200 protein-coding genes and 1 pseudogene (2 of these 201 only partly in view) are annotated in these 230,686 nt (G+C 43.0%); 128 read left to right on the top strand and 73 right to left on the bottom strand.

The features are described from left to right. The 3 genes from BLW16_RS01570 to BLW16_RS01560 all read left to right on the top strand — a co-directional run. A protein-coding gene (locus tag BLW16_RS01570; RefSeq protein ID WP_090554488.1) for a 5'-methylthioadenosine/adenosylhomocysteine nucleosidase crosses the window boundary here: on the top strand, positions 1 to 613 show its 3' portion. It extends 149 nt beyond the left edge of the window; the window shows 613 of its 762 coding nt (coding positions 150–762); the start codon falls outside the window, past its left edge; it ends in the stop codon at positions 611 to 613. A 235-nt stretch (positions 614 to 848) separates the two neighbouring features. Continuing rightward, positions 849 to 3,179 (top strand): TonB-dependent receptor, encoded by a 2,331-nt coding sequence (locus tag BLW16_RS01565; protein ID WP_090554485.1) that lies wholly within the window; start codon positions 849 to 851, stop codon positions 3,177 to 3,179. Between the two features lie 5 nt (positions 3,180 to 3,184). Further along, entirely contained in the window at positions 3,185 to 3,997 is an 813-nt protein-coding gene (locus tag BLW16_RS01560; protein ID WP_090554484.1) for a DUF4249 domain-containing protein, read from the top strand. 56 nt (positions 3,998 to 4,053) lie between these two features. On the opposite strand, the gene BLW16_RS01555 is transcribed toward BLW16_RS01560, so the two are convergent. From BLW16_RS01555 to BLW16_RS01545, 3 genes are all read right to left on the bottom strand, one after another. Then, complete coding sequence (locus BLW16_RS01555) at positions 4,054 to 4,314, bottom strand: hypothetical protein (protein ID WP_090554482.1); 261 nt, start codon at positions 4,312 to 4,314, stop codon at positions 4,054 to 4,056. Between the two features lie 4 nt (positions 4,315 to 4,318). Beyond that, a complete protein-coding gene (locus tag BLW16_RS01550; RefSeq protein ID WP_090554481.1) occupies positions 4,319 to 5,062 on the bottom strand; it encodes a ParA family protein in 744 nt (247 codons plus the stop codon). A 110-nt stretch (positions 5,063 to 5,172) separates the two neighbouring features. Continuing rightward, complete coding sequence (locus BLW16_RS01545) at positions 5,173 to 6,414, bottom strand: glycosyltransferase (protein WP_090554479.1); 1,242 nt, start codon at positions 6,412 to 6,414, stop codon at positions 5,173 to 5,175. A 112-nt stretch (positions 6,415 to 6,526) separates the two neighbouring features. On the opposite strand from BLW16_RS01545, the gene miaE reads away from it, so the two are divergent. Continuing rightward, positions 6,527 to 7,108, top strand: a complete 582-nt coding sequence (miaE, locus tag BLW16_RS01540) for a MiaE family protein (RefSeq protein WP_090554477.1) — start codon at positions 6,527 to 6,529, stop codon at positions 7,106 to 7,108. Here the strand turns inward: miaE and BLW16_RS01535 are convergent. Together BLW16_RS01535 and BLW16_RS01530 are read right to left on the bottom strand one after the other, a co-directional pair. Beyond that, positions 7,105 to 8,043 carry a hypothetical protein gene (locus tag BLW16_RS01535; protein ID WP_139298235.1) on the bottom strand — a complete coding sequence of 313 codons (939 nt, stop codon included), beginning with the start codon at positions 8,041 to 8,043 and terminating at the stop codon, positions 7,105 to 7,107. The genes miaE and BLW16_RS01535 overlap by 4 nt on opposite strands. Continuing rightward, on the bottom strand, positions 7,940 to 8,413 hold the full coding sequence (locus tag BLW16_RS01530) for a hypothetical protein (RefSeq protein ID WP_090554474.1): 474 nt from the start codon (positions 8,411 to 8,413) through the stop codon (positions 7,940 to 7,942). Before BLW16_RS01530 ends, BLW16_RS01535 begins: the two co-directional genes overlap by 104 nt. A 113-nt stretch (positions 8,414 to 8,526) precedes the next feature. Between BLW16_RS01530 and BLW16_RS01525 the strand changes: the two genes are divergently transcribed. Continuing rightward, the gene (locus BLW16_RS01525; protein ID WP_090554472.1) at positions 8,527 to 9,624 is read left to right on the top strand and encodes a LamG domain-containing protein; all 1,098 of its coding nucleotides are present in this window, start codon (positions 8,527 to 8,529) and stop codon (positions 9,622 to 9,624) included. A gap of 68 nt (positions 9,625 to 9,692) precedes the next feature. On the opposite strand, the gene BLW16_RS23430 is transcribed toward BLW16_RS01525, so the two are convergent. Continuing rightward, the gene (locus BLW16_RS23430) at positions 9,693 to 9,914 is read right to left on the bottom strand and encodes a hypothetical protein (RefSeq protein ID WP_217631492.1); all 222 of its coding nucleotides are present in this window, start codon (positions 9,912 to 9,914) and stop codon (positions 9,693 to 9,695) included. A 6-nt stretch (positions 9,915 to 9,920) separates the two neighbouring features. Further along, a complete protein-coding gene (locus BLW16_RS23425; protein ID WP_217631491.1) occupies positions 9,921 to 10,334 on the bottom strand; it encodes a sensor histidine kinase in 414 nt (137 codons plus the stop codon). 615 nt (positions 10,335 to 10,949) lie between these two features. On the opposite strand from BLW16_RS23425, the gene BLW16_RS01510 reads away from it, so the two are divergent. The 4 genes from BLW16_RS01510 (at position 10,950) to BLW16_RS01495 (ending at position 17,193) form a co-directional block, all read left to right on the top strand. Next, positions 10,950 to 14,087 carry a SusC/RagA family TonB-linked outer membrane protein gene (locus BLW16_RS01510; protein ID WP_175470452.1) on the top strand — a complete coding sequence of 1,046 codons (3,138 nt, stop codon included), beginning with the start codon at positions 10,950 to 10,952 and terminating at the stop codon, positions 14,085 to 14,087. Positions 14,088 to 14,096: 9 nt separating this feature from the next. After that, positions 14,097 to 15,449 (top strand): RagB/SusD family nutrient uptake outer membrane protein, encoded by a 1,353-nt coding sequence (locus tag BLW16_RS01505; RefSeq protein ID WP_090554467.1) that lies wholly within the window; start codon positions 14,097 to 14,099, stop codon positions 15,447 to 15,449. 135 nt (positions 15,450 to 15,584) lie between these two features. Further along, entirely contained in the window at positions 15,585 to 16,064 is a 480-nt protein-coding gene (locus tag BLW16_RS01500) for a peroxiredoxin family protein (protein WP_090554466.1), read from the top strand. Between the two features lie 103 nt (positions 16,065 to 16,167). Continuing rightward, positions 16,168 to 17,193, top strand: coding sequence for a class I fructose-bisphosphate aldolase (locus tag BLW16_RS01495; RefSeq protein ID WP_090554464.1), 1,026 nt, complete (start codon positions 16,168 to 16,170; stop codon positions 17,191 to 17,193). Here BLW16_RS01495 and BLW16_RS01490 read toward each other — a convergent pair. Together BLW16_RS01490 and BLW16_RS01485 are read right to left on the bottom strand one after the other, a co-directional pair. Continuing rightward, positions 17,183 to 17,608 (bottom strand): response regulator, encoded by a 426-nt coding sequence (locus BLW16_RS01490; RefSeq protein ID WP_090554462.1) that lies wholly within the window; start codon positions 17,606 to 17,608, stop codon positions 17,183 to 17,185. The two genes, BLW16_RS01495 and BLW16_RS01490, sit on opposite strands and share 11 nt — an antisense overlap. Beyond that, complete coding sequence (locus BLW16_RS01485) at positions 17,598 to 18,677, bottom strand: hybrid sensor histidine kinase/response regulator (RefSeq protein WP_090554460.1); 1,080 nt, start codon at positions 18,675 to 18,677, stop codon at positions 17,598 to 17,600. The genes BLW16_RS01490 and BLW16_RS01485 overlap by 11 nt, the downstream gene beginning before the upstream one ends. 456 nt (positions 18,678 to 19,133) lie before the next feature. On the opposite strand from BLW16_RS01485, the gene BLW16_RS01480 reads away from it, so the two are divergent. Further along, entirely contained in the window at positions 19,134 to 19,598 is a 465-nt protein-coding gene (locus BLW16_RS01480) for a response regulator (protein ID WP_090554458.1), read from the top strand. Positions 19,599 to 19,638: 40 nt separating this feature from the next. Here the strand turns inward: BLW16_RS01480 and BLW16_RS01475 are convergent, their stop codons facing one another. The 3 genes from BLW16_RS01475 to BLW16_RS01465 form a co-directional block, all read right to left on the bottom strand. Continuing rightward, positions 19,639 to 21,741, bottom strand: coding sequence for a sensor histidine kinase (locus tag BLW16_RS01475; protein WP_245735099.1), 2,103 nt, complete (start codon positions 21,739 to 21,741; stop codon positions 19,639 to 19,641). Positions 21,742 to 21,837: 96 nt separating this feature from the next. Next, positions 21,838 to 24,132, bottom strand: coding sequence for an Rv1355c family protein (locus BLW16_RS01470; RefSeq protein ID WP_090554454.1), 2,295 nt, complete (start codon positions 24,130 to 24,132; stop codon positions 21,838 to 21,840). A gap of 54 nt (positions 24,133 to 24,186) precedes the next feature. Further along, complete coding sequence (locus BLW16_RS01465; RefSeq protein ID WP_090554452.1) at positions 24,187 to 24,996, bottom strand: hypothetical protein; 810 nt, start codon at positions 24,994 to 24,996, stop codon at positions 24,187 to 24,189. A 404-nt stretch (positions 24,997 to 25,400) separates the two neighbouring features. Here BLW16_RS01465 and BLW16_RS01460 point away from each other — a divergent pair, with 404 nt between their 5' ends. Further along, a complete protein-coding gene (locus BLW16_RS01460; RefSeq protein ID WP_090554450.1) occupies positions 25,401 to 25,865 on the top strand; it encodes a response regulator in 465 nt (154 codons plus the stop codon). Positions 25,866 to 25,924: 59 nt separating this feature from the next. On the opposite strand, the gene rpoN is transcribed toward BLW16_RS01460, so the two are convergent. Further along, on the bottom strand, positions 25,925 to 27,397 hold the full coding sequence (gene rpoN, locus BLW16_RS01455; RefSeq protein ID WP_090554448.1) for an RNA polymerase factor sigma-54: 1,473 nt from the start codon (positions 27,395 to 27,397) through the stop codon (positions 25,925 to 25,927). Between the two features lie 291 nt (positions 27,398 to 27,688). Here rpoN and mscL point away from each other — a divergent pair, with 291 nt between their 5' ends. Then, a complete protein-coding gene (gene mscL / locus BLW16_RS01445) occupies positions 27,689 to 28,138 on the top strand; it encodes a large conductance mechanosensitive channel protein MscL (protein ID WP_090554445.1) in 450 nt (149 codons plus the stop codon). 193 nt (positions 28,139 to 28,331) lie between these two features. Here the strand turns inward: mscL and BLW16_RS01440 are convergent, their stop codons facing one another. Further along, the gene (locus BLW16_RS01440) at positions 28,332 to 29,189 is read right to left on the bottom strand and encodes a ChaN family lipoprotein (RefSeq protein ID WP_090554443.1); all 858 of its coding nucleotides are present in this window, start codon (positions 29,187 to 29,189) and stop codon (positions 28,332 to 28,334) included. A 152-nt stretch (positions 29,190 to 29,341) separates the two neighbouring features. On the opposite strand from BLW16_RS01440, the gene BLW16_RS01435 reads away from it, so the two are divergent. The 7 genes from BLW16_RS01435 (at position 29,342) to tsaB (ending at position 33,564) form a co-directional block, all read left to right on the top strand. Further along, entirely contained in the window at positions 29,342 to 30,106 is a 765-nt protein-coding gene (locus BLW16_RS01435) for a LiaF transmembrane domain-containing protein (RefSeq protein ID WP_090554441.1), read from the top strand. Positions 30,107 to 30,116: 10 nt separating this feature from the next. Next, positions 30,117 to 31,178 (top strand): sensor histidine kinase, encoded by a 1,062-nt coding sequence (locus BLW16_RS01430; protein WP_245735098.1) that lies wholly within the window; start codon positions 30,117 to 30,119, stop codon positions 31,176 to 31,178. After that, positions 31,156 to 31,890 (top strand): LytR/AlgR family response regulator transcription factor, encoded by a 735-nt coding sequence (locus BLW16_RS01425; protein WP_090554437.1) that lies wholly within the window; start codon positions 31,156 to 31,158, stop codon positions 31,888 to 31,890. Before BLW16_RS01430 ends, BLW16_RS01425 begins: the two co-directional genes overlap by 23 nt. 130 nt (positions 31,891 to 32,020) lie before the next feature. Then, on the top strand, positions 32,021 to 32,179 hold the full coding sequence (gene rpmH / locus BLW16_RS01420; RefSeq protein ID WP_083251894.1) for a 50S ribosomal protein L34: 159 nt from the start codon (positions 32,021 to 32,023) through the stop codon (positions 32,177 to 32,179). A gap of 62 nt (positions 32,180 to 32,241) precedes the next feature. Next, a complete protein-coding gene (locus BLW16_RS01415; RefSeq protein WP_090555169.1) occupies positions 32,242 to 32,637 on the top strand; it encodes a ribonuclease P protein component in 396 nt (131 codons plus the stop codon). Continuing rightward, a complete protein-coding gene (yidD, locus tag BLW16_RS01410; protein ID WP_090554436.1) occupies positions 32,624 to 32,854 on the top strand; it encodes a membrane protein insertion efficiency factor YidD in 231 nt (76 codons plus the stop codon). The genes BLW16_RS01415 and yidD overlap by 14 nt, the downstream gene beginning before the upstream one ends. A 23-nt stretch (positions 32,855 to 32,877) precedes the next feature. Then, positions 32,878 to 33,564 carry a tRNA (adenosine(37)-N6)-threonylcarbamoyltransferase complex dimerization subunit type 1 TsaB gene (tsaB, locus tag BLW16_RS01405; RefSeq protein WP_090554434.1) on the top strand — a complete coding sequence of 229 codons (687 nt, stop codon included), beginning with the start codon at positions 32,878 to 32,880 and terminating at the stop codon, positions 33,562 to 33,564. Here the strand turns inward: tsaB and BLW16_RS01400 are convergent. Both BLW16_RS01400 and BLW16_RS01395 read right to left on the bottom strand, forming a co-directional pair. Further along, a complete protein-coding gene (locus tag BLW16_RS01400; RefSeq protein ID WP_090554432.1) occupies positions 33,561 to 34,988 on the bottom strand; it encodes a DUF5723 family protein in 1,428 nt (475 codons plus the stop codon). The genes tsaB and BLW16_RS01400 overlap by 4 nt on opposite strands. 102 nt (positions 34,989 to 35,090) lie before the next feature. Next, entirely contained in the window at positions 35,091 to 36,680 is a 1,590-nt protein-coding gene (locus BLW16_RS01395) for a hypothetical protein (protein ID WP_139298234.1), read from the bottom strand. Between the two features lie 93 nt (positions 36,681 to 36,773). Between BLW16_RS01395 and BLW16_RS01390 the strand changes: the two genes are divergently transcribed. Together BLW16_RS01390 and priA are read left to right on the top strand one after the other, a co-directional pair. Further along, positions 36,774 to 37,160, top strand: coding sequence for a DUF423 domain-containing protein (locus BLW16_RS01390; protein WP_090554429.1), 387 nt, complete (start codon positions 36,774 to 36,776; stop codon positions 37,158 to 37,160). Further along, positions 37,161 to 39,641: a replication restart helicase PriA gene (gene priA / locus BLW16_RS01385; protein WP_090554427.1), complete on the top strand. Its 2,481-nt coding sequence runs from the start codon at positions 37,161 to 37,163 to the stop codon at positions 39,639 to 39,641. On the opposite strand, the gene BLW16_RS01380 is transcribed toward priA, so the two are convergent. Further along, the gene (locus tag BLW16_RS01380; RefSeq protein WP_090554425.1) at positions 39,638 to 40,282 is read right to left on the bottom strand and encodes a hypothetical protein; all 645 of its coding nucleotides are present in this window, start codon (positions 40,280 to 40,282) and stop codon (positions 39,638 to 39,640) included. The two genes, priA and BLW16_RS01380, sit on opposite strands and share 4 nt — an antisense overlap. A 312-nt stretch (positions 40,283 to 40,594) precedes the next feature. On the opposite strand from BLW16_RS01380, the gene BLW16_RS01375 reads away from it, so the two are divergent. After that, the gene (locus BLW16_RS01375; RefSeq protein ID WP_090554424.1) at positions 40,595 to 41,251 is read left to right on the top strand and encodes a protein-L-isoaspartate(D-aspartate) O-methyltransferase; all 657 of its coding nucleotides are present in this window, start codon (positions 40,595 to 40,597) and stop codon (positions 41,249 to 41,251) included. Positions 41,252 to 41,254: 3 nt separating this feature from the next. Here the strand turns inward: BLW16_RS01375 and smpB are convergent, their stop codons facing one another. The 3 genes from smpB to BLW16_RS01360 are packed head-to-tail and all read right to left on the bottom strand — an operon-like array spanning position 41,255 to position 44,262. After that, a complete protein-coding gene (smpB, locus tag BLW16_RS01370; protein ID WP_090554422.1) occupies positions 41,255 to 41,704 on the bottom strand; it encodes an SsrA-binding protein SmpB in 450 nt (149 codons plus the stop codon). 24 nt (positions 41,705 to 41,728) lie between these two features. Beyond that, the gene (locus tag BLW16_RS01365; protein WP_090554420.1) at positions 41,729 to 43,588 is read right to left on the bottom strand and encodes an Nramp family divalent metal transporter; all 1,860 of its coding nucleotides are present in this window, start codon (positions 43,586 to 43,588) and stop codon (positions 41,729 to 41,731) included. A 17-nt stretch (positions 43,589 to 43,605) separates the two neighbouring features. Further along, positions 43,606 to 44,262 (bottom strand): metal-dependent transcriptional regulator, encoded by a 657-nt coding sequence (locus tag BLW16_RS01360; protein WP_090554419.1) that lies wholly within the window; start codon positions 44,260 to 44,262, stop codon positions 43,606 to 43,608. A gap of 138 nt (positions 44,263 to 44,400) precedes the next feature. Here BLW16_RS01360 and BLW16_RS01355 point away from each other — a divergent pair, with 138 nt between their 5' ends. Further along, positions 44,401 to 44,871: an Lrp/AsnC family transcriptional regulator gene (locus BLW16_RS01355; protein WP_090554417.1), complete on the top strand. Its 471-nt coding sequence runs from the start codon at positions 44,401 to 44,403 to the stop codon at positions 44,869 to 44,871. Positions 44,872 to 44,933: 62 nt separating this feature from the next. Here the strand turns inward: BLW16_RS01355 and ung are convergent, their stop codons facing one another. Both ung and BLW16_RS01345 read right to left on the bottom strand, forming a co-directional pair. Beyond that, complete coding sequence (ung, locus tag BLW16_RS01350) at positions 44,934 to 45,614, bottom strand: uracil-DNA glycosylase (RefSeq protein WP_090554416.1); 681 nt, start codon at positions 45,612 to 45,614, stop codon at positions 44,934 to 44,936. Positions 45,615 to 45,618: 4 nt separating this feature from the next. Further along, positions 45,619 to 46,032 carry a thioredoxin domain-containing protein gene (locus BLW16_RS01345; RefSeq protein WP_090554414.1) on the bottom strand — a complete coding sequence of 138 codons (414 nt, stop codon included), beginning with the start codon at positions 46,030 to 46,032 and terminating at the stop codon, positions 45,619 to 45,621. 424 nt (positions 46,033 to 46,456) lie between these two features. Here BLW16_RS01345 and BLW16_RS01340 point away from each other — a divergent pair, with 424 nt between their 5' ends. After that, entirely contained in the window at positions 46,457 to 46,996 is a 540-nt protein-coding gene (locus BLW16_RS01340) for a hypothetical protein (RefSeq protein ID WP_090554412.1), read from the top strand. Between the two features lie 39 nt (positions 46,997 to 47,035). Here BLW16_RS01340 and BLW16_RS01335 read toward each other — a convergent pair whose 3' ends face one another. The 5 genes from BLW16_RS01335 to BLW16_RS01315 form a co-directional block, all read right to left on the bottom strand. After that, the gene (locus BLW16_RS01335) at positions 47,036 to 47,248 is read right to left on the bottom strand and encodes a hypothetical protein (RefSeq protein WP_090554411.1); all 213 of its coding nucleotides are present in this window, start codon (positions 47,246 to 47,248) and stop codon (positions 47,036 to 47,038) included. Positions 47,249 to 47,337: 89 nt separating this feature from the next. Then, on the bottom strand, positions 47,338 to 49,062 hold the full coding sequence (gene lysS, locus BLW16_RS01330) for a lysine--tRNA ligase (RefSeq protein WP_090554409.1): 1,725 nt from the start codon (positions 49,060 to 49,062) through the stop codon (positions 47,338 to 47,340). A gap of 116 nt (positions 49,063 to 49,178) precedes the next feature. Continuing rightward, complete coding sequence (locus BLW16_RS01325; protein ID WP_090554407.1) at positions 49,179 to 51,092, bottom strand: AMP-dependent synthetase/ligase; 1,914 nt, start codon at positions 51,090 to 51,092, stop codon at positions 49,179 to 49,181. A gap of 149 nt (positions 51,093 to 51,241) precedes the next feature. Next, positions 51,242 to 51,568 carry a HesB/IscA family protein gene (locus tag BLW16_RS01320; protein WP_090554406.1) on the bottom strand — a complete coding sequence of 109 codons (327 nt, stop codon included), beginning with the start codon at positions 51,566 to 51,568 and terminating at the stop codon, positions 51,242 to 51,244. An 87-nt stretch (positions 51,569 to 51,655) separates the two neighbouring features. Continuing rightward, on the bottom strand, positions 51,656 to 52,867 hold the full coding sequence (locus BLW16_RS01315) for an IscS subfamily cysteine desulfurase (protein WP_090554404.1): 1,212 nt from the start codon (positions 52,865 to 52,867) through the stop codon (positions 51,656 to 51,658). Between the two features lie 124 nt (positions 52,868 to 52,991). On the opposite strand from BLW16_RS01315, the gene mce reads away from it, so the two are divergent. The 8 genes from mce (at position 52,992) to BLW16_RS01275 (ending at position 58,752) form a co-directional block, all read left to right on the top strand. Then, the gene (gene mce, locus BLW16_RS01310) at positions 52,992 to 53,408 is read left to right on the top strand and encodes a methylmalonyl-CoA epimerase (protein ID WP_090554403.1); all 417 of its coding nucleotides are present in this window, start codon (positions 52,992 to 52,994) and stop codon (positions 53,406 to 53,408) included. Next, positions 53,401 to 53,688: a hypothetical protein gene (locus BLW16_RS01305; protein ID WP_090554401.1), complete on the top strand. Its 288-nt coding sequence runs from the start codon at positions 53,401 to 53,403 to the stop codon at positions 53,686 to 53,688. The genes mce and BLW16_RS01305 overlap by 8 nt, the downstream gene beginning before the upstream one ends. An 83-nt stretch (positions 53,689 to 53,771) precedes the next feature. Then, positions 53,772 to 54,020 (top strand): type B 50S ribosomal protein L31, encoded by a 249-nt coding sequence (locus BLW16_RS01300; RefSeq protein ID WP_090554400.1) that lies wholly within the window; start codon positions 53,772 to 53,774, stop codon positions 54,018 to 54,020. Positions 54,021 to 54,148: 128 nt separating this feature from the next. Then, positions 54,149 to 55,318, top strand: a complete 1,170-nt coding sequence (locus BLW16_RS01295; RefSeq protein ID WP_090554398.1) for a putative sugar nucleotidyl transferase — start codon at positions 54,149 to 54,151, stop codon at positions 55,316 to 55,318. Positions 55,319 to 55,439: 121 nt separating this feature from the next. Further along, a complete protein-coding gene (gene tpiA / locus BLW16_RS01290) occupies positions 55,440 to 56,201 on the top strand; it encodes a triose-phosphate isomerase (protein WP_090554397.1) in 762 nt (253 codons plus the stop codon). Further along, complete coding sequence (prmA, locus tag BLW16_RS01285; RefSeq protein ID WP_090554396.1) at positions 56,201 to 57,043, top strand: 50S ribosomal protein L11 methyltransferase; 843 nt, start codon at positions 56,201 to 56,203, stop codon at positions 57,041 to 57,043. Before tpiA ends, prmA begins: the two co-directional genes overlap by 1 nt. Then, positions 57,040 to 58,392: a UDP-N-acetylmuramate--L-alanine ligase gene (locus tag BLW16_RS01280; RefSeq protein WP_090554395.1), complete on the top strand. Its 1,353-nt coding sequence runs from the start codon at positions 57,040 to 57,042 to the stop codon at positions 58,390 to 58,392. The genes prmA and BLW16_RS01280 overlap by 4 nt, the downstream gene beginning before the upstream one ends. Before the next feature lie 30 nt (positions 58,393 to 58,422). Further along, the gene (locus BLW16_RS01275) at positions 58,423 to 58,752 is read left to right on the top strand and encodes a helix-turn-helix domain-containing protein (protein ID WP_041884843.1); all 330 of its coding nucleotides are present in this window, start codon (positions 58,423 to 58,425) and stop codon (positions 58,750 to 58,752) included. A gap of 9 nt (positions 58,753 to 58,761) precedes the next feature. Here BLW16_RS01275 and BLW16_RS01270 read toward each other — a convergent pair whose 3' ends face one another. The 4 genes from BLW16_RS01270 to BLW16_RS01255 form a co-directional block, all read right to left on the bottom strand. Beyond that, positions 58,762 to 59,883, bottom strand: a complete 1,122-nt coding sequence (locus BLW16_RS01270) for an N-acetyltransferase (RefSeq protein WP_090554393.1) — start codon at positions 59,881 to 59,883, stop codon at positions 58,762 to 58,764. A gap of 68 nt (positions 59,884 to 59,951) precedes the next feature. Next, positions 59,952 to 60,155 (bottom strand): hypothetical protein, encoded by a 204-nt coding sequence (locus BLW16_RS01265; RefSeq protein ID WP_090554391.1) that lies wholly within the window; start codon positions 60,153 to 60,155, stop codon positions 59,952 to 59,954. A gap of 418 nt (positions 60,156 to 60,573) precedes the next feature. After that, positions 60,574 to 63,507 (bottom strand): sensor histidine kinase, encoded by a 2,934-nt coding sequence (locus tag BLW16_RS01260; RefSeq protein WP_245735097.1) that lies wholly within the window; start codon positions 63,505 to 63,507, stop codon positions 60,574 to 60,576. Next, positions 63,497 to 64,276, bottom strand: a complete 780-nt coding sequence (locus BLW16_RS01255; RefSeq protein ID WP_090554388.1) for a LytR/AlgR family response regulator transcription factor — start codon at positions 64,274 to 64,276, stop codon at positions 63,497 to 63,499. The genes BLW16_RS01260 and BLW16_RS01255 overlap by 11 nt, the downstream gene beginning before the upstream one ends. A gap of 165 nt (positions 64,277 to 64,441) precedes the next feature. Between BLW16_RS01255 and BLW16_RS01250 the strand changes: the two genes are divergently transcribed. Both BLW16_RS01250 and BLW16_RS01245 read left to right on the top strand, forming a co-directional pair. Continuing rightward, positions 64,442 to 65,155, top strand: a complete 714-nt coding sequence (locus tag BLW16_RS01250; RefSeq protein WP_090554387.1) for a ferritin-like domain-containing protein — start codon at positions 64,442 to 64,444, stop codon at positions 65,153 to 65,155. A 10-nt stretch (positions 65,156 to 65,165) separates the two neighbouring features. After that, positions 65,166 to 65,999 carry a ferritin-like domain-containing protein gene (locus BLW16_RS01245; RefSeq protein ID WP_090554385.1) on the top strand — a complete coding sequence of 278 codons (834 nt, stop codon included), beginning with the start codon at positions 65,166 to 65,168 and terminating at the stop codon, positions 65,997 to 65,999. 403 nt (positions 66,000 to 66,402) lie between these two features. Here the strand turns inward: BLW16_RS01245 and mqnC are convergent, their stop codons facing one another. Further along, positions 66,403 to 67,527 carry a cyclic dehypoxanthinyl futalosine synthase gene (gene mqnC / locus BLW16_RS01240; protein WP_090554383.1) on the bottom strand — a complete coding sequence of 375 codons (1,125 nt, stop codon included), beginning with the start codon at positions 67,525 to 67,527 and terminating at the stop codon, positions 66,403 to 66,405. A gap of 176 nt (positions 67,528 to 67,703) precedes the next feature. Here mqnC and BLW16_RS01235 point away from each other — a divergent pair, with 176 nt between their 5' ends. The 20 genes from BLW16_RS01235 to BLW16_RS01140 all read left to right on the top strand — a co-directional run bounded on the left by BLW16_RS01235 (position 67,704) and on the right by BLW16_RS01140 (position 100,118). Beyond that, positions 67,704 to 68,948 (top strand): M16 family metallopeptidase, encoded by a 1,245-nt coding sequence (locus tag BLW16_RS01235; RefSeq protein WP_090554382.1) that lies wholly within the window; start codon positions 67,704 to 67,706, stop codon positions 68,946 to 68,948. Then, positions 68,941 to 70,215 (top strand): M16 family metallopeptidase, encoded by a 1,275-nt coding sequence (locus tag BLW16_RS01230; protein ID WP_090554380.1) that lies wholly within the window; start codon positions 68,941 to 68,943, stop codon positions 70,213 to 70,215. Before BLW16_RS01235 ends, BLW16_RS01230 begins: the two co-directional genes overlap by 8 nt. 147 nt (positions 70,216 to 70,362) lie before the next feature. Beyond that, positions 70,363 to 71,832 carry an IMP dehydrogenase gene (gene guaB, locus BLW16_RS01225; protein WP_090554378.1) on the top strand — a complete coding sequence of 490 codons (1,470 nt, stop codon included), beginning with the start codon at positions 70,363 to 70,365 and terminating at the stop codon, positions 71,830 to 71,832. Positions 71,833 to 71,925: 93 nt separating this feature from the next. Continuing rightward, positions 71,926 to 72,510, top strand: coding sequence for an LOG family protein (locus BLW16_RS01220; protein WP_090554377.1), 585 nt, complete (start codon positions 71,926 to 71,928; stop codon positions 72,508 to 72,510). A 298-nt stretch (positions 72,511 to 72,808) separates the two neighbouring features. Next, positions 72,809 to 74,437: an acyl-CoA carboxylase subunit beta gene (locus BLW16_RS01215; RefSeq protein WP_090554375.1), complete on the top strand. Its 1,629-nt coding sequence runs from the start codon at positions 72,809 to 72,811 to the stop codon at positions 74,435 to 74,437. 20 nt (positions 74,438 to 74,457) lie between these two features. Continuing rightward, positions 74,458 to 75,084 (top strand): toxin-antitoxin system YwqK family antitoxin, encoded by a 627-nt coding sequence (locus BLW16_RS01210; protein ID WP_090554374.1) that lies wholly within the window; start codon positions 74,458 to 74,460, stop codon positions 75,082 to 75,084. Between the two features lie 110 nt (positions 75,085 to 75,194). Then, positions 75,195 to 76,163 (top strand): thioredoxin-disulfide reductase, encoded by a 969-nt coding sequence (trxB, locus tag BLW16_RS01205; RefSeq protein ID WP_090554372.1) that lies wholly within the window; start codon positions 75,195 to 75,197, stop codon positions 76,161 to 76,163. 236 nt (positions 76,164 to 76,399) lie between these two features. Further along, on the top strand, positions 76,400 to 76,984 hold the full coding sequence (locus BLW16_RS01200) for an RNA polymerase sigma-70 factor (RefSeq protein ID WP_175470451.1): 585 nt from the start codon (positions 76,400 to 76,402) through the stop codon (positions 76,982 to 76,984). A 428-nt stretch (positions 76,985 to 77,412) separates the two neighbouring features. After that, positions 77,413 to 78,489, top strand: a complete 1,077-nt coding sequence (locus tag BLW16_RS01195) for a FecR family protein (protein ID WP_090554369.1) — start codon at positions 77,413 to 77,415, stop codon at positions 78,487 to 78,489. 159 nt (positions 78,490 to 78,648) lie between these two features. After that, positions 78,649 to 82,038, top strand: a complete 3,390-nt coding sequence (locus BLW16_RS01190; RefSeq protein WP_217631490.1) for a SusC/RagA family TonB-linked outer membrane protein — start codon at positions 78,649 to 78,651, stop codon at positions 82,036 to 82,038. A gap of 6 nt (positions 82,039 to 82,044) precedes the next feature. After that, positions 82,045 to 83,643 (top strand): SusD/RagB family nutrient-binding outer membrane lipoprotein, encoded by a 1,599-nt coding sequence (locus BLW16_RS01185; protein WP_090554368.1) that lies wholly within the window; start codon positions 82,045 to 82,047, stop codon positions 83,641 to 83,643. 297 nt (positions 83,644 to 83,940) lie between these two features. After that, positions 83,941 to 85,377 (top strand): alpha-L-fucosidase, encoded by a 1,437-nt coding sequence (locus tag BLW16_RS01180; protein WP_090554366.1) that lies wholly within the window; start codon positions 83,941 to 83,943, stop codon positions 85,375 to 85,377. 8 nt (positions 85,378 to 85,385) lie between these two features. Continuing rightward, positions 85,386 to 87,683: a GH92 family glycosyl hydrolase gene (locus BLW16_RS01175; RefSeq protein ID WP_090554364.1), complete on the top strand. Its 2,298-nt coding sequence runs from the start codon at positions 85,386 to 85,388 to the stop codon at positions 87,681 to 87,683. Positions 87,684 to 87,715: 32 nt separating this feature from the next. Further along, positions 87,716 to 90,406, top strand: coding sequence for a glycoside hydrolase family 2 protein (locus tag BLW16_RS01170; RefSeq protein ID WP_090554363.1), 2,691 nt, complete (start codon positions 87,716 to 87,718; stop codon positions 90,404 to 90,406). Between the two features lie 24 nt (positions 90,407 to 90,430). Then, on the top strand, positions 90,431 to 92,350 hold the full coding sequence (gene nagB, locus BLW16_RS01165; RefSeq protein WP_090554361.1) for a glucosamine-6-phosphate deaminase: 1,920 nt from the start codon (positions 90,431 to 90,433) through the stop codon (positions 92,348 to 92,350). Between the two features lie 23 nt (positions 92,351 to 92,373). Then, positions 92,374 to 93,660: a sugar MFS transporter gene (locus BLW16_RS01160; protein ID WP_090554359.1), complete on the top strand. Its 1,287-nt coding sequence runs from the start codon at positions 92,374 to 92,376 to the stop codon at positions 93,658 to 93,660. Between the two features lie 20 nt (positions 93,661 to 93,680). Continuing rightward, on the top strand, positions 93,681 to 95,099 hold the full coding sequence (locus tag BLW16_RS01155; protein WP_090554357.1) for a glycoside hydrolase family 125 protein: 1,419 nt from the start codon (positions 93,681 to 93,683) through the stop codon (positions 95,097 to 95,099). A gap of 21 nt (positions 95,100 to 95,120) precedes the next feature. Continuing rightward, positions 95,121 to 97,523: a glycoside hydrolase family 3 C-terminal domain-containing protein gene (locus BLW16_RS01150; RefSeq protein WP_090554355.1), complete on the top strand. Its 2,403-nt coding sequence runs from the start codon at positions 95,121 to 95,123 to the stop codon at positions 97,521 to 97,523. Continuing rightward, complete coding sequence (locus tag BLW16_RS01145) at positions 97,520 to 99,406, top strand: beta-N-acetylhexosaminidase (protein WP_090554353.1); 1,887 nt, start codon at positions 97,520 to 97,522, stop codon at positions 99,404 to 99,406. Before BLW16_RS01150 ends, BLW16_RS01145 begins: the two co-directional genes overlap by 4 nt. Positions 99,407 to 99,497: 91 nt before the next feature. Then, entirely contained in the window at positions 99,498 to 100,118 is a 621-nt protein-coding gene (locus BLW16_RS01140) for a hypothetical protein (RefSeq protein WP_090554351.1), read from the top strand. Positions 100,119 to 100,140: 22 nt separating this feature from the next. Here the strand turns inward: BLW16_RS01140 and BLW16_RS01135 are convergent, their stop codons facing one another. Continuing rightward, positions 100,141 to 100,740, bottom strand: coding sequence for a hypothetical protein (locus BLW16_RS01135; RefSeq protein WP_090554349.1), 600 nt, complete (start codon positions 100,738 to 100,740; stop codon positions 100,141 to 100,143). Then, a complete protein-coding gene (locus tag BLW16_RS01130) occupies positions 100,727 to 101,224 on the bottom strand; it encodes an RNA polymerase sigma factor (protein ID WP_090554346.1) in 498 nt (165 codons plus the stop codon). The genes BLW16_RS01135 and BLW16_RS01130 overlap by 14 nt, the downstream gene beginning before the upstream one ends. Positions 101,225 to 101,368: 144 nt before the next feature. Between BLW16_RS01130 and BLW16_RS01125 the strand changes: the two genes are divergently transcribed. The 4 genes from BLW16_RS01125 (at position 101,369) to rpmA (ending at position 104,158) form a co-directional block, all read left to right on the top strand. Then, positions 101,369 to 102,754 carry a dicarboxylate/amino acid:cation symporter gene (locus tag BLW16_RS01125; protein WP_090554345.1) on the top strand — a complete coding sequence of 462 codons (1,386 nt, stop codon included), beginning with the start codon at positions 101,369 to 101,371 and terminating at the stop codon, positions 102,752 to 102,754. An 18-nt stretch (positions 102,755 to 102,772) separates the two neighbouring features. After that, positions 102,773 to 103,282 carry a hypothetical protein gene (locus BLW16_RS01120; protein ID WP_090554343.1) on the top strand — a complete coding sequence of 170 codons (510 nt, stop codon included), beginning with the start codon at positions 102,773 to 102,775 and terminating at the stop codon, positions 103,280 to 103,282. Positions 103,283 to 103,365: 83 nt separating this feature from the next. Beyond that, entirely contained in the window at positions 103,366 to 103,677 is a 312-nt protein-coding gene (gene rplU / locus BLW16_RS01115) for a 50S ribosomal protein L21 (protein WP_090554342.1), read from the top strand. Positions 103,678 to 103,735: 58 nt separating this feature from the next. Beyond that, complete coding sequence (rpmA, locus tag BLW16_RS23930; protein WP_090554340.1) at positions 103,736 to 104,158, top strand: 50S ribosomal protein L27; 423 nt, start codon at positions 103,736 to 103,738, stop codon at positions 104,156 to 104,158. Positions 104,159 to 104,223: 65 nt separating this feature from the next. On the opposite strand, the gene BLW16_RS01105 is transcribed toward rpmA, so the two are convergent. Continuing rightward, a complete protein-coding gene (locus BLW16_RS01105) occupies positions 104,224 to 104,592 on the bottom strand; it encodes a helix-turn-helix domain-containing protein (RefSeq protein WP_090554338.1) in 369 nt (122 codons plus the stop codon). 186 nt (positions 104,593 to 104,778) lie between these two features. Here BLW16_RS01105 and BLW16_RS01100 point away from each other — a divergent pair, with 186 nt between their 5' ends. Next, positions 104,779 to 105,744: an ATP-binding response regulator gene (locus tag BLW16_RS01100; RefSeq protein ID WP_090554336.1), complete on the top strand. Its 966-nt coding sequence runs from the start codon at positions 104,779 to 104,781 to the stop codon at positions 105,742 to 105,744. A gap of 5 nt (positions 105,745 to 105,749) precedes the next feature. On the opposite strand, the gene BLW16_RS01095 is transcribed toward BLW16_RS01100, so the two are convergent. The 4 genes from BLW16_RS01095 to BLW16_RS01080 form a co-directional block, all read right to left on the bottom strand. Beyond that, complete coding sequence (locus BLW16_RS01095) at positions 105,750 to 106,718, bottom strand: polyprenyl synthetase family protein (protein ID WP_090554334.1); 969 nt, start codon at positions 106,716 to 106,718, stop codon at positions 105,750 to 105,752. Continuing rightward, positions 106,718 to 107,890: a carboxypeptidase-like regulatory domain-containing protein gene (locus BLW16_RS01090; RefSeq protein ID WP_090554333.1), complete on the bottom strand. Its 1,173-nt coding sequence runs from the start codon at positions 107,888 to 107,890 to the stop codon at positions 106,718 to 106,720. The genes BLW16_RS01095 and BLW16_RS01090 overlap by 1 nt, the downstream gene beginning before the upstream one ends. A gap of 3 nt (positions 107,891 to 107,893) precedes the next feature. Further along, positions 107,894 to 110,026 (bottom strand): ribonuclease R, encoded by a 2,133-nt coding sequence (gene rnr, locus BLW16_RS01085; protein WP_090554332.1) that lies wholly within the window; start codon positions 110,024 to 110,026, stop codon positions 107,894 to 107,896. 226 nt (positions 110,027 to 110,252) lie between these two features. Next, positions 110,253 to 111,965: an ABC transporter ATP-binding protein gene (locus BLW16_RS01080; protein ID WP_090554330.1), complete on the bottom strand. Its 1,713-nt coding sequence runs from the start codon at positions 111,963 to 111,965 to the stop codon at positions 110,253 to 110,255. A 61-nt stretch (positions 111,966 to 112,026) separates the two neighbouring features. Here BLW16_RS01080 and BLW16_RS01075 point away from each other — a divergent pair, with 61 nt between their 5' ends. Both BLW16_RS01075 and BLW16_RS01070 read left to right on the top strand, forming a co-directional pair. Beyond that, on the top strand, positions 112,027 to 113,340 hold the full coding sequence (locus BLW16_RS01075; protein ID WP_090554328.1) for a nicotinamide mononucleotide adenylyltransferase: 1,314 nt from the start codon (positions 112,027 to 112,029) through the stop codon (positions 113,338 to 113,340). A 35-nt stretch (positions 113,341 to 113,375) separates the two neighbouring features. Next, positions 113,376 to 114,353 (top strand): glycoside hydrolase family 43 protein, encoded by a 978-nt coding sequence (locus BLW16_RS01070; protein WP_090554327.1) that lies wholly within the window; start codon positions 113,376 to 113,378, stop codon positions 114,351 to 114,353. Here BLW16_RS01070 and BLW16_RS01065 read toward each other — a convergent pair. Next, positions 114,350 to 114,796, bottom strand: coding sequence for a GNAT family N-acetyltransferase (locus BLW16_RS01065; protein ID WP_090554325.1), 447 nt, complete (start codon positions 114,794 to 114,796; stop codon positions 114,350 to 114,352). The two genes, BLW16_RS01070 and BLW16_RS01065, sit on opposite strands and share 4 nt — an antisense overlap. Further along, on the bottom strand, positions 114,796 to 115,287 hold the full coding sequence (locus BLW16_RS01060; RefSeq protein ID WP_090554324.1) for a YajQ family cyclic di-GMP-binding protein: 492 nt from the start codon (positions 115,285 to 115,287) through the stop codon (positions 114,796 to 114,798). The genes BLW16_RS01065 and BLW16_RS01060 overlap by 1 nt, the downstream gene beginning before the upstream one ends. Before the next feature lie 74 nt (positions 115,288 to 115,361). On the opposite strand from BLW16_RS01060, the gene BLW16_RS01055 reads away from it, so the two are divergent. The 3 genes from BLW16_RS01055 to BLW16_RS01045 all read left to right on the top strand — a co-directional run bounded on the left by BLW16_RS01055 (position 115,362) and on the right by BLW16_RS01045 (position 119,113). Beyond that, positions 115,362 to 116,057, top strand: coding sequence for a hypothetical protein (locus BLW16_RS01055; RefSeq protein WP_090554322.1), 696 nt, complete (start codon positions 115,362 to 115,364; stop codon positions 116,055 to 116,057). A gap of 106 nt (positions 116,058 to 116,163) precedes the next feature. Next, positions 116,164 to 118,221: a polyphosphate kinase 1 gene (gene ppk1 / locus BLW16_RS01050; RefSeq protein WP_090554321.1), complete on the top strand. Its 2,058-nt coding sequence runs from the start codon at positions 116,164 to 116,166 to the stop codon at positions 118,219 to 118,221. Positions 118,222 to 118,225: 4 nt separating this feature from the next. Next, positions 118,226 to 119,113, top strand: a complete 888-nt coding sequence (locus tag BLW16_RS01045; RefSeq protein WP_090554319.1) for a Ppx/GppA phosphatase family protein — start codon at positions 118,226 to 118,228, stop codon at positions 119,111 to 119,113. Here the strand turns inward: BLW16_RS01045 and BLW16_RS01040 are convergent. Genes BLW16_RS01040 through BLW16_RS01010 form a run of 7 tightly spaced genes read right to left on the bottom strand, consistent with a single transcriptional unit; the run spans position 119,076 to position 124,535 of the window. Beyond that, positions 119,076 to 119,663, bottom strand: a complete 588-nt coding sequence (locus BLW16_RS01040) for a 4'-phosphopantetheinyl transferase family protein (RefSeq protein WP_090554318.1) — start codon at positions 119,661 to 119,663, stop codon at positions 119,076 to 119,078. The two genes, BLW16_RS01045 and BLW16_RS01040, sit on opposite strands and share 38 nt — an antisense overlap. Further along, on the bottom strand, positions 119,629 to 119,892 hold the full coding sequence (locus BLW16_RS01035; RefSeq protein WP_090554316.1) for an acyl carrier protein: 264 nt from the start codon (positions 119,890 to 119,892) through the stop codon (positions 119,629 to 119,631). The genes BLW16_RS01040 and BLW16_RS01035 overlap by 35 nt, the downstream gene beginning before the upstream one ends. After that, positions 119,885 to 121,165 (bottom strand): beta-ketoacyl-[acyl-carrier-protein] synthase family protein, encoded by a 1,281-nt coding sequence (locus BLW16_RS01030; protein ID WP_090554315.1) that lies wholly within the window; start codon positions 121,163 to 121,165, stop codon positions 119,885 to 119,887. The genes BLW16_RS01035 and BLW16_RS01030 overlap by 8 nt, the downstream gene beginning before the upstream one ends. Further along, the gene (locus tag BLW16_RS01025; RefSeq protein ID WP_090554313.1) at positions 121,158 to 121,604 is read right to left on the bottom strand and encodes a 3-hydroxyacyl-ACP dehydratase FabZ family protein; all 447 of its coding nucleotides are present in this window, start codon (positions 121,602 to 121,604) and stop codon (positions 121,158 to 121,160) included. The genes BLW16_RS01030 and BLW16_RS01025 overlap by 8 nt, the downstream gene beginning before the upstream one ends. Positions 121,605 to 121,644: 40 nt before the next feature. After that, positions 121,645 to 122,697, bottom strand: a complete 1,053-nt coding sequence (locus BLW16_RS01020; RefSeq protein ID WP_090554312.1) for a type III polyketide synthase — start codon at positions 122,695 to 122,697, stop codon at positions 121,645 to 121,647. Beyond that, positions 122,694 to 123,404 (bottom strand): methyltransferase domain-containing protein, encoded by a 711-nt coding sequence (locus tag BLW16_RS01015; RefSeq protein WP_090554310.1) that lies wholly within the window; start codon positions 123,402 to 123,404, stop codon positions 122,694 to 122,696. Before BLW16_RS01015 ends, BLW16_RS01020 begins: the two co-directional genes overlap by 4 nt. Continuing rightward, the gene (locus BLW16_RS01010) at positions 123,405 to 124,535 is read right to left on the bottom strand and encodes an NAD(P)/FAD-dependent oxidoreductase (RefSeq protein WP_090554309.1); all 1,131 of its coding nucleotides are present in this window, start codon (positions 124,533 to 124,535) and stop codon (positions 123,405 to 123,407) included. 119 nt (positions 124,536 to 124,654) lie between these two features. On the opposite strand from BLW16_RS01010, the gene BLW16_RS01005 reads away from it, so the two are divergent. Then, a complete protein-coding gene (locus BLW16_RS01005) occupies positions 124,655 to 125,080 on the top strand; it encodes an ORF6N domain-containing protein (protein WP_245735096.1) in 426 nt (141 codons plus the stop codon). 162 nt (positions 125,081 to 125,242) lie between these two features. Here the strand turns inward: BLW16_RS01005 and pgl are convergent, their stop codons facing one another. The 5 genes from pgl to BLW16_RS00980 all read right to left on the bottom strand — a co-directional run bounded on the left by pgl (position 125,243) and on the right by BLW16_RS00980 (position 132,494). Then, positions 125,243 to 125,968, bottom strand: a complete 726-nt coding sequence (pgl, locus tag BLW16_RS01000; RefSeq protein WP_090554307.1) for a 6-phosphogluconolactonase — start codon at positions 125,966 to 125,968, stop codon at positions 125,243 to 125,245. 1 nt (position 125,969) lies between these two features. Beyond that, positions 125,970 to 127,484: a glucose-6-phosphate dehydrogenase gene (gene zwf, locus BLW16_RS00995; RefSeq protein WP_090555167.1), complete on the bottom strand. Its 1,515-nt coding sequence runs from the start codon at positions 127,482 to 127,484 to the stop codon at positions 125,970 to 125,972. Between the two features lie 10 nt (positions 127,485 to 127,494). Continuing rightward, a complete protein-coding gene (gene gndA, locus BLW16_RS00990) occupies positions 127,495 to 128,910 on the bottom strand; it encodes an NADP-dependent phosphogluconate dehydrogenase (protein WP_090554306.1) in 1,416 nt (471 codons plus the stop codon). Then, a complete protein-coding gene (locus BLW16_RS00985) occupies positions 128,900 to 129,676 on the bottom strand; it encodes an ROK family protein (protein ID WP_090554304.1) in 777 nt (258 codons plus the stop codon). The genes gndA and BLW16_RS00985 overlap by 11 nt, the downstream gene beginning before the upstream one ends. Before the next feature lie 457 nt (positions 129,677 to 130,133). Then, positions 130,134 to 132,494, bottom strand: coding sequence for a M1 family metallopeptidase (locus BLW16_RS00980; RefSeq protein ID WP_090554303.1), 2,361 nt, complete (start codon positions 132,492 to 132,494; stop codon positions 130,134 to 130,136). Positions 132,495 to 132,589: 95 nt separating this feature from the next. On the opposite strand from BLW16_RS00980, the gene BLW16_RS00975 reads away from it, so the two are divergent. From BLW16_RS00975 to BLW16_RS00960, 4 genes are all read left to right on the top strand, one after another. Continuing rightward, positions 132,590 to 133,120: a DUF6702 family protein gene (locus BLW16_RS00975; protein WP_139298233.1), complete on the top strand. Its 531-nt coding sequence runs from the start codon at positions 132,590 to 132,592 to the stop codon at positions 133,118 to 133,120. Between the two features lie 37 nt (positions 133,121 to 133,157). Then, on the top strand, positions 133,158 to 134,330 hold the full coding sequence (gene uxuA / locus BLW16_RS00970; RefSeq protein WP_245735095.1) for a mannonate dehydratase: 1,173 nt from the start codon (positions 133,158 to 133,160) through the stop codon (positions 134,328 to 134,330). A gap of 169 nt (positions 134,331 to 134,499) precedes the next feature. Continuing rightward, positions 134,500 to 136,062, top strand: a complete 1,563-nt coding sequence (locus BLW16_RS00965) for a sodium:solute symporter family protein (protein WP_090554300.1) — start codon at positions 134,500 to 134,502, stop codon at positions 136,060 to 136,062. 35 nt (positions 136,063 to 136,097) lie between these two features. Next, on the top strand, positions 136,098 to 137,018 hold the full coding sequence (locus tag BLW16_RS00960) for a dihydrodipicolinate synthase family protein (RefSeq protein ID WP_090554298.1): 921 nt from the start codon (positions 136,098 to 136,100) through the stop codon (positions 137,016 to 137,018). 35 nt (positions 137,019 to 137,053) lie between these two features. Here BLW16_RS00960 and BLW16_RS00955 read toward each other — a convergent pair whose 3' ends face one another. Continuing rightward, positions 137,054 to 137,923, bottom strand: a complete 870-nt coding sequence (locus tag BLW16_RS00955) for an AraC family transcriptional regulator (RefSeq protein WP_090554297.1) — start codon at positions 137,921 to 137,923, stop codon at positions 137,054 to 137,056. 165 nt (positions 137,924 to 138,088) lie between these two features. On the opposite strand from BLW16_RS00955, the gene BLW16_RS00950 reads away from it, so the two are divergent. From BLW16_RS00950 to BLW16_RS00900, 11 genes are all read left to right on the top strand, one after another. Beyond that, positions 138,089 to 138,463 carry a DUF3826 domain-containing protein gene (locus BLW16_RS00950; RefSeq protein ID WP_175470450.1) on the top strand — a complete coding sequence of 125 codons (375 nt, stop codon included), beginning with the start codon at positions 138,089 to 138,091 and terminating at the stop codon, positions 138,461 to 138,463. 603 nt (positions 138,464 to 139,066) lie between these two features. After that, positions 139,067 to 139,852, top strand: coding sequence for a hypothetical protein (locus BLW16_RS00945; RefSeq protein ID WP_090554294.1), 786 nt, complete (start codon positions 139,067 to 139,069; stop codon positions 139,850 to 139,852). 310 nt (positions 139,853 to 140,162) lie between these two features. Then, on the top strand, positions 140,163 to 140,819 hold the full coding sequence (locus BLW16_RS00940) for a DUF6266 family protein (protein WP_090554292.1): 657 nt from the start codon (positions 140,163 to 140,165) through the stop codon (positions 140,817 to 140,819). Positions 140,820 to 141,229: 410 nt separating this feature from the next. After that, positions 141,230 to 141,793, top strand: coding sequence for a C40 family peptidase (locus tag BLW16_RS00930; RefSeq protein ID WP_245735094.1), 564 nt, complete (start codon positions 141,230 to 141,232; stop codon positions 141,791 to 141,793). Between the two features lie 26 nt (positions 141,794 to 141,819). Then, positions 141,820 to 142,281: a hypothetical protein gene (locus BLW16_RS00925; protein WP_139298232.1), complete on the top strand. Its 462-nt coding sequence runs from the start codon at positions 141,820 to 141,822 to the stop codon at positions 142,279 to 142,281. A 249-nt stretch (positions 142,282 to 142,530) separates the two neighbouring features. Continuing rightward, positions 142,531 to 143,940, top strand: coding sequence for a PLP-dependent aminotransferase family protein (locus BLW16_RS00920; protein ID WP_090554288.1), 1,410 nt, complete (start codon positions 142,531 to 142,533; stop codon positions 143,938 to 143,940). 89 nt (positions 143,941 to 144,029) lie between these two features. Continuing rightward, on the top strand, positions 144,030 to 144,302 hold the full coding sequence (locus BLW16_RS00915; RefSeq protein ID WP_090554287.1) for a MerR family transcriptional regulator: 273 nt from the start codon (positions 144,030 to 144,032) through the stop codon (positions 144,300 to 144,302). A 2-nt stretch (positions 144,303 to 144,304) separates the two neighbouring features. Then, on the top strand, positions 144,305 to 144,970 hold the full coding sequence (locus tag BLW16_RS00910; RefSeq protein WP_090554285.1) for a hypothetical protein: 666 nt from the start codon (positions 144,305 to 144,307) through the stop codon (positions 144,968 to 144,970). Then, complete coding sequence (locus BLW16_RS00905; RefSeq protein ID WP_090554283.1) at positions 144,951 to 145,604, top strand: hypothetical protein; 654 nt, start codon at positions 144,951 to 144,953, stop codon at positions 145,602 to 145,604. The genes BLW16_RS00910 and BLW16_RS00905 overlap by 20 nt, the downstream gene beginning before the upstream one ends. A 157-nt stretch (positions 145,605 to 145,761) precedes the next feature. Then, positions 145,762 to 145,944 carry a hypothetical protein gene (locus BLW16_RS22905; protein WP_139298231.1) on the top strand — a complete coding sequence of 61 codons (183 nt, stop codon included), beginning with the start codon at positions 145,762 to 145,764 and terminating at the stop codon, positions 145,942 to 145,944. 121 nt (positions 145,945 to 146,065) lie between these two features. Next, complete coding sequence (locus BLW16_RS00900) at positions 146,066 to 146,443, top strand: hypothetical protein (RefSeq protein ID WP_139298230.1); 378 nt, start codon at positions 146,066 to 146,068, stop codon at positions 146,441 to 146,443. 57 nt (positions 146,444 to 146,500) lie between these two features. Here the strand turns inward: BLW16_RS00900 and BLW16_RS00895 are convergent. From BLW16_RS00895 to BLW16_RS00880, 4 genes and pseudogenes are all read right to left on the bottom strand, one after another. Next, positions 146,501 to 146,701: pseudogene (locus BLW16_RS00895) on the bottom strand (transposase); the annotation flags it as partial. 228 nt (positions 146,702 to 146,929) lie between these two features. Then, the gene (locus tag BLW16_RS00890) at positions 146,930 to 147,574 is read right to left on the bottom strand and encodes a Crp/Fnr family transcriptional regulator (RefSeq protein WP_090554280.1); all 645 of its coding nucleotides are present in this window, start codon (positions 147,572 to 147,574) and stop codon (positions 146,930 to 146,932) included. 528 nt (positions 147,575 to 148,102) lie between these two features. Continuing rightward, the gene (locus BLW16_RS00885) at positions 148,103 to 148,783 is read right to left on the bottom strand and encodes a GNAT family N-acetyltransferase (RefSeq protein WP_090554278.1); all 681 of its coding nucleotides are present in this window, start codon (positions 148,781 to 148,783) and stop codon (positions 148,103 to 148,105) included. Positions 148,784 to 148,854: 71 nt separating this feature from the next. Beyond that, the gene (locus BLW16_RS00880; RefSeq protein ID WP_090554277.1) at positions 148,855 to 149,742 is read right to left on the bottom strand and encodes a retropepsin-like aspartic protease; all 888 of its coding nucleotides are present in this window, start codon (positions 149,740 to 149,742) and stop codon (positions 148,855 to 148,857) included. A gap of 53 nt (positions 149,743 to 149,795) precedes the next feature. Between BLW16_RS00880 and BLW16_RS00875 the strand changes: the two genes are divergently transcribed. From BLW16_RS00875 to BLW16_RS00835, 9 genes are all read left to right on the top strand, one after another. Next, positions 149,796 to 150,551 (top strand): carbohydrate-binding protein, encoded by a 756-nt coding sequence (locus BLW16_RS00875; protein ID WP_090554275.1) that lies wholly within the window; start codon positions 149,796 to 149,798, stop codon positions 150,549 to 150,551. Between the two features lie 145 nt (positions 150,552 to 150,696). Beyond that, complete coding sequence (locus BLW16_RS00870) at positions 150,697 to 151,299, top strand: TetR/AcrR family transcriptional regulator (protein WP_090555164.1); 603 nt, start codon at positions 150,697 to 150,699, stop codon at positions 151,297 to 151,299. Positions 151,300 to 151,515: 216 nt separating this feature from the next. Further along, on the top strand, positions 151,516 to 152,655 hold the full coding sequence (locus tag BLW16_RS00865) for an efflux RND transporter periplasmic adaptor subunit (protein WP_090554273.1): 1,140 nt from the start codon (positions 151,516 to 151,518) through the stop codon (positions 152,653 to 152,655). A gap of 10 nt (positions 152,656 to 152,665) precedes the next feature. Next, entirely contained in the window at positions 152,666 to 155,863 is a 3,198-nt protein-coding gene (locus BLW16_RS00860) for an efflux RND transporter permease subunit (RefSeq protein WP_090554272.1), read from the top strand. Continuing rightward, positions 155,850 to 157,265, top strand: a complete 1,416-nt coding sequence (locus BLW16_RS00855; RefSeq protein WP_090554270.1) for a TolC family protein — start codon at positions 155,850 to 155,852, stop codon at positions 157,263 to 157,265. The genes BLW16_RS00860 and BLW16_RS00855 overlap by 14 nt, the downstream gene beginning before the upstream one ends. 163 nt (positions 157,266 to 157,428) lie before the next feature. Further along, positions 157,429 to 157,761: a hypothetical protein gene (locus BLW16_RS00850; RefSeq protein WP_090554268.1), complete on the top strand. Its 333-nt coding sequence runs from the start codon at positions 157,429 to 157,431 to the stop codon at positions 157,759 to 157,761. 81 nt (positions 157,762 to 157,842) lie between these two features. Next, positions 157,843 to 158,262 carry a hypothetical protein gene (locus BLW16_RS00845; protein ID WP_175470449.1) on the top strand — a complete coding sequence of 140 codons (420 nt, stop codon included), beginning with the start codon at positions 157,843 to 157,845 and terminating at the stop codon, positions 158,260 to 158,262. A gap of 59 nt (positions 158,263 to 158,321) precedes the next feature. Beyond that, positions 158,322 to 159,548: an exonuclease SbcCD subunit D C-terminal domain-containing protein gene (locus BLW16_RS00840; protein WP_090554267.1), complete on the top strand. Its 1,227-nt coding sequence runs from the start codon at positions 158,322 to 158,324 to the stop codon at positions 159,546 to 159,548. Beyond that, positions 159,545 to 163,210, top strand: coding sequence for an SbcC/MukB-like Walker B domain-containing protein (locus BLW16_RS00835; protein WP_090554265.1), 3,666 nt, complete (start codon positions 159,545 to 159,547; stop codon positions 163,208 to 163,210). Before BLW16_RS00840 ends, BLW16_RS00835 begins: the two co-directional genes overlap by 4 nt. A gap of 111 nt (positions 163,211 to 163,321) precedes the next feature. Here the strand turns inward: BLW16_RS00835 and BLW16_RS00830 are convergent, their stop codons facing one another. After that, a complete protein-coding gene (locus BLW16_RS00830; protein WP_090554264.1) occupies positions 163,322 to 164,365 on the bottom strand; it encodes an NAD(P)-dependent alcohol dehydrogenase in 1,044 nt (347 codons plus the stop codon). Between the two features lie 150 nt (positions 164,366 to 164,515). On the opposite strand from BLW16_RS00830, the gene BLW16_RS00825 reads away from it, so the two are divergent. After that, complete coding sequence (locus BLW16_RS00825) at positions 164,516 to 166,027, top strand: L,D-transpeptidase scaffold domain-containing protein (RefSeq protein ID WP_245735093.1); 1,512 nt, start codon at positions 164,516 to 164,518, stop codon at positions 166,025 to 166,027. A gap of 295 nt (positions 166,028 to 166,322) precedes the next feature. On the opposite strand, the gene BLW16_RS00820 is transcribed toward BLW16_RS00825, so the two are convergent. After that, positions 166,323 to 167,123, bottom strand: coding sequence for a murein L,D-transpeptidase catalytic domain family protein (locus tag BLW16_RS00820; RefSeq protein ID WP_245735092.1), 801 nt, complete (start codon positions 167,121 to 167,123; stop codon positions 166,323 to 166,325). A gap of 290 nt (positions 167,124 to 167,413) precedes the next feature. Between BLW16_RS00820 and BLW16_RS00815 the strand changes: the two genes are divergently transcribed. Next, positions 167,414 to 168,034, top strand: a complete 621-nt coding sequence (locus tag BLW16_RS00815) for an START domain-containing protein (RefSeq protein ID WP_175470448.1) — start codon at positions 167,414 to 167,416, stop codon at positions 168,032 to 168,034. Here the strand turns inward: BLW16_RS00815 and BLW16_RS00810 are convergent. Continuing rightward, on the bottom strand, positions 168,031 to 169,689 hold the full coding sequence (locus tag BLW16_RS00810) for a MutS-related protein (RefSeq protein WP_090554258.1): 1,659 nt from the start codon (positions 169,687 to 169,689) through the stop codon (positions 168,031 to 168,033). The genes BLW16_RS00815 and BLW16_RS00810 overlap by 4 nt on opposite strands. Before the next feature lie 476 nt (positions 169,690 to 170,165). On the opposite strand from BLW16_RS00810, the gene BLW16_RS00805 reads away from it, so the two are divergent. From BLW16_RS00805 to BLW16_RS00775, 7 genes are all read left to right on the top strand, one after another. Continuing rightward, a complete protein-coding gene (locus BLW16_RS00805; RefSeq protein ID WP_090554256.1) occupies positions 170,166 to 172,259 on the top strand; it encodes a HEPN domain-containing protein in 2,094 nt (697 codons plus the stop codon). Next, a complete protein-coding gene (gene cobA / locus BLW16_RS00800; RefSeq protein WP_090554254.1) occupies positions 172,256 to 173,047 on the top strand; it encodes a uroporphyrinogen-III C-methyltransferase in 792 nt (263 codons plus the stop codon). The genes BLW16_RS00805 and cobA overlap by 4 nt, the downstream gene beginning before the upstream one ends. Before the next feature lie 9 nt (positions 173,048 to 173,056). Further along, a complete protein-coding gene (locus BLW16_RS00795; protein ID WP_090554253.1) occupies positions 173,057 to 174,562 on the top strand; it encodes a TSUP family transporter in 1,506 nt (501 codons plus the stop codon). Between the two features lie 46 nt (positions 174,563 to 174,608). Next, the gene (locus BLW16_RS00790) at positions 174,609 to 175,313 is read left to right on the top strand and encodes a phosphoadenylyl-sulfate reductase (protein ID WP_090554251.1); all 705 of its coding nucleotides are present in this window, start codon (positions 174,609 to 174,611) and stop codon (positions 175,311 to 175,313) included. Between the two features lie 10 nt (positions 175,314 to 175,323). Beyond that, positions 175,324 to 176,229 carry a sulfate adenylyltransferase subunit CysD gene (gene cysD / locus BLW16_RS00785; protein WP_090554249.1) on the top strand — a complete coding sequence of 302 codons (906 nt, stop codon included), beginning with the start codon at positions 175,324 to 175,326 and terminating at the stop codon, positions 176,227 to 176,229. Continuing rightward, on the top strand, positions 176,229 to 177,482 hold the full coding sequence (locus tag BLW16_RS00780) for a sulfate adenylyltransferase subunit 1 (protein ID WP_090554248.1): 1,254 nt from the start codon (positions 176,229 to 176,231) through the stop codon (positions 177,480 to 177,482). Before cysD ends, BLW16_RS00780 begins: the two co-directional genes overlap by 1 nt. A gap of 285 nt (positions 177,483 to 177,767) precedes the next feature. Then, complete coding sequence (locus BLW16_RS00775) at positions 177,768 to 179,060, top strand: GntT/GntP/DsdX family permease (RefSeq protein WP_090554246.1); 1,293 nt, start codon at positions 177,768 to 177,770, stop codon at positions 179,058 to 179,060. A gap of 299 nt (positions 179,061 to 179,359) precedes the next feature. Here BLW16_RS00775 and BLW16_RS00770 read toward each other — a convergent pair whose 3' ends face one another. Next, positions 179,360 to 181,819 (bottom strand): TonB-dependent receptor, encoded by a 2,460-nt coding sequence (locus BLW16_RS00770; RefSeq protein WP_090554244.1) that lies wholly within the window; start codon positions 181,817 to 181,819, stop codon positions 179,360 to 179,362. 436 nt (positions 181,820 to 182,255) lie between these two features. After that, positions 182,256 to 182,612 (bottom strand): response regulator, encoded by a 357-nt coding sequence (locus tag BLW16_RS00765; protein ID WP_175470447.1) that lies wholly within the window; start codon positions 182,610 to 182,612, stop codon positions 182,256 to 182,258. 384 nt (positions 182,613 to 182,996) lie between these two features. On the opposite strand from BLW16_RS00765, the gene BLW16_RS00760 reads away from it, so the two are divergent. After that, positions 182,997 to 183,776, top strand: a complete 780-nt coding sequence (locus BLW16_RS00760; RefSeq protein ID WP_090554242.1) for a DNA-formamidopyrimidine glycosylase family protein — start codon at positions 182,997 to 182,999, stop codon at positions 183,774 to 183,776. A gap of 97 nt (positions 183,777 to 183,873) precedes the next feature. Here BLW16_RS00760 and BLW16_RS23125 read toward each other — a convergent pair whose 3' ends face one another. Beyond that, complete coding sequence (locus BLW16_RS23125; protein WP_175470446.1) at positions 183,874 to 184,035, bottom strand: hypothetical protein; 162 nt, start codon at positions 184,033 to 184,035, stop codon at positions 183,874 to 183,876. A gap of 122 nt (positions 184,036 to 184,157) precedes the next feature. On the opposite strand from BLW16_RS23125, the gene BLW16_RS00750 reads away from it, so the two are divergent. Continuing rightward, a complete protein-coding gene (locus BLW16_RS00750; RefSeq protein ID WP_090554239.1) occupies positions 184,158 to 184,445 on the top strand; it encodes a CBS domain-containing protein in 288 nt (95 codons plus the stop codon). A 17-nt stretch (positions 184,446 to 184,462) separates the two neighbouring features. Here the strand turns inward: BLW16_RS00750 and BLW16_RS00745 are convergent, their stop codons facing one another. Next, entirely contained in the window at positions 184,463 to 185,866 is a 1,404-nt protein-coding gene (locus tag BLW16_RS00745; RefSeq protein ID WP_245735091.1) for a molybdopterin-dependent oxidoreductase, read from the bottom strand. A gap of 155 nt (positions 185,867 to 186,021) precedes the next feature. On the opposite strand from BLW16_RS00745, the gene BLW16_RS00740 reads away from it, so the two are divergent. The 6 genes from BLW16_RS00740 to BLW16_RS00715 all read left to right on the top strand — a co-directional run bounded on the left by BLW16_RS00740 (position 186,022) and on the right by BLW16_RS00715 (position 194,782). Further along, positions 186,022 to 187,761 carry an ABC transporter ATP-binding protein gene (locus BLW16_RS00740; protein WP_090554237.1) on the top strand — a complete coding sequence of 580 codons (1,740 nt, stop codon included), beginning with the start codon at positions 186,022 to 186,024 and terminating at the stop codon, positions 187,759 to 187,761. Next, a complete protein-coding gene (locus BLW16_RS00735) occupies positions 187,751 to 189,514 on the top strand; it encodes an ABC transporter ATP-binding protein (RefSeq protein WP_090554236.1) in 1,764 nt (587 codons plus the stop codon). The genes BLW16_RS00740 and BLW16_RS00735 overlap by 11 nt, the downstream gene beginning before the upstream one ends. A gap of 204 nt (positions 189,515 to 189,718) precedes the next feature. Next, complete coding sequence (locus tag BLW16_RS00730) at positions 189,719 to 190,810, top strand: carbohydrate-binding family 9-like protein (RefSeq protein ID WP_090555161.1); 1,092 nt, start codon at positions 189,719 to 189,721, stop codon at positions 190,808 to 190,810. Positions 190,811 to 190,837: 27 nt separating this feature from the next. Then, positions 190,838 to 191,467 carry a hypothetical protein gene (locus BLW16_RS00725; RefSeq protein WP_090554234.1) on the top strand — a complete coding sequence of 210 codons (630 nt, stop codon included), beginning with the start codon at positions 190,838 to 190,840 and terminating at the stop codon, positions 191,465 to 191,467. A gap of 138 nt (positions 191,468 to 191,605) precedes the next feature. Then, positions 191,606 to 192,409 (top strand): PAS domain-containing protein, encoded by an 804-nt coding sequence (locus BLW16_RS00720; protein WP_090554232.1) that lies wholly within the window; start codon positions 191,606 to 191,608, stop codon positions 192,407 to 192,409. An 84-nt stretch (positions 192,410 to 192,493) separates the two neighbouring features. After that, complete coding sequence (locus BLW16_RS00715) at positions 192,494 to 194,782, top strand: GAF domain-containing protein (protein WP_090554230.1); 2,289 nt, start codon at positions 192,494 to 192,496, stop codon at positions 194,780 to 194,782. Between the two features lie 21 nt (positions 194,783 to 194,803). On the opposite strand, the gene msrB is transcribed toward BLW16_RS00715, so the two are convergent. Continuing rightward, entirely contained in the window at positions 194,804 to 195,274 is a 471-nt protein-coding gene (msrB, locus tag BLW16_RS00710; RefSeq protein ID WP_090554228.1) for a peptide-methionine (R)-S-oxide reductase MsrB, read from the bottom strand. A 12-nt stretch (positions 195,275 to 195,286) separates the two neighbouring features. Then, complete coding sequence (locus BLW16_RS00705; protein ID WP_090554226.1) at positions 195,287 to 196,459, bottom strand: acetyltransferase domain-containing protein; 1,173 nt, start codon at positions 196,457 to 196,459, stop codon at positions 195,287 to 195,289. A 198-nt stretch (positions 196,460 to 196,657) separates the two neighbouring features. On the opposite strand from BLW16_RS00705, the gene BLW16_RS00700 reads away from it, so the two are divergent. From BLW16_RS00700 to BLW16_RS00660, 9 genes are all read left to right on the top strand, one after another. After that, positions 196,658 to 198,031 carry a S41 family peptidase gene (locus BLW16_RS00700; RefSeq protein WP_090554224.1) on the top strand — a complete coding sequence of 458 codons (1,374 nt, stop codon included), beginning with the start codon at positions 196,658 to 196,660 and terminating at the stop codon, positions 198,029 to 198,031. Between the two features lie 77 nt (positions 198,032 to 198,108). Beyond that, positions 198,109 to 198,708 (top strand): RNA polymerase sigma factor, encoded by a 600-nt coding sequence (locus BLW16_RS00695; RefSeq protein WP_090554222.1) that lies wholly within the window; start codon positions 198,109 to 198,111, stop codon positions 198,706 to 198,708. Positions 198,709 to 198,750: 42 nt separating this feature from the next. Then, positions 198,751 to 199,683: a FecR family protein gene (locus BLW16_RS00690; protein WP_090554220.1), complete on the top strand. Its 933-nt coding sequence runs from the start codon at positions 198,751 to 198,753 to the stop codon at positions 199,681 to 199,683. A gap of 135 nt (positions 199,684 to 199,818) precedes the next feature. After that, the gene (locus BLW16_RS00685; protein ID WP_090554219.1) at positions 199,819 to 203,028 is read left to right on the top strand and encodes a TonB-dependent receptor; all 3,210 of its coding nucleotides are present in this window, start codon (positions 199,819 to 199,821) and stop codon (positions 203,026 to 203,028) included. Between the two features lie 12 nt (positions 203,029 to 203,040). After that, a complete protein-coding gene (locus tag BLW16_RS00680) occupies positions 203,041 to 204,480 on the top strand; it encodes a hypothetical protein (protein ID WP_090554217.1) in 1,440 nt (479 codons plus the stop codon). Between the two features lie 159 nt (positions 204,481 to 204,639). After that, positions 204,640 to 206,064, top strand: coding sequence for a hypothetical protein (locus tag BLW16_RS00675; protein WP_090554215.1), 1,425 nt, complete (start codon positions 204,640 to 204,642; stop codon positions 206,062 to 206,064). Positions 206,065 to 206,150: 86 nt separating this feature from the next. Further along, complete coding sequence (locus BLW16_RS00670) at positions 206,151 to 206,891, top strand: hypothetical protein (protein ID WP_090554214.1); 741 nt, start codon at positions 206,151 to 206,153, stop codon at positions 206,889 to 206,891. A gap of 32 nt (positions 206,892 to 206,923) precedes the next feature. Continuing rightward, positions 206,924 to 211,693, top strand: coding sequence for an MBG domain-containing protein (locus BLW16_RS00665; RefSeq protein WP_090554213.1), 4,770 nt, complete (start codon positions 206,924 to 206,926; stop codon positions 211,691 to 211,693). Between the two features lie 121 nt (positions 211,694 to 211,814). Next, the gene (locus tag BLW16_RS00660) at positions 211,815 to 212,726 is read left to right on the top strand and encodes a PorP/SprF family type IX secretion system membrane protein (RefSeq protein ID WP_090554211.1); all 912 of its coding nucleotides are present in this window, start codon (positions 211,815 to 211,817) and stop codon (positions 212,724 to 212,726) included. Between the two features lie 79 nt (positions 212,727 to 212,805). Here the strand turns inward: BLW16_RS00660 and BLW16_RS00655 are convergent, their stop codons facing one another. Then, positions 212,806 to 213,621, bottom strand: coding sequence for an NIPSNAP family protein (locus BLW16_RS00655; RefSeq protein ID WP_090555160.1), 816 nt, complete (start codon positions 213,619 to 213,621; stop codon positions 212,806 to 212,808). Positions 213,622 to 213,773: 152 nt separating this feature from the next. Here BLW16_RS00655 and BLW16_RS00650 point away from each other — a divergent pair, with 152 nt between their 5' ends. Next, the gene (locus BLW16_RS00650) at positions 213,774 to 214,226 is read left to right on the top strand and encodes a DUF1572 family protein (protein ID WP_090554210.1); all 453 of its coding nucleotides are present in this window, start codon (positions 213,774 to 213,776) and stop codon (positions 214,224 to 214,226) included. Position 214,227: 1 nt separating this feature from the next. Here BLW16_RS00650 and BLW16_RS00645 read toward each other — a convergent pair whose 3' ends face one another. After that, positions 214,228 to 214,500, bottom strand: a complete 273-nt coding sequence (locus tag BLW16_RS00645; protein WP_090554208.1) for a UBP-type zinc finger domain-containing protein — start codon at positions 214,498 to 214,500, stop codon at positions 214,228 to 214,230. Between the two features lie 66 nt (positions 214,501 to 214,566). Between BLW16_RS00645 and BLW16_RS00640 the strand changes: the two genes are divergently transcribed. The 4 genes from BLW16_RS00640 to BLW16_RS00625 all read left to right on the top strand — a co-directional run bounded on the left by BLW16_RS00640 (position 214,567) and on the right by BLW16_RS00625 (position 217,696). Then, the gene (locus tag BLW16_RS00640) at positions 214,567 to 214,887 is read left to right on the top strand and encodes an aminotransferase class I/II-fold pyridoxal phosphate-dependent enzyme (protein ID WP_139298229.1); all 321 of its coding nucleotides are present in this window, start codon (positions 214,567 to 214,569) and stop codon (positions 214,885 to 214,887) included. Between the two features lie 558 nt (positions 214,888 to 215,445). Continuing rightward, the gene (locus tag BLW16_RS00635; RefSeq protein WP_090554205.1) at positions 215,446 to 215,679 is read left to right on the top strand and encodes a hypothetical protein; all 234 of its coding nucleotides are present in this window, start codon (positions 215,446 to 215,448) and stop codon (positions 215,677 to 215,679) included. Between the two features lie 619 nt (positions 215,680 to 216,298). Further along, the gene (locus BLW16_RS00630) at positions 216,299 to 216,781 is read left to right on the top strand and encodes an aldehyde dehydrogenase family protein (protein ID WP_090554204.1); all 483 of its coding nucleotides are present in this window, start codon (positions 216,299 to 216,301) and stop codon (positions 216,779 to 216,781) included. Between the two features lie 207 nt (positions 216,782 to 216,988). Then, a complete protein-coding gene (locus tag BLW16_RS00625) occupies positions 216,989 to 217,696 on the top strand; it encodes a DUF2490 domain-containing protein (protein WP_090554202.1) in 708 nt (235 codons plus the stop codon). Here BLW16_RS00625 and BLW16_RS00620 read toward each other — a convergent pair. The 3 genes from BLW16_RS00620 to BLW16_RS00610 all read right to left on the bottom strand — a co-directional run bounded on the left by BLW16_RS00620 (position 217,693) and on the right by BLW16_RS00610 (position 221,891). After that, positions 217,693 to 217,896, bottom strand: coding sequence for a zinc-binding dehydrogenase (locus BLW16_RS00620; RefSeq protein WP_090554201.1), 204 nt, complete (start codon positions 217,894 to 217,896; stop codon positions 217,693 to 217,695). The two genes, BLW16_RS00625 and BLW16_RS00620, sit on opposite strands and share 4 nt — an antisense overlap. A gap of 47 nt (positions 217,897 to 217,943) precedes the next feature. Then, the gene (gene purL / locus BLW16_RS00615) at positions 217,944 to 221,600 is read right to left on the bottom strand and encodes a phosphoribosylformylglycinamidine synthase (RefSeq protein WP_090554199.1); all 3,657 of its coding nucleotides are present in this window, start codon (positions 221,598 to 221,600) and stop codon (positions 217,944 to 217,946) included. 108 nt (positions 221,601 to 221,708) lie between these two features. Continuing rightward, entirely contained in the window at positions 221,709 to 221,891 is a 183-nt protein-coding gene (locus BLW16_RS00610) for a hypothetical protein (RefSeq protein WP_090554198.1), read from the bottom strand. A 481-nt stretch (positions 221,892 to 222,372) separates the two neighbouring features. Here BLW16_RS00610 and dnaA point away from each other — a divergent pair, with 481 nt between their 5' ends. After that, a complete protein-coding gene (dnaA, locus tag BLW16_RS00605; protein ID WP_090554196.1) occupies positions 222,373 to 223,806 on the top strand; it encodes a chromosomal replication initiator protein DnaA in 1,434 nt (477 codons plus the stop codon). A gap of 164 nt (positions 223,807 to 223,970) precedes the next feature. Here dnaA and BLW16_RS00600 read toward each other — a convergent pair whose 3' ends face one another. Continuing rightward, positions 223,971 to 224,249 (bottom strand): hypothetical protein, encoded by a 279-nt coding sequence (locus BLW16_RS00600; protein ID WP_090554195.1) that lies wholly within the window; start codon positions 224,247 to 224,249, stop codon positions 223,971 to 223,973. Positions 224,250 to 224,325: 76 nt separating this feature from the next. Between BLW16_RS00600 and BLW16_RS00595 the strand changes: the two genes are divergently transcribed. The 7 genes from BLW16_RS00595 to BLW16_RS00565 form a co-directional block, all read left to right on the top strand. After that, entirely contained in the window at positions 224,326 to 225,810 is a 1,485-nt protein-coding gene (locus BLW16_RS00595; protein ID WP_317039921.1) for an NAD-dependent succinate-semialdehyde dehydrogenase, read from the top strand. A 64-nt stretch (positions 225,811 to 225,874) separates the two neighbouring features. Beyond that, on the top strand, positions 225,875 to 226,084 hold the full coding sequence (locus tag BLW16_RS00590; RefSeq protein WP_139298228.1) for a hypothetical protein: 210 nt from the start codon (positions 225,875 to 225,877) through the stop codon (positions 226,082 to 226,084). 80 nt (positions 226,085 to 226,164) lie between these two features. After that, complete coding sequence (locus BLW16_RS00585) at positions 226,165 to 227,436, top strand: Hsp70 family protein (RefSeq protein ID WP_090554192.1); 1,272 nt, start codon at positions 226,165 to 226,167, stop codon at positions 227,434 to 227,436. 376 nt (positions 227,437 to 227,812) lie between these two features. Continuing rightward, positions 227,813 to 228,418: a Crp/Fnr family transcriptional regulator gene (locus tag BLW16_RS00580; protein ID WP_090554190.1), complete on the top strand. Its 606-nt coding sequence runs from the start codon at positions 227,813 to 227,815 to the stop codon at positions 228,416 to 228,418. Between the two features lie 698 nt (positions 228,419 to 229,116). Next, entirely contained in the window at positions 229,117 to 229,944 is an 828-nt protein-coding gene (locus BLW16_RS00575; protein WP_139298227.1) for an SDR family NAD(P)-dependent oxidoreductase, read from the top strand. Positions 229,945 to 230,085: 141 nt separating this feature from the next. After that, the gene (locus BLW16_RS00570; protein WP_090554186.1) at positions 230,086 to 230,451 is read left to right on the top strand and encodes a BlaI/MecI/CopY family transcriptional regulator; all 366 of its coding nucleotides are present in this window, start codon (positions 230,086 to 230,088) and stop codon (positions 230,449 to 230,451) included. After that, positions 230,448 to 230,686, top strand: the start of a protein-coding gene (locus tag BLW16_RS00565) for an N-acetylmuramoyl-L-alanine amidase (protein ID WP_090554185.1). 1,219 nt of this gene lie beyond the right edge of the window; the window shows 239 of its 1,458 coding nt (coding positions 1–239); its start codon is at positions 230,448 to 230,450; its stop codon lies beyond the right edge, outside the window. Before BLW16_RS00570 ends, BLW16_RS00565 begins: the two co-directional genes overlap by 4 nt.

Raw genomic sequence — 230,686 nt, 5'->3', positions numbered from 1 at the left:
TTCGAGATGGGGCAAAGTTGCCGCCGCAACCACAGTGACAAGTTTAATTGTTAAATTTAACATCACAGAGCTGATCTTTATTGGAGTTGCCGGTGCAATCAGTCATCAGTTAAGAATCGGGGACATCGTCATTGCAGAACGTTTGGTTCAGCATGATATGGATGCCAGGCCTATCATGGAACGCTATGAGATACCACTGCTTGGCGTTACCTATTTTGAACCTGATACAAAACTGGTTGCTATTGCGGAAAAAGCCATTCATGCCACATTGGATAATCAAAACCAGGCTTTTATTGATCAGGATAAAAAGGATGAGTTTCTGTTAACCAGCCCTGAAGTATATAAAGGCACGATTGCAAGTGGTGATCAGTTTTTTGCAAAGCAGGTTGATAAAGATACTTTGCTTTCAAATCTGCCTGATAGCCTGTGTGTAGAGATGGAAGGTGCATCAGTTGCCCAGGTTTGTTACGAATACGGTGTTCCGTTTGTAGTGATCAGGATCATTTCGGATGAATCGAATGAAAATTCGGCAATTAATTTCGCAGATTTTATCATAAATGTGTCCAGTAAGTATTCACATGAAATTATCAAAAATATATTTTTATTGTTATAAATCAGTACCAGTCAATCCCTGACTGGTACTGAAATCCGAAAAAACTGCTGGTTCAGACTATTAATTAACTAATTATAAGTAGTTAATTAACCGGTTGTGACTTATGTTTGTGGCAACAAATTAATATTGCTTTGCAAAAAAAAAATTAAAGCATGAAGGCGTAAGGGTATTTCGCTTTTTGCGTGTCTTAAAACTATTTTGCAGTATATATTAATTTTGAACATAATCCACATTCATGATAAAAACGCTCTATACTTGTCTATTCGTCTTTTTTTGCCTGTTTTCATCGGCTTTTGCCCAACAAAAATTTACCATCAGCGGAACGGTCAGGGATGCTGCAACCGGGGAAACCCTGATTGGCGCCACCATTAAAATACAGGGAGCGGCGCGATCTTTTGGTACCTCAAGTAACGCCTACGGCTTTTATTCGCTTTCAGGTACCAGTGCTGAGTACAACCTCGTGGTAAGTTATACCGGTTACCAGCCATTTACGAAAAAGATTTCCCTTACTGCAGCGACAAAGCTGAATATTGAACTTGGTACAGACAAGGCAGCGTTACAGGAAGTTGTGATCACTTCCAGCAGCCGTAAAAATGAGAATATCAGCAGTCCACAGATGGGGCTGGACAAACTCGATATGAAGTCCCTGGATAACTTACCCGTATTATTCGGCGAGAAGGATGTTTTGAAAACCATCCAGCTACTGCCCGGGGTGAAATCCGGAGGGGAGGGAAATACCGGGTTTTTTGTACGGGGTGGTGCAGCTGATCAGAACCTGATCCTGCTGGACGAGGCTACGGTATATAATTCGTCACACCTGTTGGGCTTTTTCTCTACATTTAACGGGGATGCTATCAAGGATGTGAGTCTCTATAAAGGAGGTATGCCGGCTCAATATGGCGGGCGGTTGTCCTCTGTTCTCGATGTAAAAATGCAGGACGGCAATAATAAAGAATTTGGTGTTGAAGGTGGAATAGGACTGATTGCCTCCCGCATAAAAGTAGAAGGCCCGATCGTAAAAGACAGGGGCTCATTTATGATCAGCGCCAGAAGAACTTATATTGACCTGTTGTTAAAGGCATCATCGGATTCTTCGTTAAATAGCAATACACTAAATTTTTATGATATCAATGCCAAGGCAAACTATAAGTTTGATGATAAGAATACGCTGTTTGTATCTGGTTATTTTGGCCAGGACAACATCGGGATCAAAGATCTTTTTGCCAATGACTGGGGCAATACGACTGCAACTGTACGTTTAAACCATGTTTTTAATGATAAGTTATTTTCAAATACCTCTTTCATCTTCAATAAATACCATTACGCGATTGAATTACTTGATGCCGATAACAATGCACGGGTGACCTCTCTCATCAGGGATTTTAACCTGAAAGAAGACCTGCAGTATTACAGCAACAAACATGTGATCCGGTTTGGGGTTCAGGCTACACACCACCGGATTGCGCCATCAGATATCACTACCTCGGGCAATTCCAGCTTCAATCCTCTCGCAGTGGAGAACAGATACGGATTAGAGCTTGCAGGGTATTTATCAGACGAATGGAAGCTGACCGATAAGTTAAATATATTGTATGGCGTTAGGTTAAGCTCTTTCTCTCTGCTGGGCCCGGGTACGTTTAACACGTATGACAGTGAGGCTGAGGTTGCATCATCGTCAACCAGCGGAAGCGGAAAGTTTGTGAAGACCTATATCTATCCGGAGCCGCGTTTTTCGGCCAGTTACAGTCTGAACGAGGAGAACGCTGTAAAAGCGTCCTATAACCGTAACACACAGAATATTCATATCCTGACCAATGCCAATACAGGTTCACCTACAGACCAGTATGTGATGAGCAGCAACAATATTAAGCCCGAACTGGCAGATCAGGTTGCCGTTGGGTATTTCAGGAACAGTAAGGATAATTCATTCGAGATATCAGGAGAGATCTATTACAAATGGCTGCAGAACCAGATCGACTATAGGGACGGGGCAGAGCTGACCGCCAATGCGAATGTGGAATCTGAATTGTTATATGGTACAGGCCGTGCTTATGGCCTTGAGCTGTACGCGAAAAAGACAAAAGGCAAACTAACGGGATGGATAAGTTATACTTTGTCAAAAACCGAACGCAAATTTGATGGAATCAATCATGGCAGTTATTTCCCTGCAAGGCAGGACAGGACGCATGACCTGTCTTTGGTAGGTATTTATAACTTCAGCCCGCGGTGGACTTTTTCGGCCAATTATATCTACAGCACTGGAAATGCGGTGACCTATCCGGCAGGGAAATATAACGTAGGCGGACTGACTACCTATTATTATACTGACCGCAATGCCAATCGGATGCCTTATACGGCCAGACTGGATGTCAGCGCAACGCTTAAAGCGAAGGAAACCAAAAAGTACCAGTCCAGCTGGAGCTTCGGTTTATACAATGCACTTAACCGTAAAAATCCATATTCGATACAGTTCAGGGATAAAAAGAATGATCCTACCCAAACTGAAGCTGTACAAACAAGTCTGTTCGGCATCATCCCGTCTGTAACCTATAACTTTAAATTTTAAAAGCCATGCTAAAATATAAATACATACTATACAGCGTCTTTTCTATTGGCACACTGCTGAGTTTCGCATCCTGCGAGAAAGTGATTGATGTAAAGCTGAATACTTCCGCCAGTCAGGTGGTGATCGAAGGCGCGATTACCGATCAGGCCGGTCAGCAAACCATAACAATCAGCGAGTCCGTACCCTATACCAGCAGTAACGAATATCCGCCGGTAACAGGCGCGCAGGTACTGGTAACGGATGACAATAACCATTCATGGACTTTTACCGAAACCAAACCGGGAACATATACCTTCGCTTCCCTAAAGGCTGAAGCAGGGCATAAATATACGATGAAGGTAGTTGCCAGGAACACTACCTACAGCGCCACTTCTACCATGCCGTCGCTTGTGAAAATGGATTCCCTGAGTATAAAGATCATTACCTTTGGCGGGGATGATATCAAGACCGTAGAAACGCATTTTAAAGACCCCGCAGATCAGGTAAACCAGTACCGCTGGGTACTGAAGGTGAATGGCGTGCAAATTAAAACAGTATATGCAGACAATGACCGGCTGACCAATGGAAATGAGGTTACAAACACGCTTTTCTATGATGATGATGACAATGAGAAGCTTAAAACAGGCGATGTGGCGGAAGTTGAAATGCAGTGTATCGACAAAGGTGTATTCACCTACTGGTTTACCCTGAGCCAGCAGACGCAAAACGGGCCGGGTGGTGGTGTTACTCCTGGAAATCCACCTTCAAACATTGACAATGGGGCATTAGGGTACTTCAGTGTGCATACCACTGAAAAAAAATTGATAACGATCAACTGATCACATCAACCAGTCTATATATAGATATCTCTATACATAGACTGGTTCTTTTAATCCTACAGGTCATACTCTTTTTTGATCACCGACATGATCAGTTCTTTCACCGTGATCCCCCGTTGCGCTCCCAATATCTTCAATGCCTTTAATGAGCTTTTTTTAAGTCTTAACGGATAAGTAACCGTTTCTTCTTCTTCGGATTGCGGAGCTTGTTTTGTTACCTTTGTATTTACTTCTTTCAACGGAGAGTTGAACAGCGCAGATACCCCGCTTAAATTTTTATTGTTGTCCTCGATATCGCCCAAGTTTTTCTTTGCCATGCTCTTATATTTTAACTAAAATTTCATCTACCAGATTTGAATAATCTATTGCACCATTTGATGCAGGTGCATATTCAAAAACATCTATTCCTTTTAACTGTGCTTCTACAAGTGCTACGTTGATTCTTACAGAAGTATCGAATAGCTTATCATTGAAATATTTTTTGATACTGCCGGTGATCTGTTCAGTGATCACCCTTCTTGGGTTGATCTTAGTGATAAATACACCGCCTATTGTAAGACTCTCATTATAATGTGTCCTCACATCAGAAATGATCGATACCAAACGGTCTATCCCCCTGTATGCAAAATATTCAGCCTCTAGCGGAATCATCACTGTGTCTGCTGCTACCAGCGCATTTACGGTAAGCATTCCCAAAGCTGGTGCACAATCAATCAGTACATAATCATATTTTCCTGCCAGCGGTTTCAATAATCTTTTTAGAATGGTTTCTCTTCCCAGCCTTGAAACGAGTTCAATCTCTGCCCCTAATAAATCTAATGAGGAAGGGACGATGTCCAGATATTCCGAGATGGATACAACAGGAAGAGGCGTATCATTCTTGATGCTGTCATAAATTGACATCTCTACATCCCTGAGCCCTAAGCCTTCTGTTAAGTTGGACTGAGGATCGATATCAACCAACAAAGTTTTTTTCTTTAAACGCGCTAATCCGGCACCAATATTCAGGGCAGAAGTTGTTTTTCCCGTGCCGCCTTTATGGTTTATAACAGCTATAGTCTTCATATCAATATATCTTTATACAAGGGCGCAATGATACAAAGATATTTCAATATCATCATGTATTTTTTTACTGATTGCAGCCGAATATCCGCGTAAATTAGCTATAGAGGTCATTATGAAGCCTTTTGGCTCTTGTTCTTTTCCTCTATCCACATTGACATGTACCTGGTGCTGTTCAGTGTATGGTATTGCAGGATCTGGCCGATGAAGTTGCGGTTGCGGTGTAGGGTTAAGTCCGCAGCAAGGGCCTTGATTGCTTCGAGGAATGAAGGGCCGAATGTTGCTTTTCCATAACGTTTGTTGATGATCTGTATACCGTTTTGCTGCGCCTGTAACCAATAGCTTTTATCCTGGTATAATTTCAGGGCCTGATCACTGAAAGCTTCAGGATCATCTGTTATGGCTCCGTTCCAGTCAAGATCACCTCTCATTGCTTCAGCACCGGTTGTGCTGGTGACAGCAGGCGTACCTGCCTGCATGGCATCAATCAGTTTTCCTTTTACGCCGGCACCAAATTGTATGGGTGCAAGCAATACTTTATGCGCTGATACTGCTTCACGCGCGTCTTTCGCACGACCCTGAACCAGAAAGTTCTCTTTAGGGTTATGAAGCTGCATTACCTTTTGTGAAGGGTATGCACCATAGATATGAAGGATTGCGGCAGGCAGTCTTTTTCTTAATACCGGCCAAATCTCAGTTTTTAATACCTGAAGTGTGTTCCAATTTGGCTCATGCAGATAGTTTCCGATAAATACGAATCCTTCCCGTTCATCAAATCCTTTCCACCTGCGGGTATTTTTTTCCGTTAGTTCATCTTCCAAAAAAGGAAGGTAATAAATTAATGACCGCTCTACATGAAATTGTTCCTGCAAAATATTCATTTCAGTCTCTGAAATGAGCAGAGAAAGATCACACCGCAAAATAGAGGCGATCTCCCTTTTGGCCATATCAGTGAACAGGTTAAGTGGTTTTGAGGTTTTAAAGGCTTCCTGCCGGGCATAACGGAGACAATGAAGGTCTTCGGTGTCCAGCATTCGCATAGCATCCGGGCATTCCTGCTGCACCCTCCATCCGTATTGCTCTTCCATTACAAAGCGGTCGAAAAGCACAATGCCGGGCTGGATATCCTTTAAAAATATATTGAAGCTATTGTCATTTAACCTGATTTCCTGCTCCGTAACAGCTATCTCCTGCAGTGCATAACTGAACTCGCTTTTTGATGCCGCAGAGGCAAAGAATACTTTGTAAGACGCGGAGAGAAACAAATTGATGAGCTGAAGTATCCTTGTCCCCGCTGCCGATGAGAGGGGTTCCGGCCATACCAGCCCAATGATCAGTACACTTTTTTTATCCATTCTTTAAATTTATGCAAAATAGATCTTTTTCATACACAATTCTCAAAGCACCTGTCGTTATTACCGAAACCAGGCTATTATTGCTAGTTTTGTAAGACTTATTCAAAAACCGATGCTTGGATTAAAATTACTGACAGACCCCCGCTGGGCCAATATTGCAGAGTCAAATCTGGAAGAAATCCTGACCGACCATGCATGGTGCGAGCAGAAGGCGGCAACCAATGCGATTACGCTGATCACCCAAAACTCTGAACATATGGACCTGGTGGAAGAATTAACAGCAATTGCGATTGAGGAGATGCAGCATTTTCAAATGGTTGTTGATATCATTAAAAAGCGTGGATACACCTTAGGGCGTGAGCGTAAAGATGATTATGTGGGCCGTCTGGTTAAATTTAACCGCAGGGACGGCAGCAGGAATTCGGCTTTTATCGACCGTCTGCTTTTTGCCGCAATGATAGAAGCAAGAAGCTGCGAACGTTTCCGGGTTCTTTCGCAAAATATCAAAGATGCCGAACTGGCAAAGTTTTATCATGACCTGATGATATCTGAAGCAGGACATTATACCACGTTCTTAAATTTTGCGCGTAAATACACTGTTGACATTGACGTGGACAAAAGATGGAAGGAATGGCTTGACTTTGAAGGCGAGCTTATTCAGGGCTTTGGCAAGGGGGAGGCGATTCATGGTTAGTCTTTAATAAAATTTTCATTGTAGACTGCTTTTTTTCCTGAATAGAGCGTCACATGTTTGATGGTACCGATGCCTTCAATGGCATAACGAAGACCCACAATTTCACCAATGGTATAGGATACAGTGCTGTCAACAGCCAATTTGCCATTGATCAGCACATGGAGCCTTGAGCCTGAAACCTGAACTGTCACGTCCTGAAAATCCGGAAAATTACATCCTAAAGCACTGAGGTCTTCTTCCCTGCCACTGATCAGTTGATCCCCGGTCAACATTTCAAGATTGGCCTCGCATCCTTTCACCGATAGCGGAACAATGATTGCGCCTCCTTTGCCCAATACCGTAATTTTGACGTTCCTGCAGATCGATTCCTCTGCGGTAGAAGTATTGGCAAGTGTTGTTTCCAGACGGAAATTATCTCCTTTTGTATCTCCAAAAGGGCGTACGTTCGCAAATTCCGTCCAGGTACCATTCAAAACGGAAGTTCCTGTCTTTTTTAGAATGGTAACGGCGTCAATTCCGAGGCCTCTGCCTGTCCGGGTTTCTCCGCTGGAAAGATATGCCGGCATCGGTTTCCTTCTGATCATGGCTTTCCAGCCTTTGGTTTGAATAAAAACCGCTGTTTCTTTTTGAATTTTTCCATTTACGATGAGTTTCGCAACAAAATAACCCGGATAATAATAAATAGAGGCATGTTTATTCCTGTTTGCGCTTACGTCTTCCTGCCTGGTGCTGTCCCAGGATTGCTGTATCATCACATGACCGGTAGGAAGCCCTGAAATGCTGTAATTAAAGATCACTGAATTGGGCAGGTCATCCGAGGTTTTATGAGCTTCAAAGCTGGTTGCGGGAGGTGGTGAAGACTGTGTTGTCCTGTGTTTTAGGAACAGCATACCTATTCCTGTGATGATCACAACCAGGCCGGTCAGCAGTATCATTTTTTTTTGTGAACTTCCATGGCACAGTTGATCTGAGGCTTTGCTGCGGTATAGCCGGATTATTCTCAGCGGGAGTGGCCGGAATGCTTTTTTCAGGGGATATGGCATGCTGAACGGTAAAGCTGCGCCAGTTTTCATATCCGGCGTAACGGGCAAGTATATTCAGCGTGCTTTTCGCTGGGGCATGATCATAGCTGACTTTGCCCCAGATCCGTTTTAGGGTAGACACACTTAAACGTTCCCCCGTTTTTTCCAGGATCCTGGAACTTAGCTTTTCAAATGCCTGGTTATCCCATTCATCCCTGTCCCTGATCCCAAACTCTGTTTCTACCAGCAGTCGGTAGTGGTCTATAGAAGTCTCTGGCTGCATAAAATAGAAGTTTGTTGCGAATTGAACACACTTGAACCAAATTGAACTTGTGCAGATGTAAAGAAAAGAAACAAATTTGTTCAAATGATCTATTTATTTAAAAAATCGTGGCTATGAAATTTTTTCTATTCCTGATGTTTGGATTTGCTCTGAATCTCCACGCCCAGACCTTGGTTCCATTTGATGACCAGCACTGGCTGATCAACGCCAGGGAGGCTATCCGGGATACGCTGGCCGGTAAAAATTGTATCAGGTTAAATAACGGTACGATGTTGTTAAAGGATACTTCCTTCCTGAATGGAACGATTGACTTTGATATTGCCCTTAGTGCTTCGAGGTACTTCCCCGGGATCGGGTTCCGTATGAAGGATGCGGCAAACGGAGAAGTATATTATGTTCGTCCGCACCAAAGCGGCAATCCTGATGCGATGCAGTATTATCCTGAATTCAATGGCTCAGGAGGCTGGCAGCTGTATTATGGCCAGGGATTTAACCAGGCCCGCGTTTTACCGGTCCGCCGATGGATCCATATCCAGATGCTGGTTAAGGGAAATCAGGCCGAAGTTTACATTGACGGGGAGCAGGAGCCTGCATTGTTTATCAGTTCCCTTAAGAGAACTCCATCTGCCGGAGCTATAGGCCTGCTGAATGAAGATCCTGTGGCGGCCTGGTATGCGAACTTCTCTTATCAAAAGACGGATAACGTACAGTTCCGCACTGTGGCGCCACCTGTTGCCGGGTTAGCAAAAGGTATGATCACCAGCTGGCTGATCTCATCACCGTTCGATGAGAAACGGATCAGCGGTAAATACCATTTGAATACAAGTGATTTCTCAGGGCTTTCCTGGAAAAATCTTCAGGCCGATGAGCGCGGTATTGCTGATCTGTCGCAGCTGGCAGGTGCTGTGGCGGGTAAGAATACGGTGATCGCCAAATTGGAAATCCATTCAGATAAAGCGCAGCTCAAACGGCTGAGTTTAGGTTTTTCTGACCGTATGAAAGTCTTTTTTAATCAACAGCTCATCTATAGTGCTGAAGATGATTTTCTATCCCGCGACTATCGTTTTTTAGGTACGATCGGGTTGTATGACGCGGTTTACCTTCCATTAAAAAAAGGAAGCAATGAAGTATGGATTGCTGTGTCAGAAGATATTGGAGGCTGGGGCCTCATGGCGAAGCTGGATGATACATCCGGTGCTACTGAACCTTGAATGGCTCAGCCCTTCCCGGGCTAAAGGCTCATCGTCAACAATTACACAACAGAGCATGTTATCATTATTCATATGGAGGCCATTTGTATTAATGGTGAATACTGAAGTATGGAAAGGCTGAGGCTGAGTTTTACTTCAAAAAGAGCAGTGCTCCTATGGATATTTAGCTCATAAGCCGACGGATAGATCAGGTCGAGCCTTCTTTTTACATTGTTTAAGCCGATGCCACCGTAGTTGAGCACCTCATTGGCTGTATGTCCGGAAGTACTGTTAGCAATAAAAAGGGTCAATTGCTGCTATTCCTGTTCCAGTTTGATAGTGATCCAGCTGGCCTTGCCCGTATGTACCGATACGTGTTTAAATGCATTTTCGACAAACGTCATCAATATAAAAGAAGCGATGCCCAGCTGATCGGCATATTGCTCCTGCAGGCTGATGTCAGTTTTAACAAGCGTATGGTGCCTCAGCTTTTCCAGTTCAATAAAATTTACCAGGTAGGAAAGCTCCTTACGGAGAGGGATCTGCTGATCATTACATTCATAAAGCTGATGGCGCAGCAACTCAGAGAATTTGGCCAGTGAGGCGGATGCCATGTCTGGATTTTTGTGGATCAGGAAAAAAATGGAGTTGATACTGTTGAACAGAAAATGTGGGTTAAACTGGTATTTCAGGAACTTCAGTTCTGTTTCCAGTTTCTCTTTTTCCAGCACTTGCTGTCTTCTTTCGGTTTGCAGCCAGTTGCTTGTGAGCTTCAGCTCGTTAACCTATTACAGTTACATTGGAACGCTTACCCGGGATGCATTTGATACCAGGGCCAGTCTCAAATATCAAGGTGAAACGAGCAAGTTCCCCGTAATCAGGCTTTCTTATTCCAAAACCTTTGGTTCGGCTGGACCTAAAGATCCGAGAAGGTCAGATACCGGCGCAAGAGACGAGCGGCAGCGAATAGGGAAATGATGTATTAAAATAAACAGCGCTTCTGACCGTTATCTAAGAATTTATGGGATATATAAATCATGTTGAGACATATGTCACATTTATTTTGCATTCATATAATAATTTTGAGACGAATTCTATGGAATTATTAAATTGTATGGATTGAGCCTTGACTATTTCTAAGAATAAAATTTTTTATAATGCCAGTTTTGTAGATTATAAATAGTGGTGTACGCCTGTATTTACGTTTAATTATGTGTTTTTGCCATTTATTGAGTGATTTATATTATTTGTACTCTATCATCTTCTGGCTATGCCAAAAAATTGATACGAATGCCAACAGATATATATCGATCCTTAATGATTTAACTCACCTAATTCAGTCACGAATGAAGAAAATTTTACTAATTTTTCTTGCGCTGAGCCTATGTACACCCGGTGGTGTTTTTGCACAAAACAAGAAGATCGGGGGCAGGGTAACCTCCTCGGATAATGGTATGCCGCTTCCGGGCGTATCAGTCAAAGTTTCCGGTTCAAGAAATGGAGTTCAGACAGATTCTGACGGATCTTTTACCTTAAATCTTCTGGGCAGACAATATACAATTGTATTCTCGTTCATCGGGTATTTGCCGCAGACTATCACTATTGGCAGTAACAGTACGTATAACGTAAAGCTGGTCTCTGATCAGAAACAACTGAACGATGTTGTTGTAATTGGCTATGGTAGCGAGTCGAAAAGAACTATAACCGGGGCAATCTCCAGGGTAAAAGCTGCTGAAATCCAGGGCCGTCCTGTAACTGGCCTGGATCAGGCATTACAGGGGCTGGTAGCGGGTGTCCAGGTGACATCGGCCTCAGGGACTCCTGGCGGTGCTGTTACAGTGCGGGTCCGTGGAGTATCAACAATTAATGCCGATTCACAGCCCCTGTACGTGATTGATGGAACGCCTATCCAGACGGGCAGTAATTCACAAATTGGTTTTGGTAACGGCCAGACGAATGCGCTGAACGACATCAATCCTAATGACATCGAATCGATCGACGTATTAAAAGACGCTGCTGCTGCTGCGATCTATGGGTCACGTGCCTCAAACGGCGTAGTGATTGTAACTACCAGGAGAGGAAAGTCCGGCAAAACCAGTATTGACCTGGATTATTACACAGGTATTCAAAAAGCCACCGCAAGAATTGATGCGTTAACGGGTCCCCAGTACGTGCAGTTGTATCAGGATGCCGTTCAAAACCGTTATGCAGCATCGATTGGCACACCTGCTTATCCTACCGTAGCTTCTTATATTTCGGCTGCGCTGAACAGACCTTTGCTGGCTAACGATCCAGGTACTTATCCTACTACCAACTGGCAGGACCAGGTATTCCGCAACGCCCCGATCAGTAATTATAACTTATCAATTAATGGTGGAACTGAGAAAACCAGGTTCAATATCACGAGTGGTTACTTTGATCAGGATGGTATATTAAAAGGGTCTGATTATAACCGTTTCAATATGCGCCTAAACCTGGACCACACGATTAACGATAAGTTTAAGATTGGTACAAGCACCAGTTTTAACCGCAGCACCTCAAGCCGTATCAATAATGACAATAACATCTATGGAGTACTGAGCTCCGCGATACTGCTCAGTCCTGCCATCAATGCGTACAATGCAGATGGTACCTATGGACGTGATGTTTACAGTTCCGTTGAAAATCCTATTGCTGCTTACAAAGAGCCCCTGAATTTGACTACTGCAGAACGTTTATTGTCTAATATTTACGGTGAATACAAGCTGTTACCTTCGCTGACGTTTAAAACAAATTTTGCTGCTGATGATCAAATCTATCATGAGCGCAGATTTGTTCCGTCTACTTTAAATGCAGGCGCCGCACCAACCAATGGTTCAGGAATTGAAGCATATTATTCTGATCTTAATTTATTAAATGAAAATATATTGACCTTCAATAAAAGTTATGGCGATCACTCGTTTAGTATCCTTGGCGGGCAGTCCTGGCAGAAGGATAACAACGAAACGTTATTTGCGTCCGGTACAAATTTTCCGGGTAATGATATCAGGAGGTTATCTGCTGCTGCCGTAAAAACTGATGCCTCATCTGCAGGTTCGAGCTCAACACTGGTAAGCTTCTTTGGAAGAGCGAACTACAGCTACAAAAATCGTTATATTTTCTCTGCAACCTTACGTAGTGATGGTTCTTCAAGATTTGCTGACGGACACCGTTACGGATATTTTCCTGCCATTTCCGGTGCATGGTTGATCAGCGATGAAGCCTTTATGAAAAACATCAGCTGGGTATCAACTTTGAAATTGCGCAGCAGCTGGGGTAAAACAGGTAATAATTTCGTTAATGATTTTGCCTCAAGAACATTAATAAGCGCATATAATACAACTGCGGGCCAGGGAATTTCTTATGCGGGAGTCGCCGGCCTTTATCCATCTCAGCTGGGAGACCCGAACCTGACATGGGAAAAAACCACGTCAACAGACATTGCCGTTGATTTTGGTTTCCTGAAAGACAGGATCACTCTGAGTGCTGATGTATATTACAGAAAAACCAATGATCTGTTGGCGCCTCTGCCACTGGCCGGTTCAACAGGCTTTACAACCTATACTACCAATGCGGGCTCGATGTATAACAAGGGACTGGAACTGGACCTGCAAACTATCAATATTAAAAGCACCGATTTTAGCTGGACAACCAATTTTAATATCTCATTCAACAGAAATAAAATATTGTCGCTTGCCAATAACAACGCGCCCTATGCATCAGGATTTGGCAGCTGGGTGCAGGTTGGTGATCCTATCGGAGCTTTCCGCGGGTATAAGGTTTCCGGGATATTCCAGAATCAGGCTGAGATCGATCAGTTGAATACTGTGGCCAGAACGAAGACAGGGAATGCCACTGCGCTTTACCAGGTGCAGGCAACTGCCCCGGGCGATATCAGGTTCGAAGATTTGAATGGTGACGGTGTCATCACTTCTGAAGATCAGACAATACTTGGATCGGCACAACCGAAGTTTGTGGGTGGTCTCAGCAATAGTTTCAAATACAAAATGTTTGATCTCTCAATGTTATGGCAGTTCAGCTATGGCAACAAAGTACTGAACTGGGCCCGTTCATTTGCTGAAGGGATGAATGCGATCTACGGACAATTTGCTACAACTTTAGATCGCTGGACACCAACACATACGGATACTGAGATGCCAAGAGCAGTATTGGGCGATCCTAATACAAACAACCGTGTTTCAGACAGGTTTATTGAAAACGGATCGTACCTCCGCATGAAAAACCTGAGCCTTGGATTTAGCCTGCCTGATAATATGGCCACTAAGTTACATGTGAGGAAATTAAGAATATTTGCTGCTGCGCAAAACCTGGCCACGGTTACAAAATATAAAGGTTTTGATCCGGAGGTAAGTACATTTAACAGTACCCCGGCATCCGCAGGTACAGACTTTTTAACAGCTCCCCAGGCTAAGACTTTCACCTTTGGTGTAAACATTGGATTTTAATTTTAGAAAATGAAGAAATTACTATATCTACTGCTACCGGTATTACTATTCGGGACTTCCTGCAAAAAAACACTTGATCAGCAGCCTCAGGCAGCATTGGATGCGGGAACCGCATTTACTACAAGACAGGGAATAGAAGCTGGCATCATCGGTGCGTATGATGGCTTACAGCAAACCGGATACATGACGTTGAGTTATTTGATATTTCCTGATCTGTATGCTGATAATTTAACCTGGACAGGTACATTTCCTACCTGGTCCCAGGTATTCAATAAAACTATCCAGGCGGATAATACCGATATCAATACGATCTGGAACCATATCTACGGAACGATCAACAGGGCAAATAATATTATCGCGGCCGCGCCTGCTATTTCTGACCCGGCCTTCCTGAAGGACAGTGCAATAGGTGAGTGCAAAACCATCAGGGCAGTGGCCTATTTTGACCTGATCAGGATGTTTGGCGGAGGGCCGGCTGGCTACAATCAGACTGATGGTCTTGGAGTTCCTTTAAGATTGGTCCCAACAATAGGAACTGAAACGGCAAATGCGAAGATTCCAAGAGCTTCAGAAGCTGAGGTATTTACCCAGATCCTGGCAGATCTGGATGATGCTATTGCAAAGTTACCCAACACGATTTCTACCGGAAGAGTAAACAAAAATGTGGCCGCTGCTTTGAAAGCAAGGGTTCAGTTATACAGACAACAATGGATTGAAGCAGAAGCATTGGCAACAACAGTAATCGAGGGTACATCTCCAGCCTATGCACTGGTTCCCGGAGCTTCATATGGTACGATCTATACCGGTAAAAACTCAAGTGAATCCATTTGGGAACTTCAATATAACGCAACGGATGCCAACAATTTGGCTTTCTACTATTATCCAACCGGTTCGGGCGGAAGAAATGAGGTCTCATCATCCACTAATTTGCGTGATGCATTCGAAACCGGAGACCTGAGAAAAAATGTGAACTTCAGCACAACTCCGGCATCAAAACAACTCAAATATTCACAGGTGAACCCTGGTGTAGATAATGTGATGATGATGCGTTTATCCGAAGTATATTTAACCCGTGCGGAATCAAGGGCTATGCTGAACGATTTTTCAGGAGCCCTGGCCGACTTAAACGTGATCCGTTTACGGGCAGGACTGGTTGCTTCGGCAGCTGCCAGCCAGGCTGATCTGTTAACAGCCATCAGAAAGGAACGCAGACTGGAACTTGCTCATGAAGGGCAGCGTTTCTTCGACCTGCGCCGTTACAATACAACGGGTTTAACACAAACATTCCGTAATCTTTTCCCTATACCTCAATCTGAAGTGATCAACTCAGGCGGCAAAGTAGCGCAGAATCCCGGTTACTGATTTTAATATCCTGTACAATACAGGCTTCCCAACTGGTGAAGCCTTTGTATTTTTTTACACAAAACTGTAATTTGGCTGACATAACACTGATAGACGAAAGCGATATTTGAAAAAAATATCTGAATAAAAAACACTATGAAACTAATATTCATCTGCTTAACGTTGATCTCTCTTTCTTTTGGTGCAGCAGCCCAGGATCTTGGCGTTACCGTACCTAACGCAATCTTCTACAACAGGAATAATTCGCAGTTTTCTACCTACAACATCCCGACCGGAAAAAAAGCCTTCGTATTTTTCTTTGATGCCACATGTGGCCATTGCCAGAAAGTAGTTTCAGCATTCAATAAACGTTACAGGGAATTGGCAAATGTTAACATTTACCTGATTTCTCAGGATGAATACCGTTCTATAGACTATTTTACCAATACCTTTGCAAAACAACTTGCTGTACAAAAAAATGTGAAGGTACTGCAGGACCGTGATCATGTATTTATCATGTCTTTTCATCCTAAACAATACCCTGCAATGTTCCTGTATGGTGCCGACAAAAAACTGAAGTTTACCTCAAGTGATGAGAAGGATGTTGCGAAGATCTTTCAGCTGGTTAAATCTTAGTTTATTTTCAATTTTTTTGATAGTCATACCAGTGTATAGATATTGATTACGCTGAACAATTCTTTTTACAGGAATGTTAGTTCTGTATATATCATGAATTGAAATGGAAAATAGAGATCAACTGATCATGACTGCAAAAGCCATGGTAGCAGACAATAAAGGTTTAGTGGCCATAGACGAAAGTATAGCCACGCTCAACAAACGTTTTGAGGCGGCTGGTATTCCCCAGACCGAGGGTTACCGCAGAGCTTACCGTGAGGTGCTGATCACTACTCCCGGAATAGGTGAGTACATCAACGGAGCCATCCTGTTTGATGAAACTGTACATCAGCAGACCCTTTCAGGAATTCCATTTCTCGATGCGCTGAATAAAGCAGGAGTTATCCCGGGTATCAAACTGGATGAAGGAGTTGAAGACCTTCCTTTGTCTCCCGGTGAAAAGGTCACAAAAGGCCTGGATGACCTTGTTGAACGTTTGGCCGCGTATAGTAAATTGGGGCTGCGTTTTGCAAAATGGCGGGCGGTGATCCAGATTGATGGTCAGCTGCCTACAGCAGCCTGCATCGCAAGTAATGCACATGCACTGGCACGTTATGCTGCGGCTTGTCAGCAGGCAGGTATTGTGCCTGTAGTTGAACCTGAAGTGATCATGGATGGTGCACATCGTATTGAACGTTGCGCTGAAGTTACCGAATGGGCCTTGCGTGAATTATTTCAGCAGCTCCATCTGCTAAATGTAGAATTGAGAGGACTGATTTTAAAACCCAATATGGTTTTGCCGGGTAAAGATGTCAAAGAAAAAGCCAGTGCTGATGAGGTTGCCACGCTCACCGTTGAATGTTTGCTGAATGCCGTTCCGGCAGCTGTTGCAGGCATTGCTTTTCTTTCCGGCGGACAAGACCCTGAGTCTGCCTCTGCAAACCTGAATGCCATGAACCTGAAATATAAAACTGAATTGCCATGGCCTGTTACCTATTCCTTCTCCCGGGCTTTACATCAGCCTGCACTTGAAATATGGGCAGGAAAAGATGAAAATGTAAAAGCTGCACAGGCTTCATTCCTGGAGTTGGGAAAAGCAAACAAAGCGGCGGGAAAAGGGGAATTTATCAGTACCGATATTACGCTGTAATCGTAAAGTTTGCTCTGAAGACAGCAGCCAGCTCTGTTGGAATGAGCGGCTTCTTTAATAATTTTAGTACATAAGGATTAGCTTCTGCTTTACGAATATCTCCAAAATCCAGCGTAGATGAAAGCATTACAACCTGGCATCTGGTCCTCCATTCGTCAGGCAGGAGCTTATAACTATCCAGAAATTCGAAACCGTCCATCTCCGGCATTTGAATGTCCAGAAGAATAAGGTTTGGCAACTTATCCAGCTCCTTGGAATGGATCGTGAAATAACTGATCGCTTCTTCGGCTGACTGGCATTGAATAATCTCGTCAAATAATTTAGATATCTGAATGATTTTAGAGTTAATCTTCAGATCAATAATATTGTCATCAATAAGCATAACCTTAACAGGCCTTTCTATATTAATTAGCATTTGGAATTGTTATTTTGAATGTCGTACCTTGATTCAAAGACGATTTGACAGATATTTTTCCATTAATCTTGTTTAAAGCTTCCTTCACGATAAACAGACCGAGTCCGCTACCTTTATTGTTCTTGGTTTTAAAAAATTGGGTAAATATTTTTTCAAGATGTTCGTTTAGAATACCCAGTCCATTGTCCGTAATAGAGATTTCAGCAGAATAGAGATTGACATCAATATTGATGTCAACAATTTTATGAACCTCAGTGTCTTTCTGATATTTTATTGCATTGGAGATCAGGTTTCCAAGGATGACCTCCAGCCGGAATGCATCACCGATAAACGGGTGCGGCTGGTTGATATTGAGATTGAATTGTGTATCCCTGTCAGTATAGGAATACAGGTCGATAATTTCATCTACCAGTTTTTTAAAGTTGATATCCGATCTGTCTGAAAGATTTTTATTGTTTTTATAGTATTGCAGTGTTTTTTGAATATAGTAATCGAGTTTATTGGAACAGGACTCGATCAGTTCCCAGTATTCCCCGCTGGAATGGTAAAGGCCTTCCATTTTTACGAGGTTCACAATACCTATTACTGAAACGAGAGGGGCACGGAGTTCGTGGGAGATGCTATAGATAAACCTGTTTAGTTCGTCATTAGTTTTTTCCAGTTCCTTAACCTTATTCCGCAGATCGATCTTTGCGCGATAGGCATCATGTGCATTTTTAATGGAGTTATGCAGTTCAAGATCGTTCCATGGCTTGGTAATATACCGGTAAATGTCTCCGTGATTAATGGCATCGGCCAGTGCAGAGATGTCGGTATAACCTGTAAGCAGTATCCGTACCGGATCGGGATAAGTGTCTGAAATGCTCTTGAAAAATTCTACACCTGTTGTCAGCGGCATTTTTTGATCGGCAATAATGACTTCTACCTGCAGGTTCTCCAACACTTTTAGGCCTTCTGCGGCAGAATTTGCGGTGTAAATTTCATATTGTCTCCTAAAACTTGCTTTAAATGCGAGAAGATTGTTTTCTTCATCATCAATATATAAAACTTTAACAGGTGAGCGAGTCATATTATCAGTGTGTTTACAGGCAAGGTAATAATAAATTCTTTACCTTGATTTACTTTTATAACAACATAGGCTAGGCTTTTATGTTTTCAGGCGCGGGTATTGTATTCAAATAAATACGTTCAGAGGCATATCAGCTAAGTTATATTGAAATATTTTCTTTGATGGATATATTTTGAATCAATGGTTGATTTGATAGCACATTTTACTGATGTATATAAAAAATGACGGAGATATTAAAATAAAAAACTTCGATATGTACAGTGATTGCTAAAAATGCGTAATTTTGCTATTATTTTTATATTAATATTAGCTGGTTTAAAACGAACTGCTTTTTTAATTTTAGCAGCTGTTTTGGTCAATTGCAATTGTTCCTGTCAGTAATGGAGATCTCAGTGGCCATTAATAAATTAGATGGAAATTTTTTCTATAAAATGATTTATTGTAAATTATACAAATATGGCAGCAGATAAAATAACAATTCTTTATGTAGATGATGAAGAAAACAACTTATTTTCATTCAAAGCTACATTCCGAATCAAATACCAGGTACTGGTAGCCATCAGTGGCGAAGAGGCATTGAAGATTCTGGCAACAAAAAAGGTTCACGTGATTATTACCGATCAGCGCATGCCTGGAATGACCGGCGTTGACTTTCTGGAAAAGGTACTGGAAGAATATCCTGACCCGATGAGAATACTTCTGACGGGATATGCTGACATGAATGCGGTTGTTGATGCCGTAAACAAAGGAAAAATATTCCACTACCTGGCTAAGCCATGGAATGAGGAAGAACTGGACATGACCATTAACCGCGCTTACGAGAAGTATCTTGAAAGAGCACAGTTAAAAGAGATGAATGAGAAACTAGCCGGATCTAATGACCAGCTGGAATTCATGCTCAGACAAAGGCTCCTTTCCTGAGATATAGTTGATCCATTCCGTATACGTAGGCATGAATGCTCTAAATTGCCATTACTTTAAATATTATTGGCAGTTTTAAGGTAAACGTTGTCCCTTCTCCAGGGATACTGTTGAAGTGTATTTGCCCATTATGTTTCTTGATTGTATTATAGGCAATTGACATGCCTAATCCTGTCCCCTCTCCAACATCTTTGGTGGTAAAGAATGGTTCGAAGATCTTTTTTTGTGTTTTTTCATCCATTCCAATTCCGTTATCTTTTATCCTGATGTATACAAACTCTTCATCATAACTAGTGGTAATGACAATCTCTCCGCCTACCTCTTCTCCATAATGTTTATGTACAGCGTACACGCCGTTTGAGATAATATTCAGGAACACCTGGTTTAGTTTTCCCGCATAACACTCTATAGGAGGGATCTCGCCGTACTCTCTAACGATCTTTATGTTATTGTTAAGCAGATTGTTTGTAATCACTAAAGTGGAGTCCAGTCCTTCATTCAGGTCGGCGAGTTTTAAATCATCCTCATCCAGTCTGGAGAAGATTTTCAGTCCTTTTACGATCTCGGCAGTTCTGCCCGCACCTTCTTTAATTCCATTTAACAAGTCATTGATCTCGACAATCAGGTAGTCAAAATCCTGTTCTTCTTTATAGGCTGTGATCTGGTTTTGTTTCTCTGCAGGTGATGCGTCAGAAAGACCAATATTTTCGATGAAGGCGAAGGCGTCAAACATCATTTCAATATCCCTCTTTAAAGGCTTAACGTTTGCAGTAACAAAATTTATCGGATTGTTGATCTCATGTGCTATGCCGGCTGTCAGCTGACCCAGGGAAGCCATTTTTTCGGATTCTACCAATTGGGACTGTGCCTGCTTCAGGTCTTCAAGTGTTTTGCCCAGTTCCCTGTTAGACTCGCTCAATTCGAGGGTACGTTCTTTTACCTTCAATTCGAGCACTACATTTTGTTCACGGATGATCCTTTCATTTTCCTGCAACGCCCTTAAGGTCTCTTCCTGTGATCTTTCTTTCTCTGCTTTAAAAATGTTTATTTTATCAGCGAGTGCGAATGAGAGAAGAATTACTTCCAATGCCGAACCAAAAGTGATACTGTAATTGGTGAAAACATTGTATGACAATACATTATAGTCCTTAAGGATCCAGATGATAATTCCGGCGATCAGGGGCATCCACGCAATAAGAAAAAATTTAGCCGGCCTGTATCCTGTACCTGCAATAGTAATGGCAATGGTTAACATATAAAGTGACACAATACCCGCAAAAGCTTGGAGGATCTGATAGGAAATATAGAAATTTCCATTAAAAGTGAGCACCATGACAACCGCATATACGGCATATAAAATATAGGCGATTTTATCCAGTTTTGGAATAAACTTGGATGTTTGCAGGAACTTTCTTGTGAATTCCAATCCGCTGATATTCACCAGTGCAGTAAGGAAGAAGAAGGACCTGGTAGCTAAAAAGGTATTGTCTGGCCAAACGTAATGAAAGCAATATCCTTCTATGGTAGATTGTGCTATACCGACGATGAAGATGTAGATTACATAATATAAATAGATAGGATCTTTGACAGAGAAATATATAAACAGGTTGTAAAAGAACATTACCAGGATGATCCCGAAAAAGATTCCGAAGAAAATATTTTTAGTCAGATTACTGTCTTCCATATGTGTCCTGTCCCCGAGAAAAATAGGCATCTGCATTTCATGCGTGGATCTTATACGGACGTAATAAGTAACAGTAGAGTCTATAGGTATCTTCAGATTATAAATGAATTTATGGTAGTTGTTTGATCTCGAATTAAAGGGATACAGCTCCCCGCTTTGATTCAGCTTCCATTTTCCATTCTTATTGCGGTAGAACTTTATATCCAGCAAAAGAGACTGATCAAACTCAAGCATCAGATTGTCTGTCTTACTTAGATTATTGATCGTAATTTTTAGCCAGACAGGGATTTTCATTAATCCGAAATCAGGAACACTTGCTGTTGATCTGATGAAATCCTGTTGCCGCTGCAGATGCTGTAAAGTCTTTGTTCCTGATGAATCAATGTAGTATTCAATTTTATTTCCTATGCTGACAATACCCTTGCTGCCGTTATAAATAACTTGTGCCCGCGCATTCATAGTAATGAGCAGAATTAAAAATGATAGCAAAAATGTCTTACAACTGGTATGTATGTTCATGCTGGTGATCGGATCTTTTTGAAAGGTTAATAATTGTTAAACATGGTAAATAAAAGAAGATTCTACAGATCTTCTCAATGATCTGAGTGCAGGTTCCCCGGCTTTAGACAACCTGAATATAAATACAGGTTGTGCATGGAGCAGTTTTGGTATCAATGCATGTAATTCTTCACCAAGTTTCCTGACTTCTTCGTTATACAATTCATCAGTTTCTTCTTCTCCATGGTTTAATCTGGCCAGCATGAATACCAACTGTGAAATTGGCTGGAAAGATACACCTGCCAGGTTTGCCTCTATCCAAATTCGCTCTACAACACTGCCACCCTGCAGAAAGTCTAGCTCTGAATATTCCGGCATCATTACAATTCCAAGGGCCGATGAAGATGCGACGGATTTATTTACTGATCTGGTAAAAGCATTGCCACCCTTAATCTGTCTTAAAAATGTTATTGCTTTGGTATCTCCCGCAATTTTTAATGCGGCTAGTTCAGAATTGCTTGCGCCTAAAGTATAGACGTCAAGTCCGTCTCTTTTTCCGTTTATTTCTTCGGGTGTCCATCTTAACTCATTTGTAAAGGTATCATAATGTCCCCGGGGATGTATAATCCTAAGCATTTCTGCTTTGGCAAGCAGCTCACCTAATTTCTTCATCGTCGAATCCTCTTCAATAATCAGCAGTTCAGCGCCTTTATATGACCGGACTGCGGACTGGATCTTGTTGTAAAAATCTCTCGGTAATGTTTCCCTTACTGACAAACTCCTGTTGGTTACACGGATTTCAAGTCCCCGTTCGAGATGTTTTTTAAGATCAGGGCTTTCCGTATGGCTAAATCTGAGATGGGCGACTATTTTGCTGTTGTTTGTTACAGGAAGGAAGTTATTAGATACGTTTAATCCCATAGCAGCGGCTTTAATCATGATGTTTTCAACTGCAGCACCTATCGCAACATAAGAGCCGAGGTGATTAAAATCTAGCAGTGACCAAGAGAAATGAACATCATGAAATATGAATAACCCTTTATCGGTATAAACAAATTTCCATGGTTGGGCATTACCGCCTGAGGGGGCCATCATAGCGGCTTTTACGATCTCTGTTATTTTGTCATTGGCCAAAATTACCGGTTCTGAGGCCGTATCAAAGTCTTTCAGTGCCTGCAGCATTTCTTCAGCCGATAATTCGGGAGGGCTAATGTATGATTCAGGAAATTGTGAAGTTTCCCCGCCGTCTTTGTCCTTCACCAGCTCATCCATATCTACATAATATCTTCCTGATTCATGGAACTGATCAAGTAAAATACGTCTGCATACATCGGTAGTAAGCGCTCCTCCCAGTACTACTGATGAAGCCAGTTGCGGCCATGTATTGATAGATTGTTCTACTTCCATCATAGAGGCCTTAAGCCTTGTTGAGATGGTCTCAGCACCTACCATCTTAAGAATATATGGTATTTTGTCTTCGTTTGACAGGTCTTTAATATTACTTGGATCAAGCCCGTCTGCCAGGCCGTGCAATATGGGACGGTCAGGTTCCAGATCAAACCTTTCTACATCCAGCATGCCGCGGTCATTGGTATCCATGACTACCGGGATATTCAGCTCGCGCGCTTTAAAACGGCTCTCTATTTTGATATCTATGCCATCGCAAACTTCAATAAACAGATCCAGTTTACCATCGTGGCTGAAAAATTCATCCATGTTTTGTTTATGCAGACCTTCATGAAATAGTTTTATTTTAATAAAAGGGTCAATTTCCATGATTTCCCTGGCAGCAATGATGGTTTTATTTGTTCCCATGTTATGCAGACCCGTCCGCAGGCGGTTAAGATTACTTAATTCTGCTACATCAAAATCAGCCAGTCTCAATTCCCCGCAGATGCGTTCCATCGCTATTGTTAAAGCAATAGACTGGCCTACAGAAAGCCCAACTATACCAATTTTCTTCCCCTTTAACAGCTCTTGTTCCTGTTTGGTGATCTTAAACTGATTCCTGTTCGTCCGAACAGGAACGAACTCCTCCTCATCTAATAAATGGACGAGTCTCCGGCTCCATGGATAATAGACCCATACGCCATATTCTTCTATTTCCTGCCTGTTTAAATGATTGGCGATCCTTTCCCTATATTCGTCATTTTTTATTCTTACTGAAGGATTCTGACTCTTAATCAGCTCCTGCAACTGGCTATAGATCTCATCATGGACAAATGATACCTTTCCCTCGGACAGAAGATTTTCAAGAGCCGCTTTCTCTGCAGAGTTATATATTCTAAAAAAGGAAGGGTTATAAGTGAGTTTGTTCTCTTCAGAGAATGAAAGAAGCTTTTCTTTTAACATTGTGGTTGATAAAATTATTAATTGAAGGATATGTGATAGGAAATTGGGAACCTGTCAAAGGATATCTATTTCATTTTCGTTGATTTTAGTCTTTAAAAAGGTTTTATGCGCCTGTGAAATGGTAGCATTCAAATCCCACTGATCGAGGTTGGGTATCTTGATTTCGTAACGAATAGTAATTTCCTTCCTTCGTAGTATTTCCAGGCGTGTAATGTTTAAGTTTTCACGGATCTTTAAGATTGCATTCTTATCTTCTTCATAAGCCTTGCTCAGCACAGGGACGTCTTTTAATATCATTGTTGTGGCTACAAGATCCAGTTTTGGATAGTAGAATGTACCGTCGTTACCGATGCTTTTTTCTATCTCCATTCCTACCGCAATTCCCGGGGGGATAGTATAAGGTGCACAGAGAGCAAAAAGAGACTCTATGCCGATCTGGAAGGAAATAGCCGCAGCGGCACGGATCAGGAATATAGATCCAATTCCATAACCGGCAATTTCACGTGAATTCCATAAACCGCATAATTCTCCTGTACCAAATTGTGCATGTTTCCAAACCAGGTCAAATATGCCAGAGTCCATATTACCTGTGGCCGCTTCAATAGGGAGTGGTTCGGATCCTCCGGCAACATGCACACGCGCGCCTCCATAAACTTTTTTCCCGTCGAGGGACTCAACAACGATTACAAAAGCTGCGGGGTTGGTTGTCCATCCATTTTTTGAAGACGTGACTTTGGTAACACCAATACTTGTTAAAACATGTGTATGTCCTTCAACAAAAAGAGCGCAGGTTTCTGGGTCGTCAATTGCTCTAAAGGCTCTCAGTCTTACCTCAGGATTTGTTTTGTTTAAACCATCGTCCATTTTATAAGCGTTGAATAGATGATAACATTATGAATTTTTGAATATTACTGCTGGATCTCAACCGGTTCATTTCGTGATTTATAAATTAAAGTTAGCTGTATTATAGGTGCAAAACCAAATTTTTTATTTTGGTAATCAGTTAATTATAATGTTTACAAAAGGTGATCTTCTAAATTTTTAAATATACTATAAAAAATAGTATCAAATTAAGAGTGATATTATATAATGATGAATTAATTTTTGGAATAGGGCTGCTGATTACCTGTGGTACACATTGGAAGTATTAATTTACATTAAATATGTAATCCTGAATTTTTACAGGCTACTCCGTCAGGTTTTATCTGAAATTAATTTTTTAGAACTTATAAAAGCAATATATTTAAAAAAAATCCAAGTATAAACTAATGAATTCCGACATTTCAATTAATGTTCTTTATATAGATGATGAAGTTTATAATCTGAACGCCTTTAAAGCAAGCTTTAGAATGAAATTCAATATTTTCACGGGCGAGTCTGCAGAGCAGGGAATGAAGATCCTGGAGAAGGAGAATATCCACGTGATCATTGCCGACCAGCGTATGCCGGGTATGACAGGTATAGAATTTTTAGAATCTGTTATTCCTGATTATCCTGATCCTATAAGGATTTTATTAACCGGGTATGAGGACATCACAGCGGTAATAGATGCAATTAACAGGGGTGAAGTTTATAAGTATATCCGGAAGCCCTGGAATGACGATAACCTGAGGATAAATATTGAGAAGGCCTTTGAGATCTATTCATTAAGAAAGGAGAACAAGGAGCTGATCGAATCATTGCTGATCGTGAATAAGCAGCTTCAATTCCTGCTGAGGCAGAACCTGCTATAAAAAAATGCAAATGGTTTTCAGCTCCATTTGCATTCCTGTTATCGTTTATGATCGGTTACCTAGAGTTCTTTCCTTAGCCTGGCTACCGGAATATTCATCTGCTCCCTGTATTTGGCAACAGTTCGCCTGGCAATATTGTAACCCTGGTCTTTCAGGATCTCTGTCAGTTTCTCATCGGCAAGAGGCTTACGTTTGTCTTCATTACCAATACAGTCTTCGAGGATTTTCTTCACTTCTTTGTTGGATACTTCTTCGCCGCTCTCCGTTTGAATGGCTTCGGAGAAAAATGATTTTAACAGGAAAGTGCCAAATTCGGTCTGCACATATTTTGAATTCGCTACCCTTGATACTGTTGAAATATCCATGTCAATCTTATCAGCAATATCTTTCAGGATCATCGGGCGCATTTTCCGTTCATCTCCTGTCAGCAGGTACTCGTACTGATATTGCATGATCGCATTCATTGTTTTTAGCAAGGTCTGCTGGCGCTGTTTGATCGCATCAATAAACCATTTCGCTGAATCAAGCTTTTGTTTAACAAATTGTACCGCTTCTTTTAATTTTTTATCTTTTTGTGCGGCTTTATCATAATGCTCAAACATATCAATGTAAGAACGGCTTACTCTCAGCTCCGGCGCATTTTTTGAATTCAGCGTAAGAATCAGGACAGAATCATTGTTAGAGATATGAAAGTCGGGTATAACCTGTAACTGTTTAGTAGTCACCTGGTTTGAATCACCTGGTTTTGGATTCAGTCGAAGAATCTCGGCAATGATCTCTTTCAGGTCTTCACTGTTTAGCCCCAGTGATTTTTCCAGTTTATCATAATGTTTTCTGGTAAATTCATCAAGATAGTTCTCCACTATCATAATGGCCTTTTGTATGATCGGGTTTAGCGGGTCTTTCCGGCGAAGCTGCAGGGTTAAACATTCCTGGAGATCACGGGCGGCGATTCCGGGAGGGTCAAAGCTCTGTATCACTTTCAGCATCTCCAGTACATCTTCTTCCTCAACCATTGCATTTTGTGAAAAGGCAAGATCATCAATCATGGAGGTAACCGGTCTTCTGAGGTATCCGTCATCATCCAGGCTTCCGATAATCTGTTTACCGATAATGAAATCCTGGTCTGACAGTGGTACAAGGTCTAATTGTTCCTGAAGGCTTTCAAAAAAGGTACTCTCAATCGCTATTGGTGTTTCCTTTTTTTCGTCGTCATCGTCATTGTTATTATAGGAGGTGCTGTAATCATTCCCTCCGTCATCCTGTAAATAGTCGTCTACATTAAATTCATCTATATTTTCTTCTTTTGAACCTCCGTCAAAATCTTCGGGAGTATCATTAAGGTCGTCATATTCTCCTTTGGGCTCTTCAGCAATCATTAAGCTTGGGTCTTCAAGCGCTGGATTTTCTTCTAATTCTTCTTTTATACGGGTATCTAGGGAAACAGTAGGGACCTGCAGCAATTTGATAAATTGAATTTGCTGAGGGGATAATTTTTGAAGTAACTTTTGTTGTAAATGTTGTTTAAGCATGTTGTGTAGAAAAGGTATTTTGACCCGTTTCAAAAATAAGCATTTGGTTTAGATATAAACTATACACTTATAGCTATTATTGTAATTGACTCTATTTTTCCGGTAAAAACAACTGTTTTTATAATAAAGTTTATATTTTTATTGATAATAGAGGTAAAGAGATAGTATAATATTTGGGAGGATGTACAAAATGCGGCGTATAGCTTTTGGGAATGAATAGCTTTAAACTTAATATCTTTCTTTAAGTTTATACTATTAAGTGATATTGAACACAAATAAAATTTTTTCATTATGAGTTTCATTAAAGAATTTAAAGAGTTTGCTGTAAAGGGCAATGTAGTAGACCTCGCTGTCGGGGTAATTATCGGAGGGGCATTTGGGAAAATTGTTACTTCTATGGTCAATGATCTGATCATGCCGCCTATCAGTCTGTTAATTGGTGACAAGGGGTTTACCAACCTTTATATTCCACTGAATCAAAAAGTACAGGATTTTGTAGCCGCGAATCCGAATGCTTCCCTTGAGGATGCTAAGAAAGCCGGTCCCGTATTTGCCTGGGGTAATTTCGCAACAGAAGTGATCAACTTTATCATCCTGGCGTTTATTATATTCCTGATGGTAAAAGCTATAAACTCAATGAAACGTAAAGAGGAAGAGGCGCCTAAGGCTGCTCCGGCACCATCAAAAGAAGAAGTATTGCTGGGAGAGATCAGAGATCTGCTGAAGACCAAAACAGTATAATATAAACCGCTGGCTGGATTTCTGATCCAGGGAGCTTAAAGATCATTTGGCTTCGCTGAAAAAAAGGATCTGGTGTTTCAATGCTGTCAGCATTGAAACACCAGATCCTTTTTTTCCAATTAAGAATTCCCCCTTACTGCCAGAATAAGGAAATCCGCCTGACCTCAAACCTCAGCTGCGAATCTAACAGCGATCAGTTCACCTGCCCTGTAACAATCACATAATCGCCAAGATCGGCATATTTATCCCGCTCCTTTGCATCTGCACTGCCCGACGAAAAGCAGGATATATTTGATACGGAGAGTTTAGGTGCATACTTTTTCAGCTGTGCGATCAGCCCGGTTTTCTCATCACTGTGGAACCTGCCATTCACCTGCAGGATCTTTTTACCGGGATACGATTTTGCATACTTTGCGATAGACCAGGCCATAGAAGCATCCCAAAGATTTTGGGTCTGGTAAATCTTCATGCCTCCCATGTCATGCCCTCCAAGGGTCTCTATGAATTTTTCATGATATCTTCCGGTGGCAGTGTCAACAGGAAGGGGAGGAAGGAATGATTTCGAAGCCTCCGGGAAATTTTTAAGTTTGTCCAGTCCTGACATAGAAACCGCATTGCTGTACCGCGTTGCCACATTAGCACCGATGACGTCTGTATGGTTAGTTTTTGCCAGTTCGATCAACGGCCTGTAATCCTTATAATTGTTCCAGGCCTTTGCCTCTTTGATAAAATTCTTTTCAGAGATCATATCCAGAAGATATTCATTGATCACCGGCTGTACATCTGTACTGAACATCTCCATTGACAAGGCTGTGGAAGGGTACAGCTGAATCATCTTTTCCAGGATCTGTGCTTCCAGCAAATGGCTGGTAGAATCATTGTGCTCTTCACCAAACACCAGCACATCTGTTTTTTTTAAATTTTTAACAAGTTCTTCCAGGGTGATATTTTTGCCAGTTTTAGTTTCGAATATCTGATAGGGCTGGCTGGTCTGCTGCGCTGGCAGGGCAAAGGGAAGGAGCAGAAGAATAAGAAGGATGTATCTTTTCATAATATGATTTAAATTAATAACGGCATTGCCAAATTAACGCATATTTTTTCACCGACAAAAAAACGATGTTTACCGCCTTTTTACCGCTGTATGGGCCTGTAGCTATATAGAATTCTGATGATATGCGCTAGTTTAGATGAAAAATTAAGGTAATGGAAACTTATAAAAACTCAAACAACCGTTCAAACAGACTAGGCGGCGGACTGATCCTTTTAGTGATTGGTCTGATATTTTTTTTAAGGAATTTTGGAATAGGAATTCCTCACTGGATATTTAGCTGGCACACAATTTTAATTGCAATCGGATTGCTGATCGGGTACAGACGTAATTTTACCGGTGCGGGATGGATGGTCATGGTAATTATCGGCGGTATTTTTACACTGGAAGATATGGTGGATCTGGACATGTCTAAATATTATTTTGCAGGCGCATTCATTATACTGGGATTATATCTTATCTTAAAACCCACAGGGTTGAACCGGGGGGGTAAATGGAAAAAAAAACCGCTGGATTTCAATCTGGGGGAGAATCCTGACGGGGCAGAAACCTCCGGTGATCAAAACTATTCCAGCCCGGAAAATGACTATATTGATTCTGTAAATGTATTTGGTGGAAGTAAACAACAAATCTTCTCCAAAAATTTTAAAGGCGGGGATGTGGTGTCAGTATTTGGGGGCTGTGACCTGATCTTTACGCAGGCCGACTTTGAAGGAACCATTACTCTGGATGTGATTGCCATATTCGGGGGGGTAAAGATCGTTATCCCGCCAAACTGGATAGTGAAAACTGAACTGACTCCCATATTTGGTGGGGTAGATGACAAAAGGTCCATTGTTCCGCTGGGAGAAGAACCGCATAAAATCATAAAAATAACAGGCATAGCGATATTTGGCGGGGTGGATATCAGAAACTATTAAATAAAAGATCGTGGCCAATAATCCTTTGTTAAGCAAAAGCGTACAAAAAGCAGGAGTAATGCTCTTCGTTGCCTGGATCGTGGCATTCGTCCTGCTTTTTTATTATACGCTCAATTTTAACTGGTATGCCTCGGTGGCAGACAGTTTAATCACCAATACGCTTCTGGCACTTTCCTGTCTTGTAGTTGGCACTATTCTCAGGTTTTACCAGCCCAAACAGGAGATCGTTCTCTTCGTGGTGATACTCGCTATTGTGTTATCCATATCCGTGTCTTTTCTAAGTACATATGCACTCAGTATGATCTTCAGCCGCTATCAGACCTATGTGAGTTTTCTCGATGTGTCAATGCCCTTCAGGTCTATCGTCCTGTTTGTATTCCTGGTCTGGTGTGCATTTGCCAATGTATTATGGTACAAGCTGGAAGAGCAGTCTGAAACCCAGGAGCGCCTGCATACTGCGCAGAGTCTGGCCAAAGAAGCTGAGCTCAATAAACTAAGACACCAGCTGCAGCCCCATTTCCTATTCAACAGTTTAAATTCGGTGTACGCACTGACCATTGTTAATCCTAAAGAGGCGGGTACGATGATCACTAAACTGGCTTCCTTTTTAAGGGGCACGCTGAAGAGGGACGATGAGGTCTGGGTAAGTGTGGCAGAAGAAATGGAATACATTCAGCTGTACCTTGATATTGAAAAAGTAAGGTTTAGCCATCGCCTGAACCTGGACATTCAGATTGATGATGATACACTCGCACTTTGTTTACCGGGTACATTGCTGCAGCCTATTGTAGAAAATGCGATTAAATTCGGACTTTACAATACCTCAAAAGCCATACTGATTTCCGTGAATGTAAAATTGGAGAACAGCATGCTGAAGATCAGTGTACAAAATCCTTATGATCCTGAAATGAAAGCCGCAGGTGGTACAGGATTTGGGTTGACTGCTATCAGAAGAAGATTATATTTGCTCTTTGCTGACAGCGGCCTGCTGCAAACGGCGGCACTGGAAGATAACATCTATTTAACGACCCTTAAAATACCACAGACATATGATCAGAACAATACTTATTGATGATGAACCTTTAGCACGGGATGTGGTTAAACATTATCTGAAAAGTTTTCCTGACATTGAGATTGTTGCGGAATGCAGTGACGGTTTTGAGGGATTAAAGGCCATTACGCAGTTCCGGCCCGATTTTATTTTCCTTGATATCCAGATGCCCAGGATCAACGGGTTCGAGATGCTGGAACTGGTGGAAGATCCGCCTGCAGTAATATTTACAACGGCATTTGATGAGTTTGCGATCAAAGCATTTGAAGTAAACGCGGCAGACTATCTGCTGAAACCCATAGAGCAGGACAGGTTTGACCAGGCAATGCACAAACTTCCCGCACGGTTAAAGCAAACGGCACCTACAGAAGAATTGCTGGAGACGGCCGCAATGAGTCCTGCACAACAGCATAGGGTAGTGGTAAAAACCGGCGGCGTGATCAAGATCATCCCCGTTAATGATATCCACTACTTCGAAGCCGATGATGATCATGTAAAACTCAGCACTACCGAGGGGCACTTCTATAAAAATAAAACGATGAGTTTTTTTGAGAACACACTCAATAGTGAACAGTTTATACGCATCCACCGTTCCTATCTGATCAACCTGGCTCAGGTGAGCAGGATTGAACTGAAGGAGAAAGACAGCTATGTAGTGCTGTTAAAGTCTGATATCTGGCTTCCCGTCAGCAAAACAGGTTACATCAAACTCAAAGCAGCACTTGGAATATAATGATCCGGTGGCTGCACATAAAGAATGGATAAAAAGCGAAACTTTACTGAATCTATTTGCAATTAAGAAAAAATCGCGCTATATTTGCACCTCTTATTTAAAAAAATAATAGTTAAGATATCATACAGTTATGAAAAGAACATTCCAACCTTCGCAAAGAAAGAGAAGAAACAAACACGGCTTCCGCGAAAGAATGGCTACAGCAAACGGTAGAAGAGTATTAGCTTCTCGTCGTGCAAAAGGAAGAAGAAAATTATCAGTGTCTGACGAACGTCGTCACAAAGCATAATTTTGATTGCTGCACTTTAAGTGCCGGCAGATCATTATGTCTGCGAATATGCGATCAAAAACATGAAAACATTTATCAAAGAAGAACGGTTATGCAGCAGGAAATCATTAGACCTGCTATTTAAGAACGGTTCTTCTTTTTTATTGTACCCCTTTCGCCTGTCTTATATATTTGTGCCCGGTAAAAGTGCTTTTCCTGCGCAGGTAGTGATCAATGTATCCAAAAAAAGATTTAAGCGTGCGCATGACAGAAATCTGATCAAACGCAGAACGCGTGAGGCTTATCGGCTTCATAAATCAACAGACCTTTATCCCCTGCTCAACCAGGAGAATCAAACCCTGTTACTTTCTATACAGTTTATTGGCAAAGCGCATTACGACTATGCTTTTTTTGAGAAGAAACTGGCAAATGCCTTTAAAAAGCTAATGTTAACGATAGCAACAAATGGAACTGATTAAACGCATCATCGGCTGGTTCTTTTTAGCACTGATTAAGTTTTATCAGTGGTTTATATCACCGCTGCTCGGTTCAAGCTGCCGATTTACGCCTACCTGTTCACAATATGGCATCGAAGCCATAAAGAAATACGGCCCTTTTAAAGGCGGCTGGCTTACGCTCAAAAGGATTGGCCGCTGTCATCCCTGGGGGGCACACGGACATGACCCCGTTCCCTGAATTTACTTAAAAATATTGCTTCAATGGCTACAATACTTCAAATTGAAACCGCTACATCAACATGTTCTGCTGCAATCTCTCTAAACGGTGAAACCATCGCCCTGAAAGAGCTTAGGGCTCATAATATCCATGCAGGCAGCCTTACCTTATTTATTGAAGAAGTAATGGCCAATGCCGGGATGGCATATGCAGACCTGGATGCGGTTGCAGTAAGTAAAGGCCCCGGATCTTATACAGGTTTACGGATCGGGGTATCTACAGCCAAGGGGATCTGTTTTGCAGTAGAGAAGCCGCTGATCGGAATCAATACCTTACAGATGATGGCCAGGGGTTTTCTTGGTACTGCGGAAAATTATTCAGGTCTGGTTTGCCCGATGATCGATGCCAGGAGAATGGAAGTCTTTACTGCACTCTATGACCAGCATCTTACTGAAGTGTTGCCTGTGAGCGCTAAAATTATCGATGAGTATTCCTACCTGGAGGAGCTGGAAAACCGGGAGATCAGCTTTATCGGTGATGGCGCCATGAAATGCAATGAGTCAATTTTATCGGCAAATGCACATTTTTCTGCCTTGAACTTCAACTCAGCGGCACATATGAGCGGCCTGGCATTTGAGGCCTTTAACAGACAGGATTTTGAAGATACAGCTTATTTTGAACCCTATTATCTCAAAGATTTTGTGATCACCCAGGCAAAAAAGAAAGTCTAATTGTCACTGCCTTTCTTCTGGAAAACCCTGAAGATCCTCTTAAAGAAACTGGTTTCCGTGTCATCTCCCACACCCGGCATATAACTGCTGTTTTGCGGATGTTCAACTACATATCCGAATTTAATAGCCAGTCCCATATAAATTGAAGCTCCGTAATATCCTGTATTGACCGTTGCTTCCTTACGGATGGAGGCCGACTTTAGTAAGTTGTCTGTTCCAAGGAAGAATTCGAAATTGGGAGTCTGGTACATACCCTGCGTGCCCAGCATCCCAAAGCCGTTCATATTGTAAGTAGGAGAAAGGCTTACAGAAAATTCATTGTATTTAAACCTGTTGACAAAAGCTGCATCCCCACCCTGGTAGAAGAGGTTTTTGGAAACGATCAGGCTGGGGGTGTACCAGTTAAATTTCCTGGAGATCATAAAATCGGCTTTGGCATTGGTTGGTGTATAAAAGCTTTTTTGACGGTCTGATCTGACAAACAGATCATTTAACTCATTTTCCAATGTGTTGGTATTGATATAATTTGTATCTATAGGATCAATGGTTTCTCTTCCTACGGTAACTGCACCGTTCACATTGATGGAGTGCGACTCCTTATTCCACCTGATAAAACCCAGATCTTTAACGTTTGCCATAATAAACACCCCGCTTTTGGCGGTATAGGTAGTACCAAAACTCACAGACATACCAGGGTTTTTGAAATTTGGGAAGAAGTTGCTCCTGTCCAGTTCTTTTGCACGCAGGAAATTAGATTTATAGGTTCCCGTCAGCCCGACAGTTAAGTCTTCCGTTTCCGGGTTGATCGTTAAACTGGAATTGGTAATATCTATTTTGTTGTAAGTGATACCGCTCAGTAAACTCAGTTTGACGCCCAGGGCAAGTCTTTTGGTCAGGTTTTCACGGTAGGTTACGCTAAACTGGTGATAGGATTGTCCGAATCCGTTGCTGTTCAGCAGCGAATTCTGTGAGTTTGTAAACCTGTTATAGTCGCCAAAAACTACCAGCGTCTCGTTGGTATAATCCGCAAACGCATCAGAACGTACCTGCCAGGAAAAGCCGAGTTCTTTATTGTATTTATAAGACTGGAACAGTCTGAAGGTCAGCAGGTAAATATTGGAACTCTCAAAGAGCTTGTTCCTGTTATTGTTACCGATCAGGATGTGATCAGTATTGTAGGTGCTGTTGTTGATCAGTTCACTAAGTGTATACTTTGAATCTCCTTTATTGGCGGCGTTCAGGCCAAAATACGGCAGGAAAAAGTTAGAGGCGAACTGGCGCGAGGAGTCGAGAACAAATGCTTTCTGAGCAGGATTTTCAAAAGCATCAAATAATGTCCTGGTATTAAAAAGTCCGTATTGTTGTGCTTTGAGATGCGTAGCAGAAATTAGTAAAACACAGATAAATAAGTATCTTTTTGCCATAGTTTAAAAAGCGTTCTTAAATATGCTGATTTTAATGGTATAAACAGATTATTTGTATATTAAATTTTCATACTATGTAAACACGTCTTGATCAGAATGGTATTATCTGATAATTGATAAGCTATCAGTTACTGCCGGATTTTCCTCCTCAGCTAACGTGTTGATTAAGAGATTAGTCTGAAACGCTCCTTTATCCCCATTGAGCTGATAAATTAATGAGCTGAATTTTCCAAGCCCGTTTTTTGACAGATAATGACGGTAATACGGGGTGTAGATCTGAGATCTGACCAGGTCTTTTGAATTTTTATGGTTCACATAAAAGGTAATACCTGCAACATCTGATATCTGGGAATACAGATTGATATAATCCGCTGTATTTACAAGCAGATCATTCTTTCTGTAAGATTGCAGGAATGCCTGAAGGGTTCCCGGCTGGCCTGCAAAAATCATGTAGTTATCAATAATAGTATAATAGGGTTTACCGAACTTTTTTAGCGGCTCACCAAAATAGCAATACAGCAGTCCGGGCACTTTGAGGAGCTTAATATCCTGATCATAGTCTTCACTGATATCAATTAAGAGCTGTTTTACTTTATCGCCATTGCTCAGGTTAATGGCACCGAGGCTGGCTGCCGATTTGAGCTGGAAGGTGATCAGCTGGTCTTTGAAGTACCTGGGAAAGATCTCTTCTGCATTCAGGTGGTAGGTCTTATCGGTTCCTGCTATAGTTGCCTTTACTTTACGGCCTTCCTCATGCAGGTCAAACCAGCTGTTCAGGGATTTTCTCCAGTTCTCATAATCGGGGATAGCATACAGCCGGAAGTTAGCCGTGTTTTCCGGCAGCAGATTGTCAATGCTGTTCTTTCTGGGAGTGGTGCCGGCAAACAGGTTCAGGTAATTGCCTGTTCCGTTGAGGCGGGTATTCCCGCTGAAAAAGAGTCTTTCCCTGCTGAAGTTATAATTCAGTGCAGCAAATGAGTTCTGCTGGTTGAAGATGCTGAGGTTCCCGTTTAAGTTACCCGGCAAGATGGATCTGATCAGGGCAGGTACCTTATTGAAATCTATAAAAAGATTACCTACGCTGTTTTTGCTGAGTTTATTGTTTGATTTGATATAGCTGATAAACTCATGGGGGCCTTTTAAAGGGTTTACTGTAAGCGCAGATTTAATCAGCTCCTGCTGATTGGATAAAAGAACAAGGTTCTTTTCCATGGCCATATAAAAGACGGTACTGTCATTCAGCGTAAGTTTCATCATCCCCCCGGCCTGGGTTATTTTAATCCCTTCAGATTGCAGTGCGCTGCTTAACAATGGCTTTTCTTTTTCATCGTTCAGCTGTGTACTGATCAGATAGTCTGTGTCTTTATTTTTTCCTCCTGAGAAGCTAATAAATACATCCCTGCCTGTGATCAGGTTATTGACAGACGAATTGGAAATAACCAGGTCCTTCAGCAGGCTCAGCCGGCTGAATTTATCCGCTCCCAGCAGCTTTTCGAACAAATCCTGCCCTTTTAAGATCTCAAATATGCTCCGGTCATTGTGAACGCAGAATACCAGACCCGAATTTGCAGTTGCTGCATACAGGCTGATCTCGTTATAAGTGCTTTCCCGGTTGAGCCTTGAAAAGTACAAATAGGCCATGCCCGTCATAGCAAGCACCAATATCATTAAAGTGAGGTATATCCGTTTCATCTGTATTCACGCAAATTTAATTTAATAGTTGGATTACTAAGAAAATGCAAAGAGGTTTATTAATTTTGCAGCAGCAGAAAAACGCTAAACTTAATGAATAGACGAATAATTTTAACTGCTTCTTTTTTTGGTGCAGTGGCAGTGATACTTGGCGCTTTCGGGGCCCATGGTTTAAAAAATATTCTCTCTGCTGATCAAATGGATATCTGGACCAAAGGAATTGAATATCAGTTTTATCATACTTTCGCGTTACTTTTCCTGTCTACTTTTGCACGTTTCAGAACAAAACTGGTAGACTTTTCTTATTTTTGCTTTACCATAGGGATCGTACTTTTCTCAGGATCACTTTACCTTTTGGCAACCAGGGATATCACGCATATCGGATTTGTAAATATTATAGGTCCTGTAACCCCTTTCGGAGGACTGCTTCTTATTTTAGGCTGGGTGATCCTCTTTTTTGCCGCCTTAAAGAACAGATAAATGCAGGAAAATATTGATATGGATTTTGCGGAACGGGATACACTGTTCATCGAGGTAATCCTGCCGCTGTCTCTCTCGAAAAATTATATCTATCGCATACCCTTCCATCTAAACGAACATACCGCTGTCGGCAAAAGGGTGATCGTTCAGTTTGGCAAGAACAAGATCTATACCGCACTGATCAAAAGTATCAGCCAGACCGCACCGGAATTATATCCGGCTAAGTATATTATTGATGTGATTGATGAACATCCCCTGGTTAATCAGCTGCAATTGCAGTTTTGGGACTGGATGATAGCCTATTATCTCTGTAATGAAGGGGATGTGATGTCTGCCGCCCTGCCCGCCGGTTTAAAACTGGCAAGTGAAACGATCATCATCCTGCGTGAGGAAATCAGCTATGATGAACTTGCAGTTACAGAGAAAGAAGCTATACTGATCGCTGCACTCGAAAAGCAGAAGCGGCTAACTGTAGACCAGATATCGGCCCTGCTGGGACAGAAGACGGTATTCCCTCTGATCAGGTCTTTGCTGGACAAGGAGATCGTCCATATTGCCGAAGAGGTGGTAGAAAAATATAAGCCTTTATTAAAATCATATATCAGCTTAAATCCTTTTTATAAGGAAGAAGATAATTTCCGGCAATTATTTGAAGTACTGGAACGCGCACCCAAACAGCTGGACGCCCTATTGGCCTATATCAAACTTTCCAAATCCGGAGGGGAGATATCCAGACAGCAGCTGCTGGAGGAGAGCAATTGCGGACCGGGGGCACTGAAATCTTTACTGGACAAAGAAATTTTCAGTCTCCATAAAAAGGCCGTCAGCCGTTTGCAGGACGAGAATGATGACCTGATCCTAAATTTTAAGCTCAGCGATGCGCAAAGTGTTGCACTCGCGAATATACAGACAGCGTTTCAGTCGAAGGATGTGGTACTGCTGCACGGAATAACCGCTTCAGGCAAAACACAGGTTTATATCAAACTCATTGAAGAGGCCATTGCCAGCGGCGGACAAGTCCTGTTCCTGCTCCCGGAAATTGCACTGACCACACAGATCGTGGAAAGGATTAAACGTTATTTTGGCGACGCAATAGGGGTATATCACTCTAAATTCAACGACAATGAACGGGTGGAGATCTGGAACCATGTACTGAGCGGAAAATACAGGATCGTACTTGGTGCACGGTCATCTGTTTTTCTGCCTTTCAATGCGCTTAAACTGATCGTCGTTGATGAAGAACATGAATCATCCTACAAACAGAATGAGCCTGCACCAAGGTACCAGGCCAGGGATGCTGCTGTTTACCTGGCGCATCTTCACCAGGCGAAAATTGTACTGGGCTCTGCCACACCTTCCATAGAAAGTTATTACAATGCCTTAAATGATAAATATGGTTTGGTTTCGCTCAATGAGAGGTTTGGAGGCGTAGAGCTTCCCCTGCAGCAGGTGGTGAGCATCTCTGAGGAAACAAAGAGAAAAAAAATGGTCTCTTATTTCTCCAGTGTACTGATAGATGATATTGCTGCAACGCTGGAAAAAAAAGAACAGGTGATCCTGTTCCAGAACAGGAGGGGATATGCCACCATTCTGATCTGCAAGACCTGCGGTTTTGCACCTAAATGTGTGAACTGCGATGTAAGCCTGACTTTTCATAAAAGCAGCGGCAAACTGCACTGTCATTATTGCGGTTACCATGAGAGCAGCATGAATATCTGCCCGGCCTGTGGTTCGGTGCATATTGAGCAGAAAGGTTTTGGAACCGAACGTGTGGAAGAGGAGCTGAGCCTGATCTTCCCTGACGTAAAGATTGCCAGGCTGGATGTGGACAGTACCAGAACAAAGAACAGTCTGCAAAAGATCATTGGCGATTTCCAGGAGAAAAAGACCGACATCCTGATCGGCACGCAGATGGTAGCCAAAGGGCTGGACTTTGATAACGTGACACTGATTGGAGTCATCAATGCAGATACACTGCTGAATTATCCTGATTTCAGGGCTTTCGAGCGCAGCTATCAGTTACTGGCACAGGTGGCAGGCAGGGCAGGCCGGCGCGATAAGCAGGGCAAGGTCTGCATTCAGGCCTATGATGATAACCACCGTATTATTAAACAGGTGGTAGAGAACAATTATACCGAGATGTATAACGACGAGATTGAAGAGCGTAAACAGTTTCATTATCCGCCGTTCACCAGGCTTATTTTTATCAACGTAAAACATAAGGATTCAAACCTGTTAAACGCCGCCTCCCTGCATTTCGCTTCATTGCTGAGGGCACAGCTGGGGAGCCGTGTGCTGGGGCCAGAGCAGCCCCTGGTATCGAGGATCAGGAACTACTATATCAAACAACTGATCATCAAATCGGATAAATCTGATGCCATCCAAAAGGTGAAAGCTGTGATCAGACAAACCATTACTGATTTTAACGGTGACAAGGCATACAAGGGCGTGATCATCCAGATCGATGTGGATCCGTATTAGTTTTTGTTTGTCAGTTGGATCTGTATGCCAATCGATAGAGGATTAAGCAGAAATTCCCCTCTGTTAAATTTAATCTGCTTTCCTGATGCGGTGATATCCTGTGCAGTGACATCCTGGCGGACATAGGCATAGTAAAATTCAATGCCGCTTTCTATGAAAATGGAAATGTACTCAACCGGGTGGATCTTTAACCCTATAGCGGAGGCAGCGGTACCGCCGCTTTTGGTATCCTCAAGATCATGTACAGAAGCGATGCTCCGCTGGTTATTGATGGTATTGACCAATCCTTTGAACCGGTTATATCGATATCCCATATCCAATGCAAAATACGGCTGCAGGCGTGAATAGCTAAAGTTTTTCTCAAAACCTACCTTAAAGGCATAGTCTTTTAACCTTCCGCGGGCAAGGTCACAGTTGATACAATTGTTATCGAAAGATAATGCCTTATCGATGAAATTTCCGCTGATCCTGTAGCTGAACTCGTTATCGTTAAATTTGATCATACCGCCGTTCAATGTAGTATTCAGGTATCTTTCTGATTCCTGGTTGAATATTTTGGGCACTCGTATGGCTGCGAATCCTCTGGCCGCAATGGAATACCGGTAGTTACCGTTGATTTGTGAAAATGAAATAATCGGCACAAAAAAACAGGGTAAACAAAAAAGTAAAATTAATCTCATACGAAGAATAGATTGTGTGATGTCAACCCAAAAATATATCATATTTCCTGACCCCATTAAAAACCTTCAATACAATTTTTTTTTGTTTTCAGAGGTAATTCTGCTACGTATCTTTAAATAAAGTTGCTTGTTTCGTTTGTGAAATGATAAGCCAAATTAATCTGTTTTAGGAGACACTCAAGACAGTGATTTCATGCGTCTTACAGTGCAGATCGAATTTACCCGAATAAAAACAATAGATTTTTGCAGGCAAAGAAGTATTTTTGAGATGCAATGGCATATAAATTTGTAGACAATTACCGGGAAAGAGGGGCGCGTAAAAAGCTGGTTGAGCATCTTGCGTCAAGAGGGATTACAGATCAGCGTGTTCTGAAAGCAATTGGAAAGGTGCCGCGGCATTTCTTTTTTGATGAAACCTTCTGGAACCAGGCCTATAAAGATATTGCCTTCCCGATTGGCGACGGACAAACCATATCCCAGCCTTATACCGTGTCCTATCAAAGCGAGTTGCTGCACATTAACAAGGGTGATAAGGTGCTGGAGATCGGCACGGGTTCCGGTTACCAGACCTGCATCCTGATGGAACTTGGGGCAGACGTGTATACGATTGAAAGACAGGAGAGCATTTACAGGCATACCATCAGGGTATTGCCCGGAATGGGTTATCCTGCGAATTTCTTTTTTGGTGATGGCTCAATGGGGATTGCTGCCCATGCACCATACGATAAGATCATTGTTACTGCCGGGGCGCCCTTTGTTCCTGAAATTCTGCTGAAACAGCTTAAGGTTGGAGGAATACTTGTTATTCCTGTGGGTGACGAACATTCACAGACCATGGTTACCGTGATCCGTATCAATGACACTGAGTTTGAGAAATTTGAACTGGATACCTTCAGGTTTGTTCCCCTGGTTGGAGACCAGGCCTGGTAGCAGTTAAACTTTCAGTGCCCGGTCCATCTCGCGTTTGGATTCACGGTCTTTGATACTGTCTCTTTTGTCAAATTCTTTCTTTCCCTGAGCCAGTGCAATCTCGATTTTGGCATATCCCCTGTCATTGGTGAAGATGCGCAGGGGTACTATGGTATAGCCTTTTTCCTCACTTCTGAATTTCAATTTTTTCAATTCCTTTTTCTGAAGCAGCAGCACCCTGTCCCGCTTGATGTCGTGATGGTGAAAGGAACTGTGGCTGTATTCTGAAATGTGAAGGTTTCTTACGTATAGGATATTGCCGATAAACATGCAGAAGGCATCGGTCATGTTGGCCTTTCCCTGTCTGATCGCTTTGATTTCGGTACCCAGTAATGCCAGTCCGGCATCATATTTCTCAATAATATTATAGTCGAAGTATGCTCTTTTATTTTTTATTTGAATATCGTTCTTCATAGAATTAACAAATATCGTCTTTTCCTACCTCACTACCAATACAGGAATAGTAACTTTATGCCGTACAGACTCAACAGTAGTGCCAAAGATCAGGTCTTTTAATCCTTTATGTCCGTGCGCACCCATCACCAGTAATTCAAGTTTGCTGCTTTTGCTGATTTCTGCGATAGCACCTGCGGCACTTCCAAAACCGATGTGCGGTATGGCATGGTAACCAAGACTGGCGAGATTCTCACAATATTTGTCGAGGTTGCCGGCATCACTCAGTGTTTCATGGTCCATTGTCGCCTGCCCATGGTAACGTGCGGCCGCGGTTTCCACAATATGGATCAAATGGTAATCTGTGGTTTTTCCGCCCTGTATCAGCGCATGCCTGATCGTATTGCGGTCATTCTTTGAAAAATCAACCGTGATGCCAATTGTTGTATAGCTGATTTTTTCCACGCTCTCTATTGCCAGTGCATTTCCATGGGGAACATTGTTCCTCACCTTACTCCTGGTAAACAGAGGATAGATAAAAACGTACAGCAGCATCAGTCCTATGAGAATGGCCAGGGGAACGATCAGAAAGTAAATGTACCATCCGTCCGAAGCTTTAGCCCAGCCTGTAATCTCTTCGATAACCAGCTTGATATTCAGCAGCACGATCACACCGGCACTCAGCCAGGCCAGTATCTTTACCCAGAGTTTTATCGCAAAGCCTTTCATTTCTTTTTTATCAGAAGTGAAATGTATCAGGGGGATGACCGCAAAACCCAGTTGTAAACTGAGTACTACCTGACTCAGGATCAGCAATCCGCTCAGTGCGTCGTCGCCAAAATAGAGGATAGTGAAAAATGCAGGTATGATGGCCAGCAGGCGGGTAATCAGCCTGCGCAGCCAGGGTTGTATCCTCAGGTTGATGTGGCCCTCCATGATGATCTGTCCGGCCAGCGTGCCTGTCACTGTAGAGCTTTGCCCGGCGGCAATCAGTGCCAGTGCAAAAAGAGTAGGGGCAACACCACCAAAGATATGCCCGAGTAATTTATAGGCGTCCTGTATCTCGGCAACTTCATGCAGCCCGTTTTTAAAAAAAGCAGCAGCGGCAAGGATCAATATGGCGGCATTGACAAAGAATGCCAGGTTGAGTGCTACAGCAGTATCAATAAAATTAAATTTTATTGCTTCCTTAATGCCCTTCTCGTCTCTTTCGAATTTCCTGGTTTGTACCAATGAAGAGTGCAGGTAGAGATTATGGGGCATTACCGTAGCACCAATGATTCCTATGGCAATATATAAAGCCTGTCCGGAGAGGACAGATGGCTTAAGCCCCCCGATAATTTCCTTTATGGATGGTTCTACAATGAACATCTCTACTAAAAAGGAAAAACCTACGATGAATACCATGGATACAATAAAGATCTCCATTTTCCGCATGCCCTTATTCATGAGGAATAACAGCAGGACTGTATCAAAGATGGTAATGCTGATTCCCCAGATCAATGGCAGGCCAAAGAGCAGGTTCAAGCCAATTGCCATTCCAATGATCTCGGCAAGGTCGCATGCTACAATTGCAGTTTGCGCCAGAGCAAACAGCGGGATATTGGCCCATTTGGGATAGGCATTTCTTGAGGCCTGCGCCAGGTCCAGCCCGCGCACGATACCAAGACGGGCGCTGAGCGACTGTAACAGGAGGGCAATCAGGTTTGACATCAGCAGGATCCAGATCAGCTGGTACCCGAATTTACTTCCCCCGGCCAGATCGGTAGCCCAGTTTCCCGGATCCATATAACCCACGCTCACCAGATAGGCAGGGCCGATGAATGATAATATCCTTCGCCATCCGGTACGTTTGCTCGTATTCACACTCTGATGTACTTCACTTAATGATTCTGAGTTTTTCATTATATATTTCTGGCGCTTTATTTATAATTGATGAGGATATGCTGTGTCACTTCCCGGCTGACATTGATCTTTCTGCCGTCTACCAGCAGCTCAACAGATCCGTCATAATCAGCTATCTCTTTGATTTCGATGATGATACCTATGGTCAGGCCAAGTCTTTCCAGGTGCTTTAAAAATGCAGATGAGTATTCACTTACGCCAATAATCACCCCTTTGTTCCCACATGACATTTCATGAAGGTGGATATTCTGGACAGGTTCAAAAAATCCGTTCTGATCCGGAATGAGATCACCATGCGGGTCTCTTTTTGGAAAACCAAGGAATTCATCCAGGCGTTCAACCAATAGTGCAGAATTGATATGTTCAAGTTCTTCGGCAATATCGTGTACCTCGTCCCATTTAAACTTTAGTTTTTCTACCAGGAAAACCTCCCAGAGACGGTGTTTTCTTACAATACCAACGGCAGTTGTTTTTCCTTTTTCTGTCAGCGTTACTCCCTGGTATTTGATATAATCAATCAGTTGTTTATCAGAAAGCTTCTTCAGCATGTCTGTAACCGATGCTGGCCTGGTTTTCATCCCATCTGCAATAGCATTGGTCTGTACCGGGCTGGCAGTAAACTGTGATAAATGATAAATTGTTTTGAGGTAGTTTTCTTCGGTAAAAGAATGCATTGTACAAGCCTAATTGTATGTTTAGACAAATCTAAAATTTTTTTTATAAAATAAAGCGTAATTTAATTGATATTTTTTAGAATTAAATTTGGTAAATAAGCGCTTGTTATTCTACCTTTGAGTTCAAGATCCAGAAAAATGGCAACAGAATTAGATAAGATAGATTTTAAAATACTCAGACTTTTACAGGAAAACGGCAGAATAACCAATCTACTTTTATCACAGGAAATTGGATTATCACCCGCACCTACCTTAGAACGCGTAAGGAAGTTGGAAATGTCCGGTTTCATTAAGAGCTATCATGCTTTAGTAGATGAAGAGAAACTGGGTTTAGGCATCAAGACTTTTATTCAGGTTCAGCTCGATTTTCATAAGAACAATACCATCCAGATATTTCTTGATGAGGTCAATCAGATTAAGGAAATTACGGAATGCCACCACGTGACCGGTCAGGCAGATTTCCTCTTAAAAGTATATGTAAGCGATATCAAAGCTTACGAAAGGCTGATCATGGATAAGATCAGCAAGATCAGCGTGGTAAAAACTTTTCAGACAATGATGATCATGTCCACTACCAAAAAAGAACCTATCGTTCCATTGGAATATTAATCCTCCGGAATGATCAGGCCCCTTAACATTAAGGGGCTTTTTTATGTGATGGTATCCGAATGTTATTCGCTGATCTGCCAGTTAATAGGTTTCTTTCCGCTTGCAATCAGCGCAGCGTTGGTCTTAGAAAAAGGCCTGCTCCCAAAAAAACCTGTATATGCCGAGAATGGGGAAGGGTGGGCAGATTTGATCACGGTATGTTTCTTTTCATCAATCAGTATGGATTTATTCTGGGCGAATTTCCCCCATAATAAAAATACCAGTCCCGTTTTCTGTTCTGACAGCCGGCTGATGGCCTGGTCTGTGAAGGCTTCCCAGCCTTTGCCCTGATGTGAACCTGCCTGGTGTGCACGTACCGTCAGGGTGGCATTGAGCAGTAATACTCCTTCCTCTGCCCATTGTGTGAGCTGACCATGGCCGGGTGTTTTAAAACCTTCGATATCTGTTTCCAGTTCCTTGTAAATGTTTTTCAGCGAAGGGGGCACCGTCACTCCTTTTTTTACAGAGAAAGAAAGGCCATGAGCCTGTCCCTCGCCATGATAGGGATCCTGCCCCAGGATGACTACCTCAACCTTGTCGAACGGCGTATAGTTGAAGGCATTGAAAATATCAGGGCCTTTTGGGAAAATGGTAAATCCCGCTTCTTTTTCCTGTACCAGAAAGGCTTTCAGGTCTTTCATGTACTGTTTTTTAAATTCAGGTTCCAAGACCTTTAACCATCCTGGTTCTAATGCTGCTGACATACTGTTATTTTTTTGTTAATATCTCAATCATATCGTTTTCAAGGGTGCCTGTGGGCGACTCAATGATACGGCCCAATTCTTTATCACCCTCCATAAAAATGAATGTAGGCACACTGACGATGTTTAAAAGATCTGTCAGGCCGTCTTCCGTCTTTTTCGTTTCATTTATACAGATCAGTTGAATGCTGTCTTCAGCAATGCCTGTGCTATCGGTAATTTTGAAAAAGCGGGGCACCTGTAACCTGCTGTCTGCGCACCAGGTGCCCAGTACGATAATGATCTGTACGTTTTCCAGGAGGGTTTTCAATTGCTCTGCTATTTCCAGACCGGGAATATAGGCAGTGTATTCCGTATCATATTTTTCCCTCATCTCCGGTATAGACAGGATACTGTCCCGGCTGCAATTATGTTGAATCATCAATATTCAGTATTTTAGATTTAAATTCAGGATGATCTAAGCATGCTCCTGAACCAATAACAAATATAGGAAGGAATGTTTTGATCGCAGTAAATTTATTGAGCAGACGTTGATTTCTTCAGGTTGCTGCCAGACTGTTTCTTCGTTCATTCCTGTAAGTTTTTGTGAGCTGGGTGTGAGTTGGGAGAGGTATAAACATGGGTTACAGCGCCAGACTTACATTTAATCCTCTCCCAACTCACACCCAGCTCACAAAAACACCTACACAGCATAAGTAACGCAGCTTTCAGGTATAAGTAAATGGAACACCGGCCGCATGACCGGTTGCTGGAAATCCCCCTGTCATGCCAATGATTAATTATTATTTTAAATCTGGTTTTTGGTATTTAAACACGATATTTGCAAAAAAATAATTAAAGATTTTATGCCAAACATAGTAAGACTTATTGCAGGTTTTGTGGTATTAGGAGGTGCGGTTGCACTGATGATTTTCGGTTTCTGGGGTTGGGGTGTTTTAGCGGTGTTGATTAGTCTGCTGATCATTGTTACCTTTTTCTATAATGAGAACATGCTTCTTGCGCAGTGGTTTTTACGTAAAGACGATATGGTAAAAGCTGAAGCTTATTTGAAAAGAATAACAAACTATGAAACACAGCTGATCAGGATTCAGCATGGTTACTATAATTTGCTCATCGGTTTGATAGAATCGAGAAAAGCACCGATGCAGTCGGAGAAATATTTCAAGAAAGCACTTTCCCTGGGGATGCAGATGGACCACAACATTGCGCTGGCCAAGCTGAGCTTAGCTGGTATTGCAATGGGAAAACGTAACAAAAGAGAAGCGCAGATGTATCTGACAGAAGCGAAGAAAGCAGATAAGAACAAATTACTTGCCGATCAGATCAAACAGATGAAAGATCAATTGGGAATGCTGGATAAGCAGCAACAGGTTAGATACCGCTAGTAAAAGGAAGAATAAAAAAAGCCACAGACGTGGCTTTTTTTATTTCTCGTTTAAACTGTCAAAATTTTCGTTCTCGTTCAGGCCGCCCCTGCTGATGATATCATCTTCCATATAGCCATTTCTTTTGCTAAAGAACAACTGCTCTGATTGAATCCTTTTGATCAGCTGACGGATCAGAGAAAGATCAAATGCATCTTTACTTAATTTTATGCAGTATTCGTTTTCGGTAATTTCCAGAATGGAGTTGTTCATAGCTTTCCAAATTATTTATGTCTGGTAAAAATAGAAAAGGCCTGCCGTAAATCATCACGGCAGGCCTTTAATTCTTTGTTATCTTTATGTTAAGAAAACCAGGCAGTTACATCTTCTTTGGATGGCATCGTCAAATCCAGTTTTAACTTTTTGCGCATACCGCCGAGGTCATTAAATACTTTGTTTGCATTGGCGCCGGCAAGGTCTTCTATCGTGTTAAATCCCATTTTCCTGATCACCTGTACCCATTCGGCAGGTATTCCGGCGTTCACAAAGTCTTCATCAGTGGTGATCTTTGCTTTTTTCTCCGGTCTCATCTGAGGGAAGAAAAGTACTTCCTGGATGGTAGACTGGTTGGTCATCAGCATCACCAGACGGTCAATACCTACACCCAGACCTGAAGTAGGAGGCATACCATATTCCAGTGCACGTACAAAATCATCATCCATTGCCATGGCTTCATCATCACCTCTGGCAGCCAGTTTCAGCTGGTCTTCGAAACGTTCCTTCTGGTCAATAGGGTCATTCAGTTCAGAATAGGCGTTGGCAATCTCCTTACCATTCACAAATAACTCAAAACGTTCAACCAGTCCTTCTTTGCTTCTGTGTTTTTTTGCCAGCGGGGTCATCTCCAGCGGATAGTCTGTGATGTATGTTGGCTGGATCAGGTTGGCTTCTACTTTCTCGCTGAACAACTCATCGATGAGCTTACCGCGGCCCATTGAAAGGTCGGTCTCTATATCCAGACTTTTGCAGGTGGCCGTCAGCTCGTCTTCCGTCATTTTCGAAACATCGATCCCTGTATATTTTTGTATGGACTCATACATGGTGAGTTTTTCATAAGGGCCGGCGAAATTGATTTCGTGCGCACCTACTTTCACTACCGCTGAACTGTGTATGGCCATGGCCACTTTCTCCAGGCATTCTTCCACCATTGCCATCATCCAGATATAATCTTTATAAGCAACATAGATCTCCATGGCTGTGTACTCCGGATTATGGGTACGGTCCATCCCTTCATTTCTGAACATCTTACCGAACTCATACACGCCGTCAAACCCGGCAACGATTAATCTTTTTAAATACAGTTCGTTTGCTATCCTCAAAAACAAAGGCATATCAAGTGTATTGTGGTGCGTTTCAAACGGACGTGCTGCTGCGCCACCATGGATCTGCTGCAGAATAGGCGTTTCTACTTCCATCCAGCCCTGCTGGTCGAAGTAATTCCGCATGGTGCTGATGACCTTTGAGCGATTGATAAAGATCTGTTTAAAGCCCGGATTCACGGTTAGGTCTACATAACGCTGTCTGTACCTCAGTTCAGGATCAGTAAATCCGTCATATATATTACCCTCGTCGTCACGTTTTACGATGGGCAGGGGCTTTAATGATTTTGATAACAGTTTGAATTCAGTAACGTGTACAGAGATCTCCCCGGTTTGCGTGCTGAACACAAAACCCTTTACACCAATAAAGTCACCAAGATCCAGTAGTTTCTTGAATACGGTATTGTACAGTGTCTTGTCTTCATCAGGGCAGAGCTCATCTCTTTTCAGGTAAATCTGAATGCGGCCTGTGGAGTCCTGTATCTCTGCAAAAGCAGCGCTGCCCATGATACGGCGGGTCATGATCCTGCCTGCAAAGCTTACCTGCTGCCAGGCATCCTTATTGGCCTCATTGTAGTTCGCTAAGATGTCTGCCGCAGTTGTGCTGATCTCGTAACCTTCAGCAGGATAAGGATCGATTCCCAGTTCACGTAACTGGACAAGCGCATTTCTGCGCAGTATTTCTTGTTCTGATAGTCCTGTACTCATATGTTTTAAATATTCGGCTCCCGCCGGATAACGTTATAAATGACAAACATCCGAATGGTGCGCATTCGAATGTTCAGCAAAAATAGTAAATTAGAAGGGTGTTTTTTTAGAAAATTCTAATCGGCTTCAGCAGATGCGCTATACATCTCGTTAATGCTTTCAGCATATTTCTTTTCTACCACCTTACGTTTGATTTTCATGGTTGGCGTGATCTCACCTTCGTCCATGCTGAAGGGCGTTCTTTTCACCTTGAAATTCTTGATGCGCTCAAACTTTGCCAGCTCTTTGGAGAAGGTCCTGATATCCTCATTGATCCAGGTGATGATCTCCGGATCGGTGATAAATGTTTCCTTGATTTCGAAAAAAGAATCCTCCAGCTTGAATTTTTCCTGCATGCTTTCCCTGTTGGGGATCACAATTGCGGTAAGGTATTCGCGTTTATCCCCAACAAGGAATATCTGCTCAATCCTGAGGCTTTTCAGATAGATATTCTCAACCGGGCTTGGATAAATATTTTTACCATAAGAGTTCACGATGATGTTCTTCAGTCGGTCTGTGATCTGCAGATACCCCCGATAAAACCTTCCGATATCACCGGTATGAAACCAGTTGTCCCTGTCAATGGCTTCCGCAGTTTCTGCCGGTTTGTTAAAATAACCCTGCATCACACAATGGCCACGCACAATGATCTCTCCTTCCGGGCACACGAAATTTTCATCAAAAGTATCATATGTCTGTATGTTGATAATCTCTTTGGTCTCAATATTTTGAATGGCTACCTCAATGCCCGGAATTACCCGGCCGACAGTGCCGTAAACCTGTCTGTTGGCTTCACTGAAGGTCATCACGGGCGACGTTTCTGTCAGGCCGAAGCCTTCGCATACCTTAATGCCGAGGTTACCGAAAAACTCTCCCACATTTTTCGGAAGGGCGGCCCCTCCCGAGATCAGGAATTTTATCCTTCCGCCGGTTCTTTCCTTGATCTTGCTGAACACCAGCTTCTCGGCTATCTTTTGTTTGGTGGCGAGCAGGAAACCCAGGCTTTTGCCTTCGTCTGCTCTCTGGCGGTATTTTTTTCCTGTTTCCATTGCCCAAAGAAAGATTTTGGCTTTTACACCACCATCGGCTGTTCCGCTTTTAAGGGCTTTATCATGGATGCGCTCCAGTAAGCGCGGTACGCAGTTCATTACGGTAGGCTTCACCTCCGTCATGTTTTTTGCCAGCATTTCCAGGCTTTGTGCAAAGGCCATTGTACATCCCGCTGTACAGCAGACATGATAGGTTGCCATACGTTCAAAAACATGTGATAAAGGCAGGAACGACAAGAATACGTCGTCTTTTTCAATTACTTTCATTTGTGTGAGGCACACTTTCACGTTCTCCACAGAATTATAATGAGAAAGCATTACGCCTTTTGGCGTTCCTGTTGTACCTGAAGTATAAACCAGAGAGGAGGTGTCTGACGGGCTGATTGCCCTGCGGATGCCGGTAATTTCTTCCTGGAACTGCGCGGTTTTGGCTTTACCTGTAAGCAGCAGGTCTTCAAAGCTGATGACCTCCACCATCAGGTCATCCGGAACAGGTATTCTGGAGTGATCAGGAAATGCAGGGATAATATATTCCAGCTGTTTGCAGTTGCCCGCAATTTTTAGAATCTTTTTAAAAAGGAAGGGATTGCCAACAAGAATGGCCCTCATTCCGGAATCGTTGATGATATATTCAACTTCATGTTCCGATAGGGTAGGGTAGATTGATACGTTGACGGCATTGATCTGTTGTATACCCTGGTCATAATAGATATAGTCCGGCCCGTTCTCGATCATCAGGCCCATCCGGTCACCTTTTGAAATGCCCTTTTCCAGGAAGAACGCAGAGACCGCATCTGCATGATCAAGCGTGGTCTTAAAAGAGATATTTTCCCAGTCAGCATTCCTTTTATGTACCAAAAAGGTAGTTTCGGGAGGGTGAATGGTTTCTACCACATTGCGCAGTAAGCTGGGAATGGTAGAAATTTTATCTGATGATGACATAATTGTTATATTTTGCGAATGCAATAATAAACTTTTTATGATAGGAACGCAATATTAGTGTTGTCAACCCGAAGAATATCCCCCGATACTGGCTACTGCGTTTATGAGAAAAGGGCGCCGGGGCGCCCTTTTAAAAAATTGTGAAGAATTTAAACAGAGAAACTTTCTCCGCATCCGCATGACCGGGTAGCGTTGGGGTTATTAAAGGCAAAGCCTTTTCCATTTATTCCATCTGTAAAATCAAGTTCCGTACCTGCCAGATATAAAAATGATTTCATATCGAGTGCAATACGTACCCCTTTATCTTCAAAAAACTGATCGTCTTTTTTTTCCTCGTTATCGAAATCCAGCGCATAACTTAATCCTGAACATCCTCCGCCTTTTACGGAAACACGTAAAAAATAATCGGTATCCATTTGAGATTCCTGCATTAAGTGATCAATTTTGCTTTTCGCCTTTTCTGTGATAGTGATCATATGCTTAAATATTAATGTTTAAATGACAGCTAAAATGATGCCATTGATTTGTTTGATTAGTGCTGAGATTGAGCAAGTACCGAACAACTAGTGCCCGGCCCATTCAATTTTACTGATGTCGATCCCTTCTTTAAACATTTCCCATAGCGGAGAAAGTTCTCTCAGGTGGTTTACGGCTTTGATGGTGCTGGCGATGGCATAATCCACTTCTTCTTCAGTAGTAAAACGGCCAAGGCCGAAACGGATAGAAGAATGCGCGAGATCATCAGATAAACCCATGCTCTTCAGTACATAGGAAGGCTCCAGGGATGCGGATGTACAGGCAGAACCTGACGATACGGCCAGGTCTTTCATGGCCATCATCAGGCCTTCGCCTTCAACATATTTAAAAGAGATATTGGCCATATGCGGCAAACGGTGCTGAGTATTGCCGTTTATGTAACTTTCTTCAAGTACAGTAAGTGCACTTTCCAGTTTATCCCTTAATGCCGAAAGGCGTTTTGCCTCTTCGCCCATCTCTAAACGGCATAACTCACAGGCTTTACCGAAGCCCACAATTCCGGGAACATTCAGTGTACCGGAACGCATACCACGTTCATGGCCGCCACCGTCCATCTGTGCCGTTACTTTTACCCTTGGATTTTTACGGCGGACATATAAAACGCCCACACCTTTTGGGCCATACATCTTATGCGCACTAAAAGCCATCAGGTCTATTCTGTCGGTATTCACGTCAACCGGAATTTTACCTACTGCCTGTGTGGCATCTGTCATGAACAGAGCGCCGTGTTTATGGGCTATCGCTGAAATTTCTTTAACAGGCTGAACCACACCGATTTCATTATTGCCATACATGATGGTAACGAGTATTGTTTGCTCGGTCATTGCCGCTTCCAGTTCGGCAAGGTCTATCAGGCCATCTTCTTTTACTTTCAGGTAGGTTACTTTGGCGCCTGATTTCTCTAAATGTTTGCAGGTATCCAGCACAGCTTTGTGTTCTGTTGTGGCAGTAATGATATGGTTACCCTTTTCCCGGTACATTTCAAACACCCCTTTAATACCCAGGTTGTCAGCTTCTGTGGCACCGGAAGTGAAAATGATCTCTTGATCAGTGCAGCCAATTAATTTAGCTACCTGTTCACGCGCATAATCAACCCCCTCTTCTGCAACCCATCCAAAAGCATGGCTGCGGCTTGCAGCGTTCCCGAATTTGCTGCTGAAGTAAGGCAGCATTGCTTCCAGTACCCTTGGATCAAGGGGGGTAGTCGCATTGTTATCCAGATAAATAGGAAGTTCCATCGTCAGTAATTTATCGTTCTAATATGCAAATGTACTAAAAAAGATGACCAACAATTCCAATTCATCCCTATGAACCCAATGGGAAAACATGCATTTTTACATTTTCTTAACCTTATGACCGGAGATGAATAAAATAGAACATATTGGCATTGCGGTGAAAGACCTGGATCTGTCCTGTGACCTGTATGAAAAGCTGCTGGGTGTTGCTGCTTACAAACGGGAACTGGTTGCTTCAGAAGGTGTTTCAACTGCGTTTTTCCTTACCGGGGAAAATAAGATAGAGCTTTTGGCCGCAACGGAGGAAGACAGTCCCATTGCTGCTTTTATTCAGAAAAAGGGGGAAGGCATCCACCATATTGCATTTGAGGTGAGCAATATCTATGAAGAAATGGAAAGATTAAAGAACAAGGGGTTCGTGCTTTTAAGCGGGGAACCCAGGGTTGGTGCCGACAATAAGCTGATCTGTTTTGTGCATCCTAAGGGAACAAACGGGGTGCTGGTAGAGTTATGTCAGGAAATTAAAGCAGAAGCAAATGGATGACCTGAGTGCATTAAGCAGAATGATTGGAAAGGACTTTGAACTGGAGGATAAGATGCCTGAGGAACTGATCAGGCAGAAAATGATCCATGCTTTCTCCTGGCTGCTGGACAATGACATCTCAAAAATGATGAATATATTGTACCGGGCGGATGTGGACGAGGAAAAGCTGAAATTCCTGCTGCTAAGCTGCTCTGAGTTGCCTTCTGCAGAAGTGATTGCAGATGAATACCTTAGCCGGCAGAAACAGAAAGTAGAAACCTGGAAAAAGTATAGTACATAATTTTTCATTAATTCTTGTATATAAAAAATAAAATTAGGATATTTGCAACCTTCAAAATAAGCGACAAATAAGTATAAATTCATATGAAAAAAGATCTTCACCCATCAAACTATAGATTCGTAGTATTTAAAGATATGTCTAACGAATACTCTTTCTTAACTAAATCTTGTGTAGATACTAAAGAAACTGTTACTTGGGAAGATGGTAATGAGTACCCTCTATATAAATTAGAGATCTCCCACACCTCTCACCCATTTTACACCGGTAAAATGAAACTGGTAGATACTGCTGGCCGTATTGATAAATTCAAAACACGTTACGCTAAGAAATAATCGTAACCATATAGGAAATTATTTTAAAGTCCCGGAGCGTAAGCACCGGGACTTTTTTTATTTTTGTCGATTATGCCATTAGCCGGCAGTTACGCGGCTGAAACGGGATAAGTTCATGATAACAGCATATGAAGATTAACTTATTTGACGATAGTTCCTGGTCTTCCCTTCGTCCGCTTACCTTTACAAGGCCGGTTGCTGACCTGCGCCTGGGAATCCTGACCATAGCAGATAAATGGGCAAGGTATGCAGGGCATGTTCCGGGATACCTCACTATAGATTACCTTTCGGCCAGGTATGCCCCGCATACTGATGCAGATACCTTTGTGAACGGTGCCGTATGTCCTGATGAAACTCTTTTTGCTGCAATCGCCGATCTCAGCACCGGGGAGGTGCTGCTAAAGGATACGCTTGTCCTTGCCTACAAGGTACATGCAGGGGAGGCATCCAGCCTTACCCGGTCTGCTGATCTCCGTCCTGTAATTTATAACAGCTCATTTACACATCTTATTCATCCTGAAGATATCTTCAGAAATAATGATCTACAGCTAAAGGCTGATTTTGCGCTGCTTACCAAAGGACGGTCTTCGGCCCCGCTGAGTTCCACCAATACCGTGCTGGGCGACCAGATCTTTCTTGAAGAAGGGGCAGCAGCAGAATGTTCTACGTTCAATACCCTGAATGGCCCGGTATATATCGGTCAGAATTCACAGGTATGGGAAGGATCACACATCAGGGGCTCTTTTGCATTATGTGAAAATTCACAGGTAAAAATGGGAAGTAAGATATACGGACAGACAACTATTGGTCCATACAGCAGGGTAGGGGGAGAAATTAATAATGCAGTGATCTGGGGATATTCTTCTAAAGGCCATGAAGGGTACCTGGGCAATTCTGTATTGGGGCAGTGGTGTAACATCGGGGCCGACAGTAATAATTCGAACCTTAAGAATAATTATGCGGATGTCAAACTGTGGGATTACGATCAGGGATCTTACCGGAACACAGGACTGCAGTTTAGTGGGCTGATCATGGCCGACCATGCAAAATGCGGGATCAATACCATGTTTAACACAGGTACAGTGGTTGGCGTAGGCGCAAATGTTTTCGGTGCCGGTTACCCGCCTAATTTTATTCCCGATTTTTCATGGGGGGCAACACCAGAAATTTTAGTTTATAATCTCAGTAAGATGTTTGAAACTACAGAAAAAGTATTTGGGCGGAGAAATATTGAATTTAATCAAATAGAAAAAGATATCTTGTCAAGTATTTTTGAATTAACGAAAATTTATAGGTAATCTTAATGCAGAGTTTTTTACTTTAGCACCTATTTAGTGTAATCCGATGGATTTAGTAATATTAAATCATATAAAAATACCGTTTAGTTAAATATACAACAGAAATAACAATAGATTAATTATGAGAAAGAAAATTGTAGCAGGAAATTGGAAAATGAATACGGACTACACAGAGGGTATTTCTTTATTTTCAGAAATCGTTAACATCGTGAGAGATGAGAAAAAAGGCGACCAGATTGCTGTTATATGTGCTCCGTTCATCCACCTGAACAGTTTGGCAAAACTTGGTGGAGAAACAGTTAAAATCGGTGCCCAGAACTGTCACCAGAGTGAAAGTGGCGCTTTTACCGGCGAGATTTCAGCGAAGATGATCAAATCTGCAGGCTGTGAATATGTAATTATCGGGCATTCAGAACGTCGTCAATATTTTGCTGAAAGTGACGTTTTACTTGCTGAAAAAACAAAAATCGCTTTGGCTAATGGTTTAACCCCTATCTTTTGTATCGGTGAAACTCTGGATGAAAGAAACAATGGTAACTTTTTTGAAATATTGAAGTCACAGTTAGTGAATGGCCTCTTCATTTTAGGCGCTGAAGATTTCGCAAAGGTGGTGATTGCTTATGAGCCGGTTTGGGCTATTGGAACAGGATTAACGGCTACTGCTGAACAGGCCCAGGAAGTGCATGCTTTTATACGTGCCGAAGTTGCAGGACACTATGATGCAGCAGCTGCAGAAGAAACTTCTATTTTGTATGGCGGAAGCTGTAACCCGAAAAATGCTGAGGAATTATTCGCACAAACAGATATTGATGGCGGACTGATTGGCGGGGCTTCTTTAAAATCACGTGATTTTGCGGACATCGTTAAAACATTTAATGCTTAATGCAATATATACAGGTCACATTTAGTTTTGTCAGCATCCACGAATATCAGAAAGATCTCCTGATCAATGAACTGGCCGAAATCGGATTCAATACATTTGAAGACACAGAAAATGGCTTTTCGGCCTTTATAGATCAGGAAAGTTACAGTCAGTACAACCTGACTGATGCAATGATTCAGTTTGAAGATGAATTTGAGTATGCATATACCGTTACTGAGATTGCAGCGGAGAACTGGAACGAGGAATGGGAGAAGAACTTTGAGCCGCTGATCATTGATGAGCGCTGTTATGTAAGGGCAACTTTTCATTCCCCTCAGCCTCAGTACCGCTACGAGATTGTGATAGACCCGAAGATGGCCTTTGGCACGGGGCATCATCAAACCACCACCATGATGATGCGGTATATCCTTAATGCTGATGTTACCGGCAAACTGATCCTGGATATGGGGGCCGGAACCGGAATTCTTGCCATCCTGGCCGCAAAGAAAGGTGCAAAGGAGCTGGTAGCGATAGATAATGATGAAGTATGTTATTTAAGCGCCCTGGAAAATGCGGCATTGAACGATATCCATACGATCACAGCATTGTGGGGCGGTAAGGATGTGATCCCTGAACGTGAGTTTGACATCATCCTGGCAAACATTAACCGCAATATTCTCCTTGATCAGATCCCTGTCTACGCCCGGGTACTAAAAAACGGGGGGGATATTTATTTCAGCGGATTTTATGAATCTCCGGATCTGGATATGATCACCGATGCCTGCAAAGCTTTAAATATAAATTATTGTGACCATCAGAAAATTGGTGACTGGGTAGCTGCACATTTTAAAAAACTGGAATGAGGATACATTTTATTGCTATTGGCGGAAGTGCAATGCATAATCTTGCGATAGCCCTTCATAAAAAAGGTTTTAAAGTAACCGGCTCTGATGATATGATCTTTGAACCATCGGCCGGAAGACTGGCCCGGTTCGGGATTCTGCCACAGGAAATGGGCTGGCATCCTGAGCTGATTACGGCAGACCTGGATGCTGTCATACTGGGAATGCATGCATTTATTGATAACCCCGAATTATTGCGTGCACAGGAGCTTGGATTAAAGATCTACTCTTATCCAGAGTATATCTATGAACAATCCAAAGATAAGCTCCGTGTAGTGATCGGAGGCAGCCATGGTAAAACAACCATCACCTCCATGATCCTGCATGTGCTTAACTTTCAGGGAAAAGATTTTGATTACCTGGTGGGTGCCCAGCTGGAAGGGTTTGATACGATGGTAAAGCTAACAGCGTCTGCGCCCGTGATCATTATTGAAGGGGACGAATATTTAGCTTCTCCGATAGACAGGCGACCGAAATTTCATCTTTATAAGGCAAATATTGCAGTAATTAGTGGGGTGGCCTGGGATCATGTTAATGTTTTTCCTACTTTTGGGGAATATATGCTTCAATTTGAAGCATTTATTGAGACGATTACGCCGGGTGGAAAATTAATCTATTGTGAGACTGATAAAGAATTACGTAATATTGTTGAAAATAATAACAGCGAAGTTACTAAAATAGGGTACGAAATTCCGGCACATAACGTTAAATTAGGGTTAACATATCTGCTACCGCAGAATTTGCCGCTGAAAGTTTTTGGCGACCATAATCTGATGAATTTAAGTGCTGCGAAATTGGTTTGTAAAGAGATTGGCATAGATGAAGATGACTTTAACGAGGCAATAGTTTCGTTTAAAGGGGCTGCAAAAAGACTGGAGCTGTTATTTGCTGAAAATAATACAAGCGTTTTCAAAGATTTTGCGCACTCGCCATCAAAGCTTAAAGCAACAGTTGAGGCAGTAAAGTCACAATTTGAGGAAAGAAAGTTAGTTGCATGTATAGAATTACACACATTTAGTAGTTTAAATAAAAAATTTTTACTACAATATGCGGATTCGATGATCCAGACAGATAATCCTATCGTATATATTGATGAAAAGACATTTCAACAAAAAAAAATTATTCCATTCACTGAAATAGATGTTCGAACAGCGTTTAACAACGATCGGCTTACTTTTTTTGATAATGCCAATACTCTTGAGCAATACTTGAGAGGCTTGAATTTTAAGAATACCAACTTGCTGCTGATGAGTTCAGGCAACTTCGGAGGGATGGATTTAATCAAATTGGCACGTGAGTTGAATATTTAAAATGAACAAAACACACCTAAATTTATAAAAATGAACATTATCGGTAAGAACATCAGACAGCTTCGCCAGAAAAATGGCTGGAGCCAGGGCGAAGTAGCCAAAAGACTCAACATCTCTATTCCTGCATTTTCTAAGATTGAAACTGGAATTACAGACATCAACATTTCACGACTTGCTCAAATCGCTAACCTTTTTGAAGTTTCAACAATGGACATCATCTCTAAAGAAGGGGAAAACCCTCAGTCAGTTAATTTCGAAGAGATTAACAACTTAAAAGCGAAACTTTCTTTAAGAGAAGAAGAGATCATCAAGCTTCAGAAAAAAGTAATCGATCTTTACGAAGAGATCAGAGAAAAATAGCACTTTCTTTTAAGAGAACAATTTACGCAGCGTAAGGTGCCGCTTGCCAAAAGTGGCACCTGTTGCTTCATGAATAGAAAGCATTTTATCGTTAAAATCTCCCACCCACGAAAGCTCAAGTTCATCATATTGCTCCATTGGCAAAACATACTCCTTGAGTTTGATAAATAAGGCCGATTCCAGGCCATGCTTCTGGTAAGCAGTTTTCGTTCCCATTACAATCGCTCTCATCCTGTTTACGCCCTTCCATCTGCGGTAAACAAATTTTAGTTTTTCAATTATTCCAAGCTTTCCCTTAAAATCTTTGATCATCTGGTTTGCATCCGGGATGATCACTACAAAGGAAGCTGGTTCTCCGTTCAAATAAGCAAACCAAATCAACTTTTCATCCATTATGGTCTCCATCTGTTTGAAACTCTCCTGGAGAGTCTCTTTTCTGATCGGAACAAAGTTCTCAAAATCTTTCCATCCATCATTGTAAATCTCCATCAGGTCCTTCACATACTTGTCTGCATTTTTCTTGGAGAAATGCTCAAACGTATAACCCGGTTTATTTGATACCCATGTGGCAATTTTGGTAAAGCGTTCGGGGAAAGGATTTCTTACGGCCAGGTGGTTGGTGATCTGCTGATAGGAGGTTACAAATCCATAATTCTCAAAAAAGGCCTGGTAATAGGCTGGATTATAGTTCATGCCATACGAAGGTGGAGTGAAGCCTTCCACCAGCAGGCCCCAGAAGGTGTCGTTCTCCCCAAAGTTGATGGGGCCGTCCATGGCCAGCATACCTTTTTCCTTAAGCCATGACTGTGCCGTGTCAAATAACAGGAATGCGGCTTCCTGGTCGTCAATGCATTCAAAAAAACCCATGCCACCGGTGGGCCGTTCATAATGGTAAGCTTTTTTCTGGTTGATGAATGCCGCAACCCTGCCTATCGTTTGTCCGGAGTCATTTTTAAGGATCCACCGCGTACATTCACCATGTTTGAAAAACGGGTTTTTACCCGGGTCAAATGTTTTTTCTACATCCTGATCCAGCGGACAGATCCAGTTTTTATCATTCTTATAGATAAAATGGGTAACATTTAAAAACTCTTTTTTGGTCTGTGAACCGGAAACGGGAATAATTTGCATTGAACGGGTAGATTTTAAATAAAAAAGCATCTTGGTTTAAGATGCTGTATATGGGGTGGTATGATTATTTAGTAGTTGTCGTCATCATCATCAAAGTCGTCGAAGGTATCAGTGTCTAGGTCATCCAGTGGCAGGTCAAAATCATCGTCGTCATCGTCGTCGTATGTCTTCTTCTTCTCAATGGGATCAAAAGAATTATCGTCAGTCATTTCCTTGTCCTGCGTCTGATCATCTAATGAATCTTTCCTAACGGATTTTTTTGGATTTGTCATTTGTCTAAAATAAAATTGCCAGAATTTATTGATAAGTTAAAAATACAAAAATCTTTTAAATAGCACTGCGGGCTGTTTTTATTGATTTTTTTGCGCTACCAAAAATAACATAAAAAGCATTTTAAAAAAAGAACTATTTTCAAAATTCTCTCCCGGATCTTTAACTTCTTGCTGGTCAGACGGAATTTATTGAACAAAAAAAAAGTGGTAAAGTTTAACTTTACCACTTTTAACACACAAATGAAACCTGAATTGAGATAAGTTTTAGGTTAGGTGAAAAAATATCTTTTGTCAATTCTATAAGAACGATTTTGCAAACTTTGTTTGCTTTAATATCTATAACAAGTTTAATGCAAATTTAATCTGAAATGAATTATAGTTAGTAAGTGGTAGGAATAATTGAGTAAACGGTAAAGTGCTATCTGTTTGGTACCAAAATAGAGATCGTAGTGCCCGAAACACCGTTCTGTCTGATGGTAATCTGTATCGGATAAGCCTCGATCTGGTTAATCAGGTTCACGCGTTCCTGGGTGAGGCTCATTCCTTTACTGTGATGTTTTTCATTTTTTATACGCAATGAATTGTCAATTCCTATCCCGTCATCTGTGATCTGGATCAGCAGTGAACCAGGTGTATGCTGATTGATCAGTATGACCAGGCTGCCCCCTTCTTCTTTTGGCATCAGCCCATGCCATATTGCATTCTCAATATAGGGCTGCAGGATCATAGAGGGGATCATCGTTTCATCCTGATCTATATCCTCAGCAATGCTGAAGGTATAATTGAACTTCTCCCCGAACCTCATCTTTTCCAGGCTCAGATAGAGTGTCAGGTATTCAATTTCCTCTTCGAGGGAGATAAAACTTTTGGTACAGATATCCAGGTTTTTCCTGATCAGCCGGGCAAAACCTGTGAGTATCTTATTGGCGGAGGAGGTGTTTTTGGTATTGATATAGTGCTGAATGGAGTTCATCACATTAAATACGAAATGGGGGTTCATCATGGCCTGCAAAGCCTGCTGTTCCAGCATTAATATCCTGTTTTTTAATAAAAGCCGCTGCTGGTCTTTGTCCTTTTGCTGTTTGGTAACGATGACGGCTATCTTATAAAAGCTAAAGCTGGCAAGCAGCAGCAGCAGGATCATGAACCATAACGACTGCCAGAAATGGGCTTTCAGGATAAAACTGACGCCTACGGGTTTGCTCCATTGACTGTTGCTTGTTCTTGCACTGATCTCAAAAGTGTAATTGTCGGGTTCCAGTGAAGAAAATTCCAGCCGCCTGCTCCTGGTTTCCGTCCAGCTGCTGTTCGGGTTTAACCTGTACCGGTACAAAATGTTATTGTTCTGGAAGTCGATCGCGCTGTAATAGAAAGTGATGTTGTTGTCCGCTGGTGCGAGGCTAAAGGTAGCGTCAGGACTGAGTGGCTTTTTGTTATTGAGAATAGAGGAGATCAGTACTTTTGGCACCTCCTGCGTTTTGTCGAACGGACTGTTGGCAAAGTAAATTAAACCGTGGTTGGTTGCAAAATAGGCGGTATCCCTGTCTATATACACCTCATTTACATCGTTATCAAGCATGCTGTTGGTAAAATCGAATGATTCCACGGGATAATTATCCTTTAGCAATACCCGGTTTACGGCATTGTTTGTCACTACCCATAAGTAACCTCCCCGCACGAACAGCTTTTTACAGATGTTACCTGCCAGGCCGTTATCCCTGGTGATATGGCGGATGATTTTGTTCTGCCGGTAGAAGATCAGCCCATAACCGTCGGTTGCCAGCACCATTGTTCCGTCCGGCAGCTCTGCCATGTCATTAATACGCTGGTTCAGCAACCCGTCTTTCCGGGAAATGTGAACTAATTTACCCTTTGAGAATTCGGAATAACCCTGGCTATTGGAAAAATGGAGTTGCTGATCTTTATCATAGAAAACGCGGTAGGCGCGGCCGCTGAAGAAATTTTGTCCTTCTTTATGAGCGGAGGACGAAAAAGAAAAATCATGCAGGGGATCATTGATGATCACCACTCCCGAGGAAAGTGCAAGTGCCAGGTGATTGTTTTTGCTGATGCTAAAATTCTTTAAAACGAAATTGTAATGATTTGCTTCGTGGAGATAGGTTGGCTGTCCGGTCCGTTTGCCATCATCGTGCAGCATTCCCAGACCATAATCGGAAGCGAAAAAGACCGTTTTTCCACTGGAATCCGTCGCCATCTGTTTGATCGCACTGAACCGGTGATCCGGCAGGTTAACGCAGCTTAAGGTATAACCCGGAATGCTGAGGATGTTGATGGTCCCATTGTCCATCCCCAGCCAAAGCCGGTTGAAGTGGTCTTTCATCAGGCTTTTGATGCCATTATTGGTTAAACCGTGGGTCTGGTCTACCACATATATCCTTTTCGATTTTTTCGGAAGCATATAAATGCCATTGTTGGTGGTAAACCACATGTTTTCCCTGTTGTCTTTGAAAACCTGGTTGGTCATCACATTTGAAAGGTACTGACGCTGATGGCCATGTTTATCGACGTAGTAGACGCCGGCGTTGTTGCTGAGCCATAGATCCTGCTGGTTTTCAGTATAAAAATAACCCGGATTATTTTTGAGCAGTGCAGTATCGATCTTCAGGATCAGTTTCTGACGGCCTCCGTCTCTTTTGTTTAACCCTTTGCTGTCCAGAAGAAGCATCGTTTTATCCGGAAGGTTTAATGCCGTTTTGAAGGAGAGCAGATTGCTCAGGTGTTGTACCCTGATGAAGGTTGTGCCATTGAAAACATGCAGACAGTTTGCGCTGCTGGCCCAGATGCGCCCCAGCCTGTCTTCATATACAACTGTGGCAATGAATTGGCTGTTTGTATCGGCCGAAATATATTTTTTTATTGATTTTCCATCCCATTTTACCAGCAGGTTTTTATTGGTTCCAAACCACATATTCCCCCTGCCATCCTCAAAGAAGGAGATCACTATACTTTTGAAATTCAGTAATGCAAGCGATCTGTCGTTCTTTTCATTGAAGATCCTGTCCTTATAAAAATAGCTGAGCTGGCCGTTCAGTGCCGAAAACCAGATCCTTCCGCGCCGGTCTTCATGAAGTTTCACGATCTGGTTGTCCGGCAGGCCGTCGTCTATGGAAAAGGTTTCAAAAACTTTACCATCAAACCTGCATACACCGGCATCCGTAGCCACCCAGATATAACCTTTCCTATCCTGCAGGGTATAATAACAGCTGTTGCTGGGCAGGCCGTCTTTAGTGCTGAAATGTTTGACAAAGGTGGTTTGCCCGTAACTGTATCCGCAAAAGGAGAAGAGGCCTGCGATGAGATATAAGCGGAAAATTCTGATTTTATTTCTCACTTGTAAGACGGGTGTATAATTTAACTTTCTCCGTAAAGATGCTTGCCCTCCGGCGGGAGACTGCAATTTTCTCTCCATTTTTCAGCACTACTTCCAGTCCGTTCCTGGAATTGTACTCCTTCAGGTAGTTTAAATTTACGATACTTGATTTATGGATCCTCACAAACTGGTTTTCCGGCAGGATTTCTTCATATTCTTTCAGCACCCGCGATACGGTAATCTTCTCCCTGTCCGCCAGGTGAAATACGGAATAATTGCTGTCAGCCTCGATTCTGATGATCTCATTCAGCCCGATAAGGGTATAACCCTGTCCGTTCGGAAGACTTATTTTACGGATTTCTGCACCCTCGTTCAGTGCTGTTGACAGGTTTTTCAGGCGCTCTTTTTTGTCCGTTTCCTGGTCACTGTACCGGATCATTTTCGAGGCTTTATCTACCGTTTCTTTCAGCTCGTCGATGTCTATTGGTTTCAGTAAATAGTCCAGCGCATTTGCCTTAATTGCCTTTAATGCATACTGGTCAAAAGCGGTGGTGAAAACCACTTGTGCATGGTTATCTTTCGCGTCCGGAATGAGTTCAAAGCCATTTTTTCCGGGCATGGCGATGTCTAAAAAGATGAGGTCTACATCAAAATTTGCGAGCAGTTCCCTGGCTTCACCGACAGATTTCGCGATGCCGCAGATATGCACATTTTCACAGTTTTCCTGCAAGAGAAAATAAAGTGAAGAACGCGCAAATTCTTCGTCATCAACTATAATTACATTGAGCACAGGCAGCTATTTATTTATGGTGAATTTATTAAAAAAAATGAAGGACTTAAGAATTTTTATTTAAACACCTAAAACCGGATGATTTTTTCCCTCGTATGTGAGGCTAAAGACTCATACAATAATTATTTAACCGAACCAACAATAAAATTTTAAATTATCTACCTTATGAAAAATTTTCAACAAGAAGATCAGGAAGTGCTGCATAAAGAGAGCGGCATTCTCACCGCGACTTTACAGCGCAGGTCGTTCCTTCAATACGCAGGAGCAGGTGCCGCAGGTATTGCTTTAATTGCTGCCGGATGTAAAAAAGATGACGGCAGTGAAGGTACCCGACTTGGAGGTGTAAACCTGGGATCTGGTGATGTGGGTATTCTTAACTATGCCTATGCGCTTGAGCAACTCGAAGCTGCATTTTATGATGCGGTAGTAAAAACTCCATACTCAGGTATTACGGCGACTGAACTTTCGCTGTTAACCGATATCAGAGATCATGAACTTGCACACAGAGAATTCTTTAAAAAAGCCTTGGCTGCTAATGCTATTATAGGTCTGGAAGTGAATTTCAGTGCTATTGATTTTACACAAAGGGCAAGTGTGCTGGCAACGGCAAAAGCATTTGAAGATCTTGGTGTATCTGCCTACAATGGTGCTGGTAAACTGATTAAAAGCGCAGATTATTTAGTGCTTGCCGGCAAAATCGTTTCAGTTGAAGCAAGGCATGCTGCACTGATCCGTGATTTGATAGAAAATGGAACTTTTGCCAATTCTGAAGTAATTGATGCAAATGGATTGGATAAAGCAAGAACACCTTCAGAAGTACTGACCATTGCATCGGCATTTATCAAAACTAAAATTAACGGATCTAACTTACCATCTTAATTAAGAAATCATGAATATCATCAACATATTAGACGAAATTGAAAAAGTAGATGGCGAAGTCTATGAACGCTTAAGTCCGCGCAGGGCAGCGATGAAACAATTTTATAGCTTTGGATCAAAAATGGCCGTAGCTGCTGTTCCTCTTGCCCTGGGTTCTATGTTTAAAAAAGCATATGGTCAAAGTACATCAACTGTAATAGACGTGCTGAATTTCGCGCTTACGCTTGAATATCTTGAGTATAATTTTTATCAGACAGGCCTTACCACGGCAGGACTTATTCCGGCAGGTACTCCTGCAGTAGCTGCGATTACTACCATCCGTGATCACGAGCTGGCCCACGTTAACTTGTTAAAAGGAGCAATCACAGCTTCGGGAGGTACCCCGGTAGCATTTACAGCTGCAAATTTTGACTATACTGCCAAGAATACGTTCCCTACAGTATTTAGCAGTTATCCTACCTTCCTTGCCGTTGCACAGGCTTTTGAAGATACAGGGGTAAGGGCTTACAAAGGCCAGGCGCCTAGTTTAATGAGCGCCCCTGACGTATTGCAGACTGCCCTGCAGATCCACTCTGTTGAGGCACGCCATGCTTCGCATATCCGTCAGATGCGTAAAGCTCCTGCCGGCGGAGGTGTTACTGCGTTGAAACCATGGATCACTGGTGCAAATGATAGTGGCGTTCCACAAGTGGACGCCGTATATAAAGGTGAAGACAATGTGGTTCAGGCGGGTGTCAATATCCCAAGCCTGGGAGTTTCTACTGCTGCGGCTACAGAATCATTTGACGAGTTTTTAGTAAAAGCAGATGTGCTTGCTATTGCTTCGTTATTTATCAAATCATAATAGTTTGTTTAGGTTTAAAATGGGAGAGGAGGGCAATTGCTCTCCTCTTTTTTGCGTTTAAGCCGTGTTGTGATTTGGGTTTTCCCTGTTTGATGTGCGATTTTCAGGGAGCTTAAAGGTTATCTGGCTTTGCCAAAAAAAATGAATTGTTGTTTCGATGCTGCCGGCTGCTGTAGCGTAGCCGAGAAGGCATCGAAACAACAATTCATTTTTTTAAGCTGGTCCTGTAGCATGGTGGAAAAGCAGAGTGCAAAGGTATGGTATCCCTGTATGATGGCCAGGCAGGGTGAAAAGGGTACGCTTGTTTAGAAAATCCGGGAGAAAATCAGTTGCAAAAAAAGGCTTGTACAATACAAGCCTTTTTCAACTTACAAAATCCCTCCGGAACGTGAAATACTATATATTAATATGTGATCACCTGTTCTTCCAGCTGTTCAGGAAGATCACGGTAATTGTACTGCTGACCTCTTAACTGTGGCTCAAATCCGGCTTCCCTGATTGCATCCTGAATCCCTCTGGCCGTAAACCGATGTGGTGCACCAGCAGCAGAAACCACGTTTTCTTCAATCATGATCGATCCGAAATCATTTGCACCGGAATGCAGGCATAACTGGGCAACATTTTTTCCTACGGTAAGCCATGAGGCCTGTATATTTTTAATATTGGGCAGCATAATTCTGCTGAGTGCCAGCATCCTGATGTATTCATCTCCTGAAACGTCATTGGTAATACCCCTGAGCCGTTTCAACAAAGTTCCGTCATCCTGAAAAGGCCATGGAATGAAGGCTAAAAATCCTTTGGCCTGTTCAGGTTTCTCACTTTGAACTTCCCTAATCCAAATCAGGTGTTCGAAACGTTCATCAATGGTTTCTACATGGCCGAACATCATTGTTGCCGATGTCGTAATGTCTAACTGATGGGCAGCACGCATGACGTCAAGCCATTCCTGTCCACCGCATTTTCCTTTGGAGATCAGACGGCGTACCCGGTCATTGAGGATCTCTGCACCGGCACCGGGTAAAGAATCCATGCCTGCAGCCTTTAATGCACTGAGCACATCGGTATGTGACATCTTTTCAAGTTTGGCTACGTGCGCAATTTCCGGCGGGCCAAGCGCGTGTAGTTTAAGATCCGGATAAAGCTCCTTCAGTTTCCTGAAGAGGTCGGCATAAAAATTTAATCCCAGGTCCGGGTGATGGCCGCCCTGCAGGAGCAGCTGGTCGCCCCCCAGGCGGAAAGTTTCTTCAATCTTTACTTTATAGGTTTCAATATCGGTAATATAGCTGTCTTCATGCCCGGGTCTTCTGAAGAAATTGCAAAACTTGCAGTTGGCAATACACACATTGGTGGTATTCACATTCCGGTCTATCTGCCATGTCACCTTACCGCTTGGTACTTGCTTTTTTCTCAGCTCATTGGCTACAAATGCCAGTTCGGCGGTTGCAGCATTGTGGTATAGAAATACACCTTCTTCTTTTGTTAAGAAGTCAAAGCGGAGCGCCCTTTCTAGTAATTCGGCAGTGTTCATATAGCAAATATACCATAAGTTCTTTTGTAATTGCTTCACAATAATATCACATTTATAGTAACGGGCATTTAGCAACCCCTATTTTTTTGTGCCGGACAGGTATTCAGATTGTGTTGAATAATTAGCACATTTAGCCTAAATCATTATTCTTATATTTGGCGGAATTATATTTTTTTATGGTAGATTTTAATCGTTTTACACTAGCTAACGGCCTTCGTGTACTGGTACATGAAGATGATACAACGCCTATGGCAGTTCTAAATATCGTATATGACGTTGGAGCCAGGGATGAAGAAGAGGGTAAAACCGGATTTGCACATCTTTTTGAGCACCTTATGTTTGGAGGCTCAGTAAATATACCGAGTTATGACGAGCCGCTGCAAAGGGTAGGTGGAGAAAATAATGCTTTCACCAGCAATGATATAACGAATTATTATATCACCCTGCCTGCCACCAATATCGAAACCGCATTCTGGCTGGAAAGTGACCGCATGCTGAGCCTTGCATTTTCTGAAAAAAGTCTTGAAACACAGCGCAATGTGGTTTGTGAAGAATTCAAACAGCGCTATCTCAATCAGCCCTATGGTGATGTATGGCTTAAACTGAGGCCTCTGGCCTATCAGAAACACCCTTACCGCTGGGCTACGATAGGACAGGACCTTGCACAGATTGAAAATGCGTCGATGGAGGATGTAAAGGCATTTTTTAAAAAACACTATAACCCTCAGAATGCAATTCTGGTTGTGGGCGGGAACGTGAAAACTGCAGATGTGAAGGTGCTGGCAGAAAAATGGTTTGCCCCGATTCCTTCCGGCGACAAATACCTGAGGGATTTACCCAAAGAGTCCGTGCAAACGGTTGAACGTAAGGAAACCGTTATTACCAATGTACCGCTAAATGCTTTTTATATGGCATTTAAGATGCCCGCCCGCAGGGATGCAGACTACCAGGCCTATGACCTGCTGGCCGATATTCTTTCGCAGGGACAGTCATCAAGGCTTTACAATAGCCTGCTGAAAGACCAGCAGTTGTTCAGTGATATTCATGCCTATATTACCAGCAGTATGGATGAGGGACTATTCATAGTAGAGGGGAAACTAAGTGAAGGGGTAAGTATGGAGGATGCTGAAGCCGCAGTCTGGGTTGAGCTGAACAAGATCGCCGGTGAGGAAGTAACCGGAACAGAGCTGACGAAAGTGAAGAATAAATCAGAGTCCATTATGGTATTCGCCGAGATGAGCCTGCTGGATAAAGCAATGAACCTGGCTTATTATGAGCTGTTGGGCGATGCGTCAGACCTGAATACAGAGATTGACAAATACCTTGCTGTAGACGCCGTTAAGATCCAAAATGCTGCAAAGAAGACTTTCGTGAGAGAGCAATGTTCAACTTTATATTATTTAATTTCCAACAATGCTTGACCGTACATTAATACCTGAATCAAAACAGGTAAACGAGATAAATTTTATTGCCCCTAAAAAACAGGAGCTGGATAACGGGATTAAGGTTTTTACCATCAATGCAGGCAGACAGGAACTCGTTCGGATAGAATTGGTGTTTGAAAATGTGAACTGGACAGAAGCCCATCCTTTGCAGGCGATCGCTGTAAGCCACCTGATCAATAACGGAACCAAAATGCTGACGGCGAGGGAAATTGCCGACAAGGTAGATTATTACGGTGCCTTTTTACAAACTGATTATGGTGCAGACCAGTCCAGCATCAAAGTATATACGCTAAACAAACATCTTGAAGCCGTACTGCCCATTTTATGGTCTGTTTTGAATGAGAGCATCTTTCCTCAGCATGAGCTGGATATTTTCAAACAAAATCAGCAGCAGTCCCTGAAGGTGAGCCTGCAGAAGAATGATTTCATTGCAAGGAAAAACTTTGCCCATGCTATTTTTGGTAATACTGCATACGGTTCCAATATTGAGGTGGAAGATTACCAGGCTATAGAAAGGGAGGAATTAACGGGTTATTTCAGTGCCGCTTATAAACCCGAAAACTGTACGATTTTTGTCGCGGGTAAATTTGAAGAATCCGAATTTGCTATCCTGAATAAAACCTTTGGAAAAGAATGGAGCAACAGCACACCCTCTGCTGTTAACGTATTCTCCTTTAGCTCATCAGTAACCGGGGAGATTTTTATTGAACGCCCTGATGCTATACAGTCTGCCATCAGAATGGGACTCAGAAGCGTCAACAGAACACATGCTGATTTCCCTGCCTTCCAGGTGTTGAACTGTCTGTTGGGCGGATATTTCGGGTCCCGTTTAATGGCCAATATCCGTGAAGATAAAGGCTATACTTATGGCATCGGCTCCGCCATCGTTTCCATGAAGGATGCGGGATATTTCTTCATTGCCACAGAGGTAGGTGCAGATGTTTGTACCAGTGCGCTAAATGAAATTGAAAAAGAGATCGATCTGTTAAAAACGGAACTGGTTCCGGCCGAAGAGCTGGATCTGGTAAGAAGTTATATGCTTGGCTCTATGTTGGGCAGCTTAGAAAATGCCTTCTCCCATGCAGATAAGTTTAAGAATATTTATTTCTCCGGACTGAGCTATGATTACTATGATAACTACATCAAAACAGTGAAATCAATCAGTGCTGAGGAGATGATGGCTTTGGCCAATAAATACCTGAATACTGCAGATTTTACAAAGGTCATTGTAGGCAAAAAATAACTAATGTACTGGCTTGGCTCAGGCAGGCCAGTACTGCTTTTTCATTGTCAGTTTCGCCTCATATTCGTCTTATTCATGAAAACTATTTCGGATTGGCAATAATTTGTTTACCTTTGCCCGGCAAGTAATAACTCCTAATTATTTGCTATGCAACTCGATCCCCAAAAATTTATTGCTGAAGGCCTGACGTACGATGACGTATTGTTAGTTCCTTCCTACTCTGAAGTACTTCCCCGTGATGTTGACACCGGAAGTTACCTGACCAGAAAAATACGTATAAATGTCCCGATAGTTTCTGCTGCAATGGACACCGTTACTGAAGCGGGGCTGGCTATTGCCATTGCCCAGGCAGGAGGTATTGGTATTCTGCACAAAAATATGAGCATTGAGCGCCAGGCTGATGAAGTCAGCAAAGTAAAGCGCTCTGAAAGCGGAATGATCCAGGATCCGGTTACCCTTCGTGCCGATGCGGTACTTGCGGATGCTTTCCAGATCATGACCAAATACAAAATAGGAGGTATTCCTGTGATTGACAATGACAATAAACTTGTAGGTATTATCACTAACCGAGATCTGCGTTTTCAAAAGAACATGCAGCGCCCAGTATCTGAGGTGATGACCAGTGAAAATCTGATCACTGCCCCTGAAGGCACTACACTGATCCAGGCTGAAGAAATTCTGCAGGACTATAAGATTGAAAAACTTCCTGTAATCAGTAAAGAAGGCCATCTTGCCGGACTGATTACTTTTAAGGATATCCAGAAATATAAAAATTACCCTAAAGCCTGTAAAGATGAACGCGGCCGCCTGAGAGTAGGTGCTGCTGTGGGCGTTGCAGCTGACAATATTGACCGCGTTGCCGCCCTGGTTCAGGCCGGTGTGGATGTGGTTACTGTTGATACTGCACACGGACATTCAAAAGGTGTGATTGATATGGTGAGAGCCATTAAGGCGCGTTTCCCTGACTTACAGGTGATCGCTGGTAATATTGCTACTGCTGATGCCGCCAGGGCACTTGCCGACGCTGGTGCTGATGCCGTTAAAGTAGGTATCGGACCCGGGTCTATCTGTACCACAAGGATCATAGCAGGTGTGGGAGTACCTCAGCTATATGCGGTTTATGAATGTGCGCAGGCACTGAAAGGAACTGGAATTCCTGTCATCGCTGATGGTGGTATCAAACAAACGGGGGATATTGTTAAAGCACTGGCAGCTGGAGCGAGCTCGATCATGGCCGGCTCGCTGTTCGCAGGAGTAGAGGAATCACCAGGTGAAACGATCATCTATGAAGGGCGTAAGTTCAAATCTTACCGTGGTATGGGTTCTGTAGAGGCGATGCAGGTAGGATCTAAAGACCGCTATTTCCAGGACGATGAGGATGTAGTAACTAAACTTGTTCCTGAAGGTATTGTTGGCCGTGTTCCTTACAAAGGCACACTGGCTGAAGTGATCTATCAGTATATAGGTGGCCTCAGAGCAGGGATGCATTACTGTGGTGCTGCAACGATTGTACAGTTGCAGGAAGCTAAATTTGTCCGCATTACCGCTGCTGGTATGAGAGAAAGCCATCCGCATGATATCTCTATCACTAAAGAAGCACCAAATTATTCACGTTAATATTTTTTACGTCTGATATATCAGATCATTTTGGCATCTTCAGGGTGTTAAAATGATCTTTTTCTTTTTTATAGCAAATTAATACCTCAATCAATGAAATCTATTTGTGTTTATTGTGGCGCCAATTTCAATGGCGATCCTGTATTGCGTAAAGCAGTAGAAGAACTGGCAGCAGCTTTTGCTGAACAGCAGATCCGTCTGATTTATGGTGGAGGCAGTGTTGGCGTGATGGGAATCATTGCTGATGAAGTGCTGAAAAATAAAGGATTGGTGACAGGCGTGATCCCGCAGTTCCTGCTTGATCTTGAAGTTGGGCATACGGAAGTAACTGAGCTGATCGTTACCGAAAACATGCATGAACGCAAAAAGAAAATGGCTGATCTTGCTGACGGTTTTATTATTCTGCCGGGTGGTTTTGGAACCCTCGAAGAGTTTTTTGAAGTGCTGACCTGGTTGCAGCTCGGTCTGCATAATAAAGCGATCGGTATACTAAATGTAGGTGGTTTCTATGATCACTTATTTGCGCAGATGGATGTAATGGTAGCACACCGGATGCTGAAGCAGCACAACAGAGACCTGGTGATCAATGCCGATGATCCGCTTGTCCTTCTTGAAAAAATGAAAGCTTTCAAAGCGGTGCCTGATTCCGTTTGGTTCAAAGACAGGGACCTGATCTAAAGAGGCTGAAAAATTTATAACTAATATCAGTATTAGTGTGATATAATTATCTTACGAAAAACTTTTCATGTCAGGAGGATTAACGTAGTTGAGCCTCCTTTTTATTTTGATGTCAAATCTCTTTTTAAAGAAGTTGTAAAACGTGTTAAGTGCATTTTTATACATCATAATATCGTATGAAGAGCGTGGCTTTTGATATCCGTTTATCGTGTGTAAAACATACAATAAGCCTTATTTAGTCCCCCGAAATTTATATTCTGTTTTCTGTAATTTCACAGAATACTTCTATCTTGCCCCCATGGATATCGAATTTAACAAGAACGAAGACATTAATAAACAGCTGGTATACGAACTAAAAACCCGGCTAAAAACGATATATAAAGGGGGTGGGGAAAAAAGTGCGGCTAAACAAAAGGAAAAGGGTAAAATGCTGGCCAGGGAGCGTGTCACTTACCTGATAGATAAAGATACAGAATTTCTGGAAGTCGGGGCTTTTGCTGCGGAAGGCATGTATGTTGACCAGGGCGGCTGCCCGGCTGCGGGAGTAGTATGCGGTATCGGTTATGTTTCTGGGCGCCAGTGCATAATCGTTGCCAATGACGCTACGGTTAAAGCGGGTGCCTGGTTCCCGATGACAGCCAAGAAAAATCTCCGTGCACAGGAAATTGCAATGGAAAACCGCCTGCCGGTGATTTACCTGGTGGACAGTGCCGGTGTTTACCTGCCGATGCAGGACGAGATCTTTCCAGATAAGGAGCATTTTGGCAGAATGTTCAGGAACAATGCCCTGATGTCTGCCGATGGAATTGTGCAGATCTCTGCAATTATGGGTTCCTGTGTTGCCGGAGGGGCATACCTGCCGATCATGAGCGATGAGGCGATGATTGTTGAAGGGACGGGCTCAGTATTTCTGGCAGGATCTTACCTGGTAAAATCTGCAATCGGCGAGGATGTGGACAACGAAACCCTGGGCGGTGCCACCACACACTGTGAAATATCAGGCGTTACGGATTATAAATACCCGAACGACCAGGCTTGTCTGGAAAGCATCCGCAATATCATGAGCATGCTTGGTGAGCCGCAATCGGCGGGCTTCAGCCGGATCAAGCCGGCACCGCCAAAACTTGATCCACAGGAAATCTATGGGCTGCTTCCCGAAAACAGGGAAAAGCAATATGATATGCATGAAATTATTTACCGCCTGACGGATGATTCTGAATTTGAAGAATATAAAAAGGAATACGGACAAAGTATCATCTGCGGCTTAGGCAGGATAGATGGCTGGGCAGTAGGGATTGTGGCCAACCAGCGCAAGGTAGTGAAATCAAAAAAAGGAGAAATGCAGTTTGGGGGCGTGATCTATTCAGATAGTGCAGATAAGGCTGCCCGTTTCATTATGAACTGCAACCAGAAAAAGATCCCGCTGGTGTTTTTACAGGACGTAACCGGATTTATGGTCGGCAGCCGGTCTGAACAGGGGGGCATCATCAAGGACGGCGCGAAAATGGTCAATGCCGTGGCAAACTCGGTAGTCCCAAAATTCACGATTGTTGTTGGAAATTCCTATGGTGCAGGAAACTATGCCATGTGCGGCAAGGCTTATGATCCCAGACTGATCTATGCCTGGCCTACCGCTAAGATCGCCGTAATGGGTGGTTCGCAGGCAGCAAAGACATTACTGCAGATCCAGGCTGCTGCCATGAAATCAAAAGGGGAGATGGTCAACCCGGAAAAGGAAGCAGAACTGCTGAAGGAAATTACTGAAAGGTACGACAGGCAGACCACTCCATATTATGCCGCTTCAAGGTTATGGGTAGACGGAATCATTGATCCGCTGGAAACACGGAAAGTGATCTCTATGGGGATAGAAGCCGCTAATCAGTCGCCAATAAAAAGACAATTCAATGTCGGAATTATCCAGACCTAGTTGCTAAATTTGACCTTATTATGAAGAGAATACTCATTTGTTTCCTTTTTCTTTTTGGCGGCTTAAACGCATATAGCCAGGTTAAAACGATTTTACTGGATGTCAAGGACCGTATCGTGACAGATTCAACGAAAGCGATATCCTATGCGGTTTTTGGTAAGGTAGAGGGAGATAGTGTTTATACTTTTAAAAAGTTCGATTTTGATGGCGTCCTGCTCACCTCGGGCACGTTTAAAGACGACAGTTTGCAGGTGCCTCATGGTAATTTCGTCTACTATGAATGGATCACTCCTGACAATAATTACCAGAACCTCAGCTATGAAATTAATGGCAGGGCCAGGTTTGTTGCCCTCAGCGGCAAATATCTCGACGGACTGCGTGTAGGAAAGTGGCTTAGCTTTTATGCTGACGGGAAAGTTAAAGAGATGGCAAACTATATCATGGGTGCATTACATGGACTTTACCAGTTATACGATAATGACGGCAAGGTACAGATTTCAGGCGCTTACGTGGCGGGAAAGAAAAACGGCACCTGGGTGATGAAAGGCGGGAAACAGGAGGATGAATATGCCGGTGACAAGCTGGTTTCTTCGCTGACGGGCAAAAAGCTCCGGGATAAGCAAGCGCAGCGTAAAAATGTAAATTAAGAAGGGCTAACCTTTTGCGCATCCCATATTAAAGCTTATTTTTGTATGTAAATGACCCGGGCATCTTTCAAATCGGTAAATGCTGCCAGAGTTATCATAGAAATTAGATTATGGATACTACTCAAGAAATAGAACATGTTCAATGCCTTATCATTGGTTCGGGCCCTGCTGGGTATACGGCTGCAATTTATGCTGCCAGAGCAGACCTGAAACCAGTATTATATACGGGTATGGAAGCCGGCGGACAACTGACGCAAACGACAGATGTCGATAATTTTCCCGGATACCCTAATGGAATAATGGGGCCTGAAATGATGGAAGATTTCCGTAAGCAGGCCGAACGTTTTGGAACAGATATCCGTTTTGGATATGTGAGCTCAGTAGATTTTTCATCGATGCCACATAAAGTGGTCGTAGATGAGATCAAAACCATCACCGCTGATACCGTGATCATCTCTACAGGTGCCACTGCAAAATGGCTGGGCCTGCCAAGTGAATCCCATTACAATGGTTTTGGCGTTTCGGCATGTGCCGTTTGTGATGGTTTCTTCTTCAGGGGACAGGATGTAGCGATTGTTGGTGCAGGAGATACTGCTGCCGAGGAAGCAACATACCTTGCCAAGTTGTGTAAAAAAGTTTATATGCTTGTTCGCCGTGATGAGTTCAGGGCTTCCAAAGCGATGGTGAACCGCGTACTGAATACGCCCAATATAGAAGTGATCTATAACTCAGAAGCCAGGGAAGTACTGGGGAACGGAAAGAATGTAACAGGCCTGAGGATTCACAATAACCAGACAGATCTGGAATCAGATCTTGAAGTAGAAGGTTTCTTTGTGGCCATTGGGCACAAACCCAATACGGATATATTTAAAGGCTGGCTGGAAATGGATGATACAGGATACCTTAAAACCATCCCGGGCTCAACAAAAACAAATGTTGAAGGTGTTTTTGCCTGTGGCGACGTGCAGGACCACTATTACCGCCAGGCAATTACTGCTGCAGGTTCAGGCTGTATGGCAGCACTGGATGCTGAACGTTATCTGGCAGCTAAGGAAGATGAAGTAAAAGTACTATCTTAAGTTTTTGCACGTTTTAACGTTAAAAGCTTAAAACTTACCAATAATTGGGCCTGCAGTTCAACCAGCAGGCCTAATTTATTTAATATTACTTTGGCCGGGCGCTAAGGCTTTTCTTTTGCAATATTTAAGTCAATTCGCCGATACAATTTGAGTAAATGCCGGTTAATGTTTGTATTACAATTTATTAATCATAAATTCATTTTGCAAAATGATTAAAACGATTTAACAACGTTATTTTGATAGAAAAAGGACTCGATACAAAGAACTTATGGACTAAAATAGCCCTTTCTGATGATCATAAATCATTTGAACAGTTCTTTATTATTTTTAATACCAGACTGATAAAATTTTGCGAGTTATACGTTAACAAAAAAGAAATCGCTGAAGAAATAGTTGCCGATGTATTTGTCACTTTATGGAACCAGAGACTGAAGATGACTGAGGTGGAGAACCTGGAAACCTATATTTTTATTTCGGTAAAAAACAGGGCGTTGAATTATCTCAGAAAAAATGCCGCTGTTCAGCTGGTGCAGATTGAAGATAGCCATAGCCAGCTTATAGCTTATAGTGATCCCGAGGCCGAGATAGAAAGAAAAGAACTGTTCTTTAAACTTGATCAGGCAATTGACACACTTCCGCAGCAATGTAAAATTATATTCCAGCTGGTAAAGGAAGACGGGATGAGGTATAAGGAGGTTGCCGAGATCCTGAATATTTCGCATAAAACCGTGCAGACCCAGATCCTGAGGGCAATGAAGAAATTGAGTAAGGAAATGGGACCCTACCTTACGGTGAAGAACTTTATATCGAAGTTCGTATAATACATATATATACTATATACTTTTCAGGATCTGTGAGGAATCTTTCAAATCCATTATCCCATATAAAGGCTGCCCTTCAGCAGCAGACAGCATTCATATACAATACCTTATTTTTAAAATGAGAAAATCTTCTCTTTTTTAAAGCATCCGGGATTAAAAATATATGGTGACTTATATATTTTCGCACTTTAAATATCAGATATGAATAAAATATCGGATGATTTTCCGGTTTTTAATGATTGTTCATTTTAAATAGCAGGATAATCTCCACTTTTTTCTGCTAAAACCGGCGTCTGACGCATTATCCTTCCTAAAAACTTAAGTAAGTGTTAAAAACACACTATCCTGTTGAATTTTATTTTAAGAACCTGTAAGCATTTGATAAAAGATCCGTGTCTTATAAGGGAACGCTCTTAAAAAAATACTGAATGGAAAAAGATAGGTTTATTGAGTTGCTTACCAAAGATCTGACTGGAGAAATCACAGTGGATGAAAAGCGCGAATTAATCTACTTACGGGGAGAGCCATTTTACGACAGAAATGAAGAGGATCTGCTGCGCGCCTACTGGTCAAACAGCCATAAGGAGGAATACGATAGTGCTGCCCTTTTTAAACGCATACAGCAAAAGATAGAAGATGGGGAAACAGGTGAAGAGGATGCCCCGGATGATACAACTGATATTGATACTATAGATGATGAACTTTTGGTTACTCCTTCATTCAACTGGGTGACCAAAGCGGCCTCGGGCCTGTTGATCGCATGTTATACTTTCTTTGTGTTCCATAGTTACTTTACTTACCGGAAAGAACTGATCATTAAGGAAACTCCAAAAGGAGTGCGTTCGGTTTTTACTTTAACGGACGGAACTGAAATCAGATTGAATGCCGATAGCAGGCTGGAGTACCCTGCTAAATTTTCTGATTCGACAAGAGAGGTCTTTCTGATAGGGGAAGCTTTTTTTGATGTGAGCAAGGATGCCGCCCATCCTTTTATTATACATACCAAGGATATGGACATTAAAGTACTGGGAACAACATTTAATGTGAAAGCGTATTCAAATGAAAACGTTACTGAAACTACTTTATTACGTGGTGCCATTACGGTAATGTTAAATCATTCGTCAACAAAACAGATTTATTTAAAGCCATCACAAAAACTTGTATTTAGAAACCCTCGTAATGATAATAGAAGGAACGCACTAACCAATACAGATCATACCACTGCGATGAGACAGCTTACCTATTTTAAAGCTGATCATGCAACAATCATAGAAACCTCCTGGACAGATAATAAACTCACTTTCAAAAATGAAGAATTTTCAACCCTTGCCAGAAGTATGGAAAGATGGTACAACGTGGATATCAACTTTGATAGTGAAAGCGCAAAACAATTAAGATTTACAGGAATAATCGAAAAAGAAAATATCGGCGAAGCACTCAAAGCTTTGCAGCTAACAGAAAAATTTAATTACGCTATCACGGATTCCAATATCAGAATCTACTGACAACAAACCATAACTATAAACTAACCCAGATCATATGAGAAAAATTTCAACTTAGCAAACATGCGGGACTAACAGATTCCCCAAAATCAAATGAAACCCAATTGTCTATTTTTTAACTTCCTGACGGAAGCTTGAATTGTCACACTAATTTATACTAGTATGAAATTTTTATCGCGCTTACAACGCGCAGTGCCAAAAAATGCGCCAGCTAAATCTATGGCCATCATAAAAGTCACATTCGGACTGATGCTTATTTTTAATCTAAGCGCTGTTGCCGGTGTATATTCTCAAAAGAGAATCTCTTTAAAACTGACATCTGCAGAATTTACAGATGTCCTCGCACAGATCGAGGCGAAGTCGGACTACCGCTTCATGTTCAGCAACCGCAAAATCCCTGCGGGAAAAACCATCAATATTGATGTAACAGATAAAGACGTGCCTTATATTCTTACTGAAACCCTGAAAAATACGGGTTTCACTTTTAATGTACTGGCAAATAACCTGATCGTGATTGTACCGGTTGCCGAAAAGGCAGCTGATATCATTGTGAAAGGTAAAATCACTGATGAAACCGGATTACCGGTTATCGGTGCATCTGTTCAGATCAAAGGCGGAAAAGGCGGGGCTACAACAAACGGTGACGGTATGTTCTCCCTGAGTGTGCCTGATAATGCAGTCCTGGTGGTATCCTATATCGGATATACTCCTCAGGAAGTATCTGTTAACGGAAGAACCACGATCAACGTGAGCATCAAACCAAGTGCAAACGACCTGAATGAGGTTGTCGTAACGGCTTTGGGTATCACAAAAGATCAGAAAACACTGGGTTACTCGGTAACGAAGGTTGGTGGTGAAACTATGGATAAAGCAAGGGAATCAAATATCGCCAATTCATTAAGCGGCCGTGTGGCTGGTTTAAGTGTTGGCGGTTCAACAGGTGGCCCCGGATCTTCAGTTCGTTTGAACATCCGTGGAACAACCTCTTTTACAGGTAGCAACTCTCCGCTGATCGTTATTGACGGTGTACCGATCGACAATTCGCAAAGAGGAACCGGTGCAGGTCAGTATGGTGGTTCTGATGGTGGTGACGGTTTCAGCAACATCAACCCTGATGATGTGGAAAGCATGACTGTACTGAAAGGATCTACTGCTTCTGCATTATATGGTGCAAGGGCCGCAAACGGTGTAATTAACATTACTACCAAAACCGGTAAAAAAGGCAGGGTACAAATCGAATACAATGCAAACTTACAGTTTGATAAAGCTGTAGATAATTCTGACTATCAGTATGAGTACGGACAGGGACAACACAATACCCGCCCTACAAGCCAGAACTCTGCAATCGGTTCCGGTTTATATTCATGGGGACAGAAATTAGATGGTGCCCCTACCTATGCTGCTGACGGAGTTCTTCATCCTTATTCTGCGGTGACTGACAACGTGAGCACTTTCTACCGTACCGCTCCAAGTTTAACAAACAGTATTTCCGTAGCCGGCGGTGGCGAAAAAGGAACTTACCGTTTTTCAGCTGCCAACCTGGATGCAAAATCTGTGTTGCCTAACAGCGGTCTGGTAAGAAAAACATTTAACTTTAGTACCAATCAGCAGCTGACAGATAAATTGTCCTTCAACCTCGTTGCAAACTACATCGATCAGCAGGATAAAAACAAATCTTACTTAAGTGATTCTCCGTTAAACGCAAACTATGCGCTTCAGTTTTTACCTACTTCTCTGGACGTAACTTCTCTGGCTCCCGGTTACAATGCTGCAACAGGTGCAGAAATGAGCTGGAACGATAACGCTTATGTAACGAACCCGTATTTCGTAACCAGTCAGCTGGTAAATAACAATGCCCGTAAACGTTTCATCAGTGTGGTTTCTGCAAAATATGCTTTTACCAGCTACCTGTCATTACAGGCACGTTTGGGATATGACCTGACGAACGACCGCACGCTTTCTGTAACGCCTACAGGAACAGCTTTCTCTAACGGAGGTTTGGGTCAGTTGAACAGCCTTGCGCAATCTCAGCGTACGGAGCTGAATACAGACGCGTTACTGAATTTCAACAAAGATGTGCTGAAAGACTTTAATGTGAATGCAAGTGTAGGAGCCAACTACCGTAAGGCAACTTATGAATCAACAGGTTCAAGCGGTAACAGTTTCATCATTCCTTACTTATATACAGCAAGTAATACCAAGACTAAAAACGTAGTCTACGATTACAACGCAAGAGAAACTCCTTCAGCATACTATACTGCTGACTTTAGTTACAAAGGATTAATCACATTAAGTACCACAGGACGTTACGATCAGTTCTCTACACTTCCTGTAAACCAGAACAGTATCTTCACACCTTCTGTTTCAACCAGCTTTGTGTTCTCACAGCTGACTAAATGGGAGCCGCTAAGTTTTGGTAAATTGCGTGCATCTTACGCTAAAACAAGTGGTGAGCCGGCATCGCCTTATTTAACGCAGCAATATTATACGATTGGTAATGCGATCAATGGTACAACCACTGCCGGATTTAGCACTGCTCTGCCAAACGCGAATTTGAAACCTTTCTCATTATCAGAATTTGAGGTCGGTACAGAATTGAAATTCCTGAAAAACAGGATCGGTATCGATGCATCGTTCTTCACCAGAAAAACCGAAGGCGAGGTTGTTCAGGCAACTACTTCTGTATCTTCAGGATATGAATCCAGATATGTAAACTTAGGTTCAACAAAAAATACAGGTATTGAGCTGCAGGTATCAGGTACGCCAATCAAAAGCAATGATTTCAACTGGAACTCCAGCATCAATTTTACACATGTTAAAACCGAAGTGTTAAACATCGACGGCGGTGCAAATGCGCCGTTAAATACGGGTACCTACAGACCTGGTGATGCCTATATCGGCGTTGTTAAAGGTTATGCAGTGGCCCAGATCCTGGCTTATGATTATCAGTATGATGCCAATGGCAATAAAGTAATTGGAACCAATGGTATCCCTCTTCGTGGCGACCTTAAACCACAGGGATCTGGTCTTCCAAACATATATGGCGGATGGAACAATGATTTCCAGTACAAAAACTGGAACCTGAGCTTCCTGATCGATTACAGGTTCGGAAACAAAATCTTATCAGCTACTGAATTTTATTCTTATACCTACGGTCTGAACAAAGCAACATTGCCTGGAAGAGATGGTGGTGTAATTGCCGATGGTGTACAAGCTGATGGAAGTAAAAATACCGTAAATGTTGATGCGCAGAATTATTACACAGGTCTGATGACTAACGTAAATAAACTTGCTGTTCTTGACGGTAGCTTCATCAAGTTCCGCCAGGCCACACTGGGTTACACTTTTAAACAGAATATGCTGGGTAAACTGCCATTTTCTTCTATCAGCGTTAACCTTGTTGCCCGTAACCTGTTTACGATCATGAAACACACTGATAACATCGATCCGGAGAATACTTTTTCTTCACTGGTTACACTTGCAGGTGTAGAAGGCGGAGCACTGCCTTATACAAGAACCTATGGTTTCAATGTTAACTTCAAATTTAAATAGACAGTCATGAAAAAAATATTTATATACATTGCTTTATCTGCGGTAGTATTTGCTACCTCTTGTTCGAAAGAGCACTTGGCCGAAACAAATACTGACCCTAAAGCAGGTACAGGCTCAAATACTGACCCTAATTTCCTGTTAAGCTCAGGACAGCTGGGTTACGCTAATACCGGCTACACCCAGTTATTATACCAGTCGACGATGATGCAGGGACTGGCAAGTACTTTAGGCTATTATGGTAATGGCGATAAGTATGTGAACACCAGCGGTACTATAGGTTACCAGGCTCAGATCTGGAATAATGGGTATACTGCCTTAAGCAAGCTGAACCAATCTATCAAAGTTGCTACTTCACAGGACCCTGAGAAATTTAAAAATGTAATCCAGATTGCAAAGATCAATCAGATTTTTATATTTCAACGGATCTCTGATGCTTATGGAGCTATTCCGTTCTCTGAGGCGCTATTGGCAGAATCTGGTAATGTGACGCCAAAATACGATGATCAGAAATCTATCTATACTGCATTGCTGACCAATTTAGATGCAGCTATCAATGCTTTAGATCCTGCTGTTGCAACCGTTAGCGGTGACCTGTATTATTCAGGTAATGTAACCAAATGGAAAAAAGCAGGTTATTCCCTGATGCTGAGACTGGCAATGAGGTTAACTAAGGTTGATGCCGCTACTGCCAAAACATGGGCTGAAAAAGCTTACGCCGGTGGCGTGATCACTGATGTGGCTGATAATGCCATTTTCAAAACTGACGGAAGTTTTGATGATACCAGGAACGCAAGTGCTGGTGCATTGCTGGTTCCTGACGATTTTCAACAGGTAAGATGGAGCAAAACCATGATCAACTTCCTGAAAGCTACAAATGACCCGCGTGTAAGTGCTATTGCCGAAATTCCTGCTGCAGGTACTGCAAATAATTCAAGCAATACGCTGGCTGGAGACAACACTGCAAGCCGTCAGATTGGTATGCCAAATGGTTATGATCTTGGTGAAGGTGCTACCAACATTAAAAATGAGCCCAACTATCCGGGCCCAACGGGTACCGGAAATGATATCGCTGTTTTAGGGGGGTATTCAAGACCACGTATTGCAATTTACATTCAGCAAAATGCACCTATCGTTACGATTTCTGCCGCTGAAACTGAATTTTTACTGGCTGAGGCTGCTTTCAGAGGATGGACTGTAGGTGATAATGCAGCTACACATTATTCAAGGGCAATGACTGCTGCATTTAACGGAATGGTACAAATCGGAACCGCCGCAACAGTAGCTCCGTCTGATGCCGCTGCTTATGTGGCTGCACATCCTTTGGTTGCCGGACAGGAACTGAAAATGATCAACGAGCAATACTGGGCAAACGAAAATGCTACTTTCAGCTTTATTGAATGCTGGTCTAACTGGAAAAGATCAGGCTTCCCTGTATTGACGCCGGTGGTGTACAGCGGTAACGTTACAAATGGAACAATTCCAAGAAGGATGATTTACCCTTCAAATGAAAAAACTTCTAACGGCACAAATTATCTTGCTGCTGTTGCTACATTAACTGGCGGCGACTTCCTTACCTCAAGGGTATGGTGGGATACTGCTAACTAGTCAATAGAAAGAACTCCTGCCGGTGTTCGGTTATTTTGCTGAAAATGCGAAATAATACTAATCCGGTAGGAATTCTTTCTATTTTTTTTTAGATATTACAGGCTTATTTGTACAGAACCACGTTTAATGTATAATATGCCAACACAAGTATGTTTTGAAGATGGAATCTCGGTTCCTGATTCATTAATGTATAAAATCAGCTGGACAGCTGATTCATCAAGCTAAACAATAAGTACTAATGAAACCGTAATCAGTATGCTGATGAGCATTTCATTATCTTAAAAACAATACGTACTAATGAAAAAAATGAATTGGGTAATTGTATGCTTAATACTATTATCCGTAAAAGTACAGGCTCAGAATGCGGTACACCAGCAATCTACTGTTTATGAGTGGCCAAAAGATGAGGCTGTAAAAACAAAATTAGACCAGTGGCAGGACCAGAAGTTCGGAATGCTCATCCATTGGGGACTATACGCCGTCCCCGGAATTATCGAATCCTGGGAACTTTGTAACGAAAGCTGGATCGAACGCCCTGATAGTACTGTAGCTTATGAAGATTACAAAAAATGGTACTGGGGACTAAGCAAAGAGTTCAACCCTGTAAAATTTAACCCAGACCAATGGGCAAAAGCAGGTAAAGATGCAGGTATGAAATACATGATCTTTACTACCAAACATCACGATGGCTTTTCGATGTTTGACACCAAACAATCCGACTTCAATATTGCCTCCGGACCGTTCGCAAACAATCCTAAAGCTGATGTAGCAAAATATGTTTTTGATGCATTCAGAAAACAAGGTTTTATGATTGGTGCCTATTTCTCCAAACCGGACTGGCATTCCCAATATTTCTGGTGGTCAAAATACGCAACCCCAGACCGCAACACCAATTACGATATCAGAAAATACCCCTGGAGATGGAACCAGTTTAAAAACTTTGCCTATAACCAGATCGGTGAGCTGATGAATAACTATGGTTCTATAGACATTCTCTGGCTTGACGGGGGATGGGTACGCCCGCTGGAAACCGTCAATGACGAGGTTAGAAGTTGGGGCGCCGCAATCCCGGAATGGAACCAGGAAATCGACATGCCAAAAATTGCTGCCATGGCCCGCAAAGCACAGCCCGGCCTGCTGATGGTGGACAGAACGGTTCACGGCCCCTATGAAAATTACCAGACTCCTGAACAGACCATTCCTAAAACGCAGCAGGACCATCCATGGGAAAGCTGCTTAACGCTGGGCAATGCCTGGGGATTTGTGAAGAACGACAAGTATAAAACCCCTGACGCGGTGATCAGCTCCCTGGCGGAAGTGGTTGCCAAAGGCGGAAGTTTACTGCTTGGTGTAGGTCCCCGTCCTGACGGTACTTTCCCCGAAATTGCTACGGCACGCCTGGAAGAGATCGGCAAGTGGATGAAAGCTAACGGTAAAGCTATTTATGGAACAAGGATCACTGCCGACTATCATCAGGGCAATACTTGGTTTACACAAAGTAAAGACAAGCTGACTAAAAACGCGATCTACTGTTTTAAAGATAAACTTGACCAAAATACAATTGAATGGAATGGCAACCTGCCAAAAAAAGGAGCCAAAATGATCATGCTGAATACCAATCAGCCAGTAAAATGGGAACTGAACGGCACTACAGTAAAGATCCGCCTTCCAGAATCAATAAAAAATAATCCTGCCGTTTACGGTGCATTGGCTTTTTCATATCCGGTACAATAATTACAATTATGTTTAAAATTTTACTTCCCCGCTTCAATCACCCGGTTAAGAGACTTCTGCTCCACAGCACGATGATCCTTGCTGTGATGGGCGGACAATCAATGGCACAAACAAAACCAACTGCCCAACTCACTAAATATGTAGACCCCCTTATCGGAACCGGTGGCCATGGCCACGTTTTTGTAGGTGCGGATGTACCTTTTGGTGCGGTACAGCTGGGAATAAGGAATTTATCCACCGGATGGGACTGGTGTTCAGGTTACCATTACAGTGATTCTACCATTACCGGAATTTCACATACCCACCTCAGTGGTACGGGTATTGGTGATCTGGGAGATATTTCAGTAATGCCCGTTACAGGTGAGGTGAAACTAACAGAAGGCAAAGCAGGCGACGAGAAAAGTGGTTTCAGCTCTCTCTTCTCACATCAGGATGAAGTAGCCAAACCGGGATACTACAGTGTCATGCTGAAACGATATCACATCAGGGCAGAGCTTACCGCAAGCAAAAGAGTAGGCTTTCATAAATATACCTTCCCGGCAGGGCAGCAGCCAAAGATCATCCTGAACCTAAAACAGGGTATCGGATGGGATGCCCCGCTGGAAACATTCATCCGTCAGGAAAATGATACGACAGTTTCTGGCTATCGTTATTCTAAGGGCTGGGCAGCAGATCAGCGTATTTATTTTACTGCTGTGTTTTCAAGACCTATCAAAAAATTCTCTGTATCTGACAGTACTGTCAACAAAGAAGGTGTAGAACTGAAAGGCCCCGGTGTTCTCGGTGTTGCCCTGTTTGATACAAAAGACGGCAGCCTGGTTCAACTGAAAGTAGCTATTTCACCAGTGAGCATCGAAAATGCAAAACTCAATATGAAAGCGGAGATACCCGGTTGGAACTTCGGACAGCAGGTGGCAAAAGCGAATGAGGAGTGGAATAAAGAACTGGGCAGGGTAGTGATCAAAAGTGATAACCCTAAACAAATGAAGATCTTTTATACCGCGCTGTACCATACTATGATTGCCCCCTCTGTTTTTAATGATGTGAACGGCGATTACCTGGGGACAGACAAAAAGGTATATAAAAATGCCCTCTTTACAAATTATACAACCTTCTCTTTGTGGGATACGTACAGGGCTGCAATGCCATTGCTGACGCTGATCAACAGCGAAAAGGCAGGAGATATGGTGAATACCTGGCTGGCCATATACCAGCAGCAGGGAAGACTGCCGGTATGGCATTTAATGGGCAATGAAACAGATTGTATGGTGGGTAACCCGGGTATGATCGCTGTGGCGGATGCTTACCTGAAAGGGATTAAGGGATTTGATAAGGACCTGGCCTATGAAGCACTGAAAGCTACAGGTATGAGAAAAGAACGTGGATTGAACCTGATTCAGGAACACGGATTTATTCCTGCCGACAGTACAGTAGAGTCTGTAGCGATGGGCCTTGAATATTCAATTGCCGATTGGGGCGTAGCACAGGTGGCCAAAAACCGGGGTAATAAGGCTGATTACGACTACTGGATCAAACGCGGAAAAAGCTACCAGAACTATTTCGATAAAGAAACCCGCTTCATGAGAGGCAGGTTTGAGAACAATACCTGGAGAACTCCTTTCAATCCTTTCCAGGCCATTCACCGTCAGGATGATTATACTGAAGGTAATGCATGGCAGTACCTCTGGCTGGTACCACAGGACGTGGAAGGCCTGATCGGCCTTTTGGGTGGCCAGAAACCTTTTACTGCCAAACTGGATTCGCTGTTTACAGCCAAAGGTGATATGGGTGCTGAATCCTCTCCGGATATCAGCGGTCTGATCGGTCAGTATGCCCATGGCAATGAACCAAGTCACCATATTACCTATATGTATGCTTATATAGGGCAGCCGTATAAAACTGCTGACAAAGTGAGATATATTATGGATAACCTGTACAATACAGCAAAAGATGGTTTGAGCGGCAATGAAGATGTTGGACAGATGTCTGCCTGGTATATTTTCTCTTCGCTCGGTTTTTATCCTGAGAACCCTTCAAACGGAATGTATGTATTCGGCAGCCCTATTGTAAATGAAGCAACAATGAAGGTTGGTTACGGCAAAACATTCAGCCTTTCGGTAAAGAACAACAGCAAAACAAATAAATATATTCAGTCTGTCACCCTGAACGGGAAACCTTATACAAAATCATATATTATGCATAGCGAGCTGATTAAAGGTGGTACAATGACTATACGGATGGGCGCTAAACCATCTGTAACCTGGGGTATAAAACAGGCAGACAGACCTTATTCAGTAACACAGTAATTCATTATATAATATATACAACTTAGATCCTAATGTTTAAAACGACTCAATCTCAATGGCTAAAAAAACTGTGCGTCCTGCTCGTACTGCTCACAACGGCAGGGCAGCTTTTCGCACAGGATCAGTATGAACTTAACTCCGGCTGGCTCTGTATGCCTGCAACCCGGGTAAAAGCCCAGGGGACCGATATTTCGGGCAGCTCATTTTCTACCTCAGGCTGGAAAAAAGCCGTTGTGCCGGGAACGGTACTCACCACAATGCTGGTCAACAAAGAGGTGCCTGATCCGTATTTCGGAATGAATAATAACCTTATTCCTGATGTATATACCGCCGGAAGAGACTATTATACCTACTGGTTTGTAAAGGACTTCAAAGAAGCGCTTCCTGCTGCAGACGGACAGGTATGGCTAAAATTCAGGGGGATCAATTACAGCTGTGATATCTTCCTGAACGGTAAGAAGGTAAATGCTGCCCCTTTTAAGGGAATGTACCTGAGGAAATCATTTAATATCACCAAACTGCTTTCCAAAACCGGAACAAACAGGCTTGCTGTGATCGTACACCCGCCGGATGTGGTTGGTAACCCGAACGGCGGACAGGGCGGTGACGGAACGATCGCACGCGGCGTATCTTCTCAATATACTGCCGGATGGGACTGGATCCGTCCGATTAGGGATAGGAATACAGGAATCTGGGATAAAGTTTTCATAGAAAGAACGGGCAGCGTAAGCCTCGATAACCCACATGTAATTTCCTTAGTTCCCGGTAAAAGAAAAGCTGAAGGCGCCCAGGAACCTGCACTGATCAAGGTGACAGCCGAACTGAAAAATTCAACAGCGAAAGAAGTAAGCGGTAACCTGGTCTATACAATTGATGGCAAAAAGGTAATGAAGAGTGTATTGCTGAAAGCCAACAGCGCGGCGGAAATCAAGTTCCCCGATCTGGTATTGAAAAACCCAAAACTATGGTGGCCGGCAGGATACGGTAAACAGGACCTGTATGACCTGAAGATCAGCTTCCTGGAAAAAGGAACCAAACTGACAGACAGCGAAACGGTAAGTGTAGGGGTAAGGGAAATTCAGACAGAATGGAACATGGTAACCAGCAGTAAACAGATCAGCGTAAACGGACAGAAGATCTTTATTAAAGGTGGAAACTGGATTATGTCTGATGCAATGCTTCGCTTAACGAAGGAAAGATATGATGCCGAAATCAGGTATCACCGTGATATGAACCTTAACCTGATCAGGATCTGGGGCGGATCACTGGTAGAACGTCCTGAATTTTATGAAGCCTGTGATAAATACGGAATGCTGGTATTCCAGGATTTCTGGATGTCAGGCGATGCGAATGGCAGATGGGTAGATCCGATGAAAGCCGAAGACCAGTGGACACGCAGGAAGTATCCTGATGACCATAATCTCTTCCTGGAATCTGCTGCGGATGCGATCAAAATGATCAGAAACTATCCTTCACTGGCCATATGGTGCGGTGGAAATGAAATCACCCCTCCTGAAGATATTCTGGTTCCGTTAAGAGATAAATTACTTCCTGAACTGGATGGTACACGCTGGTTCGTGGACTATTCAAATTCAGACGATATGTCAAGAAATACCATCGGTGGCAACGGTGACGGCCCTTATGGCATCCAGAATATTTCTACTTTCTGGAACACCAAAACCTATCCTTTTAACTCTGAAGTAGGTTCAGTAGGGGTGGGCGACCTGGAATCGCTGGAGCGTATACTGCCAAAAGCAAGCCTGGTAGCACCGCAATTTATTCCGGCCGACAAACGTGAGCCGAAAGGCCCCTCAGAAAAGGCAGATTCGGTATGGGATTACCACAATTACCTGGGCGTGGGTTATGAAGATCATATCCTCCCGTATGGTAAACCAACCAGCATCGGCGATTTCGCACTGAAAGCACAACTGGTAAATTATAACCAGTACAGAGGTTTGATGGAAGGTTTCAGCTCACATATGTGGGAATGGTATACAGGGGTGATCATCTGGAAAACACAAAACCCATGGACTTCGATGCGTGGCCAGATGTATGATTATTACCTCGATCCTAACGCCTGTCTATTTGGCCTGCGTTCGGGGAGTGAATCACTGCACTCCATGTACAACCCTGAAGACGGAATGGTAATGGTAGTGAACAATGGCTTTGAGGCCAGGCGCAACCTGATGTTAGTGATCAAATCATACGATATGGACGGCAAGGAAAGCAACCTGATGCAGGTGTTCTGCTTTATGGACCCTTCCAGCCATAAAAGGATAGGTTCACTGAAAAAGATGGTAGATGAGCTTTCTGCAAAAAAAGGCTCCTTCCTTTCGATGCAGTTGCTGGATGAGAACAAAAAGATCTTAAGTGATAACTTATACTGGATGGCTGATAGTAAAGGTATGTATTCGGGTTTGAATGACCTGAAAGCAGCACCACTTAAAACTTCGGCCAAACAATTGAAAAACGGAAAGATCGAAGTAACTTTAGCCAACGCCGCTAATGGTCAGGTAAGCTTCTTCAACCGTATTTCGCTGGTAGATGCAAACACGAAGCAGAGGATCTTACCTGTATTTTATGATGATAACTATTTCTCGGTCCTTCCGGGTGCAGAAAAAAAGGTTATTATTGATTATACTCCTGAAAAAGGAGCCGCTATGCCAGTGCTGACTTTAAAAAACTATGCAGGTAATGAACAAACAATCCAAATAAATCCATAGATAACCCTAAATACTTAAACAAACATGTCCAGATTAAATTTATTGGAAGAGACACGATACGAAAAGTTGCCAGTAAGCGTGTACAGTGATGAACAAACTGCAAGCGTTGACGTAGCAAAAAGGATCGCTTCCCTCATTATTTCAAAACAGGAACAAGGAAAACAGGCTGTATTGGGCCTCGCTACGGGTGCTACTCCCGTAAAAGTTTATAAAGAACTTATCCGTCTCCATAAAGAAGAAGGATTGAGTTTTAAAAATGTGGTTACCTTCAATCTGGATGAATATTATCCTATGAAACCTGATGCGGACCAGAGTTATGTCCGTTTCATGAATGAGAATCTTTTCAGCCATATCGATATCGCTCCTGAAAACATCAATATCCCGAATGGTGAACTGGCAAGGGAAGATATCGAAGATTTCTGTTTAAAGTACGAGCAAAAGATCAGTGGATTTGGTGGGATTGACCTGCAGTTGCTGGGTATAGGAAGAACAGGACACATCGGTTTTAATGAGCCGGGTTCTGCACCTAATTCAGGAACACGCCTGGTGACGCTGGATGATCTGACGAGAAGAGATGCCTCACGTGATTTTGGAGGGGTGGCAAATGTACCTACCAAAGCGATCACCATGGGAATCGGTACCATTTTCAAAGCAAAAGAGATTATCCTGATGGCCTGGAATGAGAAAAAAGCTTCTATCGTGAAAAAAGCGGTGGAAGGCGAATTGTCTTCTGATGTGCCTGCAACGTTCTTACAGCTTTCGCCAAATGTGGAATTCATCCTTGACCAGGATGCGGCATTGTCCTTAACCCGTTTTGATACGCCATGGCTGGTAAAAGATTGTCAGTGGAATGATACTACGGTTACCAAAGCAGTGATCTGGCTGGCGAAAGAATTGAATAAACCGATCCTGAAATTAACTGAAGACAATTACAATAACCATGGGATGGCGCAGCTGGCTACAGAACGCGGCCCGGTGTACAATATCAATATCCAGATCTTTAATAAATTACAGCATACCATTACAGGATGGCCGGGCGGTAAACCAAATGCTGATGACAGCCAGCGCCCTGAACGTGCACAGCCTGCACAAAAACGCGTGGTGATCTTTTCACCGCACCCTGATGATGATGTGATCTCTATGGGCGGTACTTTCATCCGCCTGGCAGACCAGGGGCATGAAGTTCATGTGGCCTACCAGACTTCAGGTAATACTGCTGTTTGGGATGATGACGTACTGAGGTTCATGGAATTCAATATTGATTTTGCAGAATCCAGGTCAGAAGGTGCTTCCGACCTGCGCGCAACCTATAACGAAATGCGTGATTTTATCAGCAGGAAACTGCCTAATCAGACAGATCCTGAAGAGATCCGCACAGTAAAAAAACTGATCAGAAAAGGGGAAGCAATTGCCGGTGCAAGGTTTGCAGGATTGTCTGATGACCGTATCCATTTCCAGGACCTTCCTTTTTATGACCGTGGTAAATTCCAGAAGAATGTAAGTTATGAAGATGATATCATACAAACCATGGAACTGCTGCAACAGGTAAAACCACATCAGATCTTTGCGGCGGGCGACTTTGCGGATCCGCATGGTACGCATAAAGTATGTTTCAATATTATCGTTGAGGCGATGGTCAGGCTGCGTGCTACTGAAAGCTGGACACAAGACTGCTGGTTATGGATGTACAGAGGTGCATGGCATGAATTTGAAACCCATGAGATAGAAATGGCCGTTCCGCTTTCTCCGCAGGAGGTTGAAAGAAAAAGACTGGCGATTTTCAAACACCAGTCCCAAAAGGACCTTCCTGTTTTTCCTGGTGACGACTCAAGAGAGTTCTGGGTAAGGGCAGAAGCACGTACGCAGGAAACTGCAAGGGCTTATGATCAGCTCGGACTGGCGGAATACGAAGCGATGGAAGCTTTTGTGAAATGGAAATTCTAATTTAACCTCTTATATTTTTTTAAATGACTACAACAGCAAAAAAAGGAATTCAGCCCATATTTATCATTGGCGCCTTGTTCTTTGTATTCGGATTTGTAACCTGGTTAAATTCAGTATTGATCCCTTATCTGAGGCTTGCCTGTGAACTCAATAACTTTGAGTCTTACTTGGTGGCTTTTGCTTTCTATATCAGTTACTTGGTAATGGCTATACCTTCAGCAGGTGTTTTGAACAAAACAGGTTTTAAAAATGGTATGGCTTTGGGGTTGGTGGTAATGGGTGCGGGGGCTCTTATTTTTATCCCGGCAGCGCTTACCCGTACCTATGCGCTGTTCCTGTTAGGACTTTTTGTCCAGGGAACAGGCCTCGCGCTGCTGCAAACTGCATCCAACCCTTACATTACCATCCTCGGCCCGGCAGACAGTGCAGCAAAGAGGATCAGTGTAATGGGGATCTGTAACAAAGTGGCAGGAGCAATTGCCCCGATTATTCTGGGTGCGATCGCACTGAAAGATGCCGACGGATTTCATGCGCGCCTGGCGACAATGAACCCGGCTGCAAAGATTGCTGAGCTGAACCTGCTTGCATCGAGAGTGATCCTGCCCTATGCAGTGATCATCGTGGTATTGGTGATACTGGCAGTCTTAATCTATTTTTCTACCCTTCCGGAAATTGATGCGGATAAAGAAGATGAAGAAGTGTCTATAGCTACAGCAGGTAAAACCAGCGTATTTCAGTTTCCTCACCTCTTATTGGGTGTGGTTACCATGTTCCTTTACGTAGGCGTAGAAGTTATGGCCGGCGATACTGTAATCAGTTATGGTGCATATCAGGGAATTCCCCTGGCTACCGCTAAGTTCTTCACTTCGTTTACACTGCTGGGAATGATCCTCGGATACCTTGTTGGTATTGTTTGTATCCCCAAATACCTCAGCCAGGAGAATGCAATGAAGTGGTTTGCAGCTTTGGGTGTAGTACTAACCCTGGTGGCTATATTTACAACCAGTTATGTGTCGGTATTGTTTATTGCGTTGTTAGGTTTTGCCAATTCAATGGTATATCCCGCAATATGGCCACTGGCACTAAACGGAGTGGGTAGGTTCACCAAGATGGCATCTTCACTTCTCATTATGGGAATTGCCGGCGGAGCTGTTATTCCATTGTGTTATGGCGGTTTGGCTGATATCGTTAATCCGCAGCAGGCATACTGGATCATGGTGCCATGTTACGTATTCATTTTTTATTATGCTACTACCGGATGTAAAGTCGGCAAAAGTATCACGGTATTGAAAAACCAACCTGTTATATAATACGATAAAACCAAATACAGATGAATAGAAAAGACTTTATTACCAACACCAGCCTGCTCACCGCAGGGCTCCTATTGAGTAAGGAACTGAGTGCTTTTGAATTGGCTTACCCTAACGTGAGGGTGCCAATGAACAAAAGAAGATTCAGCAGCCCCGCTGTAGAAAAAGCAATTCTTAAGTTCCAGAAAAAAGTGACTGATAAGGAATTGGGATGGTTGTTTAATAATTGCCTTCCAAACACACTGGATACTACTGTGACCTACACTTCCGGCAACGGAAAACCGGACACGTATGTAATTACAGGTGATATTGATGCCATGTGGCTCAGGGACAGTTCTGCACAGGTGTGGCCATATCTTTCTTTTATGAAGGAAGATAAAAAGCTGCAGGACCTGATTGCAGGTGTGATCAACCGTCAGACAACGTATGTACTGAAAGACCCTTATGCGAACGCTTTTTACCATACCGGTGAACAGAAAAGCGAATGGGAGAGTGACCATACGCATATGCAACCCGGCGTACATGAACGTAAATGGGAGATCGACTCCCTTTGTTACACCATGCGCCTCGCCTACAATTACTGGAAAATTACCGGAGATGTAACTCCATATGATGACGAATGGAAAAAAGCTGTTCAGCAGATCCTGGCAACCTTTAAGGAACAACAGCGTAAAACAGGCCTTGGGCCTTATACTTTCCAGCGTGTCACCGGAAAACCAACCGATAGTTTACCTATGGCAGGTTACGGCTTTCCTGTAAAACCTGTCGGGCTGATCTGCTCGATGTTCAGGCCAAGTGATGATGCTACGATTTTTCCTTTTCTGGTCCCTTCAAACCTTTTTGCAGTGGTGAGTTTAAGGCAGATCGCTGAGTTGCTGACTACAGTACACAAGGATACAACTTTGGCTGCCGAATTTACTGCCCTGGCACTGGAAGTGGAAACAGCCATTCAGAAATATGCAATAGTTGAACACCCTGTTCACGGTAAAATATACGCATTTGAAGTGGACGGTTTTGGTAATGTGAACCTGATGGACGACGCAAATGTACCCAGTCTGCTTGCCCTGCCTTACCTGAATGCGGTAAAAAATACGGATCCTATCTACCAGAATACGCGTAAATTCGCGCTGTCTGAGCACAATCCATATTTTTATAAAGGTGTAGAAAGCGAAGGTATCGGCGGACCGCACGTTGAACAGCAGGATATGATCTGGCCACTGAGCATTATTGCCAGAGGGTTAACCAGCGATGACGACGCAGAAATTAAACAATGTATCGCATGGTTGAAAAAGAGCCATGCAGGCACAGGTTTTATGCATGAATCCTATAAAAAAGATCATCCTGAAACTTTTACCCGTTCCTGGTTCGCGTGGACAAACACCATTTTTGGTGAATTCCTGTGGGAAGTCTTCCAGACAAAACCCCACTTATTGAGTTAAATTGTTAACCCTTTTACCAAAATGTTTACGAATCAAGATAAATTAAAGAACTGGCTTTTGCCAGTTCTCTTTTTTGTGTGCAGTCCTGCACTGGTTTTTGCACAAAAAAAAGAAGTTCCGCTTTATAAAAACCCCAAAGCTGCAGTGCCCGAAAGGCTGAAAGACCTGCTGGGAAAAATGACCATTGAAGAAAAAGTGGGCCAGCTTTCTACCCTGCTGGGATGGGAAATGTATGAGAAAAAGGGTAAGGGGGTGATTGCTTCTGAGAAATTCAAAAAGGCTGCGGAAGCTCAGCAGACCGGGATGCTCTGGGCAACGCTGAGAGCCGATCCCTGGACGCAGAAGACGCTGGAAACAGGACTTGATCCTTACAAAGCGGCATTGGCTACCAATGCGCTGCAGAAATATATTATAGAACATACACGTTTACAGATACCCGTTTTTATTGCCGAAGAATGCCCGCATGGACATATGGCCATCGGTACTACGGTGTTCCCAACCTCCATTGGCCAAAGCAGCACCTGGGACCCACTGCTGATTCAGTCGATGGCAACTGCCATTGCTAAGGAAGCAAGGCTTCAGGGTGCGCATATCGGATACGGCCCGGTGCTTGATCTTGCCCGTGAACCGAGATGGTCAAGAGTGGAAGAAACCTATGGTGAAGATGAGTTCCTCAACAGTACGATGGGAGTGGCTATGGTCAGAGGATTTCAGGGTGTAAACAACATGCTGAACAGCGGGGTGAATATCATTTCCACGCTGAAACATTTTACCGCTTATGGTGCCCCTGAAGGCGGTCATAACGCCGGCCTGATCAACCCTGGCAGAAGAGAGCTGCTCAGCAGTTATCTTCTGCCATTTGAAGCTACGGTTAAAGCTGGTGCCTTATCGATCATGGCTGCCTACAATTCTGTAGACGGGGTTCCATGCAGCAGTAACCCATACCTGCTGGATACACTTTTGCATAAACAATGGGGATTCAAAGGTTTTTCAGTTTCCGATCTGGGAAGTATAGACGGCCTGGTAATGACGCAGCATGTGGCAGCAAATCCTGCTGATGCAGCTGTATTGGCTATGAATGCGGGGCTGGATAACGATCTTGGCGGGCAGATTTTTTCTGCGCCCTTGCTTGCAGCCGTTAAAGATGGCCGCGTTTCCCAGCAAAGAATTGATGAGGCAGTTGGCCGCCTGCTGACGCAGAAGTTTGAAATGGGCTTATTTGAAAACCCTTATGTTGACCCTAAAGCGGCTCAGAAATTTGTAAGGAATGCTGCCACAGTAGCATTGGCGCGTAAGGTGGCACAGGAATCATTGATCCTTCTGAAGAATGAATCGTCTGCCCTTCCGCTAAAGAAAAATATTGGTTCTATCGCAGTAATCGGGCCAAATGCTGATAATGTCTACAACCAGCTGGGCGACTATACTGCGCCGCAGGATCCTAAAGCCATTATCACCGTTTTGGAAGGTATAAAAGCTAAACTGCCTTCTGCCAAAGTAAACTATGTAAAGGGCTGTGCAATCAGGGATACGGCGGATGTTCACATTGCTGATGCAGTGGCTGCTGCGGAACAGTCGGACGTGGCGGTTGTTGTACTGGGAGGTTCCAGTGCACGCGATTTTAAAACCGAGTATATCAGCACCGGCGCAGCTACTGTAAGTCAGGGAACTACCGGCCTGAGCGATATGGAAAGCGGTGAAGGATTTGACCGCTCTACGCTCGACCTGATGGGTAGGCAGCTGGAGTTATTGCAGGCCGTGGTTAAAACAGGCAAACCTGTGATCCTTGTGTTCATTGGCGGCAGGCCTTTGAACCTGAACTGGCCTGCTGAACATGTGTCAGCCATTGTTTCTGCCTGGTACCCCGGACAGGAAGGTGGAAATGCAATTGCTGATGTTTTATTTGGTGATTATAACCCTGCCGGAAGGTTGCCTGTTTCGATCCCAAGATCTGTAGGCCAACTGCCGGTTTACTATAACTACCAGAACTCCTCCAGACATGATTATGTGGAAGGCCCTGCGAGCCCGCTTTATAGTTTTGGATATGGCTTAAGTTTTAGTAAATTTAAGTATAGTGACCTGAAAGCAGAAGTAAGCGAAGCGGATGACCTGACACTGAATGTAAGTGTGGCTGTAACCAATGAGAGTGACAGGGACGGGGATGAGGTGACACAGTTATACGTGCGGGATGATGTTTCTTCTGTGGTTACGCCTGTAGAGCAACTGAAGGCTTTCAGCCGTATAAATATCAAAGCAGGACAAACAAAAACGGTATCTTTTGTACTGCATAAACAGGATTTGAGTTTGCTGAACCAGCAAATGCAGAAAGTTGTTGAAGCGGGGGACTTTACACTTAGAATAGGAGCAGGTTCACAGGAGATCAAACTGGAAAAGAAAATTAATATAAACAAAAACTATAAACTATGAAGAAGGTTATCTCAGGACTGATCCTGGCATTTGTAACGCTGAGCGTAAATGCTCAGACAGATGAAAATTTAGGGATCATCCCTGCCCCTGTAACGCTGGAGCGGCAATCAGGTTTCTTTAAACTCGATAAAACCGTTGTCCTGATCTCAAATGAGGTACCTAATACAGCTACGGCTGACATGCTGAACGCATTTATCACCGGCAAAGGCGGCTTTGCACTGAGAACCACAAAAAGTGCAGCAGGTACTGAAAGGGCAATCCTGCTGACCGCTGATGGCGCCGATAAACTGCCGGAGGAAGGGTATAAACTGACGGTGAATGCCAAAACAATTACCGTAACAGGTAAGGGCGCCGGTTTATTCTATGGCGTACAGTCGCTCATGCAGATGATGCCTGAGAAAAAAGGACAGGAGATAGATATACCTGCAAGTGTGATTATGGATTATCCAAGGTTCAAATACCGCGGAATGCACCTTGATGTAGGAAGACATTTCTTCTCAGTAGCGTTTGTGAAAAAGTATCTGGACCTGATGGCGCAGTACAAACTGAACAATTTTCACTGGCACCTTACTGAAGACCAGGGATGGAGAATAGAGATCAAAAAATATCCGAAGCTAACCAGTGTAGGTTCGGAAAGAGCCGGTACTATTATAGGCCATCATCCGGGAGTAACGACAGACAACACGCCGTACAAAGGATTTTATACACAAAACGAGGTAAAGGAAGTGGTTGCTTACGCAGCTAAAAAGTTTATCAATGTCATTCCGGAAATTGAAATGCCCGGCCATGCCTCTGCGGCAATCGCTGCTTATCCGCAGTTGAGCTGTTTCCCTGACAGGGACACTTATATTGACCCGAAAGCTCCATGGACAGGTTCCAGAAAAGGTAAACAGCTACAGCAGACATGGGGAGTTTTTGATGACGTTTTTGCACCAACAGAATATACATTCGGATTCCTGGAAGATGTGCTGGATGAGGTTATGGCATTATTCCCCTCTAAATATATCCATATCGGTGGCGATGAAAGTCCGAAAGAATACTGGAAACAATCACCGTTCTGCCAGCAGCTGATCAAAGAAAAAGGGTTGAAGGATGAGCATGGACTGCAAAGTTATTTTATCAGCCGTATAGAAAAATATATCAATTCGAAAGGCCGTAACATCATTGGATGGGACGAGATCCTGGAAGGCGGGCTGGCACCTAACGCAACAGTGATGTCATGGCGCGGAGTTGAAGGCGGTATTGCTGCGGCGAAACTGAACCACAACGTGATCATGACTCCAGGAAGCAATGGCTTATATGTGGATCATGCACAGTCGCCATCTCCTGATGAGCCTGTCAATATCGGTGGTATGTCTCCTTACTCAAAAGTTTATGCCTATGATCCGGTTCCCGCTGAACTGTCAGACGACCAGAAGAAATTCATCGAAGGTGTGCAGGCAAACATCTGGACAGAATATGTTGAAAGTAACGAAAAGCTGGAATACCAGGTTTTCCCGAGGATGCTTGCCTTAAGTGAGATTGCCTGGAGTCCCGTATCAAGAAAAGATTATAAAAACTTCTCTGAAGAGCGGATTCCTTTGCACCTGGCAAAACTGGATAAAGCAGGGGTACATTTCTGGGTTCCTACGCCACTCGGACAGTCTGATAAACAGATCGATGGGGAAGAAATCACGGCAGACCTTAAAGCTCCTGTACTGGGGTCGAAAGTATATTATACGCTGGATGGCACACGCCCCTCTGAAGTTTCCAATTCCGTTAAAACTCCTTTAAAGATTTCTGTACCAAAAGGTAAAAAACTGGAGTTGAAAACTATTGTATATACCTTAACAGGCAGAAGCAGTGTGGTTACTACAACTGTACTGAACAACGAAGCTAAATAAGAAAGAGCCGTGGTAATATGGCTTTTTTAACGGCTTAAATTTGGTTAGGTTTCTTTTTTAGCATAAATTGCTACCATAAAAGGAGAAAAAAATGAAGCCATGTCATGATATTTTACAGCAGTCTGCACTCATCGTGGGACTGCTGTTTTTGTTTGCCTGTACCGGAAAAGAAGCTGGCCCTGCCAAAAATGTAGGAGAAAGTAAGCCCGCCGTTAAGCAGGCTGCCGGACAATTTGCTTTTTATAAAGACATCGAGGTTAAACCGGGGCTGAACTTTGAAGTAGTGGGCTGGGGAAAGGGTGTGGACAGTATTGGCGGATATTTGCTGCTGATGTCTGACTCGGCCAGGAGCAGTTATAAATCATTATCTGTGGAGCGCAACGGGATCATTACAGACGCCTGGAACATGGACTTGGATAATGACGGTAATCCTGAGCTGTATATTGAATTATTGAGTAAAAAAACGGTTAAAGACCTGAATGTATATGAATACAGTAATGGCAGCTTCAATAAGATCGGTTTTCCCGCACTCAGCAGCAGGGCCAAAAAGACCTATGGCGGCAATGATAAATTTATGATCAAAAACGGGGAGCTGTTCAGGTCTTATCCCATTGTGAATTCCACTGATACCGCACAGCAGAACGGAACCGAAAAAATGCTTCTTTACCGCTTACGCGGGAATAGTTTTTCAATAGACGAAATCACCAAATAGCTTATGCTGTTGAGTGCACAGGTTATTCCTGTTCATTGAACTGGGCGCTGATCCTTCCGAACTTTTCAATCAGGAGATCAATGCGCTCTTTTTCTTTTTTCATAAATGCTTTACGCAGGATCGTAGCACAAAAGACCATCCACAAGATCGTGAAAAGCAGGATGGAGAGTTGGACCAAGGTATCCAGGTGATGAAGAGTCTCAAAAAAGAACAGGATAAACCCAAGGGATATGGCGGCCACATAGAACCAGAAAAGCCTGTTGTAGAGATTGAAGCGGCTCAGCTGGTATTCATGCAGTTTCGCTAAAAATGCACCGGGATGCACTGTGAAATCATTGCGGGAAATCAGGCGGTGTTCACGGTATAGCAGTATCGTATAGATGGCTACTGCGAGCACAATAATTCCTATTCCCAGTTTTGTTGTCCAGGAGTCGAAGTCAAAATAAAGCAATGCCGCGCTGAAAGCAATCAGGGAGAGTACCATTCCCCCGATGTTCAGAAGAGATTTGGTACGGATGGAGTTCACCTCTTTCTTTGCCTGTTCCAGCATCTCTCCAGAAGAGATCTTTGCCTCTACAGCATGTGATTGCCAAAGGGACTGTATATTTTCAAAGTCTTGCATGTTGATTGTATAATTCGGTGAGTTTTTGTTTAATCCGGTGAATTTTTACCCTGAGGTTACCTTCGGAGATCCCCGAGATCTCTGCGATCTCATTATAGGGAAGCTCATCCAGCACCATCGTAATGATTAAACGGTCATTCTCTTCCAGTTTTGATATCGATTTATATAAAAGAGCGATCTGCTCATTTTTCTCTGAAAATTCTTCAGTTTTGTTTTCTATGACGTTATCTGTGAGCTCATCCTTGGCCTGTCGTTTTTCTGACCGGAGGTAAGTGAGGCAGGTGTTTACTGCGATGCGGTAGATCCAGGTGGAGATGAGCGACTTCTGCCTGAACTTATCCATATTCTGCCAGACTTTCAGGAAAGTTTCCTGCAATAAATCGTTGGCAGCATCAGCATCACCCGTATAACCGTAACACAAATGGAAGATTTTCTTGGAATTGCTATCGAAGATTTGTTTAAATAAGAGGTCTTTCTGATCCAATCTGCTTTAATTTATGTGTATATGACGTGTCTGGTGCGGAAATGTTACAGGTAGCTTTAATTTTTTCTCTGCGTTTTCAACAATCTTTACTAAATAACTTTATTATCGTAGTTTTACGGTCTCAAAAACCCATAACCACAGCCAATGTCAAAAAACAATAGGTTAACATTTTTTATATTTTTAGCATTGATACTAGGTGTGATCCTGGGGTATGTCTTAAACGTAAAGTCGTTTGATGTTTACAATAACAACATCGTCAGGGCAGACCAGCAGCTCGAAAGCATAGATAAGAAATTAGGAGGAATAAAAGATACATCCGCCATCAGCTATATCCAGCTAAATGTACAGAAAAAAGCTGTAGCCAAAGCCAGGAGAGAAAATGAAACCGAAAGAGAGAAAAAGCTGGAACCCCTTACCCTGCTCAGTGATATTTTCCTGCGCCTGATCAAGATGATTGTGGCACCGCTTGTTTTTAGTACCCTTGTGGTTGGCGTGGCTAAAGTAGGTGACATAAAAGCTGTGGGCAGGATTGGAGGAAAAACAATGTTGTGGTTTGTCAGCGCCTCTCTGTTATCGCTTACGCTGGGGCTGATCATGGTTAATATTTTCAAACCCGGTGAAGCTATGCACCTGCCCTTACCGAGCAGCCATATGGATACCGGTATACAAAAGGTGGCATTGTCAATGAAAGATTTCATTTCCCATATTGTACCCAAGAGTATGACAGAAGCGATGGCCACCAATGAGATCCTGCAAATTGTGGTTTTCTCTTTGTTCTTTGGCGTAGCTACGGCAGCCATAGGGGAGAAGGGAAAGATCGTTATCGAGTTCTTTGACGCTGTGGCCCACGTGATCCTGAAGATTACCGGTTACGTGATGAATTTTGCACCCTTTGCGGTATTTGGTGCTATGGCGGCCATTGTTGCCAAACAGGGATTAAGCGTATTGTCCACCTATGCGTTATTCATAGGCGAGTTTTATTCAAGCATGCTCATGTTATGGCTGCTGCTGATCCTGATCGGTTATACTATCCTGAAGGGCAGGGTCTTCAACTTGATGAACAGGATGAAGGAGCCTGTACTTGTGGCGTTCAGTACTGCCAGCAGTGAGGCAGCTTACCCGAGGACATTACTTCAGCTGGAAAGATTTGGCTGTAAAGATAAGATTGTTAGTTTTGTGCTTCCGCTGGGTTATTCATTCAACCTGGACGGATCAATGCTGTATATGACCTTCGCATCAATGTTTATTGCACAGTCATACGGCATCCATTTATCATTCCAGCAACAGATTACCATGATGCTGATCCTGATGCTCACCAGTAAGGGGATTGCAGGTGTGCCAAGGGCTTCTCTCGTAGTAATTGCGGGCACCATTGCCACCTTTAATATACCGGAGGCAGGTTTAGCGCTGCTGATCGGTATAGACCCGCTGCTGGACATGGGAAGGTCTGCCACGAACGTTATTGGCAACAGCATTGCCACTGCAGTAGTGAGCAAGTGGGAAGGTGAACTCTCACCGGCACAGGATTAATTATTTTAAACATATATAATGAGTACCAGAGCGAAACAAATATTTTTATTTCTTACCATTGTGGTTCCTTTTTTAGGCTATTGTATCATCTACTATACGCCAATCATCAGAAATGCCCCCTTCAGATCAGACGAATTTGTGTCTTTCCAGTTTCAATGGGGTGCAGGCAATGACCTGCCGAACAGCTATGACTCGGCTACGGGCAAATATCAGTACCTGGATACAAAGGATTCCCTGATCAAAACCAATGTGAAGTTAAGACAGAATGATATTATTTATCTGCATAACAAGATGAATGAACTCGGTTACTGGAATTTCCCTGATCTGATTGCCAATGCAGAGACAGACCTTAACAAGTCTAAAGTATTGCGCTATGTGTTTACATTCAACTATAAGCGCAAAACAAAGAAGGTGATTTACCTTACCGATTACAATGATATCCCTAAACTTGCAACTGTTGCTGGCCAGATGAAGACACTTGTGGAGCAAACTATCAATGATGCTGAAGAAAGATACAGCAAGAAATAGAAATCGTTATGATTTTATAAATATAAATTCTATATTTGCACCTCGATAAAAAATAAACAATTTAAAATACTAATTATTTAACAATGTACGCAATAGTAAATATAGCAGGACAGCAATTCAAAGTTGCAAAAGACCAGCACCTTTTTGTACACCGTTTGCAAGGAGATGAAGGCGCTAGTATTGAATTTGACAATGTATTGTTGGTTGAAGACGGAGGGACTATCTCTGTTGGTGCTCCTTCACTTGCAGGCGCAATCGTTTCAGCTAAAATCGTGTCTCATTTAAAAGGCGATAAAGTGATCGTTTTCAAAAAGAAACGTAGAAAAGGTTACAAAAAGAAAAATGGCCACCGCCAGTATTTCACGAAAATCCAGATTTCTGGTATCAGTTTATAATTAGTTGTTAAACATTAGATAAGCAGTTTTACTGTTTATTCATAAAATATAAAACAAAATGGCACATAAAAAAGGAGCCGGTAGTTCGAGAAACGGACGTGAGTCTCATAGTAAACGCTTAGGTATCAAAATTTTTGGTGGTCAGGAAGCTATTGCAGGTAACATCTTAGTACGTCAGCGCGGAACTAAACACCACCCTGATAAAGGAGTTGGTATTGGTAAAGATCATACTTTATTTGCTCTTGTAGACGGTACAGTAATCTTCAGAAAGAAACAGGATAACAAATCTTATGTTTCTGTTTTGCCTGCTGCTGTTGTTACACCAGTTGCTGAAAAAATTGCTCCTGCCCCTAAAGCTGCAAAAGCTGAAGTAGAAATTGAAGCACCAGTAGCTGAAGCACCTGCAAAAAAAGCACCTGCTAAAAAAACTGCTAAGGTTGAAGAAGTTGTTACAGAAACTGAAACTGCTCCGGCAGAATAATTTCATATACTATACAAAAGGGCCGCAACGATTTTCGTTGCGGCCCTTTTGCTGTTCTGATCCTTTCAGGATACGATCATCTCATTTTTGAGCTGTTCAAGCTCTTCTTTCAATTGGCTCAGTGATACAGAAAAACTCTTTAAATTGGCTTCCAGTTCCTTTACTACTGATACGAATGAAATGTTCATCCGGCTGATCTCAGCACTCTCCTGCTCTTCCTGTCCGTGCAACAGCCACTCGTAACTCTTATTATAATGTCTTGAGATCGCATTTAAGGTGTGATATGTCGGGTATTGATTGCCAAGCTCAATCTGAGAATAATTGCTTCTGGACAAATTTAAAAAATTAGCTACATAAGCCTGGGCATAAGCCTTTTCTGTCCTCAGGGACTTAATTCTCTGTCCTAATATTTTCTTTGACAGAATTTCTTGCATAAATAATATTTTTTTTGTTGGTTTGTCTCTTTATTCTATAGGTGTAAAAGGCAATTGTCGAACCTTTATAGCTATCAGTGACTGATATTTACGAATCTGAGAAGATTTTGGATCTAATAAATGATCAAATATTTAAGAAAGAAACAATGAATGCCCGTATTCGTGTCATGTTAATGAAAGTCAGCCATGAAGCTTAATGCTCATTGTGATTGTTATGATGATAACTCTTATTTCCTTTTCGACAAAAAAAATCAGATCACTTTTTTCAAGATTCATTCCATTGAGAAAATAGGATATTTATTAGACAAGAGTCCTGTGGTTGGGGAATCTTTTGTGGAATTCATTTCACAGAAATATGTGAAATCATTTGACGGTCTGGTGGCCCGGTGTTTTCAGGGGAAATCATTTAATATCGAGAAGAGATTAAAAATACAGGATAAGGATGATGTGCTGCTGCAGATAGTTTTAACGCCCGTATTTGCAGCTCCTGATCAGCAATATGTATCTTGCACAATTATTGAAAGTAACAGGAAGACCAGTCAAATGAAATTGCTGGATGAATATTCCCATTTGGCTTCCCATGATCTTCGTGCACCCATTACGAACATTCTTAGTCTTTCCAGCCTGCTCAATTATTCTGAAATGGAATCTTTTGATACTGGTAAGGTCAGGGAATTATTAAAAGATATCAATTTTCAGGCAGAGAAACTGGATGACATTATAAAAATGCTAAACCGGTTAATTAATAAAGATGATGCCCCCGATGATTTCACTGTAGAAACGACAAAGACAGATTCAAAACATATTATGCTGGTAGATGATGACCCCCTGACGAACAAGCTGCATCATATGATCATCACCAAGTACAATAAAAATAAAAGAGTTGTTCAGTTTGACAGCCCTGTACTGGCGCTGGAATACCTGGATGACAACCGCCCGGATCTGATCCTGCTGGACCTTAATATGCCGGAGATGGATGGTTGGGCCTTTTTAAGGCGACTGGAGGAACTTCATATGAAAATTGATGTGGTCATCATCTCTTCTACTATTGATCCCGCTGAACGCGTCAGGGCCCAATCATTTAAAGCGGTTAAAGACTTCCTTACAAAGCCTTTAACCTATGATAAAATCAAACACTTGGTTGACAGCTGATCAGTCTAATGTTCCCTGTTGATCAGCGACCTCGCAAGCTGGTCAAGTTCAGCCTTTCTGGCGGTTCCAATATTTACTTTTTCCAATGATGTAAAAGCAATGTCTGCCCTGCGTTCCATCTCGGTTATAGCAATTTCCCTCACTTTATAGCGGTTGTAAAGCGTAGTGACGGATTGCACCTTAGCCATGTGATCTGTAGAAGAAGAGAGGCTGTCCAGCCGCCGCAGGTCTTCCGCATTTGCCAGCTCTTTCAGCTTCAGCAGTAAAAAGGTCTGTTTATTGGAAATGATATCCCCGCCCACCTGTTTGCCAAATTTCAGGGGATCACCGTATACATCCAGAATATCATCCTGAAGCTGAAAAGCCAGGCCGAAATTCACACCGAAATCGTATAATAAATCCGCGTCCTCAGTTCGGGCACCGCCGATGATGGCACCTATTTTCATGCATCCGCCAACTAAAACAGCAGTCTTCAGACGGATCATATTGATATACTCCGCGATGCTCACATCCGCTCTCTGCTCAAACTCCATATCCAGCTGCTGACCTTCACAAACACCGCTTGCCGTATTATTAAAGCAAGTGAGTACGTCTTTAAGCACAGAAACATCCAGTCTGGTCAGGTGGCGGTTTGCTTCTACCATCATTACATCTCCGCTCAGTATGGCATTATTTACGCCCCATTTGATATGTACGGTGTCTTTTCCCCTGCGTATCGGTGCATTGTCCATAATATCATCGTGTATCAGCGTAAAATTATGAAAGGTCTCAATAGCAAGTCCTCCCTCAATAGCAATGGTAACATCGTCATTAAATAATTCGCTGGAAAGCAGGAGCAGTACCGGCCTCATCCTCTTGCCGCCAAGGCCCATGATATAGCGGATGGGTTCATATAATTTTGAAGGTTCTGCCGGGTATTCGACTTTTTTAATCGCCGTTTCTATGATTTCCTGTAGTTCTGATATGGTATACATTATTTATTTACTTGGGATATTTTTTCTAAAATTTCAATCGCTCCCTGTTCCTTGTCCGTTCTTTTGATCCCCTGGTTCTTTCTCCAGAAATCGCCGTCATATGTAATGGCTTTTACAAGGTTGGTATCATCTATCCTGGGGTTAACTTCTTTTAACAGGCTTTGATCTGCAGGCTCATCATCTACCATGTACAGCGTTGAATACAGGTCGGTATCCTTCACTCCGAAACCCAGTACCTTCATCCTGTTTGTAGAGTTCAGCAGGGAGTAGTCCAGAACATTGTCGCCCGCTTTATTCAGCCTGTACTGTGCAATGAGTATTGTTTCTACGTTTTTTACACTGACAGGGCCGCCTCCTGTAAAAACGACGCCTTTTATGAATCCTTCAATCTTAAGTACATTATTGGTGACTGTATTTACATAATAAGTGCCTTCAAACCGCTGTCCTTTCTTCAGAACAGGTCTTGGTGTACAGATTATTTTGGCAATTTCCTGTCCCTCCTGTTCATAAGTCCCTGCGAGTTTAAATGTGTACAGCGAGTCAACCCTGCCCAGCATAGGTTTTTTATGTGCATTATTTGGCAGGTAACCTGAGAGTACAAAAGAATAATAACTGAAGTTTGTATAGGAGAGGCCTCTGCTGCTTTCCAGGTGCCGGGCCTGGGTGGGATGCCAGGCAATTAAACCATAAGGCCTCCATTCGGCATCAAGAAATATTTCATTTAAATAGACAGGTTTAGCGCCATCATAGGCAATCTGCCGTAAAAAGGCTTTGCCGAAATTTGATTTCTTATAGTTTTTTACTGCTTTGTCGCTCGCTTCCTGCATGATCGCCACTGCCGGGTTTCCAACTTTCACCTCTTTCAGCGTCAGTACCTTCGGTTCAAGTTCAATTTTAAGAACTGAAGAGGCGTCAGACACTTTGGTCGTGATGGCTTCATAATTCAGGTGCGAAATGCCGAGCAGGATGGGCAGTTCTGTTAAGCTGAGTTCAAATTCGCCATTCCCATTGGTCAGTGTGCCTTTGGCATTTTTAGCCTGAACGGTAGCAAAAGCTACCGGGTCTCCACTATTCTTTTCCACTACTCTGCCTGTAAGCTTTTGCTGTGCGCTGAGTGTAAAGGATGAGATTAGCAGGAACAGGAAAATGATACTTGTCGGTTTGTATGCCATGCCTTAATCCTGTACCAATGAGAAATCAATCTGCCTTTTGGATAGGTCCACTTTCTTCACCTTGACCTTTACTTCATCACCCAGCTGGTATTTCTTTTTCTTGCGCTGGCCGATGATACAATAGTTTTTTTCATCCAGTACGTAGAAGTCGTCCGCTATATCTTTCAGCCTGATCATACCTTCACATTTGTTCTCTATCAGCTCTACATACATTCCCCATTCTGTTACACCTGAGATGATTCCCATAAAGAGCTTGCCTACGTTCTCCTCCAGGTATTCTACCTGCTTGTATTTGATGGAAGCACGTTCTGCATCGGCAGCACGTTTTTCCATTGCAGAGGAATGAGATGAAGCGGTTTCATATTCATCTTCATTTGCCGAACGTTCTCCGTTCAGATAGGCCGCAAGCAGGCGGTGTACCATCACATCAGGATAACGGCGGATAGGGGAGGTGAAATGTGTATAGTGGTCAAATGCCAGTCCGTAATGACTTGTTTTCTTAGTGGTGTAAACCGCTTTTGCCATAGACCGTATGGCCAGTTGCGTCAAGACGTTCTGCTCTTTTTTGCCTTCTACATCTTCCATCAGGAAGTTTAGTGATTTAGCAATGTCTTTGTCAGATTTCATATTGATCTTATAGCCGAAGCGTGCTGCAAAGAGCGCAAAGTTACCCAGGTTTTCCAGGTTCGGCGAATCGTGGGAGCGGTAAACGAAGGTGTATTTTTGTTTGCCCTTGCCTTTTTTAGCAATAAACTCTGCAACTTTTTTATTGGCCAGCAACATGAAATCTTCAATCAGTTTATGGGCATCCTTACGTTCTTTTACATAAACCCCAACTGGTTTTCCTTTCTCATCCAGCTGGAATTTTACTTCCGTACTTTCAAAACTGATGGCGCCATTTTTAAATTTCCTGTCGCGCAGGGTGTAGGCCAGCTCGTTTAATTTGAGCAGTTCAGCGGCATAATCGCCATTTTTACTTTCTATTACCTCCTGTGCTTCTTCATAGCTGAAGCGCCTGTCAGAGTGAATAACGCTCCTTCCGAACCATTCATTCTTGATATTGGCCTCATCATCCAGTTCAAAAACCGCTGCAAAACAAAGTTTATCTTCATGGGGACGGAGCGAGCAGACGCCATTGCTCAGCCTTTCAGGAAGCATCGGAATTACCCGGTCAACCAGGTAGACCGAGGTGGCCCTGGAATAGGCTTCTTTATCGAGCCAGGATTTTGGCTGGACATAATGTGATACATCAGCGATGTGGACGCCGATTTCATAGTTTCCGTTATCCAGCTTTTTAAAGGAGATTGCATCATCAAAATCTTTTGCATCAGCAGGATCTATAGTGAAGGTGACTGTTTCACGGAAATCCTTCCGGTTCTTAAGGTCTTCTCCGGTGATCTGCTCGGGAATTTCATTTGCTTCTTTCTCCACTTCAGGAGGAAAAGATAAAGGGAAGCCATATTGCGCCAGGATGGCGTTCATCTCCGTATCGTTTTCTCCCTGTGTGCCCAGGATATTGATGATCTTTCCGATAGGGTTTTTTGCCCCTTCAGGCCAGTCGGTAATTGCAACCTGCACTTTCTGTCCGTTCTTTGCACCGGCAAGGTCGGTCAGCGGTACAAAAATATTGTGCAGCATCTTTTTGTCGTCAATGCTCACAAAAGCAAACCTGTCTGATATTTTAATTACCCCAATAAAATCGGTCTTCAGGCGTTGAATGATTTCAACAACCTCTCCTTCATTTTTTCTGCCGCTCTTTTTTGCATAGATATAAACCTTCACCTTATCACCATGCAGCGCATTATGCAGTTTTCTGGCAGACACAAACACGTCCTTTTCAAACTCATCATCCGGGATAATGAAAGCAGCGCCATCGGCTGTCATGTCCACTTTTCCGGTGATAAATGTTTTTAAGTCCTTGAGTTTGAACTTGCCTTTTTCAGGTTCAGTAAAAGCACCCTTTTGGGCCTGTTCTTTCAGTATTTCCAGGATAGTCTCCCTGGATTCCGTATCTGTAATGTTCAGTTTGGCTGAAACCTGCTTGTAATTCAGGGCTTCATTATTGCTATTCTCTAAAACGTCACTTATTAATTGGGTTAATACGAGTTTTATTTGAGAAGATTTCTTTTTTGCCATAGTATATTTGTCAATATTCCGAAGGTAACACTTTGAAACGATTTATAGGTTAAACTTCATCAGCATTCAGCATTGAGGGCAGCTTAAGGTCATTTCAATCATTCAAAAACAACATAGCTGCTGAATAGAATGATAGAAGAAAAACAGAGAAATACCGCTGTGATGAAGTTATCTTTTACTGATTCGGATCAGCAGGGCTGAACTGTCCGGTACCTTAGATTGATATTTACAGACTGATCTTGCCCGGAATGGCTGAAATCAGTTTTTTGGTATAATCTGTCTGCGGACTGTTATAAATCACTTCCGGAAAATTCTCTTCTTCTATTTTTCCTTTATTCATGACGATCATCCTGTCCGAAATATGTTTAACTACGGCCAGGTCATGTGAAATAAAGATATAGGTGAGGCCGAGTTCCTGCTGCAGTGTCCGCAATAAATTCAGCACCTGTGCCTGTACGGAAACATCCAGCGCAGAAACAGACTCGTCGCAGATAATGAGCCTGGGCTGTAAGGCCAGTGCTCTTGCAATAACGATACGCTGGCGCTGGCCCCCTGAAAATTCATGGGGATAGCGGTTCAGGTGTTCGGGCTTCAGGCCTACAAGTTCAAGCAGGTGCTGTATATGAGCGAGGCGCTGACTGCCGGAATTAAACACCTGGTGTACCTGCAGCGGTTCCATCAGTGTATTTCCTACGGTTAATCTTGGGTTCAAAGAAGAATAGGGGTCCTGAAAAATCAGCTGGATTTCCCTTCTTAATTTTCGCAGCTCCCTGTTTTTTAAATGGGTAATGTCCTGTCCTTCAAAAGTAATTGTACCTCCGGTAGGTTCCACCAGCCTCAGGATGCTTCTGCCAAGGGTGGTTTTTCCACAGCCGGACTCACCCACTAATCCAAGCGTTTCACCCGGATAAAGCTTAAAACTGACATTGTCCACCGCCTTCACTACTTCTGTTGGCCGGCCAAACAGCCCGTGTTTTACGGGGAACCAGGTGCAGAGGTTGCCGATCTCCAGCAGGGGTGGGGCAGTATACAGTTTTTTCCTCCTGTCGTCAATCTCCTCCTGCGTATAACTATTCGTGCTGAGCAGGTGGGCTATGGGCTGATCTTCTGCCGCGCCGATAAAATCTGCCACTACCGGCAATTTTTTTAAACGGTACAGCGGAGAGGGCCTGCAGGCGAGCAAACCTTTGGTATATGGATGTTTGGGATGGTGGAAAAGTTCATCTACCGTTCCCTGTTCTACAATTTCCCCTTTATACATGACGGCAACATCATCCGCTATCTCGCTGATCACGCCAAGATCATGTGAAATAAAGATCATGGCCATGTTCCGTTCCTCTTTAATTTTCAGGAGCAGCTGCAGAATGGTCTTCTGGACGGTTACATCCAGTGCAGTAGTAGGTTCGTCTGCAATAAGCAGTTCCGGATTGCAGCATAATGCCGTGGCAATCATCACTCTTTGTTTCTGTCCGCCGGAAAGCTGATGCGGATAAGAACTGAACATTTGTTCAGGGCGGGGCAGTTGCACTTCTTTAAACAGGGTTATAGTTTTTTCTTTTGCTTCTTCTTTGTTGAGCGACTGGTGCAGCATAATGGCTTCCTGCACTTGGTATCCGCAGGTGAAAACGGGATTGAGCGAGGTCATGGGTTCCTGAAAGATCATCGCGATCCTGTTACCCCGGTAGGCGTTCATCTCTTTGTCTGCCAGGCCGGGCAGGCTCACTTCATTAAAAATGATATCCCCGCCGATCCTGGTATATTGGGGATCGTGTAAACGCATGATGGAAAAAGAAGTAACTGATTTTCCCGAACCAGATTCACCAACTATTCCCAGCACTTTGCCTTTTTCAGTATGGAAACTGATCTTCTTAATTGCTGTGTTCCAGGAGCGTTCTTCCTGGTTATAGAATTGGATATTTAGATCAATTACATTTAGCATCACCAGAGCAATATAGAGAAAATTATCCCCTGAATTCCGTCTTTTGTGCTATTTTTGCGGAATGGAAAGAGAAATTCTTGATACCAAGCGTAAAGCCTTGAATATTAACTTAAACCCTGATATTTACGGAACTTTTGCTGAGATCGGGGCAGGACAGGAAGTAGCCCGTAATTTTTTTACTGCGGGTGCTGCTTCGGGTACGGTGGCAAAAACCATGTCGGCCTACGATATGACATTTAGTGATGCGATCTATGGTGCAGAGGAAACGGGAAGATACGTAAGCCAGTCGCGTTTAAAAAAAATGCTCAATCACGAGTTTGACCTGCTGACAGAACGTCTGTCTGGTGAAAAGTATGACAGCCGGACATTTTTCGCTTTTGCAGATACGGTAACTACACTAAACTATAACAAATCAAATGACCCCCACGGATGGATAGGCGTAAGATTCCAGGTTGAACCGGGTGGCGAGCCTAACGAGATCTTCTTTCACCTGCGTTTGCTGGATACTGATGCGGCCTTACAGCAGAATGTATTGGGAATCATAGGCGTAAATTTGGTGTATGCTGCTTTTTACTACCACAATGATCCTAAAAAGATGATTGAATCACTAGTAGAAAACCTTACCGTAGGTTCTGTAGAGATTGACCTGATCTCTGTGAATGGCCCTGTTTTTAAAGGGATAAATAACGTATTGCTAAATCTGTACCTGGTGGTGAAAGATTTCTCTGATGCTGCGATATTTGATTCACTGGGGAACCCCTGCCTGGCAAAAGATCTGTTGTACAAGAAGGACATCATGATCCTGAGAACTAAATATGCACAAAAGTCCCTGCCCAACTTCAGTATGTTCAACAATGCAGTGGATCAGTTTGTAAGGACAGAAAATGTAAAAAAGGAAAACCTGAGTGTACTTATTGAAGTACTGATGTCAAACGTGCTTACTGCTAATGATGAAGTTCCTGAAGATATTGATCTGAATGCCGTAGCACTCCGCGCAGAGGAAATGTTCAAAACCGGTAACCTGGTTATTGTATCCAACTTCGCCCGGCATAATAAGCTGGCCAAATACCTGGACCGGTGTAAGCCTAAAAGCGTGGGGATTTCCACGAATATCAATAACCTGAAATTTGTATTTAACTCCAGTAACTTCGGCGAAAACTATTCCAGCCAGCTCCTGAGTTATGTAAGTGATATGTTCACGAAGAACGTAAAGTTGTTTGCTTATCCTTTCCTCGACAAAAAAACAAGCAAGGTGATTACCACGGCAAATATGCCTGTTACACCGGATGCGAAGCCACTGTTTGATTTTTTAATTCTTAATGGATATATTACCGACATCAGGGATTACAGTGAAAACGATGTGAAAACCGTCTGACGGCCCTGTTACCATTATTTATACGCTGCAAATCTATGAAAGTTTTAAAGTCTCTTGTTTTTATTGCATTAATGTCTGTTTCAGGTGCCTATGCACAACAGCCAGCCACATCAGGAAATCCTATATTCAAAGGCTGGTATGCCGATCCTGAGTCTGCAATATTTAATAAACAATATTGGGTTTACCCTACATATTCTGCTCCTTATAAGGAACAGGTTTTTCTGGATGCTTTTAGCTCCAAAGACCTGATCACCTGGAAAAAACATGAGCATGTATTGGATACCTCTGCTGTAAAATGGGCAAATAAAGCGATATGGGCTCCTGCAATCGTGGAGAAAGACAAGCGTTACTATTTATTTTTTGGGGCGAATGATATCCAGAGTGACAAGGAGACCGGCGGGATAGGGGTAGCAGTTGCTAACCGGCCTGAAGGCCCCTATAAAGACCATATCGGCAAACCCCTGATCGATAGTTTTCACAATGGTGCACAACCGATCGACCAGTTCGTATTTAAAGATAAAGACGGGAAATACTATATCATCTATGGAGGCTGGCAACACTGTAATATTGCAAAACTGAGCAATGACTTCAAATCGGTTGTACCATTTAAAGATGGAATAACTTACCGGGAGATCACTCCTGAAGGATATGTTGAAGGGCCGTATATGTTCACCAGGAATGGGAAATACTACTTCATGTGGTCTGAGGGTGGCTGGACAGGACCCGATTATTCCGTAGCTTATGCCATTGCTGATTCGCCTATGGGGCCTTTTAAGAGGATCGGCAAGATCTTAAAGCAGGATCCGAAGATCGCGACCGGTGCCGGGCACCATTCCGTGATCCACAATCAGAAAAAGGACCTCTGGTATATCGTTTACCACAGGAGGCCGCTGACAGAAAAAGATGGTAACCACAGGGAGACCTGTATCGACGTCATGTCATTTGATGAGAATGGACTGATCAAACCTGTAGTGATCACTACAGAAGGGGTAAAAGCACAAAGATTGGACTAATCATCGCGCCTGGTATAGGCGTTTTTGATGACGATAGCCATCATACTTTCGGGGGTTTCCAGCGGAGCAAAGCCAAACTGACTGTATAAACTGTGTGCATCCTGAGTGGCGAGCATATACCTTCTCAGGCCCTGCAGTTCTTCATGGAAGAGCATGATCGTCATTAATTTTTTTGATAGACCCTGACCGCGGAATTCCTTTTCAACGTACACATCGGCTAAATAGCCAAAAGTAGCGCCATCGGTGATCCATCGGGCAAATCCTATCTGTCTGGTATCTTTGTATATCCCGAAACAGATGGAGTTGGCTATGGACTTTACCACAGTTTCCATAGGGATTTCCTGTGCCCAGTATGACTGCGTGCTGAGGTAATGGTGGACAGCGGCGGCATCAATCTTATTCTTGTCGTCTGAAAAGATAAACCCGTTTTCTGTAATCTCCATTAGTTCCGCATGTTGATGAACTGCAGCGGCTGACCGAAATCTTCGCCTTTACATAAGGCAATGACTTTCTGAAGATCATCAATGTTCTTGCTCTGTACTCTTACCTGATCATCCATCATCGAAGGCTGAACTTTTAGTCCGCTCGCCTTGATCTTGGCAACTATCTTTTTAGCGACTTCCTTATCAATTCCTTCCTTGATGGAAATTTCCTTCCTGATCATGTTGCCGGATGCATACTGTTCCTTTCCAAAGTCAAGACTCGTCGGGTCCATATTTTGTTTCACCATTCTGGAAATGATAGCATCTTCAATGGCTTTTAAGCGCATGTCATCTTCGGTAACGATCGTAATCACGTTAGTTTTCTTGTCGTGGTCAATGGTACTTTTAGAAGTTGAGAAATCATAACGGTTAAGGATTTCCTTTTTTGCGTTGTTCATTGCATTGTCCAATGTTTGCGCATCTACTTTACTTACGATATCGAAAGTGGGCATGATAATAGCTTTAGAATAAAAAAAATATTAGATTTAAATATTAATCTCTTAACGTTCAGGCTAAAAAATATATTATGAAAACCAGAAAACCAAAAGTGCAAAAAAAACTTGCTAAAAAAGCAGTTAAGAAAGAATTAGAATTAAGTCTTGCACAAAAATTCATTGAAGCGGTAACCCATCTCGGACATGATGCTGAAAAAATTGGTGGTGATCTAGCAAAGGCGGCAAAAGCAGTTGCTGCTAAACTGGCCAAAAAATTTAAACCGGAAGAAACTGCAGCAACGGTTAAAGCAGAAAAGGTTCAAAAATCTGCGGTCAAAGGCGCAAAAAAGGCAAAGAAGGAAGTGGAAAAAGCTGTAGCCAAAGCAAAACCTGTGGTAACCAGCATTAAAGTTCCTGCAATCAAAACAGCAGCAGACGTTATTTCTAAACCGGTTAAAAAAGAAACAGCTGCAGTAAAGGCAGAAGCGGCTACCCCTGTACAAAAGGCGAAACGTGTGGTTAAACCTGCTGCAGTTAAAGCTGTTGTTGCTGGAGTGAAACCGGTCGCGACTGCTAAAACCACTCCATCCACTGCTCCTGCTGAAAAAACTACTGCCGTAAAAAGGACCCCTGCTGTCAAAGCAGCTAAAGCACCCATAGCGGCAAAAAAAGCACCTGCTGCTAAAAAAACACCTGCCGCAAGAAAACCGGTTGTAGAAACAACAGCTCCGGTAGTAAATCCTGATATCCTCCCATCTGCAGAAGAAACTACAGAAAATATTAAATAAATAGCGGTATTTCTATTGTTAATGACAGTACAATTAACATGGAATTAACAATAGAATATGCAGTTTTGAACATCCGCTCCCCGCAGGGAATTTTTGATTCTGATCCATGACTAAAAAGAAGGTACCATTTTTAAATAGAGAAATCAGCTGGTTATATTTTAATGAACGGGTTTTGCAGGAAGCGGCAGATGAAACTGTTCCCCTGATAGAAAGAATCAAATTCCTGTCTATTTTTTCTTCCAATCTGGAAGAGTTCTACAGAGTACGGGTGGCTACGATGATGAGGCTGTCCAATTTAAACGACAAAACAAAAGAACTTTTGGGCTTTAATCCCAAAAAGATTCTCAATGAGATCAAAAATATTGTAGTCAGGCAGGAACGTAAGTTTGAGCAGCTTTTCCAGGCCACCCTGATCAACGAGCTGGCGCAGAACCGTATTTTTATCCTCAATGATACCCAGCTCAACGTTGCCAGAGGAGAATTTGTAAGGGAGCATTTCCGGGATAGGATACTTTCCAACCTGGTACCGATCATGGTAGACCTTGACAAGCCTTTCCCTGAGCTGAAAGACCGTTACCTGTACTTCTTTGTCAGGATGAAAAAGAAAGCTGGTAAAAAGGATGAAAAATATGCCCTGATAGAGCTCCCTCCAAATCTTCCGCGATTCCTGGTACTACCGGAAACCAATGGTTTAAAGTTCATTATCCTGGCGGAAGATATTATTAAATATTGTCTTGATGACATTTTTTATATCTTCAAGTACGATGAGATGGATGCCTATTCCATCCAGCTCACCAGAGATGCGGAACTGGATATTGATAAGAACGTCAGTGAAAAGTTCGTAGAAGAACTAAAGGCCAGTCTGGATAAACGTAAAAAAGGTAAGCCCATGCGGCTATTGTACGATACAGAAATGCCTTTTGATATGCTGGGCGTACTGGTAGCGAAAATGAAAATTGAGGCCGAAAGCTTAATTCCGGGAAACCGCTATCACCGCTTTGGGGATTTTATCCGTTTCCCGAATGTGGGTGATAAAAGCCTGGAATATGCCCCGACTATCCCGCTAAAAGTACATGGCTTACACCGTACTCAAAGTATATTTGATAAATTGGCTGAAAGAGACTATCTGATCAATTTGCCTTATCAATCCTATGATTACATCATATTATTCCTTCGGGAGGCAGCAATTGACCCTAAAGTAACGGCCATCAATATTACGCTTTACAGGCTTGCAGAAGATTCCAGGGTAATCAATGCGCTGATCAATGCCGCCAAAAATGGCAAGAAGGTAAACTGCCTGGTTGAGCTGAAGGCCCGCTTTGATGAGCAGGCAAATATTTTCTGGACCAACCGGCTGGAAGAAGAAGGTGTACAGGTAAATTATGGACTGACGGACTATAAGGTGCATTCCAAGATCTGCCTTGTTACCCGGATAGAAAAAGGCCGGCCTGTATATTACGCCAATCTGGCAACAGGTAATTTCAATGAGAAAACTGCCAGGCTTTACTGTGATCACAGTATATTCACTTCCAAAAAGGAAATCACACATGACCTGATCAAACTGTTTTCTGCGCTCAATAAAAAGACCGTTGCTACAGGATTTAAACACTTGATTGTTTCTCCATTGGACACCAGGAATAAATTTTACCATTTGATAGACCGCGAGATCAGGATCGCCAAATCGGGAAAACCGGCATATCTTATTTTTAAGGTAAACAGCCTTGCTGATGAAGGGATTGTAGAAAAATTATATGACGCCAGCAATGCCGGTGTTAGGGTAAAGCTAATTGTCCGCGGTATCTGCTGCCTGATCCCCGGGGTGAAAGGATTTAGTGAAAATATCACGGTGATCAGTATCATCGACAAGTTTCTGGAGCACGCCCGGATTTTTATTTTCGGAAATAACGGCAAAGAAGAGGTCTTCCTTTCTTCGGCAGATCTGATGAGCAGGAATTTCGAACACAGGGTAGAGGTGGGCTTTCCTGTACTCGATCAGGAAGTGAAACAGGAGATCCGGGATATCATTGATTTTCAGCTGCAGGATAATGTGAAGTCCCGGGACATTACGCGGATGAATAACAACAAATACCATAAAAACCGTATCAGCACTAAGGTGAGGGCACAAGTTCAAACATATAATTACTTAAAAACAAAACATCAATAAAAATATGCTCAGATACGCTGCAATTGACGTTGGCTCTAATGCCGTTAGACTGCTTATTGCAGATATAACTCACAGTGACAACGGGTTTAACTTCAAAAAGAACACATTAGTCAGGGTTCCGCTAAGGTTAGGCGATGATGCCTTTTTAGATCATAAAATTTCTGAGCGTAAAATCGAAGATCTGCTGAAAACCATGGCGGCCTTTAAAAACCTGATGGAAGTTTACCAGGTAAGCAAATACCTTGCCTGTGCTACCTCCTCTATGCGGGAGGCAGTCAACGGACAGGAGATCATTGAGCGCATTAAAGACAGATCTGCGATTGACCTGGAGATTATTGAAGGGCAGCGGGAAGCCAATATTATTTATGCCAATCATATTGAAGACAGTCTGGATATCAAAAAGAACTATTTATATATTGATGTAGGCGGTGGTAGTACCGAGCTTTCTGTTTTTGTAAATAAGGTTCCTGTAGCCTCTAAGTCGTTTGACGTAGGAACAATCCGGATCCTGGATAACCAGGACAAGGAAGAGACCTGGGAAGAAATGAAGCTTTGGGTAAAAGAGCAAACAAAATTCCATAAGAACCTTGCAGGAATTGGCACAGGTGGAAATATCAATAAGCTGTATAGAATGGCGAATGAAAAAGAAGGCATGCCACTGACTTTCTTGAAGCTGAAATCTTTGTACAACCAGCTGAACAGTCATTCCCTGAAAGAGAGAATCCAGGTATTTGGTTTAAATCCGGACCGTGCAGATGTCATCATCCCCGCTGCCGAGATTTTCATTACCCTGATGAAATGGACGGGTATCAAACAGGTTTACGTGCCAAGAGTAGGAATGGCAGACGGGATCATCAACCTGCTGATAGAAGAGAATCTGAATAAACAATAGCTGCATACTTACCGTGGTGGCTTACCGAAGCGATCAGTTTCCGGCCGGTAGGGCCATGGATGATGAGCGGGAGGCCCGATGAAGTTTTTGTCAGAAAATAACCGCGGGAAGACCGGTTGAAGTCTGCCCTGTAATCAGCTGAATTGTCCATGTAGGATAGCGTAAGTTCTTCCAGATCTTGCTTGTTGAGGGTTGCCGTAGAATGGATCATCTGGGAACTGATCTCACTTTTAATATAGATCCTTCTTTCATCATGACAGACAACTGCAGTGGCCTGTGATCCATTGGTGATCAGGCCGCAGCAAATAAAGCTTTGTGGTGAATAACTGCGTATGGCAGTTATGCGGTTCAACACTTTATAACCCGCCTCTTTCATCGTCCAGAGCAACCAGACCATCACCGAAGGCTCTGCCGCATTCAGGATCAGTTCCTGTTCCTCAGGTGTATATATCTTCCCGAGGTATCCCTTCCTCTGCCAGTTGCTTTCGGTTGCAGCCTGCCTCAGGTCGACAAGGTCATTTCCTATCAACACCCGCCAGTTTATCTTCAATGATCTCTATTGCTGCTTTAACACTCAGCATTTTTGCCATTGAATCATTATCGATCTCTATGCCGAACTTTTCTTCCACATCCAGCACCACATCTACCAGATTTGCTGAATTGATCTTCAGGTCTTTAATGAAGTCTGTGTCTTCACCGATGTTATCCAGTGCTTCAGGATCCTGCGCGTAAGGAGTCACGATAGTTTTTAGTTCCGTAATCAATTCTTTTTTATCCATGTTCGTATCTTTTAAAAATTATACAGGCATTTACATCTCCAAAACCAAAGCTGGCTTTGGCAAGAATATTAAACTTTTGTTCCAGGCATACCGTTGGGATACGTGCCGGGTCAACCAGTTTTTCGATATCCGGGTGCAGGTCTTCGCAATTGATATTGGGAAAGATAAAGCCCTCGGCGAGTTGCAAAACTGACGCCACGCTTTCTATACTGCCCGCAGCACTGATACAGTGACCAATCATTCCTTTAATGGAATTGATATAGGGAAAATCCTTACCCGAGCGTTCCAATACGGCTACCCAGTTCTTTATTTCCGTTACATCTTTTGATGTAGCCGTGAGGTGTGCGTTAATTACATCTACTTCCTGTTTATCTACGCCGGCTTCTTTAAGGGCCATCGTAATACAACGCTGAACACCGGAACTATTAGGTGCGGTCATCGTTCCAGATCCCCGTTGTCCGCCGGAGTTCACGTGTCCGCCAAGTATTTCCGCGTAGATGCGGGCTCCGCGGTCAAGGGCACTTTCGAGCGTTTCCAGTACCATAGCACCAGCCCCGCTGCCCGGTACAAAACCACTTGCTGTCGCACTCATCGGCCTGCAGCCTTTTTCGGGTTTGTCATTGTACCTATAAGGGCATACCTTTAGTGCATCAAATCCGCCCCATATGTACGGGCCGCTGTCACTAGTGCTACCGGCCAGCATCTTTACTGCACGGCCTGTTTTAATGCGTTCATAGGCCATTAAAATGCTTTCTGCTCCTGTAGCGCAGGCAGAGGAATTAGTGCATACCTGGTTACCCAATCCAAGTTTTCCGGAAAGGTAGGCGTTTACGCCGCTATTCATGGTTTGCGCTACAACCGTACTTCCGAGTTTACGTATTTCTAAAGCATCAACTTTATAGATAGCCTCTCTGAATTTGTCTATTCCAGAAGTGCCTGTTCCAAATACAGAACCGCTGTCCCAGTCGGGCGTCCCATCTGTATCAACCGGTTCAAGGCCCGCATCCTTCCATGCGTCCAGTCCGGCGATCACGCCATACATAATGCCGGTGCTCTCCAGTCCGCGCAGCTCCAATGGCTTGAAATACTGTTGTAAACGTTCGTTGTCAATCACAGGTTTTCCTGCTATCTGGCAGGAGAAGAGAAGTTTCTCCAGCTGCGGGTCATGCCTAATCCCGGACACACCATTTCTGATAGCCTGTCTGAATTGTGCAAGATCGGTCCCGTTTGGCGAAACAACCCCTAAGCCGGTGATGACAACGCGGTTATTCATGCAATTTCGCTGTTACCATTCCCGATATATTCCCTTTGCATACTGTTTCTCCCGCTTCGTTTTTCATCACCACATTACAGTTCAGTTTTTTAAAACGGAAGTATACCTTTTCGGCTGTTACGGTAACTTTTTCCCCGGGGAATACCGGTTTCATAAAGTCAACGGCAACAGAGGTCAGCATCACATGTGCTTTCATTTCTGCATTGCTGTCTCCATAAAGATAAATGCCCATGCAAACCAGCCCGATCTGTGCCATTGTTTCTGTCATAATCACTCCCGGTGTAACCGGTGAATCTTTAAAATGCCCCTTGTAGAAATCAAGGTCTTTGTCATATGTAAATGTCCCTACCGATCCATTTTCGTTGATCTGCAAAAGTTCATCTACGAAAAGAAAGGGTTTGCTATAAGGTAGTTTGTCTAGTATCTCCTGTGTTGTCATACTTTTATATTATTTTTTGTAAAGTAAATACAAAAATCGTTTACCACTGCAATAAAACTCTCTGTGCCGTAAATCCGGGGCCAAAACTGAGCATTAACCCGGTTGTTCCGGGCTTGGGCTGGCTATCCATAATACGCTCCAATACATACAATACGGTGGCGCTCGACATATTTCCGTACAACCTTAATACTGCTTTGGTTTCCTCGATATCTTTTCCCAGGTCTCTGAACAATGTTTCTACGAGGTCAATGATCTTCTTGCCCCCCGGGTGGAAGATCAGGTAGTCCATGTCTTTAATCTCCAAACCATTCCGGGTAAGAAAGGGATGGATAATGGCGGGAAAGTGTTTTTCAATTGCATCGGGCACACCAATATCCAGTACCATTTGAAGACCTGTGTTGGTTGGTTTAAAGCCCATCAGTCCCTCCGATTCATAGAAGTGGTACATTTGCTCATCGATCATCTCAGGCCCTTCATCATCAGGGTGTGAGGACATCAGCACACATGCGGCGCCATCGCCAAAAATGGCTGCACTCACAATATTGGCCATGGAATAGTCATTGATCTGGAAGGTAGCCGTTGGAGATTCTACAGCAACGACAGCTGCCCGTTTTCCCGGGTTTGCTTTCAGGAAGTTCTTCGCATAGATCATCCCCGAGACGCCGGCTACACATCCCATCTCTGTAACGGGCAGGCGTATCACATCCTGGCGAAGGCCGAGAATGTTGATGAGGTAGGCATCCAGCGACGGGATCATAATGCCTGTACAGCTTACCGTGATCAGGAAGTCTATATCCTCATTTTGCCATCCAGCCTTCTCTATTGCGCTTTTCAGGCATTTAGTGCCTAATTTGACTACCTCTCTGCTGTAAATATCGTTTCTTTCTTCAAAGCTCAGGTTACTGAATACTTCGCCGGGCGACATGATCGAGTACCTTCTGTCGACCATCGCATTCTCAAATATTTTTTTCACTTTTCTAATGAAACGGTCTTCCTGTCCATGCAGCCAGGTATCCAGGAATGGAATGATCTCGTCTGTACTCCTTGAATAATCTGGCAGGGTCTTACTTACGGCTTTTATTTTTATACTCATAGTTTAACTATCCATTGATAGCGGAATGCCCATTTCCACCGGATTAAAAAATTCTTTAGTTCTAGTTTTTTCGAATAGGAGAGCAAATCTGCTCTTTTGAAGCCCCTGAGAATGGAAACCAACCCGTCCTCACGCGACATATAATTTAGGCGAAATACGAAACACAGGGCCTTAAAAAGGTAATATGGCACCGCACTCCGTTGTAAATCGTTGATCACAAATCCCAGGCGCGCTGCCTCACTGATCCTCCGCAGCAATGCAATGATTTCTTCATCTTTAAAGTGATGCAGGGTCAAGGTACAAAGAAAGATCCCGCATGTTTGAAATGGCTTTTGCCGGTCGAAAATATCGGTACATTCGTAACTGATATTTGGATAATCTGACGACAGGCTGCGTGCATGTTCAATCGTATAATTATTCGCATCTATCCCATGGAGTATAAAATTCAATTTATTTTTAATCGCATAATCTGCCAGTGCTCTTAACATATCTCCGTTTCCGCAACCTATATCAGTGATACGCACCGGTACTTGTTTTGGTTGCTCAGAGATCAGTAATTCAACACCTTCCATTGTTATCTTGTTACCGCCCAGTAACTGGTTAATACTGGCAATTTTATCCAGGGCATCTTTTAATATTTCGCCCTCCATAGTAAAATCGTCCATAATTTCAGGGGCGGTACTTCTATACGTGGTATCTATGAGCATCTAGTTGTTTACGGTTAAAATTTCACCATGGGTCTTTCTAATGATCAGTGGCAGTGAAGAGGGAATACGTACCATCCCACCGAGTACGATATCGGCAAGGCTTTCCCGTCTTAAGATGGAAGAAAGGAGATTGCCCATTCTTAAACGCGATCCGAATTGCTTATTCCAGGATGAGGTGTAGAGTTTTTCCAGCACAGGCCTGCTGATCGTTCCCCGGAAAAATCCGGTCAGTAATTCTGCGCAGATCTTGGCACTGTGTATAGCCATGCCCATTCCATTTCCGCAAAGCGGATGGATCAGACCGGCAGTATCGCCTACCATCAGGATATGACCGGCAACAGCCGTTTTTGCACCAAAAGCTAGCTGGCTAACGGTCAGCGGCGATTCAAAGAGTGGCGTTGTATTTTCAAAGATGTTCTTCAAATATTTATTCCGGTAGAGTACCTGTTCCTGATAAGTATTGATATTCCTGTGTTTCTTGAAAGTACGGTAATCTGCCAGGTAACAGATATTGATTTTTTCATCCTCTATTTTAGAAACCCCGCAGTACCCGCCCCGGAAATTATGCAGACCTACCAGGTCTTCTCTGAACTCTCCTGAATAATGTGCTTTCACTGCCAGAAAAGGAGATTTGTGCTGGATAAAAGTTCTTTTTAGTTTAAGATCGATCGCAGAGCGTTTACCATAAGATCCGATCACCTGCCTGGCCGAGATCTGTTTTTCTGTCAGCGTAGCGATGCTGAACTGTTCTCTCTCATACTGTACAGCACTTACTGTATCATGAATGACTGTACCGCCACTGCCAAGGAATTTCTCATACAGAAAATTGTCCAGCGTATACCTGCTAAGCCCAAATCCGCCCAATGGCAACCTAGTGGAGATGCTTTTTCCCGAATGTGTAGAGAACTGAAGCTCAGTAATGTTTGTTGCACCGAGTTTTGTGGGATCTGCGTCCAGCCATTGCAAGTAGGGCAGTACCTCATTTGAGATGTACTCACCACATACTTTATGATGAGGATAAGTGGCCTTTTCGATCACCGTTACGTCCAGTCCGGCCTGCTGCAAATGCAGCGCTGCTGTCAGACCGGCGAGTCCGCCCCCAATAATTAAAATATCTGTTTCAAAATGCATTGATAAAACCGGGGCTTAGAACAGTATAACATCAACGAAATGGATTTGTTTATCCTGATCAATAAGTATATTTTTTCAATACAAATATTGGAATTAAGTTAGGAGCCATAAATTTTTAAATGGCAGACAGAGGAAATATCCCGGATGAAATCTTATTAAACAGGATATACCTGATTAGGGAACAGAAAGTCATGCTGGATAAGGGCCTTGCAGATCTTTATGATGTTAAGGCAATCCGGTTAAGAGAGCAGGTAAAGCGTAACCCGGATAGATTTCCGGCCAACTTTATGTTTCAATTAACGTTTGAAGAGGCTTTAAACATGGTATCGCAAAATGCGATACCATCGAAACAACAGCTTGGAGGCACATTGCCATATGCAATTACAGAGCATGGGATACTCATGTTATCGAATGTTTTGAGGAGCGAAGGGGCAATAGCAATGAGTATATGCATTATTGAGCTGTTCGTAAAACTTAGAGAAATGATGGTTTTGCATAAAAATGTTTCTTTACTGTTTGGAACAGGTAGAAAGGAGACCGGGTAAGCAGGATGAAAAAATCGATGTACTTTTTACTTATTTAAGCAAATTCATAGAAAAGAATGATACTCCAAGAACTATGATTGGTTTTAAAACAGGATCGCCTGAATAATAAAAGCCCTGTTCTGATTCAAATCAGAACAGGGCTTTACCATTAAAACGGTTAAATTAGTTATCCAGCAATTTAGCAGCGTCGCTATCCAGGAAGAAGGTAAGGCTACCGTCAACCGGATCGACCAGCTGAGAAGGATAAAGCTCAGGATTCTTGGTCTGATCTTCGATCACATGTTTGATTGCTTCAGCTTTAGCTTCTCCGAAAACAAGGAATGCTACATTTTTTGCTTTATTGATCAATGGGGCGGTGAAGGTGATCCTGTAGGTCGATAGTTTCTCTACATATACAGAATCTACTGTTACATCCTTATTACCGAGTACTTCGGTACCAGGGAATAAAGAAGCTGTATGCGCATCATCGCCCATACCAAGCAGGATCAGGTCAAACGAAAGATCAGCACCTTTAAAATGGGTGGAGATCTCTTTCGCATATTCAATAGCAGCCTTCTCCGGAGCTTGCGTAGTATCTACAAAAAAGACATGATCTGCGACAACGTTCAGGGGGTCCAGAATTGACTTCCTGGCCATTAAGCCGTTATAGCTTTCATGTCCCGGCGGAACATTACGTTCATCACCGATAAAGAAATATACCTTAGTCCAGTCTAGTTTCTCTCTGTAATCCATGGCCAGCATGGTGTACAGCTCCTTTGGCGAATTTCCACCGGTAAGTACAAAATTAAAGCAATCGTTTTCGGCAATGGCCTTTTCACCGATTGTAATAATATACTCTGCGAGGTCTTTAAGCAGCTCAGTTTTTGTTTTATAGATCAGTAAGTTCATTTTAATCTTCGTTTTTTAAGGGTAAAGTAAACCAGTGGAAACCATCTCTTGCGATCAGTGCTTCAGCATCTTCAGGTCCCCATGAATCCGCAGGATAGTTAGGGAAACTCAGAGAAGTTTTGCTTTCCCACGCATTGATCACAGGCATTAACAGCTCCCATGCACTTTCAACCTGGTCTGCACGCATGAATTGAGTCTGATCAGCTATCATTACATCTAGCAGCAGTGTTTCATAGGCTTCAGGAGCCTGGGCACTGTATGTTCCTTTGTAATCGAAAACCATATCTACAGGGTTAAGTACCATATCCAGTCCGGGTCTTTTCGCCTGTACCTGTAAACGGATACTCATCTCAGGTTGTATGCTGATAATCAGCCTATTTTGCTGCCAGTGTTCTGTTACTCCTGCAGGGAATACCTGGTGAGGGACATCTTTAAACTGTATGGTGATCAGTGAAGAAGTCTGAAATAAGCGCTTTCCTGTACGTACATAGAAAGGAATTCCCTGCCAGCGCCAGTTGTCGACAAAGAATTTAGCTGCTGCAAAAGTTTCTGTATTCGATTCCGGATCCACATCTTTTTCAGTTCTGTAACCGGGAACTTCCTTACCTTCAACCCAGCCTTTGGAATATTGTCCGCGGACGGTACTCAGGCGGATATCTTCAGGAGAGAAAGGGCGCATCGCTTTCAGTACATCAACTTTTTTATTTCTGATCTCATCGGCGTCAAAGTTGATCGGTGTTTCCATTCCGATCAGGCAAAGCAACTGAAGAATATGATTCTGGATCATATCCCTGAGTGCACCTGCGCCATCGTAGTAGCCACCGCGGTCGCCCACACCCAATTGCTCTGTTACGGAGATCTGAACGTGATCAATATAGGTACGGTTCCACAGCGGCTCCAGGAAGGAGTTGGCGAAACGGAAGGCCATGATATTCTGAACGGTTTCTTTGCCCAGGTAGTGGTCAATTCTGTAGATCTGTTTTTCTGTGAAGATGCCTGTCAGCAATTTGTTCAGCTCTTTTGCTGTTTCAAGGTCATGACCAAAAGGTTTCTCAATAACGATACGGCAATTGTCTTCATTTCCTACAAGGTCATAAGTAGCCAGGCACTGTGCGATCAGCGGAAATAGGTTAGGGGCTACAGCCAGGTAATAGATCACTTGTGTTTTAGGGCCGAAGTCTGTTCTTAACTTCTCAATATTGGTTTTCAGTACTGCAAAGGTATCAGGGGCAGATACATCAACCGAGTTGTAATATACATTTTTTGCAAACTCGTCCCATTTTTCCTTTTTCACTTTTCCGGAACGCGAGAAAGAGTTTACTCCTTCCATGATCGTATTGCGGAAATCCTCATCCGTCAATTTCTTTCTTGCTGTCCCTATAATTGCGTACTCCTTAGACATAAATCCGTCAGAATATAAATTGTAAATCGCTGGCGCAAGCTTGCGCAAATTTAGATCACCAGTACCGCCGAAGATGACAAATATGGTGGGATTGAGGCATTTACTTGTTTTCATCTTTTTATTATTAAGCATTTATAGGATTCCAGATCGCATGGAAAGTTCCTTCAGCGTCTGTACGTTCAAATCTGTGTGCACCGAAGAAGTCTCTTTGCGCCTGAATTAAGTTGGAAGGCATTCTTTCTGTCCTGAGTGAATCAAAATAAGTAAGGGCAGAGGCAAATGCCGGAATAGCCAGTCCGCTTTGAAGGGCATGTGTAACTACTGATCTCATTCCGGGAAGAATCTCTTTCATTTTTTCCTGAACGCCGGCATCTGCATACAGGTGTTCAAGATCTGGTTGTTTTTTATAAGCCTGGTAAATATCTTCCAGGAATTCTGCCCTGATGATACATCCGCCACGCCAGATCTGTGCGATCTCATGCAGCTGCAGTTCGTATTTATAAGAGATTGAAGCCTGCCATAACAAGTGAAGGCCCTGGGCATAAGAGGTGATCACAGAGAAATAAAGTGCCTGTTCCAGTTCGATGATGAACTGCTCTTTATTTTCTGCCAGTGTATTGTCCTGCGCGTAAACTTTTGACAGGGCAACACGTAATGATTTATATTTTGAAAGGTCCCTGGTACTTACTGCTTCATTGATTGTAGGGATAGGTAACTGCAGGTCCATAGAAACTTGCGAGGTCCATTTTCCTGTACCTTTTGACTTCGCTTCGTCTTTGATCATATCCAAAAGGAAGTTGTTAGTTTTATCGTCCTTTACCTTAAAGATATCTCTGGTAACTTCCAGAAGGAAAGATTGCAGACGGCCGTTGTTCCATTTTTCAAACACGCTGTAGATTTCCTCGTTAGAGTAGTCCAGCGCATTTTTCATGATATCATAACTTTCTGCCAGTAACTGCATCATCGAATATTCTATACCATTGTGAACCATTTTCACAAAGTGCCCTGATGCTCCGGGGCCGATATAAGCCACACATGGGTCGCCGTTTACTTTTGCTGACACAGCCTCAAGTATTTCTTTCATATTGCTGTAGGCAGTTTTATCGCCACCCGGCATAATGCTCGGGCCGAAACGTGCACCTTCTTCTCCGCCTGATATTCCCATTCCGAAGAAGTGGATACCAATATCGGAAAGTTCTATTGCTCTTCTGCTGGTATCTGTAAAATGTGAGTTTCCGCTGTCAATGATCATATCACCTTTTTCAAGCAGGGGTTCAAGTTCTTTGATCACGCTGTCTACAATTGGTCCCGCAGGTACCAGTAACATGATTCGTCTTGGTAATTCCAGGCTCGCAATGAAATCTTCTAAAGAGGAATAAGCAGTAAGGTTGTGTTTTGAACCATCTTGCTTCAGCTTCTCGATCATGTTCGGGTCTTTGTCGTAACCAGTAACGGCAAAGCCGTTATCTGCCATATTCAACAATAAGTTGCGCCCCATGGTGCCGAGGCCTATCATTCCTAAAGTGTATTTACTTTCCATTTGATGAATTTAATTTTGGATAGGTTGTGAAAACGTGGTATTTCTCTTTAGCAGCCCATAACTTGGCACCACCTTTAATCCCATCCCTGTTTGAGACAATATGTATGTTATGATCTAATTCGAAATCGATTTGTTTGGCATTACCTCCTCCAAGATAAAGCTCGTCGTAGTTGAATACCGTTTTGTAGATCTGGATCACGCGGTGAACGCGCTCATTCCAGTCCTTTTTGCCTTCCTTCACAAAAGCCTTATCACCTATATACGCGTCGTAGTCTTTATTTTTGGTCACAGGAAGATGTGCCAGTTCAAGGTGTGGGAGTAATTCGCCATCGAAAGTCAGTGACGTGCCGAAGCCTGTTCCGAGGGTGAGGACAATTTCAAAGCCTTTGCCTCCGATAATACCCAGGGCCTGCTGGTCAGCATCGTTAATGAGTCGCACAGGTTTATCTAAGAGGTCGCTGATGTGCTGCGCAAGGGGAAAACCCGCCCATTTGTTCTTTGCCAGGTTAGGCGCTGTTTCTACGACACCACATTTCACATAACCGGGAAAACCAATAGCTATCCTGCTGTAAGGGGCCAGTGGCGTAACGAGCTCATGGATGACTTTAATAACAGCCTCGGGAGTGGAATTCTTAGGCGTAGGAAGTTTCGTGTATTCGGAGAATAAATCACCTTTTTCTGTTAAGATACAAGCCTTAATACTTGTACCGCCGATATCAATTGATAGGATATTAGTGATTTCTTCTTTTTTTTCTACGCTTGACATGTTTCCTTTTTTATGAGCATTGATTCAAATATTCGATGGTTCAAAATAACAAATTTTCAGCCATATAAAGTCGAATCAAGTTCATTTTGTCCAAATGTACATTTGAATACATGAAAAGTCTAATTATGGCTTTCCGAGATGCAATATCGAGGGTAATTTGATATCTGTATGACTTTATTAACATTTAGAAAACCTTTTGAGTTTTCGGGATATATCAATTTAGCAGATAAAAAGGTATCAATTGACCTACAATAGGGTCTTTATCTTTTTTAAACGCAGTTTAATAGGCGGGGATTACCTGAAGCCCAGAGATCGTCTGGCTTCGCTGAAAAAAAGTCATTGTTGTTTTGATGCTGACTGCTGCTGAAGGGCAGCCGAAGGCATCAAAACAACAATGACTTTTTTTAAAGTTTATCCTGTAGCATGATGGCTATACAGATGGGTAATGCATTTTACATTACTTTTTTGCGTTCTGCATTGGGTTGCCCCCTGTAGACTGTCCGCGTGCTGCATTGCTCTTCTGTTTAAACAGCTGGAATTTCGAAGGCTGAGACTTACCGCCCCATGTATTATTGCTTTCGTCTATATCGGCCGTTTCACGCATTGGATCAAGCTGAATAGAAGCTACTTCTTTATCCTGAACATAGAATTTGGTGACGTTTTGTTCATTATGTCTCCAGATCTGTGCGGGTATCCTGTCGATTGCTTTTGTTCCGTCGGCATAAGTGAATTCTACGATGATTGGCATTACCAGGCCGCCTTTATTGCTGAAGGACAGCTCATAAAAGAACTTGTTGGCATATTTAGCCTGATCTTCTGATGACAGGGTTTCATATGGGGATTTCACTTCCTGTTTGCGCTCTGTATCGTCGTATTTCTCCAGTCCGCGGTCGTATTTCCAGTAAAAATCCTGTGTTGCTTTATCCTTGTCTGTATAGAACTGGATATTTTTGTCGTCTCTGTTCCTTACTTTCGTAATATCGTCAAAGGCGTTTACCAGTGGTGCGTCCAGTTTTACCATTTTTACTTTTGAGGCAGGTACTTTAGAATCTACATCTGCCTTTGCATACTTTACCGCATCCAGTGAGATATCACATGGATCTGTACTAAAGAACCATCCTCTCCAGAACCAGTCCAGGTCTTCGCCGCTGGCATCTTCCATTGTTCTGAACAAGTCGGCAGGCGTAGGGTGTTTAAATGCCCATCTTCTGGCGTATTCTTTAAAGGCATAGTCAAATAACTCCCTGCCCATGATCGTTTCTCTCAGGATGTTCAATCCTACGGCCGGTTTGGCGTATGCATTCGGACCAAAACGCTCAATATTTTCGGAGTTGGTCATAATAGGTTCCAGCTGATCTTTGGGAAGCTTCATGTAATCAACTATTGAATAGGCGGCGCCTCTTTTTGTAGGAAATTTATTGTCCCACATTTCTTCGGTAAGGTATTCAACGAAAGAGTTCAGGCCTTCGTCCATCCATGTCCACTGGCGTTCGTCACTATTGACGATCATAGGAAAGAAATTGTGTCCCACTTCGTGAATAATTACGCCCAGCATTCCATTTTTGGAGCTTTCACTGTACGTGCCATCTTTTTCAGTACGTCCGTAGTTAAAGCAGATCATTGGGTATTCCATACCGTTTGATGCCTCTACGCTTTGTGCTACCGGGTATGGATAGGGAATAGTGAAGTGTGAATAGGTTTTGATGGTGTGGGCAACAGCTTTTGTAGAGTAATTTCTGTACAGGTTATAGGCTTCTTTGCCATAGAAACTCATGCACATGACGGTTTTGCCCTCAATTTTCTGGCCCATTGCATCCCATACGAACTTTCTGGACGAGGTCCATGCAAAATCACGTACGTTATTTGCCTGGAATACCCAGGTTTTTGTAGCCTTGCTTTTTTCTGTTTCCGCTTTTTTAGCCTGGTCAAGCGTTACAATCTCTACAGGCTCTGTTGCCGTTTTCGCCTGGTTATATTTTGCCAGTTCAGCAGGGGAGAGCACTGCGCTGTAGTTGATGCATTCCCCTGTTCCGCCTACCACATGATCTGCAGGAACGGTCATTTGTACTTTGAAATTTCCAAAAGTGAGGGCAAATTCGCCTCTGCCGGCAAACTGGTGGTTCTGCCAGCCCTGGAAATCACTGTATACGCATAATCTCGGGTACCATTGTGTCATCGTGAAGAGGTAATTGCCATCTTCAGGGAAATATTCATAGCCGCCACGGCCTCCTTCAGACATCCTGTCTGTGATTTTATATTTCCAGTTCACGTTGAAAATAAACTGCTGGCCCGACTTTAAAAGTACCGGCATTTCCACGCGCATCATGGTCTTGTTTACCGTATACTTAAGTTCTTTACCCAATGCATCCGTAATTTTAAGGATCGAAACCCCATTGCCGTTATCGGTATCACTGATCACCGCCTGGTCTATGGTTTTGGTAGTAGCGATCTCAGGAAGCTGTGTGCTGCTCTGATAATTTGCGTTGTTGAGGTTGCTGTGCTGATTTTCATCCAGCTGCAGCCAGATATAGGTAAGCGCATCTGGCGAATTGTTAAAATACGTAATCTTTTCGGCACCTGTCAGCTGTAGTTTCTGTTCGTCCAGGCTACATTTGATGTCATAATCGGCACGTTGCTGCCAGTACTTTACACCGGGAGCCCCGCTTGCGGTGCGTTGTTCGTTCGGAGTAGAGAGCGTTGTTCCCAGTTGTTCGAACTTATTCCCGTGGTTGCTACCGGGATTATTCTGTACATTTTGGGCGTAGGAAAACTGCAAAGAAGGGCTAAGCAGCAGTAATATAAAGAGAGCTTTAGTCATTTGATCTTTTTGATATTTTTTTGTTTTAAGTATAATTTTTTGTTGGAAGTCTAAATTTAAAACGTTTTTTTGTATGAAAAAAATAAAATTATGTTATGACATTATTGTTACACCAATCTCTATTGATTTGTTGCTTAATTTTCACTGGTGTAAAACCGGTGGGTATCATCAGCGCAAAGAAAAACAGGCATCCTTTACACCTCAGCTCAACAGAACTGAACTGTAACCCTAAAACCAATACGGTAGAAGTGAGCTGCCGGATCTTTACAGATGATTTTGAAGACCTGCTGGGTAAAAAATATAAAGTAAAACCAGATCTTTCCTCAGCTGCAAAACATCAGGAAATGGATGCACTGGTTAACAAATATATGGTATCACACCTGCAGCTGGCAGCGAACGGAAAACCCCTCCGGCTGTATTACATGGGGTATGAAAATGACAAGGAGGCCATAGTGGTCTACCTGGAATCGGCCAAGGTCAGCGGTCTTCGCAGAATGGAAACCACGTGTACTTTGCTGTATGATCTTTTTGACGACCAGATCAATATCTTTCACGTGACTTTCAACGGAAACAGAAAGAGTTCTAAACTAACTTATCCTGAAAACAAGTTGCTATCTTCTTTTTAATCCTTAAATTCCGATCTGAAATTTATTATAGAGCTGTATGAACAAATTAGTACAAACCATGCGCTGGTATGGCCCCAATGATCCCGTTACTTTATCTGATATTTTACAAGCCGGATGCAGCGGTGTTGTTTCTGCATTACACCATATCCCCAATGGCAAAATCTGGACCGTTGAAGAGATCAAAAAACACCAGAAACTGATCAGCGATGCAGGTCTGGCCTGGTCGGTGGTAGAAAGCCTGCCTGTACATGAGGACATTAAAGTAAGAAAAGGGAATTATGAGCAATACATAGAAAACTATAAGGTATCCCTTGCCAACCTGGCCAGCTGCGCTATCACCATCGTAACGTATAACTTTATGCCTGTTCTGGACTGGACAAGAACACATCTTGACCATAAATTGCCCAATGGCGCCGAAGCCCTGCTTTTCAATAAGGCAGCGCTTGTAGCATTTGATGTTTTCATCCTTCAAAGGGCAGGTGCCGGAAATGACTATACAGCAGCGGAACTTGAACGTGGTGAACAGTATTTTAATGGTCTTTCGGATGAGGAAAAACTAAAAATAGAACGCAATATTATTGCCGGTTTGCCGGGAAGCGAAGAAAGTTTCGGGTTGACGGAGTTTCTGAACGCACTGGTTGCCTATGACGGAATTGATGAAGAAAAGTTGTTTACCAACCTGACTACATTTTTGTCTGAGATTATGCCTATAGCCGAAGCAAACGGAATTAAGATGGTGATCCACCCGGATGATCCGCCGTATGCAATATTTGGCCTTCCCAGGATCATCAGTACGTCCGGACAACTGGAAAAGCTTTTCAGCACAGTACCCTCCATGTCCAACGGCCTCTGCTATTGCACAGGATCTTTAGGGGTAAGATCCGATAATGATCTGGTGGCTATCCTCGAACAATTCGGGGACAGGGTCAATTTTGTACATTTGCGCAGTACCAAAAGGAACGAATTTGGTGATTTCTTTGAAGACAATCACCTTGAAGGTGACGTGGATATGTTTGCTGTGGTACAAAAACTTACAGAAATACAGCAGGAAAGAAACATCAGTATCCCTATGCGTCCAGATCACGGGCACAGGATGCTGGATGACCTGAAGAAGAAGGTCAATCCGGGATATTCAGGTATCGGCAGGCTCAAAGGCCTCGCGGAACTGCGTGGACTGGAACTTGCTATTTTGAGGACGATGAATAACTAATGCTGAATGCGCTTATCCTGCCGCCCGGCCTGATAAGCGTATTTATCTAAGCCCGGCTTTCAGGAAATCAGGTGCTGATAGGCAAAATCATACATAATGAGGAGAAAATGATATAAGGAAAGCTGTCTTCAGCCGGATAGATTTGCAATGCATTGCTTAAATTGCATATATGAAGAGTTTACCGGTATTAAATCTGGCAGTTATTGCAATTTATTTAATCAGTATGATCCTGGTGGGATTTTATTTTTCCAGGAAGAACAGGAGCTCTGATCAGTTTACCAGGGCTGCGGGCTCTATTCCGGGCTGGGCTATCGGGCTGTCTATCTATGCTACATTTTTAAGCAGTAATACCTTTCTCGGTGTTCCGGGGAAGGCCTTTGGCACAAACTGGAATAACTTTGTGTTCAGTTTAGCCATGCCTCTGGCAGCCTGGATTGCCTCAAAATACTTCGTTCCTTTTTACCGGAGGACCGGCGAGGTTTCTGCCTACACACATCTCGAGAAACGGTTTGGCTCCTGGGCAAGAACCTATGCTGTTGCCTGTTTTTTGCTGACACAGCTGGCGAGGATGGGCTCTATATTCTTTGGCATCGCCCTGAGCCTGCAGGCACTTACCGGTTACAGCATGCAATCTATCATGATCATTGTAGGTACCTGCATTATTATCTATACTGTGCTTGGAGGGATCGAGGCGGTGATCTGGACGGAGGTGGTACAGGCGGTGATCAAAACACTGGGTGCCTTTCTGATCCTTTATATCATCGTAAAAAATATTCCGGGCGGGGCTTCCAGGATCCTGGAGATCGGAACGGCAGACCATAAATTTAGTTTGGGAAGCCTGTCGCCGAACCTGAAGGAATCAACTTTTTGGGTCGTGCTCTTCTATGGGTTCTTTATTAACCTGAACAATTTTGGTATCGATCAGAATTATGTGCAGCGTTACCATACCGCAACAAATTCCCGGCAGGCCTCGCGCTCGCTCTGGATCTGTGTGGTTTGTTATGTACCGATATCACTGTTGTTTTTTATTATCGGATCTTCATTATATGCCTATTACCAGGTAAACCCGGATCTGATTGAGAGTGTAAAACACCAGGCTGCCATAGAGCGGCTGCCGCTGCATTCCACTGCCGCTACGGTTAAAGCAACGATGAATGCCCTGGTGCCGGCGGATTACGGGGATAAGATGATGCCTTATTTTATGGTAACTGAAATTCCTACCGGTCTGGTGGGGCTGATTATTTCAGCGATCATGTCTGCTGCGATGAGTACCATCAGCTCGGGTATGAATTCTTCTGCTACGGTATTTTCTATTGATATCTACAAAAGATATATCAACCCCTCAATGAATGAAAAGCAGCTGATGAAGTTATTATATATCACCACAGCGATTTTTGGCATTATGGGAATGACAACGGGAATCCTGATGATCGGGATTAAAAGTATTCTCGATATATGGTGGCAGTTGTCCGGTATTTTCTCCGGTGGCATGCTGGGCTTGTTCCTGCTGGGCATGATCAGCAGGAGGACGCAGAATGCAGAAGCACTTACTGCCACAATTATCGGGGTGCTTGTGATCCTATGGATGACTTTCTCTGTCGCGCTGCCCGAAGATTATTCCTTTTTAAGAAATATGCTGCATAGCAATATGATTGTAGTGATCGGCACACTGACGATATTTTTGTCGGGTTTACTTCTGACCAGCCTGCGGAGGGCTGGACCTGTTGAATAGTTTTATTTAACCCAATAAAATAGATATATAATACGATGGAAAGATCAGAAAAAGGTTTTATTCCTGTGATGCTGACGCCCTTTAGTGAGGACGGTAAAATAGACTATAAAGCATTGGAACTACTTACTGCATACTACCTTAAGGCCGGAGTGAAAGGCCTGTTTGCCAATTGCCTGTCCAGTGAAATGTTTGAACTGACCAATGAAGAGAGAATTGCCCTCACAGCTAAAGTTGTGAAAATTGCAGATGGGACAGTGCCCGTTGTCGCTACGGGAACCTTTGGAGGGCCAATTGCTGAGCAGGCAGAATTTGTTAAAAGGATGTATGACACCGGTATCGAGGCAGTAATCCTGATTACGAGCCTCATTACCGGAGAAACGGATTTAGATGAGATGTTTGATGAAAAGGTGGCAGAATTGCTTCGGCTCACACCATCCATACCGGTAGGTTTTTATGAATGCCCTGTTCCGTTTAAAAAAGTATTAACTGCTGAGCAGTTGGGGCGTTATGTGGCTACCGGAAGGGTGATTTACCATAAAGATACCAGTTTGGATATTAACCAGGTAAAAGCCAAACTCGCTGTGACAGACCGCCCCGGCTTTGGTCTGTATGATGCCTATATGGTACATGCCCTTTCCTCTTTGCGGGCGGGCTCTGCGGGCTTGTCCTGTATCCAGGGGAATTTTTTTCCGGAGCTGATTGTTTGGCTCTGTGACAACTATAATAACCCCGGGCTGACTGAAGAACTCAATGCATTGCAGGATTTTCTGATCCTGAATATGGATGTGATGCATGATGTTTATCCTTATGCGGCAAAATATGCCCTGCAGAAACAAGGCCTGGACATCTCCACATTTACCCGTCGGCAGGTAGGCCATTTTTCATCCGACAATGTGAAGGGTATTGAACGGCTCTATGCCGACTATAACAGGTTACAGCAGCGGATAGGGATCTGATCTGCTGATCAAATCCCTATTCACCTGTCAGGCGATCAGTTCAGCAGGTATTTTCTTTTATAGTCCATCGGTGTCATTCCAGCGATCTTTTTAAAGTGGCGGTAAAAATTGGATACATTGTTAAAGCCGCAGTCAAAGCAGATCACTTCGGTAGGGATCTTATCTTCCACCAGCAGGCGGCATGCATGGCTGATCCGTATTTCGATCAGAAAATCGTAATACGTTTTCTTGGTCATGAGTTTAAAATAGCGGCAGAAGGAGGTGATACTCAGGTGGCTGATCGAGGAGATTTCCTCCAGACTGATCTCTTTCTTATAGTTGGTCAGTGTGTAAGAGTAAATCTTATTCAGGCGGATCGTGTCAGACTCATTTGAGCGGTAAAAGGCGTAGGCTGAGGTGATTGGCTTATATTCATCCGTTTCAGCAAGCAGGTTCAGGATGGATAAAAAGAGGATCAGTTTCTCCATTTGTGAAGCTACGGTAGCCTCCTTCATCAGTGATGCAAGCTTTTCTCTGGTTTTGCCGTTGATCACCATACCCTTTTTTGCTTTTTCAAACAATTTCGGGATCAGGTAAGCTTCAGGAAGATTGAATAGCTCCCTGCCCAGGCAATCGGGCAGAAACTGCATCACTATGGCTTCTACTTCCAGTTCATTTGACTGCTGGTAATATTCATCGCTGCACCTGAAAGTATGCGGCAGGTTTTCCCCGAGGAGAATAATCTCTCCTGACGAAAAGTTGCTGATGTTATCTCCGATAAATCGTACCCCTTCCCCGCGAACTACGTAATGAAGTTCAAGTTCCGGGTGGTAATGCCATATTTTGCCGAAATTAGGTTCAATATTATGTTTTATCCTGAAGGAGCTTTGAATATTGATCGGGACTTTATGAAAAAGTGGTTTCATATCCTGTTCGTGTTTCTGGAATTATATTTGGTTTTTCGCGTGTTAAGCTTCGCAATAATACAAAAAGCGATGGTAACATGATATAAAAAGTTGATAATAATTGGTAACAATGATGTGAAAGTATTGAACATATTTGTGTTGAAGTATATCATGTTACCATCTGTTATGAACCAAATAAGAATCTTTTTGCTGATGATCAGCATATATGCGGTATCATTTTCCGCCATGGCACAAACCGCTGCCGAAACTGCAGCCTACCATAAAATGATTGATGGGAGAGCCTGGAAGATTGTACAAAAGCTGAATCTTCCTGATAGTGCTGTGGCGCATAAAGTGAGTGGCCTGGTTGCAGATCGCTACGCTGAACTTAACGATATCTACCAGGCGAGGGATAGTTCCAAACTGAGTCCGGCATTTGCGGATTCTGCTGTAAACAAGCTGCATCAGCCTTTTATCAATATACTTTCAGTATATCTTAACCCCGGCCAGGTATTGCAAATAAAAGACGGGCTTACCTATGGAGTGCTGCCCGTCACCTAGATACGGCATCTGCTAAAATAAAGTTTTGATAATTTTATCATATGGAATCGGTCTAAATTGTGAATCATTTTTGATCAACAGGATAGGAACATAATAATGTAATATATTGTTGTTTAGAGATTTATGTTTGATATCTATTGCGATTCGTATATATTTATTTCTACTATCAATATATATTTTTTATCAAAAATCAGAAGAACGTGCTAAAGCGATTAATCTAGAGGAATTTTAAAGTTTATTTAATGGTTATAACCATAAATATTTCTGATAGTAGACCGGAGCTTGTATAACTATGTTTTACCTGAGTCCACTTTGGATCCAGTTTCCCTGCAGGATGAGACCACCATTTTTAACTAGTTCGAAACAATGGTCTCATCCTGTAGGGAAGTTGGACGGAACATGGAGTCAGGTAAAGCAAGGCCAACTCCTAACATAAGTATTTTATGTATAATCCTATTTTTAATAGTGGAAAAAAATATCCTTTTTTAGCGGACAATAATGTACATAAGAGGAAAAAAGAGGACTCTAATGGACATGCATCTTACATTTGTTTAATTTCACAACTATCTGTTGTACATTTGTTTACACTTAAATAAAAGACAAATGGCAAGACAAAATGGTAAATTTATATCAGGCGTACTAGGTCCGCTGGTATACAGAGTCGTAAACGGAAAACAAATCATTTCAACTAAAACTGCCCCTGGAACAATTAAACAGACTACAGATACAAAAAGATCTGCTGATACATTTGGAATGGGATCATCCCTTGGTGCCAGCATCAGGAAAACACTGGCAGGTCAACTCTCTGGTTTCTATGATATTGGGATGATCAGCCGGTTGAATGGAAAAATGGCAGAAATCTTAGGGACTTGCAGAAACCCGAAATCCAGGCTTTATCAATTTGAAACAAATAGTTTTTCCAGACTGGATGATTTCGAATTCAATGCAAATTCTGAAGCAACTAACCTGCTTAGTAAAGCTCCTACTGTAGTTTTAAGAGACGGCATATTAACTATAATGCTTCCGAAGTTAGTGATCTTACAACATCTGAAATTTCCGAACCGGAGTTATAAATGTGAGATCAGCTTTAATGTTTCCCTCTTCAGATTAAGGGATGGCCTAATGAAAGCGTTTCCGGATACACAAAGCTTTTTGATCACGAAGAATATGAAAGAGGTTGACCCTGATGAATTTATTTTTGCTGTTCCTGATGGTTGCCTTTGTGTGGTTAGTGTATTCCTGAATTATTTAACAGCTGAAAAAACAGGATGGAAAAGTATCAATAGTAAGAAATTCAATCCCGGATGTATTTGCGCTGCACTGATCTCACCGGGTGCTTACAAAGACGATGGTCACATCATTTGGACGAAGATGACAAAGTTTGAATAGATTCCAGTTTTATCTCCAAAGTATTTTTAACCCATTGGCCGGATTACTCAAAATCCGGCCTTTTTGCGTTCTAAGTTTCTTCAGAATTTAATTTTGACTGAAAATTTTGGTGAAAATCAGCCCTAAAAAAGTAACTATTATTGCGGAAAATAAAGGAAGGCGGCGGACAAATGAAGACTCTAGGGGACATGGTGCCCGAAAATGGGTGCATCTATTGAATCCCGACATACCTTTATATCATAAGTTTTAGCTACCGGTAACGCAACAACTTCAATTAACAAAATTTATTTACAATTTAATTTTAAACACAATGGCAAAAATTATTAAAGGTATCCTGGGCGAAGTTTCAGGGCTAGTAGGATCAGTAGTAGGAGCGGTAGTACGCGGCGTAGCAACCATAAGGAGCAGGCCAAAGAAAAGTACCAAACCTCCCGTGCAGTCGCAAGTTAACCAGCGCACCAAATTTGGTATTGCAACGGATTTTATCACCTCCGCAAAACGGGTTGTTGATATAGGTTTTCAATCTTACAAAAATAGGATGAGTCCTTCCAACGCTGCTGTTCAGGATTTGCTGAACAATGCGATCACCGGGGTTGCACCTAATTTTAAGATTGACTACCCTAACGTCACGCTCAGTAAAGGCAGCTTGCCAGACTCGCCGTCAATGAAGCTTTTACCGCCAGTAGCAGGTGCTCAGCTTGTAGTAACCTGGAACCCGGTTGAGTTAGGTGAAGAGGACGCGTTGGTATATGGTCAGGATCTGACAGTATTCATGGTTTATGATGAAGATGCCAACCGTTTCCTATTTTTGGTCCGAGCCGCAAGTAGGGAAGCAGGCAGAAGGGAGCTCGACCTACCGTACTTTTTTGTAGGCGATAAACTACATGTATGGGTTTTCTTCGTAAGCCCGGACGGTAAGTCAGTTTCTACAAGCCAATACTTGGGCAGCGGTATTGCTATCCCCTAAAGAATGAAGATCGCCCGGCGGTATTTATGAGGTGCTGCCGGGCATCTTTATCTCAAAGAATTCATCAGATATTTTCACATTTTAAATACAAATTCTATGAACGCAAAAGTCTTCAGATTGCCCAGTCATGCCCAAACCGCACCCAAACTGAACATCGGTTCTGTTAAGTTTAAACCTCTACATCTGCTCATTGCATTGCTATTCATCTGGCTCATCTTTCCGGTATGGATGCACAGTAACGATCCTACAGCGGGTTATATAGAACAAAGCACCTGGCTGCTACTGGTTTTGAGTATGATTACTTTCTTACTCGTGGTGGGATTATGCTGGTGGCTATTACGGCAGTTTTGGACAATAGCCAGACTGCCCGAGTTTAATACACTGATTATCAAATTTAACCACTTAACGTCATGTCAACAATTAAGCTTTTTCTTTGCATCCTTTGCCTTACTTATCTTGGCAGCAATGAGTTGTATAGACGCGATCTGCTGATCCGGATATTAACACATACCCGTCAAAATCCATCCAGATTTACAATTACTGAAATTGCCCGCCATGAAATAGGAGTTCGTGAATTGACCGGGCATAATGACGGTCCTCGGGTGGAGGCCTACCTGTCAACCGTGAAGCTTAAAAGGGGAGAACCGTGGTGCGCAGCTTATGTAAGCTGGGTATATGCAAAGGCCGGGTTTCCTAAGCCACGCTCAGGCTGGTCTCCCGATCTTTTTCCTTCATCAAGACTGGCACGTTCAGCGCTTCCCGGTGACGTAATTGGCATATACTTTCCGGATCTCAGGCGCATTGCTCATGTTGGAATAGTGATGGAACAAAAGGGTGATTGGATTTATAGTACTGAAGGGAACACCACAGTAGAGGGAAGCAGGGAAGGAGATGGTGTTTTTAAGAAAGTACGTCATATTAGAACAATCCGCAGTATAGCTGACTGGATAACAGAAAGGAGAAAGGTCAAATGAGAAAATATAAACTTCTGTTCTTCTTAATGCTATTCAATAGTTGTTTTCTGCTGAGGCGAAATACTAAAAGCACAGATGAAAGCTATAATAAGGTCACCAATACCACTGATTCGAATGTCACTGTATCAACCAACAAACGGAAGAATATGCAGCAGTTCATTTACCGAAAAGACTCTGCAGGAGCAGATTATACCATTCAATTCTGGCCTAAAGGAGTATTTAATTTTTCTCCTGGTACTGGTTTCACTGGCGAATTTGATAGTATCCTGATGAAAGGAAAACAAAAACAGCTAATTGAAACTACCGGGACATTGAATTCGGGAGAGTTCGAAACAGGAAAATCTGCTATTGGTCTGCATCAAAAACGGCAGCTGAATTCCGGTAAAAAAATGGTTGATGAAATGGGAAAATACGACTTCAAATTAGTCGCCATTATCCTGATTGTACTTGGACTTGCATTCCTTGGTTTCAAAAGATGGCAAAGATGAGTCAAAAGTTGAGCTTTTTGGATATGGTTCAAATAAAGTTTTAAGAAACTAGGTGTTGATTTGGTCGTTTAACAGTAATAATTGTCTTTGAATTTGATATTGATAATCGACTATTTTCTATTATATAAATTATATGTAGATTATTTCTTTTTTTGATATATGAATTATTTTTTTCAAATAAATTGATTTTGAATTGTCGGTATAATAAAAAACGTTTTGAGTGTATTAATTTTACTCAACTGATTTACCTTGAAAAATATAACCAAATATTTTACCAAAACCCTGATGAAGGAATTGAACGGCGAAAATAAAAAAACTGCTGGGTTCATTGCGTCTGTAATTGCCAGACTGGTGATCAAAGATCCATCATTACTGGGAGTTAAGCTTCCTATTCAAAAGGATCTAAAGGAATCTTTAAACGTTGCAATGGCCGTTATTCAGGGGGCCTGGTCAATTTTATTAAAGGGCTATCAAATCATACATACACAGACGGGTGTTGGAACTTTTGTAGTGCCTGAACTTTCGGAGGACCAAAGAAATAGGATTGAGAAGATGATCAAACAATCTCAGGTTTCTGAGAAGGGAATGATGCTGGATCGGGAAACTATATACGGGTTCAAAGCAGCTTTTAATGCGAAAGTTAACCGTGCGCTGCTTTTATATGTCGATCTGCCTTCAAAAAAGAAAGATTTAAAAATCGTTCCTGATCTGCTCGCTGAACTGGCGAAGTTGGTCAGCACCAGAATGAATTATGTTTTTAATGAGGATGAGGTGTATTATGCAGATGACCATCTTGAGCTCGTTACTTTTTCTTTCGAGGCATTTTCGGATTCTAAAAATACTGTTGTAATGATGAACCCATTTTCGGACGCGATTAGAAAAGCAGCAGTGAAGGCGAAGAGAAAGCTCAGGGTGATAGGTATTGATGATTCCACAGGATTGATAGCACAACTGAAAGAGGTATGCAGTGATTGCAAGGTAGATCTTGTATATATAGGATCTACCATTCCTTACCCGCTTATGATTGAAAGAAGCCGCTATACATGGGATGGGCTTCTTGAATTACAAAAAAAATACCAGTTCAAAATTTTACTTGATAACAGGTTTCCGGGCGTATTGAAGTATCCCAGCCTATTGGAGGGCATATTGCCGGGCACCAATAGTTCGGTGATCATCATCATGAAACCTACCATTCACCCTACATTTTCTACAATTAATGTTATAGCCGGTCATAAAAGCGATATCTCGAAGGTAAAAAAGAAATATCACAGGCGGGCTGTACAGGTACATCCAATTTTTACTTATGCATTATTGCATTTAATGAGGATGGAAGAACTCAATAAGCATGAGTTGGAGGCATACGCTGCCATCAGTACCATGGTTGTAGCTGCCAAAGAGGTATTGCTGGAGAAAGGGGTCTTTATAAAGGAATATATTGAGAAACAGCAAGCCTGGTTTTTTTATCTCCAGTTAAATTCTGGAAGGTTTGCCCGTAATGTGTATTCAAAGCACTCTAAATCCAACCTGTATACAATGGATCCCGATAGTCATCTGTCAGATCCACATTTTAGCGAAGGAATTCTGATCAGTATTGCCGGTTATTCCATCATGGCCAGGATGGTGCGCGATCTGAGGAAGTTGATTGAAAATATCATATAACGAAGATATAGTCTGAAGCCAATGGGTGCGCACGAGTTGACGTTCAGATTTAATTAAGCGTCTAATTTTTAACTCTAAACTCAAAAAACATGAAAAAAAACAATTCTAAAAAACTTGATAAAGTGTTGGAAAGACTTCTCACATTGACTGATACTCAGCTCACACGGGAGAAATTGATCGGACTGTCGAAGAAGGAGCTGCTTACCACAAGTGATTTTGCAATTTTATTTGCGATTTGTACAAAAACCGTGGCGCGTTGGCGGGAGAAGGAAAAAATCAGCTATGTCAGATTGTCCAGACGGTATTACTACTTCTGGACGGATGTTGTGGCATTATTGGAAGCTAACCAAATTAAGCAATGACTATGGGAACTACGAAATATAACGAAGGAGACATCATTCTTCTCACAGTAATTGTATTGGATATATCTGCCTTTTTTTATGGAGGCATCGCTTTTAAGTTCGCAGTAAAGGATCATTATCAGGATTTGAGAGGAAAGGTACTCACAGATGTGCTGGATGATTCGGGTGCAGATTTACTTAATGCCTTGAATGATGAATTAATTTCGATGATAGGAAGACAGGCTAATTTAATGGCTGACGCCTGTACCAATATCTACAAAATTTACAATCTCGCTTCGTTGGATCAGCAACAAAATGAGCGTGTGACAGCACTTGCAGAAGAGTTATATTGGCAGTTAATGGATGATGAGTTTCCCTGGGATGAACAAGCCGATGACTACGATGATGCCAAATACCTTCAGCATCTGATGATATACGTCACTTCGCTGATCAGGATCGTCAAGATATTGATTAAGGTAATTATTTATGGTGAGATAGACGATGATGAAATTTCCGAAAGAAACGATTTGTGTGAAACATTAGAGCCCGACGATTACAGCGATCAGGTACATGTCTATGCACTTGCAGTTTTATCGGAATTAGGTGTTCAGCTGAATGAGCATCAGGAGCATTTTTACGAATATTATTTTAACCAAAACGCGAAACCAGATGAAAATAACAACATATGAACAGCGGGATTTGATCCCGCTAACCATTAGTGTATTAGGTACAATTAGCTTTTTCAATGCATGTAACACGTTAAAATACCTGGTGGAAACTGAATTCTGCGATCTGAAGGGATTGATTAGTACAGACACGCTCGATGATAGTAGTATAGCCTTGCTAGATGTAGTAGATAATGATTTTCATAAAATAACATATGATAGTATGACTGGTATTTATGAAACAGCACATTCTTTAGCGAACATTTATGGCCTGGATATTGGAACTATAATTCGCGACGAAAGGTTAACAGAAATGGGAGAAGATTTTGTTTTGGAACTCATTGTAGACCAATTTCCCGAGGATAATTTTGTGGATGAAGATTTTGAACCCGCAGAAAGCCTTGACCTTTTTGCCTTTTCACTGGTAAACGTAGTGAATTTTCTTTGTTCCATGTTATTGGCTGGAAAAGTGGATTTCGATTTGTCATGGACCTCATCTAAATTTTATTTAGATTTCCTTAGTGAAGACTATTCTGGTAAGGAACACGCCACGGCATTACAGCTTCTGCAGGAATTAGGATCGGTACTCAGTCTAAGTCATGGAAGAATTCTTGATTTGCTATATAATAATGGTGATATATGTTGGGATGACCCGTAGCCTAAAGATATTAGTGATTAACTTATTATTAACAAAAAGGTAATATTATAAAATTAATATTTGCAATTATGATAATTTATTTAATAATTATATTTGAAATTACGTATAATATGTTTTCATTTGCAAATAAACAATTTTTAAATAACCATATTATTAAATGAAAAGAAAAACTAAATTATCGCTTTCAGCATTTTTACTTTTTTGCGCGTTTGGGTGCGCTAAAGAAGTGACAGAAAAACCAGTACAAGCCTTGATGTCAACTTCAGGAGACAACAAAGCACAAAGAATTATTAGATCATCTCAATCACTTGGCAAACACCACCAGATAAAGTTATTCTAGATAACAGCACCCAAGAATATAAATTTGGGTTACGAGGGGAGCATAGACTAAGCAGAATTGAGATGGAACGCATTTATGATCTTGCTAATGATTACAAAGTTAAATTTGAAAACTAAGTATCATGAAAAGAAAATCATTAGTAGCATTTTGTCTTTGCATTTTGTTCTCCATTATTAATGCTAAGGCCGCAGTATCTATCAGTAGCTTCATGATACCTGGTCAATACTTGACAAGCGGTCAATTGCGCCCAAATCCTGGAGCGGCAACTCTTTTTACCGCTAATTTTCTCCTGACAAAAGTAGGTAATACCTATAATACCGTTAAAGTGTCATTAGTTCTGGAAGAAAATGGATCGAGCACCATTTTGAGTACAACCTCTATCACCCATTCAGATAGTGAGTGGGGCAATTCAGTTACTTGGGAAGGAACAATATCGGGATCGCTACCTGCAAATAAACTTAATGGAAATATTTATCTGCAATATACTGTAACCCGCTGATACTAATATGATGGCTCTCCACCACATAAGTAACCATGTTTTTGCGCTGGCAGGGCTTTAGAACTTTTTTGACAGCACGTCTTTCAGGATTTTATTGTCCAACGCCAGTTCAGCATACATATGCTTTAATCTGCGGTTTTCCTCCTCCAACTCCTTCAAACGGCGAAGTTCCTGATTGTCCATTCCTGAATACTTTTTCTTCCAATTGTAAAAAGTCGTCTGATGTACGCCAAGAGCACGGCAGATATCCGCCACTTTTTTTCCTGACTCCTGTTACTTAATTGCTGCCACGATCTGGCTCTCACTGATTATTGATTTTTTCATCTTACTGTTTTAAAGTTACGAATTTTCGTTTTTTATACAGTCCGATTTTTTGGGAGGGTTACAATTATGAGTAATGACGCTTAACTATTCAAATCCGGTCAAATTAAATACAGATATTTCAAATTTATCTGTCAGCTTTTATGAATTCTAAAATCAACCTTGTCAAAAAACGTGATTCCCCCGTTTGTAGGCTACATAAGCCTTGCTAAACCTGCTTCTGGATACACCCAAGTGCATGGCTATATATTCGTTGTTTATCCGGTTAATTATGGCTGGGTTGTCACTTAAATAAAGCTTGACTTTCTCATCGACGGTTAGTCTTAAGAGGTGTTGATAGTATTTATACTGTCGCTCCCTTTCCACTTGCAGATGTAATAAAAATGAAACCATATTGGGAAAAGTATCCAATAGTTTTTTAAGGTTGTCATAACTAATTCCTAGTAACTCTCCGTCCTCTAACATCTGGATGGTTTCTTTTCTGTTCTCAGAATTCAGGAAGGTTCCGAGGTCGAATATGATATCATGCTTTTTCCAAATCTTGGTGATAAGTGGCTTTTGACTAATTGAATCATAATAAAATGTGTGAGCAATGCCAGTATTTATATACAAAAGATTGCCATCGGTACATGGCCCGGCATGTTCGATAATTTCTCCTTTAAAAACTTCCATCAATTTGCTATTGAAGATTAAAGATTCAATAAACGCATTGGATAGGTATTTCCCCATTGATTCTATCTTCGGTAGAATTTCCCGTGTTATTATTCTTTCTAATCTTGCCTCGTTAGTTAGGCTGTCCAGTATTTTCATAGTATTAAATTTGGATAGGATAGAATAGTTACTATTTAAAAGAGTTAATGAGATACAACCAATCCTATCGTGTAGTTTAGTATTTGGTTAATTGATAAAGCAATTGGATTCAAAGTAGACGGCAGCGTAATAACCTTGGATTAAGGATGGTAATTCGGAAGGTTGCTTATGTATTTCAAAAGCCACTAAGTGACTTGATGTGAAAAACAATAGTATCACAAACAATAATGCTATGACATCCAATATAATATCCTCCCATCCTTCGTGGACATAACCTTTTTGCTGTTTGCTTATTGATGTTTTCATTGGCTAGTTAGTATATCACTAATTTAACCATGTTACTCTTTTAAGTTGTGATCGTTTGTAGCAAAAGCAGGTTGCAGATGTTACGAATTGACATAACATGTGTTACGTTAAATGAACCGACAGATATGACTGTGACTGAAACATGATAATTATCGCCACTAAAGCTAAACGTTCAGTAAATAGAGTGCTTAAAAATGAAAATAAATATTATAAGCTATTGCTTCAATTTCCGCCGATTACTTTTTTCATGGTCCAGTTTGGATAGAATGCCTCAGTTACAGGTGCATCTTCAATAACTTTAAAGCCCAGCTTTTGGTACAAATTAACGTTAGATTGCAGTTGAGTTGTAAGTAAAAGATTCAGGGGCCCGGAAGCGTCCGGATATTGATCTACGTGCTGTGCCATTAAGTAGTTTAATAAATTAGTGGCGATACCTTTTCCTCTGTGATCTTTTTTTACCGCAACCATTGAAAGGTAAAAAAAAGGCTCTCCATTACTTGCCCTGTTAATCTCACCGTCATTATAATCGGTCAATTTTAATAGATTACGCAACGCGTCCCAACCAAATTTGAACGGCAAGGCAACTAACCCAAATTGTACATAATTCAATATGCCGTTTTTTCTTTTGCTGGGGTGCAACAGGGTTGTCGTTGCTATCAGGTCGTCGGCCTTTTGTATAGTTTCAACCGATGGATCTATTGCTATCCAGGTGTAGGTTGTAGCTTCATTGAGCAGCAGAATTTTGTGAAATAACCATTCAAGCCCTGCTTTTCTAATTACTAAATCCGGGAAAACAGTGGAGTAAGCTGCATTGTCGAAAAATATTTCCGACAGGAATGTGGCCAGAAATTTAATTTCAGAACTCCTGATCTGCCTTATTTTTAAATTATCCTGTATTGTCATTTTATACTTTCAGTCTTGGTAAAATGAATAAAATTCGTAAGCCCCGTAATCATTTGTAAAGTAGTTATAAGCTACCTGACAATCATTTGCCTGTTTTTCAGATCAAATGTAATCTGTTTCCCTATCCAGTTCAGTGAAACTATACCATCATAAATTAAGCCATCAATAAATGAGGCTTTGACGTTTTCGCAATGGGCAGCAGGTGATGCCTTTGCCACAATAGATTGAACGTTATCCTGATAGATAACCGTTTTAACTTTTGGGTCAAATTCGCTGGGAATGATAGTTTTAGCAGCGCTTGCGGTATCAATGCCTAATGCGGGAATATACCTGGAATTCAGACGGAAGACATTATTACCGGCTCCGCTGTCAATTGAAAACTGTAGGGTAAGCTTGTTGTTCACGATGAAATAGGCAAATATGTCCAGTGATTTGTCCCTTGATTCCTCCAGTTGCAATGGAATCTGATGACCTGTTTTTTGGATCACCGCCATGCTTTTAACCGTTTCAAAAATTATCTTTTTGTTACTGTAATCAATGGTGAGGGGCTGGTTCATAAAACTCTTGAGGGATATCAAGCCGTCGATAGACCCGAAGTTTACGTCGAAAACCGTCAGTACCGGATGTTGCTCTGCAAAACTGCCCAGAGTAAGTGATTGGGCATCATACAGGTCAGCTGTTAACTTTTCACCAGTTGCGCGAAAGGCGGTATAACTGCCATCCTGTTTATGCAATTTACCTACCCTGGCGGAGAAGGTTTTGGTAATCAGCGTCAGGCCTGCACCTGTATCAAGTATAAAGTTTCCCTCCACACCGTTTATTTTCGCTTTTAACATGATATGCCCCTGTGATGTCACGGTAAAGGGTACAGATGATTGTGCATAACCTGTCCGTATGCTTAGCAGTATGATAAGGGAAAGAAGAAGAAATTTTATTTTGGCAAGAGCGGAATGAAGCATAAGACGTGTAATTTTGTTTACTGGCAATATTAATTAAAATATCGTTAAAAACATTGGCTGAAACTGTAACCTCCTGGATGGATACCGGCGATACCTTTGCTGAGCTGCCGCCAAATCTGTTCGGCGCGGAGTGGAAAAGACTGGATAAAACACAGGAGGTTTCATTTCATGTCACCGCCGGTGCCGATGTTTATATCGCTATGGAAACCGGTAATAGCAAAACCGGCACCGCACCGGGTGAATATGAAGATAGTAAATCCTTTCTGCGGGACAATGAAGGGAAACAATTGGAGGTTTATAAAAAGAGATATGAAAAGGGCAGTACGGTAAAATTTTCTGCCGCCTCAGGATTTGGCATGCCGGTTATCCTGGCCATCCAGCCGCAGAGCAGCCTGGCCCCGGCGTTTGATCTGAAGACTGCGGTAAACTATCCTGCAGCAGCTGCTTTTTCCAATTCTAAAGGAGTAGTCAAGGCATCCCTGATGGGAAAGGAAAGATTAAAATTTATGCAGGACGATGGTGCATTCGTTGAGTTCACAATTGCAGTAGGCGTAGCAGATACGTATTCACTTACTGTTAAATACCATAATCCATCCGGCAGACCGCTTAACGCAAAGCTCGAAGTGCTTGCTGCAGACGGTACAGTAATGAAAGCACCGGAAATACTTCAATTCGCTCAAACTAAACCAGGAAAGTGGGGTTACGTTACTACAGATACCGGAACAATGATCAATGCGGGACGATATAAAGTGCGTATTTGGTCTGTAGATGCGAAGGATGTGAGCATCGATGGATTGGAAGTTCAGTAAAATCATAAACTTAATTCATTGTTCGTCAGATCTGAACGTCAGTTAATGGCGTATTTAGTTTTGACAATGCGCTGATACAGTTTGAAAAAACTAGTGATACATTTGCTTAACACTGTTAGATTATTTAATGCAGGGGAAGATTACCATGGGTAGTAAAGAAAGAATTCAAAGGATCAAGGAAGAAACAAGGGCAAATATACTTGATGCCGCTCTGGAAATTGTAAAAGAAGACGGATGGCAGTCCTTAAGTATGCGCAAAATTGCGGATAAGATCGAATATACCGCGCCTATCATATATGAATACTTTGCCAATAAGGAAGGCATCCTGCTTGAACTGACCCGTTTGGGAAATGTGCTATTGCTGAAAGATTTCAAAGCCGTGCAGGCGAAACATAAAACTCCTGAGAAACAACTTGAGGCCATGTGGATCGCTTACTGGGATTTCGCTTTTAGTCATAAGGAGCTTTACCAGCTGATGTTTGGCGTAGATATGATCTGTTGTGACCTTACAAAAAGTTTACCTGAAGCAGAAGCCGGAAAGAAGATGTTTTATGATCTCATTTCGACGATCATGACCGAGTCAGAACCTACTGAGGAAATAGTTTGCAGAAAGTACTATACCTTCTGGTCTATTATACACGGACTGATCTCTATCAATCTGGTGAGAAGGGGAAGTACTACTGACGAAATGAACCAGCATATTCTAAGAGATGCGATTCAGGGAATTATAAAAGCAATTAACGACTAAATTTTTTTTATGGAATACTTAACGCTGTTAGATTATTTATACGTTGTAACGTTTAACTCCAGAAGAATGACAGCACAAAAAGTAAGGTTTTTTTTATCACAACATCTAACGGTGTTAAATAGATTACATATGTTAAAACATCAATCACCCACACACAACAAATTCTCCAATATTTTTATGCATTCACTTAACACTGTTAAACCATTGACTAACGTTATGAAAACTACAATCTCAATTTTTATTCTTGCTATATTATTCGCCGGTTGTTCCGGCAATCAGCCAGCGGTTCCGCCACCTGCACCGCAGGCACTGCAGGTTGTTTCCTTACAAGGTAACGACGCAACCACTTATACTGACTATCCTGCTTCCATTCAGGGAGCGATAGACCTGGAAGTCCGTCCGCAGATCTCCGGAATACTGGACAAGATCCTGGTAGCTGAAGGAGCTGCGGTACAAAAAGGACAGCCACTTTTTCAAATTGATGCGCGCCCGTTCAGGGAAGCACTGAATAACGCCAAAGCCCAGCTGCATGCTGCACAGGCCGCGGTGACCAATGCACAGATCGAAGTGGATAAACTGGCTCCCCTTGTAAAGAACAAGGTAGTTTCAGATTACCAGTTGAAAACTGCTACTTCCAGCTATCAGTCTGCTGTGGCTAACGTTGAACAGGCCAAAGCCGGAGTGGCTTCAGCAAACATCAACCTTGGATATACGCTGATCAAAGCGCCTGTATCGGGTTATGTAGGCCGTCTTCCTAAAAAACAGGGAAGCATCGTATCTCCTACAGATCCTACGCCGCTGACACTTCTTTCTGATGCCCATGAAGTACATGTTTACTTTGCGCTCGGAGAGGATGACTTTGTTGCCTTCAACACCAAATATCCTGGTAACACCATCACTGAACGCCTGAAACATGTACCCGGAGTTTCTCTTGTGCTGGCAGATAACAGCGTTTACGGAAAAGAAGGTAAGGTAGATATGGTAGACGGACAGTTTGACAAACAAACAGGTTCGATCTCCTTAAGGGCTACATTCCCTAATTCACAGGGCCTTTTACGCTCAGGTAATACAGGTAAGGTGAGATTAAGCCTGAAGTATGATAATGCGATCTCGATACCTCAGTCTTCAACGGTAGAAATGCAGGACAAGATATTTGTCTTTGTTGTTGACGGAAAAAATAAAGTAACCAGAACACCAATTACTGTTTCAGGTACCAGCGGTGCCAATTACCTGGTGAAAGAAGGATTAAAATCAGGCGACAGGATCGTTTACGATGGTATAGACAAGCTGAAAGACGGCGATACCATCAAACCTGAAAAATTGAAAGAAGAACCTACTACAACTGCATCAAGATAATATATTAATCATGTTAAAGAAATTTATAGAAAGGCCGGTACTGGCAACAGTAATTTCGATACTGTTGGTGATACTAGGTATACTGGGACTGACCAGGTTACCTTTACAACAATTCCCTGATATTGCGCCTCCGGCCGTTCAGGTTACCGCACTTTATCCCGGTGCAAATGCCGAAACAGTATTGCGTTCGGTGGCTCCTTCCCTTGAAGAGCAGATCAATGGGGTGGAGAATATGAGTTACATGCAGTCTACTGCCAGTAACGACGGATCACTGGTTATTACCGTTTACTTTAAACTGGGAACAGATCCTGACCTTGCAGCAGTAAACGTGCAGAACCGTGTTTCTCAGGCAACCAGCCAGCTGCCTGCAGAGGTAATACAGGCGGGGGTAACTACTGCGAAACAACAAAACAGTTTGATCATGGTACTGACCATGATGTCTGATGATGCTAAACATTACGATCAGACATTTATGGCCAATTATGCGCAGATCAACCTGATTCCTGAGATCAAAAGGATCCAGGGTGTCGGAGCTGCAGTTATTTTTGGAGGAAGCAGGGATTATTCTATGCGTGTATGGCTGAACCCTGCACAAATGGCAACTTATGGCCTGACACCAAATGATGTTATCGCATCAATAAAAGACAAAAATCTGGAAGCTGCACCGGGTATGTTCGGAGAAAGCAGCGGTGCTCCTTTTGAGTATGTACTTAAATATAAAGGTAAGCTGACTAAACCGGACGAATACGGAAATATTATCATCCGTTCTAATGCTGACGGCTCATTTCTGAGGCTGAAGGATGTAGCCAGAGTGGAACTGGGTTCTTATACCTATGGTAGCCACGGCTTCGTGGAGGCTGGTGGTAAACCGGCAGTGAACATCGCCATCCAGCAGTTGAGCGGTTCCAATGCGAATGACATTCAGATCGCCATTACGAAGTTCATGGAAAAAGCGAAACATGACCTTCCGAAGGGAGTTACTTATTTCAATTTATATAATACAAAAGTATCTCTCGATCAATCTATTGACCAGGTTATCCATACACTGGTAGAGGCATTTATCCTGGTATTTATCGTAGTATTTATCTTCCTTCAGGATTTCCGTTCTACACTGATCCCGGCCATTGCGGTTCCGGTAGCGATTGTGGGTACGTTCCTGTTTATGAAAGTGTTTGGTTTCTCGATCAACCTGTTAACACTGTTTGCACTGGTACTCGCTATTGGTATCGTTGTGGATGATGCGATTGTGGTCGTCGAGGCCGTCCATGCCAAGATGGAACACAATAAGCTCGGGCCAAAAGAGGCTACAACTGAAGCGATGCATGAGATTACGGGTGCGATTATTTCGATCACCCTGGTGATGAGTGCGGTGTTCCTGCCGGTCGGCTTTATTGAAGGCTCTACGGGGCTGTTCTACAGGCAGTTTGCATTTACCCTGGCGATCGCTATTGTGATCTCGGCAGTCAATGCCTTAACACTGAGCCCTGCTTTATGTGCGCTGTTCCTGAAAGAACCAGACCATGGGCACGGTCATGAGGATAATGTCACAAAAAGAACTTTTAAACAACGTTTCTTCCTGGGCTTTAACAGTGGTTTTCAAAACCTGACCCACAGATATGTTGGTAGTGTGAAATTCCTGATCAAAACCAAATGGGTTGCTATGGCAGGTCTGCTTGTCGTTGTACTGGCAACAGCATGGATGGTAAAAAGAACACCAACAGGATTTATTCCTTCAGAAGATCAGGGCTTTATTGCGATCTCAACATCGCTGCCTGCAGGTGCTTCACTGGAAAGGACTACACAAATTGAGCATGAAGTTTCAAGAAAACTAAGTCCGCTTCCTTTTACAAAAGTCTTCAACTATTTATCCGGATTTAACCTTTTGACATCTTCAAACAGCCCTTCGGCGGGTGCAATGTTTATCCTGCTGAAACCTACTAAAGAAAGGGGTGAGGTGCAGGATATCAATAAGATCGTGAGTATTGTACAAGGAAAGCTGTCGGAAATTAAAGGCGCCAATTTCTTCGTATTTACTTTCCCTACGGTACCGGGTTTCAGTAACGTGGATGGTCTGGACTTATTCTTACAGGATAGGAGCGGGTCAGGTGATTTGCTCAAGTTTAGTGGTATAGCCAATCATTTTATTGGTGAACTGATGAAACGTCCTGAGATTGCCTTTGCCTTTACTTCATTTAAAGCTAATTATCCGCAGTTACAGATGGAACTTGATGAAGCTAAAATTGAGCAGCTCGGGGTGTCTACAAAAGACCTGATGGCAACTATGCAGGGTTATTTTGGTAGTGCCCAGGCCTCAGATTTTAACAGGTTTGGCAAGTACTACAGGGTGGTGGTGCAGGCTGATATTGCCGATCGTGCTGACCCTACTGCAATGGATGGAGTATATGTGAAAAACCGTAACGGGGAAAACGTTCCGGTAAATACACTGATTAAACTGAAACGTGTTTACGGTACGGAAACGGCCTCGCGTTATAACCTGTTCAATGCAATTGAGATCAATGCGATCCCAAAACCAGGATACAGTTCAGGAGACGCGATCAATGCGGTGAATGAAGTAGCTGCTGAACAGCTGCCTATAGGTTTCACTCATGAGTTTACCGGGCTGACAAAAGAAGAGATCACCTCTGGTGGACAGTCTGTGATTATCTTTAGTTTATGTCTGGTATTTGTGTACTTCCTGCTGTCGGCACAATATGAAAGTTATATCCTTCCTATGGCCGTAATCCTCTCTATTCCTACTGGTATATTCGGTGTGTTTGCCGCCATTGGTTTAACCGGAATATCAAACAATATCTATGTACAGGTTGCACTCGTCATGCTCATCGGTTTGCTCGCCAAGAATGCCATTCTGATCGTGGAGTTCGCTGTTCAGCGAAGGAGAGCAGGGCTGAGCCTGGTAGATGCTGCGGTACATGCCGCACAATTGAGGCTTCGCCCGATCATCATGACCTCTCTTGCCTTTATCGTAGGTATGACGCCGATGATGAGAGCCGTTGGTCCTTCTGCACTGGGTAACCACTCGATCAGTATCGCTGCTGCCGGGGGTATGCTTACCGGGGTAATCCTGGGATTATTTATCGTTCCCGTGCTGTTCGTGATGTTCCAGTATTTACAAGAGAAAATCACCGGTGCGCCAAAGCCGGAATTAACACCTGAAACCATCTTACAATACGAAAATGAAACTGTATAATAATATATATATTGCTCTTTTAGTGCTGCTTGTTGCAAGCGGCTGTAAAGTCTCTAAAGATATACCCACGCCTACTAATGCTGCTCCTGAACAATTCAGGAACAGCGTAGCAACCACAGATACCGCGAGTATCGCCAGCCTTCCCTATAAAGAATTCTTTAAGGAAGATGCGATCAGAGACCTGATTGACACTGCTGTGAAAAATAATTATGATATGCAGATCGCTTTGAAAAATATCGAAGCTGCAGATCTTTTATACAGACAGTCTAAACTGGGCAATGTGCCTACGCTTAACCTGAACATTACTTCACAGCTGAACCGCCCGTCAGACAACAGTCTGAACGGTATCCAGCTGGGTCAGTTTGCCAATGCCAAACATGTTGAAGACTACACTGTCTCTGCAGGATTAGGCTGGGAAGCAGATATCTGGCGCAAAATTGCTAACCAGAAAAGAGCTGCCGGTGCTGCTTACCTGCAATCTGCAGAAGCAAGAAAAGCCATTCAGACGCGTCTGGTATCAAATGTGGCACAGGGTTTCTACAGGCTGATCATGCTGGATACCCAGCTGGACATCGCTAAGAAAAACCTTGCGCTGAATGACAGCACACTGAGGATTATCAAAATGCAGTTTGATGCCGGTCAGGTAACTTCTCTTGCGATTCAGCAGGCCGAAGCACAGCAGCTGGTAGCCGCAGGACTGGTTCCGCAACTGGAACAAAGGATCAACCTGGAAGAGAATGCCCTGAGCATCCTTACCGGTGCATTCCCTAAAGCGATTGCCCGTGCCGGTTTACTGAAAGACATGAAGATTCAGGACCAGGCAGGTACAGGCATCCCTTCGGTGATGGTGAGCCTCAGACCTGATGTCAAAAGTGCAGAACTTGAACTGCTGAGGGCCAATGCAAATGTGGGCGTAACCAAAGCAAGTCTGTACCCTACTTTATCGATTACCGCATCCGGTGGTCTTAATAGTTTTAAAGCCGATAACTGGTTTAAAATCCCGGGTTCTTTATTCGGTATTGTTGGTGGTGGAATCGCACAGCCGATCTTCCAGCGCAGGCAGTTGAGAACGCAGTATGATATTGCAGTGGTGAACCGCGAAAAAAGTGTTTTACAATTCAGGCAATCGGTGTTAACTGCTGTAGGTGAGGTGTCTGACCAGTTGATTAAAATAGAGAAATTGCAGCAGCAGTATACTATTGCCGAAAACAGGGTAAGAGTAGTACAGAACTCATTGCAGAATGCAAACCTGCTGTTTACCAGCGGACTGGCCAATTACCTTGAGGTGATCACTGCACAGGGAAATGCCCTGCAAAGTCAGCTCGACCTGGCTACTGTTAAAACTGATCAGCTGAATGCATCGGTAGAACTATACCGCGCTTTAGGGGGCGGTTGGAGATAAAATAGATATGCACAGGCCGGGCGTTAATTTGAACTGACCGGCCTGCGCAAATTTATAGCCGCAAAAAATAGTAAAGAAATGAATCCGTCATGAGCTTACAACTCTTAAAAGCAATGATTAAACTGATGACAGCTTCATCACAGTTAAAAGTCAATATATTCTGATGAAAAATCAAACCGCACTCAACCCTACCTTTTGGTCGGGAGTAATCAATTATGTGAGAGCTGCTGCGCAACCTGCAGAAGCGCTGACCCCCTGGGATTACAGGGAACATATAGAAGCGAAAACTGTACTGGTTTTCAGGACATCTGTTGAAGGCATTACTGAGCAGTCACGCGTGGCTTCCGGACTCGATACACTGGTAGGCACAAAAAACTGGACAATAGACCTGGATGATGTGGATAAGGTACTCAGGGTGGTCTGCACAAAAAGCAGCGAAGCAAAAATCGTCAGTATCTTCGGAGAACGCGGTTACCACTGCGAATTAATGGCCTGATCAGGACAATCGCAGCCAAATAATCCGGGTTCATGGATTTTTGGAACAATTGTTATACATTAACCATGTAAAACAATTCAAATGGAAACTCATAGTAGTGGAATCAATTCTTCGCCATCACGGCCGAAAAGTAAAACCGGGCTGATCATCAGCCTTGTGGTGATCCTGGTTTTAGCCGGATTCATGTATTACCGATACTACTTTGTGTTTGGTGAAGGCGTAAAAGCAGGTCAGCTGAATTACTTCGTAAAGAAGGGCTATGTTTTCAAAACCAATGAAGGCAGGCTGATCCAGACCGGTATCCGTTCACAAACTCCCGGAAATATTGCCTCTAATGAATTCATGTTTTCCGTACAGGATGACAAAGTAGCCGATAAGCTCAACAAGAGCGCCGGATCAAACGTCGAACTTCACTATAAAGAATATCTGCATACACTTCCCTGGAGAGGTGTAAGTGTATTTGTTGTGGATAGTGTGGTAAGCAGCGCCCCGGTTCAGTAACATTCTCATCAGGCAGGGTTAATATTTGTCTGCACAATTGCTTAATTTAGCAGTCGACAATGAGAATTCTTCACACGGCCGACTGGCACCTTGGTAAAAGACTTGAACAAAGCGAGCGTACTGATGAACATCAGGCTTTTCTGAACTGGCTGACAGCAACTTTACAGACAGAAAAAATTGATGTTTTAATTGTTGCAGGAGATATCTTCGATACGGGAAGCCCTTCGAATACCGCTTTTGAGCAGTATTATGATTTCCTGCGCCAGGTGAAAAATACCTGCTGCAGAGAGGTAGTCATTATTGGAGGGAACCATGATTCCATCAGTACCTTAAATGCCCCGCAATCCTTATTAAAGTATTTCAACGTACATATTGTAGGTGGTGTCCCCGAAGAATTTACCGATCAGATCATCGAGATCAACGGACCTGAAGGACAGCTGGAGCTGGTAGTATGCGCCGTGCCTTTTCTGCGCGACCGCGACATCAGGTTATCCATTGCCGGGGAGACACTCGAGGAACGTGAAGCACGTTTAAAACAGGGCATCTCGGATCATTATCACCGTTTTTTAACACATATTACTGATTACAAGCTGAACAAAATCCCGGTGATTGCCACCGGACACCTGTTTGCGGCCGGCTCAGTTACGTCTGACAGTGAAAAGGAGATCCATGTAGGTAACCTCGGGCAGATCGGGGGCGACCATTTTCCATCTGCATTTGATTATGTAGCACTGGGTCATCTCCATCGTCCGCAGCTGATCAATCAAATGAACCATATCCGTTATTCAGGTTCACCTATTCCATTGAGCTTTTCAGAAACTGAAGATAAAAAACAGGTGATCCTGCTTGAATTTAAAGAGGGGAATATGACCAGCCTCCGGGGGCTGGAAGTACCCTGCAGCCGCAAACTGATCAGGATCAAAGGGGATTTCGAAAAGGTAAAAACTAAACTGGTTTTACTGGAAGACCCTGGAACTATATATCCGGCATGGGTTGAAGTACAGGTGGAAACTGAAACTTTCATTTTTGACCTGGATGAGCAGCTAAACTCGCTGATTGCGGGAAAACCATTTATAGACCGCCTTTTTCCAAGGCAGATCAGAATACGGGCAGCACAGAACCTGGATGAACAAACGGCTGAAGCTATGGCGCTGACCGATCTTGATCCTAAAACTGTATTTATAAAGAAATGCCAGTCTGAATATCCCGGGGAGGAGCAGCCTGATCTTCTGCGGGCTTTCCATGAAGTACTGGAATATATGGCGCAAAAGGAGGATAGGGCATGAAGATTACGGGAATCAAATTTTTAAATCTCAACTCCTTAAAGGGACAGCATGAAATCCGTTTTGACCAGCCTCCCTTTACGGAAAGCGGAATTTTTGCAATAACCGGTCCTACCGGTGCCGGAAAAACGACCTTGCTGGATGCCATTACCGTGGCACTCTATGGACGGGTACACCGTCACAGTAAGGATGTTTTTGAGATCATGACCAGGCATACTGCCGAATCATACGCCGAAGTAGAATTTGAGGTGGGCCAGCTATCTTACCGTGCAAAATGGTCTATCCGGCGAAGCCGTGGCAAGGCTGACGGGCAGCTGCAAACGCAGAAGATGGAACTTGCGGAAACCTTAACGGGGAAGATCATCATTGAACATCCGCTGAATGAGGTAAGGGAGGAGATCGTGCGGATTTGCGGACTGGATTATAACCAGTTCCTGCGTTCAGTGATCCTCTCACAGGGAGATTTTACACGCTTTCTGAAAGCTGATGAAAACGAAAGAAGTGAATTGCTTGAAAAAATAACCGATACAGGTATCTACTCAGAGATCTCTGTTGCCGCCTTCGAGAAGGCCAGGGAAGAGCGGATGAAGCTGGATCAGCTGCGCAGCAGGCTGGAGAATGTAGTATTGCTGAGTACTGACGAAAGAGAAGCTTACCTTTCCGAACTGATGGATATATCAGATCGGGAAGTACAACTGAAAAAGGAGGAATCGTCGCTGAGAGCACAGCTCGACTGGCTTGCCGGTCTGGAAAAACTTACCGCGAGGAAACAGGAATTATTGCAGGCCCTGTCTGAGGCTGAACTTTTCCATGCGGCACATGAACCCCGGTTTGTTAAGCTGCAGCATCACCTGCGTGCACTGGCCTACCGCCCGGCACTGGCAGAATTGAAGACGATAGAAAGTCAGCAGCAGAGAATAGGGGCAGATCTGAGGGAGGCCGAATTGCAGCATCCGCAGATAGTTGAAGAGGAAAAGACCACCAGGACAACGTTGGTAGAAGCGAAACAGCAGGCCGGATTGAAGGAGAAGATCCTTACCGGCATGGAACCTGTGTTTGATGCAGTAAGTAAAAAAGATATATTGGTTGAGCAGTCGAAAAACCAGCTTGCAAAAATACTTGACGCTTTTGAATCGGCCCGGCTGAACCTTCACACTGCCGAAGCATCGCAACTGGCAATGGATGGGCAGCTGAAAGCTATCCAGGAACGGATAGGGCAGCTGTCGCTCTGGTTGCGGGAACATGCGTCCGATGCAAATCTGGATAAAGAGGTGATCGTATTTCAACAGCTGGTACAACAGCTGTCTGCCCTAAAAATAAAACTGGATAACCTTACAGAAGGACACTCCGGGTACAGGAAACAGCATCTGCAGGCGCAGGAGTTTGTGCTGCACACCACACAGCGTATAAAACTGGCGGAGCAGCAGCTTTCGGAAATACAGGAGTCCATTCAGCAGCACGGCCGATCGCTTCTGGAGCTACTGGCGGGAAAAACTACTGACCAGCTGGAAGAAGAACTGAGGGAATTCCCCGTCCTGATCAATACGGCTGAGCAGCAGTTCAAACTGGCCGGTTTGCATGCAAAGCTTTTGCAGGAACAAGAGGCGCTGATCAGCGGGATCTCCGGATTAGGGGCAGAGGAAAAGGAAGCCCGGGCAGTGCTGGGCAACCTGAAACTGGAAGACGAACGGGAAACAGCATTGCTGAAAGACCTGCAGCAGATCTATGAGCTGGAAGTAAAGGTGCAAAAATATGATGCCGACAGGCTTCAACTGCAGGCCGGACAATCCTGTCCGCTTTGTGGGGCTGTTCACCATCCCTTTGTGGAAGGGAAATATGTATCACGGATGACCGAAGCCGAAGAGCGCCGTAACCAGCAGCAGGTAAAATTGCAATTGCTGAAAACGCAGCTGGATGCGCAGTTAATTGTGATCAATACACTGAGTTACCAGTTGGAAACAGGCGGGAAAGACCTGCTGCGCTCTGCTGAATTGGTCACCCGGGCGCTTTCGGAATTTGAGCAGAATAACACAAAGCTGCCCAAACCGCTTGACATCAGCAAAGCTGAGATCATTGCCGCTGTGATTGGCAGGAAAAGGGTACAGCAGGAGGCTTTGAAAACACGGTTAGACACCGCCAGGCTTGCCCAGCAGCAGATCAGTAAACTGGAAGCCCTGCTGAGCCAGCGGAAGGAGATCCTGGTACAGGAAAAAAATAAAACAGAACAGGCGGCATTGGAAATCATCTTTGCAGAGAAGCAGCTGAATGCCATTGCCCTTGATTTAACCAACACTACAGCAGAAAGTAAAACACTCGAAGATAGAGCTATCCTTTTACTGGAACCTTTTGGGATCATTTTTAGCGCAGCTGAGGCTGAGCAGATCAGCCCCGAAATGAATAAACGCTATCAGCAGTACCGGCAGTCGGAAGGGGAGCTGAAACTTCTGGAGCTTGACCTCCGGCAACAGGAAACGGAATTGAAAAGCATAGGAGCTGCGATCGGAGAAAAGAAAGATGCCATTGAAGGATTAAATGTTCAGATAAAAGAGACGCAGCAGGTGCTGCAGCAGCTGGAAGAAGAGCGCCTGGAACTTTTCGGTACGAAAGACCCTGTACAGGAGCGCGCGGGACTCAGCAATGAACTGCGGAAATACAGAAGTCAGACTGAAGAGTTACAGCAGCAGTTACAGCAAAAGCAGGAGCGGCTGAAGATCATCGAGGACCGCCAGCTGAACCTCAATACTTCATTTCTGACGACTAAAAACTTATTCAGCGCGCAGCTTGAAAAATTAACGGCGAAACTCCGTGGCGAGGGCATGGCTTCCATTGAGGAGTTACAGGAACTGTTTCTGCCTGATGAAGAAGCCCGGCTGTCCGCAGAACTGCAGCAGGAAGCCGTACAGCGCATCAGCTCTGGCAAAAGCCTGCTTACCGCAACTGAAAAAGACCTGGAAGCGGAACTGCAGAAGGCATTGACGGCGGAGGACAGGGAAATACTGACGCCGAGGCTGGAAGAACAGGCCCAGGTCATATCGCTTCTTCAGCAGCAAAAAGGCAGACTGAACCAGGTTATTGCCGAAGATGACCTGCTGAAACTGAAACATGTTGAGGTGGCGCAGCAAATTGAACGGCAGCAACAGGAATCTGACCGCTTTCAAAAACTTTCCGCACTGATAGGCTCAGCAGATGGCAGGAAGTTCAGCCGTTTTGCGCAGGGGCTTACCCTGGCGAGGCTGACAGAACTGGCCAACCGTCATTTACTGCGGCTGAGCGATCGCTACCGCATTTTGAAAAGCCCTGAAAAGGATCTTGACCTTCAGATCATTGATGGGTACCAGGCTGATGTGGTCAGGCCAATGTCTACACTCTCCGGTGGCGAGAGTTTCCTGGTGAGCCTTGCACTGGCCCTGGGGTTATCAGATCTCGCAAGCCGTAAGGTACAGATCAATTCCTTATTTATCGATGAGGGGTTTGGTACACTGGATGCGGAAACGATTGATGTGGCGATCACAGCATTGGAAAACCTTCAGGCAAGCGGAAAAAACATAGGGATCATTTCACATGTCGAGGCCTTAAAGGAGAGGATAGGCACGCAGATACAGCTGAGCAGGGAAGCCGGCGGAACCAGCAAGATCTCGTTATACAGTTACGGGAGGAAGATTTAAGCAGAGATTAACCTGTGTCAGAAAAAATAAGGGTTAAATCGGGGCCTTCTGCTGCGCTTCAGCAGCATACAGCCCCGATTTAACCCTTATTTTTTAACCCCGGTGATCTCCTTACAGCGTAGCCATATCAATCACAAAACGATAGTGAACATCTCCGGCAAGAGTACGTTCGTACGCTTCGTTGATCTGATTGATGTTGATGATCTCTACATCAGATGTGATATTGTGCGCTGCACAGTAATCCAGCATTTCCTGGGTTTCTTTAATTCCTCCAACAAGAGAACCTACCAGGCTGCGGCGGCCAAAGATCAGTCCGGCGGGGCTCACTGTAGCAGGTACCGGCGGAACGCCTAATAGTACCATTACACCATTTGTTTTTAACAAAGCGAGGTACTCGTCATAATCATGTTCAGCTGAAACGGTATCGATGATAAAATCAAAAGTACCGGCAAGTTCTTTCATGGTGTCTTTGTCGGTGGTCAGTTTGAAGTGATCGGCACCAAGTTCTGCGGCATCTTTTTCTTTCTTTGGAGAACGGCTGAGCATTGTTACTTCGGCTCCCATAGATGAAGCCAGTTTCACTGCCATGTGGCCTAGTCCGCCTAAACCTACTACAGCAAGTTTATGGCCTTCTTTCACTCCCCAGTGGCGTAACGGAGAATACGTAGTGATGCCGGCACATAACAACGGCGCTACTTTTTCCAGGGGAAGTTTGTCAGAAACTGAAAGCACGAAATCCTGTGTAACTACGATATGGCTTGAATAACCGCCATAAGTAATGGTTTTTTTATCCTGCTCATAAGCATTATAGGTTTGCGTATGTCCGTTTTCACAGTATTGTTCCTGGTCATCTTTGCAGCTTTCGCAATGTCCGCAGGAGTCTACAAAACAGCCGACACCTACGGTATCACCTACTTTGAACTTGCTTACATTTTCACCTGCACGTGTTACAGTACCCACAATTTCGTGACCGGGAACTACCGGGTACATGGTTGCACCCCATTCGTTACGGGCCGTGTGGATATCAGAGTGGCAGACCCCACAGAATAAAATTTTAATCTCTACATCATCTGCTCCAGGCTCACGTCTGTCAAGCGCAAATGGGGCAAGCGGTTGTTCTGCACTTTCTGCAGCATAGGATTTTATTGATTTCATCGATTCAATTATTTTAGTTAGCGGCTAAATTACGGTAATTTAGTGTTCGAACATCAAACATTGAAATCAAAGATTTGTTTTTCTCGTTCTGTAAAACTTTATGTGACCAGGTGGTTAAACAATTTTGCTGAATTGATGTTGATAGGGCATATGGTTAGAAAATATCTCCTACTCGCTTTCACAATTGCATTTACAGTACAATCCTGTAAAAAAAGCCGTTCAGATCTGGGCAAAACCCTCTTTACTGAAACAGGGAACAAGGTGTTTAAAAATGTAGAGAATGAAGCCTTTGCTGAGGTCTTCCGGCAAACGCTCAAGGCGGAGCAACCCGGTTTGAGTCAGCCAAAGCTGATTGCTGCTTTTTATGAAAAGAATGAATATGAACCGGTAATCGTTCTTCAGCATGTAAAACAAAAAGGGTTGCAGCAGCTGCTGACCTATTTTGACCGCGCTGCGGAACATGGTTTAAACCCTGAGCTTTTCAAAGCGAAGGAATTAAAAGAGCTGACAGACAAGCTCTATGATAAAAAAGGAATTCAAACCACTGAAGACGCTTACCGCGATATTGCCAGACTGGAAATACTGGCGGCCAATTCACTTCTTCAGTATAGTATTGCCCTTCAGTATGGCGTGGTAAGTCCGAAAAGGATTTATGCTGCATATTTTACCGATACACAACGGCCCGACAGTAATTCCCTGAACCGTATTTTCGCGATCAGAGACCTGAAGGTTTACCTGGATAGCATACAACCCGCGAATGAGCAGTATCTCGCCCTGCAAAAGGCCCTGAAGGAAGGTAAAGCCGCGCCGGGCATCACCGCAGCGGAAACACAGAAGATTCTTAAGGTGAACCTGGAAAGATTAAGATGGAAGAACAAACCTCAGGAGGATAAATATGTGATCGTGAATATCGCCGATTTCAGGTTGGATGTCATGGAGAAAGGGAAGTCTGTGCTGAATATGAAAGTATGCGTAGGAGAAGGACGGAACAAGGATTTTACGGATAATATACAGGAATATGATGAGAACGACCTGAAAAAAGACCGGCCTTTTTCAAGGGAGACCCCACAGTTAAATAGCATGATCCACAGTGTGCAGGTAAACCCGGTTTGGAATATTCCGGAGAGCATTGCCAGTAAGGAGATTGTTAAATCTGCCGCGGAAGACCGTTATTACCTGGCAAACCACAACATTGATGTGTTTGAAAACGGAAAGGTCGTTGAAGATCCGGAAGAGATTGACTGGACCAGCGGTAATCCTGGTAAGAAATACCGGTTTAAACAGCGCCCGGGAGAGGATAATTCTTTAGGGAAGATCAAGTTTCTTTTTAATAATCAAAGTGCCGTTTATTTGCATGATACTCCCGCGAAGGCCGCATTTAAACAGTCTATGCGGGCAGTGAGTCACGGATGTGTACGTTTGGAAAAACCGCTTGATTTTGCGCACGCGCTTTTTGGCGACGGAGCAAAATATGAGCAGATCAAAAAGCAAATGGAAGATACTGTTGCGGTAGCAACGAATATTTCTTTACCAAAAAAGGTTCCTGTTTACCTGACTTATTTTACTGCCTGGGATGACAGCGGCACTATTCAGGTAAGAAAAGACGTATACGGACTGGACATTGTCCTGTACACCTATCTGCAAAAAAGAGGGGCTATTTAATGCTCCTTACATGATAAGGAGAAGGCACCTGCTAAACTAATTGACCTGTCTGTATAGGGGGCATTTGTTATCGTTGCTTTGCCGATGCTTCTTCGGGTTTCCTTCTCTATGAGTCCGGCATAGGTCCCCCAAGCGAACGAGGCTAGACCGAGTTTAGGGCTTAAACTCGGTCTAGCCTCGTTCGCTGGACTGACGTACCTCGGACTCATAGAGAAGGAACAAGCCAGAAGCACCGGATAGAGGGCGATGTATTACCGCTTATCTGGCTGTAGATTACCTCTTGTCTGGCTGTAGCTTAGATCTTTGCTGTTAACAGTGTATCTTTTACTTTCATGATACTGTCCCTGCTACCAATGATGCTATTTGCTGCAAGGTGTGTATCCAGGTATTTCGAAGTGTAAGACTGGGTACTTCCGTTAATGAAGATCACAGTTTTACCTTCTATGGTATTGATCACCAGGTTTGCAAGTTCAGGGGCAACTGCAGGGCAACCCTGACTGCGTCCGAGTCTTCCTAACTGGTTAATTGTTCCCTGACTCACATAAGGTGCACCATGGACAACGATAGAGCGCTTGCGGGCATTTGAATTGTAACCTTCATCCATACCGTCCAGGCGTAATGAACGGCCGTGTTTACCAGTATAGATCTCAGCCGTTACATAAAATCCCAGGCTGCTTTCGTAAGAGTCATTTTCATCGGAAAAGCGTGTAGCAAGGTCATCGCCACTGCGTGAACCATGGGCAACCCAGGTATTGAGCAGCAGGGAGTCTTTATTCAGATCGATGATCCACAAACGTTTCTTTGTACTGTTCTGATCCATATCTGCAATGGTAAGAATTGACTTCTCCGCAGATATTTTTCCGCTGTTCTTCAGGTTATAGAACCCTGTTAATGCTTTTTCGAAAACCTCAGGTCTTAAACCTGCCTGTTCTAAATGTGCTCCATTATAGATTTTGCTGACATGCAAATTGTACAATGAATCTTCAGTAACGATTTTAGCTGGTGTAATCGTATTGGATGATGGAACCCAGCTAATGATGGTCAGTGCAAGTGTACTAAAAATTATTCCTGCTCCGCCTAAAAGGTATTTTCTCATAGAATTTGGTTTGGGTGCTATGTGTGATACGATAATTAGGTAGTTTTTTGCTTCAGATAAACTTAAGATTTTGGTGAGGGTTTTTAGATTTTTGTTAAACAAATATACAACAATGTTACAAACAAAAAAAATGCATAAAATATAATTACGCGAAGATGACGTAGTTAAAACCTTTAAATTCAGCTTGAAAAAAGGATTTTGCTTAATTTTGATGCCCGATTAGATTTAAACCTGATTACGTAAAAATTATGTGTCGTTCAGCCTCCGTATATTCCCTGTTTTTAATTATATTGTTCTTTTTTTTAGGTTTTAATCCCTCCCTGGCCCAGGAGAGCTGGAAGTTGTCCGCGCAGCACGAGGGAATTGATGTATACACCCGTCCGGCTTCAAATCCAAAGCTCAAAGCGATCAGGGTGGTATGTAATATGCAGGCCACTAACTCTCAGTTGCTGGCGGCGATTATGGACATTGAAACCTGCAGCGAATGGGTTTACCACAGTAAGAAGAATATCATGATCAAACAGATCTCCCCGCTGGACCTGATCTATTATTCAGAACTTGATGTGCCCTGGCCATGTGAGAACCGGGATTTTGTGGTTCATATCCAGGTGCAGCAGCACCCGCAGACAAAAGTGATCACCGTAAATTCTCCCTGCATTCCCGGTTATGTACCCGAAAAGGACAAGATCGTGAGGATTCCCCATTCCGTTGGAAACTGGACGATCACTCCATTGGGCAAAAACCAGGTGAGGGCAGAATATGTACTGGAAGTAGATCCGATGGGAACCATACCAGCCTGGTTAATCAACCTGTTCGCCACAAAAGGGCCACTGGAAACATTCAGGAACCTGAAAGTACACGTTCAGAAAGATAAGTATAAGAACACACATTATCCTCAGATCGCGGATTAACCCTGCATCAGCAGGTCTACAGTAGCGTTGGCATCCCTAATGATCGATGCAGGATAATCATTGATTTCCAGGATCTTAATGGCATTTCTTGTTTTCAGCGGGCCTTTTTTGATGGTATGGTCAAAGATGAGTTCCTGTTCTTCCACGGTTTCCGAAAAATGGTAAAGGTCATATTCCGTTTTCAGCAGCTCATTCAGTTCAGTGTCATGGGTGGAAACAAATACAAGATTGTTGTTTTTAGCAAGATAGGAGAGGATCGCTTTTCCGGCAGACACCCTTTCAATGGTGTTGGTACCTTTGAAGATCTCATCGAGGATAAAAAAGCAGGGTTCAGCACTGCCTGATTCCCCTATAAATTCTTTGATGATCCGCATCTCCTCAAAATAATAACTCTTTTCTTCCAGCAGGCTGTCCGCCACGGTGATAGAGGAGAATATCTTTGAATAGGGCATCTCAAACCTGTTTGCCAGACAGGTATACAGCGTTTGGCCCAGGATCATATTGATGCCTACAGAACGGATGAAGGTAGTTTTGCCAGACATATTCGAGCCGGTCAGCAACAGGTTCTTCTGCTCAAGATGAAGGTCATTCGGGACGCAGTTTGCTATCAGAGGATGTTTAATTCCCTCCGCTTCCAAACCGCTGCCGGTACTGAAAACCGGTTTGCAATATTCATCCAGGGATGACCTGAACGCCGCGATGGATATTGCGGTATCTACCGTACCGATAAATTTGAACAGATCTTTCATCTCTTTCTTTTTCTCCCTCAGCGAGCCGATAATGGAATAAAAGGAGATGATCTCAATATTGAAGGCTATTTTGAGCAGCTCGAAGACCAGGAAGCCAACCACGGCAGCATCCCCTTCTGCCATGTTATCCAGTTTAACCCCTATCATCTTTCTTTTCAGCGGTGTCAGTTCCCTGATGAGCCCGGCGGTATGCGGAAAATGTGCACTGATCCTTTTGTCTGCATCCAGGTTCTTTGCCGTTTCAAATGCTTTAAGAAATTCCCCGAGCGAGGAGGTATGTACACTTACATTGTTTTTATTCCAGTAATGAATGCCGGAGTTGATGATGAATACCGCACCAAAGGCCAGGAATGCAGTCGGGTAAAAGAAACCGGCGAAAAGCAGGATCACATTCAGCAGCGTCAGCAGATAAACCAGGGGCATAAAGTCCGGACGGTCTATCTTTTTTGCATAGATCAGATCCTGGAAATAATAAGAATCATTTTTCTCCAGTTTCTGCAGGGTAAGTTGTGTATCCAGCCTTAATTCTTCATCCTGACCGATCAGTTCTGCAAATGCATCCTGGATCAGCAGGTCTTTGGGATCTTTATCTATGGTGCGCAGCCTTGCATAGAGAAACTGCTGGCCCACCCTGGACACTGTGCGGTCTACCAGTTTAAAAACCTCATTGAGGTACAGGTCTGTTGCAATCTTATCCGAGATCAGCTGCAGTTTATCGGCTGAATCTGCAATGGTATTCAGAAAATAGTTCTCCACGGAATCCAGGTCTATATACCTGCTGTTCTTTGCCTGCCCCCAATCCCTCCTCAGGCTTTCCCGCTTTGACTTTGCGGACAGCTTTTTATATGAATAACTCAGAAAATAGATGAGCGCTAAGGCAAGAATGATATAAGCTACGATCTGCATGGATTCAGGATAATATGAAAAGATGCGAAATTTAAATAAAAAATAAATAGCAGGGCAGGGAAATCAGTAAACCGGCGGCCGCTGCTTTACTAAATCGCATGAATTTGCAGTACAGATCATCAAATCTTAACATTGATTTCATATTGGCCTGGTATGTTTGTAGCAAAGTAAATATTTGGTTAGTATTTCCTTGTTAAGGTTTAGTTGATATAAGAGACAACCCGGATGGATATCCGGGTTTTTCTTTTTTTTAATTCAGCTTGCTCCACCAGGTGTTTTATAAAGAACTGGTCTAAATAATACCCCTCAGGATACTGAAACCCATACTTTCAGCATTTTTATCAAAAAAAATTGATGTATATTTTGTCATTTTTTTACATTAATAACGACCACTTCTATATAGAATGTATATATTTGAACTATAGAGACGTTACAACATCTCTCAGCAAAACATTTCCTAACCAAGATTTATTGAAATGCAGAGTTTTAGAACGGAATTTGAAAATCCGATAGTAGAAAAAGATATTATAGATCTTGAGCAAAAGATCCGTGCTTTTCGTGAAGGAAAAATTCACGATGAAAAGTTCCGAAGTTTAAGGCTTGCACGCGGTGTTTACGGACAGCGTCAGCCCGGAGTACAGATGGTGCGTATCAAATTGCCGTTTGGAAAGATTACTTTCCAGCAGTTATTGCGTATCGCAGATGTGTCAGATGAGTACGGAAGCGGAAACCTGCACCTGACTACCAGGCAGGACATCCAGATCCACTATGTGAGTCTTGACCGTACACCTGAACTGTGGGCAGAACTGGAACGCGATGATATTACCTTACGTGAAGCTTGCGGAAATACCGTGCGGAATGTAACTTCTTCTCCAGATTCGGGAATCAATCCTGATGAACCATTTGATGTTTCACCTTATGCGCAGGCAGTATTTAAATACTTTTTGCGTAATCCAATATGCCAGGAAATGGGCAGGAAGATCAAGATCTCCTTCTCCTCCACTGAAAAGGATACGGCGTTCAGTTATATCCATGACCTTGGTTTTATTCCAAAGATCAATGAAGCAGGCGAGCGCGGTTTTAAAGTAATGTTTGCCGGCGGACTGGGAGCACAACCCTTCCTTGCAAGTGTTACCCATGAATTCCTCCACGAAGACCTGATCATTCCTTATACAGAATCTGTGCTGCGTGTTTTCGACCGTTATGGCGAAAGAACCAACAGAAATAAGGCAAGGATGAAATACCTGGTGCAAAAACTTGGCCTTGAAGAAGTGAACCGCCTGGTTGCGGAGGAAGTCATCGCCAATAAATCAAAAATATTTAAAATAGATACAGGTACAGTTCCATTGCCTGCTTTCCCTGCACCGGTTGCCGGCACAGAAGGCAAACCTGCGGATGAACAGCATTATCAGCAGTGGCTGGATACCAACGTTTTCGAGCAAAAGCAAAGCGGCTTTTATGGCGTATACATTAAAATACCAAAAGGTGATATCAAAACTGATAAAGCCAGGATATTTGTTGAAGCCATTCGTCCTTATGCGGCAGACGAGATCCGTATCACCCAGAATCAGGGATTGTTATTGAAATTTGTAAGAAAAGAAGCACTGCTTCCACTTTACAATAACCTGAACGAGCTGAATTTTGCCGTTCCGGGATTCGATAGCGTCGCAGATATCACTACCTGCCCGGGCACGGATACCTGTAACCTGGGTATCTCCAACAGCATGTCACTTGCTGTAGTATTAGAGAACGTGATCCATGATGAATATCCGGAGCTGGTCTATGAAAAAGATCTGAAGATCAAGATCAGCGGGTGTATGAACTCCTGCGGACAGCATGGACTGGCGCATCTCGGTTTTCACGGCAGTTCTGTGAAAGCAAATGGTAAAGTTGTTCCTGCGGTACAGGTGATGATCGGTGGAGGAACAGTAGGCAACGGAGAAGGCAGGGTGGCTGAGCGTGTGATTAAAGCACCTACCAAACGTGCTCCCGCTGTGTTACGTGCTATTCTTGATGACTTCGCCGGTAATTCTGCTGAGGAGGAAAGCTTCCACCAGTATTATGATGCAAAAGGAAAAGATTATTTCTACCAGTTGCTGAAACCTATTGCTGACCTGAGCACTTTACAGGACCATGAATATGTGGACTGGGGACATGAAGAGACTTTTGAAACTGCTATTGGCGTAGGGGAATGTGCAGGTGTAGTGATCGACCTGGTGGCTACGCTTTTACTGGAAGGTGAAGAGAAACTGCAATGGGCCGGAGAGGCCTTCGAAAGAGGAGCATGGTCTGACGCCATCTATCATTCTTACAGTGTACAGGTAAACACTGCGAAAGCATTGTTACTGGATAAAGGCGTAAACAGCAGTACACAAATCGGTATCATCAGGGAATTTGATACACATTTTATTCAAACCGGAGAAGTTGTATTGCCGGAAAGTTTTAGCGATTTTGTACTGAAGATCAACAAAAATGAACCTACTGAAGACTTTGCGATCACTTATCTGAACCAGGCAACTGAGTTCTATAAACAAATGAAAGCGAAAAGGGGCGTTGAGGTCAACTCATGATACAGCCGGCTAAAAGAAAAATAAGGGAACCCCTGATCACGCTGGTTGGCGCTGGTCCGGGTGATCCTGAACTGATCACCATGAAAGGCGCAAATGCGCTTAAAGATGCTGATGTAATTTTATACGATGCCCTGGTGAACGAGAAAATACTAGACTATGCTTCTGCAGATGCCATAAAGGTATATGTGGGCAAACGTTCCGGCGAACATTCACATTCACAGGATGCAATGAATAAACTGATGGTAGATTATGCCCTCAACTATGGCCATGTTGTGCGTTTAAAAGGGGGCGACCCATTTGTATTCGGCCGTGGTTATGAGGAGCTGAATTTTGCTGCCAGCTATAGTATTCCTGCAAAGGTGGTACCCGGATTATCGAGTTCCATCTCAGTACCCGGCTTACAGCAGATCCCTGTTACACACAGGGGTTTAAGTGAAAGCTTCTGGGTAGTGACAGGCACAACGGTTTCCGGAGCCATCTCAAACGACCTCTATGAGGCGGTGCGCACAAAAGCAACCGTTGTGGTGCTGATGGGTTTAAACAAGCTGAAGGAAATTGTGAAACTTTATCAGCAGGAACATAAGAATAAACTGCCTGTAGCGGTCATCCAGAGCGGTTCTACCGACAACGAAAAACTGGCTATCGGTATTGTAGATACGATTGTAGAAGTAGTGGAGGAAAAAGGGATCGGTGCGCCGGCGATTCTGGTATTTGGCGAAGTAGTTTCGCTGCATCCCCAGTTTCAGCCGATCAGGGATTTTTTTGCGGCAATTAAAGAAGAGTTATAGTTTAGGAACGTGGAATTAAAAGGTAACCAGTTATTTCCTGTTTTTTTAAAGCTTAACCAGTTGCATACGGTGATCATTGGTGCAGGCCCTGTAGGCCTGGAAAAGCTAACGGCTGTGCTCACACAGAGTGAGGATGCAAAAGTAACGATAATTGCTGAAGTGATCTGTAATGAAGTGGCTGAAATGGCTGCAGGATTAAGTCAGATCACGTTATTCAAAAAGAGCTATGCAGCCCCGGATCTTCTTCAGGCAGATCTGGTGATCGCTGCTACCAACAATAATGTATTAAATGAAGAAATCAGGCGTGATGCCCATGCCTTAAAGTTACTGGTGAATGTGGCGGATAAGCCTGATCTCTGTGATTTTTATCTGGGTTCAATTGTGAAGAAAGGGGATCTGAAGATCGCCATCTCTACAAATGGTAAATCACCCACGGTTGCCAAAAGATTAAAAGAACTGTTCAGTGAGGCTTTGCCGGCTGAGCTGGATATTACACTGCAGCAAATGAGTCAATTCCGTAATACTTTAGAAGGAGATTTCAGCGCAAAAGTTAAAAAGTTGAATGAAGTAAGCGCTGTACTGGTTGAACAGGAGTTAAATGTTCAGCCAAAGGCAGCAATACAGCCGGAGTATGTTAAACAGACATTTCCTAAATTCAGATGGTTGTTATGGCTCACGATTATTTTATCTATTACTGTCCTGATTGTCGTGTTCTGGCAAAGGGAACCGCAATTCCAGGCCTATGTAGCGGAAATCAACCCGATGTTCTACTGGTTCCTTGCAGGAGGGTTTGTCTTTGCAATGGTTGACGGAGCGATAGGCATGTCTTACGGGGTAACGTCTACAGCTTTTTCCCTGTCCATGGGAATTCCACCGGCCTCGGCCAGTATGGGTGTCCATCTTTCGGAAGTGCTCAGCTGCGGCATCGCCGGCTGGATGCATTACCGCATGGGCAATATCAACTGGAAGCTTTTCAAACTGCTGATTATTCCGGGAATTATAGGTGCTGTTTCCGGTGCTTATCTTTTATCATCGCTGGAACATTACAGTGCATATACCAAACCCTTTGTTTCATTCTATACCTTAATTCTGGGCTGGGTAATCCTTAAGAAAGCATTTAATAAGGCGCCTAAACATAAAGACGGTAAGATAAAACGAATCGGACTTTTAGGCTTGGGCGGTGGTTTTATTGATGCTGTAGGCGGTGGCGGATGGGGTTCAATTGTGTTGTCCAGCCTGATCGCAGGCGGAAGAAATGCAAGGTTCTCTCTGGGGACGGTAAAGCTTACACGTTTTTTTATTGCCCTGCTGAGCTCACTTACCTTTGTCACGATGTTAAAGTCGGCACACTGGGAAGCGGTAGCCGGTCTGGTGATCGGCAGTGCACTGGCATCCCCGATAGCGGCGAAGGTTTCTAACCGGATCTCTGCGAAGAGCATTATGGTATCTGTAGGGATTATTGTGATCCTGGTGAGCCTGAGAAGCATCGTCTTGTTTATTTTAAAAGTTATATAACAATTATAGTCTGATGGTTTCATAACCACTGAAAAAATACATGCTAATGAAAGAATACCTGGAAGAAATAGCCCTGCAGATAAAGGACATGGGACCTGTAGAGGCCATAGGTTTCCTGGCGCAAAAATTTCCCGGACAAATTACTTTCTCTACCAGCTTTGGCTGGGAAGATCAGGTGATCACTGATATGATATTTGCCAATGATATTCCTGTGAGGGTTTTTACGCTTGAAACCGGCCGTTTATTTCCCGAAACTTATTATGTTTGGAACAGGACACTGGAAAATTATAATAAGCCGATCCATGCTTACTACCCGGACGTAGCTGCGCTGGAAGAAATGGTGTCTGAAAAGGGGCCGAGCAGCTTCTATGAATCGGTGGAAAACAGGAAGGAATGCTGTCATATCCGTAAGATCGTTCCCCTGAAAAGGGCTTTGAGCGGCAATAAATTGTGGGTAACGGGCATCAGGGCAGAGCAGTCCTTAAACCGCCATGATATGTCAAACCTGGAATGGGACGAGGGCAACCAGCTGGTTAAATTTCACCCGATATTTGACTGGAGTTTAGAGGATGTTAAAGCATATATAAAAAAGAATAATATTGTATACAATACGCTTCATGATCGTGGATTTCCGAGCATAGGCTGCGCTCCCTGCACAAGGGCAGTTCAGCCGGGTGAGGATTTCAGGGCCGGCCGCTGGTGGTGGGAAGATCAATCGAAGAAAGAATGTGGTTTGCATGCCACACAATAATGTAAAGCACATGAGTAAATATAACTTAGATTATTTAGACGAATTAGAAGCAGAAGCAATTCATATTCTGCGTGAGGTAGCCGGGCAGTTTGAAAAGCCGGCTCTGCTGTTTTCTGGCGGTAAAGATTCAATCACCCTGGTAAGACTGGCTGAAAAGGCCTTCCGCCCGGGTAAGTTTCCTTTTCCGCTGGTACATATTGATACCGGTCACAACTTTGAGGAAACAATTACGTACCGGGATAAAATGGTGGAGCGCTTAGGTGAAAAGCTGATTGTTGGTTATGTACAGGATTCTATCAACGAAGGTAAGGTGATCGAACAAAAAGGAAAGAATGCCAGCAGGAACTCCCTGCAGACGGTTACTTTACTGGATACGATTGCCAAACATGGTTTTGATGCCTGCATCGGTGGTGCCAGAAGAGATGAAGAAAAAGCAAGGGCCAAAGAACGGATTTTCTCGGTAAGGGACGAATTCGGACAATGGGACCCTAAACGCCAGCGCCCTGAACTCTGGAACATCTATAACGGAAGGATCCACAAAGGAGAGAACGTAAGGGTGTTTCCGATCAGTAACTGGACGGAACTCGATGTATGGAATTATATCCGCAGGGAAAAAATGGATCTTCCTTCGATCTACTTTGCCCATAAAAGGGATACGATTACAAGAAACGGACAACTGATGGCGGCATCACCATTTCTGAATATGGACGATGCTGATGTGGTGACAAACCGCATGGTGAGGTTCCGTACCGTAGGGGATATGAGCTGTACCGCAGCTGTTGAATCTGAAGCTGATCAGATTGATGACATTATTGAAGAAATCAGCGCATCAAAAATAAGTGAACGTGGGGCCCGCCTGGACGATAAAGTGTCGGAAGCAGCAATGGAAGACCGCAAAAAAGGAGGATACTTTTAATGAACATACTTAAATTTTTTACCGCAGGAAGCGTTGACGACGGGAAAAGTACCCTAATTGGCCGTTTATTGTACGACACAGGCTCCATTCTGGTGGATCAGCTGGAAGCGCTGCAAAACTCTAACCGCAAAAATGATGACGGCTCTATTGACCTTGCCATCCTGACTGACGGATTACGGGCAGAGAGGGAACAGGGAATCACGATTGATGTGGCCTATAAATATTTCCAGACCGGGAAACGCAAGTTTATCATCGCTGATACGCCCGGACATATCCAGTATACCCGTAATATGGTTACCGGTGCCTCAACAGCAAATCTGGCTATCATATTGATTGATGCCCGGAATGGCGTTGTAGAGCAAACTATCCGTCATTCTTACCTCGTATCCTTACTGGGTGTAAGCCATGTAGTGATCTGTATCAATAAGATGGATATGGAAGGCTACAGCGAAGAAGTATACCATAACATTACTGAAAAATATAAAACATTACTGGCGGCTAACCTGAAACTGAATGATGTTACGTTCATTCCGGTAAGTGCTTTAAAAGGAGATAACATTGTTCATCTTTCTGAGAACATGCCATGGTATAAAGGAACGAGCCTGCTGGATTTCCTCGAAACCGTTGAAGTAACAGGTAACCAGACATCAGACTATGCGAGGATGCCTGTACAGTGGGTAATCAGGCCACAGACTGATGAACTGCATGACTACAGAGGTTATGCAGGGAGGATCCTGAGCGGAACGTTTAAGGTAAATGATAAGGTGACAGTGCTGCCTTCAGCCAGTAGCTCCGTGATCTCTAAAATAGAGGTTTTTGACAAGGCACCGGAAGAGGTGACCGCAGGAATGTCTGTTACATTGCACCTTAAAGACAATATAGACATCAGCAGGGGCGATGTACTGGTGAACTCTGCCTATTTGCCACAGCGCTCTCAATTGATAGAGGCTGATCTTTGCTGGATGGATAACAAACCAATGGACGATACCATCACCTATTTCTTACAGCATAACAGTAAGCTGACCAAATGTAAGGTCCGCGAGATTATGTACAAAGTGAATATCAATACGCTGGAAAAAGAAGAAGCTTTTGAATTTAAGCTGAACGATATCGGCCGCGTGGTGATCAAAACAGCTGATGAGCTGGCTTATGACCTGTATTCGGAGAATAAGGCCAACGGATCTGCGATTCTGATCGACAGCCGGACTAACCTCACTGTTGGTGCACTGATGTTCAGGGCTATCGTAGAATAATATCTCTTTCACCTGTGTAGCCTGAGATTTCCTGGCTTCGCTGAAAAAAAGAATCTCTCTTTCGATGCTGACAGCTGCTGAAGCGCAGCTGAAGGCATCGAAAGAGAGATTCTTTTTTTTGGAGCTTATCCTGTAGCATGGCGGCTGGGCAGCGTTCGTCTATATGACGTTAAAATGGCCGGTTTCCATCCCTCCCTGCTGGGAATAGTAAATGGCTTTAGCAGGATGTTGGTTTTTTAAGGAAATTTGAGTTATCTTGAAACGAAATAACCAAATATCAATTCAATGGATTTACTCTTTGTCCTCGCCGGTATCGTCATTCTGCTGATCCTTATTCTTAAAAAAGTAAATCCTATGCTTTCCCTGCTGATCGTTTCGGTGCTTACAGGGTTAATGTTAGGGCTTCCGGTGCAAAAAGTTATGACTTCGGTCACCAATGGCATCGGCAGTACGCTGGGTGGAATGGTGATGGTACTTGCGCTTGGCGCAATGGTGGGTAAACTGGCAGAGGACAGTGGTGCGGCTAAAAAGATCGTGTATGTGCTGATCAGAGTTTTCGGAGTTGGAAATATACAGTGGGCGGTATTGCTGACCGGAGTTCTTGTTGGCATTCCTTTATTTTATAATGCAGGGTTTGTGGTGCTGATTCCACTGGTGTTCAGTATTGCGGCCGCTGTCAAACTTCCCAAATTGTATGTCGGCATTCCGATGGCTGCAGCATTATCTGTTACGCATGGTTTCCTGCCGCCACATCCGGGGCCGGTAGCACTGGCCAGTATCTTTCATGCAGACATCGGCCGGACATTGATCTATGGTCTTGTGCTGAGCCTGCCGATAGCAGTGATCGCAGGGATCTTCTTTCCGCGGTCGATCATTAAATTACCGGTGCAGGAAGGGCAACGCGGTCAGCTTGATTTGGCTGAAGACGCAGGACTGCCTTCAGCGCTCAAAAGTTTCATCATTGCGCTGTCCCCCATATTTTTTATTGCAGCAGGCACAATTGGCGGACTGTTTAGCACAAACCCTATAGCAAAAAACGTGTTTAGCTTTATCTCCGATCCAACGATGGCCCTGCTCTTTGCCATCATTATTACCCTGCTGATCCAGAATATTCCTGTGCAAAAAGCAATGGATTCCTGTGCAGAGGGCGTTAAAAGTGTGGCGATGATCATCCTGATCATTGCTGCGGGAGGTGCTTTCAAGCAGATCCTGGTGGATAGCGGTATCGGGGAGCAGGTGAAATTACTGACAGCTGATGTACCCGTCTCTCCGCTGTTCCTGGGCTGGCTCATTGCTGCCGTTTTAAGGATCACGCTGGGGTCAGCTACCGTTGCGGCTTTAACTGCCTCCGGAATGGTCATCCCTTTTGTTACTGCAGGGGCTTCAGCAGAGTTAATGGTACTTGCCGTAGGTGCCGGAAGCCTGATGTTATCTCATGTGAATGATACAGGATTCTGGATGTTTAAAGAATATTTTAATCTGAGCCTCAAAGAAACTTTTAAAACATGGACGATGATGGAAAGCCTGATCTCGGTTCTTGGGTTGATCGGTGTACTGATCCTGAATTACTGGATATGATCTCCTGCTGGTCAACGCCTGCTGAAAATGTTTAACGGATCAGGTCATCAATTTGAGGAGCAGAGTCAATCCGTAAAAATACATACAGTTATGCCCAAATAATAATATGCTTCAAAAATGATAACAGTCTGATTTTTATAAATTTAAGGGGTCTTTAAAAAAGAAACGGGGATAATCCAGTTGAATTATCCCCGTCATCTAATTAACGCTCTCCTATACATAAGCGTTTAAAGACGTATATTATTGTATGGACTGCAAAATATTTTTAAAAATATTTAATTAGTTGCATATTCATAACGCTAGTTGCCCGACTTAACTCTTTTCTGCTCGGCATCAGCTCCTGTTGTATGCGCCCTGACTGCCTTGACAAGGCTGCTTCCGAAATTATAGCTAAAAGTTAACCTGAATATTCTGCTTTCCTGTTTCTGGTACAGCTGGTAATCCTGGCTGGGTATGGCACTTGTCACCCTTGCTTTTGCCCAGTTGAACAGGTCGCCGGCGGCAAATTTAAGGTTGGCCCGCTGGTTGGCGAAGGATTTGCTCAGGCCCAGGTCAATGCTGTAAATAGGTTTTACTGCATAGGTCCCATATACCTGTGCCGACTGATAATTGGCTGAAAGTTCTGCATGGATTGCCGGCGTTAAGGTAAACGTATGTATACTGCTGAGCAGGTAAGTTGTCTTTCCGCTGTGAAAAGGGGCTCCCAATAAGTCCGGACTATTGAAGCTGGTATAATAGAGGGTTCCGTTGTTCGTTGTGTTCCACCATTTACTGATGGTCACCGGCATGCTTACATTGAAGTTGAAAGTGTGCTGGGAAGCCAGGTTCTGATCTTTTATGATCAGGGTTTTTGCAACGGTATCTGTAATGAGGGTAGTGGTGATCACATCACTGGTATGGCTGTATCCTACGGTCGCATTGAGGATTTTTTTATAACCATAGGTAAACTCGAATGCATTGGTATACTGAGGTTTTAGCAAAGGATTGCCCTGGTTATAGGTATACAGGTCAGCGAAGTACAGGAAGGGATTCAACGACTGATAATCCGGCCGGTCAATTCTCCTGCTGTATGAAAGCCCGATGTCATGCAGTTCAGATAGCTTTTGTCCCACAGAAAGGCTGGGAAAAAGATTGAAATAGTTTCGTTCCACCTTCTGCTGTACAGTGGGGGAATTCCCTTCTGAGTGTGTCAGCTCTCCGCGTAGTCCAAGCACAATGTTTGTGGCAGCAAATTCCATGCTGGTACTGGCGTATACAGCATTTACAAATTCTTTGTAAATGAATGTATTGCTTCTGGAAAGATCATTGAACCAGTTGCCGTTCTTCAGATTATCAAACTGAAAATGGTTGTCTGTACGTACACTGCTGCTTTTGATGCCGGCTTCTAATTTGCTTTTATCGCTAAGCGGATAAACATAATCTGCCTTTCCTGTCCATATTTTTACCGTCGAGGGCGTCGCATTCCTGAAGATCAGCGGATCTTTAAATGACATACCCGAACCGTTATAGAAGTAGTTATTGTATGCGGTCTCATTGTTATTCTGAAATTTTGAATAGTCTATATCTGCGCTGAATTCCTGACCGCTGGTGTCAATCACTGATTTGTAATTGAGATTGTAAGCCTGGTTTTGGAGAGAACTGCGCCCTGGATTTGAAGCCAGAATAGTGGAATCTGTAGCTGAAGGACGATTCCCGATGTTGGTTCTGTTATCAGTTAAGGAGGTGTTGTGATTGGTATATCCATTGAATACAAAACCCAGTGTATTTTTGTCATCAATGAAATAATCGAGACCCGCTTTATAACTGTGGTTCTTTCTGGTAGTGACCTCCCTTGCCTGCTGATCGAAATAGCTTTTCTCCCCGGCGGAAGTATTGCTGCGGTTGACTTTCAGGTCTTCAAAATCCCTGTTGTTTAACAGGTCATAATTTCCAAAAATGTTCAGGCTTTTTGTTCTGTGATTGATGGTCAGTCCGCCATTGCTCTTGTAGTACCTGCCATAACCAAAGCCAGCTGTAACGTTGCCGTTTGTTCCATAGTTATCATTCTTTTTCAGCTTGATATTGATGATGCCTGCGCTTCCGGAAGCATCATATGCAGATCCGGGCTGGCTCATCAGTTCAATGCGCTGTATGGTATTCCCGCTGGTAGATCTCAGCAGGTTGGCCAGCTGCCCTGCTGAGAGATAGGTAAGCTTGCCATTGATCATCACTTCTACACCGCTTTTACCCCGTAAACTGATGCGGCCATCCTGGTCGACGGTTACGCCGGGAGCTTTTGCCAGTATTTCCATTGCAGATTTGCCCGCCGCCAGGATGCTGCCCTCTACATTCACAATCATCTTCCCGTTCCTGGTTTCTACTAATGGTTTCTTGCTGGTGATATTTACTGCATTCAGCTGTTTAGTTTCGGCAATCAGGACCAGGCTGTTCAGTACAAGGGGCTTGTCGCCGGTTTTTATGGTGATCGGATCGCTAAATAGCTTTTTGTATCCGATCCATTCTACCGAAACAAGGTAAATGCCTGATACCAATTCTTCGAAGAGAAAATCGCCCTCTGCCGTGGTTAAAGTTCTTTTAATAACTGTGGAGTCGGAGGACTTGTACAAACAGACCGTTGCATAAGCGGCGGCGGTTTGCTGCCCGTCAAGTACCCGGCCCTTTATTGTTCCGGCTTTATTCCTGTTTTGTGTATAGGCACTCACCGTATTCAGCAATTGTAACGCTATGAGGAGTAATAAAAGATTAGATGGTTTTTGCATACAGGCCTTAATGGTTTACAATTTAAATCCTCAATTTTTACTAAATTAAATAGTTGAATAATTTTGAAAGAAACTTTAACATCTTTTAACAAAAGTTAATATTTATAGAATCATGTTATTATTGTGTTCTATTGATTATTTTTTGTTATTCATCAAAACAAATTTTTTTAATATTGTCCAAAGGGTGTTAGTTTTACTTTTAATTAATAATTGTGTGATGAAAATGGTTCCGGAGGCGAATGGTTTAACTGTACCTCTCAAGGCCTGTTCTTTTGATTAAAAACCAGCTGTGCCGAATGATATTTAAGATCAACAGATTTGTGGTTTAGGTGTGAATTTGTAAAGCAAATCTGCCAGGAAAGGCCGGCTATGGCCGGCATTTCCATTTGTTTATTTACAGTAGGGTTATCAACAAGCTGTGTGGATAAGATGTGAGTTACTGTGGATAAGTGTACTGCTGCAACACCTTGAACAGATGTTCCAGGTCAAATGGTTTTGCAATATAATTATCGAATCCTGCTTTGGTATATTCATGATGAATTTGAAGGCTGCAACTGAGTGCCACTACAGGAAGATAAGGGAATCTACTCTTGATTTTTTTGCACACGGCGATGGATTCTTCACCAGAAATCCTGAAGTCAAGTAATACGATATTGGGATTGAAGTCAATGATTTTTGGGATAACGTCATCATAATGAATAACGGGCAATACTTTGTACCCTGCCTCCTCTAAAATTATGGTCATAGTTTCGAGAAGATCCAAATTGGTATCCTGAACAATCACTTTTCTCATTCCAATAAAAATTAAAATCAAAAAATGATGTTTTGAGAGCATTTTATGATGTATTCTAAATATACTAAAATAGTAGAAAATAATGCCTGTAAATCATTTCTTTTACCAAATTATATTTAAGCGCGTAGTGATATAGTTCGACCTGGCAACCGGTTATTTTAAGGGCATTCTTTAATATTTGCTGTTGGCTTCTGTAAGCTGGGTGTGAGTTGGGAAAGGATTAACGTTATCTTATGGGTGTTAACTCATCCTGATCTTCTCCCAACTTACACCCAGCTCACAGAAGCTGGCCGCGGCGAATGGGAAGAGGCTTTTCATTAAATGGAAGTGGTCAAAACTTTTAACATGTATTTTAGGTTATCATAACGTTAATTAACTACCGACATGCCTGAATTACCAGATCTAGAAGTTTTTAGCCACAACCTGAGCAGTCAGCTCAAAGGAAAACAAGTAAAAGAAGTTCTTGTTCCAAATACAAAAAAAATAAACGTTTCAGCAAAGGAACTGCAGGAGGCTATTGATCAGCAAAAGATTGAAAAAATATACCGCAGGGGTAAAGAAATCTATTTTGAATTTGAGAACAAAGCACTATTGAGCCTGCATATGATGCTGAACGGGGAACTCCATATATCTAAAGAAGAAGAAGTCCCAAAGTATGCGATCATCAGGTTAGGTTTTAAAGGTGGGCTGAATCTTACCTTAACAGATTTCAGGGGACTGGCCAATGGCACATTAAATCCTGAAGCTGACAATACCCCTGATGCGCTTGCTAAAGAAGTGAATACACAATTCTTTCAGGAGATACTGGCGAATAAAAAAGCGGCTATTAAAAACATTCTGCTGGATCAGCATGTGATCCGTGGAATCGGCAATGCCTATGCAGATGAAATTCTTTGGGAAGCGGGCATTTCTCCATTCTCGGCGGCAAATAAAATTCCGGGTTCTAAATTGAAAGCACTGTCTAAAGCTGTCCGCCACGTGCTGGAAAATGCGGTGAAACAAATCCAGGGCAGCAAGCCGGGCCTGATTAGTGGTGAAGTACGTGATTTCCTGAAGATCCATAACCCAAAGAAAACACATAGTCCCTCAGGCGTACCGATTCAGGTGAAAAAAACAGGCGCCAGAAAGACCTATTTTACAGATGAACAGGAAACATTTACATAACAGCGTGCTGATAAAACGAAGTTCAGAAGCTGGCAGTACCTGCTATTTTTTGTACAATTTCTGACAATTTGTGCAGTAAAAAGTTCTCCGGTAGGTTTTACCCACATGTTTCCTGTGGGAAGGACGATGGCAGCGCAGGCAGGTCTTTAGCAGGTTTCAGTGCGCTGACTTCAGTTAATGGCTGCACCCTGGTCCGGTACAATACTTCATTTTTTATAATGTTCTCTCTTAAAATAACAACGGATGGTCCTTCCGGCATAACAAATAGATTATTCTGTTGATTTTGAGTAGCAGGAACAAAGATCCGGGTCAAAAGTTTCATAATCATCACCTGTCGAACAATCTGGGTATTCCGTTGTTAAACCTAAAACACAAAGAAAAATGGATCCATTTAATATCATAGTTAATCTCGACGGTCAGAAATTTGACCTTAACATACATCCGCAGGAATCAGGGGTTTTTAAAGTCCTTTATCATGGAGGATTAGTCGGGGAAATTCATACAGATGACCGGGAGAGCTGGAGGGCAACTTCAATAAAAGACCTGGATCCGGAGCTTGAATTACCCATGTATGAATATGACGGTTCTATTGATGATGTCCGTATCATTCTTGAAGGGGAGCATGCGCAGCAGATCGGCAGGGCCATAGCAGACTACCAGGGAGGATAGTGGCCGGCAGGGGCTTGTTACAGGCCTGAATAATAGTCATAACCCTGTTCTGCCCAGTAATCGCGCGGACGCTGGTTACTAAAAGTGATTGTCCCAATCCTTTTTAGATTTTTAATGCCATATTTGACCGGTACAATCAGGCGAAGGGGTGCTCCGTGTTCCATCGTCAAGGGCTGATCGTTCATTTCGTAGGCAAGAATGGTCTGGGGATGCATGGCGCTGTCCCTGTCAAGCCCAACATAGTAGCCCCCGTTTGGAGTCTGTAAGCCCACATAGTCCATTAACGCCTGTTCATTCAGATGGTAGTGTGCAATCAGGTCTGTGAACTTTACTCCGGCCCAGTGCTGGATCTGGTCCCAGCCCTCTACACATTTAAAATCGAATATGATCTCGGTTTTTGGCAGTGACCTGATTTCTTCAATGCCAATATCAAAGGTCTCGGTCCTGCTTTTTACTACTGACAGTTTCCAGTTTGCGGTGTTATAATCTGCGTCGTCGCTTCCGATATTACTGTTCACCCTCACCTTTTTTGCGGCCATCGCCTTTGGATAGGTCTTTACCGTATGGTTATCACTAAAGAGCCTCCTGAAGACAAGCTCAGTCTGGTTCAGTGCGCGCCTGAGCGGCTTTCTGGCAGCTGCGGTGATGGAAGGTGTCTCTGCCGGGGAATTGTACAGCCATTTCCATCCGCCATATGCGGCCAGGCCGCCGGCAAAGAATGTCCCAAAGGCGATGAAACTCCGCCTGTTGATTTTCGGGTCTGCGGCATTATCCGCCTGTGGTGTAACCTCAAAACCGGCTACCGCTGATCTGAAATTGTTCCATCCCGCCAGTGTAACCTGCACGACATGGATGACGAAAAACAACAAATAGTCGATGGTTAGGCTGAAATGCAGGATTCTGGCCAGGTGATAACCTCCGCATAACCAGGTTAACCAGTAGAACTGTACAGGTTTGTAAATCGCCAGCCCTGTCAGCACTGAGCCAAAGCCCATGAGGACAATAGCCGTATACGATATTCTCTGGGCAGCATTGTATTTATCTTGCGGCGGCGCCGTACTGCGGATATGGAGATCGTGCAGTAGTACCTGCCATGCTTCTCTGAACGAGTTCCGCTGAGGCAGCAATGCTTTCCATTCTCCCGAGATCAGCGTATACAATACATAAAAAATGCCGTTGAGGGTAAAGAACCACATAAACAGAAAATGAAATGCCATACCTTCGGCCAGGCGGTAGGGGATATGCAGCAGATCATAAATCCATTTGGGAAAGAAACGGACAAATGTATGCCCGAACAGTGTAATCGTATAGTGATCATTTGCCCAATAGATGAGCAAACCGCTCCATATCATGATAAACAATATGGGGAAATTAACCCAGTGTGTCCAGCGCATCGCCAGACTGTGTTTTTCTTTGATCATTTTTTAAAAATATTTTCCGGCCGGTTGAATGTGATGAACGTATATTTTTAATATTAACGTATAGGATATAATGCTGGTTTTAAAAACTGATAATTCAGTAAGTTAATAAAAATTTATAACTTCATCAGCTTAGCTGTAAACCCTGTTACATAAAAATGAAACTACCACTCAGTGCTCAAAAAAAGAAGTCTCCGGGGATCTTCAGTCTGCTGAAACCTTATTCGCTTATGGTTGCCCTCTTAATCCTTTTTGCCCTGATGAGCAATGGATTGAACCTGTGGCTCCCCAAACTGATCGGACAGGGAATTGATGCGTTTAACAACGGAAATTTCGCCTACAAGCCGCTGCTGATCAAGTTCAGCGGCCTGGCTTTCCTGATCTTTATATTTACCTATCTGCAGGGAATAGCACAGACCTATACTTCAGAAAGAGTGGCGCGTGACCTCCGGACGAGGATCGCGCTAAAGATCTCTGCTCAGAGTTTTGCCTTTATTGAAAAGACGAACCCATCAAAACTGCTTACCAACCTGACTTCGGATGTGGATTCCATTAAGCTTTTTGTCGCACAGGCCATCGCTTCTATTGTTTCTTCCATTTTTATCATTTTCGGCGCCAGTATACTCCTGCTCAGTATCAACTGGAAGCTCGGGCTGACCACGATCGCTATTATCCCGATTATCGGCGGTGCGTTTTATCTCGTTCTGCGAAAAGTAAAAGCCCTGTTTAAAAAAAGCAGGGAGGTGATCGACTGGCTCAACAAAGTGATCAACGAAAGTATCCTGGGTTCGGCACTGATCCGGGTGATCAATTCACAGCAATTGGAATATGATAAGTTCTTTGATGCCAGTAACCGCGCTAAAGATATCGGGCTGAATATCCTGCGGCTCTTCGCATGGCTGATACCCATTATTGTATTTACGGCGAATATGGCCGGACTAACCATACTGGCCTTAGGGGGGCATTACGTGATCTCCGGCAGCATGACCATCGGTGATTTTGCCGCCTTTAACAGTTACCTGGCCTTACTGATCTTCCCCATCCTGGTGATCGGCTTCATGAGCAATGTCATCGCACAGGCCACGGCATCTTTTGCAAGGATCGGCCAGGTGCTGGATACTGAGGACCTGCCCGAAACGGGCACGCTGACCAGCAGCCTCAGCGGAGCGATTGAGATCAAAAACATCACGATCAGTTATGGGCAGAAATCTTTATTAAAAGATATATCCTTTAGTGTAAACCCAGGTGCGAGGACTGCCGTGATTGGCCCCACTGCTGCCGGTAAAACCCAGCTGCTGTACCTGCTGACCGGTCTGATTCCGGCAACAGCGGGAGAGATATTGTATGACGGACACCCGATTGCGGAATACCAGTCCGAAACCTTTCACAGCCAGGTAGGCTTCGTATTCCAGGACAGCATTATGTTTAACATGAGCATACGTGAGAATATCGCATTTAGTGATACCGTAACCGATGAATCGCTGGCAAAAGCAATTGTCACGGCCGAACTCAGAGACTTTGTGGATACACTTCCTGAAGGGCTGAATACGAAGGTTTCGGAACGGGGACTCAGTCTCTCCGGCGGACAAAAACAGCGGATCATGCTGGCACGTGCGCTTGCCTTAGATCCAAAGATCCTGCTGCTGGATGATTTTACGGCGAGGGTAGACCCACAGACAGAATCAAAGATCCTGGCAAACATTGGCAATAATTATCCCGGATTAACGCTGATATCTGTAACACAAAAAATTGCCGCTATAGAACATTACGAACAGATTATCCTGCTGATGCAGGGCGAAATGCTGGCAGCAGGCACACATGCTGAACTGATGGGCAGCAGCCCGGAATATGTGCAGATCTTTAACTCCCAACAAAGTACCAGTAATTATGAATTATAATTTAAACAGTTTACCTGCCGGCAGGGTAAAAAGTTCTACCTGGTCGGGATTAAAAAGCCTGCTGAAACTGGTAGAACAGGAAAGAAAAAAACTGGTGCTGGCCGTTTGCGCCATTCTGCTGAATTCCTCCCTGAACTTACTGGGGCCGTATCTGATCGGACATACGATTGATAAATATATCCAGACTAAAGAATACCATGGGGTACTGGTGTTTTCAGGAATACTGTTCAGCATGTACACCGTAGCCTTTGTAACCAGTTATTTCCAGACCAACCTGATGGGCGGGGTAGGGCAGCGCATTATTTTTGAGCTGCGGAATACCATCTTTAATAAGATCCAGCAACTGCCTGTTGCATTTTTTAACGAAAACAAGGCCGGAGACCTGATATCGAGGGTAAACAATGATACCGATAAACTGAGCCAGTTCTTCTCACAGTCCCTGATGCAGTTCATCGGCAGTATTGCTACCATGATCGGCGCGGGGATATTTTTGCTGATCATTAATTTTGAACTTGGTTTGGCCACGCTGGTGCCTGCAGTGTTCATTTTACTTTTTACCAGGAGCATGTCGCCCTGGGTAAAACATAAAAATGCCCTGAACCTGGAAAGTACCGGGGGTATGAGTGCCGAAATACAGGAAAGCCTGAACAACTTTAAAGTGATCATCGCCTTCAACCGCCGCGATTATTTCAAAAAAAGATTCGATCTCGCAAATCAGGAAAATTACCGAAAGGCAATAGGCGCCGGACTGGCCAACAACATCTTTTTGCCGGTATTCGGGTTGTTTTCATCTATCGCACAGCTTACCGTGCTTTCCTTTGGTATCTATCTGATCACAAAGGGTAATTTTTCCATCGGACTGCTGGTCAGTTATCTTTCCTATGCCACTAACTTTTACAATCCCCTGCGCCAGCTGGCAACGCTCTGGACAAGTTTCCAGGTTGCCTTAGCGGGCTGGGACAGAATCTCGCAGATCCTTTCCCTCAGTACCAACCTCGTGACCATCCATGACGGGACAGCAGAGGATCAGCATGCGCCGCTGCTGGAATTCAGGAACGTACACTTTGGTTACCAGGGGGGATTTGAGATCCTGCACAACATCAGCTTCTCTATGGAGAAGGGAAAAACCTATGCCCTTGTAGGCCCTACCGGCGGCGGAAAAACCACTACAGCTTCGGTCATGGCGCGCCTTTACGATCCGCTTCAGGGAACGGTATTGCTCAAAGGCAGGGACATCCGCAGTTATACCGACGGGGAGCGTGCAGAAAAAATAGGTTTTATCCTTCAGGAACCTTTTCTGTTCACCGGAACAGTGCGTGAAAACATACTGTACAGCAATGCCAGGTATCATGGCTTTACAAATGAGCAGTTTCTTGAGATATTGAAAGAAGCGAAGCTGGAAGGCCTGCTGGCTACATTTGACCAGGGACTGGAAACGCCGGTACTTTCAGGAGGTGAAAGCCTTAGCATCGGGCAGAAACAGCTGATTGCTTTTATGCGCGCCGTTCTTCGCCAGCCCGAGCTGCTGATCCTTGATGAAGCAACAGCTAATATTGACACGATCACAGAGAAGCTGCTGGGGCAGATCCTGGATAAGCTGCCAAAGGAGACTACGCTGGTGGTGATTGCCCACCGTTTAAATACGATTGAAAATGCCGATGAGATCTATTTTATCAACTCCGGTGAGCTGAGCCCTGCGGGTTCGTTTAGAGAAGCTGTTGATAAACTGATGAGCGGAAAAAGGCTGAGTTAGCTGCTGTTCTCCTGGTTTCCACGGTGCCAAGGCAAATTCACCTGCTGTTGATGAGTAAAATAGCGTATTATTTTAGAGATAATTGGAAATTATTTAGTTAAATTCATAATTTCCCGCATTATTCCAATGGAAGAACGGGATGTTCAATTTAACGCTAAATCCTTTTAAATGTATACGAACGAGTTAATAAAAAAGTCTGGTTTTATGAAAAAGGCGGTTTTTTTCTCTTTTGCCTGTTTGCCGTTATTGTTTTCCGGCAATGTGAACGCACAAAAATCATTTAAGGGCCTTGAGAATTTGTTCACCGTTCCAAAACACTATTCGGCAGGTTTTGCTGCAAGTGCGCCGGTTATTGACGGGGATGTAACCGATGCGGTATGGGCAAATGTTCCCTGGACAGATGATTTTACTGATATTGAAGGCGACAGACAACCTGCCCCTTATTATAAAACACGTTGTAAACTGATATGGGATAAAGACTATCTCTATATTGCGGCGGTAATTAAAGACCCTGATGTTTGGGCCTATGTAAAAAACCGTGATGAGATAGTTTTCCAGGATGACGACTTTGAGATCTTTATCGATCCGCTGAACACTACCCACCAGTACTTTGAACTGGAAGTGAACGCGATTAACACGATCTGGGATCTGTACCTTCCGAGGGCTTACCGTAACTTAGGTTCCGGGCTGACAAGCTGGGAGTCGGGAGTCCGGTCTGCAGTGAAAGTGCAGGGAACGGTAAATAATCCATCAGATAAAGACCAGGGATGGACGGTTGAACTGGCTATCCCTTACAGCAAGCTCAATGTAAAGAAAACTCCTGCAGAGGGAGATTTCTGGAGGGTTAATTTTTCCAGGGTGCAGTGGGAAACTACCGTTAATAAAGGTAAGTATATTAAAAATAAGGATGCGGCAGGAAAAAACCTTCCTGAACACAATTGGGTATGGTCGCCCCAGGGGTTGATCGCCATGCATTATCCCGAGCGCTGGGGGTACCTGACTTTCAGCTCGGCGGCAGACGGCGCCGCACAGCCGGCATTCCAAATGCCATATGCAGAAAAGCAGCGTAATTACCTGTGGCTGGTATATTACCGCCAGAAGGAGTATGAACAAAAGAATGGGAGGTACGCCCCGTCATTAAAAGAATTGGATATTGCCCCTGAATTTACGGTAGATGGTACAACCAGTGCACTGGAAATGGAGGCCGGTAATCACCAGTTCTATGTGAGTGTAAAGGCGGCTGGACAGCCTGTAATTACGATTAACCAGGAAGGCCTGGTACAGGTGTTGAAATAGTTATATTTTAATTCTAATTTTGGTGTTATGGCTGTAACAAGGTATGCTGAGGAGGATATCATTCCTATTGTGATCCACATTTTAAGTTTTTCTACCGTGAAATTTGCGGAATATGGCTACAAGTCGGTATTGGAACATGAGATGCCCGAGCTGCTGACTTTAGAAGAGGATGATGTGGATGCCTCGATGTATTTCGAAGTATTGCTCGCATCGGATGACGAGATTTCGAAGGCAATCAATAAGTGCATAGCTTTTATTGATTCTACTATCGATACCTTCCGCATCATGTATGCGATAGATCTTGACGAGCTTTACGCCGATGACAGGATCCACGAACTGGCTAACCTGATCTACTCTGATCTCTACTATTATGCTGATGGGCTGATCGAAGACAGTATTTCGGCTGCGGTAATGGAATTGCCCTTTACTGCTGCCAATGCATTTTTCTTTTTATGCAGGCTGATCACACACCATGAGATTGATGCCGAGCTGTCAATGGACGATGGTTTTTACGGCACGGGCTGGGAGGAATTCGAATTCATGGATACTTCAGACAATAGAGTGGCCGTAGTATATGACCTGATCCAGCAGATCCTTAAAATGAATATTGAAATTAGCGATATCTATGCCGGCAGGAGCAGCCATGATCCATACTAAGTTTCAGGCCATTAAGAAAGCTTACCTGAAAAACAGATAAATATACATCTATAAATGTAATTCATCGTTGTTATTAGTGATTTTATTCAGGAAAAATAAAAAATGGTTACCTTATCACTAATCTAATCAGCAACCGGTATGAAAGGCCGAAGATTGAAAATATCCCTGATCTATATTGGCATAGGTATAACCTGGATTATACTGAGTGATGCGGCGGTTTCCCGGGTTTCTTATCGCATTGATGATAACCTGCTGCATTTCTTACGTTTCGGCAAGGGGATTTTTTTTATACTTTGTTCCGGATTTATACTTTTTCTGTCAATGGGCGCTGAAGCTGAAAAGCTGGAGCTGAAAAGAACAGGAGAGATCCTCAGCAAGATCAATAATCCTGTGATCATTTCCAATGCAGAGGGGATTGTGATCTGGGTAAACCCCGCATTTTCTGCTGTGACGGGGTATCTTGAAAACGAGGTGCTGGGTGAAGACCATTTAAAAATGTTGTATAATTCAAAGACGAATAAAGTTATTGCACAACAGCTGCTCAGGGCCGTATCACGCAAAGAGTCTTTCAGTGCTGATCTGGTGAATTATGATAAAACCAATAAAGAATATTGGGTGACTTTGAATATCTACCCGATTTTTGATGCGCAGGGTAAATTTGAATGTTATATTTCGGTTCAGAATGACATTACCGAACATAAGGAGAAAGAAGCGATGATCGGCATTCAGAGTGAAAAGCTGAAAGCCGTTTCCTGGTTAAATTCTCATCAGATCCGCAAACCCGTAGCTTCCATCCTCGCCCTTGTGCAGCTCGTTAAATCTTCTGATGATGAAGAGGAGAAATTGGAACTACTGGACCTGCTTTACCGCTGTACAGTGGAGCTGGATGATATTATCATGGAGATCAATGCTGAAGCCTCAGGTCATATCCAGGTGAAATAGCGTTAATTACACCAATATTACCTCCGCTGATTTTAAAATTCTTAATTTTAGCTAAAGTATCATGAACCTGATTTCCGTAAACTTATGAATTATTCCGACAGTCCTTTTTTAGTACAGCTTTCATTTGATCAGGTGATCGGTGAACTGGAGAAGGTGGCTGCAGGTGATAGTGCTGAGCGCTCTGCTGAAGCGCGGGAGCTGCTTGAAGAAGTTGGCCTGCACCCTGAACTGAGAACCGGCCTCCGTGAAGAGTGGCAGGTGCTGGAAAATGCGGGGCTGATCAGGCGTCTGATGCGTGATTATTTCCCGGCTGTGCTCAGTCAGAATGAGATCAAAGCGATCAGCCTCCCCTACAGAAAGGTAGTATTTAACCATACAGACCGGTTCAGGAGTATCCTGGCTGCAGCAGGGGATGATTTTGAGTTCAATATCAGGGATTTTGACGAACACCAGTCCTATGTACTGAGCTGCTGCCTTATACTGAACGAGTTTTACGGCACCCATCTGGACTTTGGCAAACCTTTGTTCTACGATATTCCCTTGGCTAACGGGATCATCAAACATTACAGGATCCTTTATAATGCAGACAATCTGGACATCGAGCCTACAAAACGCTCCCTTCCGATTAGTCAGGAGGATATAGACCTGCTGATGGACAATTATGATGACCTGGAGATGTGGAAAGAGAAGTTTCCAAAAGAGAGCTGGATATTAAAAGGTTTCTCCCTGATGACGCTGATCGATGTAACTGTAGAGAACGCCGTTTCAATCTTCAAGGAGAAACTGCTGGTACTCAATTCCGATAATTTTCAGCAGAGCATTGAATCTATATTCAGGTCCATTTACAGGATCCCTGATATCAGGATCGGGTTTACGGTTTTCAACCAGCAGAAGGGCGTATTCAAAATAGCCGATTTTGGTCATAAAATGAAAAGTTTCATCCTCAGTGATCAGGAGGAAGGCTGCGGAGAAGATGTACTCTGCATCAATTCTTTTCAGAGCCTGATCAGGGATAAGGTGTTCTTTGCTATTTCTGATTCGGAGGAATATAAAAGGTTGAATCCTGACAGCCCGCTGGCAGCGCTGTTGCTGTCGCAGGATATCCAAAGCTTTATTTTAGCCCCGGTGGTTAAAAATGATGTTTTACTGGGCGTGCTGGAACTGGTGTCCCCGAGGGCCAGGGAACTGAACAGTATCAATGCGAACAAACTGGAAGTGGTGATGCCCTTTCTGACCGATTCTATTGACAGGCTGATCTCAGACCTGCAAAACCAGGTTCAGGCATTTATACAGGAAAAATATACGACTATTCATTCAAGTGTGTACTGGAAATTCAGGGAAGAAGTGGAACGGGCCATTTCGGAAGCGAATGCCGGGCAGCAGAACGAACTGGAGGAGATCGTATTTCATGATGTTTACCCCCTGTATGGGCAGGTAGATATCAAAGGATCTTCGGAGGTACGTAATTCAAGCGTGCAGAATGATCTTAAACATCAGCTGCAAACACTGCTGAATGTCTTAAAGGAGATCAGCCAGCTGTCTGAACGTGAATCTTTTTTAGAAGAGGAACTGCAGCTGAAGGCTTTCCTGGATGACTTGCTACTGCCGCTCAGGGCCAATACCGAACAGCTGATCCATAATTATGTGGTCAACAAAGTCCACCGCTACCTGCATCAATTGACGGATGCCAGACTGGAGCCTGTTATTGACAGTTACTTTGCAGAAGATGAAAAAGAGACCGGCAGTTTCCATATTTTCCGCAGAAAGTATGAGCACACCATTGCTGCGATCAATGAAAAAATGGCGGCAATTATTGACAGCAGGCAGGCAGAGGCACAGGCAATTTTCCCGCATTATTACGAGAGGTTTAAAACGGACGGGGTGGAGCATAACCTGTACCTGGGTGCTTCTATATCGCCACGGCGGAATTTTGATCTTCAGCTGCTGCACAGGCTGCGGTTGTGGCAGATCAGGGTTTTGTGCGAAATGGAAAATGCCCATCATGTATTAAAAGATACCCTGCCTTATCCGCTGGAAGTGACTACGCTGATCCTGATCTACAATACTGCGATAGATATCCGTTTCAGAATGGACGAAAAGCGCTTTGATGTGGATGGCAGTTACAATGCTCGTTTTGAAATTGTAAAAAAGCGCATTGATAAAGCCCTCCTGAAAGATAAGACTGAGCGGATCACCCAGGAAGGAAAGATCACCATCGTTTATTCCAGCGATGCGGAAGAGGATGAGTACCTTCAGTACATCAGAATCCTGCAGGCCGAAGGTATACTCGATGCCCATGTGGAGATCTTTGAAGTAGAGGACCTGCAGGGGGTATCAGGACTGAAGGGATTGAGAGCGAAAATTCTTCATTAGTTTTCCGGGGATCCTTTTTTTTTATACCCGGGGCTGATCTGTTGCTATTTTCAGTTGGTCAGGTTCAAATTCCAGTGATACGGAATTCATGCAGAATCTTTTATAGGTAGGTGCAGGGCCGTCATTAAAAATATGTCCCAAATGTGAATCACAGCGCCCGCAGGTTACTTCGATGCGGCGCGAACCATAGGAATTATCTGCTTTATAGATCACACTATTTGGCTTTATGGCTTCAAAAAAGCTTGGCCAGCCACAACTGCTTGCAAATTTGGCGTCTGATTTAAAGAGGTGATTTCCGCAGACAGCACAGTAATAGTTACCGGTCTCATCGCTGTCCCAGTACTTGCCGGTAAAGGCACGTTCTGTAGCCTGTTCCCTGGCAACGGCGTAGAGGTCAGCCGGGAGGATCTTTTTCCATTCTGAATTATCTACATGAAGTATAGTATCGTCTGTTCTTGAATAATAGAGGTTATTCTGATGCGTAGTATCCATTGTCTTTGTTTATTATATGTATTTTAACCACCACTGGTCATGATTTGTTTTATATCTTTTGAACCACAGGCAGGGCCGGTATAGCGAGGCTACAACAATTAACCAGATGGTATAAACCACTGGTAAAGTAAAGCCAAAATTAGGCGGTCTGAAGAAGAAAGGTGTCTGTATAATCTCATTTATCTGATGGCCGCTGAGGAAAAATACGATGACCAAAAGCAGGTGTAATACATAGAAATGTACCACGTAGAAGAAAAAGGGTACGCTGCCATAACCGGAGATCACTTTGGTGATCTTATTTGATATGTTTTCCAATGCTGACAATAGCAGTAATGCCGGGCCTATGGTCATACAAAAGAACTGCAGTGACGGCGGATATTTACTGGCATTTAAGAATGAAAATACATTTTGGATAAGCGTGGGATAGATTTTGCGCAGAGATGGGTCGCCATAGGCATTACTGATCCTGAGTACAACAAACAATGCGCACAGGCTGAGTCCTGAGAGGAGCAGGTATTTTCTTCTGGCTGCGGCTGGAAAGTCTTTCCTGTACCATAGGCCTGCCGAATAGCCCAGGAACATGATGCCCGTCCAGGGGAGGATGGCGTAGGAGAAAAGTACCAGATGGTTTGAGTTGATGGGTATTACGGTGCCTGATGAGGTGAGGAAAACTTTAAGCAATAGTGCTTCTATACCGGTTTTGGGGAGGCTGAGAAGATTGAGCAGATCATGCCCGAACACCAGGGTGATCCCTGTAATCAGTACAAGCGACCTGGAAATTCTGCTGAAAATTCCCAGCAGCACCATACTCCAGCCGATGGCCCAGATAACGAGCAGCAGAATAAAATTATACAGCGGATTGAAGCTGAGGCCGAAGTTAAGAATGAAGATTTCTGCAAGGATGAGCCAGATGCCGCGCTTGATGCTGAAGATGCCAGCCTGTGAAGGGGTTTTATGCTGTCCGGCCAGGAATACCGATACGCCGGATAAAAAGACAAATACCGGGGCACAGAAATGAGTGATCCAGCGGGTGAAAAAAAGACCCGTAGTAGTGGTTGCAGGATCAAGCGGGTCAGCAGTCATTGCAGTGATATGAAAGAAATCCCGGGTATGGTCTATCGCCATAATGATCATCACCAGGCCGCGCAGGATATCTATGGATTGAATACGTGTAGTCGTTCCCATATGAGCGTTAATAGTATCATACCAATATAAGTAATATTCAGTGATATTGGTTATCTGGCGGATGGCCTCTTATCTTTCTTTAACAGATAACTGGTTTGTGGAAACAGTAGCGCTGAATTGTTTCTCTATGTTAAATGTTTTTTTCTTAATATAAACTTTATATACGGGAGATATCTTTGGCTACCAACTATTGACTGTATGAAGAAAAGTTCTCAGGTGATCGGTGTATTATCGGCGGTGATCATGATGTGCTTCGGTACGGGTTGCCGGAAAACAGGTGATCAGCCGGATGATATTGCGGGCAGCTATGAAAATATCAACTCATGGGTTTTGGACAGCATGAAGGTATATTACTACTGGAACTCTTCATTGCCGGATTACATCAACAGAAGTGGTGATCCTTCAGCTTTTTTTAAGATCATCAAACACCCGTCTGACCGCTTTTCCGTGCTGGTCAATCCGGATTTGCCGGGAACCTATCCGCCATCGCTGGTGCATACCCTGGGTTTTGATCTCATCACTTTTCAGCATGCTGACGGTACAGTAGAAACCATGGTCACTTTAGTGGTGCCCGGCTCAGGGGCAGAAGTGCAGGGACTGCTGCGCGGGGACATTGTTGAAACTATTAACGGAACGCAGCCTACGGTAGCAAACATTATTTCTCTTACAGATAAGGTGATCGGTAATCAAGCTGCGGAACTTGAAATAAAAGGTCGCACAGGCAAGGTAACACTGAGCAGGCTGAGCAGCAGTGAGGCTCCGGTGTATACGTATAAAACATTTCAATCTGCTGGAAAAACATATGGTTACCTGTTCCTGAATTCATTTGAAGATGCAGCTGTAAATGAGCTGACGCAGGCGTTCAGCTATTTTAAACAACAGCAGGTACAGGAGCTTTTACTGGACCTTCGCTATAATCCCGGGGGCAGTGTATCTGTAGCAGCAGCTCTGGCAGCGATGATTGCTCCTGCTGCTACTGAAGGGGATATTTTTGTGGAATACCGCGGGAATGCCAAAGCCGGGATCAGGAAAAGCAGTTTCTCTGCCGAGCTGGCCAAACTTCCATCGTCAATCAGGAAAGGTTTCAGCCAGTTTTCCGCTTACCGTTTGGGAATTAACCGGGTCTATATTTTAAGTGGCGGGCATACCGCCTCAGCCGCTGAGCTGACGATCAATGCGCTGAAACCTTATATCACCGTCATTCAGCTGGGTAAACAGTCCCTTGGAAAAGATATGGCCAGTTTCGTGATCAAAGATTACCGTAATCCGCAGTTGGTACCCAAATGGGAGATTTATCCTATAGTGTTCAAGTTATATAATTCGGCAGGAAAAGGGGATTACAGCAATGGGCTGGTGCCGGATCAGGTTGTTGACGAGCTATCGGCACTGCCATTGAAGCCGTTTGGGGATCTGGCAGATCCGCTGATCCGAAGGTGCCTGGCGCTTCCTTCCGCCGGGGCAATTGCCGGTTTAAAAGACCGTCCTGAGGGAAGCCTTCCGGTAATACTGTTTGATTCCAGGGACAGGGAAGATTTGAGACCGGCCGGGATCATTGTGGCAAGAAGACAATAACAGCTGTTCATTTATTTAACATATAATTAATTATTATTTTATATAACGCTTCGCTTTCAAACTTAAATTTGCATCATATGACTGTGTTAACAAAAAGTATTATCCTGAATTTCATCGCTGGCGATGAGAATGCTTTTGCCCACATTTATAAACGGTACTATCAGGATATAAAGTCATACTGTTTTAAACATACCCGCTCATTGGAGACGGCCGAGGAGCTGGTCAGTGATGTGTTCCTGCGTTTTTGGGAAGCACGTACACAACTTGATCCTGAAAGGGAACTAAAACCCTACCTGCTTACCATCACCAAAAACGTAACTTTCAGCTGGCTGAAGCGGATGCTGACCGACCAGAAAATGAAGACTGAATTCCGTGGACGTTATCTTTCAGACCAGGATGGTGCCAACCAGGATATTGTGATGACCGCGGCAATGGACCTGGGGCTCTTGCGTAAGATTATGGGACAGCGTATGCCCCTGAAAAGAAGGCAGGTATTTGAGCTCTGCAAGATCGAGGGCTTATCCTATGCTGAAGCAGCAAATATCCTTTCGGTAAGTAAAGAGACCATCAAAGAACACATGAGCCTGGCAAAGAAAGATATGAACAGGCTGGCTGATGCCGCAGATTATCTTTACCTCCTTTTGCCCTTTTTGGCATCACTGTATAATTTTTTTTAATTCCGTTCCCCCTAAGCTGACTGCCCGATAGTATATAGGGGTATGAAGTTGAGTGATAAAAAGAATCTCTACCAAAGGTTTCTTAAAAAAGAATTAAATGCAGCAGAGCTGGAAGAGTTTTTTCAGCTGGTTGAAAATGGTGAATTTGATGAGGATTATCTTGAGGTAATGCCTGGCATGGATGAAGAGAAGGTGATTGTTCCGCCGTTTACACAGCGTCCTGTATTTAAGCTCTTCAGTAAAATTGCTGTTGCTGCCTCGCTGCTGGTTATCGCCGGTTTCGGATACTGGGCTTACCGCAAAGCTGAAAGTGAAAAAAAACAAGCTGCATTTACTATCGTACAGGTTCCTGTAGGTACCATGAAGATCATCACCCTGACCGATCATTCGGTGATCACCCTGACCTCGGGTTCTGTATTTAAATATCCTGCAGCCTTTGCTGCCACCCATCGCAGGGTGTTCCTGATCAGGGGAAAAGGGTTTTTCCAGATTGCCAAAGATAAAACCCGGCCTTTTACCGTATTCTCTGCAAAATTATCGACCACAGTTCTTGGTACCTCATTCACGGTGGAAAATTACCGTAACTACGGATTTGAAAAAATATGCCTTTATACCGGTAAGGTACAGATCGGCAGTAAGGACAAAGGTTTTTCACCGGTACTGTTAAGCCCCGGCCAGCAATATATGCACAATGGCCTTTCCGGAATAAAAACCATTTTTAAAAATGCAGGGGATATTCAGCCGCATACAGAAGAGGGGGCGCTTGAATTTGAAGATACCGGTCTTGGAGAAGCCCTCATCAGGGTAGCTTCCTATTATAATATTGAATTGCAATTTGATCAGCAAAGGCTGTCAGCGTATGCCATCAGCGGTAAGTTCAGCAATGAACCCGTTGAGAATGTATTGCATACGCTGTTATTTACTCACCATTTAAAGTTTAAAAAAATCCCTGAAGGGTATAAGATTATGAACTAAGGCAGCAATAAATCAGGCGGGTCCTGAAAAAAAGAAGGAGTACTGCTGGCGGCAGTACTCCTCTTAATTATCGGCATAGCCGAAAAAAACAATGATAAATTACGATTCACAGGCGCAATAAACCATTCCAAAAGTATGATTATATCTTTACTGTCCAAAAAAAAATATGCAGTATACCCGAATAAACATTTAAAATTTATAACCTTTCTACTTGTTTTCTTATCAATCTACAAGATTTCCAGGAGCCAGTCCCAGTCAGGAACGGTAACCGTTAATTATAAAAATTGTACCGCCCAGGAGCTTTTAAAGGAGCTTGACAGGCAATCTTCTTATGCTTTCTTTTTTGATCCTGCACAAATGAACGGGATCCGGCTGCAGAATATCAGTTATAAAAATGTGCCCGTTAAAACTGTACTGGAAGACCTTGAAAAAAAGACAAATCTTAGTTTTTCTACCCTCAATTCTAATATTTCCGTAAGCCTCGTCACCAGAGTTCCCGTAAAAAAGCCGGAGCCGGGCAAACTTACCGGCAAAATTTTGGATGAAAAAGGGGAGACCTTTCCCAGTGCAGGTATCCGCGTTGCAGAACTGGGTACCGGTATGCAGAGTTCCGTTGACGGTACGTATACGCTGCCACTTCCTCCGGGAACTTATACCATTGAAATTAGCTATGTCTCGTACCAAACCCAGAGAATTACAGGTGTGCAAATTAAATCTGGGGCGGTAACTAAACTGGATGTTTCCATGAAACCTGCAGCTAATGCGCTGAAGGAAGTAGTGGTTACGTCTGGTTTTCAGCGTGCTTCGGTCGCCGGATTATATGCAAGGCAGAAAACTGCCGCCAGTGTAACGGATGGAATCTCTGCGGCGCAGATTGCGCGTACGCCTGATAACAACGTAGGTGCCGTGTTAAAACGGATCAGCGGGTTGAACGTGGTGGATAACCGTTATGTGGTTGTCCGCGGATTAAGTGACCGCTATAACCAGGCGCAGATTGATGGGGTAACACAACCCAGTACAGAGATGAACCAGAGGAACTTCGCCTTTGATGCGATCCCCGCAGAGATGGTGAGCAGTGTGGTGGTGAACAAGACGGCTACGCCGGATCTGTCTTCGGAGTTTGCTGGCGGGCAGGTGAGTGTGAATACGCTGGATATTCCGGTGCAGAACTTTACACAGTTCCAGATCGGGACGGGGTACAATACGAATACGATAGGGAAGGATTTTCTGCAGGTAGGGAAAAGGAGCGGTGGGGAGCTGTTTGGCATCCGGCAGGAAGGACACGATGTGCCCACAGGTTTGAGAGGTTTTGCTATTCCAAATTCGGTTGGTCCTCTCCCTGACTTTATTACTCAACAAAGCAGGGGTTTTGACCCTGAAGGATTCAGGATGTACAGGTATGGGTTTGAGCCTAACCAGAATTACCGGTTATCTTTTGGTCGTACCTACCCGCTTAAAAAGGATGTTACCTTCGGGTTCGTTGGTGGAGCAACTTTGCGTAACAGTCAGGAAATTAATAATTATATCAGTACAAGAGCTGGATACGGGAAAGATGAATTTATTGATAGCGTAAACCTCAGGCAGAACGGAACGATCTATAAATACAATACTACGCTTAGCGGATTGTTAAATGTCGGAGTCCAGGGTAGGGGATTTAAGTTAAGTTTAAGAAATATGTACTCTCATGTATACAAGAATGATTATTATACCTATGAGGGCCCAACGGCTGAGGCCGCAGCAGGTTCTGTAAGCAGGGATATAAGAATGAAGTATAATCTTCAGGATCCTGAGAGCACAACAGTTTTACAGCATAAACTTGAGGGCGAGCACAGCTTGGGCGAATCTGATATTAAACTGACCTGGAATGGGTCTTATACCGCTGTAAAACAAGGAATTAATGATAGGAGAAGATTTTCAGGAAGAAGCTCAGGAATTTTAAATGGTGTGCCTTATTATCAGAGTTACTTTGTAAAAAACATCAACTCACAGGAATCAAACCCTGATTATCGTTTATATACAGATACAAAAGAAAAAGATTTTAACTGGGGGCTTAACCTGTCCAGGTCATTTGATTTTTTAAAAGATAAAACACTGGTAAAGATTGGATATAGTGGCTTTTACAAAAAAAGAGAACTTTCCAGTGCTACTGCTCAAATTTTTAATCTTTCGACTGCAGCAATCTTTGTTGGCCCTTATGAATATAGTCTTAGCCCAGATAAATTGGGGACGGGACCGGGGCAGGTATTTTATAACGTCCGTGATGATTTGGGCACACAATTCACAGGTAATGCTAAATCAAACAGCGCTTATGTTATGCTGGATCAGAGTTTCTTTAAAAAACTCAGGCTGGTATATGGATTAAGGTTCGAATCTTACAAATTAGCTAATACACAGTTTCAAAGCAAGGATAAAGATGTGAACAAGGATGATAATACCAACTACCTGCCATCTGCAAATCTTACTTATAGCCTGACAGAAAAAATAAATCTCAGGGCATCGTATGCCACCACTGTTGTGCGTCCGGATTTCAGGGAGACTTCTATTTTTGGTCTGTATGATCCGGTATTAGATGTTAATATACGGGGAGCAAACGTCAAGAGTACAAAAATTAATAATACTGATGTGAGGTTGGAATGGTATCCGTCCCCGGGTGAGATCATTTCCTTTTCAGGTTTTTACAAGAAATTCGATAAACCAATAGAATTGGTTTTTTTACTGGATCAGTCTATTGACCTATATGGATTCCAAAATCAGAAATCTGCTACCAATTATGGTCTGGAGATGGAATTCAGAAAGTCTCTCAATTTCATTGCGGATTGGGGATGGTTACAAAATCTTTCTCTTTTTGGTAATGGAGCGATCATTAAATCGAAAGTAAATGCATTAGTTTATTCGGAACCGGGACAAGGTGTGATAACAGTGAGAGAGTCACGGGAAAAAAGACCTCTTTTTGGTCAGTCACCCTGGATTGTAAATGCCGGAATATCTTATTCCAAAGATGAGTATGGGCTAAACCTGGTTTATAATAAATCTGGATACCGTACAAATACGATCAATGCCAATCCCAACTATGTGGAGTACGAAATGGGGCGTAGTCTGGTAGATCTGCAATTGTTCACCCGTCTTTTTAAACAACGCGGTGAGTTAAAACTTAATGTGGCAAACCTCTTAAATTCAAAAAGTACCTTTTATAAGAATAAAAATGGATACAATGGAACTGGTGCTACCCAATATGAGATTAAACCCGGAACATCGACTAAATATAATAAGGACGAGGGTGACTTTATTACCTACCAGGTGAAGACCGGAAGTAATATCAGTGCCGCATTTACTTATAGATTTTAAAAATATGAACCAATGATAAATTCAGGAACAATGAAAAGATCCGCAAAACGAGCACTGGCAATCATAGCAATTGCAGTATTCGCGGTCACAGGCTGCAAAAAAGGGAGTAATGGAAACTTTGATCGCTCAAATGGGGCTGGCGGGCCTTTTACCGGAGCAGATTCAGTGATTACTGGGAATATCTCGGTAAGCAGAACTTTAACTCCTGGAAAAGTCTACAAATTAAATGGGATAATTTTTGTGACTGGCGGAGCGAAACTAACCATTAAACCAGGTACTTTATTGACTACAGGAACACTTGTAGGCTACAGAGCTTCTCCAACTTCTTCAATTCAGTCTGTCGCAGGTGTCTTGGTCGTAACAAAAGGCTCATCAATTGATGCTGTTGGTACAGCGTCACGACCGATCACTTTTACTTCACCTAAGGCAGCTGGTTCACGGCAGGCGGGAGATTTCGGGGGAATAATAGTTCTTGGAAAATCACCTATTAATCAAGCTCCTAGAGCTTTCGAAGGGCTACCTCTGTATAATTCGGATGGAGATCCACTGGGAGTAGATATTAATTACGGGGGAACTGAAAGTGCTGACAATTCTGGCAGGATTCAGTATGTACGTATTGACTATCCGGGATTTCTTCTCACGCCCGATGTAGGAATAAGCGGTCTGACACTAGCGGGCGTGGGATCTGGTACAACCATAGATCATATAGAGGTGACTTATAGTAGATTAGATGGATTTAGTTTTTTTGGGGGGACGGTTAACGCCAGCTATTTAATCTCCCTAGCCAACGCAGATGACGATTTTGATTTTACCTACGGTTATAAGGGAACTATTCAATATGCAATTTGTTTAAAAGATCCAAGTTCAATTCATAGCCTAAATTCATCTGGTGGCCCTGATTCAAACGGGATTGAATCAGATACCGAGGGTAATGATCAGAATACCAATCCAGATAGAACACATCCGGTTTGCTCAAATTTCACTTTACTCGGTTATGCTGCTTCTCCTATTAACGGATCACCTCTTCGATTAGCTGCTGGAGCGAGATGGAGAAGAAATACGGATCTTTCGATGACGAATTCAATTATTGCCGGATACAGTACGGGAGTTGAATTCTTTACTGGAACTGCAACTAGTGCAACTTCAGGAGGATTCACAGGTAATGCTGTTCATGCTTATAATATTGTGTTTAGTCCTGCAAATTCAATTTCCTTATCAGGAAGTACCAATACTACTTCCACGGAAGCCAATCCTTCCTTATTTGTTGGTATAGGTTTAGGCTCACTGAGTCCTTTTTATAGTACAGTTAATTCAAGTTCATTTACGTTCAATAACCTGCGCCCAAAAGTTGCAACAACCACACTAGGCGCTATTACATCTGCTAGTTTACCACAATGGAATTCAGGCTGGGTAAGTTTTGTTCCTCAAACCCGTGTAGACAGTGGTCTCTAATGCATGATTATAGAGATGATTCAGTCTCTTATTAGTTTATTTAGTTGTATGTATTAAAGGAGTATTGTTAATATAAAATTAACATAAAGTGATTAATAATTAAATATAATTCTATTAACTTTATTATACAATAAAAAACCATAAACCATTTTAAAAACAATGAAAAGATTCACAAAACAAGCGCTGGCAATTGTAGCAATTGCCGCATTCGCAGTCGCAGGCTGTAAAAAAGGAGCTGACGGAAGCTTTGACCGTTCAAATGGGGCGGGAGGGCCTTTTACGGGAGCTGATTCAGTAATTACTGGTAACATTTCTGCAAGCAGAACACTGAGCCCCGGTAAAGTGTACAGATTAAGCGGGATAGTTTTTGTAACTGGCGGAGCAAAACTAACCATTAAACCAGGTACAGTATTGACTACAGGTGCTGCTGTAGGGTACAAAGTTACTCCAACTTCAGCAACTCAATCTATTGCAGGTGTATTAGTAATCACTAAAGGTTCTACAATTGATGCTGTTGGTACTGCATCACGACCAATCACTTTTACCACACCTAATGCATCTGGCTCAAGACATGCAGGCGACTTTGGGGGAATTATTCTCCTGGGAAGTTCAACTACTAATCAGCCATCTACTACAGTAATCGAGGGTCTACCTACTTTCGACGCAAATGGAAACTCATTAGGTGTTGATATCACTTATGGAGGTTCTACTCCTGCAGACAATTCTGGCAGGATGAAATTCGTGCGTATTGACTATGCAGGTTTCAGACTGTCACCAGATAACGAAATCAATGGTTTAACATTTGGTGGTGTAGGATCTGGTACAACAATTGACCACATTCAGGTATCTTATGGTGCTGATGATGCATTTGAGTTCTTTGGTGGTACTGTTAGTCCAAAATATCTGTTGGCGATTGGTAATGATGATGATGATTTTGATACTGACTTTGGTTACTCAGGAACTATTCAGTTTGCAATTGGTTTGAAAGATCCATCTTCAACACATAGTTTATCGGGTTCTGGTGCTCCTGATTCAAATGGTATAGAATCAGATACTGAGGGTAGTGATAACAATACCAATCCTACAAAAACACATCCGCATTATTCGAACTTCACCCTACTGGGTTATGCTGCTGCCCCAGTTAATGGATCACCTCTTCCGTTAGCTGATGGAGCGAAATGGAGAAGAAATACTGATCTCTCGATGACGAATTCGATTATTGCTGGTTTTAGCACTGGCGTTGAATTCCTAAATGCAACAGCAACTAGTGCAACTCCGGGAGGATTTACTGGAAATGCTGTTCATGCATACAGTACTGTATTTAATCCTGCTACAGCTGTATCACTGACTGGAAGTACCAATACAACTTCTACAGATGCTAATCCTGCCACATTCGTGGGCATCGGTTTAGGTTCATTGAGTCCTTTCTATACTACTGCAGGCTCATCAACTTATGCTTTCAACAACCTGCGTCCAAAAGTTTCTAGTAGCACCTTGGGAGCAGTTACTTCTGCAAGCTTATCTGAATGGACTTCAGGCTGGGTAAGTTTTGTTCCTCAAACCCGTGTAGACAGCGGTCTCTAAGGATTGGGACTTTAAAAAAATCTAATTTCTAAGTAAAACAGGCATCCCCCTTAATCAGGGGGCTGCTTTTTCATTAATTCCCAACTATGAGAAAATTTTTCTACCTGATTTCATTATTTATATTTTCTATTCTTTTTTCCTGTTCCAAAGGGGAACCTGTACAGGATCCCCAGTTTGGAGACGTTTCATTGGTAAACTCCTCATCAGAAAATATTTTTATTATACAGGGTGATCATACCAAACTGGTTAACCGAGGAGATAATTTTGCACTAAGTATTCCTTCCGGTAAGAGCAGATTTAAGTTTTATTTGAAGGATACATTAACACTTGATACTGTACTTCCGGTTAAACCTTATACAGGAAATATATATACGCTGTTTAAACCGTCAGCTAACACTGATCTAAGAATTATTGATGACAGTTTGAATGGCCTCAATAAGGAAGTGATACCGGATTCTGGCTTTTTGAAGATCAGTTTAGCTAACTTTTCTAAATCACTACCGGATAAAATAAATATTGATATCGCGACAACTACATACATTCCATTTTCATATAGAGCCATCCAGGTTGCAGAAAATATAAGCGTATCGTCATCGTTTTCACCTTTTAAAACTATAATAATAGGTGTCAATCAGAGTACGAGTTTAAAGGTGGTTAATGTTTTTACACTGACAGTCAAAGATCCTATTAATAATTCAGTCCTTGCTACTATTCCTCTAACTATACCCTCCAACATAAGTTCAGCAACTGCTGGTAAACTTATAGGAAGTGTTTTTCTAATATATATCAATGAGAATGGCACTGCTTCTATTCTGATGAGCAAATAGCTCTATAAATAAAATATCAAACTAAAATATAAATGAAAAAGATTTTACTGTTTTTATTTACACTGTTTTCTATACAGGCCTTCGGGCAGAATAACCCTGCACTGGAAATGCTTATTTTTCCAAAATATATTGAGGGCTCCAATAATGATTATGATGGAACTGGCCGTAATGGTATTCCATATGTGTACAGGGCAAGAATTACTGGCCTGGCGGCCAATACTACTTACAGATATTATAATAATATGGCATCTGAAAGCGGTGCTGGTTCAATAGGAACATATATGTATGTCCTTCCTCCGGACAATGTACCTGCCAATACACCGGAGCATATTCCCGGGAATTTCTTTATGTTTCCTCCTGATGGTCCCGGTGCAGTTACAAATAACCTTAGTGATCTTGATGTGAATTATGGAACATTTACTACTGACGCCAACGGAACCTATACCGGCTGGTTTATACAGGAGTCCGTAACTGTTTATCCCGCAGGTAAACAACTATTCGCACACATTGTGTTGAACAATCCCAATGCCGCCAACCCCACATTAAGTGCTTATCAATTATATTCACCGGAGTCACAGCCATTAACGATAATGAGTATAGATGTACTGAACAATCAGGGGGAGGTGCCGACTTATGGCACAGCGATCAGAAGTACGCCGGCAACTTCCGGAAGTCCTAAAAACTTTGTATTCCTATACGATAATGCAGCCGGAACAGGTCGCCCTGTTGCCGGAACTGTCATTGAAGATAACGGGCTGACGGGCAGAAGAGCGGAAGAATTTGATAGTAATGGTTATGCGGCTTTTTATTTTGATCATGTTAAACATGTAGACCGCGCATGGGGAACAATGATTCCTAATACTGATGCCTCCGGTATCAGGAGAATTGAACAACGGGACCTGACTTCGGGAGAAGTTGTTGGATACAATACTTCAGATGATGGTGCCTGGGCGGATGGTGCAAACCAGGGCGGTAAAGTTGCCACAGCCCTTACAAATATAGGCACGAACAGAGACGGAAATACCGCTATCGTCATTGATGGTTCCATCGTAACACTTGGTGCCGTAAAAACTCCGCAAACGGTAGCTTTTACCAATACTTTTCCTGCAACGTTCAAGGTAGGTGATCCTGATTTTACCTTATCTGCAAGCAGCTCGGCTGGTTTAACAGCTTTTCAGTATACTGCGGCACCTGCAGGCATATTACAAATCACCGGCAGCACCGTAAAGATAGTAGGAGCGGGGACTGCAACGATCACAGTTACAGAGCCTGGTAATGCTACTACCGCTGCAGGAACAGCCACAAAAGTGATTTCTGTTGACGGTACGCCACAGGCAATCACCGGCCTTCCGCAAACTTTTACACCAACCTATGGAGATGCAAATATAGTTTTAGCAGCCACTGGCGGAGCCAGCGGCAATGCTGTTGTATATACTTCAGATGATCCAACTATTGCCGAAATTACAAACGGCAACCAGGTGCTGATAAAAAAAGCCGGCACAGTGATCATTCGTGCTAACCAGCCGGGTAACGCCACTTATTCTGCTGCACCTGAAGTGACCAGTACGCTGACCATTGCAAAGGCAGTACTGGATGTGATCGCTGAAAACAAGACTAAAACTCAGGGAGCTGCAAACCCTGAGGCTACATTCGTTTTTGGTCCTTTCAAAGGTACTGATGACGCGGGTTCTGTTATGGGAACCCCCGTATTAACAATCCTTGCAGATGCAAACACAAAGGCCGGAGTCTACGATATCACCGTTGACGTTTTTGGCATGAGCTCAGATAAATATACTTTTAATTCTGTGAAAGGAAGCCTGACGATAGAGGCCAAAATTGATCAGGTGATTACTTTTGCAGGCTTTACAACGGCGGCAACCTATGGTTCACAGCCACTGCCCTTCCAGGTGAGCAGTAATTCACCAAATGAAATCACATTCAGCACCAGTGATGCAAGTGTTGCAACAGTAGCTAAAAATGCAACGGGCGATTGGGCTGTTACCATAGTTGGCGCCGGTGAAGCTGACATCACTGCAGCACAGGCCGAAGATGCTGCTTATGCCGCGGGCAGTGCTACCCAGCATATTAGTATTGCCAAAGCACCGCTAAGCGTAATTGCAGATGACAAAGCCATACTAACTGGTGAAGCAGATCCTGTTTTTACTGCGCGTTATGAAGGTTTCGTAAACAATGAAAGTTCGCAAAACCTTACCGGAACATTACAATTTACCAAACAGGCCGATGGTGCAAATTTCCTGATCATTCCATCAGGGCTAACCTCAGCCAATTATGATATTGGTTTTGTAAATGGAAAGCTGACGGAAGGAAATACTGCTTTTGCAGCCGTTCATAAGATTTACGGAGATGCGATTTTTGATCCGGGAGCAAGAAGTGCTTCGGGAACATTGTCAGCATATACCATAGCTGATCCTACGATTGCCCGGGCAAACGGCGCAGGACTGGTTCAGATTGTAGGGGTCGGTAGTACAGACATTACTGCACTTTTCTCTGATGGCGGAACAGCAGTTGCGACGCTTACAGTAGACCAGAAAGCAGTTACCGTAACTCCTGATGCCCAGACCCGCGTTTATGCACAGACTAATCCGGAACTTACGGTGAGTTATACCGGCCTTGTGAACGGGGAAACGGATTTTGTATTTACCAATAAACCTGCTGTCACTACCACCGCTACGGAAACTTCTCCGGTAGCCAAATATGCTATCACAGCTTCAGGTGCAACCGCCAGAAACTACAGGTTTAATTACGTTCCGGGTGTTTTAACTATTACTCAGGCTGCTTTGATAGTAAAGGCTGATGATCAGTCTAAGTTATACGGACAGGTAAATCCGGCTTTAACGCTGAGTTATTCCGGGCTGGCACCACAGGATAATGGCGCTGCGTTAAATTTGCAGACTGTGGTTACCACAACGGGCACAGCTGCTGCTAAAGTAGGCACTTACCCGATTACCGTTACGGGACTGGCAAATACTACCAATTATACAGTAACCTATGCCGGGGGTACACTTTCGGTTACACCTGCTCCGTTAAATATTAAAGCCAATGATATAGAAAGAGCTGAAGGACAGCCTAACCCGATATTTGCGTTTACCTATACAGGTTTTGTAAACGGAGATCTGGCAGCTGATTTAACTGCTGCTCCGATTGCAACAACAACGGCTGTGCAAACATCGCCTAAAGGAGCTTACCCGATCACCGTAACAGGTGCATCTTCTCCGAATTATGCGATTACCTATACCGAGGGACAGTTACTTGTAAAAGGTGTACAGACTATTGTTTATAATGATCTGCCTGCTGTTAGCTATGGTGATGCTAATTTTACCCCTGCGGCTTCATCAGAAACCGGTCTACAGCCTGTTTTCGCTGCTGATAATCTGAATGTTGCTGCCATTGAAAATGGCAGGGTAAAGATCATTGCTGCGGGTACGGCGAATATCAGTGCCACCTTCCCGGCAACGGCCGATTTTGTTGCAGTTACCGTCAGTAAACCTTTGGTGGTTGCAAAAAGGACGCTGATCGTGAGAGCAGACAGCAAGTCGAAACTATACGGACAGGCCAATCCTTCCTTAACAGCATCTTATGATGGTTTTGTAAATGGAGAGACGCTGGCTACGGCAGTTTCTGCGCCGGCTATCCTTACTACTACAGCCACACCGCTATCACAAGTTGGTACGTATGCGATCACCGGCAGTGCGGCCTCCGCACAAAACTATACGCTGGTTTATGAGGCGGGCGTACTGACAGTGGATAAAGCCGTACTGACCGTGACGGCCGATAACAAAACCAGGGCATTTGGTTTGGATAATCCGGTATTTACATTTAAATACACAGGTTTTGTAAACGCTGAAAATGAATCAGCGGTTCAGATTCCTGCACTGGCAGCTACTACGGCGGTAGCAAGTTCCCCTGCAGGAACTTATCCGATTACCTTATCAGGCGCTTCGGATGAGAATTATACTTTCAACTATTTGAGCGGTACGTTAACCATCACCTCTACTACAAGGACGATCACATTGAACCCGATCCCCGTGAAATTTGTAGGAGATGCTGACTTTATTCCCGGCGTAGTACTGACAAGTGGTGAGACACCTGTTTTTACCAGTTCCGATGCAACAATAGCCACGATCGTTGACAATAAAATTCATGTGGTAGCTGCAGGTAATGTAACCATCACAGCTACGGCTCCTGATAACGTGAATTATGCTACTAAACCTTCGGCCAGCGGACTGCTGATTGTAAGTAAAGCGAGCCAGACGATAACATTTGAAGGTATCCCTGCCTTAAAAACAAATGGTACAGCCACCATCAAGGCTACCTCCAGTTCAGGCTTACCTGTCACGCTTACCGTTTCAGACCCCTCTTATTTGTCTGTAACCGGCGATGTGATCAAAGGACTACGGATAGGGAGAGTACAGGTGACGGCCTCACAGCCAGGAAATAACCAGTACGCCGCTGCAAAGATCGTGGTTCAGGACATCAGGATAGATGACGCTGACGGGGAAGGAATCAAGGTGCATCCGGCATTATCAGTTAATGGTGACGGCATGAATGAATTCCTCACGATTGACGGGATCAAAGACTATCCGCTGAATAAAGTGACCATCATTAACCGTACCGGAATAAAAGTATTCGATGTGGAAGGATATGATAATGACCAGCATGTTTTTGTAGGTAAGTCTAAGTCGGGCACACTATTGCCGCAGGGTACATACTTCGCTCTTGTAGAATACAATGTTGACAGCAAGATCAAACGCAAGACAGGTTACTTTATCCTTAAATACTAATTTTTAACAGGCCGGGGGTTTATTCCCCGGCCATAATATCACATAAAAGAATCATGAGCTTACCAATTCAACAAGTTTATAAAGCTCCTGAGGGTTCATCACAAAAAATAATTATATTCAAATGAAAATATTTAAATCTGCACTGCTTACCAGTACTTTGATCATGGTCATCACGGTATGCCGCGCGCAGCAAGCCACTTCCTTTACACAATATTCTGATAACCAGGTTCCTTTCAACTCAACATATTCTTTACTGGATAAAGCAGGATCGGTTAATCTGAACAGCAGGAAACAATGGACGGGGATAGAAGGAGCACCATATACCGTCCAGCTGAATGGTAGCCTGCCTATTGAAAGTATCAATGGGGCGGCAGGGTTATCAGTTACCTATGATAAATTCAACATAGAAAAACTGACGGAGGTTTCTGCTTTTTTTGCCAAAGCAGTTCAGCTTTCTGCAGAGAATTTCTTCGCTGCTTCTTTTAATGCCGGGTTCAGGAATTACAAAGCTACTTATTCAGAAGTGGATGGTAATGACCCAAGCTTCAGGGATGACATCCGCGAAACGGTGGGTACCGTAGGCCTGGGCCTGATGTTATATAGCCCTGAAAAATACTATATCGGCGCCTCCCTTCCGCGTCTGAGTATCCGTAGCCTGGGTACAGCATCGGCAGATGAACAAAGAAACTATAGCAACACTTATTATTTTAGCGGGGCCTATCTTTTTACATTGAATGAGGATGTGAAACTGAAGCCGGCAACTTTGGTGGCTTACAGCAGGGCATTCGATACGCAAGCAGATATTTCGGCGACAGTATACCTGAAAGATAAGTTTGGATTCGGTGTCAATTACAGAACTACAGATGAAATTGCGGGTATCCTTTCACTGAGCTTGAATAACAATGTCAAAATTGGCTATAGCTACCAGACGGGTATCGGCAATAACAACATCGGACGGATAAGCAACGGTTCACATGAAATCTCCATTGGCTTCCGTTTCGGAAAAACAAATTTACCACCAAAATTACTTTAGTATGCGTTGCCTAAGCATTGCGGGCATTATGGAACATGATCTGGTAATGCCCTTAAGAAGGTTTTACCAGATCATCTGGTTACAGATCGGAATATTCTGCCGGTACCAGGAACTCGATGTTCACTTTGGCAACATTGTGCTGGTATTCAGGCATGGCAGACAGCTTTTTCCAGTCGGGATCACTTCCGAACGCCACCCAGTGCTCGTCTCTGGATTTTTTATCGCTGTAAGTGGTCATATACATCAGGTTGGGCATACGGCTTCCCGCCAATACTTCTCCGTAGAATACGGCCTGGCTTCCGATGCGGTCAAATATCGCCATCTCATTTCCGTCATTGAACATACTGAGCTTGTTGTGGTATAATTTTTCTGTCGCACTTTCATAACTGCGCAGTTCATAGATGCGTTCGCTTTTGGCATTGCTGAACTGTGGCTTTCTCAATATTGGCATACCCGAGAACGATTCCATTAAAATTGATTCTTTCCGGATATAGGGTGCGTTATCAAAATTGGCATCTGTATAGTCTTTTCCCTGTGCTGCCAGTGTTTTGTCTGTACTCAGTTGTTTACTGATCTGGTGAAATTCGGTCAGGGAATGATAGGTCAGCAATACATAGATCTTCTTATCAGCAGCGGTATCTATGTTCAGTGTTTTGAATACACCCGTCATTTTTATCCCGTAACGGTGAACCGCAGGCAGAAAAGCTTCAGATAAATATTTGTCTACCCGCTCTTCCTGTGATTTATCCTTCACATGATAGACGACCAGTTCATAGAACTGTTTTGCAGGAGCTTTTTTTATGCCTGGCCCGGCAAAAGAAAGTGTTGCGGTAAATAAGCTGGTAATCAATAGGATCAGCCTGATTGTTAGGTTCAGCGTAGGTTTAATTTTCATAATCGGGGTATATTGGATGTATAACGGGCTTTTTACCGGTTTCATTACTGCAGAAACCAATTTGGGAAAATAATGTTTATTTTCATTAAAATGACTAATAATTTATGACGATTTAGCTGTTACTTTGACTGGCAGTTCAAAATATTTTAAAGATGAATATTGACTATTATACCATTCTGTTTGACAGGGATATCAACAGGCTGATCAATGAGGTGAAAGGTTATACCGACGAAGATTCGATATGGCAGGTTCTGCCCGGAACAACCAATTCGGCAGGGCACCTGCTGCAGCACCTGATCGGCAATTTGAAGACCTATATTGGTAATCCATTCGGAAATATCAGGTATGAAAGAGATAGGGATGCTGAATTTTCAGCAAGGCTGTTTACACCTGAAGAATTTATTGTCACACTGGAGGAACTGATAGGGATTATATCTTTTTCTTTGTCAAAGATCCCCAGGGAAGCGATGGCCTCTGCCTATCCGAGGGAGATTTTATCCATTCATCCTGATCAAACGGTAGAATATGTACTCATGCATTTATTATCGCACCTTTCCTATCACATGGGACAGATCAATTATCAACGACGTTACTTGAAGCTGTAGATTAATATTCTATGAATTGTTCATCAACGTAACACCATAACCATCTTTCCCCGGCTTGAGCAGAGGCTACTACCGGATGATGCCTTTGCTTAAAATGTTTGGTCATGTGTTTTTGAGGTGACTCATCACAGCAAAGCGTTACCCCACAGGTTTGGCAGCTGCGCAGGTGTACCCAGTTACTGCCGGATTTTATACATTCTTCACATACGTATTCATCACTGACTTTTACTGTTTCAATCGCATTTAAATGTGTACAAAGACTTTGATCGCTCATTCTGTTTGTTTTTAGTTATCGGTAATGTAGTTCGGCTTCTTAAAGTTCAATATAGTAAAAATATTTTTGTATATCGATTACCTGCCTGACCCGCAAGCCGCCAGTATGATCGGCATGGTAAAGGCAGGCAGTAATATCATCGTTGCCCGTATCTTCTCTAAACTGTACGGTTTTGCAGGTTTGCGTTGCGGATATGTGATCGCTCAGCCTTCCAAGATCAAAGACCTGATGAAATATGGTGTAGGGCATATGAGCATTTCTGCACCAACTGTTACTGCCGCGATAGCCGGCTACCAGGAAAAGGATTTTTTAAAGGATGCATTAAAAAAAACATTGGCATCTAAGGAATTTCTGTATTCAGTGCTTACAAAAGAGGGTGTCGCGTAAGCATCGGCCGCATGGACGAAATACAGGCTTTTGCAGATGCTTTCAAACAGATATCCTGATAGAATTAATTCATCAATTTAACTTTATATGCAAATAAAAATCACCCTTATTTTACTCCTTGCAGCAGCTGTTATTTTCACTCAGGCGCAGTAAAAAGCAGTTAAACCGCATTCTTTAACTATGGAGGAGTACGATATAGCTAAAATCTATACTATTTTATATCTAGATAAGGATACCTATGTGAAATTTGATAATGCTTATATTCTGGACCGCTAGCATGCACGCAAACCGTTTTTATTACGGGTGATGACGGGCTGAAAAAAGCGGATCGGCCTGTACAAACTGGTGGCCAGGGAGGGAATGCAGGATATCGGCCTGATGGTATTCTATACCAATGAAAAAGGGAAGATATATAAGGCTGTTATACCGGGTCAAGGGAACTCAGCTTGCAGCAATATAAAGTGCTGAATAACGGGAAAGCCCCTTCTGAAGAAGAAGCCACCTATGGAAATGTATTTGTTTTCCCGGTGACGAGGAAGTGGCAATAGAGCGAAAAAAATGCTTAAAGACCTGAGAGCAGGTGATGAAGTGATCAGCGTTGATCCGAAGACCAAAGCCACATCTGTAGTTAAAGTGAAAGAACTGACCACTCATGATGCAAAGAACTATGCGCTGACCAGTTTAGTACTTATTGCCGCTCATCGCAAGAGTAAGCCTGCTGGCACTCAAATACACTTAAATGCAAAAGTAAAGCAGCCACAATCTTATTTTGTCGCATATGCCCCTTTCTAAATGACAAAATTATTCGTAACTTAATTGTTGATATGAAATGATCAGTATTACCAGTATACTCAATATTTTTTATGATGTCTGGCCCTGTTAAAACGTGGCGTCAATTTGTAAATCATTATTTGATTGAGATAGCTAGTATTGAGGGTCAGAACGCTGGCCCTCAAAACAGGTGTTGAACCCTGTTTCCCGTTCATTAAGTTCAGCCTCTTTATATCCGCATTTAACAATTAGAAGGATACATTCGCTGAAAATTTTCCCAACCCATATATCGCATCATATTTAGGAAATACTCCGCAGTCTCTGCAACAATTCCCTTTCGTAATCATATCAAAAACGATCATTATATATATTATTTATTACCAAATGTTAATGTTATTTATATTACAATTGCAGAGATTTGGATCGGATTATTAATAATTGAACTACGAAAGATGAACCGATTTCTCAAATTTGCTAACGTTTTCACACCTGTTTTATTCAAATTCTTTCAGCCTCCTGGAATTTCTCAATCCTTAGAAAGGAAAGCATTCTTAAAAAATAAATTTTTGCAATTGACCTAAATCAATTTTTATCCCCAGGAATGGGGGCGTTTGAATCAATTAAATAAAAATATAAAACTATGCTTCAATTCCTGGAATTTTTTGGCAAACAGAAAGTTAACCTTAAAACTAGTATCACGAAATCCTATCATTGGCGGATAAAGCAACTTGACAATCTGGAACGCATGTTGAAAGAGAACAAGAGTGTATTCTGCGATGCAGTTAGGAAAGATTTTGAAGTGCCATTCTCAGAATCGCGGTGTGAGATTCATGCTCCGATTGCTATCATAGAATTTACCAGGTTGCAACTCAGGGAGTGGGTAGCACCTACGGGGCTTAGGGGTGATAGTTGTTCCGAACAGTGCGAGTTGTCGTTATGTAGGGGTGCAGGAGTTTCCGGTGGGTCGCTGGTTTTATTGCTAAACCCAGTGATCGCTTCTATTTCATCCGGCAATCCGGTTGTCTTAAAAGCAAATAGTGATACGCCTGCTACCAACGCAATACTGGATGAGCTGTTACCTCAGTATTTTGAACCTGCTGATGTTGCTATGTGCCATGGTTAATAGCTAAAACCTTTTAAAATTATTTAGTATCGAAATGCCGTTTGAAAATCAAGCGGTATTTTTAGTTTCCGGCAGCATCATTGATCCGATTATGGTAATAATGGATCAGGGTATGATGAATATCTATCAGACACGAATAATATACAAAAGATTAGAGATTTTGCTAAATTCATTTTTGGTTATGGCTTAAATATAGTATTATTACCTATGCGTTTTCCTCTTTCCCCACTTGCTTTTTTATTCTTATTCACCGGCAATGTTCATGCCCAAACTCAATATCAGAATAGTGGTTGGTTATTTCTGCTGAACAACACAAAAATCAGTAAAAAATGGGGCGCCTATCTGGACATGCAGGTCCGGTCATCTGATAACTGGGCTGAAGTAAGAAACTTCCTGTTCAGGCCAGGTATAACCTATTATGCAAACGGCAAAAATGAACTGACCCTGGGATATTTGTTAAACCAGACTTTTACCCATGCAGACGGTACGGCAGACAATGTACTTACTGAACATAGGATCTGGGAGCAGTATGTATACAAACATAAAATCTCTACTGTTATTGCTTCACATCGTTTCAGGGTAGAGCAAAGGTTTATAGAAAGAGCCGGAAAAGATCAGCTTTTCGCCCAGCGCTTCCGGTATTTTGCGCGCTTTATTATCCCTCTGACAAAAGAAATGAAAGACTTTGAAGAGGGCCTTTTTGTGGCTTTACAGAATGAGTTGTTCTTTAATATACAGCATAAGAACGAACTGAATCACAGGTTTTTCGATCAGAACCGGGCTTATGTGGCATCTGGCTACCGTGTGACTAAGAATCTTGATATTGAAGCAGGTTATCTGAACCAGGCTGTAAAAGGGTTGAACAACAATACTGTTAATAATGTTGTTCAGCTTGCGGTTTACACGAAATTTTAGATCGTATCAACTACTTTTATAACGATCTTGCCTCTTTTCTGTGAATTTTCGTTACGATAATCGATCACTTCATCGGCACCAAGATCCTTAAGAAAATCTATATTACTTTCCGAAGCAGTACCGATAACATATGCACCTTTCCATTTCGCCAGCTGTACAGCGTAAGTGCCTACATCACCTGCCGCTGCATGAATCAACACTTTCTGTTTTTATGAATAACGGCAGTGCTGATGAATTATTGCAAATTTTAAGCTTCCAGCCATTCTCTGGCATTTACAAAGGCAGCGATCCATGGCGATACTTCATCATTTCGTCCTTCAGGATAATTTGCCCAGTTCCACTGGAAAATGGAACGTTCAATATGCGGCATAATCACCAGGTGTCTTCCTGTATTGTCGCACATCATCGCTGTATTATAATCGGAACCGTTAGGGTTAGCAGGATAACTTTCGTAAGCATATTTTGCAACGATCTGGTATTTATCTTCTGCATATGGTAACTGGAATTTGCCTTCGCCATGGGAAATCCAAACACCCAGGGTTGTCCCTGCCAGTCCGGAAAGCATCACCGAATTATTTTCCTGTATGGCTACAGAAGTAAAACCGCTTTCGTGTTTATGGCTGTCATTATGCAGCATTTTAGGTTTTTCCTTATGGTCCTTATTGATCAGTCCAAGTTCCACGAACAGCTGGCATCCATTACAGATACCGATCGATAAGGTGTCGTCCCGTTTAAAGAAGTTTTCCAGGGCCAGCTTGGCTTTTTCATTGTAAAGGAAAGCACCTGCCCATCCTTTAGCAGAACCTAAAACATCAGAGTTAGAGAATCCCCCAACTGCACCAATGAACTGAATATCTTCGAGTGTTTCCCTGCCGGAGATCAGATCGGTCATATGTACGTCCTTCACATCAAAGCCTGCAAGGTACATTGCATTTGCCAGTTCCCTTTCAGAGTTACTTCCTTTTTCGCGGATAACAGCAGCTTTAGGCCTTGGTTTTGAAGAGTCAATCACCGGTTTCTTTCCGTCAAATGACAAGGGGAAAGTGTAATTTAACACATGATTTTTATAGTTATCAAAACGTTCTTTTGCTTTTACGGGTCCGCTTTGTTTCTGATCGAGCAGGTAAGAAGTTTTAGACCATACATCACGCAGGTGATCGATGTCAAAACTCATGCTTCCTGAAATATCTTTGACTTCCAGGGTAGGGTTACCGGTAACGGTACCTATTTTATGATAATTGATTCCGTTCGCATTTAGCAGGGCCTCGGCGGTTTCATCAGCCTGGAAAACTACACCAATATTTTCAGCAAACAGTTTTGCAATGCTGTCCTGGTCTCCAAGAGAAGAAAGGTCGATTGACGCACCGAGGTTGCGGTCGGCAAAACAAAGTTCCAGCAGGGTAGTGATCAAACCTCCGCTGCCGATATCGTGTCCAGCCTGTATTTTTTTTCCTTTAATCAGCTGCTGCAGGGTATTAAATGTATTTTTAAACTGAGCGGCATCCATTATATCTGGTGTTTCGTCACCGATCTTATTCAGGATTTGTGCAAATGAAGATCCACCTAATTTATAGCTATCTCCTGATAAGTTAATATAATAGACAGCGCCACCTGTTTTTTTGAATACAGGTTCTACAACTGCGGTGATATCATTACAATGACCGGCTGCAGAAATAATTACAGTTCCCGGAGAGATTACCTCTTCGTTCTTGTATTTCTGTTTCATCGATAAGGAGTCCTTACCAGTAGGAATGTTAATCCCGAGGCTGATCGCAAACTCAGAACAGGCTTTTACAGCGGCATATAAACGGGCATCTTCCCCTTCATTTTTACAGGCCCACATCCAGTTTGCAGAAAGTGATACACTCTCCAGTTCATCTTTCAGTGGAGCCCATACCAGGTTGGAAAGGGATTCCGCTATTGCATTACGGCTTCCTGCAGCAGGATCGATCAGCGCCGAAAGTGGTGCATGCCCGATTGAGGTGGCAATACCGTCTTTTCCCTGAAAATCCAGCGCCATTACACCGCAATTGTTCAGTGGTAATTGCAGCGGGCCCGCGGTTTGCTGTTTTGCTACGCGTCCGCCCACACAGCGGTCAACCTTGTTTGTTAGCCAGTCTTTACTGCCAACGGCTTCCAGTTGCAGCATTTGCTCGAGGTAGGTGTCGATTTTTGCTGGTTCATAAGTAACCGGTGAATATTTTCTTTCCACTGTTTTGTCCTGCATGATCACTTTAGGCGAGCTGCCAAACATATCGTCCATTTTCAGGTCCATAGGTTTAGCTCCGGTAGTGGCAGATTCAAACGTAAAACGATGGTCTCCAGTTACTTCACCTACAGTATACATTGGCGCCCTTTCACGGTCTGCTATTTTTTGCAGGGTTTCGATATGTTCTTGTCCGATAACCAGTCCCATGCGCTCCTGAGACTCGTTTCCGATGATCTCCTTGGCAGACAGGGTGGGATCACCTACCGGCAATTTATCCAGGTTGATCTTTCCGCCTGTTTCTTCTACGAGTTCGGAAAGACAGTTGAGGTGGCCGCCTGCACCATGATCATGAATAGAGACGATCGTATTGTGATCACTTTCTACCATTCCACGAACGGCATTGGCAACTCTTTTTTGCATTTCAGGATTGGAGCGCTGTATGGCATTCAGCTCAATACCTGAGCCCATTGCACCGGTATCCGCAGAAGAAACCGCAGCACCGCCCATCCCGATTCTATAATTTTCTCCGCCTAATACAACGATTTTGTCATGAACAGCGGGTTTTTCTTTTTTAGCCTGATCTGCTTTTCCATATCCGATACCACCGGCTTGCATGATGACCTTGTCGAAACCAAGTTTTCTGGCCTCTTCTTCATGTTCAAAGGTAAGCAGTGAGCCGGTAATGAGCGGCTGTCCGAATTTATTTCCGAAATCCGAAGCTCCGTTTGAAGCTTTGATCAGGATGTCCATAGGGGTCTGGTATAACCAGTTTCTTTCGGTCATGCCTTTTTCCCAGGGACGGTTTTCTTCAAGACGCGAAAAGGAAGTCATATATACTGCTGTGCCAGCCAACGGCAATGAGCCCTGTCCGCCGGCAAGCCTGTCCCTGATCTCACCTCCCGAACCTGTAGCTGCGCCGTTAAAAGGCTCCACTGTAGTTGGAAAGTTATGTGTTTCCGCTTTCAGAGAAATCACAGCGTCAAATTCTTTAATCTCGAAATAATCAGGTACATCGGCGCGTTTGGGTGCGAACTGCTGTACTCTGGGACCTTTTACAAAGGCCACATTGTCTTTATAGGCAGAAATGATGCCGTTTGGATTTGCTTCAGATGTTTTACGGATCAGCTTAAATAAAGATACAGGCTGCTCTTCACCATCGATCACGAAAGTGCCGTTAAAGATCTTGTGCCTGCAATGCTCTGAATTAACCTGGGAGAAGCCAAATACTTCCGAATCCGTTAATTTTCTGCCCAGTTTTTCTGACAGTTTATTTAAATAATCTATTTCTTCTTCACTTAATGACAAACCTTCCTGCTGGTTATATGCAGCAATGTCAGCGATCTCCAGGATATGTTCAGGCTGAAGGCTGATCGTATACAGATCCTGGTTAAGCTCATGGTATTTCTGAAATAACATGGGATCAAAGTCTTTAAAATCAGCTCTTACTTGTGTAAACTCCTCAATTCTAACAATCCCGTGGATATCCATGTTTTGAGTGATTTCCACCGCATTTGTACTCCATGGAGTGATCATTGCAGCGCGGGGGCCTGTAAAGAAATCTGTCAGCGCAGTTTCTTTATTTAATTGGGCACCGCCAAAAAGCCAGCTTAATTTTGAAATATCAGACGAGGTGAGGCTTCGTTCTAGTTGTACAGCAAAAACAGTATTGCTCTCGTTGGAGAAGAAATAAATCATGGTTTTATTTTATGGCGCAAAGGTAAGTTAAATATGTAAATTTCTCCCTATCAGTGTACCAACAGATTATCATTTCGGGGCTATATTTGTAGTATATTATACCCCGGTTTACTTTTTTACAATGATCGTTCTGCCGGTTACCAGCTGAAAGGTATAGATCTTACTGAATCCATCATCTGTGATTTCGATAGTTTCCACTAAACCGGTCTTACTAAAGGTATCTGTTACCATACTGCCTTCCTTAACGTCCTGCAAAACGCTTGTCGGTGTATCGTTATTCAATCTGATCATAATAGGAAATGTATTTCTGTAAATATACGGTTAATGATCTTAGCCTTGCTGACAGTGGTATGAAATAGAAAGTACCTGCTCTGAGATAAAAATTATTGTGGATTACCCGAAAAACAGGAGGAAAATGTGAACAACTCAGCAGGACTAAGGAGGCTGTTTTGATCTTTTTACCAAAAATAAGGACTTTAATTACCGGCTAATCTTCAAAAAATTTTCAGCCATTTCCGTAGATATCAGGGAGTTGGTTTTATATTGATCACATCTGGATGTGTTATTCACAATGTGAGAGCGGAATAGTTAACAACATGTGTTGATAACCCATACTTATCAACATTAAAATCAGAAAACTTCGGATATATGATTGCATTTTAGGCGGTTAACCCTAAGTATAAGTTTATGTTTTTTTGTTTACTATTTTCTTGATCTTCGCAATCCCCAAAAGGAAGGTAACAATTTTTTAGACGAATATATCAAGATAATTATGCAGAATACTTGTACTACAGTGTGGAATAACTCACTCCAAACTATTAAAGCGAACATCCCGAATCAGAGTTACAGAACCTGGTTTGAACCGATCTCAGCCTTAAAATTGGAAGGGAATGTTTTAACTGTACAAGTACCCAGCTTATTTTTTTATGAGTGGCTGGAAGAACATTATGTTGGTCTTCTGCGCAAAACGGTAAAACAGCAGTTAGGAGAAGAAGGACGGTTGGAATACAACATTATTGTAGATAAATCTTCAAACAGCGGTTCACCGTATACCACAAAAATGCCGTCAAATGGTAACGCTGCAGCATCAAATCCACAGTCTCCGGCGGTTCCTTCGGCAGCAGCCGGAAAAGACATCAGGAATCCGTTCGTGATCCCTGGTGCTAAGCGAATGAACGTTGACCCGCAACTGAATTCCAATTACACTTTGGAAAATTATGTGGAGGGCGACTGTAACCGTCTGGCGCGCTCTGCGGGCTTCGCAGTGGCAGCAAAACCAGGGGCCACATCATTTAATCCACTAATGATCTATGGTGCTGTAGGATTAGGTAAAACGCATCTGGCCCAGGCCATTGGAAATGAAATCAAACGAACACATCCGGAGAAACTAGTGATCTTTGTATCCTGCGAAAAATTCTGCCAGCAGTTTGTAGAATCGTTAAAAAATAACACCATAAATGATTTTGTGAATTTCTACCAGGCAATGGATGTGATCATCATGGATGATGTACATAATTTTGCAGGAAAAGAGAAGACCCAGGATATCTTCTTTCATATCTTTAATCATCTTCACCAATCGGGGAAACAGATCATTATCACCTCAGATAAAGCACCTAAAGATCTATCTGGTTTGGAAGAGAGACTGCTGAGCCGTTTCAAATGGGGCTTGTCAGCAGATCTTCAGATTCCGGACCTTGAAACCAGAATTGCCATCCTTAAAAAGAAGATGTATGCTGATGGAATTGACCTTCCCTCAGAAGTGGTTGAATACGTAGCACATAATATTGACAATAATATCCGCGAGCTGGAAGGTGCAATGGTTTCCTTGCTGGCACAGTCCACATTAAATAAAAAAGACATTGACCTTCCACTGGCGAAATCAATGCTGAAGAATTTCATAAAGAATACCTCTAAAGAAGTTTCAATGGATTTCATTCAAAAACTGGTATGTGAGTATTTTGAGGTGCCGGTTAACCTGGTAAACTCGCCGACACGTAAACGTGAGGTCGTACAGGCAAGGCAGATCTCTATGTATCTTTCTAAAAGCATGACAAAGTCTTCGCTGAAGAGCATAGGCGCATATCACGGTGGCCGCGACCACTCTACAGTGATCTATGCATGCCAGACGGTAAACGATCTGATGGGCACTGACAAGAAGTTTAAAGGTTACGTGAACGATATTCAGAAGAAGTTACAAATGAATTAATTTTACCCGCCCTCATTTTAAATGAGGGCAAATGTAGCAAAATGCCCTGAGACACGAATCTTTTTAAAAGGTTATGTACCAGGGCTTTTCTGTATATATCCGGGAAAGGTCAGGGTACGCCAAACTTGCCGCAGTTATATTACAACAGACCAGGCATAAGAGGATCAATATCTCAGGTTCAGATAACTAACCTGTATGTTTTCAGTCATGTAAATATAATATACAGTCAGAATGTGGTTGACCTCGTCCTCAATTTCATTCTTCAGATCATAGTTGTAGAGGTCTATCTGGAGGATCGGAAGATTGTCTGTGAATTTCATATACAGGCGGTAGGGCATGATCCTCCCTTTGAGGATAAGGGTCTGTTCAGAAACAGATTCTAATAATACCGGACAGATGAGCGCTATCTTATTGGCTAGTGCGTTTAAATCGATCGTATTCATAACGGTAGGGTTAAAGTTCTACACGATCAATGTCTTTTGTGAGATAAATGTTTGATAGTTAGCCAACTTGAACAAAGTGAACAAGCCAGTAGCTTGCACGCCACACAATTCCATTCTTCCGGTTGTTATTCAGGTAAAATATACAGTCATTAGTGAAGACTGGTCAACAGAACTGAAAAATATAAATATGGGCATTCTATCTGTAAATCCATTTAATGGAGAAGTGATAAAAGAATATAAAGAAGATACCGTACAGGAGATACAAGCGAAAATCGCTGCAGTGCACCAAACCTGGTGTGTGTATCAGGATACAGATTACAAGTCAAGAGCCGCATTACTGTTGAACGTGGCCGGTTTGCTGGAAGAAAGAAAGGATCAACTGGCCAGCCTGATGGCACTGGAAATGGGAAAGCCGCTTAGGCAAGGTGCAGCCGAAGTACTGAAATGTGCGTCAGTTTGTAAATACTATGCTGAAAATGCTGAACGTTTCCTGGCTGACCAGTATGTCGAAACCGAAGCCGCTAAAAGTTATGTCAGTATGAGGCCGATAGGAGTGGTGCTGGCTATCATGCCCTGGAATTTTCCTTTCTGGCAGGTGTTCAGATTTTTGTCACCAGCTTTAATGGCCGGGAATTGCGGCGTGTTGAAACATTCGTCCGGAGTTACGGGCTGTGCATTGGCCATAGAGGCAGTCATCAAAGATGCTGGTTTTGAAGGTGACGTATTTAAAGTGCTGATATGCAGTAGTAATGCTGTTGCAAAAGTGATAGAGAACCCGCTAATCAAAGCCGTAACGATTACAGGTAGTACTAATGCCGGTAAAAAGGTAGCTGAGCAGGCCGGAAGTTTACTGAAAAAAACGGTACTAGAACTTGGCGGGAGTGATCCTTATCTTGTTCTTGCAGATGCAGATTTGGCCGAAGCAGCCAGAATTTGTGCAGACGCAAGGCTAATTAACAACGGGCAGAGCTGTATTGCTGCCAAGCGCTTTATTGTAGTAAAAGAGGTTGAAGAAGAGTTTACCCGCTTATTTAAGTACCATATGGAATACCGGATCACTGGTGATCCGCTTAAAGAGGATACTGACCTGGGGCCAATGGCCAGGGCTGATTTAAGAGATGAACTGCATCAGCAGGTGCTCAAATGTATTAAACAGGGCGCCAGTTGTATTTTGGGAGGTGAAATCCCTTTTGCAGATCGCGAACATGCCTTTTATCAGCCAACGATACTTACGAATATAAAAAAGGGAATGCTGGCTTATGACGAAGAGATCTTTGGTCCCGTAGCGGCAATCATTAGTGCCGAAGATACAAATGATGCGCTGAGGATCGCAAATGATACCAGTTTCGGACTTGGGGCAGCCGTCTTTTCCCGTGATCTTGAACTTGCAGAGGACATTGCCAGAAATAAACTTGCTGCAGGATCCTGCTTCGTCAATGAAGGTGTGAAATCTGATCCTGCATTGCCGTTTGGCGGTATCAATCAATCCGGTTACGGCCGTGAGCTTGGCATGTTTGGTATTCATGAGTTCGTTAATATCAAAACCGTTTACATTAAATAGCGAAGCGATAATTATTTAAAACCAGCGTTATCCTTCGTTGTTATCAGCAAAAAATAAAACTATCATGAAAGAACAGCAAAAGAATGATCCGCAAAAAAAGAAACCCGTTAAAATTGAAAACGATCCTTTTCAGCCTAAAGGGCCGCGTGACGGGCTTGACAATACAGGAACCCAGGGGTATGATTCTTTAAAAGATGATGGTTATACCGGATCTTCTCCCAAGGACACTGATGGCGATACCAAGGATGGTACTGCAAGTACAATTACTCCATAAATTGTATAAATTTTTTAATACATTCGCGCCCCGGTATTTGCCCTGCGCGAATGTCTATTACTAAATTATCTCCCTTTGCAATGAATAAATTTCTTTATGGAATTGACTTTGGTACAACCAATTCTGCACTATCCATTTATGATGAGAAAAAAAAAGAGATCATCACTACCATAACGGTTCCTTCACTGATATACTTCCAAGAGGAACAGGGCCCAGCTGAAGTTCCTGATTATGTGATCGGTGAACAGGCAATTACTGCGTACCTGAAAGACGGAATGAAGGGCCGGTTTATTAAATCTATCAAACAGATCCTTTCAAGAAGCAGTTTTACCGAAACCAGGATCCACAATAAAAGATACAATGCATCTGATCTGGTTACCTTAATCCTGAAGGATTTAAAAACAAAGGCGGATAAAATCATAGGGTACGATTGTCAGAAGGCGATCATAGGCAGGCCAGTGTTTTTTGATGATGACAATACCTCGAAGGATACCCTGGCACAAACCCGGCTCAGTAAGGCGGCTGAAAACGCTGGTTTTCGCGAAGTCCGCTTTCAGTTTGAACCCATTGGTGCTGCCTTTGCCTATGAAAAGACAATCAGTAAAAAGGAGAAAGTACTGGTGGCTGATCTCGGTGGAGGAACAACAGATTTTACTTACCTGGTATTGGATCCTGCTAAAGTGGGCAGCAGAAACAGGAAAGATGATATGATGGCCAGTGGTGGAATATATATCGGAGGGGATAGTTTCGACTCGGCTTTTATGTGGGATAAAGGCACTCCGCACTTTGGAAAGAACACCTTGTACGAGGCGACTCCCGGAAAGATACTTACCGTTCCCATATCGCTTTTTGCAAATATCTGTACCTGGGACCAGATGAATTTTTTTAATAGCCTGAGGATAAAAAGAGATATGGAAGATTATTATCATTATTCAAAAAAAGACAGAGAATTTAAAAATCTGCTGACCCTGATCGATAATAATCTGGGTTATTCGGTATTCCAGGCCATAGAGAAAACAAAGATTGAACTGTCCAGTCTGCAGGTTTCTAAATTTGTCTATTCAAACATGGAGATAGAGATCAATGAGGACATTTCTATAGCCCAATATGAGGCGATTATTGCAAAAGATATCAGAAAGATCGATGTTTATCTTGATGAATTTATGCTGAAGAACAACATCAGCCCTGAAGATATTGACAGTCTGTTTCTCACTGGAGGAACCTCACTTGTTGGGGCGATACAAAACTTATTTAAATCGAGGTTCCCTCATATCCCTGTAAATTCGGGGGATAATTTTACCAGTGTTGCCAGGGGATTGGCTTTAAGCGGTTATTTATTCGAGGGGAACTAATATAAGATGTATTATGGCAATAGATATGCTGCAGCATAAATTACATATTTTAACCCAGAATATCGTCTGTAAATTGTTGTAAATACGTTTTAATTTACGTATTTATTTCATAAATTTAGTAAAAGTACTTTTGTTTAAACTGCTGCCGCCTTATTTAATTGGAATTAATTACATATAAAAGTGTATTTTTAAATTTCAACTATTAGATTTGTTTAGAGGGGATAAAAATGATGATTTATAACCATAATAACCAGATCCTTACGCGAGCTATTATTTTACTGTTAGTCCTGATCAGGATTAGTTGTTCTTTGATAACTTATACTCCCCTATTAGAGTAAGTATGTAAATTACTTTTTTTGGTTCTAACCTTAATCACATGTTAAAACACAAATTATATGAAGTGCTTTTTAGTGTCAGTCATCTTCCGGATGAGCTAAAAGACAATAGCAAACGCGAAGAATTAATCAAAGTAGTTGAATCGCAATTGTCTGTTCGCAGCCTGAAGAAAAACCAGGTTATTCTTAGCCCGGGTTATATAGCTGACCATATATATTTCCTTGAAGCGGGAACAGCGAGAGGCTATTTTTACGATGGAGAGGGAAAAGAGCATACGTTATATATGTGGGACGAGAGAAGTATTATCACGGATTCTATGAGTTATTTTTCTGATCAGCCTACAGATCTGTACATAGAGGTATCACAAAACAGCACGTTGTTATCCTTGTCAAGGGAAAAATTACGGGAAATCATATCGGCATTTCCCTATCTTGAAGTTGTCATTGACTCGATATTTTTTAATGACTTTTTGGCATGTCGTAAAAGAATTATGGACCTTATATCACTCAATCCAGTTGACAGGTATAATAATCTGACAAGATCTTTCCCTAAGGTGGACCTGAAATTTCAACAGCAGGATATCGCTTCCTATCTCGGTACCAGCCGTCAAACCTTATCTCGTTCTAAAAAAGGAGAACATCTCTGAGGCTTATCTTTCTATAGCCATTGTGCAGATTGATAGTCTGGATTGGTATAGATACAGATAATGGAAGAAGGAAAGAATTTGTATTTTCGCACGCAGAGTCTATGAAATCAAATTAAAATCTACATGAATAAATTTTTCCTGGTAGCCATCCTTGTGTGTCCAGTCTTACCTCTGTTTCTTATGCACAATCGTCCTGGATGAAACTAAAGGAAGAACCAGTTTTTACCAATCCCCCGTTTAAGCAATGTCATGCTTCTACTATAGTTGAGGTCTCTATGGGAAAGTTATTTCTTTTTTATAAAGTAGGCCCGAACCCAAGGGAATGGTAAGACACGGAAAGATATTGCAATCCTTGAAAACGGCTCAAAAGAGGAATACAGTTACAGGCGATGGCTTAGTGCATATTACCTATACCTATGACAGGAAAAATATAAAACATATCGTTCTGAAAAAGGGGTAACTCATTGATCTTTATTGCAAAGTCTGCAGTTAAGATAAATCATGCTACCCCATGAAAATTCATTGCTGCAGTTCGTTCAGAAATGGCCTCTAAAGAACTGGGTACCATGACCACCCTTATTATATTCAGAAAAAATGTTTCTCAGTCAGGTGCTTTAAAAGTTTTTTGGATATGTATAGGGAAAGGGGCGGTTAATCTGCTTTTTTGATATTTCAGGAATTAGTTTAGCTTTGAATCTGTGAGATCACTAGACTTTAATAACAAATGGATTTTGGTAACCGGGGCATCATCCGGTTTGGGATATGAAATGGCCTGTCAGCTTGCCCGTCATCACAAGGCAAACCTGATCATCGCCGCGAGGCGTGAAGACAAGCTGAACCAGCTAAAAGCAGATCTGGAACAACAGGAAAACATACAGGTAAAAGTTGTTGTAGCCGATCTTTCGGTGCCTCAGGATGTAGAACGGTTAATTGCGGAATGCTTAACCGGACAGCAGCTCTATGGTGCTATTTTAAATGCCGGTTTCACTCATTTCGGGCCGCATGCAGAACTTTCAGAAGACAAATTTGAACTTCTTATGCGTACCAATGTGATCAGTGTGGTTCGAATTACGGGTGAGCTGGTCAAATATTTCGAAAAATCAGGATCGGAGGGAGGGATCATGATCGTGTCCAGTATGGCAGGGATATTTCCGGTGCCATATCAGGCGGCTTACTCAGGTACCAAATCATTTTTGATCGGTTTTGCGAATGCCCTGGCTCATGAAATAAAAAGTTCAGTACTTTCATTAACTATTTTTGCACCTGCTGGTGTGGTAACAGAAATGACAGCGACTGAGAAGTTCAATGGTCTGAAAGGCTGGCTGATGCCTGTGACTGAAGCTGCAAAGGAAGGTATCTTTGCGCTAAAACACAGAAAGTTTAATTATTTGCCCGGCGCGGTCAACAGGTTTGGCAATATCTTTATGAAACTGCTGCCAAAAAAGCTGATCATTGGTATTTTGGCCAAAATCTATCAGCGATCACTCGCTAAAGTTGAACTTTCTAAAAAAGCGAAAAACACTTAACCTGCTATTCCAAACTATAAGAAACCATTTTTATAGCATTTGGTGTGGTTTACTATGTATATCTTTCTTTTTATCAGTGCTTTATGTTTGGTAACTTGTTTTACAGTTGTATAACTGAAAAATAAGTTATAGCTTCGTGTTATGGAAGAGTTAACAAAAGCTGAAGAACGGATCATGCAGGTTTTATGGAAATTAAAAACTGCCTTTGTTAAAGATATTATTGATGCACTGGAAGAGGAGCCGAAGCCTCCGTACAATACGATTTCCTCCATCGTCAGGTTACTGGAAAAAAAAGGCCATATCGCTTATAAGGCCTATGGAAAAACCTATGAGTATTTTCCTGCCATCAGCAAAGAGGAGTACACAAAAACTACATTTTCCAAAATACTTTCAGGGTATTTCGACAACTCACCTGCAAGCCTTCTTTCATTTATGGTAAAAGAGGAAAAGCTAAGTGAGAAAGACATAGAAGAACTAAATGCGCTCATCAACAGGAAATCAAAATGATGAAAATTCTAATCTATCTTGCCGAGGCTGCTCTCAGTACTGTTGTCTTTTTTGCATTTTATGCTCTGTTCCTGAAAAAGCTGACTTTTTTTAGAATAAACAGATTTTATCTGCTATCTGCACTTCTTTTCAGTTTCATTATCCCTGCATTACAAATTACCATACACCGTACGGCTGAGCAGGTTCAGGCCGGCAATACTTTGCCCGGTCAGATCGAAAAATTACATATCCGTTC

Origin of the sequence: Pedobacter hartonius (assembly GCF_900107535.1) — a bacterium.
Lineage (GTDB): Bacteria > Bacteroidota > Bacteroidia > Sphingobacteriales > Sphingobacteriaceae > Pedobacter > Pedobacter hartonius.
This window is presented reverse-complemented; position numbering and strand designations above follow the sequence as displayed.

Coding starts and splice junctions, on each gene's coding strand:
- BLW16_RS01565 (WP_090554485.1), top strand. CDS start 849: ATGATAAAAACGCTCTATACTTGTCTATTCGTCTTTTTTTGCCTGTTT.
- BLW16_RS01560 (WP_090554484.1), top strand. CDS start 3,185: ATGCTAAAATATAAATACATACTATACAGCGTCTTTTCTATTGGCACA.
- BLW16_RS01555 (WP_090554482.1), bottom strand. CDS start 4,314: ATGGCAAAGAAAAACTTGGGCGATATCGAGGACAACAATAAAAATTTA.
- BLW16_RS01550 (WP_090554481.1), bottom strand. CDS start 5,062: ATGAAGACTATAGCTGTTATAAACCATAAAGGCGGCACGGGAAAAACA.
- BLW16_RS01545 (WP_090554479.1), bottom strand. CDS start 6,414: ATGGATAAAAAAAGTGTACTGATCATTGGGCTGGTATGGCCGGAACCC.
- miaE (WP_090554477.1), top strand. CDS start 6,527: ATGCTTGGATTAAAATTACTGACAGACCCCCGCTGGGCCAATATTGCA.
- BLW16_RS01535 (WP_139298235.1), bottom strand. CDS start 8,043: ATGATACTGCTGACCGGCCTGGTTGTGATCATCACAGGAATAGGTATG.
- BLW16_RS01530 (WP_090554474.1), bottom strand. CDS start 8,413: ATGCAGCCAGAGACTTCTATAGACCACTACCGACTGCTGGTAGAAACA.
- BLW16_RS01525 (WP_090554472.1), top strand. CDS start 8,527: ATGAAATTTTTTCTATTCCTGATGTTTGGATTTGCTCTGAATCTCCAC.
- BLW16_RS01510 (WP_175470452.1), top strand. CDS start 10,950: ATGAAGAAAATTTTACTAATTTTTCTTGCGCTGAGCCTATGTACACCC.
- BLW16_RS01505 (WP_090554467.1), top strand. CDS start 14,097: ATGAAGAAATTACTATATCTACTGCTACCGGTATTACTATTCGGGACT.
- BLW16_RS01500 (WP_090554466.1), top strand. CDS start 15,585: ATGAAACTAATATTCATCTGCTTAACGTTGATCTCTCTTTCTTTTGGT.
- BLW16_RS01495 (WP_090554464.1), top strand. CDS start 16,168: ATGGAAAATAGAGATCAACTGATCATGACTGCAAAAGCCATGGTAGCA.
- BLW16_RS01490 (WP_090554462.1), bottom strand. CDS start 17,608: ATGCTAATTAATATAGAAAGGCCTGTTAAGGTTATGCTTATTGATGAC.
- BLW16_RS01485 (WP_090554460.1), bottom strand. CDS start 18,677: ATGACTCGCTCACCTGTTAAAGTTTTATATATTGATGATGAAGAAAAC.
- BLW16_RS01480 (WP_090554458.1), top strand. CDS start 19,134: ATGGCAGCAGATAAAATAACAATTCTTTATGTAGATGATGAAGAAAAC.
- BLW16_RS01475 (WP_245735099.1), bottom strand. CDS start 21,741: ATGAATGCGCGGGCACAAGTTATTTATAACGGCAGCAAGGGTATTGTC.
- BLW16_RS01470 (WP_090554454.1), bottom strand. CDS start 24,132: ATGTTAAAAGAAAAGCTTCTTTCATTCTCTGAAGAGAACAAACTCACT.
- BLW16_RS01465 (WP_090554452.1), bottom strand. CDS start 24,996: ATGGACGATGGTTTAAACAAAACAAATCCTGAGGTAAGACTGAGAGCC.
- BLW16_RS01460 (WP_090554450.1), top strand. CDS start 25,401: ATGAATTCCGACATTTCAATTAATGTTCTTTATATAGATGATGAAGTT.
- rpoN (WP_090554448.1), bottom strand. CDS start 27,397: ATGCTTAAACAACATTTACAACAAAAGTTACTTCAAAAATTATCCCCT.
- mscL (WP_090554445.1), top strand. CDS start 27,689: ATGAGTTTCATTAAAGAATTTAAAGAGTTTGCTGTAAAGGGCAATGTA.
- BLW16_RS01440 (WP_090554443.1), bottom strand. CDS start 29,189: ATGAAAAGATACATCCTTCTTATTCTTCTGCTCCTTCCCTTTGCCCTG.
- BLW16_RS01435 (WP_090554441.1), top strand. CDS start 29,342: ATGGAAACTTATAAAAACTCAAACAACCGTTCAAACAGACTAGGCGGC.
- BLW16_RS01425 (WP_090554437.1), top strand. CDS start 31,156: ATGATCAGAACAATACTTATTGATGATGAACCTTTAGCACGGGATGTG.
- rpmH (WP_083251894.1), top strand. CDS start 32,021: ATGAAAAGAACATTCCAACCTTCGCAAAGAAAGAGAAGAAACAAACAC.
- BLW16_RS01415 (WP_090555169.1), top strand. CDS start 32,242: ATGAAAACATTTATCAAAGAAGAACGGTTATGCAGCAGGAAATCATTA.
- yidD (WP_090554436.1), top strand. CDS start 32,624: ATGGAACTGATTAAACGCATCATCGGCTGGTTCTTTTTAGCACTGATT.
- tsaB (WP_090554434.1), top strand. CDS start 32,878: ATGGCTACAATACTTCAAATTGAAACCGCTACATCAACATGTTCTGCT.
- BLW16_RS01400 (WP_090554432.1), bottom strand. CDS start 34,988: ATGGCAAAAAGATACTTATTTATCTGTGTTTTACTAATTTCTGCTACG.
- BLW16_RS01395 (WP_139298234.1), bottom strand. CDS start 36,680: ATGAAACGGATATACCTCACTTTAATGATATTGGTGCTTGCTATGACG.
- BLW16_RS01390 (WP_090554429.1), top strand. CDS start 36,774: ATGAATAGACGAATAATTTTAACTGCTTCTTTTTTTGGTGCAGTGGCA.
- priA (WP_090554427.1), top strand. CDS start 37,161: ATGCAGGAAAATATTGATATGGATTTTGCGGAACGGGATACACTGTTC.
- BLW16_RS01375 (WP_090554424.1), top strand. CDS start 40,595: ATGGCATATAAATTTGTAGACAATTACCGGGAAAGAGGGGCGCGTAAA.
- smpB (WP_090554422.1), bottom strand. CDS start 41,704: ATGAAGAACGATATTCAAATAAAAAATAAAAGAGCATACTTCGACTAT.
- BLW16_RS01365 (WP_090554420.1), bottom strand. CDS start 43,588: ATGAAAAACTCAGAATCATTAAGTGAAGTACATCAGAGTGTGAATACG.
- BLW16_RS01360 (WP_090554419.1), bottom strand. CDS start 44,262: ATGCATTCTTTTACCGAAGAAAACTACCTCAAAACAATTTATCATTTA.
- BLW16_RS01355 (WP_090554417.1), top strand. CDS start 44,401: ATGGCAACAGAATTAGATAAGATAGATTTTAAAATACTCAGACTTTTA.
- ung (WP_090554416.1), bottom strand. CDS start 45,614: ATGTCAGCAGCATTAGAACCAGGATGGTTAAAGGTCTTGGAACCTGAA.
- BLW16_RS01345 (WP_090554414.1), bottom strand. CDS start 46,032: ATGATTCAACATAATTGCAGCCGGGACAGTATCCTGTCTATACCGGAG.
- BLW16_RS01340 (WP_090554412.1), top strand. CDS start 46,457: ATGCCAAACATAGTAAGACTTATTGCAGGTTTTGTGGTATTAGGAGGT.
- BLW16_RS01335 (WP_090554411.1), bottom strand. CDS start 47,248: ATGAACAACTCCATTCTGGAAATTACCGAAAACGAATACTGCATAAAA.
- lysS (WP_090554409.1), bottom strand. CDS start 49,062: ATGAGTACAGGACTATCAGAACAAGAAATACTGCGCAGAAATGCGCTT.
- BLW16_RS01325 (WP_090554407.1), bottom strand. CDS start 51,092: ATGTCATCATCAGATAAAATTTCTACCATTCCCAGCTTACTGCGCAAT.
- BLW16_RS01320 (WP_090554406.1), bottom strand. CDS start 51,568: ATGATCACTATCACAGAAAAGGCGAAAAGCAAAATTGATCACTTAATG.
- BLW16_RS01315 (WP_090554404.1), bottom strand. CDS start 52,867: ATGGAACTTCCTATTTATCTGGATAACAATGCGACTACCCCCCTTGAT.
- mce (WP_090554403.1), top strand. CDS start 52,992: ATGAATAAAATAGAACATATTGGCATTGCGGTGAAAGACCTGGATCTG.
- BLW16_RS01305 (WP_090554401.1), top strand. CDS start 53,401: ATGGATGACCTGAGTGCATTAAGCAGAATGATTGGAAAGGACTTTGAA.
- BLW16_RS01300 (WP_090554400.1), top strand. CDS start 53,772: ATGAAAAAAGATCTTCACCCATCAAACTATAGATTCGTAGTATTTAAA.
- BLW16_RS01295 (WP_090554398.1), top strand. CDS start 54,149: ATGAAGATTAACTTATTTGACGATAGTTCCTGGTCTTCCCTTCGTCCG.
- tpiA (WP_090554397.1), top strand. CDS start 55,440: ATGAGAAAGAAAATTGTAGCAGGAAATTGGAAAATGAATACGGACTAC.
- prmA (WP_090554396.1), top strand. CDS start 56,201: ATGCAATATATACAGGTCACATTTAGTTTTGTCAGCATCCACGAATAT.
- BLW16_RS01280 (WP_090554395.1), top strand. CDS start 57,040: ATGAGGATACATTTTATTGCTATTGGCGGAAGTGCAATGCATAATCTT.
- BLW16_RS01275 (WP_041884843.1), top strand. CDS start 58,423: ATGAACATTATCGGTAAGAACATCAGACAGCTTCGCCAGAAAAATGGC.
- BLW16_RS01270 (WP_090554393.1), bottom strand. CDS start 59,883: ATGCAAATTATTCCCGTTTCCGGTTCACAGACCAAAAAAGAGTTTTTA.
- BLW16_RS01265 (WP_090554391.1), bottom strand. CDS start 60,155: ATGACAAATCCAAAAAAATCCGTTAGGAAAGATTCATTAGATGATCAG.
- BLW16_RS01250 (WP_090554387.1), top strand. CDS start 64,442: ATGAAAAATTTTCAACAAGAAGATCAGGAAGTGCTGCATAAAGAGAGC.
- BLW16_RS01245 (WP_090554385.1), top strand. CDS start 65,166: ATGAATATCATCAACATATTAGACGAAATTGAAAAAGTAGATGGCGAA.
- mqnC (WP_090554383.1), bottom strand. CDS start 67,527: ATGAACACTGCCGAATTACTAGAAAGGGCGCTCCGCTTTGACTTCTTA.
- BLW16_RS01235 (WP_090554382.1), top strand. CDS start 67,704: ATGGTAGATTTTAATCGTTTTACACTAGCTAACGGCCTTCGTGTACTG.
- BLW16_RS01230 (WP_090554380.1), top strand. CDS start 68,941: ATGCTTGACCGTACATTAATACCTGAATCAAAACAGGTAAACGAGATA.
- guaB (WP_090554378.1), top strand. CDS start 70,363: ATGCAACTCGATCCCCAAAAATTTATTGCTGAAGGCCTGACGTACGAT.
- BLW16_RS01220 (WP_090554377.1), top strand. CDS start 71,926: ATGAAATCTATTTGTGTTTATTGTGGCGCCAATTTCAATGGCGATCCT.
- BLW16_RS01215 (WP_090554375.1), top strand. CDS start 72,809: ATGGATATCGAATTTAACAAGAACGAAGACATTAATAAACAGCTGGTA.
- BLW16_RS01210 (WP_090554374.1), top strand. CDS start 74,458: ATGAAGAGAATACTCATTTGTTTCCTTTTTCTTTTTGGCGGCTTAAAC.
- trxB (WP_090554372.1), top strand. CDS start 75,195: ATGGATACTACTCAAGAAATAGAACATGTTCAATGCCTTATCATTGGT.
- BLW16_RS01195 (WP_090554369.1), top strand. CDS start 77,413: ATGGAAAAAGATAGGTTTATTGAGTTGCTTACCAAAGATCTGACTGGA.
- BLW16_RS01190 (WP_217631490.1), top strand. CDS start 78,649: ATGAAATTTTTATCGCGCTTACAACGCGCAGTGCCAAAAAATGCGCCA.
- BLW16_RS01185 (WP_090554368.1), top strand. CDS start 82,045: ATGAAAAAAATATTTATATACATTGCTTTATCTGCGGTAGTATTTGCT.
- BLW16_RS01180 (WP_090554366.1), top strand. CDS start 83,941: ATGAAAAAAATGAATTGGGTAATTGTATGCTTAATACTATTATCCGTA.
- BLW16_RS01175 (WP_090554364.1), top strand. CDS start 85,386: ATGTTTAAAATTTTACTTCCCCGCTTCAATCACCCGGTTAAGAGACTT.
- BLW16_RS01170 (WP_090554363.1), top strand. CDS start 87,716: ATGTTTAAAACGACTCAATCTCAATGGCTAAAAAAACTGTGCGTCCTG.
- nagB (WP_090554361.1), top strand. CDS start 90,431: ATGTCCAGATTAAATTTATTGGAAGAGACACGATACGAAAAGTTGCCA.
- BLW16_RS01160 (WP_090554359.1), top strand. CDS start 92,374: ATGACTACAACAGCAAAAAAAGGAATTCAGCCCATATTTATCATTGGC.
- BLW16_RS01155 (WP_090554357.1), top strand. CDS start 93,681: ATGAATAGAAAAGACTTTATTACCAACACCAGCCTGCTCACCGCAGGG.
- BLW16_RS01150 (WP_090554355.1), top strand. CDS start 95,121: ATGTTTACGAATCAAGATAAATTAAAGAACTGGCTTTTGCCAGTTCTC.
- BLW16_RS01145 (WP_090554353.1), top strand. CDS start 97,520: ATGAAGAAGGTTATCTCAGGACTGATCCTGGCATTTGTAACGCTGAGC.
- BLW16_RS01140 (WP_090554351.1), top strand. CDS start 99,498: ATGAAGCCATGTCATGATATTTTACAGCAGTCTGCACTCATCGTGGGA.
- BLW16_RS01135 (WP_090554349.1), bottom strand. CDS start 100,740: ATGCAAGACTTTGAAAATATACAGTCCCTTTGGCAATCACATGCTGTA.
- BLW16_RS01125 (WP_090554345.1), top strand. CDS start 101,369: ATGTCAAAAAACAATAGGTTAACATTTTTTATATTTTTAGCATTGATA.
- BLW16_RS01120 (WP_090554343.1), top strand. CDS start 102,773: ATGAGTACCAGAGCGAAACAAATATTTTTATTTCTTACCATTGTGGTT.
- rplU (WP_090554342.1), top strand. CDS start 103,366: ATGTACGCAATAGTAAATATAGCAGGACAGCAATTCAAAGTTGCAAAA.
- rpmA (WP_090554340.1), top strand. CDS start 103,736: ATGGCACATAAAAAAGGAGCCGGTAGTTCGAGAAACGGACGTGAGTCT.
- BLW16_RS01105 (WP_090554338.1), bottom strand. CDS start 104,592: ATGCAAGAAATTCTGTCAAAGAAAATATTAGGACAGAGAATTAAGTCC.
- BLW16_RS01100 (WP_090554336.1), top strand. CDS start 104,779: ATGAAGCTTAATGCTCATTGTGATTGTTATGATGATAACTCTTATTTC.
- BLW16_RS01095 (WP_090554334.1), bottom strand. CDS start 106,718: ATGTATACCATATCAGAACTACAGGAAATCATAGAAACGGCGATTAAA.
- BLW16_RS01090 (WP_090554333.1), bottom strand. CDS start 107,890: ATGGCATACAAACCGACAAGTATCATTTTCCTGTTCCTGCTAATCTCA.
- rnr (WP_090554332.1), bottom strand. CDS start 110,026: ATGGCAAAAAAGAAATCTTCTCAAATAAAACTCGTATTAACCCAATTA.
- BLW16_RS01080 (WP_090554330.1), bottom strand. CDS start 111,965: ATGCTAAATGTAATTGATCTAAATATCCAATTCTATAACCAGGAAGAA.
- BLW16_RS01075 (WP_090554328.1), top strand. CDS start 112,027: ATGGAAAGAGAAATTCTTGATACCAAGCGTAAAGCCTTGAATATTAAC.
- BLW16_RS01070 (WP_090554327.1), top strand. CDS start 113,376: ATGAAAGTTTTAAAGTCTCTTGTTTTTATTGCATTAATGTCTGTTTCA.
- BLW16_RS01065 (WP_090554325.1), bottom strand. CDS start 114,796: ATGGAGATTACAGAAAACGGGTTTATCTTTTCAGACGACAAGAATAAG.
- BLW16_RS01060 (WP_090554324.1), bottom strand. CDS start 115,287: ATGCCCACTTTCGATATCGTAAGTAAAGTAGATGCGCAAACATTGGAC.
- BLW16_RS01055 (WP_090554322.1), top strand. CDS start 115,362: ATGAAAACCAGAAAACCAAAAGTGCAAAAAAAACTTGCTAAAAAAGCA.
- ppk1 (WP_090554321.1), top strand. CDS start 116,164: ATGACTAAAAAGAAGGTACCATTTTTAAATAGAGAAATCAGCTGGTTA.
- BLW16_RS01045 (WP_090554319.1), top strand. CDS start 118,226: ATGCTCAGATACGCTGCAATTGACGTTGGCTCTAATGCCGTTAGACTG.
- BLW16_RS01035 (WP_090554316.1), bottom strand. CDS start 119,892: ATGGATAAAAAAGAATTGATTACGGAACTAAAAACTATCGTGACTCCT.
- BLW16_RS01030 (WP_090554315.1), bottom strand. CDS start 121,165: ATGAATAACCGCGTTGTCATCACCGGCTTAGGGGTTGTTTCGCCAAAC.
- BLW16_RS01025 (WP_090554313.1), bottom strand. CDS start 121,604: ATGACAACACAGGAGATACTAGACAAACTACCTTATAGCAAACCCTTT.
- BLW16_RS01020 (WP_090554312.1), bottom strand. CDS start 122,697: ATGAGTATAAAAATAAAAGCCGTAAGTAAGACCCTGCCAGATTATTCA.
- BLW16_RS01015 (WP_090554310.1), bottom strand. CDS start 123,404: ATGCTCATAGATACCACGTATAGAAGTACCGCCCCTGAAATTATGGAC.
- BLW16_RS01010 (WP_090554309.1), bottom strand. CDS start 124,535: ATGCATTTTGAAACAGATATTTTAATTATTGGGGGCGGACTCGCCGGT.
- BLW16_RS01005 (WP_245735096.1), top strand. CDS start 124,655: ATGGCAGACAGAGGAAATATCCCGGATGAAATCTTATTAAACAGGATA.
- pgl (WP_090554307.1), bottom strand. CDS start 125,968: ATGAACTTACTGATCTATAAAACAAAAACTGAGCTGCTTAAAGACCTC.
- zwf (WP_090555167.1), bottom strand. CDS start 127,484: ATGAAAACAAGTAAATGCCTCAATCCCACCATATTTGTCATCTTCGGC.
- gndA (WP_090554306.1), bottom strand. CDS start 128,910: ATGGAAAGTAAATACACTTTAGGAATGATAGGCCTCGGCACCATGGGG.
- BLW16_RS00985 (WP_090554304.1), bottom strand. CDS start 129,676: ATGTCAAGCGTAGAAAAAAAAGAAGAAATCACTAATATCCTATCAATT.
- BLW16_RS00980 (WP_090554303.1), bottom strand. CDS start 132,494: ATGACTAAAGCTCTCTTTATATTACTGCTGCTTAGCCCTTCTTTGCAG.
- BLW16_RS00975 (WP_139298233.1), top strand. CDS start 132,590: ATGACATTATTGTTACACCAATCTCTATTGATTTGTTGCTTAATTTTC.
- uxuA (WP_245735095.1), top strand. CDS start 133,158: ATGAACAAATTAGTACAAACCATGCGCTGGTATGGCCCCAATGATCCC.
- BLW16_RS00965 (WP_090554300.1), top strand. CDS start 134,500: ATGAAGAGTTTACCGGTATTAAATCTGGCAGTTATTGCAATTTATTTA.
- BLW16_RS00960 (WP_090554298.1), top strand. CDS start 136,098: ATGGAAAGATCAGAAAAAGGTTTTATTCCTGTGATGCTGACGCCCTTT.
- BLW16_RS00955 (WP_090554297.1), bottom strand. CDS start 137,923: ATGAAACCACTTTTTCATAAAGTCCCGATCAATATTCAAAGCTCCTTC.
- BLW16_RS00950 (WP_175470450.1), top strand. CDS start 138,089: ATGAACCAAATAAGAATCTTTTTGCTGATGATCAGCATATATGCGGTA.
- BLW16_RS00945 (WP_090554294.1), top strand. CDS start 139,067: ATGGCAAGACAAAATGGTAAATTTATATCAGGCGTACTAGGTCCGCTG.
- BLW16_RS00940 (WP_090554292.1), top strand. CDS start 140,163: ATGGCAAAAATTATTAAAGGTATCCTGGGCGAAGTTTCAGGGCTAGTA.
- BLW16_RS00930 (WP_245735094.1), top strand. CDS start 141,230: ATGTCAACAATTAAGCTTTTTCTTTGCATCCTTTGCCTTACTTATCTT.
- BLW16_RS00925 (WP_139298232.1), top strand. CDS start 141,820: ATGCTATTCAATAGTTGTTTTCTGCTGAGGCGAAATACTAAAAGCACA.
- BLW16_RS00915 (WP_090554287.1), top strand. CDS start 144,030: ATGAAAAAAAACAATTCTAAAAAACTTGATAAAGTGTTGGAAAGACTT.
- BLW16_RS00910 (WP_090554285.1), top strand. CDS start 144,305: ATGGGAACTACGAAATATAACGAAGGAGACATCATTCTTCTCACAGTA.
- BLW16_RS00905 (WP_090554283.1), top strand. CDS start 144,951: ATGAAAATAACAACATATGAACAGCGGGATTTGATCCCGCTAACCATT.
- BLW16_RS22905 (WP_139298231.1), top strand. CDS start 145,762: ATGAAAAGAAAAACTAAATTATCGCTTTCAGCATTTTTACTTTTTTGC.
- BLW16_RS00900 (WP_139298230.1), top strand. CDS start 146,066: ATGAAAAGAAAATCATTAGTAGCATTTTGTCTTTGCATTTTGTTCTCC.
- BLW16_RS00890 (WP_090554280.1), bottom strand. CDS start 147,574: ATGAAAATACTGGACAGCCTAACTAACGAGGCAAGATTAGAAAGAATA.
- BLW16_RS00885 (WP_090554278.1), bottom strand. CDS start 148,783: ATGACAATACAGGATAATTTAAAAATAAGGCAGATCAGGAGTTCTGAA.
- BLW16_RS00880 (WP_090554277.1), bottom strand. CDS start 149,742: ATGCTTCATTCCGCTCTTGCCAAAATAAAATTTCTTCTTCTTTCCCTT.
- BLW16_RS00870 (WP_090555164.1), top strand. CDS start 150,697: ATGGGTAGTAAAGAAAGAATTCAAAGGATCAAGGAAGAAACAAGGGCA.
- BLW16_RS00865 (WP_090554273.1), top strand. CDS start 151,516: ATGAAAACTACAATCTCAATTTTTATTCTTGCTATATTATTCGCCGGT.
- BLW16_RS00860 (WP_090554272.1), top strand. CDS start 152,666: ATGTTAAAGAAATTTATAGAAAGGCCGGTACTGGCAACAGTAATTTCG.
- BLW16_RS00855 (WP_090554270.1), top strand. CDS start 155,850: ATGAAACTGTATAATAATATATATATTGCTCTTTTAGTGCTGCTTGTT.
- BLW16_RS00850 (WP_090554268.1), top strand. CDS start 157,429: ATGAAAAATCAAACCGCACTCAACCCTACCTTTTGGTCGGGAGTAATC.
- BLW16_RS00845 (WP_175470449.1), top strand. CDS start 157,843: ATGGAAACTCATAGTAGTGGAATCAATTCTTCGCCATCACGGCCGAAA.
- BLW16_RS00840 (WP_090554267.1), top strand. CDS start 158,322: ATGAGAATTCTTCACACGGCCGACTGGCACCTTGGTAAAAGACTTGAA.
- BLW16_RS00835 (WP_090554265.1), top strand. CDS start 159,545: ATGAAGATTACGGGAATCAAATTTTTAAATCTCAACTCCTTAAAGGGA.
- BLW16_RS00830 (WP_090554264.1), bottom strand. CDS start 164,365: ATGAAATCAATAAAATCCTATGCTGCAGAAAGTGCAGAACAACCGCTT.
- BLW16_RS00825 (WP_245735093.1), top strand. CDS start 164,516: ATGGTTAGAAAATATCTCCTACTCGCTTTCACAATTGCATTTACAGTA.
- BLW16_RS00820 (WP_245735092.1), bottom strand. CDS start 167,123: ATGAGAAAATACCTTTTAGGCGGAGCAGGAATAATTTTTAGTACACTT.
- BLW16_RS00810 (WP_090554258.1), bottom strand. CDS start 169,689: ATGCAGATCGTAGCTTATATCATTCTTGCCTTAGCGCTCATCTATTTT.
- BLW16_RS00805 (WP_090554256.1), top strand. CDS start 170,166: ATGCAGAGTTTTAGAACGGAATTTGAAAATCCGATAGTAGAAAAAGAT.
- cobA (WP_090554254.1), top strand. CDS start 172,256: ATGATACAGCCGGCTAAAAGAAAAATAAGGGAACCCCTGATCACGCTG.
- BLW16_RS00790 (WP_090554251.1), top strand. CDS start 174,609: ATGAAAGAATACCTGGAAGAAATAGCCCTGCAGATAAAGGACATGGGA.
- cysD (WP_090554249.1), top strand. CDS start 175,324: ATGAGTAAATATAACTTAGATTATTTAGACGAATTAGAAGCAGAAGCA.
- BLW16_RS00780 (WP_090554248.1), top strand. CDS start 176,229: ATGAACATACTTAAATTTTTTACCGCAGGAAGCGTTGACGACGGGAAA.
- BLW16_RS00775 (WP_090554246.1), top strand. CDS start 177,768: ATGGATTTACTCTTTGTCCTCGCCGGTATCGTCATTCTGCTGATCCTT.
- BLW16_RS00770 (WP_090554244.1), bottom strand. CDS start 181,819: ATGCAAAAACCATCTAATCTTTTATTACTCCTCATAGCGTTACAATTG.
- BLW16_RS00765 (WP_175470447.1), bottom strand. CDS start 182,612: ATGAGAAAAGTGATTGTTCAGGATACCAATTTGGATCTTCTCGAAACT.
- BLW16_RS00760 (WP_090554242.1), top strand. CDS start 182,997: ATGCCTGAATTACCAGATCTAGAAGTTTTTAGCCACAACCTGAGCAGT.
- BLW16_RS23125 (WP_175470446.1), bottom strand. CDS start 184,035: ATGCCGGAAGGACCATCCGTTGTTATTTTAAGAGAGAACATTATAAAA.
- BLW16_RS00750 (WP_090554239.1), top strand. CDS start 184,158: ATGGATCCATTTAATATCATAGTTAATCTCGACGGTCAGAAATTTGAC.
- BLW16_RS00745 (WP_245735091.1), bottom strand. CDS start 185,866: ATGATCAAAGAAAAACACAGTCTGGCGATGCGCTGGACACACTGGGTT.
- BLW16_RS00740 (WP_090554237.1), top strand. CDS start 186,022: ATGAAACTACCACTCAGTGCTCAAAAAAAGAAGTCTCCGGGGATCTTC.
- BLW16_RS00735 (WP_090554236.1), top strand. CDS start 187,751: ATGAATTATAATTTAAACAGTTTACCTGCCGGCAGGGTAAAAAGTTCT.
- BLW16_RS00730 (WP_090555161.1), top strand. CDS start 189,719: ATGAAAAAGGCGGTTTTTTTCTCTTTTGCCTGTTTGCCGTTATTGTTT.
- BLW16_RS00725 (WP_090554234.1), top strand. CDS start 190,838: ATGGCTGTAACAAGGTATGCTGAGGAGGATATCATTCCTATTGTGATC.
- BLW16_RS00720 (WP_090554232.1), top strand. CDS start 191,606: ATGAAAGGCCGAAGATTGAAAATATCCCTGATCTATATTGGCATAGGT.
- BLW16_RS00715 (WP_090554230.1), top strand. CDS start 192,494: ATGAATTATTCCGACAGTCCTTTTTTAGTACAGCTTTCATTTGATCAG.
- msrB (WP_090554228.1), bottom strand. CDS start 195,274: ATGGATACTACGCATCAGAATAACCTCTATTATTCAAGAACAGACGAT.
- BLW16_RS00705 (WP_090554226.1), bottom strand. CDS start 196,459: ATGGGAACGACTACACGTATTCAATCCATAGATATCCTGCGCGGCCTG.
- BLW16_RS00700 (WP_090554224.1), top strand. CDS start 196,658: ATGAAGAAAAGTTCTCAGGTGATCGGTGTATTATCGGCGGTGATCATG.
- BLW16_RS00695 (WP_090554222.1), top strand. CDS start 198,109: ATGACTGTGTTAACAAAAAGTATTATCCTGAATTTCATCGCTGGCGAT.
- BLW16_RS00690 (WP_090554220.1), top strand. CDS start 198,751: ATGAAGTTGAGTGATAAAAAGAATCTCTACCAAAGGTTTCTTAAAAAA.
- BLW16_RS00685 (WP_090554219.1), top strand. CDS start 199,819: ATGATTATATCTTTACTGTCCAAAAAAAAATATGCAGTATACCCGAAT.
- BLW16_RS00680 (WP_090554217.1), top strand. CDS start 203,041: ATGATAAATTCAGGAACAATGAAAAGATCCGCAAAACGAGCACTGGCA.
- BLW16_RS00675 (WP_090554215.1), top strand. CDS start 204,640: ATGAAAAGATTCACAAAACAAGCGCTGGCAATTGTAGCAATTGCCGCA.
- BLW16_RS00670 (WP_090554214.1), top strand. CDS start 206,151: ATGAGAAAATTTTTCTACCTGATTTCATTATTTATATTTTCTATTCTT.
- BLW16_RS00665 (WP_090554213.1), top strand. CDS start 206,924: ATGAAAAAGATTTTACTGTTTTTATTTACACTGTTTTCTATACAGGCC.
- BLW16_RS00660 (WP_090554211.1), top strand. CDS start 211,815: ATGAAAATATTTAAATCTGCACTGCTTACCAGTACTTTGATCATGGTC.
- BLW16_RS00655 (WP_090555160.1), bottom strand. CDS start 213,621: ATGAAAATTAAACCTACGCTGAACCTAACAATCAGGCTGATCCTATTG.
- BLW16_RS00650 (WP_090554210.1), top strand. CDS start 213,774: ATGAATATTGACTATTATACCATTCTGTTTGACAGGGATATCAACAGG.
- BLW16_RS00645 (WP_090554208.1), bottom strand. CDS start 214,500: ATGAGCGATCAAAGTCTTTGTACACATTTAAATGCGATTGAAACAGTA.
- BLW16_RS00635 (WP_090554205.1), top strand. CDS start 215,446: ATGCTTAAAGACCTGAGAGCAGGTGATGAAGTGATCAGCGTTGATCCG.
- BLW16_RS00630 (WP_090554204.1), top strand. CDS start 216,299: ATGCTTCAATTCCTGGAATTTTTTGGCAAACAGAAAGTTAACCTTAAA.
- BLW16_RS00625 (WP_090554202.1), top strand. CDS start 216,989: ATGCGTTTTCCTCTTTCCCCACTTGCTTTTTTATTCTTATTCACCGGC.
- purL (WP_090554199.1), bottom strand. CDS start 221,600: ATGATTTATTTCTTCTCCAACGAGAGCAATACTGTTTTTGCTGTACAA.
- BLW16_RS00610 (WP_090554198.1), bottom strand. CDS start 221,891: ATGATCAGATTGAATAACGATACACCGACAAGCGTTTTGCAGGACGTT.
- dnaA (WP_090554196.1), top strand. CDS start 222,373: ATGCAGAATACTTGTACTACAGTGTGGAATAACTCACTCCAAACTATT.
- BLW16_RS00600 (WP_090554195.1), bottom strand. CDS start 224,249: ATGAATACGATCGATTTAAACGCACTAGCCAATAAGATAGCGCTCATC.
- BLW16_RS00590 (WP_139298228.1), top strand. CDS start 225,875: ATGAAAGAACAGCAAAAGAATGATCCGCAAAAAAAGAAACCCGTTAAA.
- BLW16_RS00585 (WP_090554192.1), top strand. CDS start 226,165: ATGAATAAATTTCTTTATGGAATTGACTTTGGTACAACCAATTCTGCA.
- BLW16_RS00580 (WP_090554190.1), top strand. CDS start 227,813: ATGTTAAAACACAAATTATATGAAGTGCTTTTTAGTGTCAGTCATCTT.
- BLW16_RS00570 (WP_090554186.1), top strand. CDS start 230,086: ATGGAAGAGTTAACAAAAGCTGAAGAACGGATCATGCAGGTTTTATGG.